This is a genomic window from Lysobacter sp. A421 (assembly GCF_054052145.1).
In genome coordinates this window covers 110,624-332,252 of record NZ_JBSVRL010000003.1, presented here as the reverse complement: position 1 = coordinate 332,252, position 221,629 = coordinate 110,624, and the positions used below count along the sequence as shown (strand labels likewise).

General features: G+C 65.0%; 213 protein-coding genes, 7 tRNA genes, 1 pseudogene and 2 riboswitches (2 of these 223 cut by a window edge). Of the genes and pseudogenes, 132 read left to right on the top strand and 89 right to left on the bottom strand.

Annotated elements, in window-relative coordinates; genetic code table 11:
• The 20 genes from rpmC to ACW7G6_RS11270 form a co-directional block, all read left to right on the top strand.
• On the top strand, nucleotides 1–195 hold the 3' portion of the coding sequence (gene rpmC, locus ACW7G6_RS11365; protein WP_456978483.1) for a 50S ribosomal protein L29. It extends 21 nt beyond the left edge of the window; the window shows 195 of its 216 coding nt (coding positions 22–216); its start codon lies beyond the left edge, outside the window; the stop codon is at nucleotides 193–195.
• Between the two features lie 9 nt (nucleotides 196–204).
• On the top strand, nucleotides 205–474 hold the full coding sequence (gene rpsQ, locus ACW7G6_RS11360; RefSeq protein ID WP_456978484.1) for a 30S ribosomal protein S17: 270 nt from the start codon (nucleotides 205–207) through the stop codon (nucleotides 472–474).
• Nucleotides 475–490: 16 nt separating this feature from the next.
• On the top strand, nucleotides 491–859 hold the full coding sequence (gene rplN, locus ACW7G6_RS11355; protein WP_193985941.1) for a 50S ribosomal protein L14: 369 nt from the start codon (nucleotides 491–493) through the stop codon (nucleotides 857–859).
• Between the two features lie 14 nt (nucleotides 860–873).
• A complete protein-coding gene (gene rplX / locus ACW7G6_RS11350) occupies nucleotides 874–1,188 on the top strand; it encodes a 50S ribosomal protein L24 (protein ID WP_456978485.1) in 315 nt (104 codons plus the stop codon).
• 11 nt (nucleotides 1,189–1,199) lie between these two features.
• Nucleotides 1,200–1,739, top strand: a complete 540-nt coding sequence (gene rplE, locus ACW7G6_RS11345; RefSeq protein WP_456962222.1) for a 50S ribosomal protein L5 — start codon at nucleotides 1,200–1,202, stop codon at nucleotides 1,737–1,739.
• 19 nt (nucleotides 1,740–1,758) lie between these two features.
• A complete protein-coding gene (rpsN, locus tag ACW7G6_RS11340) occupies nucleotides 1,759–2,064 on the top strand; it encodes a 30S ribosomal protein S14 (RefSeq protein ID WP_456998276.1) in 306 nt (101 codons plus the stop codon).
• A gap of 138 nt (nucleotides 2,065–2,202) precedes the next feature.
• Nucleotides 2,203–2,601, top strand: a complete 399-nt coding sequence (gene rpsH, locus ACW7G6_RS11335) for a 30S ribosomal protein S8 (protein WP_456962220.1) — start codon at nucleotides 2,203–2,205, stop codon at nucleotides 2,599–2,601.
• 14 nt (nucleotides 2,602–2,615) lie between these two features.
• Nucleotides 2,616–3,143, top strand: coding sequence for a 50S ribosomal protein L6 (rplF, locus tag ACW7G6_RS11330; RefSeq protein ID WP_456998275.1), 528 nt, complete (start codon nucleotides 2,616–2,618; stop codon nucleotides 3,141–3,143).
• A 94-nt stretch (nucleotides 3,144–3,237) separates the two neighbouring features.
• A complete protein-coding gene (gene rplR / locus ACW7G6_RS11325; protein WP_456978488.1) occupies nucleotides 3,238–3,591 on the top strand; it encodes a 50S ribosomal protein L18 in 354 nt (117 codons plus the stop codon).
• A 140-nt stretch (nucleotides 3,592–3,731) separates the two neighbouring features.
• Nucleotides 3,732–4,262 (top strand): 30S ribosomal protein S5, encoded by a 531-nt coding sequence (rpsE, locus tag ACW7G6_RS11320; protein WP_456962217.1) that lies wholly within the window; start codon nucleotides 3,732–3,734, stop codon nucleotides 4,260–4,262.
• Nucleotides 4,255–4,470 carry a 50S ribosomal protein L30 gene (gene rpmD, locus ACW7G6_RS11315; protein ID WP_456978489.1) on the top strand — a complete coding sequence of 72 codons (216 nt, stop codon included), beginning with the start codon at nucleotides 4,255–4,257 and terminating at the stop codon, nucleotides 4,468–4,470. The genes rpsE and rpmD overlap by 8 nt, the downstream gene beginning before the upstream one ends.
• Nucleotides 4,470–4,913, top strand: a complete 444-nt coding sequence (gene rplO / locus ACW7G6_RS11310) for a 50S ribosomal protein L15 (RefSeq protein WP_456978844.1) — start codon at nucleotides 4,470–4,472, stop codon at nucleotides 4,911–4,913. Before rpmD ends, rplO begins: the two co-directional genes overlap by 1 nt.
• A 28-nt stretch (nucleotides 4,914–4,941) precedes the next feature.
• On the top strand, nucleotides 4,942–6,276 hold the full coding sequence (secY, locus tag ACW7G6_RS11305; RefSeq protein WP_456978845.1) for a preprotein translocase subunit SecY: 1,335 nt from the start codon (nucleotides 4,942–4,944) through the stop codon (nucleotides 6,274–6,276).
• 403 nt (nucleotides 6,277–6,679) lie between these two features.
• On the top strand, nucleotides 6,680–7,036 hold the full coding sequence (gene rpsM, locus ACW7G6_RS11300; protein WP_456962215.1) for a 30S ribosomal protein S13: 357 nt from the start codon (nucleotides 6,680–6,682) through the stop codon (nucleotides 7,034–7,036).
• A 10-nt stretch (nucleotides 7,037–7,046) separates the two neighbouring features.
• Nucleotides 7,047–7,439 (top strand): 30S ribosomal protein S11, encoded by a 393-nt coding sequence (rpsK, locus tag ACW7G6_RS11295; RefSeq protein WP_456962214.1) that lies wholly within the window; start codon nucleotides 7,047–7,049, stop codon nucleotides 7,437–7,439.
• A gap of 14 nt (nucleotides 7,440–7,453) precedes the next feature.
• Entirely contained in the window at nucleotides 7,454–8,083 is a 630-nt protein-coding gene (rpsD, locus tag ACW7G6_RS11290) for a 30S ribosomal protein S4 (RefSeq protein ID WP_456978490.1), read from the top strand.
• Nucleotides 8,084–8,140: 57 nt separating this feature from the next.
• A complete protein-coding gene (locus ACW7G6_RS11285; protein ID WP_456978491.1) occupies nucleotides 8,141–9,139 on the top strand; it encodes a DNA-directed RNA polymerase subunit alpha in 999 nt (332 codons plus the stop codon).
• Nucleotides 9,140–9,154: 15 nt separating this feature from the next.
• Nucleotides 9,155–9,529 (top strand): 50S ribosomal protein L17, encoded by a 375-nt coding sequence (rplQ, locus tag ACW7G6_RS11280; protein WP_036196002.1) that lies wholly within the window; start codon nucleotides 9,155–9,157, stop codon nucleotides 9,527–9,529.
• 192 nt (nucleotides 9,530–9,721) lie between these two features.
• Nucleotides 9,722–10,231, top strand: coding sequence for a disulfide bond formation protein B (locus ACW7G6_RS11275; RefSeq protein ID WP_456978492.1), 510 nt, complete (start codon nucleotides 9,722–9,724; stop codon nucleotides 10,229–10,231).
• 94 nt (nucleotides 10,232–10,325) lie between these two features.
• Complete coding sequence (locus ACW7G6_RS11270; RefSeq protein ID WP_456978493.1) at nucleotides 10,326–11,714, top strand: class II 3-deoxy-7-phosphoheptulonate synthase; 1,389 nt, start codon at nucleotides 10,326–10,328, stop codon at nucleotides 11,712–11,714.
• 112 nt (nucleotides 11,715–11,826) lie between these two features.
• On the opposite strand, the gene typA is transcribed toward ACW7G6_RS11270, so the two are convergent.
• Nucleotides 11,827–13,653: a translational GTPase TypA gene (gene typA / locus ACW7G6_RS11265; RefSeq protein ID WP_456978494.1), complete on the bottom strand. Its 1,827-nt coding sequence runs from the start codon at nucleotides 13,651–13,653 to the stop codon at nucleotides 11,827–11,829.
• Between the two features lie 148 nt (nucleotides 13,654–13,801).
• On the opposite strand from typA, the gene ACW7G6_RS11260 reads away from it, so the two are divergent.
• From ACW7G6_RS11260 to prpC, 4 genes are all read left to right on the top strand, one after another.
• Nucleotides 13,802–14,302 (top strand): peptidylprolyl isomerase, encoded by a 501-nt coding sequence (locus ACW7G6_RS11260; RefSeq protein WP_456987349.1) that lies wholly within the window; start codon nucleotides 13,802–13,804, stop codon nucleotides 14,300–14,302.
• 89 nt (nucleotides 14,303–14,391) lie between these two features.
• The gene (locus ACW7G6_RS11255) at nucleotides 14,392–15,597 is read left to right on the top strand and encodes an aminotransferase class I/II-fold pyridoxal phosphate-dependent enzyme (protein WP_456978496.1); all 1,206 of its coding nucleotides are present in this window, start codon (nucleotides 14,392–14,394) and stop codon (nucleotides 15,595–15,597) included.
• 78 nt (nucleotides 15,598–15,675) lie between these two features.
• Nucleotides 15,676–16,662, top strand: a complete 987-nt coding sequence (locus ACW7G6_RS11250) for a malate dehydrogenase (RefSeq protein ID WP_456998274.1) — start codon at nucleotides 15,676–15,678, stop codon at nucleotides 16,660–16,662.
• A gap of 99 nt (nucleotides 16,663–16,761) precedes the next feature.
• Nucleotides 16,762–17,919, top strand: a complete 1,158-nt coding sequence (gene prpC / locus ACW7G6_RS11245) for a bifunctional 2-methylcitrate synthase/citrate synthase (RefSeq protein ID WP_456998273.1) — start codon at nucleotides 16,762–16,764, stop codon at nucleotides 17,917–17,919.
• A 151-nt stretch (nucleotides 17,920–18,070) separates the two neighbouring features.
• Here prpC and ACW7G6_RS11240 read toward each other — a convergent pair whose 3' ends face one another.
• From ACW7G6_RS11240 to ACW7G6_RS11230, 3 genes are all read right to left on the bottom strand, one after another.
• Nucleotides 18,071–18,682, bottom strand: coding sequence for a glutathione S-transferase N-terminal domain-containing protein (locus tag ACW7G6_RS11240; protein WP_456998272.1), 612 nt, complete (start codon nucleotides 18,680–18,682; stop codon nucleotides 18,071–18,073).
• A 119-nt stretch (nucleotides 18,683–18,801) separates the two neighbouring features.
• Nucleotides 18,802–19,260, bottom strand: a complete 459-nt coding sequence (locus tag ACW7G6_RS11235) for a cell wall hydrolase (protein WP_456978500.1) — start codon at nucleotides 19,258–19,260, stop codon at nucleotides 18,802–18,804.
• Between the two features lie 378 nt (nucleotides 19,261–19,638).
• Entirely contained in the window at nucleotides 19,639–21,675 is a 2,037-nt protein-coding gene (locus tag ACW7G6_RS11230; protein WP_456998271.1) for an oxidoreductase, read from the bottom strand.
• A gap of 184 nt (nucleotides 21,676–21,859) precedes the next feature.
• Between ACW7G6_RS11230 and ACW7G6_RS11225 the strand changes: the two genes are divergently transcribed.
• The 4 genes from ACW7G6_RS11225 to ACW7G6_RS11210 all read left to right on the top strand — a co-directional run bounded on the left by ACW7G6_RS11225 (nucleotide 21,860) and on the right by ACW7G6_RS11210 (nucleotide 26,903).
• Entirely contained in the window at nucleotides 21,860–23,308 is a 1,449-nt protein-coding gene (locus ACW7G6_RS11225; RefSeq protein WP_456998270.1) for a bifunctional 2-methylcitrate dehydratase/aconitate hydratase, read from the top strand.
• Between the two features lie 181 nt (nucleotides 23,309–23,489).
• A complete protein-coding gene (locus tag ACW7G6_RS11220; RefSeq protein WP_456978503.1) occupies nucleotides 23,490–24,617 on the top strand; it encodes an OmpA family protein in 1,128 nt (375 codons plus the stop codon).
• Nucleotides 24,618–24,838: 221 nt separating this feature from the next.
• Nucleotides 24,839–25,927: an OmpA family protein gene (locus ACW7G6_RS11215; RefSeq protein WP_456978504.1), complete on the top strand. Its 1,089-nt coding sequence runs from the start codon at nucleotides 24,839–24,841 to the stop codon at nucleotides 25,925–25,927.
• A gap of 196 nt (nucleotides 25,928–26,123) precedes the next feature.
• Entirely contained in the window at nucleotides 26,124–26,903 is a 780-nt protein-coding gene (locus ACW7G6_RS11210) for a hypothetical protein (RefSeq protein WP_456998269.1), read from the top strand.
• Between the two features lie 76 nt (nucleotides 26,904–26,979).
• Here ACW7G6_RS11210 and kbl read toward each other — a convergent pair whose 3' ends face one another.
• Nucleotides 26,980–28,173 carry a glycine C-acetyltransferase gene (gene kbl / locus ACW7G6_RS11205; RefSeq protein ID WP_456998268.1) on the bottom strand — a complete coding sequence of 398 codons (1,194 nt, stop codon included), beginning with the start codon at nucleotides 28,171–28,173 and terminating at the stop codon, nucleotides 26,980–26,982.
• A gap of 192 nt (nucleotides 28,174–28,365) precedes the next feature.
• Nucleotides 28,366–29,403 (bottom strand): L-threonine 3-dehydrogenase, encoded by a 1,038-nt coding sequence (tdh, locus tag ACW7G6_RS11200; RefSeq protein WP_456978846.1) that lies wholly within the window; start codon nucleotides 29,401–29,403, stop codon nucleotides 28,366–28,368.
• A 178-nt stretch (nucleotides 29,404–29,581) separates the two neighbouring features.
• On the opposite strand from tdh, the gene ACW7G6_RS11195 reads away from it, so the two are divergent.
• The 10 genes from ACW7G6_RS11195 (at nucleotide 29,582) to ACW7G6_RS11150 (ending at nucleotide 42,846) form a co-directional block, all read left to right on the top strand.
• Complete coding sequence (locus ACW7G6_RS11195; protein WP_456998267.1) at nucleotides 29,582–31,759, top strand: S46 family peptidase; 2,178 nt, start codon at nucleotides 29,582–29,584, stop codon at nucleotides 31,757–31,759.
• Between the two features lie 55 nt (nucleotides 31,760–31,814).
• The gene (locus ACW7G6_RS11190; protein ID WP_456998286.1) at nucleotides 31,815–33,965 is read left to right on the top strand and encodes a S46 family peptidase; all 2,151 of its coding nucleotides are present in this window, start codon (nucleotides 31,815–31,817) and stop codon (nucleotides 33,963–33,965) included.
• Between the two features lie 47 nt (nucleotides 33,966–34,012).
• Nucleotides 34,013–36,214: a S46 family peptidase gene (locus ACW7G6_RS11185; protein WP_456998266.1), complete on the top strand. Its 2,202-nt coding sequence runs from the start codon at nucleotides 34,013–34,015 to the stop codon at nucleotides 36,212–36,214.
• On the top strand, nucleotides 36,211–36,852 hold the full coding sequence (locus ACW7G6_RS11180; protein WP_456978509.1) for a histidine phosphatase family protein: 642 nt from the start codon (nucleotides 36,211–36,213) through the stop codon (nucleotides 36,850–36,852). Before ACW7G6_RS11185 ends, ACW7G6_RS11180 begins: the two co-directional genes overlap by 4 nt.
• Nucleotides 36,853–36,906: 54 nt before the next feature.
• Nucleotides 36,907–38,244, top strand: coding sequence for a bifunctional tetrahydrofolate synthase/dihydrofolate synthase (folC, locus tag ACW7G6_RS11175; RefSeq protein WP_456978510.1), 1,338 nt, complete (start codon nucleotides 36,907–36,909; stop codon nucleotides 38,242–38,244).
• Nucleotides 38,245–38,328: 84 nt separating this feature from the next.
• Entirely contained in the window at nucleotides 38,329–39,336 is a 1,008-nt protein-coding gene (locus ACW7G6_RS11170; RefSeq protein WP_456998265.1) for an SPOR domain-containing protein, read from the top strand.
• 19 nt (nucleotides 39,337–39,355) lie between these two features.
• Complete coding sequence (locus ACW7G6_RS11165) at nucleotides 39,356–39,946, top strand: CvpA family protein (protein ID WP_456978512.1); 591 nt, start codon at nucleotides 39,356–39,358, stop codon at nucleotides 39,944–39,946.
• 74 nt (nucleotides 39,947–40,020) lie between these two features.
• Nucleotides 40,021–41,490: an amidophosphoribosyltransferase gene (purF, locus tag ACW7G6_RS11160; protein WP_456978513.1), complete on the top strand. Its 1,470-nt coding sequence runs from the start codon at nucleotides 40,021–40,023 to the stop codon at nucleotides 41,488–41,490.
• Nucleotides 41,487–42,332: a ferritin-like domain-containing protein gene (locus ACW7G6_RS11155; RefSeq protein WP_456998264.1), complete on the top strand. Its 846-nt coding sequence runs from the start codon at nucleotides 41,487–41,489 to the stop codon at nucleotides 42,330–42,332. Before purF ends, ACW7G6_RS11155 begins: the two co-directional genes overlap by 4 nt.
• A 52-nt stretch (nucleotides 42,333–42,384) precedes the next feature.
• Complete coding sequence (locus tag ACW7G6_RS11150) at nucleotides 42,385–42,846, top strand: COG3650 family protein (RefSeq protein ID WP_456998263.1); 462 nt, start codon at nucleotides 42,385–42,387, stop codon at nucleotides 42,844–42,846.
• Between the two features lie 93 nt (nucleotides 42,847–42,939).
• Here the strand turns inward: ACW7G6_RS11150 and lpxH are convergent, their stop codons facing one another.
• Nucleotides 42,940–43,674 carry a UDP-2,3-diacylglucosamine diphosphatase gene (gene lpxH / locus ACW7G6_RS11145; protein ID WP_456998262.1) on the bottom strand — a complete coding sequence of 245 codons (735 nt, stop codon included), beginning with the start codon at nucleotides 43,672–43,674 and terminating at the stop codon, nucleotides 42,940–42,942.
• A gap of 91 nt (nucleotides 43,675–43,765) precedes the next feature.
• Between lpxH and gltX the strand changes: the two genes are divergently transcribed.
• Together gltX and ACW7G6_RS11135 are read left to right on the top strand one after the other, a co-directional pair.
• Nucleotides 43,766–45,172, top strand: coding sequence for a glutamate--tRNA ligase (gene gltX / locus ACW7G6_RS11140; protein WP_456998261.1), 1,407 nt, complete (start codon nucleotides 43,766–43,768; stop codon nucleotides 45,170–45,172).
• A gap of 37 nt (nucleotides 45,173–45,209) precedes the next feature.
• Nucleotides 45,210–45,698 (top strand): transcriptional repressor, encoded by a 489-nt coding sequence (locus ACW7G6_RS11135; protein WP_456998260.1) that lies wholly within the window; start codon nucleotides 45,210–45,212, stop codon nucleotides 45,696–45,698.
• Between the two features lie 6 nt (nucleotides 45,699–45,704).
• On the opposite strand, the gene ACW7G6_RS11130 is transcribed toward ACW7G6_RS11135, so the two are convergent.
• Nucleotides 45,705–47,906, bottom strand: coding sequence for a TonB-dependent receptor domain-containing protein (locus ACW7G6_RS11130; protein WP_456998259.1), 2,202 nt, complete (start codon nucleotides 47,904–47,906; stop codon nucleotides 45,705–45,707).
• A gap of 85 nt (nucleotides 47,907–47,991) precedes the next feature.
• Here ACW7G6_RS11130 and ACW7G6_RS11125 point away from each other — a divergent pair, with 85 nt between their 5' ends.
• From ACW7G6_RS11125 to ACW7G6_RS11115, 3 genes are all read left to right on the top strand, one after another.
• Nucleotides 47,992–48,399 (top strand): MerC domain-containing protein, encoded by a 408-nt coding sequence (locus ACW7G6_RS11125; protein ID WP_456978520.1) that lies wholly within the window; start codon nucleotides 47,992–47,994, stop codon nucleotides 48,397–48,399.
• Nucleotides 48,400–48,537: 138 nt separating this feature from the next.
• Nucleotides 48,538–48,729: a 30S ribosomal protein THX gene (locus ACW7G6_RS11120; RefSeq protein WP_456962183.1), complete on the top strand. Its 192-nt coding sequence runs from the start codon at nucleotides 48,538–48,540 to the stop codon at nucleotides 48,727–48,729.
• 145 nt (nucleotides 48,730–48,874) lie between these two features.
• Entirely contained in the window at nucleotides 48,875–49,597 is a 723-nt protein-coding gene (locus ACW7G6_RS11115) for a hypothetical protein (protein WP_456978521.1), read from the top strand.
• A gap of 111 nt (nucleotides 49,598–49,708) precedes the next feature.
• Here the strand turns inward: ACW7G6_RS11115 and ACW7G6_RS11110 are convergent, their stop codons facing one another.
• Genes ACW7G6_RS11110 through hutI form a run of 3 tightly spaced genes read right to left on the bottom strand, consistent with a single transcriptional unit; the run spans nucleotide 49,709 to nucleotide 52,753 of the window.
• On the bottom strand, nucleotides 49,709–50,458 hold the full coding sequence (locus ACW7G6_RS11110) for an ABC transporter ATP-binding protein (RefSeq protein ID WP_456978522.1): 750 nt from the start codon (nucleotides 50,456–50,458) through the stop codon (nucleotides 49,709–49,711).
• An 11-nt stretch (nucleotides 50,459–50,469) separates the two neighbouring features.
• Entirely contained in the window at nucleotides 50,470–51,504 is a 1,035-nt protein-coding gene (locus tag ACW7G6_RS11105) for a hypothetical protein (RefSeq protein WP_456978524.1), read from the bottom strand.
• A 55-nt stretch (nucleotides 51,505–51,559) separates the two neighbouring features.
• Nucleotides 51,560–52,753, bottom strand: a complete 1,194-nt coding sequence (gene hutI, locus ACW7G6_RS11100) for an imidazolonepropionase (protein ID WP_456998285.1) — start codon at nucleotides 52,751–52,753, stop codon at nucleotides 51,560–51,562.
• 144 nt (nucleotides 52,754–52,897) lie between these two features.
• Here hutI and ACW7G6_RS11095 point away from each other — a divergent pair, with 144 nt between their 5' ends.
• Nucleotides 52,898–54,244, top strand: coding sequence for a formimidoylglutamate deiminase (locus ACW7G6_RS11095; protein WP_456978525.1), 1,347 nt, complete (start codon nucleotides 52,898–52,900; stop codon nucleotides 54,242–54,244).
• A gap of 35 nt (nucleotides 54,245–54,279) precedes the next feature.
• Here the strand turns inward: ACW7G6_RS11095 and ACW7G6_RS11090 are convergent, their stop codons facing one another.
• The 3 genes from ACW7G6_RS11090 to ACW7G6_RS11080 all read right to left on the bottom strand — a co-directional run bounded on the left by ACW7G6_RS11090 (nucleotide 54,280) and on the right by ACW7G6_RS11080 (nucleotide 57,696).
• Nucleotides 54,280–54,783, bottom strand: a complete 504-nt coding sequence (locus ACW7G6_RS11090) for a methylated-DNA--[protein]-cysteine S-methyltransferase (protein WP_456978526.1) — start codon at nucleotides 54,781–54,783, stop codon at nucleotides 54,280–54,282.
• A complete protein-coding gene (locus ACW7G6_RS11085; protein ID WP_456998258.1) occupies nucleotides 54,780–56,324 on the bottom strand; it encodes an AlkA N-terminal domain-containing protein in 1,545 nt (514 codons plus the stop codon). The genes ACW7G6_RS11090 and ACW7G6_RS11085 overlap by 4 nt, the downstream gene beginning before the upstream one ends.
• 85 nt (nucleotides 56,325–56,409) lie before the next feature.
• Complete coding sequence (locus tag ACW7G6_RS11080) at nucleotides 56,410–57,696, bottom strand: alkaline phosphatase family protein (RefSeq protein ID WP_456998257.1); 1,287 nt, start codon at nucleotides 57,694–57,696, stop codon at nucleotides 56,410–56,412.
• Between the two features lie 149 nt (nucleotides 57,697–57,845).
• Here ACW7G6_RS11080 and ACW7G6_RS11075 point away from each other — a divergent pair, with 149 nt between their 5' ends.
• From ACW7G6_RS11075 to ACW7G6_RS11065, 3 genes are all read left to right on the top strand, one after another.
• The gene (locus ACW7G6_RS11075; RefSeq protein ID WP_456978530.1) at nucleotides 57,846–58,217 is read left to right on the top strand and encodes a hypothetical protein; all 372 of its coding nucleotides are present in this window, start codon (nucleotides 57,846–57,848) and stop codon (nucleotides 58,215–58,217) included.
• A gap of 106 nt (nucleotides 58,218–58,323) precedes the next feature.
• A complete protein-coding gene (gene hutU, locus ACW7G6_RS11070; protein WP_456998256.1) occupies nucleotides 58,324–60,015 on the top strand; it encodes a urocanate hydratase in 1,692 nt (563 codons plus the stop codon).
• 81 nt (nucleotides 60,016–60,096) lie between these two features.
• Entirely contained in the window at nucleotides 60,097–60,627 is a 531-nt protein-coding gene (locus ACW7G6_RS11065) for a tetratricopeptide repeat protein (RefSeq protein WP_456978532.1), read from the top strand.
• Nucleotides 60,628–60,693: 66 nt separating this feature from the next.
• Here ACW7G6_RS11065 and ACW7G6_RS11060 read toward each other — a convergent pair whose 3' ends face one another.
• The 3 genes from ACW7G6_RS11060 to ACW7G6_RS11050 all read right to left on the bottom strand — a co-directional run bounded on the left by ACW7G6_RS11060 (nucleotide 60,694) and on the right by ACW7G6_RS11050 (nucleotide 62,093).
• On the bottom strand, nucleotides 60,694–61,119 hold the full coding sequence (locus tag ACW7G6_RS11060) for a PepSY domain-containing protein (protein WP_456978533.1): 426 nt from the start codon (nucleotides 61,117–61,119) through the stop codon (nucleotides 60,694–60,696).
• A gap of 391 nt (nucleotides 61,120–61,510) precedes the next feature.
• The gene (locus ACW7G6_RS11055) at nucleotides 61,511–61,729 is read right to left on the bottom strand and encodes a DUF4287 domain-containing protein (RefSeq protein WP_456978534.1); all 219 of its coding nucleotides are present in this window, start codon (nucleotides 61,727–61,729) and stop codon (nucleotides 61,511–61,513) included.
• On the bottom strand, nucleotides 61,719–62,093 hold the full coding sequence (locus tag ACW7G6_RS11050) for a DUF1428 domain-containing protein (protein WP_456978535.1): 375 nt from the start codon (nucleotides 62,091–62,093) through the stop codon (nucleotides 61,719–61,721). The genes ACW7G6_RS11055 and ACW7G6_RS11050 overlap by 11 nt, the downstream gene beginning before the upstream one ends.
• A 201-nt stretch (nucleotides 62,094–62,294) precedes the next feature.
• On the opposite strand from ACW7G6_RS11050, the gene ACW7G6_RS11045 reads away from it, so the two are divergent.
• Nucleotides 62,295–63,002, top strand: a complete 708-nt coding sequence (locus ACW7G6_RS11045; protein WP_456978536.1) for a glutathione binding-like protein — start codon at nucleotides 62,295–62,297, stop codon at nucleotides 63,000–63,002.
• Between the two features lie 31 nt (nucleotides 63,003–63,033).
• On the opposite strand, the gene ACW7G6_RS11040 is transcribed toward ACW7G6_RS11045, so the two are convergent.
• The 4 genes from ACW7G6_RS11040 to ACW7G6_RS11025 are packed head-to-tail and all read right to left on the bottom strand — an operon-like array spanning nucleotide 63,034 to nucleotide 66,548.
• Nucleotides 63,034–63,543, bottom strand: a complete 510-nt coding sequence (locus ACW7G6_RS11040) for a DUF2894 domain-containing protein (RefSeq protein WP_456978537.1) — start codon at nucleotides 63,541–63,543, stop codon at nucleotides 63,034–63,036.
• Nucleotides 63,533–64,180 carry an OmpA family protein gene (locus tag ACW7G6_RS11035; RefSeq protein WP_456978538.1) on the bottom strand — a complete coding sequence of 216 codons (648 nt, stop codon included), beginning with the start codon at nucleotides 64,178–64,180 and terminating at the stop codon, nucleotides 63,533–63,535. The genes ACW7G6_RS11040 and ACW7G6_RS11035 overlap by 11 nt, the downstream gene beginning before the upstream one ends.
• Nucleotides 64,181–64,185: 5 nt before the next feature.
• Nucleotides 64,186–65,814, bottom strand: a complete 1,629-nt coding sequence (locus ACW7G6_RS11030; RefSeq protein WP_456978539.1) for a DUF802 domain-containing protein — start codon at nucleotides 65,812–65,814, stop codon at nucleotides 64,186–64,188.
• An 11-nt stretch (nucleotides 65,815–65,825) separates the two neighbouring features.
• Nucleotides 65,826–66,548 carry a DUF3348 domain-containing protein gene (locus tag ACW7G6_RS11025; protein ID WP_456978540.1) on the bottom strand — a complete coding sequence of 241 codons (723 nt, stop codon included), beginning with the start codon at nucleotides 66,546–66,548 and terminating at the stop codon, nucleotides 65,826–65,828.
• A gap of 80 nt (nucleotides 66,549–66,628) precedes the next feature.
• On the opposite strand from ACW7G6_RS11025, the gene ACW7G6_RS11020 reads away from it, so the two are divergent.
• Nucleotides 66,629–67,708: a DUF2268 domain-containing putative Zn-dependent protease gene (locus ACW7G6_RS11020; protein ID WP_456978541.1), complete on the top strand. Its 1,080-nt coding sequence runs from the start codon at nucleotides 66,629–66,631 to the stop codon at nucleotides 67,706–67,708.
• A gap of 12 nt (nucleotides 67,709–67,720) precedes the next feature.
• On the opposite strand, the gene ACW7G6_RS11015 is transcribed toward ACW7G6_RS11020, so the two are convergent.
• Entirely contained in the window at nucleotides 67,721–68,287 is a 567-nt protein-coding gene (locus ACW7G6_RS11015; RefSeq protein WP_456978542.1) for a DUF1697 domain-containing protein, read from the bottom strand.
• Between the two features lie 84 nt (nucleotides 68,288–68,371).
• Here ACW7G6_RS11015 and ACW7G6_RS11010 point away from each other — a divergent pair, with 84 nt between their 5' ends.
• Together ACW7G6_RS11010 and ACW7G6_RS11005 are read left to right on the top strand one after the other, a co-directional pair.
• Nucleotides 68,372–69,820, top strand: coding sequence for a phytoene desaturase family protein (locus tag ACW7G6_RS11010; protein ID WP_456978543.1), 1,449 nt, complete (start codon nucleotides 68,372–68,374; stop codon nucleotides 69,818–69,820).
• Nucleotides 69,821–69,893: 73 nt separating this feature from the next.
• On the top strand, nucleotides 69,894–71,546 hold the full coding sequence (locus tag ACW7G6_RS11005; RefSeq protein ID WP_456978544.1) for a M28 family metallopeptidase: 1,653 nt from the start codon (nucleotides 69,894–69,896) through the stop codon (nucleotides 71,544–71,546).
• Between the two features lie 63 nt (nucleotides 71,547–71,609).
• On the opposite strand, the gene ACW7G6_RS11000 is transcribed toward ACW7G6_RS11005, so the two are convergent.
• Nucleotides 71,610–72,968: a Gfo/Idh/MocA family protein gene (locus ACW7G6_RS11000; protein WP_456998255.1), complete on the bottom strand. Its 1,359-nt coding sequence runs from the start codon at nucleotides 72,966–72,968 to the stop codon at nucleotides 71,610–71,612.
• A gap of 163 nt (nucleotides 72,969–73,131) precedes the next feature.
• Here ACW7G6_RS11000 and ACW7G6_RS10995 point away from each other — a divergent pair, with 163 nt between their 5' ends.
• Nucleotides 73,132–73,794 (top strand): HAD family hydrolase, encoded by a 663-nt coding sequence (locus ACW7G6_RS10995; protein ID WP_456998254.1) that lies wholly within the window; start codon nucleotides 73,132–73,134, stop codon nucleotides 73,792–73,794.
• A gap of 321 nt (nucleotides 73,795–74,115) precedes the next feature.
• Here ACW7G6_RS10995 and htpG read toward each other — a convergent pair whose 3' ends face one another.
• Nucleotides 74,116–76,038, bottom strand: a complete 1,923-nt coding sequence (gene htpG, locus ACW7G6_RS10990) for a molecular chaperone HtpG (RefSeq protein ID WP_456978547.1) — start codon at nucleotides 76,036–76,038, stop codon at nucleotides 74,116–74,118.
• Nucleotides 76,039–76,160: 122 nt separating this feature from the next.
• Nucleotides 76,161–76,796 (bottom strand): uracil phosphoribosyltransferase, encoded by a 636-nt coding sequence (upp, locus tag ACW7G6_RS10985; RefSeq protein WP_456978548.1) that lies wholly within the window; start codon nucleotides 76,794–76,796, stop codon nucleotides 76,161–76,163.
• 116 nt (nucleotides 76,797–76,912) lie between these two features.
• Between upp and ACW7G6_RS10980 the strand changes: the two genes are divergently transcribed.
• Nucleotides 76,913–78,406 (top strand): amino acid permease, encoded by a 1,494-nt coding sequence (locus ACW7G6_RS10980; RefSeq protein ID WP_456978549.1) that lies wholly within the window; start codon nucleotides 76,913–76,915, stop codon nucleotides 78,404–78,406.
• Here ACW7G6_RS10980 and ACW7G6_RS10975 read toward each other — a convergent pair.
• Nucleotides 78,359–78,655 carry a GIY-YIG nuclease family protein gene (locus ACW7G6_RS10975; RefSeq protein WP_456978550.1) on the bottom strand — a complete coding sequence of 99 codons (297 nt, stop codon included), beginning with the start codon at nucleotides 78,653–78,655 and terminating at the stop codon, nucleotides 78,359–78,361. The two genes, ACW7G6_RS10980 and ACW7G6_RS10975, sit on opposite strands and share 48 nt — an antisense overlap.
• Before the next feature lie 114 nt (nucleotides 78,656–78,769).
• Between ACW7G6_RS10975 and ACW7G6_RS10970 the strand changes: the two genes are divergently transcribed.
• Complete coding sequence (locus ACW7G6_RS10970; RefSeq protein WP_456978551.1) at nucleotides 78,770–79,858, top strand: hypothetical protein; 1,089 nt, start codon at nucleotides 78,770–78,772, stop codon at nucleotides 79,856–79,858.
• A 125-nt stretch (nucleotides 79,859–79,983) separates the two neighbouring features.
• The gene (locus ACW7G6_RS10965) at nucleotides 79,984–80,775 is read left to right on the top strand and encodes a BON domain-containing protein (protein ID WP_456978552.1); all 792 of its coding nucleotides are present in this window, start codon (nucleotides 79,984–79,986) and stop codon (nucleotides 80,773–80,775) included.
• Nucleotides 80,776–80,798: 23 nt separating this feature from the next.
• Here the strand turns inward: ACW7G6_RS10965 and ACW7G6_RS10960 are convergent, their stop codons facing one another.
• The gene (locus tag ACW7G6_RS10960) at nucleotides 80,799–81,026 is read right to left on the bottom strand and encodes an RNA-binding S4 domain-containing protein (protein ID WP_456978553.1); all 228 of its coding nucleotides are present in this window, start codon (nucleotides 81,024–81,026) and stop codon (nucleotides 80,799–80,801) included.
• Between the two features lie 90 nt (nucleotides 81,027–81,116).
• On the opposite strand from ACW7G6_RS10960, the gene dbpA reads away from it, so the two are divergent.
• Nucleotides 81,117–82,511, top strand: a complete 1,395-nt coding sequence (gene dbpA / locus ACW7G6_RS10955; RefSeq protein WP_456978554.1) for an ATP-dependent RNA helicase DbpA — start codon at nucleotides 81,117–81,119, stop codon at nucleotides 82,509–82,511.
• 12 nt (nucleotides 82,512–82,523) lie between these two features.
• On the opposite strand, the gene ACW7G6_RS10950 is transcribed toward dbpA, so the two are convergent.
• Both ACW7G6_RS10950 and ACW7G6_RS10945 read right to left on the bottom strand, forming a co-directional pair.
• A complete protein-coding gene (locus ACW7G6_RS10950) occupies nucleotides 82,524–82,916 on the bottom strand; it encodes a DoxX family protein (RefSeq protein ID WP_456978555.1) in 393 nt (130 codons plus the stop codon).
• Between the two features lie 53 nt (nucleotides 82,917–82,969).
• On the bottom strand, nucleotides 82,970–83,917 hold the full coding sequence (locus tag ACW7G6_RS10945) for a DMT family transporter (protein WP_456978556.1): 948 nt from the start codon (nucleotides 83,915–83,917) through the stop codon (nucleotides 82,970–82,972).
• Between the two features lie 110 nt (nucleotides 83,918–84,027).
• Here ACW7G6_RS10945 and ACW7G6_RS10940 point away from each other — a divergent pair, with 110 nt between their 5' ends.
• Nucleotides 84,028–84,933: a DMT family transporter gene (locus ACW7G6_RS10940; protein WP_456998253.1), complete on the top strand. Its 906-nt coding sequence runs from the start codon at nucleotides 84,028–84,030 to the stop codon at nucleotides 84,931–84,933.
• Between the two features lie 21 nt (nucleotides 84,934–84,954).
• Here ACW7G6_RS10940 and ACW7G6_RS10935 read toward each other — a convergent pair whose 3' ends face one another.
• Together ACW7G6_RS10935 and ACW7G6_RS10930 are read right to left on the bottom strand one after the other, a co-directional pair.
• Nucleotides 84,955–85,806, bottom strand: a complete 852-nt coding sequence (locus ACW7G6_RS10935) for a DUF72 domain-containing protein (RefSeq protein WP_456978558.1) — start codon at nucleotides 85,804–85,806, stop codon at nucleotides 84,955–84,957.
• An 80-nt stretch (nucleotides 85,807–85,886) separates the two neighbouring features.
• Nucleotides 85,887–86,186: a hypothetical protein gene (locus tag ACW7G6_RS10930; RefSeq protein ID WP_456978559.1), complete on the bottom strand. Its 300-nt coding sequence runs from the start codon at nucleotides 86,184–86,186 to the stop codon at nucleotides 85,887–85,889.
• Nucleotides 86,187–86,309: 123 nt separating this feature from the next.
• On the opposite strand from ACW7G6_RS10930, the gene speG reads away from it, so the two are divergent.
• On the top strand, nucleotides 86,310–86,924 hold the full coding sequence (gene speG / locus ACW7G6_RS10925) for a spermidine N1-acetyltransferase (RefSeq protein WP_456978560.1): 615 nt from the start codon (nucleotides 86,310–86,312) through the stop codon (nucleotides 86,922–86,924).
• 8 nt (nucleotides 86,925–86,932) lie between these two features.
• On the opposite strand, the gene ACW7G6_RS10920 is transcribed toward speG, so the two are convergent.
• The 3 genes from ACW7G6_RS10920 to ACW7G6_RS10910 form a co-directional block, all read right to left on the bottom strand.
• A complete protein-coding gene (locus tag ACW7G6_RS10920) occupies nucleotides 86,933–87,874 on the bottom strand; it encodes a peptidylprolyl isomerase (protein WP_456978561.1) in 942 nt (313 codons plus the stop codon).
• A 99-nt stretch (nucleotides 87,875–87,973) separates the two neighbouring features.
• Entirely contained in the window at nucleotides 87,974–89,221 is a 1,248-nt protein-coding gene (locus ACW7G6_RS10915) for a polyhydroxyalkanoate depolymerase (RefSeq protein WP_456998252.1), read from the bottom strand.
• An 86-nt stretch (nucleotides 89,222–89,307) separates the two neighbouring features.
• Nucleotides 89,308–89,916, bottom strand: a complete 609-nt coding sequence (locus ACW7G6_RS10910; RefSeq protein ID WP_456978563.1) for a class I SAM-dependent DNA methyltransferase — start codon at nucleotides 89,914–89,916, stop codon at nucleotides 89,308–89,310.
• Nucleotides 89,917–90,046: 130 nt separating this feature from the next.
• On the opposite strand from ACW7G6_RS10910, the gene ACW7G6_RS10905 reads away from it, so the two are divergent.
• A complete protein-coding gene (locus tag ACW7G6_RS10905; protein ID WP_456978564.1) occupies nucleotides 90,047–90,469 on the top strand; it encodes a CopD family protein in 423 nt (140 codons plus the stop codon).
• Nucleotides 90,470–90,492: 23 nt separating this feature from the next.
• On the opposite strand, the gene ACW7G6_RS10900 is transcribed toward ACW7G6_RS10905, so the two are convergent.
• Genes ACW7G6_RS10900 through bla form a run of 3 tightly spaced genes read right to left on the bottom strand, consistent with a single transcriptional unit; the run spans nucleotide 90,493 to nucleotide 93,605 of the window.
• Complete coding sequence (locus tag ACW7G6_RS10900) at nucleotides 90,493–92,184, bottom strand: alkaline phosphatase (RefSeq protein ID WP_456998251.1); 1,692 nt, start codon at nucleotides 92,182–92,184, stop codon at nucleotides 90,493–90,495.
• A gap of 60 nt (nucleotides 92,185–92,244) precedes the next feature.
• The gene (locus ACW7G6_RS10895; RefSeq protein WP_456998250.1) at nucleotides 92,245–92,733 is read right to left on the bottom strand and encodes an NUDIX hydrolase; all 489 of its coding nucleotides are present in this window, start codon (nucleotides 92,731–92,733) and stop codon (nucleotides 92,245–92,247) included.
• Nucleotides 92,733–93,605 (bottom strand): subclass B3 metallo-beta-lactamase, encoded by an 873-nt coding sequence (gene bla, locus ACW7G6_RS10890; RefSeq protein ID WP_456998249.1) that lies wholly within the window; start codon nucleotides 93,603–93,605, stop codon nucleotides 92,733–92,735. The genes ACW7G6_RS10895 and bla overlap by 1 nt, the downstream gene beginning before the upstream one ends.
• Nucleotides 93,606–93,742: 137 nt before the next feature.
• On the opposite strand from bla, the gene ACW7G6_RS10885 reads away from it, so the two are divergent.
• The gene (locus ACW7G6_RS10885) at nucleotides 93,743–94,234 is read left to right on the top strand and encodes an acyl-CoA thioesterase (RefSeq protein WP_456978568.1); all 492 of its coding nucleotides are present in this window, start codon (nucleotides 93,743–93,745) and stop codon (nucleotides 94,232–94,234) included.
• Nucleotides 94,235–94,274: 40 nt separating this feature from the next.
• Here the strand turns inward: ACW7G6_RS10885 and ACW7G6_RS10880 are convergent, their stop codons facing one another.
• Nucleotides 94,275–94,934: a C40 family peptidase gene (locus tag ACW7G6_RS10880; RefSeq protein WP_456978569.1), complete on the bottom strand. Its 660-nt coding sequence runs from the start codon at nucleotides 94,932–94,934 to the stop codon at nucleotides 94,275–94,277.
• A gap of 117 nt (nucleotides 94,935–95,051) precedes the next feature.
• Complete coding sequence (locus tag ACW7G6_RS10875; RefSeq protein ID WP_456998248.1) at nucleotides 95,052–95,552, bottom strand: C40 family peptidase; 501 nt, start codon at nucleotides 95,550–95,552, stop codon at nucleotides 95,052–95,054.
• A gap of 186 nt (nucleotides 95,553–95,738) precedes the next feature.
• Here ACW7G6_RS10875 and ACW7G6_RS10870 point away from each other — a divergent pair, with 186 nt between their 5' ends.
• The 5 genes from ACW7G6_RS10870 (at nucleotide 95,739) to hutG (ending at nucleotide 101,024) form a co-directional block, all read left to right on the top strand.
• The gene (locus ACW7G6_RS10870) at nucleotides 95,739–96,218 is read left to right on the top strand and encodes an FKBP-type peptidyl-prolyl cis-trans isomerase (RefSeq protein WP_456978571.1); all 480 of its coding nucleotides are present in this window, start codon (nucleotides 95,739–95,741) and stop codon (nucleotides 96,216–96,218) included.
• Between the two features lie 39 nt (nucleotides 96,219–96,257).
• Nucleotides 96,258–97,478 (top strand): DUF418 domain-containing protein, encoded by a 1,221-nt coding sequence (locus ACW7G6_RS10865; RefSeq protein ID WP_456998247.1) that lies wholly within the window; start codon nucleotides 96,258–96,260, stop codon nucleotides 97,476–97,478.
• Nucleotides 97,479–97,547: 69 nt separating this feature from the next.
• Nucleotides 97,548–98,804, top strand: a complete 1,257-nt coding sequence (locus ACW7G6_RS10860) for an NAD(P)/FAD-dependent oxidoreductase (protein WP_456998246.1) — start codon at nucleotides 97,548–97,550, stop codon at nucleotides 98,802–98,804.
• 73 nt (nucleotides 98,805–98,877) lie between these two features.
• Nucleotides 98,878–100,221: a glutathione-disulfide reductase gene (gorA, locus tag ACW7G6_RS10855; RefSeq protein ID WP_456998245.1), complete on the top strand. Its 1,344-nt coding sequence runs from the start codon at nucleotides 98,878–98,880 to the stop codon at nucleotides 100,219–100,221.
• Between the two features lie 23 nt (nucleotides 100,222–100,244).
• Complete coding sequence (gene hutG / locus ACW7G6_RS10850) at nucleotides 100,245–101,024, top strand: N-formylglutamate deformylase (protein ID WP_456998244.1); 780 nt, start codon at nucleotides 100,245–100,247, stop codon at nucleotides 101,022–101,024.
• 36 nt (nucleotides 101,025–101,060) lie between these two features.
• On the opposite strand, the gene parE is transcribed toward hutG, so the two are convergent.
• Nucleotides 101,061–102,980, bottom strand: coding sequence for a DNA topoisomerase IV subunit B (parE, locus tag ACW7G6_RS10845; RefSeq protein ID WP_456998243.1), 1,920 nt, complete (start codon nucleotides 102,978–102,980; stop codon nucleotides 101,061–101,063).
• A 223-nt stretch (nucleotides 102,981–103,203) separates the two neighbouring features.
• Between parE and ACW7G6_RS10840 the strand changes: the two genes are divergently transcribed.
• From ACW7G6_RS10840 to ACW7G6_RS10800, 9 genes are all read left to right on the top strand, one after another.
• A complete protein-coding gene (locus ACW7G6_RS10840) occupies nucleotides 103,204–103,485 on the top strand; it encodes a hypothetical protein (protein ID WP_456998242.1) in 282 nt (93 codons plus the stop codon).
• Between the two features lie 160 nt (nucleotides 103,486–103,645).
• Nucleotides 103,646–105,331 (top strand): CTP synthase, encoded by a 1,686-nt coding sequence (locus ACW7G6_RS10835; protein ID WP_456998241.1) that lies wholly within the window; start codon nucleotides 103,646–103,648, stop codon nucleotides 105,329–105,331.
• Nucleotides 105,328–106,161, top strand: a complete 834-nt coding sequence (kdsA, locus tag ACW7G6_RS10830) for a 3-deoxy-8-phosphooctulonate synthase (protein ID WP_456978579.1) — start codon at nucleotides 105,328–105,330, stop codon at nucleotides 106,159–106,161. Before ACW7G6_RS10835 ends, kdsA begins: the two co-directional genes overlap by 4 nt.
• Before the next feature lie 18 nt (nucleotides 106,162–106,179).
• Nucleotides 106,180–107,466, top strand: coding sequence for a phosphopyruvate hydratase (gene eno / locus ACW7G6_RS10825; RefSeq protein WP_456978580.1), 1,287 nt, complete (start codon nucleotides 106,180–106,182; stop codon nucleotides 107,464–107,466).
• Between the two features lie 8 nt (nucleotides 107,467–107,474).
• Nucleotides 107,475–107,792, top strand: a complete 318-nt coding sequence (gene ftsB, locus ACW7G6_RS10820) for a cell division protein FtsB (protein WP_456978581.1) — start codon at nucleotides 107,475–107,477, stop codon at nucleotides 107,790–107,792.
• 53 nt (nucleotides 107,793–107,845) lie between these two features.
• Nucleotides 107,846–108,547, top strand: a complete 702-nt coding sequence (gene ispD / locus ACW7G6_RS10815; RefSeq protein ID WP_456978582.1) for a 2-C-methyl-D-erythritol 4-phosphate cytidylyltransferase — start codon at nucleotides 107,846–107,848, stop codon at nucleotides 108,545–108,547.
• Between the two features lie 23 nt (nucleotides 108,548–108,570).
• Nucleotides 108,571–109,074: a 2-C-methyl-D-erythritol 2,4-cyclodiphosphate synthase gene (gene ispF / locus ACW7G6_RS10810; protein WP_456998240.1), complete on the top strand. Its 504-nt coding sequence runs from the start codon at nucleotides 108,571–108,573 to the stop codon at nucleotides 109,072–109,074.
• Nucleotides 109,071–110,159, top strand: coding sequence for a tRNA pseudouridine(13) synthase TruD (gene truD / locus ACW7G6_RS10805; RefSeq protein WP_456998239.1), 1,089 nt, complete (start codon nucleotides 109,071–109,073; stop codon nucleotides 110,157–110,159). The genes ispF and truD overlap by 4 nt, the downstream gene beginning before the upstream one ends.
• A gap of 181 nt (nucleotides 110,160–110,340) precedes the next feature.
• Complete coding sequence (locus ACW7G6_RS10800) at nucleotides 110,341–110,568, top strand: hypothetical protein (protein ID WP_456978585.1); 228 nt, start codon at nucleotides 110,341–110,343, stop codon at nucleotides 110,566–110,568.
• 55 nt (nucleotides 110,569–110,623) lie between these two features.
• On the opposite strand, the gene ACW7G6_RS10795 is transcribed toward ACW7G6_RS10800, so the two are convergent.
• Complete coding sequence (locus tag ACW7G6_RS10795) at nucleotides 110,624–111,181, bottom strand: Smr/MutS family protein (protein WP_456978586.1); 558 nt, start codon at nucleotides 111,179–111,181, stop codon at nucleotides 110,624–110,626.
• Between the two features lie 207 nt (nucleotides 111,182–111,388).
• On the opposite strand from ACW7G6_RS10795, the gene surE reads away from it, so the two are divergent.
• From surE to ACW7G6_RS10775, 4 genes are all read left to right on the top strand, one after another.
• Nucleotides 111,389–112,189: a 5'/3'-nucleotidase SurE gene (gene surE / locus ACW7G6_RS10790; protein WP_456998238.1), complete on the top strand. Its 801-nt coding sequence runs from the start codon at nucleotides 111,389–111,391 to the stop codon at nucleotides 112,187–112,189.
• Complete coding sequence (locus tag ACW7G6_RS10785) at nucleotides 112,186–112,863, top strand: protein-L-isoaspartate(D-aspartate) O-methyltransferase (RefSeq protein WP_456978588.1); 678 nt, start codon at nucleotides 112,186–112,188, stop codon at nucleotides 112,861–112,863. The genes surE and ACW7G6_RS10785 overlap by 4 nt, the downstream gene beginning before the upstream one ends.
• A 5-nt stretch (nucleotides 112,864–112,868) precedes the next feature.
• Nucleotides 112,869–113,528 (top strand): exopolysaccharide biosynthesis protein, encoded by a 660-nt coding sequence (locus ACW7G6_RS10780; RefSeq protein ID WP_456978589.1) that lies wholly within the window; start codon nucleotides 112,869–112,871, stop codon nucleotides 113,526–113,528.
• A gap of 84 nt (nucleotides 113,529–113,612) precedes the next feature.
• Nucleotides 113,613–114,344, top strand: a complete 732-nt coding sequence (locus ACW7G6_RS10775; protein ID WP_456978590.1) for a peptidoglycan DD-metalloendopeptidase family protein — start codon at nucleotides 113,613–113,615, stop codon at nucleotides 114,342–114,344.
• Nucleotides 114,345–114,379: 35 nt separating this feature from the next.
• Here the strand turns inward: ACW7G6_RS10775 and ACW7G6_RS10770 are convergent, their stop codons facing one another.
• Together ACW7G6_RS10770 and yhbY are read right to left on the bottom strand one after the other, a co-directional pair.
• Complete coding sequence (locus ACW7G6_RS10770) at nucleotides 114,380–114,754, bottom strand: Mth938-like domain-containing protein (RefSeq protein ID WP_456978591.1); 375 nt, start codon at nucleotides 114,752–114,754, stop codon at nucleotides 114,380–114,382.
• Nucleotides 114,755–114,792: 38 nt separating this feature from the next.
• Nucleotides 114,793–115,098, bottom strand: a complete 306-nt coding sequence (gene yhbY, locus ACW7G6_RS10765) for a ribosome assembly RNA-binding protein YhbY (protein ID WP_456978592.1) — start codon at nucleotides 115,096–115,098, stop codon at nucleotides 114,793–114,795.
• Between the two features lie 79 nt (nucleotides 115,099–115,177).
• Here yhbY and rlmE point away from each other — a divergent pair, with 79 nt between their 5' ends.
• The 11 genes from rlmE (at nucleotide 115,178) to ACW7G6_RS10710 (ending at nucleotide 128,246) form a co-directional block, all read left to right on the top strand.
• Nucleotides 115,178–115,810: a 23S rRNA (uridine(2552)-2'-O)-methyltransferase RlmE gene (gene rlmE, locus ACW7G6_RS10760; RefSeq protein ID WP_456978593.1), complete on the top strand. Its 633-nt coding sequence runs from the start codon at nucleotides 115,178–115,180 to the stop codon at nucleotides 115,808–115,810.
• Between the two features lie 66 nt (nucleotides 115,811–115,876).
• Nucleotides 115,877–117,811, top strand: coding sequence for an ATP-dependent zinc metalloprotease FtsH (ftsH, locus tag ACW7G6_RS10755; protein WP_456998237.1), 1,935 nt, complete (start codon nucleotides 115,877–115,879; stop codon nucleotides 117,809–117,811).
• Nucleotides 117,812–117,872: 61 nt separating this feature from the next.
• Nucleotides 117,873–118,727 (top strand): dihydropteroate synthase, encoded by an 855-nt coding sequence (folP, locus tag ACW7G6_RS10750; protein ID WP_456978595.1) that lies wholly within the window; start codon nucleotides 117,873–117,875, stop codon nucleotides 118,725–118,727.
• Nucleotides 118,728–118,908: 181 nt separating this feature from the next.
• Complete coding sequence (gene putP, locus ACW7G6_RS10745; protein ID WP_456978596.1) at nucleotides 118,909–120,417, top strand: sodium/proline symporter PutP; 1,509 nt, start codon at nucleotides 118,909–118,911, stop codon at nucleotides 120,415–120,417.
• 45 nt (nucleotides 120,418–120,462) lie between these two features.
• Nucleotides 120,463–121,419 carry a tRNA (adenosine(37)-N6)-dimethylallyltransferase MiaA gene (miaA, locus tag ACW7G6_RS10740; protein WP_456998236.1) on the top strand — a complete coding sequence of 319 codons (957 nt, stop codon included), beginning with the start codon at nucleotides 120,463–120,465 and terminating at the stop codon, nucleotides 121,417–121,419.
• Nucleotides 121,420–121,546: 127 nt separating this feature from the next.
• Complete coding sequence (hfq, locus tag ACW7G6_RS10735) at nucleotides 121,547–121,828, top strand: RNA chaperone Hfq (protein WP_456978598.1); 282 nt, start codon at nucleotides 121,547–121,549, stop codon at nucleotides 121,826–121,828.
• 67 nt (nucleotides 121,829–121,895) lie between these two features.
• Complete coding sequence (hflX, locus tag ACW7G6_RS10730; RefSeq protein ID WP_456998235.1) at nucleotides 121,896–123,203, top strand: ribosome rescue GTPase HflX; 1,308 nt, start codon at nucleotides 121,896–121,898, stop codon at nucleotides 123,201–123,203.
• Nucleotides 123,204–123,299: 96 nt separating this feature from the next.
• Nucleotides 123,300–124,442 (top strand): FtsH protease activity modulator HflK, encoded by a 1,143-nt coding sequence (gene hflK / locus ACW7G6_RS10725; RefSeq protein WP_456978600.1) that lies wholly within the window; start codon nucleotides 123,300–123,302, stop codon nucleotides 124,440–124,442.
• The gene (gene hflC, locus ACW7G6_RS10720) at nucleotides 124,439–125,302 is read left to right on the top strand and encodes a protease modulator HflC (RefSeq protein WP_456978601.1); all 864 of its coding nucleotides are present in this window, start codon (nucleotides 124,439–124,441) and stop codon (nucleotides 125,300–125,302) included. Before hflK ends, hflC begins: the two co-directional genes overlap by 4 nt.
• Before the next feature lie 171 nt (nucleotides 125,303–125,473).
• The gene (locus ACW7G6_RS10715; protein WP_456978602.1) at nucleotides 125,474–126,766 is read left to right on the top strand and encodes an adenylosuccinate synthase; all 1,293 of its coding nucleotides are present in this window, start codon (nucleotides 125,474–125,476) and stop codon (nucleotides 126,764–126,766) included.
• A gap of 118 nt (nucleotides 126,767–126,884) precedes the next feature.
• Nucleotides 126,885–128,246 (top strand): sulfatase-like hydrolase/transferase, encoded by a 1,362-nt coding sequence (locus ACW7G6_RS10710; protein WP_456978603.1) that lies wholly within the window; start codon nucleotides 126,885–126,887, stop codon nucleotides 128,244–128,246.
• On the opposite strand, the gene ACW7G6_RS10705 is transcribed toward ACW7G6_RS10710, so the two are convergent.
• The 8 genes from ACW7G6_RS10705 to ACW7G6_RS10670 all read right to left on the bottom strand — a co-directional run bounded on the left by ACW7G6_RS10705 (nucleotide 128,243) and on the right by ACW7G6_RS10670 (nucleotide 136,645).
• Nucleotides 128,243–128,605: a response regulator gene (locus tag ACW7G6_RS10705; protein WP_456998234.1), complete on the bottom strand. Its 363-nt coding sequence runs from the start codon at nucleotides 128,603–128,605 to the stop codon at nucleotides 128,243–128,245. The two genes, ACW7G6_RS10710 and ACW7G6_RS10705, sit on opposite strands and share 4 nt — an antisense overlap.
• On the bottom strand, nucleotides 128,602–132,591 hold the full coding sequence (locus ACW7G6_RS10700; RefSeq protein ID WP_456998233.1) for a chemotaxis protein CheB: 3,990 nt from the start codon (nucleotides 132,589–132,591) through the stop codon (nucleotides 128,602–128,604). The genes ACW7G6_RS10705 and ACW7G6_RS10700 overlap by 4 nt, the downstream gene beginning before the upstream one ends.
• Nucleotides 132,592–132,753: 162 nt before the next feature.
• Nucleotides 132,754–133,212 carry a hemerythrin domain-containing protein gene (locus tag ACW7G6_RS10695; RefSeq protein ID WP_456978606.1) on the bottom strand — a complete coding sequence of 153 codons (459 nt, stop codon included), beginning with the start codon at nucleotides 133,210–133,212 and terminating at the stop codon, nucleotides 132,754–132,756.
• 69 nt (nucleotides 133,213–133,281) lie between these two features.
• Nucleotides 133,282–133,488: a hypothetical protein gene (locus ACW7G6_RS10690; protein WP_456998232.1), complete on the bottom strand. Its 207-nt coding sequence runs from the start codon at nucleotides 133,486–133,488 to the stop codon at nucleotides 133,282–133,284.
• 59 nt (nucleotides 133,489–133,547) lie between these two features.
• Nucleotides 133,548–133,724 carry a hypothetical protein gene (locus ACW7G6_RS10685; RefSeq protein WP_456998231.1) on the bottom strand — a complete coding sequence of 59 codons (177 nt, stop codon included), beginning with the start codon at nucleotides 133,722–133,724 and terminating at the stop codon, nucleotides 133,548–133,550.
• Nucleotides 133,711–134,292 (bottom strand): nucleotidyltransferase domain-containing protein, encoded by a 582-nt coding sequence (locus ACW7G6_RS10680; RefSeq protein ID WP_456998230.1) that lies wholly within the window; start codon nucleotides 134,290–134,292, stop codon nucleotides 133,711–133,713. The genes ACW7G6_RS10685 and ACW7G6_RS10680 overlap by 14 nt, the downstream gene beginning before the upstream one ends.
• A gap of 67 nt (nucleotides 134,293–134,359) precedes the next feature.
• The gene (locus ACW7G6_RS10675) at nucleotides 134,360–136,267 is read right to left on the bottom strand and encodes a DNA/RNA helicase domain-containing protein (protein ID WP_456998229.1); all 1,908 of its coding nucleotides are present in this window, start codon (nucleotides 136,265–136,267) and stop codon (nucleotides 134,360–134,362) included.
• A gap of 27 nt (nucleotides 136,268–136,294) precedes the next feature.
• Nucleotides 136,295–136,645, bottom strand: coding sequence for a nucleotide pyrophosphohydrolase (locus ACW7G6_RS10670; RefSeq protein ID WP_456998228.1), 351 nt, complete (start codon nucleotides 136,643–136,645; stop codon nucleotides 136,295–136,297).
• Nucleotides 136,646–136,683: 38 nt separating this feature from the next.
• Between ACW7G6_RS10670 and ACW7G6_RS10665 the strand changes: the two genes are divergently transcribed.
• On the top strand, nucleotides 136,684–137,097 hold the full coding sequence (locus tag ACW7G6_RS10665; protein WP_456998227.1) for a VOC family protein: 414 nt from the start codon (nucleotides 136,684–136,686) through the stop codon (nucleotides 137,095–137,097).
• Nucleotides 137,098–137,129: 32 nt separating this feature from the next.
• On the opposite strand, the gene ACW7G6_RS10660 is transcribed toward ACW7G6_RS10665, so the two are convergent.
• From ACW7G6_RS10660 to ACW7G6_RS10630, 7 genes are all read right to left on the bottom strand, one after another.
• Nucleotides 137,130–138,140, bottom strand: coding sequence for a DJ-1/PfpI family protein (locus ACW7G6_RS10660; protein WP_456998226.1), 1,011 nt, complete (start codon nucleotides 138,138–138,140; stop codon nucleotides 137,130–137,132).
• Between the two features lie 38 nt (nucleotides 138,141–138,178).
• On the bottom strand, nucleotides 138,179–139,609 hold the full coding sequence (locus ACW7G6_RS10655) for a M64 family metallopeptidase (RefSeq protein WP_456998225.1): 1,431 nt from the start codon (nucleotides 139,607–139,609) through the stop codon (nucleotides 138,179–138,181).
• A gap of 105 nt (nucleotides 139,610–139,714) precedes the next feature.
• Nucleotides 139,715–141,118, bottom strand: coding sequence for a M56 family metallopeptidase (locus ACW7G6_RS10650; protein WP_456998224.1), 1,404 nt, complete (start codon nucleotides 141,116–141,118; stop codon nucleotides 139,715–139,717).
• On the bottom strand, nucleotides 141,115–141,519 hold the full coding sequence (locus ACW7G6_RS10645) for a BlaI/MecI/CopY family transcriptional regulator (protein WP_456998223.1): 405 nt from the start codon (nucleotides 141,517–141,519) through the stop codon (nucleotides 141,115–141,117). The genes ACW7G6_RS10650 and ACW7G6_RS10645 overlap by 4 nt, the downstream gene beginning before the upstream one ends.
• A 112-nt stretch (nucleotides 141,520–141,631) precedes the next feature.
• Complete coding sequence (locus tag ACW7G6_RS10640; RefSeq protein ID WP_456998222.1) at nucleotides 141,632–143,527, bottom strand: FUSC family protein; 1,896 nt, start codon at nucleotides 143,525–143,527, stop codon at nucleotides 141,632–141,634.
• 20 nt (nucleotides 143,528–143,547) lie between these two features.
• Entirely contained in the window at nucleotides 143,548–143,988 is a 441-nt protein-coding gene (locus ACW7G6_RS10635; protein WP_456998221.1) for a type II toxin-antitoxin system death-on-curing family toxin, read from the bottom strand.
• 5 nt (nucleotides 143,989–143,993) lie between these two features.
• A complete protein-coding gene (locus ACW7G6_RS10630; RefSeq protein ID WP_456998220.1) occupies nucleotides 143,994–144,215 on the bottom strand; it encodes an AbrB/MazE/SpoVT family DNA-binding domain-containing protein in 222 nt (73 codons plus the stop codon).
• A 227-nt stretch (nucleotides 144,216–144,442) separates the two neighbouring features.
• Here ACW7G6_RS10630 and ACW7G6_RS10625 point away from each other — a divergent pair, with 227 nt between their 5' ends.
• The gene (locus ACW7G6_RS10625) at nucleotides 144,443–146,413 is read left to right on the top strand and encodes a hypothetical protein (protein ID WP_456998219.1); all 1,971 of its coding nucleotides are present in this window, start codon (nucleotides 144,443–144,445) and stop codon (nucleotides 146,411–146,413) included.
• A gap of 96 nt (nucleotides 146,414–146,509) precedes the next feature.
• On the opposite strand, the gene gcvP is transcribed toward ACW7G6_RS10625, so the two are convergent.
• Complete coding sequence (gene gcvP, locus ACW7G6_RS10620) at nucleotides 146,510–149,440, bottom strand: aminomethyl-transferring glycine dehydrogenase (protein WP_456998218.1); 2,931 nt, start codon at nucleotides 149,438–149,440, stop codon at nucleotides 146,510–146,512.
• Between the two features lie 43 nt (nucleotides 149,441–149,483).
• Nucleotides 149,484–149,590: riboswitch (glycine riboswitch) on the bottom strand.
• Nucleotides 149,591–149,690, bottom strand: a riboswitch (glycine riboswitch). It lies immediately after the preceding riboswitch.
• A 167-nt stretch (nucleotides 149,691–149,857) separates the two neighbouring features.
• On the opposite strand from gcvP, the gene ACW7G6_RS10615 reads away from it, so the two are divergent.
• Nucleotides 149,858–151,060: a multidrug effflux MFS transporter gene (locus ACW7G6_RS10615; RefSeq protein ID WP_456998284.1), complete on the top strand. Its 1,203-nt coding sequence runs from the start codon at nucleotides 149,858–149,860 to the stop codon at nucleotides 151,058–151,060.
• A gap of 99 nt (nucleotides 151,061–151,159) precedes the next feature.
• On the opposite strand, the gene ACW7G6_RS10610 is transcribed toward ACW7G6_RS10615, so the two are convergent.
• Nucleotides 151,160–153,223 (bottom strand): M2 family metallopeptidase, encoded by a 2,064-nt coding sequence (locus tag ACW7G6_RS10610; RefSeq protein ID WP_456998217.1) that lies wholly within the window; start codon nucleotides 153,221–153,223, stop codon nucleotides 151,160–151,162.
• A gap of 565 nt (nucleotides 153,224–153,788) precedes the next feature.
• Here ACW7G6_RS10610 and ACW7G6_RS10605 point away from each other — a divergent pair.
• The 6 genes from ACW7G6_RS10605 to ACW7G6_RS10580 all read left to right on the top strand — a co-directional run bounded on the left by ACW7G6_RS10605 (nucleotide 153,789) and on the right by ACW7G6_RS10580 (nucleotide 158,785).
• Nucleotides 153,789–154,097 (top strand): hypothetical protein, encoded by a 309-nt coding sequence (locus ACW7G6_RS10605; RefSeq protein WP_456978623.1) that lies wholly within the window; start codon nucleotides 153,789–153,791, stop codon nucleotides 154,095–154,097.
• 99 nt (nucleotides 154,098–154,196) lie between these two features.
• Nucleotides 154,197–154,493: a hypothetical protein gene (locus ACW7G6_RS10600; RefSeq protein ID WP_456978624.1), complete on the top strand. Its 297-nt coding sequence runs from the start codon at nucleotides 154,197–154,199 to the stop codon at nucleotides 154,491–154,493.
• 106 nt (nucleotides 154,494–154,599) lie between these two features.
• On the top strand, nucleotides 154,600–154,971 hold the full coding sequence (locus ACW7G6_RS10595; RefSeq protein ID WP_456978625.1) for a hypothetical protein: 372 nt from the start codon (nucleotides 154,600–154,602) through the stop codon (nucleotides 154,969–154,971).
• An 88-nt stretch (nucleotides 154,972–155,059) separates the two neighbouring features.
• A complete protein-coding gene (locus ACW7G6_RS10590) occupies nucleotides 155,060–156,712 on the top strand; it encodes a DUF4384 domain-containing protein (RefSeq protein ID WP_456978626.1) in 1,653 nt (550 codons plus the stop codon).
• A 28-nt stretch (nucleotides 156,713–156,740) separates the two neighbouring features.
• Complete coding sequence (locus ACW7G6_RS10585; RefSeq protein WP_456978627.1) at nucleotides 156,741–157,991, top strand: hypothetical protein; 1,251 nt, start codon at nucleotides 156,741–156,743, stop codon at nucleotides 157,989–157,991.
• A 50-nt stretch (nucleotides 157,992–158,041) separates the two neighbouring features.
• Entirely contained in the window at nucleotides 158,042–158,785 is a 744-nt protein-coding gene (locus ACW7G6_RS10580; RefSeq protein ID WP_456978628.1) for a pentapeptide repeat-containing protein, read from the top strand.
• 66 nt (nucleotides 158,786–158,851) lie between these two features.
• On the opposite strand, the gene ACW7G6_RS10575 is transcribed toward ACW7G6_RS10580, so the two are convergent.
• The 5 genes from ACW7G6_RS10575 to ACW7G6_RS10555 form a co-directional block, all read right to left on the bottom strand.
• Complete coding sequence (locus ACW7G6_RS10575; protein WP_456978629.1) at nucleotides 158,852–159,325, bottom strand: hypothetical protein; 474 nt, start codon at nucleotides 159,323–159,325, stop codon at nucleotides 158,852–158,854.
• A 42-nt stretch (nucleotides 159,326–159,367) separates the two neighbouring features.
• Nucleotides 159,368–159,643 (bottom strand): cell division topological specificity factor MinE, encoded by a 276-nt coding sequence (minE, locus tag ACW7G6_RS10570; RefSeq protein WP_456978630.1) that lies wholly within the window; start codon nucleotides 159,641–159,643, stop codon nucleotides 159,368–159,370.
• Between the two features lie 2 nt (nucleotides 159,644–159,645).
• On the bottom strand, nucleotides 159,646–160,455 hold the full coding sequence (gene minD, locus ACW7G6_RS10565) for a septum site-determining protein MinD (RefSeq protein WP_456978849.1): 810 nt from the start codon (nucleotides 160,453–160,455) through the stop codon (nucleotides 159,646–159,648).
• 136 nt (nucleotides 160,456–160,591) lie between these two features.
• A complete protein-coding gene (gene minC / locus ACW7G6_RS10560) occupies nucleotides 160,592–161,374 on the bottom strand; it encodes a septum site-determining protein MinC (protein ID WP_456978631.1) in 783 nt (260 codons plus the stop codon).
• Nucleotides 161,371–161,976 (bottom strand): GNAT family N-acetyltransferase, encoded by a 606-nt coding sequence (locus tag ACW7G6_RS10555; protein WP_456978632.1) that lies wholly within the window; start codon nucleotides 161,974–161,976, stop codon nucleotides 161,371–161,373. Before ACW7G6_RS10555 ends, minC begins: the two co-directional genes overlap by 4 nt.
• A gap of 169 nt (nucleotides 161,977–162,145) precedes the next feature.
• Here ACW7G6_RS10555 and ACW7G6_RS10550 point away from each other — a divergent pair, with 169 nt between their 5' ends.
• From ACW7G6_RS10550 to ACW7G6_RS10530, 5 genes are all read left to right on the top strand, one after another.
• Complete coding sequence (locus tag ACW7G6_RS10550) at nucleotides 162,146–163,351, top strand: sensor histidine kinase (RefSeq protein WP_456978633.1); 1,206 nt, start codon at nucleotides 162,146–162,148, stop codon at nucleotides 163,349–163,351.
• Entirely contained in the window at nucleotides 163,348–164,028 is a 681-nt protein-coding gene (locus ACW7G6_RS10545; RefSeq protein WP_456978634.1) for a response regulator, read from the top strand. Before ACW7G6_RS10550 ends, ACW7G6_RS10545 begins: the two co-directional genes overlap by 4 nt.
• A 119-nt stretch (nucleotides 164,029–164,147) precedes the next feature.
• Nucleotides 164,148–165,320: a polyketide cyclase gene (locus tag ACW7G6_RS10540; RefSeq protein ID WP_456998216.1), complete on the top strand. Its 1,173-nt coding sequence runs from the start codon at nucleotides 164,148–164,150 to the stop codon at nucleotides 165,318–165,320.
• Nucleotides 165,321–165,431: 111 nt separating this feature from the next.
• Nucleotides 165,432–165,809 (top strand): DUF423 domain-containing protein, encoded by a 378-nt coding sequence (locus ACW7G6_RS10535; RefSeq protein ID WP_456998215.1) that lies wholly within the window; start codon nucleotides 165,432–165,434, stop codon nucleotides 165,807–165,809.
• 1 nt (nucleotide 165,810) lies between these two features.
• On the top strand, nucleotides 165,811–166,485 hold the full coding sequence (locus ACW7G6_RS10530) for a DNA-3-methyladenine glycosylase family protein (protein WP_456998214.1): 675 nt from the start codon (nucleotides 165,811–165,813) through the stop codon (nucleotides 166,483–166,485).
• A gap of 16 nt (nucleotides 166,486–166,501) precedes the next feature.
• Here the strand turns inward: ACW7G6_RS10530 and ACW7G6_RS10525 are convergent, their stop codons facing one another.
• The 3 genes from ACW7G6_RS10525 to ACW7G6_RS10515 all read right to left on the bottom strand — a co-directional run bounded on the left by ACW7G6_RS10525 (nucleotide 166,502) and on the right by ACW7G6_RS10515 (nucleotide 168,577).
• Nucleotides 166,502–167,326, bottom strand: a complete 825-nt coding sequence (locus ACW7G6_RS10525; RefSeq protein WP_456998213.1) for a M15 family metallopeptidase — start codon at nucleotides 167,324–167,326, stop codon at nucleotides 166,502–166,504.
• Nucleotides 167,327–167,336: 10 nt separating this feature from the next.
• Nucleotides 167,337–167,528 (bottom strand): DUF4177 domain-containing protein, encoded by a 192-nt coding sequence (locus ACW7G6_RS10520; RefSeq protein WP_456978639.1) that lies wholly within the window; start codon nucleotides 167,526–167,528, stop codon nucleotides 167,337–167,339.
• 113 nt (nucleotides 167,529–167,641) lie between these two features.
• Complete coding sequence (locus ACW7G6_RS10515; RefSeq protein ID WP_456998212.1) at nucleotides 167,642–168,577, bottom strand: hypothetical protein; 936 nt, start codon at nucleotides 168,575–168,577, stop codon at nucleotides 167,642–167,644.
• Between the two features lie 120 nt (nucleotides 168,578–168,697).
• On the opposite strand from ACW7G6_RS10515, the gene purT reads away from it, so the two are divergent.
• Complete coding sequence (purT, locus tag ACW7G6_RS10510) at nucleotides 168,698–169,972, top strand: formate-dependent phosphoribosylglycinamide formyltransferase (protein WP_456998211.1); 1,275 nt, start codon at nucleotides 168,698–168,700, stop codon at nucleotides 169,970–169,972.
• A 38-nt stretch (nucleotides 169,973–170,010) separates the two neighbouring features.
• Nucleotides 170,011–170,340, top strand: coding sequence for a hypothetical protein (locus ACW7G6_RS10505; protein WP_456978642.1), 330 nt, complete (start codon nucleotides 170,011–170,013; stop codon nucleotides 170,338–170,340).
• Nucleotides 170,341–170,369: 29 nt separating this feature from the next.
• Here ACW7G6_RS10505 and ACW7G6_RS10500 read toward each other — a convergent pair whose 3' ends face one another.
• From ACW7G6_RS10500 to ACW7G6_RS10480, 5 genes are all read right to left on the bottom strand, one after another.
• On the bottom strand, nucleotides 170,370–171,590 hold the full coding sequence (locus tag ACW7G6_RS10500) for an endonuclease/exonuclease/phosphatase family protein (RefSeq protein ID WP_456978643.1): 1,221 nt from the start codon (nucleotides 171,588–171,590) through the stop codon (nucleotides 170,370–170,372).
• A gap of 95 nt (nucleotides 171,591–171,685) precedes the next feature.
• Entirely contained in the window at nucleotides 171,686–172,441 is a 756-nt protein-coding gene (locus ACW7G6_RS10495; RefSeq protein WP_456998210.1) for an arginyltransferase, read from the bottom strand.
• Nucleotides 172,442–172,480: 39 nt separating this feature from the next.
• A complete protein-coding gene (locus tag ACW7G6_RS10490; protein WP_456998209.1) occupies nucleotides 172,481–173,356 on the bottom strand; it encodes a hypothetical protein in 876 nt (291 codons plus the stop codon).
• A 10-nt stretch (nucleotides 173,357–173,366) separates the two neighbouring features.
• Nucleotides 173,367–174,263 carry an acyl-CoA thioesterase II gene (gene tesB / locus ACW7G6_RS10485; protein WP_456998208.1) on the bottom strand — a complete coding sequence of 299 codons (897 nt, stop codon included), beginning with the start codon at nucleotides 174,261–174,263 and terminating at the stop codon, nucleotides 173,367–173,369.
• A 29-nt stretch (nucleotides 174,264–174,292) separates the two neighbouring features.
• Nucleotides 174,293–174,913, bottom strand: a complete 621-nt coding sequence (locus tag ACW7G6_RS10480; RefSeq protein ID WP_456998207.1) for an N-acetylmuramoyl-L-alanine amidase — start codon at nucleotides 174,911–174,913, stop codon at nucleotides 174,293–174,295.
• A gap of 91 nt (nucleotides 174,914–175,004) precedes the next feature.
• Between ACW7G6_RS10480 and ACW7G6_RS10475 the strand changes: the two genes are divergently transcribed.
• The 3 genes from ACW7G6_RS10475 (at nucleotide 175,005) to ACW7G6_RS10465 (ending at nucleotide 179,408) form a co-directional block, all read left to right on the top strand.
• Nucleotides 175,005–175,568, top strand: a complete 564-nt coding sequence (locus tag ACW7G6_RS10475) for a hypothetical protein (RefSeq protein WP_456978648.1) — start codon at nucleotides 175,005–175,007, stop codon at nucleotides 175,566–175,568.
• The gene (gene rlmKL, locus ACW7G6_RS10470; RefSeq protein ID WP_456998206.1) at nucleotides 175,565–177,832 is read left to right on the top strand and encodes a bifunctional 23S rRNA (guanine(2069)-N(7))-methyltransferase RlmK/23S rRNA (guanine(2445)-N(2))-methyltransferase RlmL; all 2,268 of its coding nucleotides are present in this window, start codon (nucleotides 175,565–175,567) and stop codon (nucleotides 177,830–177,832) included. The genes ACW7G6_RS10475 and rlmKL overlap by 4 nt, the downstream gene beginning before the upstream one ends.
• Nucleotides 177,833–177,941: 109 nt before the next feature.
• A complete protein-coding gene (locus ACW7G6_RS10465) occupies nucleotides 177,942–179,408 on the top strand; it encodes an amidohydrolase family protein (RefSeq protein ID WP_456998205.1) in 1,467 nt (488 codons plus the stop codon).
• 67 nt (nucleotides 179,409–179,475) lie between these two features.
• Here ACW7G6_RS10465 and aqpZ read toward each other — a convergent pair whose 3' ends face one another.
• The 4 genes from aqpZ to ACW7G6_RS10445 all read right to left on the bottom strand — a co-directional run bounded on the left by aqpZ (nucleotide 179,476) and on the right by ACW7G6_RS10445 (nucleotide 185,046).
• Nucleotides 179,476–180,213: an aquaporin Z gene (gene aqpZ / locus ACW7G6_RS10460; RefSeq protein ID WP_456978651.1), complete on the bottom strand. Its 738-nt coding sequence runs from the start codon at nucleotides 180,211–180,213 to the stop codon at nucleotides 179,476–179,478.
• Between the two features lie 64 nt (nucleotides 180,214–180,277).
• Nucleotides 180,278–180,553 carry a hypothetical protein gene (locus ACW7G6_RS10455; protein WP_456978652.1) on the bottom strand — a complete coding sequence of 92 codons (276 nt, stop codon included), beginning with the start codon at nucleotides 180,551–180,553 and terminating at the stop codon, nucleotides 180,278–180,280.
• Between the two features lie 335 nt (nucleotides 180,554–180,888).
• Nucleotides 180,889–184,413 (bottom strand): transcription-repair coupling factor, encoded by a 3,525-nt coding sequence (gene mfd, locus ACW7G6_RS10450; protein ID WP_456978653.1) that lies wholly within the window; start codon nucleotides 184,411–184,413, stop codon nucleotides 180,889–180,891.
• A gap of 84 nt (nucleotides 184,414–184,497) precedes the next feature.
• Nucleotides 184,498–185,046: a GNAT family N-acetyltransferase gene (locus tag ACW7G6_RS10445; protein ID WP_456978654.1), complete on the bottom strand. Its 549-nt coding sequence runs from the start codon at nucleotides 185,044–185,046 to the stop codon at nucleotides 184,498–184,500.
• 149 nt (nucleotides 185,047–185,195) lie between these two features.
• On the opposite strand from ACW7G6_RS10445, the gene ACW7G6_RS10440 reads away from it, so the two are divergent.
• Entirely contained in the window at nucleotides 185,196–186,116 is a 921-nt protein-coding gene (locus ACW7G6_RS10440) for a cation diffusion facilitator family transporter (RefSeq protein WP_456998204.1), read from the top strand.
• A 32-nt stretch (nucleotides 186,117–186,148) separates the two neighbouring features.
• Here ACW7G6_RS10440 and ACW7G6_RS10435 read toward each other — a convergent pair whose 3' ends face one another.
• A complete protein-coding gene (locus ACW7G6_RS10435; protein WP_456998203.1) occupies nucleotides 186,149–187,006 on the bottom strand; it encodes a 23S rRNA (adenine(2030)-N(6))-methyltransferase RlmJ in 858 nt (285 codons plus the stop codon).
• An 83-nt stretch (nucleotides 187,007–187,089) separates the two neighbouring features.
• Between ACW7G6_RS10435 and creB the strand changes: the two genes are divergently transcribed.
• The 4 genes from creB (at nucleotide 187,090) to ACW7G6_RS10415 (ending at nucleotide 191,492) form a co-directional block, all read left to right on the top strand.
• Nucleotides 187,090–187,764 carry a two-component system response regulator CreB gene (creB, locus tag ACW7G6_RS10430; protein ID WP_456998202.1) on the top strand — a complete coding sequence of 225 codons (675 nt, stop codon included), beginning with the start codon at nucleotides 187,090–187,092 and terminating at the stop codon, nucleotides 187,762–187,764.
• Nucleotides 187,765–187,810: 46 nt separating this feature from the next.
• A complete protein-coding gene (gene creC, locus ACW7G6_RS10425) occupies nucleotides 187,811–189,238 on the top strand; it encodes a two-component system sensor histidine kinase CreC (RefSeq protein ID WP_456998201.1) in 1,428 nt (475 codons plus the stop codon).
• Between the two features lie 86 nt (nucleotides 189,239–189,324).
• A complete protein-coding gene (gene creD, locus ACW7G6_RS10420; protein WP_456998200.1) occupies nucleotides 189,325–190,710 on the top strand; it encodes a cell envelope integrity protein CreD in 1,386 nt (461 codons plus the stop codon).
• 173 nt (nucleotides 190,711–190,883) lie between these two features.
• Nucleotides 190,884–191,492 (top strand): GNAT family N-acetyltransferase, encoded by a 609-nt coding sequence (locus tag ACW7G6_RS10415; protein ID WP_456998199.1) that lies wholly within the window; start codon nucleotides 190,884–190,886, stop codon nucleotides 191,490–191,492.
• Nucleotides 191,493–191,546: 54 nt separating this feature from the next.
• Here ACW7G6_RS10415 and ACW7G6_RS10410 read toward each other — a convergent pair whose 3' ends face one another.
• Both ACW7G6_RS10410 and ACW7G6_RS10405 read right to left on the bottom strand, forming a co-directional pair.
• The gene (locus tag ACW7G6_RS10410) at nucleotides 191,547–192,095 is read right to left on the bottom strand and encodes a phosphatase PAP2 family protein (protein WP_456998198.1); all 549 of its coding nucleotides are present in this window, start codon (nucleotides 192,093–192,095) and stop codon (nucleotides 191,547–191,549) included.
• Nucleotides 192,055–193,218, bottom strand: a complete 1,164-nt coding sequence (locus ACW7G6_RS10405) for a glycosyltransferase family 4 protein (protein WP_456978662.1) — start codon at nucleotides 193,216–193,218, stop codon at nucleotides 192,055–192,057. Before ACW7G6_RS10405 ends, ACW7G6_RS10410 begins: the two co-directional genes overlap by 41 nt.
• A 271-nt stretch (nucleotides 193,219–193,489) precedes the next feature.
• Here ACW7G6_RS10405 and ACW7G6_RS10400 point away from each other — a divergent pair, with 271 nt between their 5' ends.
• Together ACW7G6_RS10400 and mdoH are read left to right on the top strand one after the other, a co-directional pair.
• A complete protein-coding gene (locus ACW7G6_RS10400) occupies nucleotides 193,490–194,935 on the top strand; it encodes a glucan biosynthesis protein (RefSeq protein ID WP_456998197.1) in 1,446 nt (481 codons plus the stop codon).
• Nucleotides 194,908–196,920 carry a glucans biosynthesis glucosyltransferase MdoH gene (gene mdoH, locus ACW7G6_RS10395; RefSeq protein WP_456998196.1) on the top strand — a complete coding sequence of 671 codons (2,013 nt, stop codon included), beginning with the start codon at nucleotides 194,908–194,910 and terminating at the stop codon, nucleotides 196,918–196,920. Before ACW7G6_RS10400 ends, mdoH begins: the two co-directional genes overlap by 28 nt.
• Before the next feature lie 40 nt (nucleotides 196,921–196,960).
• On the opposite strand, the gene ACW7G6_RS10390 is transcribed toward mdoH, so the two are convergent.
• From ACW7G6_RS10390 to ACW7G6_RS10370, 5 genes are all read right to left on the bottom strand, one after another.
• On the bottom strand, nucleotides 196,961–198,490 hold the full coding sequence (locus ACW7G6_RS10390; RefSeq protein ID WP_456998195.1) for a Ppx/GppA phosphatase family protein: 1,530 nt from the start codon (nucleotides 198,488–198,490) through the stop codon (nucleotides 196,961–196,963).
• Between the two features lie 17 nt (nucleotides 198,491–198,507).
• A complete protein-coding gene (ppk1, locus tag ACW7G6_RS10385) occupies nucleotides 198,508–200,628 on the bottom strand; it encodes a polyphosphate kinase 1 (protein ID WP_456998283.1) in 2,121 nt (706 codons plus the stop codon).
• A gap of 77 nt (nucleotides 200,629–200,705) precedes the next feature.
• The gene (phoR, locus tag ACW7G6_RS10380) at nucleotides 200,706–202,094 is read right to left on the bottom strand and encodes a phosphate regulon sensor histidine kinase PhoR (RefSeq protein WP_456998194.1); all 1,389 of its coding nucleotides are present in this window, start codon (nucleotides 202,092–202,094) and stop codon (nucleotides 200,706–200,708) included.
• 66 nt (nucleotides 202,095–202,160) lie between these two features.
• Nucleotides 202,161–202,868, bottom strand: a complete 708-nt coding sequence (gene phoB / locus ACW7G6_RS10375; protein ID WP_456978667.1) for a phosphate regulon transcriptional regulator PhoB — start codon at nucleotides 202,866–202,868, stop codon at nucleotides 202,161–202,163.
• A gap of 139 nt (nucleotides 202,869–203,007) precedes the next feature.
• Nucleotides 203,008–204,585 (bottom strand): M48 family metalloprotease, encoded by a 1,578-nt coding sequence (locus ACW7G6_RS10370; RefSeq protein WP_456978668.1) that lies wholly within the window; start codon nucleotides 204,583–204,585, stop codon nucleotides 203,008–203,010.
• Between the two features lie 300 nt (nucleotides 204,586–204,885).
• Between ACW7G6_RS10370 and grxC the strand changes: the two genes are divergently transcribed.
• From grxC to ACW7G6_RS10355, 3 genes are all read left to right on the top strand, one after another.
• Complete coding sequence (gene grxC, locus ACW7G6_RS10365) at nucleotides 204,886–205,179, top strand: glutaredoxin 3 (protein WP_456978851.1); 294 nt, start codon at nucleotides 204,886–204,888, stop codon at nucleotides 205,177–205,179.
• Between the two features lie 135 nt (nucleotides 205,180–205,314).
• A complete protein-coding gene (locus ACW7G6_RS10360; protein WP_456978669.1) occupies nucleotides 205,315–206,322 on the top strand; it encodes an isocitrate dehydrogenase in 1,008 nt (335 codons plus the stop codon).
• 185 nt (nucleotides 206,323–206,507) lie between these two features.
• Nucleotides 206,508–207,839 carry a Na+/H+ antiporter NhaC family protein gene (locus ACW7G6_RS10355; RefSeq protein WP_456978670.1) on the top strand — a complete coding sequence of 444 codons (1,332 nt, stop codon included), beginning with the start codon at nucleotides 206,508–206,510 and terminating at the stop codon, nucleotides 207,837–207,839.
• A gap of 93 nt (nucleotides 207,840–207,932) precedes the next feature.
• Here the strand turns inward: ACW7G6_RS10355 and ACW7G6_RS10350 are convergent, their stop codons facing one another.
• Nucleotides 207,933–208,688 carry a Bax inhibitor-1/YccA family protein gene (locus tag ACW7G6_RS10350; RefSeq protein ID WP_456978671.1) on the bottom strand — a complete coding sequence of 252 codons (756 nt, stop codon included), beginning with the start codon at nucleotides 208,686–208,688 and terminating at the stop codon, nucleotides 207,933–207,935.
• A gap of 134 nt (nucleotides 208,689–208,822) precedes the next feature.
• On the opposite strand from ACW7G6_RS10350, the gene ACW7G6_RS10345 reads away from it, so the two are divergent.
• The 13 genes and pseudogenes from ACW7G6_RS10345 to ACW7G6_RS10285 all read left to right on the top strand — a co-directional run bounded on the left by ACW7G6_RS10345 (nucleotide 208,823) and on the right by ACW7G6_RS10285 (nucleotide 218,692).
• Nucleotides 208,823–208,899, top strand: a tRNA-Pro gene (locus ACW7G6_RS10345).
• Between the two features lie 32 nt (nucleotides 208,900–208,931).
• Nucleotides 208,932–209,008 (top strand) — tRNA-Arg (locus ACW7G6_RS10340).
• Nucleotides 209,009–209,041: 33 nt separating this feature from the next.
• Nucleotides 209,042–209,118, top strand: a tRNA-His gene (locus ACW7G6_RS10335).
• 79 nt (nucleotides 209,119–209,197) lie between these two features.
• A tRNA-Lys gene (locus ACW7G6_RS10330) sits at nucleotides 209,198–209,273 on the top strand.
• A gap of 52 nt (nucleotides 209,274–209,325) precedes the next feature.
• Nucleotides 209,326–209,412, top strand: a tRNA-Leu gene (locus ACW7G6_RS10325).
• 263 nt (nucleotides 209,413–209,675) lie between these two features.
• Complete coding sequence (gene tig, locus ACW7G6_RS10320) at nucleotides 209,676–210,986, top strand: trigger factor (RefSeq protein ID WP_456998193.1); 1,311 nt, start codon at nucleotides 209,676–209,678, stop codon at nucleotides 210,984–210,986.
• Nucleotides 210,987–211,073: 87 nt separating this feature from the next.
• Nucleotides 211,074–211,700, top strand: a complete 627-nt coding sequence (clpP, locus tag ACW7G6_RS10315; RefSeq protein WP_456962048.1) for an ATP-dependent Clp endopeptidase proteolytic subunit ClpP — start codon at nucleotides 211,074–211,076, stop codon at nucleotides 211,698–211,700.
• A gap of 205 nt (nucleotides 211,701–211,905) precedes the next feature.
• On the top strand, nucleotides 211,906–213,198 hold the full coding sequence (clpX, locus tag ACW7G6_RS10310; RefSeq protein ID WP_456978673.1) for an ATP-dependent Clp protease ATP-binding subunit ClpX: 1,293 nt from the start codon (nucleotides 211,906–211,908) through the stop codon (nucleotides 213,196–213,198).
• Between the two features lie 233 nt (nucleotides 213,199–213,431).
• Entirely contained in the window at nucleotides 213,432–215,876 is a 2,445-nt protein-coding gene (gene lon, locus ACW7G6_RS10305; RefSeq protein WP_456998192.1) for an endopeptidase La, read from the top strand.
• A gap of 215 nt (nucleotides 215,877–216,091) precedes the next feature.
• Nucleotides 216,092–216,370 (top strand): annotated as a pseudogene (locus tag ACW7G6_RS10300) (HU family DNA-binding protein); the annotation flags it as partial.
• 47 nt (nucleotides 216,371–216,417) lie between these two features.
• A tRNA-Val gene (locus tag ACW7G6_RS10295) sits at nucleotides 216,418–216,492 on the top strand.
• Between the two features lie 28 nt (nucleotides 216,493–216,520).
• Nucleotides 216,521–216,597, top strand: a tRNA-Asp gene (locus tag ACW7G6_RS10290).
• 118 nt (nucleotides 216,598–216,715) lie between these two features.
• On the top strand, nucleotides 216,716–218,692 hold the full coding sequence (locus ACW7G6_RS10285) for a peptidyl-prolyl cis-trans isomerase (protein ID WP_456978675.1): 1,977 nt from the start codon (nucleotides 216,716–216,718) through the stop codon (nucleotides 218,690–218,692).
• A gap of 74 nt (nucleotides 218,693–218,766) precedes the next feature.
• Here ACW7G6_RS10285 and ACW7G6_RS10280 read toward each other — a convergent pair whose 3' ends face one another.
• From ACW7G6_RS10280 to gloB, 3 genes are all read right to left on the bottom strand, one after another.
• Nucleotides 218,767–219,561 (bottom strand): enoyl-ACP reductase FabI, encoded by a 795-nt coding sequence (locus ACW7G6_RS10280; protein ID WP_456978676.1) that lies wholly within the window; start codon nucleotides 219,559–219,561, stop codon nucleotides 218,767–218,769.
• Between the two features lie 73 nt (nucleotides 219,562–219,634).
• Nucleotides 219,635–220,579, bottom strand: a complete 945-nt coding sequence (locus ACW7G6_RS10275; protein ID WP_456998282.1) for a lytic transglycosylase domain-containing protein — start codon at nucleotides 220,577–220,579, stop codon at nucleotides 219,635–219,637.
• A gap of 65 nt (nucleotides 220,580–220,644) precedes the next feature.
• Nucleotides 220,645–221,427 carry a hydroxyacylglutathione hydrolase gene (gene gloB, locus ACW7G6_RS10270; RefSeq protein ID WP_456998191.1) on the bottom strand — a complete coding sequence of 261 codons (783 nt, stop codon included), beginning with the start codon at nucleotides 221,425–221,427 and terminating at the stop codon, nucleotides 220,645–220,647.
• 92 nt (nucleotides 221,428–221,519) lie between these two features.
• On the opposite strand from gloB, the gene ACW7G6_RS10265 reads away from it, so the two are divergent.
• Nucleotides 221,520–221,629 carry the 5' end (the start) of a hypothetical protein gene (locus ACW7G6_RS10265; RefSeq protein ID WP_456978678.1) on the top strand. It continues 616 nt past the right edge of the window, so only the first 110 of its 726 coding nucleotides appear in the window; its start codon is at nucleotides 221,520–221,522; its stop codon lies off the right edge, out of view.

Here is a 221,629-nt window from a genome sequence, read left to right as displayed (position 1 = left end):
GAGAAGTCGGCTGACGAGCTCAAGGCCCATTTGACCGACCTGCACAAGGAGGGCTTCGCCCTTCGCATGCAGCAGGTTACCGGCCAGCTGACCAAGACCCACGAGACCCGTCGGGTGCGTCGTGAGATTGCCCGCGTCAACACCCTGATTGGGCAGGCTCAAGCGAGCCAGTCCGATTCGGGCGAGAAGAAGTAAGGACCCGCCATGACCGACAACAATACAGAGAAGGCGCTGCGCACGGTCGAAGGACGCGTGGTCAGCAACAAGATGGACAAGACCATCACCGTGCTCGTCGAGCGCCAGGTCAAGCACGCGTTGTACGGCAAGTACATCCGTCGCTCGTCCAAGCTGCACGCACACGACGCGGATAATTCCTGCAACGAGGGCGACGTGGTCCGGATTTCCGAGATTGCGCCGATGTCGAAAACCAAGAACTGGCGACTGGTGGAAATTGTCACCCGTGCGGCCGAATAACGAGGAGGGCTGAACCATGATCCAGATGCAAAGCTATCTCACCGTGGCCGACAACTCCGGTGCCAAAGAAGTGATGTGCATCAAGGTGCTCGGTGGCTCCAAGCGCCGTTACGCCGCGATTGGCGACGTCATCAAGGTGACCGTCAAGGACGCGATCCCGCGGGGCAAGGTCAAGAAGGGCGATGTCTATGATGCCGTCGTGGTGCGTACCCGCAAGGGTGTGCGCCGTCCGGATGGCTCATTGATCCGCTTCGACGGCAATGCCGCGGTCCTGCTGAACAACAAGCAGGAGCCGATTGGCACCCGTATCTTCGGGCCCGTGACCCGTGAACTGCGTTCCGAGAAGTTCATGAAGATCGTCTCGCTCGCCCCAGAAGTGCTCTGAGCGGAGGAATTGACATGAACCGTATCAAGAAGGGCGATCAAGTAATCGTCACTGCCGGCAAGGACAAGGGCAAGAAAGGTGATGTGGTGCGAGTGGCAGGGGACAAGGTCCTGGTGTCCAACGTCAACATCATCAAGCGCCACACCAAGCCGAATCCGCAAGCCGGCCAGGCTGGCGGCGTGATCGAGCGTGAGGCGCCGATCCATATTTCCAACGTCATGCTGTTCAACCCGGCTTCCGGCAAGGGTGAGCGCATCGGTATCAAGGTGCTGGAGGATGGACGCAAATTGCGTGTGTTCCGCTCCAGCGGTGAGGCGGTCGACGCCTGAGGAATGCTGAAATGACACGGCTTGAAAAATTTTACAAAGAAGAAGTGGTACCGTCGCTGACCGAGAAGTTCGGTTACACGAACCCGATGCAGGTGCCGCGCGTCTCCAAGATCACCCTGAACATGGGTGTCGGCGAGGCGGCCACCAACAAGAAAGTGCTCGAAAATGCCGTCGCCGACATGGCGAAGATCTGCGGGCAGAAGCCGATCGTGACCAACAGCCGCGTGTCCGTGGCTTCGTTCAAGATCCGCGACGGCTGGCCGATCGGCTGCAAGGTCACCCTGCGCCGGGCCAAGATGTTCGAGTTCCTGGATCGCCTGATCAACGTCTCGCTGCCGCGCGTGCGCGATTTCCGTGGTGTGTCGGCCAAGTCTTTCGATGGCCGCGGCAACTACAACATGGGCGTCAAGGAGCAGATCATCTTCCCGGAAATCGATTACGACCAGGTTGATGCGCTGCGCGGCATGGACATCGCGATCACCACGACCGCGAACACCGATGCCGAAGCCCGCGCACTGCTGGAAGCGTTCCGCTTCCCGTTTCGTACCTAACTGATTCGAGGATCCACACATGGCAAAGACCTCCATGGTCAACCGCGACATCAAGCGGGCCAAGCTGGCCGCGAAGTATGCGGTCAAGCGCGAAGAGCTGAAGAAGATCATCTCCAGCGTCAGCGCCTCGTACGAGGAGAAGGAAGAGGCGGTGGTCAAGCTGCAGAAGCTGCCCCGCGACTCGTCCCCCAGCCGGCAGCGCAACCGCTGTGCCCTGACCGGGCGCTCGCGCGGCGTCTACGCAAAGTTCGGCCTGGGTCGCAACAAACTGCGTGAAGCCACCATGCGCGGAGACGTGCCGGGGCTTCGCAAGGCCAGCTGGTAATTGATTGTCAAACGGGGCCGATAAGTCTGCTAGACTTACCGGCTCCAAAAAGTTCCACGCGTCACGGCGGTCCAGCCGCGGCGTCACAACTGAATTCGCAATTGAGCGGATATCGGTGCACTCATCAGGTAATTACACATGAGCATGACTGATCCCATCGCCGATATGTTCGTCCGCATCAGGAATGCGGCGGCGGTCGGCAAGCCCACGGTGAAGATGCCGTCGTCCAACATCAAGGTGGCCATCGCCAAGGTCTTGAAGGACGAGGGTTACATCCTGGCTGCCAACGTCAGCGACATCGGCGGCGGCAAGAACGAGTTGCAGATCGAGCTGAAGTACTACGAAGGCAAGCCGGTGATCGAGCAGCTCAAGCGCTTCTCCCGCTCCGGGCTACGCCAGTACCGCGGCAAGGACGACTTGCCCCGGGTCCTGAATGGCCTTGGCGTGTCCATCATCTCCACCTCGAAAGGCATCATGACCGACACCCAGGCGCGCCAGCAGGGCGTCGGCGGTGAAGTCCTGTGCTTCGTGGCTTAAGGGAGTAACGAACCATGTCCCGAATTGCCAAGAAGCCAATTGCCCTTCCCAAAGGTGTCGAGCTCAACGTCCAGTCTGACAGTGTCACCGTCAAGGGGCCCAAGGGCTCGTTGACGATGGCCAAGCCGACCGATATCGAGATCAAGATCGAAGACGGCCACGCGCTGCTCTCAACCCAGGATGTCGAGCGTATCGCGCTGACCGGCACCCTGCGGTCGATCATTGCCAACATGGTGCAAGGTGTCTCCGAAGGCTTTGAGCGCAAGCTTGAGCTGGTCGGCGTTGGCTACCGCGCCGCGATGCAGGGAAAAAACCTGAGCCTGTCGCTTGGTTTCTCACATCCGGTAACGTTTGTCTCCCCCGACGGCATTACCATCACCACCCCGACCCAGACCGAAGTTCTGGTGCAGGGCGCTGACAAGCAACGCGTCGGTGAAGTGGCGGCCAAGATTCGCGGTTTCCGTCCGCCGGAGCCCTACAAGGGCAAGGGCGTGAAGTACGCCGGGGAAACCATCATTCGCAAGGAAGCCAAGAAGGCGTAAGTTCGCCGCGGACCCGTCCGCAAGTACCCGGTCATTCGTGGCAGGGCTTCTGAACAAAATCGCTCCCTTGGTAGTTTTTCGAGAACCCAGACTAATGAACAAGAATACTGCCCGCCTGCGTCGTGCCAAGTCGACCCGAAGCCACATCCGCAAGCTCGGCGTGCCTCGCCTGTCGGTGCTGCGCACCGGCCAGCACATGTACGCCCAGGTCTTTACCGCCGACGGTTCCGCGGTCCTGGCTGCGGCCTCGACCACCCAGGTCGCGGTTCGTGAGGGCTTGAAAGGCCTGAAGAATGCCGAAGCCGCCGCCAAGGTGGGTCAGGCGATTGCCGCCGCCGCCAAGGCTGCGGGTATCGAGAAGGTCGCCTTTGACCGCTCGGGCTATCGCTATCACGGCCGCATCAAGGCGTTGGCTGACGCCGCGCGCGAAGGTGGACTGCAGTTCTGATACGGCCCGCCCGTAACACTCCTGCCGACGCGGGTTGCGTCGGGCGTGCCGGCGGGTTTCCGTTGTCACGCACAGCCGGATCGACTCAACAACGATAAGCGGCCACGCCGCAAATTATTTTCCATTTTCAGGAATCAAACATGGCTAACGAACGTGATTCGCGCGGACGCGGCAGGCGCGAAGAAATAGACGACGGAATGATCGAGAAGTTGATCACGGTCAACCGCGTCAGCAAGACTGTAAAGGGTGGCCGCCAGTTCACCTTCACCGCATTGACGGTCGTCGGTGACGGCGCTGGCAAGGTCGGCTTCGGTTACGGCAAGGCCCGTGAAGTGCCCATGGCGATCCAGAAATCGATGGAATATGCCCGCAAGGACATGAAGCACGTCGACCTCAACAATGGCACCTTGTGGCATTCGGTGAAGTCCGGCCACGGAGCGGCTCGGGTCTACATGCAGCCCGCTTCGGAAGGTACCGGGGTAATCGCCGGTGGCGCGATGCGCGCCGTGCTCGAGGCGGTCGGGGTGAAAGACGTGTTGGCCAAGGCCATTGGTTCCCGCAACCCGATCAACCTGGTTCGCGCGACGCTGATCGGTCTCGGCCAGATGCATTCGCCCGCCAAGATCGCGGCAAAGCGCGGCAAGAAGGTCGAGGATCTGCAACATGGTTAAGTCGACTGATAACAAAACCGATGCGCCCAAGGGCGGTACCGTCAAGGTGCGCCTGGTCAAGGGACTGCGCGGGACCCAGGGACGCCATCGCCTTTCGGTGAAGGCGCTCGGGCTGCGCAAGATCAATGACATGCGCGAACTGAAGGACAGTCCCCAGGTCCGTGGCCTGATCAACACGGTCCATTACCTGGTCCGGGTCGAGGAGTAATCATCATGCGTCTCAATACACTATCGCCCGCAGAGGGTGCCCGCGAAGACCGCAAGCGCGTCGGGCGCGGTATCGGTTCGGGCCTGGGCAAGACCGCAGGCCGCGGCCACAAGGGTTCCTTCGCGCGTTCGGGTAAAGGCAAGATCCGGGCCGGTTTCGAAGGCGGCCAGATGCCAATGCATATCCGGTTGCCGAAGGTCGGTTTCCGTAGCAAGACCAAGAACGACACCGCCGAAGTGATGCTGTACCAGCTCGATCAGCTGGAGGCCGGCGATATCGATTTCGCGACCTTGCGTGCGGCCAAGCTGGTGCCGAGCACTGCCAAGCGGGCCAAGTTGGTCCTGAAGGGCGAAGTGGCCAAGAAGTTCGTATTCAAGGGTGTGCTCGCCACTGCCGGTGCCAAGGCTGCGGTCGAAGCGGCCGGCGGCAAGGTCGAGGAGTAAGTCGGGCATGGCGCGCAGCAGTAACGCGATGAGCGGCGTAGGCGGAGGGCTCGGGAAGTTCACCGAGCTTCGCCAGCGTCTGATGTTCGTGGTTGGTGCACTGCTGGTGTATCGCGTCGGCTGCTACATTCCCGTGCCCGGGGTCAACCCGGAAGCCATGCTGCGCCTGATGGAAACCCAGGAAGGCACCATCGTCGACATGTTCAACATGTTCTCCGGTGGCGCGTTGGAACGCTTCAGCCTGTTTGCGCTGAACGTGATGCCGTACATCTCGGCGTCCATCATCATGCAGTTGATGGTGCAGATACTGCCCAGCCTGAAAGCGATCCAGAAAGAGGGCGAATCAGGTCGGCGCAAGATCACCCAATGGTCGCGGCTGGGTGCAATCCCGCTGGCGGTTTTCCAGGCTTGGGGCATCGCCACTGCATTGCAGGCCGGAGGTGCGAGCCAGGGTATCCCGGTGGTCTACAGCCCCGGCGCTGGATTTGTGCTGACGGCGGTGATTTCCCTGACGGCCGGCACCATGTTCCTGATGTGGGTGGGCGAACAGGTGACCGAGCGTGGCATCGGCAACGGTGTTTCGCTGATCATCTTCGCCGGTATCGTCGCCGGGTTGCCTTCGGCCGTACTGAACATGTTCGAGCAGGTCCGCAACGGCGAGATGGGTACGCTGACCGCAATGTCGGTGGCCGCCATCGTGCTGGGCGTGACCTACTTCGTGGTGTTCGTGGAGAGCGGGCAACGTCGGATCACGGTTAATTATGCGAGGCGCCAGGGTGGCCGCAACGCATACATGAACCAGTCCTCATTCCTGCCGCTCAAGCTCAACATGTCCGGCGTCATCCCGCCGATTTTTGCCTCCAGCATCGTGATGTTCCCGGCGACCGCGGCCACCTGGTTCAGCCAGGGTGATTCCTCGTCGTTCATGCTCAAGGTCAGTCAGTGGCTGAACCCGGGTGAACCGTTGCATCTGTTGATCTATGGTGGCCTGATCGCGGGCTTTACGTTCTTCTATACTGCGCTCGTCTTCAACTCGCAGGAAACCGCTGACAACCTCAAGAAGTCGGGCGCCCTGATTCCTGGCATTCGGCCCGGCAAGGCGACTGCCGACTATGTTGACGGGGTCTTGACGCGGCTGACCGCGGCCGGCGCGGCGTATCTGGTGCTGGTCTGTTTGTTGCCGGAGTTGATGCGCGCGAAAATGGGGATATCCTTCTATTTTGGCGGTACCTCGTTGCTCATCGTTGTGGTGGTGGTAATGGACTTCATCTCGCAGATCCAGGCGCACTTGATGTCACACCAGTACGAGAGCTTGCTCAAGAAGGCAAATCTAAAGGGATCCAAGAGCGGCCTCGCCCGCTGATGGCTCCCTGGTCGTCCGGCACGGTGCCGGATGCCCGAGGCGACAAGGCGACCGGATTCAATGTCCGGATCGCTGATACAGGTAACACGGAGCACGGGGCTATCACACCCCGGTTCCAGCAGGGCGACTCGTGCGGTGTCTCGCGCGCGAGTGGGTTCGGACCGATCTGCGCGCCAGAGTAGCGCGCGGTGTCGGGGAGGGCGGCTTGACACCGCGCGCCTCGGCAGTTCGAACTCGTCGCCGGAGCATGGGCACACTCCCCATGCCGTCGCAACGCAACGCTTCGGCGTGGCGGGGCTTCCTATTAACCCGAGACCTTGATAAAATTTCCGATTCACTTTTTCAGTGAACCTCTCTACCGGGTTGTCAGGATCCGGTTGCCAAACCAGTTGGAGATCGCGTTATGGCGCGTATTGCGGGCGTCAACCTGCCTGCCCAGAAGCACGTCTGGGTCGGGTTGCAAAGCATTTACGGCATTGGCCGTACTCGTTCCAAGCAAGTGTGTGATTCAGCCGGCGTTACCGCGTCGACCAAGATCCGCGACTTGTCCGAGCCCGAGGTCGAGCGTTTGCGCGGCGAAATCGGCAAGTTCGTCGTCGAGGGTGATCTGCGTCGCGAGATCGGCATGTCGATCAAGCGCCTGATGGACCTGAGCTGCTACCGCGGCCTGCGGCATCGCCGTGGCCTGCCGCTGCGTGGCCAGCGCACCAAAACCAACGCACGTACCCGGAAGGGTCCGCGTCGGGCCATCAGGAAGTAAGGGGTAGATCATGGCCAAGCCAACCGCTACGAAAACGAAGAAGAAGATCAAGCGCGTCGTCACCGACGGCATCGCCCACGTCCACGCTTCGTTCAACAACACCATCATCACGATCACCGACCGCCAGGGCAATGCATTGTCGTGGGCGACTTCGGGCGGCGCGGGCTTCCGCGGTTCGCGCAAGTCGACCCCGTTTGCCGCCCAGGTGGCCGCCGAGAAGGCCGGCCGCGCTGCGCTGGACTACGGCGTCAAGTCGCTGGAAGTGCGCATCAAGGGCCCGGGTCCGGGTCGGGAGTCCGCCGTTCGTTCGCTGAACAACGTCGGCTACAAGATCATCAACATCATCGACGTGACGCCAATTCCGCACAACGGTTGCCGCCCGCCGAAAAAGCGTCGCGTCTGAGGAGCTGAAGAAGAATGGCTCGTTATATTGGTCCTACCTGCAAGCTCGCCCGTCGCGAAGGCGTCGACCTCGGTCTGAAGTCGCCGTCACGTGCACTCGATTCCAAGTGCAAGCTTGAGCAGAAGCCCGGTCAACATGGCGCGACGCTTCGTCGCGGCAAGATGTCCGATTACGCAAACCAGCTCCGTGAAAAGCAGAAGGTCAAGCGCGTTTATGGCTTGCTGGAACGCCAGTTCCGGAACTACTACAAGAAGGCTGCGGCCAAGCGGGGCAACACGGGTGAAATCCTGTTGCAGCTCCTCGAGACCCGCCTGGACAACGTCGTGTACCGCATGGGGTTTGCAGTGACCCGCCCGGCGGCTCGCCAGCTGGTCTCGCACCGCGGCGTTACCGTCAACGGCAAGTCGGTCAACCTGCCGTCCTACCAGATCAAGGCAGGCGATGCGGTGGCGCTGTCAGAGCGCGCGCAGAAGCAGTTGCGCGTGCAGGAGTCGCTGACCGTGTCGCAGCAGATGGACCTGTCGCCAGCCTGGATCGAGGTGGACGGCAAGAAGTTCACCGGCGTGTTCAAGGCGGTACCGGATCGTGCCGATCTGCCTGCCGACATCAACGAAGCGCTGATCATCGAGCTGTACTCGAAGTAATTCATCTGTTCTTGAGCTGCGGGCCCCAGGCCCCAGGCTCACAGGAGACTCCACAACATGACGGTTACCGCCAATCAGGTACTGCGCCCACGCGGTCCCCAGATCGAAAGCCTTTCTGGCAACCGCGCCAAGGTCGTCATTGAACCGCTCGAGCGGGGCTATGGCCACACCCTGGGCAACGCGTTGCGCCGCGTGCTGCTGTCGTCGATTCCGGGTTTTGCCATCACCGAAGTCGCGATCGAAGGCGTGCTGCACGAGTACACCACGGTCGAGGGGTTGCAGGAGGATGTACTTGAAGTCCTGCTCAACCTCAAGGACGTCGCCGTCCGCATGCACACTGGCGAATCGGCGACCCTGTCGCTGAACAGCCAGGGTCCAGGTGTCGTGACCGCGGCCGACATCAAGACCGACCACAACGTCGAGGTCATCAACGGCGACCACGTGATCGCCCACTTGACCAAGGACGCGTCGCTCAAGATGGAAATCAAGGTCGAACGCGGCTATGGCTACCAGCCGGCGACTGCGCGTCGCCGTCCGGACGAGGAGACCCGCACGATCGGTCTTCTGATGCTGGATGCGAGTTTCAGCCCGATTCGTCGCGTCGCCTATTCGGTCGAAGCTGCCCGGGTCGAGCAGCGTACCGATCTGGACAAGCTGATCCTGGACATCGAGACCAACGGCACGATCGACGCCGAGGAAGCCGTTCGCACGGCCGCCGAGATCCTGAGCGACCAGTTGTCGGTGTTTGGTGATTTCACCCAGCGCGAACGCGGTGCTCCGAAGACGGCTCCCACTGGCATCGATCCGGTCCTGTTGCGTCCTATCGACGACCTGGAACTCACCGTGCGTTCGGCCAACTGCCTCAAGGCCGAGAGTATTTACTACGTCGGCGACTTGATCCAGAAGACCGAAGTCGAATTGCTGAAGACGCCGAACCTTGGCAAGAAGTCGCTCACCGAGATCAAGGAAGTGCTTGCCCAGCGCGGCCTGTCGCTCGGTATGAAGCTCGAAAACTGGCCGCCAGCGGGTATCGCCTCGCACGGCATGATGGGCTAAACAGGAAACAAGACCATGCGCCACCAGAAATCAGGACGCAAGTTCAACCGTACCAGTGCCCATCGCGATGCGATGTTCACCAATATGGCCGCGTCGCTCATCAAGCACGGAGCGATCCGTACCACCTTGCCAAAGGCCAAGGAGCTGCGCCGCGTAGCGGAGCCGCTGATCACCCTGGCCAAGACCGATGGGGTGGCCAACCGCCGCCTTGCGTTCTCGCGCTTGCGTGACAAGGAAGCGGTCGGCACGTTGTTTGTCGAGCTGGGCCCGCGTTACAACGCGCGTCCAGGCGGCTACCTGCGCATCCTCAAGTGCGGGTTCCGCGCTGGCGACAACGCGCCGATGGCTTACGTTGAACTGGTCGATCGCCCGCAAGCAGTCGCGGAGTAATCGACCGGAGAATCGATGGGTGGCCTTCGCCGCCCTATCGATGACGTGAATACCCCGGCCTGCTGCCGGGGTTTTTGCGTTCAGCAGATATCACCGACGGTCGGCGTGCCACAGGGCTTTTTCGACCGTGCAGGTCGCGCTGGCGTGGATTGCACGTTGCATGGCGGCTGCAAATCCGTATTGTGTCGATCCATGACTATACCAACCACGTCCGTTTCGAAGTTCCGCCTCCGCTTCCTGCTCGGCTTTGTTGCTTGCGCCGGGCTGATCGGTTACGCGCTGTATACGCAGTTCCATGGTGGCTTGCTGCCGTGTCCCCTGTGCATCTTCCAGCGCGTCGCATTTGCTGCCCTGGGCCTGGTATTTATGGTTGGCGGCCTGCATGCGCCGGGTGGCGCCTTCGGGCGGCGCGCGTATGGCGTAATCGCGCTGGTGGTGGCAGGGGTGGGGATCGCGATCGCGGGTAATCACGTACGCCTGCAGCACCTGCCTGCCGATCAGGTGCCGGCGTGCGGCCCTGGCCTGGACTACATGCTCGAGGCAATGCCGATCAGCGGTGTCGTGCGTCGGGTAATGACCGGATCGGGAGAGTGCGCAGAGGTCGACTGGACGCTGCTCGGTTTGTCGATGCCAACCTGGAGTTTGATCGCATTCGTGGCGCTTGCACTGTGGGCGGTGTTTGTCGGCTTTCGGCGTTGGTGATGGATCGCCGGACGGCTGTTGGCTATGCGCATTGCAACCCGCGTCGTCGACGTGGATGATGCAATGCTGCCCTGCAATATAGCTGTCTGAGCCAATGCCGAGTCCCGACCGTAATATCCACCCCGTCAACTTGCCAGCCGACTGGACCCCTGCATCCTGGCGTGGGATGAAAGCGTTGCAGCAGCCGCGTTATGACGATGCCGACGAGCTGGCCGGTGTGCTGCAGGAATTGCGTGCGCTGCCGCCACTGGTAACGTCCTGGGAGATCCTCGCGCTCAAACAGCAAGTTGCCGATGCACAGGAGGGTAAATGCTTTCTGCTGCAGGGAGGTGATTGCGCCGAGACCTTCGATGCCTGCTCCTCCGAGGTGATTTCCAATCGGCTCAAGGTGCTGTTGCAGATGAGCCTGGTGCTGGTGCACGGGCTGCGAAAACCCGTGGTGCGCGTCGGGCGGTTTGCGGGGCAATACGCCAAGCCACGGTCGGCCGATACCGAAACCATCGACGGGGTGACCGTGCCCAGCTACCGCGGTGACATGGTCAACGCACCGGAATTCAATGCCGCCGCCCGGCGCCCCGATCCCCGCCGCATGGTCAAGGCGCATGCGCGCTCGGCGATGACGATGAATTTCGTGCGTGCGTTGATAGATGGCGGTTTTGCCGACCTGCGGCACCCTGAGTACTGGAATCTCGACTGGGTGGGGCATTCGCCTTTGGCGAACGAGTATCGACAAATGGTCGATTCGATCGGCGGTGCGGTGCGTTTCATGGAAACGCTGTCCGGCGGTTCGGTAAGGAACCTGGAGCGGGTCGATTTTTACACCTCGCACGAAGCGTTGTTGTTGCCGTATGAGGAGTCAGTGACCCGGCAGGTGCCGCGGCATTGGGGCTGGTTCAACCTCGGTACCCATTTCCCGTGGATCGGCATGCGTACCGCAGCGGTCGATGGCGCCCACGTCGAGTACTTCCGCGGCATCCGCAACCCGATCGCGCTGAAGGTCGGGCCGTCGACTACCCCGGACCAGTTGTTGCGGGTCATCGATGTGCTGAACCCCGAGAACGAGGCCGGCAAACTCACCCTGATCCACCGGATGGGCGCGGCGAATATTGCCGATAGCCTGCCGCCGCTGCTGGACACGATTCGACGGGATGGACGACGGGTGTTATGGGTTTGCGATCCGATGCACGGCAATACCGAAGCGACCACGAACGGCTACAAGACCCGCCGTTTTGCGAACATCGGCAGCGAGCTGGAGCGGGCGTTCGACTTGCATGCTGCCGCGGGCACGCGTTTGGGCGGCGTGCACCTGGAGCTTACCGGCGAGGATGTCACCGAGTGCATGGGCGGCGCACGTGATCTGACCGAGGTAGACCTGGAGCGTGCCTATCGCTCTACCGTCGATCCGCGCCTGAATTACGAGCAGGCGCTGGAAGTGGCGATGCTGATCGTGCGCAAGCAGGCGCGGTTGACCGCGGCAGGCTAGGCGCCTCGCCCCGACCCGTTCGGAACCATCATCACCAAAAAAGCCGCCCGGATTGGGCGGCTTTTTCATCGGCCCGGCACGAGAATGCCGGGCCGTACCGTGCACGGATGGGTCAGCCGCGGCTCGCGCGCTTGCGGTCGTTCTCGGTCAGATGCTTTTTGCGCAGGCGGATCTCCATCGGCGTGACTTCCACCAACTCATCGTCCTCGATGAAATCCAATGCCTGTTCCAGCGTGTACTTGATCGCGGGTGTCAGCTTGATTGCATCATCCTTGCCCGAGGCGCGCATGTTGGTCAGCGGCTTGGTCTTGATGGCATTGACCGTGAGGTCGTTGTCCTTGGAGTGGATGCCGATCAGCTGGCCTTCGTATACGTTGTCGCCTTCTGCAGCGAACAGTTTGCCGCGCTCTTCCAGCGGCCCCAGCGAGTAGGCAGGAGTGGCACCGGCGGAATTGGAGATCATCACGCCGTTGGAGCGCTTGGCGATCGCACCGACCGCGCGCGGACCGTAATGATCGAACACATGGAACAGCAGGCCGGTGCCCTGGGTCAGCGTCTTGAACTCATTCTGGAAGCCGATCAGGCCACGGGCGGGGATCATGTAATCGAGCCGCACGCGCCCCTTGCCGTCGGATTCCATGTTTTTCAGCTGGCCCTTGCGGATGCCCAGTTTCTCCATGACGCCGCCCTGGTGCTGCTCCTCGATGTCGACCACGAGTTGCTCGACCGGCTCCATCGTCTGGCCATCGATTTCCTTGATGATGACTTCCGGGCGCGACACCGCCAGCTCGAAGCCCTCGCGGCGCATGGTCTCGATCAGGACCGACAGGTGCAGCTCGCCGCGACCGGAGACGAGGAACTTGTCCGGGTCCGAGCCTTCCTCGACCTTCAGCGCGACGTTGTGCAGGGTCTCGCGCTCCAGCCGTTCACGGATCTGGCGGCTGGTGATGAACTTGCCGCCACTGAAGTCCTTGCGACCGGCAAACGGCGAGTTGTTGACCTGGAAGGTCATGCTGATGGTTGGCTCGTCCACGGTCAGCGCGGGCAGGGCTTCCGGCGCGTCCACCGCGCACAGGGTGTCGGAAATGCTCAGGCCCTGGACGCCTGAAATGGCGATGATGTCACCGGCCTCGGCTTCCTCGACCTCGACCCGCTCCAGACCCATGAACCCGAGCACCTGCAGTACCTTGCCCTGGCGCTTCTTGCCTTCCCGGTCAATGACGGTGATCGGCATGTTGGTGTGGACCTTGCCGCGCTGGATGCGCCCGACGCCGATCAGACCGACGAAGTTGTTGTAGTCCAGCTGGCTGATGAGCATCTGGAACGGGCCGTCCGGATCGACCTGAGGCGGCGAGACGTGCTGCATGATCGCCTCGTACAGCGGGGTCATGTCGCCGCTGCGAACGCTGTCGTCGAGCCCGGCATAACCATGCAGCGCCGAGGCATACACGATCGGGAAGTCGAGCTGCTCGTTGGTGGCGCCGAGTTTGTCGAACAGGTCGAACACCTGGTCGATGACCCAGTCCGGACGCGCGCCGGGGCGGTCGATCTTGTTAACCACCACGATCGGTTTGAAACCCATCGCGAAGGCTTTCTGGGTCACGAAGCGGGTCTGCGGCATCGGTCCGTCCATCGCATCGACCAGGATCAGCACCGAGTCGACCATCGACAGCACGCGCTCGACCTCGCCGCCGAAGTCGGCGTGTCCCGGGGTGTCGACGATGTTGATGCGGTTGCCATTCCAGGTGATGGCGGTGTTCTTGGACAGGATCGTGATGCCACGTTCCTTTTCCTGATCGTTGCTGTCCATCACGCGCTCGGCGAGCATGGTGCGTTCGGAGAACGTGCCGGACTGCTTGAGCAGGCAATCGACGAGGGTGGTCTTGCCGTGGTCGACGTGGGCGACGATGGCGATATTGCGCAGGCGTTCGATGGACATGGGGACGGGCGCCAAGGGCGCTTCTTTCGATAGGGAAGTCGACCAGTATATCCCTATGCAATGGATGCGCGAGGATTGATTGAGCGTGGGTTAAACTTGGCGGTCTGGCGTTCACCTAGACACGCCCCCACAGATTCCGGAGTGATCCATGACCCTGACCGCCACCTTTGATACCGAACGCGGCCCGATCCGCGTCGAGCTTGCCGCCGACAAGGCGCCGCTGACGGTTGCGAATTTCGTCAACCTGGCCAAGCGCGGTTATTACGACGGCCTGAATTTCCACCGCGTCCTGAACGACTTCATGGTCCAGGGCGGCTGCCCGCAAGGCACCGGAACCGGTGGCCCGGGTTACCGCTTCGAGGACGAGGCCAGCAACGGCCTGGGTCACGAGCGCGGCGTGTTGTCGATGGCCAACGCGGGTCCGGGCACCAATGGCAGCCAGTTCTTCATCACCCACGTGCCGTGCCCATGGCTGGACGGCAAGCACACCGTGTTCGGCAAGGTACTCGAGGGCCAGGACATCGTGGACAGCGTCAAGCAGGGCGACAAGATCAACGCGGTCACGCTTGAAGGCGATGTTGATGCCGCGCTGGCCGCCAAGGCCGACCGTGTCGCGGACTGGAACAAGACCCTGGACGCCAACGCGTAAGCAGGCGGCAAACCGATGGCGTGACGTCCGCGACGGACCACCGTCGCTGGCGTCCACCGCATGATCCGATTTTTTACGAGGTTGTTGCGATGCCCCAGTTTGCCCGCCGTATTGGTCGCGCCCGGCCCAGTGCGATCATGCAGGTCTCGGAGAAAGCCAAGCGCTTGAAAGCCGAAGGCCGCGATATCATCAGCTTCTCGATTGGCGTGCCGAACTTCCTGCCAGGTGAGCATGTCTACCAGGCCGCCCGCGATTCGCTGGCAAGCGACAGCGGCCAGTACGGCAGCAATCGGGGCTCGGATGCCTTGCTGGATGCGTTTCTCGCGCACATCGGCAAGATCGGATTGACCGGCTATACCCGTTCCAATCTCGGCGTCGGCATCGGTGCCAAACAGGTGCTGTACAACCTGGCCGAGGCGCTGCTCGACGAGGGCGACACGATCGCCTTCGCTGTGCCGTACTGGACCAGCTACCTGGACATTGCGCAGATCGTCAATGCCAAGGTCGAACTGCTGCCGTGCCCGCCGGAGCAGGACTACAAGCTCACCCCCGGGCAACTGGAAGCCGCGCTGGAAAAGAAGCCGCGGGTCTTCCTGTTCAATAATCCGTCCAACCCCACCGGCATGGTGTACGGCCAGGACGAGATCTCGGCGCTGGCCGATGTGCTGGTGCGTTATCCCGACACCTGGGTCATCACCGATGACATCTACAACCGGATGGTGTTTGACGGGCTGGGCTACCACAACTTCGTCCACGCCCGTCCCGAATTGCGCGACCGGGTGATCTTCGTCGACTCGCTGTCCAAGACCTACGGCATGCCGGGCTGGCGGGTCGGCCTGTTGGCCGGACCCGAGTCGGTCGCCAAGGCGGTGGCGACGCTCAATTCCAACCACATCACCAGCATCCCCGAGGCGGCCCAGGTCGCGGCGATCGCGGCATTCACCGGTCCGCAGGACGTGCCGGAAGCCAAGTGCAAGGAGTTCCAGGCCAAGCGCGACCAGGTGATGCAGGCGCTGGATGCGATTCCGGGGTTGGTGTGTCCGCGCCCGCAAGGGGCGTTCTATGCGTTCCCGGACGTCAGCGTGGCGTTTGGCAAGACCCATGCGCCCAGCGGCCTGAAAGTCGATGATGACCTGTCGTTGTGCAGCGCGCTGCTGGAGGCCAAGGGCGTGGCCTGCGTGCCCGGGTCGGCGTTCGGTGAGCCGCGTGCCATGCGTATCAGTTACACCTGTCCGACGCCGCAGTTGGCGCCGGGTTTGCAGCGTATCCAGGAGTTTTTTGCCGAATTGCGCTGAGCCGCAGGGTGGGCCGTGGCCCGCCATCTCCCACGCGGTGGGCCAAGGCCCGCCCACGATGCATTGAGGATACAAACCATGAAACAACCCGTCCGCGTTGCCGTTACCGGTGCTGCCGGCCAGATCGGCTATTCCCTGCTGTTCCGCATTGCCTCCGGTGAGATGCTCGGCAAGGACCAGCCGGTCATCCTGCAGATGCTCGAATTGCCGATGGAGAAGGCCCAGGCCGCGCTGAAGGGCGTGATGATGGAGCTGGAAGATTGCGCGTTCCCGCTGCTGGCCGGCATGGTTGGCACCGATGACGCCGAGGTCGCGTTCAAGGATGCCGACATCGCGCTGCTGGTAGGCGCGCGTCCGCGCGGGCCCGGCATGGAGCGCAAGGACCTGCTGTTGGAGAACGCGAAGATATTCACCGCCCAGGGCGCGGCGTTGAACAAGGTCGCCAGTCGCGACGTCAAGGTGTTGGTGGTCGGCAACCCGGCCAACACCAACGCCTATATCGCGATGAAGTCGGCGCCCGACCTGAAGCCGAAGAACTTCACTGCGATGCTGCGGCTGGACCACAACCGCGCGCTGTCGCAACTGGCCAGCAAGGCCGGTGTGTCGGTTGGCGATATCGAGAAGTTCACCGTCTGGGGCAACCACAGTTCGACCATGTACCCCGATTACCGCTTCGCCACCGTCAATGGCGCGTCGCTGCAGGACAAGATCAATGATGCCGACTGGAATGCCGACACCTTCATCCCGGTGGTGGCCAAGCGCGGCGCGGCGATCATCGAGGCGCGTGGCCTGTCATCGGCAGCCTCGGCGGCCAATGCAGCCATCTGCCACATCCGCGATTGGGTGCTCGGCAGCGATGGCGCCTGGGTGACGATGGGCGTGCCGTCCAATGGCAGCTACGGCATCCCCGAAGGCGTGATCTACGGCGTCCCGGTGACTACCAAGGCTGGCGAGTACACGCGGGTCGAAGGCCTGGAAATCGATGCCTTCAGTCGCGAGCGGATGGACAAGACCCTGGCCGAGCTCGAGGAAGAGCGGGCCGGCGTCGCCCACTTGCTGGGCTGAGCGCACCACACCTTGATGCGCAACGCGACCCGCAGAAGCCGCAGGTCGCAACCATGCCGCCACTTCCAGCCGGGAGGGGCGGCTACAAGAGGAACCGAGATGAGCGAGAACACCAACACCAACACCTTGCCAAAGCCGAAGAAGTCCGTGGCGCTGAGCGGCACTGCCGCCGGCAACACCGCGCTGTGCACCGTTGGCCGCAGCGGCAACGACCTGCATTACCGTGGCTACGACATCAAGGACCTGGCGACCAAATCGACCTTCGAGGAAGTCGCCCACCTGCTGGTACATGGGGCGTTGCCGACCACCGCCCAGCTGGCCGCCTACAAGACCAAGCTGCAGCGCCTGCGTGGCTTGCCGGCGCTGGTTACCGAAGCGCTGGAGCTGGTCCCCGCCAACGCCCACCCGATGGACGTGCTACGCACGGGCTGCTCGATGCTCGGCACGGTATTGCCCGAACGTGATACTCACGCAGCGCCCGAGGCGCGCGATATCGCCGATCGGCTGATCGCCAGTTTCGGTTCGATGCTGTTGTATTGGTGGCAGTTCACCCACAACGGCCGCCGGATCGACGTGGAGACCGGGGACGACTCGGTTGCCGGGCACTTCCTGCACCTGCTGCACGGCGCGCCGCCAAGCGCGCTGCACGCTGACGCGCTGGACAAGTCTCTGGTGCTGTATGCCGAGCACGAGTTCAATGCCTCCACGTTCGCCGGCCGCGTGATTGCCGGTACCGGCTCGGATATGTACTCCTGCCTGACCGGTGCGATCGGCGCGCTGCGCGGACCCAAGCACGGCGGCGCGAACGAGGTGGCGATGGACATCATCTCGCGCTACGCCACCGCCGACGAGGCGGAGGCGGACATCCGCGCGCGAGTGGAACGCAAGGAGATCGTGATCGGCTTCGGTCATCCGGTCTACACCGTCGGCGACCCGCGCAATCCGATCATCAAGGAGATCTCGCGCCAGCTGTGCGCCGAAGGTGGCAATCAGGTCCTGTTCGACGTGTCCGAGCGCATCGAGAACCTGATGATGGACACCAAGAAGATGTTCCCCAACCTGGATTGGTACAGCGCGTCGGCGTACCACATGCTGGGCATCCCGACCGCGATGTTCACGCCGTTGTTCGTGATCGCCCGCACCACCGGCTGGAGCGCGCACGTGATCGAGCAGCGTGAGGACGGCAAGATTATTCGTCCCAGCGCGAACTATGTCGGGCCGGAAGATCGCGACTACGTGGAGATCAGCCAGCGCTGAGGGTGGTTGTGCGGTGCCCCCGCCAGTGCCTCGGCATGGGGCGTTACACATGAAATGGAAACGCCGCGCAATCGCGCGGCGTTTCTGCTTCTGGCCAGTCCAGGTTGGCAGCCAGTCCGGTCGGCCGGTCGGCCGGTCGGCCCGGCTCAGCTCAGCTCAGTCCTTCGGCCTTGAGCGCCGCTTGCACGCCGGCATCGGCTTCCATCCGCGTCTTGAATGCGGCCAGGTTGTCCAGACCTGACAGGTCGATGCCAAGTCCGTCGGCCCAGCGCAGGGTGATGTACAGATACGGGTCGGCGAAGCTGCGGAAACCCGTCAACCACTGTTTGCCGTCGAGCTGCGTATCGGCGCGCTCGAACAAGCCGCGCAGCCGCTTCTTCGCAGCGTCCTTGACGGCATCGTGCTGGCTGGCGTCCGCATGGAACGCGCCCGGGCTGAACAGCGGTACGAAGGCGGGGTGCAGGTCCGCATTGACAAACGCCAGCCAGCGCGTCGCCTGGGCACGCTGCCGGGCACTGCCATCGCCGGCCAAGCCGGCATCGGGGTAGCGATCGGCGATGTAGCCCATGATGGCGGCATTCTGGGTCAGCTGGAAATCACCCTCGACCAGAGCGGGTACGGCGCCGACCGGGTTGATCGCCCGGTATTCCGGCGACTTCATCGCCTCGGCGGTCATTACCTGGAATTCGAATGGCTGGCCGGTCCATTGCAGCGCAATGTGGTCGGCGGTAGAGCAGGCACCGGGCTTGGTATAGAGCTTCATGCGATCTCCGGAGTGGGAATAAGCGAAAGATGGGCCGATGCCGTGGCACCGACCCGTCTGTTGATTATCCGCCGTGGATCGTAATCCTGCGTTACGGGCCGCCCGCGAACCGGGCGCCGTCAGGAGCCCTGTGGGGCCAGGTTCTGTACCTTCAGGAAGGTGTGGTCACCGATGGTGGCGACCTGGTAGGCATTGCGCCAGTTTGGGCTGGCGATCGCGAGCGCGGCAAAATGGCTTGCCCCGGGTACGATCTCGCGGCGCTCGCCGGCCGGCAACGCCCAGTTGCGCTGTGCTTCCAGTGCAATGGTGACCGACTCGGCCCAGGCCTCGGTATTGCTCAGGCGCATGTTGGGTGACACCAGGGAGGGCGCGAACTGCTTACGCGCAGTCACCACCTCGCACACACTGTCGCCCCAGATGCCGCTGTCGCGACGGCGCAATGCCACTTCGGCGACCGCCTGCTGTCCCTGGATCGACTGATCACGGGCTTCCAGGTACAAGGTGGTGCTCAAGCACAGCGAGTCTGCGCTTTGTGGTGACAGTACCGAGGCCAACCACAAAATCCAGGCCAGTTTCATGACGAACTCCTTGCTCCGTTGCGCCGACGTGTCCTGTCCACCGCGGTAAAGCGGAGAGGGACATCGCTGGCATCGCGTACTGGGGAGGCTGCGGCTCTCTGGCGCGCTTTGCCCCTTCACCTGACCTCGCTGAGTGCGGGCCGGCGTGGGTGTCACCTGCGGGGTGACTCGAAAGTTGCGGCACGGTAGCGGTCATAATTTAAATCCAGCCTGAACAGCTATCCCCGTTCAGCTTGGAAAAATCATGATTCAGTCACGCAGGAATTGTCCAGAACCAGCACCAGCGACGTTCTGCGAGCGAATGCGGTCGTTGTCGCCAGGGGTCCTGTTCAGCTTTGTCACTTATGACAGCCGGCAGCAAAGCGACGTAAATGCGCGCTAAAAGGATGCGGCCAGCCGGCTTCCCTGTTCAATCGCCCGCTTGGCGTCCAGTTCGACGGCGCGGTCCGCGCCACCGATTACGTGCACCCGGCCTGGATGGCCGATCAACTGCGCTTGCAACGGCTTGAAGGGCTCTTGTCCCGCGCACACCACGACCTGATCGACCACCAAGGTCTGCTCGACATTGCCGACGCGGATCCGCAGGCCCTGGTCATCGACCCCGAGGTATTCCACCGCGCCCAGCATGTGGACGTGCTTGGCTTTCAACGTTGCCCGATGGATCCAGCCGGTGGTCTTGCCGAGGCGGGCACCCGACTTGCCGGCACTGCGCTGCAATAGCCAGACCTCGCGCGCGGCGGGTTCCGGCTTCGCGCGGACAAGACCGCCCCGATTGTCGGTGTAGGCCAGGTCGACACCCCATTCGTCTCGCCAACGATCCGCATTCAAGCTCGGCGATTCACCCTGATGGACCAGGAATTCTGCAACATCAAAGCCAATACCGCCGGCACCGATGATCGCGACCTTGCGTCCCACCGCCACGTGGCCACCCAGCACCTCCAGGTAGCTGACAACCTTGGGATGCCCGGCACCGGGGAAGTCCACTTTCCGCGGAACCACGCCGGTGGCCAGCACGATGTGTTCGAAATCGGACAGCGCTTGTGCGTCAGCGTGCGTCTGCAAATGCAACTCCACGCCGGTCAGCTCGATCTGGCGCCCGTAGTAGCGCAATGTCTCGTGGAATTCCTCCTTGCCCGGGATCTGCTTGGCGAGGTTGAACTGGCCGCCGATCTCGCTGGCGGCATCAAACAAGGTCACCTGGTGCCCGCGCTGGGCGGCGATCGTCGCGCACGCCAGGCCAGCAGGGCCGGCGCCGACCACGGCAATCCGCTTGGGCGCGGTGGTCAATGGATAGTTCAGTTCGGTCTCCGCGCAGGCCCGCGGGTTGACCAGGCAGCTTGCGCGCTGGTTGGCGAATACATGATCCAGACACGCCTGGTTGCAGGCGATACAGGTATTGATCTCGTTACCGCGTCGGGCCTGCGCCTTCGCCACCCATTGCGGGTCGGCCAGCAGCGGACGCGCCATCGACACCATGTCAGCCTCGCCGGCGGCAAGAATATGTTCGGCGGTTTCGGGCATGTTGATCCGGTTGGTGGTCACCAGTGGCACTGCGACCTCGGGCTTCAGGCGAGCGGTGATGCCGGCGAACGCGCCGCGTGGCACCGAGGTGGCGATCGTCGGCACCCGTGCCTCGTGCCAGCCGATGCCGGTGTTGATGAGTGTCGCGCCCGCAGCCTCGACCGCGCGTGCCTGGGCGACAACCTCGTCCCAGGCCAGTCCGCCGTCAACCAGGTCGATCATCGACAGCCGGTAGATCAGGATGAAGTCCGGTCCGCAGGCCTCACGGATACGGCGCACGATCTCCACCGCGAAACGCATCCGCCGCGTTGCATCACCGCCGAACGCATCGTCGCGCCGGTTGGTGCGCGGCGCGGTGAACTGGTTGAGCAGGTAGCCTTCCGAGCCCATCACCTCGACGCCGTCATAACCCGCATCGCGGGCGAGCCGGGCGGTGTCGACGAACGCGTCGATCTGGCGCTCGACCGCGCGGGCCGACAACGCGCGCGGAGTGAACGGGTTGATCGGCGACTTGATCCGCGACGGCGCCACCTGCAGCGGGTGGTAGCCGTAGCGGCCGGCGTGCAGGATCTGCAGGCAGATGCGGCTGCCATGGGCGTGCACGGCATCGGTGACCTGGCGGTGCTTGCGTGCCTGCCACGACCAGCCCAGCGTCCCGCCGAACGGCTTGAGCCAGCCGACGATGTTGGGCGAGAAGCCGCCGGTGACGATCAGTCCGACCCCGCCGGCGGCGCGCTCGGCAAAGTAGGCGGCGAGCTTCGGGAAGTCGCGCGCCCGGTCCTCCAACCCGGTGTGCATCGATCCCATCAGCACCCGGTTCGGCAGGGTGCAGAACCCCAGGTCGAGCGGCGTGAACAGGTGGGGGTAGAGCGGGTGCGGATCGGTGGGCAACATGGGAATACGTCGGCGTATGGATGCATCACGATGCCGGGAAAGCCGGTGCCCGGCAAGCCGCCGGAAGAGGCCGCGATTGCTCTGAGCCGGGAAAGACTGCATGGACGCACGGCAAAGGTCCATGCAAGCCGCGGCCATGCCGATCTGGCAAAATGGGCGGGTTCCCCAGATCGGATCCGTTTGCATGACTCAGCACGACATCCGTTCCACCGTCCGTCCGACCCCTGACCAGCCGATGCTCGACATCGCCGAGTACGTCGCCGGTTACCGGGTCGATTCCACCGAGGCCTACGACACCGCGCGCTACATGCTGCTGGACTCGTTGGCCTGCGCCGCACTGGCGATGGAGCACGAGGAGTGCGTGAAGCACCTCGGGCCGCTGGTGCCTGGCGCGCAGATGAAGGGCGGCGCCCGGGTGCCCTATACCTCCCATGAGCTCGACCCGGTCCAGGCCGCCTACAACATCGGCGTGCAGATCCGCTGGCTCGACTTCAACGACACCTGGTTGGCCGCCGAGTGGGGCCACCCGTCCGACAACCTGGGCGCGATCCTCGGCGTCGCCGATTACCTGGGCCGCAAGGCCGAGGCCGAAGGTGGCAAGGCACTGACGGTCAAGGACGTGCTGGGCTACGCGATCAAGGCCCACGAGATCCAGGGTGGCTACGCGATCAAGAACTCGTTCAACCGGGTCGGCCTGGACCACGTGATCCTGGTTCGCCTGGCCTCGACCGCGGTGGCCACCAGGATGCTTGGCGGCGACAATGAAGCGATCTGGACCGCGGTTTCGCACAGTTGGATCGACAACGGCATGTTGCGCACCTACCGCCACGCGCCCAATACCGGACCGCGCAAGAGCTGGGCTGCCGGGGATGCCTGCCGTCGCGCCGTCACCCACGCGCTGAACGCAGTGAAGGGCGTGGTCGGCTATCCAAGCGCGCTGAGCGTGCCGACGTGGGGCTTCTATGACATTGCCTTCGAGGGCAAGCAGTTCGAGTTCGAGCGCCCGTTCGGCAGCTACGTGATGGAGAACGTGCTGTTCAAGATCAGCTTCCCGGCCGAATTCCACGCCCAGACCGCGGTCGAGTGCGCGATGAAGCTGCACGACCAGGTCAAGGACCGTATCGACGACATCGAGCGCATCGAGTTGCAGACCCAGGAAGCCGGGGTGCGGATCATCGACAAGACCGGCCCGCTGCACAACTATGCCGATCGCGACCATTGCCTGCAGTACATGGTGGCCGTGCCATTGATCTTCGGCCGCCTGGTCGCCGACGACTACAGCGATGCGGTGGCCGCCGATCCGCGCATCGATGCACTGCGCGCCAAGATGACGGTCAGCGAGAACGAACAGTTCACCAGGGACTACTTCGACCCGGCCAAACGCTATATCGGCAACGCGGTGCAGGTGTTCTTCAAGGATGGCAGCAGTACCGAGAAGGTCTCGATCGACTTCCCGATCGGCCATCGCAAGCGTCGCGATGAAGGCATTCCGGTGTTGATGAAGAAGTTCGAGGCGGCCGTGCGCGGCAAGTTGCCAGCGGCGAACGCCGACCGCCTGGTGGCATTGGCGGCAGCGCCCGATGAGTTGGAAGCAATGCCAATCACCGAGCTGATGGCGTTGTTCGCTAGCTGAATAGCGGCTGAGGAAGATAGGCCGTCTGCGGAACTTGGGCGGATGTTAGGCGTTTGTTAACACCCCCTTCACGTGGCCGAACTTAACCTCCCCTCGATGGCGTCATACCGGCTGCCGTCTTGAACGGTACGGAATCACGCAGAAGCGGTTTCCTGATTAGAACCAATACGGAGATACCCCAATGAATAAGAAACTTCTCTGCGCCGCCTTGCTCGGTGGCTTGACTATTGCTGGCGCGGCCAACGCGCAAGACTTTGATGATCGCTGGTACCTCACCGGCTCGGCGGGCATGAATATCCAGGACAGCAATCGGGATACCGCCAACGCCCCATTTGCAGCGATCGGTGTCGGCAAGTACCTGAATCCCAACTGGTCGATAGACGGCGAGCTGAACTACCAGAACCCGAATGTCGAGCGCAACCAGGACTTGAACTGGAGCCAGTACGGCATCTCGTTCGACGTGCGCCGCCACTTCCTGGCAGAAGGCCGCAACTGGAACCCGTACGTCGTGATGGGCCTGGGCTACCAGCGCTCCGAGGAGGAGTACGCGCCGCAGGACGTGGGTAGCAACAGCCCCAACGGTCCTTTCGAGCGCGAAGATGGCCACGTAGCCGGTAAGCTCGGTTTTGGTGCGCAGGGTGACGTCGGCCGGGTGAAGATCCGCACCGAGTTGGCTTACCGCATTGATGCCGACGACGACAGCATTGGCGCATTCATGACCGACGACGCGCCGCGTGACGACGGTGCTGACTGGTTCGGCGACGTGTTGGCCTCTGTTGGCGTAGTCGTGCCGCTGGGTCCGGAACCGGTTGCAGCGGTTGCCCCGGCGCCGGTTGCCCCGAGCTGCGCGGACCTGGATGACGACGGTGACGGCGTCAACAACTGCGACGACAAGTGCCCGGATTCGCAGGCTGGCCAGACCATTGGTCCGGACGGTTGCCCGGTGCCGGTCTCGATCGACCTGAAGGGCGTGAACTTCGACTTCGACAAGTCGACCCTGCGTCCGGACGCGGTTGCGATCCTGAGCGAGGCGGTGCAGATCCTGCAGCGTTACCCCGACCTGAAGGTCGAGGTTGCCGGTCATACCGACTCCAAGGGTACCGACGCGTACAACCAGTCGCTGTCGGAGCGTCGCGCCACCGCGGTGTATGACTACCTGAGCAGCAATGGTGTCGACGCCTCGCGCATGGTGGGCCCGAACGGTTACGGCGAGAGCCGCCCGATCGCGCCGAACACCAACCCGGACGGTTCGGATAATCCGGAAGGTCGTGCGCAGAACCGCCGCACCGAGTTGAACGTGCAGAACTAAGCACGTAACAGCTGCAGGTGGCGCTTTGCACCACCGATGTGACACGCGAAGCCCGGCCAAGTGCCGGGCTTCGCTTTTCCCGGTTGTGTTAATAAAGCGTCATGGGTGTGTATCATCAGGCGCCAGCGGTGCGACCAGCCTGCCGGTGTGCACTGCCGTTCCACCGGTTCGGGCGAAAGCTCGACAAATTCCCCTGTAGTCTTTAGTAAGGAGTGTGAGTTATGAAGATTCGCCTGTTGAGCACGGCGTTGCTTGCCGGCCTGGCGTTTGCCTCGGCAGCAAATGCGCAGGATTTCGATGATCGCTGGTACTTGACTGGATCGACCGGGTTCAATCTCCAGGACACCAACCGTGGCACGAACGATGCCCCGTTCGTGACGCTGGGCGTGGGCAAGTTTGTCAGCCCCACTTGGTCGGTTGATGGTGAGTTGAACTACCAGAATCCCAATTTCGACGCCAACCAGGACATGAACTGGAGCCAGTACGGCATTTCGCTTGACCTGCGTCGTCACTTCCTGGCGGAAGGTCGCAACTGGAACCCGTATGCCTTGTTTGGCCTGGGTTACCAGCGCGCGGAAGAAGAGTACGACAACTTCCCCAGTGCGAACTCGCCCGGTGAGCGCAAAGACGGCAACCTCGCGGCAAAGGTCGGCTTCGGTCTCCAGGGCGACGTGGGTCGCGTCGGCGTGCGTACCGAACTGGCCTACCGTGCCGATTTCGACGATCAGAGCGTGGCAGCACCCAATGAAGACTGGTTTGGCGACCTGCTGGCCTCTGTTGGCGTAGTCGTGCCGCTGGGTCCGGAGCCGGTTGCAGCGGTTGCCCCGGCGCCGGTTGCCCCGAGCTGCGCGGACCTGGATGACGACGGTGACGGCGTCAACAACTGCGACGACAAGTGCCCGGATTCGCAGGCTGGCCAGACCATTGGTCCGGACGGTTGCCCGGTGCCGGTCTCGATCGACCTGAAGGGCGTGAACTTCGACTTCGACAAGTCGACCCTGCGTCCGGACGCGGTTGCGATCCTGAGCGAGGCGGTGCAGATCCTGCAGCGTTACCCCGACCTGAAGGTCGAGGTTGCCGGTCATACCGACTCCAAGGGTACCGACGCGTACAACCAGTCGCTGTCGGAGCGTCGCGCCACCGCGGTGTATGACTACCTGAGCAGCAATGGTGTCGACGCCTCGCGCATGGTGGGCCCGAACGGTTACGGCGAGAGCCGCCCGATCGCGCCGAACACCAACCCGGACGGTTCGGATAATCCGGAAGGTCGTGCGCAGAACCGCCGCACCGAGTTGAACGTGCAGAACTAAGCACGTAACAGCTGCAGGTGGCGCTTTGCACCACCGATGTGACACGCGAAGCCCGGCCAAGTGCCGGGCTTCGCTTTTCCCGATGACGTGTTTCCGATGTGCCGTGGTTGGTTGTCCGCGTTGAAGTGCACGCTTACACTGAGGCGCGTCCTGCGGGGTGCGTCCGGAGCCCCCGGTTATCCCAAGGAGATGAGTCATGTTGCGTGTTGCCGTCGTAATAGCGTTGTTGTCGTCCGCCGGCTTGGCGCACGGGCAGGATTCCATTGCCTGTGGGGCTCTGGTCGCGCCACAGGCGATGTCGGCGCAGCCGACCGTGATTGCACCGGTAATCGCCGAGTTCGGTGCGCCACGTCACCAGTTGGGCGCGCCGACGGGGGTGTTGTCCGAAGCTTTGGGTGAATCGCTGGCGGTCGACCAGGTGCTGTTCCGCCTCCAGGTCGAGCGTTGCGGCGTTGTCGCCAGCGTGGCTCCGGCCCCGCCGCCGTTGAGTCCGCCTCTCGCCGAAACCGGATCCGCAATTGGTGTTGACGCGCCGGTCGCCACCGTCGTCCCGGCCGCCACCGACACCGCAATGCCGACGGCAACCGATCCGGCTGCCTATAAACCCCGCACCGAGTTCGACAATACGCCGTGGCGGTTCAACATGAACCAGAACGGGGAGCAGATGACAGCGGACGCCTTTGCGGCGTGGATGGAGTCCAAGGGCGTGCGCGTGGCCAAGGGCGCGGCACCCAAACCGGTGGCGGCAGTGCCGGTCAGCGGTGTTGCGGTGGATGGCTCGATCGTGGTGCCCACCGGAGAAGCTTCTGCAGTGACGGCGCCCGAAACGGCAGCTTCCGAAGTAACCGATGCCAGCGCGACGCCAGCCGAAGCGCCCACCACTGAAACGGCGGTACCCGAAACGACATCGCCCGACGCCTCAACGTCGCCAGTTGAAGCGCCGGCAGAGGCGATTGAACCGGACGAGGGCGGTTAACCGTCGGAGTAATTCAAGCAACAGGCTTCACACTCGACAACGGCCGCTCATGCGGCCGTTGTTGCATTCGTCGGGATCAACCCTTGATGACGCCCAGCTCGCGACCGATGCCTGTGAAGGCGGCAATGGCCCGATCCAGGTGTTCGCGTGTATGCGCCGCGCTGATCTGGGTGCGGATGCGTGCCTTTCCCTGCGGTACCACCGGGAAGAAGAACCCGATCGCATAAATACCTTCTTCCAACAAGCGCTCGGCGAATTTCTGCGCCAGCGGGGCATCGTGCAACATGACCGGGACGATCGGGTGGGTGCCGGGTTGGATTTCGAAACCGGCGCTGTTCATCTGCTCGCGGAAGTACACGGTATTCGCGGCCAGTTGCTCGCGCAGGTCGCCGGCGGCATCCAGCATCTCGAACGCCTTGATGCCGGCGGCAACCACGTGCGGCGGCAACGAGTTGGAGAACAGGTACGGCCGCGAACGCTGGCGCAGCAGTTCGATGACCTCCTTTTTCGCCGTAGTGAACCCGCCCACCGCGCCGCCCATGGCCTTGCCCAGGGTGCCGGTGAAGATGTCGATCTTGTCCAGCACGCCCTTGACCTCGGCCGAGCCGCGGCCGGTGGCACCAAGGAAGCCGGTCGCGTGGCATTCGTCGATGTGCACCAGCGCCCCGTATTTTTCCGCTAGCGCGCAGATCTCGTCCAGCGGCGCGATGAAGCCATCCATCGAGAACACGCCATCAGTGGTAATCAGCTTGGTCTTGCAGCCGGCGGCATCGGCCGCCTGCAGCTGCTTTTCCAGATCGGCCATGTCGCAGTTGGCGTAACGGAAGCGCTGCGCCTTGCACAAGCGCACGCCATCGATGATAGAGGCATGGTTGAGGCTGTCGGAGATGACCGCGTCATCGGGCCCCAGCAACGGTTCAAACAGACCGCCGTTGGCATCGAAGCACGCCGCGTAGAGGATGGTGTCCTCGGCCCTGAAGAACGTGGCGATGGTCTGCTCGAGCTGCTTGTGCAGGTCCTGGGTTCCGCAGATGAAGCGCACCGAGGCCATGCCGAAGCCGTGGCTGTCCAACGCGTCCTTCGCGGCCTGGATCAGGTCCGGATGGTCGGCCAGACCAAGGTAGTTGTTCGCGCAGAAGTTCAATACCGTCCGGCCATCGGCCAGCGTGATCTCGGCCGATTGCGGGCCGGTAATGATGCGTTCGGCCTTGAACAGGCCCTGCTCGCGGATTTCGTCGAGGGTGTCTGTGTAACGATCGGTCAAAGACATGGATGTCTCCGTTTTTGTAGGAGCGGCTTCAGCCGCGATGAGGTGTCGGGACAGGTCGCGGAAGCCGCAGAGACGAGCTGTGTCGCGGCCATCCATGGCGCAGCGGAGCAGGCTTCGGATCGTCCGGCCCGGCCATCCTTGGCCGGGCTTTCGCGGACGCGGCAGATGCCGATAGGGCATCTGCCAAACGCGTCAGCTCACCCAGCTGAGCACGATCTTGCCGGACTTGCCGGCTTCCATCAGGTCGAAGCCCTGCTGGAACTCGTCCACCGGCAACTGGTGGGTCAAGGCCTTGCCAAGCGGGAAGCCGCCCAGCACCAGCTGGGTCATCTTGTACCAGGTCTCGTACATCTTCCGGCCGTACATGCCGTGCAGGGTGAGGCCCTTGAAGATGATCTTGTCCCAGTCCGCGCCGGCGCCCTGGGGCATGATGCCAAGCATCGCGATCTTGCCGCCGTGGTACATGCAATCGAGCATGTCGTTGAACGCGCGCGGGTTGCCGCTCATCTCCAGGCCGACATCGAAACCCTCCATGTGAAGGTCTTTCATCACGTCCTTGAGTGAAGTGTTGGCGACGTTGACCACGCGCGTCGCACCCATGTCGGCTGCAAGCTTCAGCCGGTAGTCGTTGACGTCGGTGACCACCACGTTGCGCGCGCCGATATGCTTGCAGATGCCGGCGGCAATGATGCCGATCGGGCCGGCGCCGGTGATCAGCACGTCCTCGCCGACGACGTCAAACTCCAGCGCGCAGTGCGCGGCGTTGCCGTAGGGGTCGAAGAACGCAGCCAGCTCGCTCGGTATCTGGTCCGGGATCGGCCACAGGTTGGTGGCCGGCATCACGATGTATTCGGCGAATGCGCCGTTGCGGTTCACGCCGATGCCGACGGTGTTGGGGCACAGGTGCTGGCGGCCGCCTCGGCAATTGCGGCAATGGCCGCAGACGATGTGGCCCTCGGCCGAGACGCGCTGGCCGACCTTGTACCCGGTCACGCCGGGGCCGACCTCGACGATCCGCCCGACGAATTCGTGGCCGATCACCAAGCCGGGCTTGATCGTGCGCTGGCTCCACTCGTCCCACAGGTAGATGTGCAGGTCGGTGCCGCAGATCGCGGTTTTCTCGACCTTGATCAGCACCTCGTTGGCGCCGGCTTCCGGCACCGGTACCTCCTCCATCCAGATGCCTTTGGTGGCTTCGCGCTTGACCAGCGCCCTCATGGTTTGCGGGATCGGGCGCTGGGTGGGTTGGGCTGCGATAGATGGCATTTCGGACCTGGCGGAGTCTGACGAGTGAGGCGCCAATTGTACCGCTGCGGTGTTATTCATCCGTGGCGTGACCGTTGGCGGTTGCCGACAGCGGCCTGCTTTGCCTATGGTCAACGGTTCGACCATGAATACCGGGGCCAACATGAACCTTCGAATATTGCCCGTGGCGCTGATTGTCGCGTTCGCGTCCACTGCCGCAGTTGCCGACGAGGGCATGTGGCAACCCAGGCAAATGCCCGAGCTGGCCGCGCAGCTGAAAGCGCGCGGATTGCAGATGGACCCCGCTGCGCTGTCCAACCTGGCCGGCAAGCCGCTCAACGCGGTCATCAGCCTGGGCGGTTGCACCGCGAGTTTCGTCTCGCCCCAGGGTTTGGTGGTGACCAACCATCATTGCGGCTACGGCGCGATCCAGTACAACTCCACCCCCGAGCGCGACCTGCTGGCCAACGGCTTTGTTGCCGGGACCCTGGCCGAGGAGCTGCCCGCCGAGCCCAATGCGCGCATCTACGTCACCCAGGACATCCGCGACGTGACCGACCAGGTCACCGCCGATCTGGAGGGTCTGGACGGCAAGGCACGTTTCGACACCATCGAGGCGCGCAACAAGGCATTGGTGGCCGAGTGCGAGCAACCCGGTGGCCTGCGCTGCAACGTCTACAACTTCAATGGCGGCCTGCAGTTCTCGCTGATCCGGCAGCTGGAGATCCGCGACGTGCGGCTGGTGTATGCCCCACCGGATTCGATCGGCAAGTTCGGTGGTGACGAGGACAACTTCGAATGGCCGCGCCACACCGGTGACTGGAGCTTCCTGCGTGCCTATGTGGGTGCCGATGGCAAGCCGGCGGCGTACTCGAAGGACAACGTGCCGTACCAGCCCGAGAGCTGGCTGACGGTGTCGCAACAGCCGTTGCTCGAAGGTGATTACGTGATGGTGACCGGCTATCCGGGGTCCACCGATCGCTACCGGCTTCCGGGTGAGGTGCGCGAGGCGATCGAATGGCGCTACCCGACGATGATCGCCTACTTCGGCGACTACCTCGCGGCGATTGAGCGCAACACCAAGGGCGACAAGGCGGCGGCATTGAAGTACGCCTCCACGGTGGCGGGCGTCAACAACGTGCTCAAGCTGTATCAGGGAAACCTGGACGGGTTTGCCCAGATGGACGATCCGGTCGGGTTGAAGCAGGCCCGCGAGCAGGCACTGGAGGCCTGGCTGGCCGAACGCGGCGCGCAAGGCAAGGCCCCCTTGGCGGCCATCGACGCGTTGGAGAAAGAGCTGGCCGGCGCGCGGGCGACCCGGGACCGTGATTTGTGGTTCGACAGTGCGGTTGGCGGTGGGCTGGGCGGGGTGGCCGTGAGCCTCTATCGCAACGCGATCGAGCAAGTCAAGCCTGACGCCGAGCGCCGTGTCGGCTACCAGGACCGTGATGCGCCACGTATCGCCGGCCGCCTGACCGCGTTCGACAAGCGCTATGACCCCAAGGTCGACAAGGCCTTGATGGCGCTGCGCCTGACACGGTATGCCGAGCGCGTGCCGGCGGTGCAGCGGGTACCGGAGCTGGACCAGTGGCTGGGCATCGGCGCCGATGACAAGACCATTGCCGGCCTCGATGCCAAGCTGGACACCTTGTACGCAAGCTCCACGCTCGACGATGTTGACGCACGCCTGAAGTGGCTGGAGGCCGACAAGGCCGCCATCGAAGCTTCCGATGATGCGGCGCTGGATTTTGCGGTGGCGATGATGCCGGCGTTGCTGCGGATGGAGGCCGCCGACGAAGCACTCAGCGGCCGGGTCTCGGCGCTGCGACCGCAATACATGCAGGCGATGATCGATTTCAACCAGTCCCAGGGCACGCCGGTCTACCCGGACGCGAACAGCTCGTTGCGGATCACCTTTGGCACGGTGCGCGGCTATTCCCCGCGTGATGGCGTCGAGATGATCCCGTTCACCACCCTGGATGGCATCGTCGCCAAGACCACCGGCGAGGAGCCGTTCATCACCCCGCAGGCCGAGCTGGATGCGATTGCCGCAGGCAAGGGTGCGCAGTACCGGATGGAATCGCTGGGTGACGTGCCGGTCAACTTCCTCAGCGACGTGGACACCACCGGCGGCAACTCCGGTTCGCCCACGCTCAACGCCAATGGCGAATTGGTGGGCCTGCTGTTTGATGGCAACTACGAAAGCCTCAGCGCCGGCTGGATCTTCAACCCGGAGCTGACCCGTTCGATCCACGTCGACACGCGCTACATGCGCTGGGTGATGGACGAGGTCGACCACGCCGACCGCCTGCTGGAAGAAATGGGGTTGCCACATGACTGATCATTGCCGGGTGGGATGCGGGCCATCCCCGCGCGTCGGCTCGGCCGGCAAGTCGATGCGGCTGGCGTTGCTGGTCGCGGTCGCGGCATCGTGCGTGACTTTCGCCCATGCCGACGAGGGCATGTGGTTGCCGTCGCAACTGCCGCAGATCGCCACCCAACTGCGCGATGCCGGCTTTGAAGGCGACCCGGCGGCGCTGGCCGACCTGACCCGGCCGCCGATGAGCGCGGTGGTCAAGGTCGGTGGCGGCACCGGTGCCTTCGTGTCCGCGGATGGCTTGCTGCTGACCAACCACCATGTTGCGTTCGGCGTGATCCAGTACAACGCCAGCGCCGAGCGTGACCTGATCGAGGAGGGCTTCATCGCCGCCGACCGTGCCGGCGAGCTGCCGGCCAGTCCGGACTTCCGGGTCCGGGTGACGACCGGCTTCGACAGGATCACCGACCGTATCGTGGCCAATGCGAAGGGCAAGCAGGGACGTGCCTACTTTGATGCGATCGACGCGGCCGAGAAGGCGGTTGTGGCCGAGTGCGAGCAGGTAGCGGGTAACCGGTGCAGCGTCGCCAACATGCATTACGGCGCCGATTTCTACCTGATCACCCAGTTGGAACTGCGCGACGTGCGGCTGGTCTATGCGCCGCCCGATGCGATTGGCGGGTTTGGCGGGGAGGTCGACAATTTCATGTGGCCACGCCACAGCGGTGACTTCACCTTGCTGCGGGCCTATGTGGGTCCCGACGGTCACCCGGCCGCCTACTCGACCGACAACGTGCCTTTCACGCCGCCGGCCCACCTGCAGGTCGCGACCGAGCCCGTCGTCGCCGGCGACTTTGCGATGCTGGCCGGTTACCCGGGCCGGACCTACCGGCACCGGATGGCGTCGGAGTTCGAAAGTCAGGTCGAATGGCAGCTGCCGTCGCGGGTCGCTCTGTACGATGGACTGATCACGACCATCGAGGCGGCCATCGGCGGCGACGCCGACGCCAGGGTGCGTTACGCATCGACGCTGGCTGGCCTGGAGAACGGTCTCAAGCGTGCCCAGGGTGAACTGGACGGTCTGGCCGTGAGCAACGCGGTCGCCGTGCGCCGTGCCGACCAGCAGGCCATGCTGGATTGGCTTGAAACCCAGCCGGATGCGGCGACGACCCGGGCCGACATCGTGGCAGCGCAAGCGGTCCTGGATGATGCCCGGGACGTGCGTGAGCGCGACCAGCTGTTGAGCACGATCATCCGGCGGACCCAGTTGCTCGATTCCGCCGTGACCTTGCAGCGACTCGCCCTGGAACGTGGCAAGCCTGACCCGCAGCGCGAGTCGGGCTACCAGCAACGCGACGAAGCCTTGATCGAAGGCGGACTGAAGCAAGTCCAGCGCCGTTATGTGGAGTCGGTGGAGAAAGCGGTCCTGGCGGACCTGCTGGCCCAGTACAGCGCGTTGCCTGCCGCGCAACACGTGGCCGAGTTCGACGCGGTGTTTGGCACCACGCCGGACGCGGTCAACGCCAGCCTCGACGCCATGTATGCCGGCTCCGGACTGGATCAGGAAGCTGCGCGGCTGGAGTGGTTCAATGCCGATCCGGACGCGGTACTCGACGCGGACGATCCGCTGCTGCAGGTCGCCGCGGCACTGATGCCGGCGATCATGCGCATGGAAGCCGAAGACAAGGCCCGCGCCGGCGAGTTGCTGCGCCTGCGTCCGGCCTACATGCGCGCGCTGATTGCCTATCGCCAGTCACGCGGCGAGGCGGTGTATCCCGATGCCAACGCCACCTTGCGGGTGAGCTACGGCCAGGTCAGCACGATGGAGCCACGTGATGGCGTGCGCTACCTGCCGTTGACGACGGTCGACGGCATCGTGGAGAAACACACCGGGCAGGCCCCGTTCGATGCGCCGGCGCCACTGCTGGAGGCGATCGCCGAGGGCGACTTCGGCAGCGCCATGGATCCGCAGCTGGGCACTCAGACGGTCAACTTCATGACCAACCTGGACACGACCGGAGGCAATTCCGGCTCACCGATACTGGATGCGCGCGGGCAGTTGATCGGCTTGCACTTCGACAGCAACTGGGAAGCGGTCAGTGCCAGCTGGATGTTCGATCCCCGCTACAAACGGGCGATCCACGTCGACCTGCGTTACATGCGGTGGTTGCTGGCCAAGGTCTACCCCGCGCCGTATTTGCTGGAAGAGATGAATTTGCCACGGGGCTAGACTTGGTATCGATTGCTGGATTTTCTATTTTTCTTCGGAGTGGGCGCATGCGTTATTCGGTGTTGGCCGCAGCGATTGCGCTGGCGGCGGTGGTAGGGTCGGCGACGGCCGGTGAGGGGATGTGGGTGCCGCAGCAATTGCCGCAGATCTCCGATGCGTTGCAGAAAGCTGGCCTGGAGTTGCCACCGGAGCAGTTGGCGAACCTGACCGGCGACCCGATGGGCGCGGTGGTATCGCTGGGCGGCTGCACCGCCAGCTTCGTGTCGCCGCAAGGGCTGGTGGTGACCAATCACCATTGCGCCTATGGCGCGATCCAGCTCAACTCGACGCCGGAAAACAACCTGATCCAGGACGGGTTCAATGCTGCAACCCCGGCCCAGGAGTTGTCCGCAGGACCCAACGCGCGCATCTATGCGCTTGATTCGATTCAGGAGGTCACCGCCCAGGTCCAGGCCGCGATTGACGCCGCTCCTGACGCGCTTGGTCGCGCCCAGGCGCTGGAGAAGACCCAGAAGGAACTGGTTGCCGAGTGCGAGTCCGCCCCGGGTTTTCGCTGCCAGTTCTACAGTTTTTCCGGCGGCAACAGCTACCGGTTGTTCAAGAATCTGGAGATCAAGGACGTGCGGCTGGTGTACGCGCCGCCCAACAGCATCGGCAGTTTCGGTGGCGACGTGGACAACTGGATGTGGCCGCGCCACACCGGTGATTTCTCGTTCTACCGCGCCTATGTCGGCAAGGACGGCAAGCCGGCGGCGTATTCGCAGGACAACGTGCCCTACCAGCCGCCGCACTGGCTGAAGTTCGCCAGCCAGCCATTGCAGATCGGTGACTTCGTGATGGTGGCCGGCTATCCGGGACGTACCGCTCGCTATGCCTTGGCCGAGGAGTTTGACCAGACCGCGCAGTGGACGTATCCGACCGTCAAGGCGCACTACCAGGCGCTGGTGGATCTGGTCGATGCGGCCGGTGCACGCGACGAAGCCATCAAGGTCAAGTACGCCAGCACCATCCGTGGCTGGCAGAACACCATGAAGAATTACGGCGGCCAGTTGGAAGGTTTCGAACGGATCGATGCCAGCAAGACCAAGCACGCCGAGGAGGCGGCGGTACTGGATTGGCTGCGCGGACAAGGTGCCGAAGGCGAGGGCGCGCTGGCGGCACACGCGACCTTGCTGGAGCTGAACGAGGCCGACAATGCCACCCGCGGCCGCGACCTGGTGTTTGGTCAGTTGCGCCGCACCGGAGTGATTGGCGCCGCGGTGGGCCTGTACCGGTTTGCGATCGAGGCCGACAAGCCCGACGCCGAGCGCGAGGCCGGCTATCAGCAGCGCGACCTGGTGAGGTTTGAGGGCTCGCTGGAGCAGATGGAGCGCCGCTACGACGCCGGCATGGATCGCCAGTTGCAGCAGTACTGGCTGCGCGAATATGTCGACTTGCCGCCGGCGCAACATATCGCCGCGCTGGACGCGTGGCTGGGCGGCAATGACGAGGCGGCGGTACAAGCGGCACTGGACCGGCTGGCAAAGACCAAACTGGGCGACCTGGACACGCGCCTGGCGTTGGTGAAGGCCGACCGCGCCACTATCGAGGCAAGTGACGACCCGGCCTTGCAGCTGGCGGTGGCGGTCATGCCGGCAATACTGGCCAGCGAGAAGCAGGCCGAGACCCGTGATGGCGATTCGCTGTTGGCGCGACCGGCGTACCTGCAGGCGGTGGCCGACTACAAGGCGGCCCAGGGCGAATCGGTATATCCGGATGCGAACTCATCGCTGCGCATCACCTTCGGCAACGTGCAGGGCTACACCAAGCCCGATGGCACCCGCCTGCCGCCGTTCACGACCCTGGAACAGGTGGCCGCCAAGGCTACCGGTGTGGAGCCGTTCAATGCCCCGCAGGCGCAGCTCGATGCGATCGCGGCGAAGAACCATGGCGGTCTGGCCAGTGACGAGCTTGGTACGGTGCCGGTCAACTTCATGGCTGACCTCGACATCACTGGTGGCAATTCCGGCTCGCCGGTAATAGACGCGCGCGGTGAGTTGGTCGGTTTGGTGTTCGACATGAACTGGGAGAGCGTCAGCTCCAACTGGGTGTTCGATCCGGCCATGACCCGGGTGATCGCCGTCGACGGCCGCTATCTGCGCTGGATCATGCAGGAAGTATTCCCGGCGCCACAGGTATTGCAGGAACTGGGCGTGCCCGAGCAGGTAGTGGACAAAGTAGTGGACAAAGTGGTCAACCAGACGCCATGAAGATCCTGCTTGCCCGCCACGGGGAAACGCGCTGGAACGCGGAAGGCCGCTACCAAGGTCAGGCCGATATTCCCCTGTCGGAGATCGGGGAGAGCCAGGCCCGCGCGTTGGGCGAGCGGCTGCGCGAGGTGTCCATCACCCGCGCGGTGGCCTCGCCGTTGTCACGCGCCCGGCGCACCGCCGAGTTGGCGCTCGGTGATCGCACCGGGATGTTGGCGATCGACCCGGACTTCAGCGAGATCGCTCACGGGACCTGGGAAGGATTGCTGGCCAGCGAGATCGGCGAGCGTGATCCCGACCGGTTACGGGCATGGCGGGACGCCCCGCACGAGGTGCTGATGCCGCAGGGCGAGTCACTGCAGCACGTATTCGACCGCGCCTGGCGTGCGCTGCTCCGCGCGGGCGATGGCCTGGGCGACGACGACACCCTGTTGGTGGTCGCCCACGATGCGGTCAATCGGGTCCTGCTATGCCACGTGCTGGCCATTCCGCTGCGCCGGCTATGGGGTTTTCGCCAGGCACCGACCACGTTGAACCTGCTGGAAGGTCCGGATATCGAACATCTCGACGTGGTCCGCCTGAACGATTGCAGCCACCACACCGCGCTGTTCGGTGAGGCCGTGCATCGCGCGCTGTAAGCGCGGATCATGTCCATCCCGGGCCATGCCCACCCCGTCTTGCGACCCGCGGCAATGAACCTGACCCAATGGCTCGAGCGGATCGAGCGTCTGCATCCCAAGTCGATCGACATGGGCCTGGAGCGTGTGCAGCAGGTTGCCGGCCAGTTGGGTCTGGGGCGGCCAGCGCGCGAGGTCATCACCGTGGGCGGCACCAACGGCAAGGGCTCGACCGTTGCATTCATCGAGGCGATTGCACGCGCCGCGGACTGGAAGGTAGGTAGCTACACGTCACCGCACCTGTGGCGCTACAACGAGCGGGTACGCATCGACGGAGCCTTGGCCAGCGATGCCGACATCGTCGCGGCGTTCGAGGCGATCGAGGCCGCCCGTGGCGAGGTATTGCTGACGTATTTCGAGTACGGCACGTTGGCAGCGCTGTGGCTGTTCGAGCGAGCCGGGCTGGACCTGGCGATCCTCGAGGTGGGCCTGGGCGGACGGCTGGATGCGACCAACATCGTCGACCCCGACGTGGCGGTCATCACCACCGTGGACCTGGACCACCAGGACTACCTGGGCAATGACCGCGAGACGATCGGCCGCGAGAAGGCCGGGATTGCCCGCGGATGGAAACCGCTGGTGCTGGGCGATGACGATCCACCGTCCAGCGTGCTGCGCCACGCGTATGCGATCGGCGCCTCGACGATCCGGATCGGTTGCGACTTTTTCGTTGACGTCGCCAGCACTGATCCGGCTGATGATGATGCTGCAGTCGATGCGGCTGATGCCGACACCGTGCCGCCCGGGCATTGGCGCTGGCGCGAAGTGGGCTGTCGAATCGACTTGCCATTGCCGCGGATGGCGGCCGCGGTGCAACTGCGCAATGCGGCCGTCGCGATCGCAGCGTTGCGCGCGCTGGAGTCGCCGCCATCGGCGGCCGCGATGATCCGTGGTGTGGAAACCGCAGACCTTCCCGGCCGCCTGCAACGTTTTGAACGCGACGGCGTGGAGCTGGTGGTCGATGTCGGCCACAACCCGCAGGCAGCGCGCGAGCTGGCCGGGTGGTTGCGCGCCGCGCCGCTGGCGGCCGCCGCCGCCACCCACGCGGTGTATGCCGCGTTGGCCGACAAGGACGTGATTGCGGTGGTCGGGGCATTGGCCGAAGTGATTGATCACTGGCACTTGGCCGGGCTGGTCGAGCAGGCTCCACGCGGGATCGCGGTGGAGGATTTCGCCGCGCGCCTGGTGGGCACCGAGGCCGCCTCGGGCAGCCGCCACGCCAGTGTTCCGGACGCTATTTCCGCCGCTCGCAACCAGGCACGAGCGGGTGACCGGATACTGATATTCGGTTCGTTCCATACCGCAGCGGCGGCGTTGGCCGCCTTGGACCCGACCGCCACCGCACCAGTCTGAACACCACCGGCCAACGCGCACGGCTGCCTGGCGGCACACGCGTATAATCGGCCGGGCTCTTCACTTCGTTGCTTGCGAGATCCGATGGAACCTGCCTTGAAACAGCGCCTGATCGGCGCCGCCGTGCTGGTCGCGATCGCCGTAATCTTTCTGCCGATGCTGATCAAGGGCCCGGCGCCAGAGAGCGGCGTGTCCGATGTTCCGCTGGAGATGCCGAATGCGCCCGAGGGCGAGTTCGAAACCCGCGAGCTGCCGTTGGTCACGCCCGCGGCTGCCGATGGTTCCAGCGTGACCGGGCTGGGTGCCCGTCCGGTGGACCCTGCCGATGGCGGCAACTTGCCGACGGTGGATACCCGGGCGCCAGATACCGGGCCCGCTGACAGCGGCACCGTCGATGCCGCACCGGCCGCGAACGGTAATTACGCCGTCAGCTTTGGCAGCTATGCCAGCGCTGGCGACGCCAAGCGGGTTGTAGAGGCGCTGCGCAACGCACAGCTGCCGGGCTACCAGGAGACCACGACCACCGGTGATCGCACGCTGTACCGGGTGCGAGTCGGACCGTACCAGTCACGCGCCGCCGCCGAGGCTGGCCGCCTGGGTGCCTCGCGTGTGCGTGACGACGTCGGCTCCAAAGTGGTCGTATTGAACGCCGATGCCGCCGAAGCGGAAAAAAAGCCGATCGCCGCGACCGGGCCAGTTGCTTCGAAGCCGGCGCCACCGCCGGCTGAAGAACCTATCCCGGTAGCCAGCAAACCCGCCGCCAAGCCTGCTTCACCTGAACCGGCTGCGACAAAACCGGTTGCCGCCGCCAAGCCCGCAGATCCTACCCCCGCAGATCCCACCCCAGCCGCCAGCGCGGTGGGCTTTGCCGTCCAGTTGGGGGCATTTGCCAGCCACGCGGATGCCACCAAGTTGCGTGATCGCGCGCGCGCGCTGGGTTTGAGTGCCTTTGTCGAAACCGTCACGACCGACAAGGGCCCGTTGAACCGGGTACAGGTCGGACCGGTGGCCGATCGCGCCGCGGCCGAGAAGCTCAGGGCGCAGGCGGCAGCCAAGCTGGGCATCACCGGTTTCGTCCATTCACACCCGTGAGGGCTGAGTGGTTGCTGCGATGAGTCCAATCGACTGGGTGTTGCTGGCAATTGTTGGCGTGTCCGCGCTATTGGGCCTGATGCGGGGCCTGATTGGCGTATTGGCGTCGCTGGCGGCGTGGGTGCTGGCGGGTTGGGCGGCATTCCAGTTCGGCGCGCAAGTCGCGTTGATGTTGGCTCGCGATGGTGAACCAGGCGCTGGCCACTTGTTTGCCGGCTATGCGCTGGCGTTCATCGTGGTGTTGCTGGTGGTTGGACTGGTGGGCTGGGCGGTGCGCAAAATGATCCATTCCGTCGGCCTGTCGGGACCGGACCGGATGCTGGGCCTGCTGCTGGGCATCGCGCGCGGGGCGTTTATCGCTTGCGCGCTGCTGCTGCTGCTCGGGCTGACCGAGTTGCCCCGCGAGAAGTCGTGGCAGGATTCCCAGCTGGTGCCGGTGTTCGTGCCGGGCGCGCAAATGATGCAGGCCTGGTTGCCGCAATGGGTCGCCAGCCAGGTGGACCTGCGCGGCGACTCGGACGCGCCGGCATTGATTTCCCCGGACCGGATGCAGGCACTGCCGGCGCTGCCAACGCCGGTCTTGCCTGGACCGGCGGACGACCCGGGATAATTCAGGGCAACCTTTCGCTCTCGCCAGAACTTCTGTCTTTCGCAACAAAACCCCAGCAACCAGGACTCACAGCCATGTGCGGCATTATCGGAATCGTCGGCCACAACGACGTCGCGGCTCAGCTTTACGACGGACTGATGGTGCTCCAGCATCGTGGCCAGGACGCGGCCGGCATCGCCGTCGCCGATGGCCGGCACCTTCGGTTGCGCAAGGGCAGCGGGCTGGTCAGCGACGTGCTCGACGACGTCTCGATGCGACGCCTGGTCGGTCACGTCGGCATCGGCCATTGCCGCTACCCGACCGCGGGAAGCGAGGGGGATGACGAAGCCCAGCCTTTCTACGTCAATTCCCCTTATGGCATCGCGCTGGCGCATAACGGCAACCTGATCAATGCCGATGACCTGCGCCGGGAGGTCTTCCAGCAGGACCGCCGCAACGTCAACACCGAGTCCGACTCGGAAGTGTTGTTGAACGTGTTTGCGCATGAGCTGGGTAACGGCGAGGCGCCCTCACCGGAAACCGCGTTCAAGGCGGTCACCGGGGTGTACCGGCGTTGCGTCGGTGGATACGCGGTGGTCGCGGTCGTGCTGGGCTTGGGGCTGGTGGCCTTCCGCGACCCCAACGGCATCCGGCCACTGGTGCTGGGCAAACGCACCGGCGTCAATGGCGATGAGTACGCGGTGGCGTCCGAGTCGGTGGCGTTCGACCTGACCGGTTTCCAGCGGGTGCGCGACGTGTTGCCCGGCGAAGCGGTGGTGATCACCGCTGACGGCGCACTGCATGCCCGTCAATGCGTGGCCCCCGGCGTGCATACGCCGTGCATCTTCGAGTACGTGTATTTCGCCCGGCCCGACTCGATGATCGACGACATTTCGGTGCACAAGGCACGGATGCGGATGGGCCAGAAGCTGGGCGAGAAGATCCTGCGCCTGCGACCGGACCATGACATCGACACGGTAATACCGATCCCCGATTCCTCCCGTGACGCGGCGTTGGAAGTGGCCAACGTGATGGGGGTGAAGTACCGCGAAGGCTTCATCAAGAACCGTTACGTCGGCCGTACCTTCATCATGCCGGGTCAGGAGCAGCGTGCCAGGTCGGTGCGCCGCAAGCTCAACCCGATCCCGCTGGAGTTCCGCAACCGGGTTGTGTTGCTGGTCGACGATTCGATCGTGCGTGGTACCACCTCGCGCCAGATCGTCCAGATGGCGCGGGACGCGGGTGCGCGCAAGGTCTACCTGGCTTCGGCAGCGCCGCCGGTGCGCCACCCCAATATCTACGGCATCGACATGCCGACTCGCGAGGAGCTGATCGCCCATCAGCGCTCCGAGGACGAGATCCAAAAACTGCTGGGCTGTGACTGGTTGATTTACCAGGACCTGGCCGATCTTGAGGACGCGGTTTCGGGGCCGAAGCACCGGCTGGAAAATTTCGACTCCTCGTGCTTCGACGGCGACTACGTGACCGGCACCGAGGCCGACTATTTCGAGCGGGTCAAACGCCTGCGCTCGGATGAGGCGAAGACCACGCGCCGGGCTTCGTGACCGCTAGCGTGGCCTCGCACGACCTGTTCCAGGCGGCGCGTGGCTGCCTGGATGCGGCCACGGCGCACGACAAGGTCGCCGCGACCGTGGCGGCAGGCGAAGCCTTTCGGTGTGGGACGTTGCTGATTCCGTCATCGCCGCCGCCGCCAATGCCGATCGGCATGCCCGGACGCCCGGTGCGGCCGGCGCTGGTGTCGCCGCGCCAGTTGCCCAAACGCGGCTTCGGCACGGACGCGGGGCGCGCGGCATTCATCCATGCCATCGCGCACATCGAGTTCAATGCCATCGATCTGGCATGGGACGCGGTGTATCGGTTCCGCGGACTGCCGCCGGCGTTCTACGCGGACTGGGTCGGCGTGGCGGTGGACGAGGCGCGGCATTTCACGCTGCTGCGCAATCGCCTGCAGGAGCTGGGTTACGACTACGGCGACTTCGACGCCCACAACGGCTTGTGGGAAATGGCAGTGAAGACCGCGCATGACGGCCTGACCCGGATGGCGTTGGTGCCGCGGGTGCTGGAGGCGCGGGGGCTGGACGTGACCCCGGGCATGATCGACAAGCTGCGCGGGCTGGGTGACCACGCCACCGTTGCCATCCTGGAGGTGATCCTGCGCGAAGAGGTCGCCCACGTGGCCGCCGGCTCGCGCTGGTTCCGCTGGTATTGCGCGCGCGCCGGAGTCGCACCGGCACCGAAGTTCCGCCAGCTGCTGAGTGAATATGCCCGCGATGTCCTGTACGGGCCGTTCAACCTGCAGGCGCGCAGCGAGGCGGGATTTGACGAGGAAGAGTTGGCGATGTTGCTGGACGCGGTGGAAAACCGGGCCGCAGTCACTGGGCGTTGATCGGGACCTGCTAGTTTCCGGGGTCGCTCTGGCTGACCAACGGAAACCCTCCATGATTAAGATTCGCCCGCTGTTGTTGCTGTCGATCTCCGCCTGCACGGCGGCCGCCCTGCTGGCCTGCCAACCTCAATCGCCGACCCCGACGGACACCACGCCGGTCGCCGTCAGCTCCGCGGATGCCGCCATCGACGCGCCGGCGGTGAATGAACCAGACCAGCCGATCACCCGGTTGCACGCACATGGCAACGAGCCATTCTGGTCGGTAAAGGTCGATGGCGACACCCTGACTTACACCACGCCCGAGATGCAGCCGGGCAAGCGACTGACGGCCGAGCGCAGTGACCACGCCGCAGGAGTCACCTTCAACGGCATCGACGGTGGTAAGGCCTTCGTCCTGGACGTCACGGGCGGGCAGTGCCAGGACTCGATGTCGGGTGAGATGTTCGAATACACGTCCACGTTCCGCTACGACGGCATGGAAATGACCGGCTGCGCAGGCGCGACTTCCGAATGACCCGTGACGCCGATGTCGTCCCATTGCGCTGAGGCATCGGTCCTGGTTCGTATCCCTGGTTTCGTAGCACTGTGTCCAGTGTCCCGATTCGGGTTATCCCAGCGATTCCAGCGCGTGGCCTTCGCGGGTCACGCGCAGCACCGAGCCTTGTTCATACCAGTCGCCCAGCACGATCCGCTCGCAGGCGCGGCCGGCAACCCCACTTGAGTGCACCGCCGGCCGATGAGTGTGGCCGTGGATCATCGTGTCGATGCCGAAGCGGGCGAAGGTTTCCGCGACCGTCGCCGGCGCGACGTCGGTGATGGTCTCCATCGTCCCTTCCGACTTAAGCCCTGACTGGTGCGCCTTGCTGGCCGCTCGCGCCTGCTGCGCGAATGCCAGGCGGGCGGGCAAAGGCTGGGACAGGAATTGCGCCTGCCACGCCGGGTTGCGGGTCTGGGCGCGGAACTGCTGGTAGGCGAGATCATCGGTGCACAGGGTGTCGCCATGCAGCAGCAGGGTGGGGCGGCCGTACAGCACCACCACGCTGGGGTCGGGCAGGATCCTCATCCCGGCGCGACGGGCATAGTCGTTGCCAAGCAGGAAATCGCGATTGCCATGCATGAACGCCACCGGCGTTCCCGCCGCGCTCACCGCGTGCAGCTCGCGGGCGACGAAGGCACCGGTTTCGGACGGATCGTCGTCACCGACCCACGCTTCAAACAGGTCGCCAAGGATATACAGCGCGTCCGCGCCGGCGGCTTCCTCGCGCAGGAACCGGCCGAACAGATCGGTGATCTGCGGTCGCTCGGCGTCGAGGTGGAGATCGGAGATGAAGAGCGTGGTCATTGCGGCATTGTAGGGGGCGAAACCGTCCGTCCCGCACGGTCGGCAGCAGCAGCGGCTAAAATCGACGGACTTCCCCCTGGAGTTGCCCCGCATGAGCTGCCGCACCCGCTTCGCCCCCAGCCCGACTGGTTACCTGCACATCGGCGGGGCACGTACTGCGTTGTACTGCTGGCTGGAGGCGCGTCGTCGCGGTGGCGAGTTCATTTTGCGGATCGAGGACACCGATCGCGAGCGCAGCACCCAGGAGGCAATCGACGCGATCCTGCAAGCGATGCAGTGGCTGGGACTGGATTTTGATGAAGGCCCGATCTACCAGACCCATCGGCTGGAGCGTTACCGCGAGGTGGCCGAACAACTGGTCGCCTCCGGTCATGCGTATTACGCCTACGAGACCAAGGCCGAGCTGGAGGCCATGCGCGAGGCCCTGGTCGCTGCCAACGAGAAGCCGCGCTACAACGGCGCCTACCGCGACCAGGACGCGGGGTACCGCGAGGATCCCAACCGGGTAATCCGCTTCAGGAATCCGCGCGATGGCGTGGTCGCCTGGGATGACAAGGTCAAGGGCCGGATCGAGATCAGCAACACCGAGTTGGATGACCTGGTGATCTTCCGTCCGGACGGTTACGCGACCTACAACTTCGCCGTGGTGGTCGACGATCTCGACATGGGCATCACCGATGTCGTGCGCGGCGACGACCACGTCAACAACACCCCGCGCCAGATCAACATCTACCAGGCCCTGGGTGCGACCGTGCCGCACTTCGCGCACCTGCCGATGATCCTGGATCCGGAAGGCGCCAAGCTGTCCAAGCGCACCGGCGCGGCGGATGTCATCGAGTATCGCGACGCCGGCTACCTGCCGCACGCGTTGCTCAACTATCTGGCGCGGCTGGGTTGGTCGCACGGCGACCAGGAGATCTTCTCGATCGATGAGATGAAATCGCTGTTCGATCTCAAGGATGTCCACTCCAAGCCCGCACGGCTGGATCCGGCCAAGCTGGGCTGGCTCAACCAGCAATACCTCAAGAGCGACGATCCGGTGGCCGTCGGCAAGCACCTGCAATGGCACCTGCAACGACAGGGGTTCGACCTGGACAAAGGGCCAGCGGCGGCCGATATCGTGGTGGCCCTGCGTGACCGCGTGCAAACCCTGAAGGAGATGGCCGAGCGCGCCGCGGTCTGGTTTGGTCCGCTGCTCGAATACGACGAAGCCGCAGTCGCCAAACACCTCAAGCCGGCGGCACGTGCACCGCTTGCCGGTGCGCGTGAGCGGCTCGCCGCGTTGCCGGAATGGACCGCCGACAATGTTGGCGTCGCCCTGCACGAGACCGCTGCCGCATTGGAGCTGGGCATGGGCAAGGTTGCCCAGCCGCTACGGGTGGCGATCACCGGCACCCAGGTCAGCCCGGATATCTCGCACACCGTGTACCTGGCGGGACAGGTCGAGGCGCTGAAGCGGATCGATGCGGCCCTTGATAAAGTGGCGGTCGAGACCTAGATCATGCAACAACGAAAGGTCATATGAGGTCCTGGCCATGACCCGCGCCCACGCCTGCACCGATCCGAAACACCACGTCCACGATGGCGATGCCTTCGTGCGCGAAGTCGAGCGTGTCTGCGAGCAACGCAACCTGCGTTTGACGCCGCTGCGGGCCAGCGCGTTGCGCCTGATCGCCGACGCCGGCCGGCCCATGAAGGCCTACGAGCTGCTCGACCAGATGAAGGTGACCCATGACGCCGCCGCACCGCCGACGGTCTATCGTGCGTTGGATTTCTTGCTCGAGCACGGCTTCATCCACAAGCTGTCCTCGATCAACGCGTTCGTCGGCTGCCACCACCCCGGCGGTGAGCAGCACGCGGTGCCATTCCTGATCTGCGACACGTGCCAGTCCGCCACCGAGTTGGAAGACGATTCCATCGTGGAGGCATTGGAGAAGCGCGCCCGTGCCCTGGGCTTCCTGCCCCGCGCACAGACCCTGGAAGTCCACGGTCTGTGCGCCCAATGCGCCAGGGAAGCGGCGTAGCTGCGTTCAGAAGAACGCGCGCACGCCAAACGCGATGCCTCGGCCGGGCAGCGGTGACAGGTCCTTCAGGAACGAGGTGTGCGGGCGTGCTTCCTCGTCGAGCAGGTTGCTGCCGTCCAGGAAGATCTCCCATGCGTTGCCATGCGCGGTGTCCACGTGCCAGGCCAGGTGCGCGTCGACCAGGGTGTAGCCCGGCGTGACGGTTTCATCCGCCGCCACGTGGTCCTGCTTCATGTAACGCACGGCACCCACGGAGGCGCGCCACGGTCCTTGGTCCCAGCGAAGCTCGCTGCCGACGCGGGCCGGGGCGATGCGCGGCAGGTTGCCGTCCAGTGCGATCCGGGCGGAGTGCCCATGGGCGTGCTCGCCGTGGAATACGCGCAGATCGACGTCGCGGCTGCCGCCCTCGTCCAACTCGCCACGCACGATGTCACCAAACACGCGAAGGTCCCACGCACCGCTGACGTTGTCGGCCAGCATGATCGTCGCTTCGGCCTCCATGCCGTGGAAGCGCGCATTGGCCTGGTTCCACAGGTGGACGGTGGTGCCGCCATCGGTCAGCGTCGTGCCCGGATCGCGTAGCGACTCCAGCGTGGTCAGGTAGATGAAGTCGTCGTACTTGATTGTGTAGGCGGCCATGCCCAACTGCACGCGTTCGCCGTGCCAGCGGAAGCCGAGCTCGAGCCGGTTCGCGGTTTCCACCTCCAGGTTGTGATCGCCGATCTCGATCGTGCCGGTCGCCACGTGCAAGCCGTTGGAGTAGAGCTCCTCGGCGGTTGGTACGCGTTGCGCGCGATCCAGGCCCAGCGACAGGTGGAACGCGTCGTTGACCTCCCACTTCACCGCCGCCGACGCGCTTTGGGCCTCGAACTTACGAGAGGTGTGCCGTTGCGGCGCCAGGGCCTGCGCGGCGGAATCAATCCGGTTGCGGTCGTGGCGGGCACCAAGCTCCAGCTTGACCGGGCCGAAGTTGCGCTCGCCGATCCAGAACAGCCCGGTGTCGCGACCCTCGGTGGCCGGCACGAATGCCTCCGCGCCTACCGCGTTGAAGTCGCGCTCCGACAGCTGCACTCCGAACGCGCCACGCCATGCGCCCCATGGCTTGTGTACCACCTCCAGGCGTGCTTCCTTGCTGGTGTTGTCGAATACCGTGCCGACATCGTGGCCTTCGAATTCGGTATGGGTGTACTCGGTATCGGCGAACTTCAGCCGCAACGACTCGAACACGCCGACGTCGTCCAGGCCGGCACGCAGCTCCGAGCGGCGCTGGTCCATGACGATGCGGACGGCATCTTCGCCGTGCTCATCCCCGTCATGCGCGTGGTCATGACCGTCATCGCCACCATGGGAATGGCCCGGCACGCCGTAGCGCGTGTTGAACAACGAGTGGCCGATACCGATGAAGCCGCGCTCACCGATCCATGACACGCCCAATGCGCCGCTGTCAGTACGTACGGCGCTGTTGGGCAGGGTGCCGGCAGTGGACGGGTCCGGGATTTCGCCTTCCTCGGCGAGATGGCGCGCACTTTCGGGGAAACCGGGAATGTCGTAGTCGCCGGTCTCGCGATGCAGCGCGTCGACATGAAACACCAGATTTCCCGATGCCGACGTGCCATCCAGCCGCAGCATCCCGGTCTTCTCGTCGTTGACGCTGCCGGCGCGCAGTTCGGCGCGGCCCTGCAGCGGTGCGGTGGTGACCGTTTCGGGGATGCGGCCGTCGATCACATTGACCGCCCCGCCGATGGCGCCGCTACCGTAAAGCAGGGTGGAAGGGCCTTTCAGGACTTCGATCTGCTCGGCGAGGAATGGCTCGATACTGACGGCATGATCGGCACTGAGGGTCGACACATCGCCAGCGCCAAGCCCATCACTGAGGACCTGGACCCGGGCGCCATCGAAGCCGCGGATGATCGGCCGGCCGACGCCGGGCCCAAAGTAGGACGACTGCACGCCTGGGAGCTTATTCACCGTTTCCCCCAAAGAGTTGGCCTTGGCGGCATCGAGTCGCTCACCGGCCAATATCTCCACGGGGTGAACCAGATCCTCGGCAGTGGCGGGCAGCAGGTTGGCGCGCACTTTCACGGCGGTCAGGTCGGTCGGCTGGTGGTCGTGGGCGGGCACGCTTGGCGGCTCGGCGGCGAACGCTGGCAGGGCGATGGCCAGTGCGGCAACCAGTGGCAAATGACGAGGAAATGAGCGTTTGGGCATAAGAATCGGCTACAGTGGCGTGGACGGGGATCCGTAATGTTATATTATAACAATACGAACTCATCCCCCATAGGTCACGGTCCCCATGTCTCCACAAACCCGCCGCATTCTCGATCGCCTCGGCGCTTACGGCTCAATCCTGTGTGCCATCCATTGCGCACTGTTGCCTGTGGTGATCGCCTTGTTGCCCGCGTTGGGGCTGATCAGCATGGGCAACGACCGCTTTGAACAGGCATTCGTGGTCTTTGCAACATTGTTGGGGCTGTTCAGCCTGATCCAGGGTTATCGACGCCATGGCGTCGTCCGTGCGTTGGGGTTGTTGATCCCCGGCTTGCTGGTGCTGTGGCTGGCGGTGTTGTACGCGCCGCTGCACCACAGCCTGGTCCCGCACGCGATCGCAATGACCTTTGGCGGTACCCTGGTCGGGTTGGCACATGTGGCCAATCTGCGGCTGAACCACGGTCACGTCCACGACGCCAGCTGCGCGCATTGACGGTTCGCTGGCGATAATCGGCGTGTTACCCTACGCAGCTTCCCGCGCCACGTGCGGCCCTGGTGCTCCACGCCGGCGCCCGCGCCTCATGGGCGGGTTTATCGCTAGTTTTCCATCTATACATCCGGGAGCAACATCATGGGCAAGGGCGACCGTAAAACCGCCAAGGGCAAGCGCTTCAACTCCAGCTACGGCAACTCCCGCTCGGCCGTAACCAAGGCCACCGGCACCGCCGCCGCGCCAGTGGTGAAGAAGTCCGCTGCCAGCAAGGCTGTCAGCAAGGCCGCAACGAAGAAAGTCGTGGCCAAGAAGACCGTCTCCAAGGAGTAAGCATCGGCGTATTGCCGTTGTGACTGAAAAGCCCCGCATTGCGGGGCTTTTTCATGGCACGGCACCGGACCCATGACGATATACACGGGAAGCCACGGACACCGAGGGGTTAGGTTCGGTGGACGTCAAACGGAACGCAGACCCCATGTCGAATGCCAGCCAGAAGTACCTCGCCATCTATTCCGGTGTACTCACCGTAGCCTTCGGTGCCATCGTGCTCAGCGGTGCCACTTCGATCCGCAGCGAGAAGTTCGACGTGATCGACGTGCAGCGCATCAACGTGCGCGAACCCGATGGAACGCTGCGAATGACGATCTCGAATATGGACCGGTTCCCGGGGCTGTTCATTGATGGAAAACAGTATCCGCATGAGCGCGAGGTCGCCGGAATGCTGTTCTTCAACGATGAAGGCACCGAGAACGGTGGACTGGTCTTTGCGGGAAGCAAGGACGCCGATGGCGAGGTCAGTCACGGTGTCCACCTGAGCATGGACCAGTACGAACAGGACCAGGTAGTCACGCTCAACAACATCGAATCGGGTGGACGCCGGCGCAGCGGATTGACCGTGAGCGATCGTCCCGACCGCCCGCTCCTGCAAGACATCAAGGCGCGCGCGATGCTGGACGCAATGCCCGAGGCCGAGCGCGAGGCGCTGATGAACGAGCGTCGAGCCGACAATTACTACGGTGCCAACCGCCTGTTCGCGGGCCGCAATGGTGACCAGGAGTCGGTGCTTAACCTCATGGACGCGTCTGGCAATACTCGACTGCGCCTGAAGGTGGCGCCGAACGGCGGCGCCTCGATCGAATTCCTGGATGCCGAAGGCAAGGTCACCGGGTCGGTCACGCCGGAGACGCTGCGGGACTGAATGACGGCGGTGACCGTGTATCAAGCCAATAAGCATCGGCGTATTGCCGTTGTGACTGAAAAGCCCCGCATTGCGGGGCTTTTTCATGGCTGGGTAGTGGCTGGCGGGGGCTCATGCAAGTGCCGCCACCATCGCCTGCTCCAGGGACTGGGCCGGATCGTTGCGGATTGCCGCCAAGGCGTGACCGTCCCAATCGCAATGCAGACGGCCGTCCACCAGCAGCACGGCGCGGTCGATGAAACGCTCGGCGACATCCAGTGAGTGAGTTGCCAGCAGTACGGTCGTACCGTGTTCGCGGGTCAGCTTTTGCAGGTGCAGCTTGAGTGTCCAAGCACTTGGCGGGTCCAGTCCGTTCAGCGGTTCATCCAGCACCAGCAAGGGCGGTTCGCCGAGCAGGCCCAGGGTGATGCCGAGCTTCTGCCGGGTTCCCAGCGAGTACTGACCAATGGGACGGTCGAGCACCGGCGATAGCTTGAGTGCGTCGGCGAGCAGCATGCTTGCGACCGGAATGCCGTCCAGTCCACGCGCACCGGAGAACAGCCGCAGGGCTTCGCGGCCGGTCAATAACGTCGGCAGAAGGGTCGGGTCGACCGCGAAGCCGAGCCGCGACTTCGCACGTCGAGGGTCAAGGGCCATGTCGATGCCGTCGACCAGCACCTGGCCGGTAGTCGGTGCCTGCGCGCCGACCAGACATTGCAGCAAGGTGCTCTTGCCCGAGCCATTGGGGCCAATCAAGGCCACGAACTCGCCGCATGGAAGCTGCAGGTTGATGTCGTGCAGGACTGGCTGGCGCGGATGGTAACCAAAGTACAGCCGATTGAGCTGCAGGGCCTGCGACCGGTCGGAGGGCGTGCTTGTCATCGTGTATGGAGTCATCGTGTATGGATTCTCGAATCCAGGAACAATCGCCACGCCGCCGGTAGCGCGGGAATGGCCACCAATACGACCAACACCGACCAGCCGACCAGCAAGGCCCACGAGTGCGCTGCCCCGGAAACCAGCACGCCGCATGTCGACGCACACGCACAGGCGAACAGTGGATAACGCCGCGTCGCGCGACGTTGGCGCGATGGACCTGCGGGGGTTGCGCGCAACAAGGTGCCGGCCGACGCCGCAATCCGAACCGATGCACGCAGCACCAGTCCAAGCCAGGTGGCGGATAACGCGAATACCAGCAGTCCCAACAGGACCAGCGGTGATCCTCCCACGGGGAGCAACAGCAATGCCGCGCATACCGGCATCGCGCTTGCGCCGGTCCGCCAGCGGAGCCGCACCTCGCGCCGCTGCCAGTCGGACAGGTGTGGCAACTGACGGTCCTGCAACCACTCGGTGTTGAAAAATGCCCGGCGGGTACGGACATGGACGTGAACGAACCCGGCAATGGCCGCGCGTGGTCGACGTAGCACTACGACCAGCGCCGCCGCGGCGCCAACGATGGCCGCCAGTGCGGCGCTGCAGCTGACGAAGCCGATATCGCCATGCGCACCCAGCGCGCTGAGCGCGCCCACGGCCAACGCAAGAGCCAGCAAGTAGAAGGCCGTAACGGTGCCGGCGACGATGCACAGCGTAATCACCCGGCTGCGGGGGTCGATGGGCATGGCCGCCCACCATCCGTCGCGTAGTTGCGCGGCAACCGCCTGCAGTCGCATGTTGACCAGCACGTAGCTGCCGATGCCGACGATCGATGCGCACAGCAGCGGCCAGTTCAGCAGTGGCGTCAACAGAGACTGGCTTGCGGCGGCAAAAGAGGTGTCGTTGGCGCGGGACCAGCCGGCGCCCAGCGCGGTGGCAAACCCCAGTCCCAACCCGATCAGCGCTACTGGTACCCACACCGACGCCAGCCGGCGGCGCAGGACGATCGCGGATTCGGCAAACCAGGGGTGCCACGGAGGGATCAGGGACGACATGCGGGCTTGGATCACAGGGAACCGGGCGGCTTGGAAAGCGACTCGAGTCCGCCGGTCACGTCAGTCGTATCCCGCCGACATGGACCGCTTGCGCCAGATCACCACCCAGCCAGTAGCCCAGCTCGGAAGGATGGTTGATCCGCCATTGCACGAAGTCCCCCCGGGCGCCGACTTCCAGCACGCCGCGATCGTGCAGGCCCAAGGCGCGCGCCGCGTGCACGGTGGCGCCGCGTAGTGCCTGCTCCGGTGTCAACCGGAAGTGGGTACAGGCCAGCTGCATCGCCTGGCGCAGCGACATCAGCGGCGAGGTGCCGGGGTTGCAGTCGGTGGCGACGGCCATGGCCACGCCGTGTTCGCGAAGGGCATCCAGCGGGGGCAGGGTGGTTTCGCGTAGTACATGGAACGCGCCCGGCAGCAGCACTGCGACTGCCCCGGCATCCGCCATCGCACGGATGCCGGCGTCACTGCTGTGTTCGATATGGTCGGCCGACAGGCCACCGAACTCGGCCACCAGTCCGGCACCGCCCAGGTCGCTCAGCTGGTCGGCGTGCAGCTTGACCGGCAGGCCGAGCGCGCGCGCAGCCTTGAACACGCGGCGAGTCTGTTCCGGGTTGAAACCGATGCCTTCGCAGAATGCATCGACCGCGTCGACCAGTCCCTCGGCGTGCAGCTGCGGCATCCACTCGATCACCGCGTCGATGTAGTCATCGCCGCGGCCCTCGAACTCCGGGGGCAATGCATGCGCGGCGAGATAGGTGGTGCGCACGGTGATGCCCAGGGTGTCGCCGATCTGCCGGGCGACCCGCAGCATCTTGCGTTCGTTGTCGAAGTCCAGCCCGTAGCCGGACTTGATCTCCACGGTGGTCGCGCCATCGGCCAGCAACGCACGCGCGCGCGGCAATGATTGTCGTAGCAGCTCGGCTTCGTCAGCCGCTCGCACCGCGCGCACGGTGGACAGGATGCCGCCGCCTGCCTGGGCGATCTCCTGATAGCTGGCACCCTGCAGGCGCAACTCGAACTCGCGCGCGCGGTCACCGGCAAACACCAGGTGGGTGTGGCAATCGACCAGGCCGGGGGTGATCCAGCCATCGGCCTGGACGACCTCCCGGGCCAGCATCGATGGCTCGCCTGGCAGCTCGCTGCGCGCACCGGCATAGGTGATGAGACCGTCCTTCCAACCCAGTGCGCCGTCGGTGATCTCGCCGTAACCGGTGTCGCCCATCAAGGTCGCCAACGAGGCGCCAATCATCAGCCCATCCCATCGGGAGTCGGAGTCGGCGTGGTGATCGGGGCGGGGGCGTGCGTGCGGCGTCGCGTGATGTGTGCTCATGGCCCCATTGTAAAGAGACCGCCAGCGGTCGCCAGATCCGTGTCGACGCGCCACAATCGGGGCATGAGAACGATTCCAAACGCCAGGATCTGGCACCCCGATGGTTGGCGGGATGGCGTCAAGCTCGACGTCGACATACACGGCCACATCACCCGCAGGCAACACGGCGGTACCACCGACCAGCGCGTGTTGCCGGGAGTTGCCAACCTGCATTCGCATGCGTTCCAGCGCGCGATGGCGGGCATGGCCGAGCGTCAGACCAACCCTGACGACTCGTTCTGGACCTGGCGCGAGGCGATGTATCGCTTCGCCGGCCGCTTCACGCCCGAAGCGCTGCACGCGGTGGCGGCGCAGTTGTACAGCGAGATGCTGGAAGCGGGCTACACCACCGTTTGCGAGTTCCACTACCTGCACCACGCGCCCGATGGCAAGCCCTATGCGGACCCTGCGGCGATGTCACATGCGTTGATCGCTGCCGCGCACGACGTGGGCATCCGCATGACCCTGCTGCCAGTGCTGTACATGACCGGTGGCTTTGACGGACGCGCACTCGACGCACGGCAGAAGCGGTTTGGCCACGACGTGGAAAGCTACCTGCGACTGCTGGACACCCTGCGTACCGAGCAGAACTCCATGCTGAAGGTCGGCTGCGCGTTGCACAGCCTGCGCGCGGTGCCGGAGCAGGCGATGAAAGAGGTCATCGCGGCATTGCCGGGTGACAGCCGCATCCACATCCATATTGCCGAGCAGACCGCGGAGGTCGATGAGTGCCTGCAGGTGCGCGGCGCGCGGCCGGTGCAATGGCTGCTCGACCATGCAGGCGTCGACCGGCGCTGGACCCTGGTGCATGCGACCCACCTGGACGACGCCGAGTTGGCCGGCATCGCCGAATCGGGCGCCACCGTTGCACTGTGTCCGACCACCGAGGCGAACCTCGGCGACGGGCTGTTCCGGCTGGCCGACTACATCGATGCCGGAGGCCGTTGGGGCATCGGGTCGGACTCCAACATCTCGGTATCGCCGGTCGAGGAACTGCGCTGGCTGGAGTACGGCCAGAGGTTGTCCACCCGGCGGCGCAATATCGCCGTGACCAGCGCGTCCCCGAGCGTGGGTGAAACCCTGGTGCATGGCGCGGTCGCCAGCGCCGCCGACTCGACCGGCCATGCGATCGGTCGCCTGGCCGAGGGTGAGTTTGCCGACGCGGTGGTGCTGGATGTCGGCGCGCCGCAATTTATCGGTGCCCGGGACGAGGACGCGATTGATCGATGGGTGTTTGCCGGCAACCGCCCGCTGGTGCGCGAGACCTGGGTGGACGGCCGATGCGTGGTCGAGAACGGTCGCCACTTCCATGCCGACGCCATCCTTTCGCATTGCCGGAGCGAAATCGAGCGGATGCTCGCCGACAATTAGCCGACTGGTCGAGCAAGTCGATCGAACAAGTCGGGTCAGGCGGAGGCAAACAGGTCGACGCGTGGCAGCACCCCCTCCAACTCAAGCAGGAATTGCTTGGTCGGCAGGCCGCCGCCGAAGCCGGTCAGGCTGCCGTCAGCGCCGATCACACGGTGGCAGGGCAGCACGATCGGCAGCGGGTTGCGGCCGTTGGCGCCGCCGACGGCACGCATGGCCGTTGGCCGGCCGACGCGGCCGGCGAGTTGCGCATAGCTGACGGTCTCGCCATAGGGAATCGTCGCCAGGGTGAACCAGACTTCACGTTGGAATTCCGTGCCACGCGGTGCCAGCGGCAGGTCGAAGCGCTCGCGTTCGCCGCGGAAGTACTCGTCCAGTTGCGCATGCGTTGCGTCGAGTACCGCATGCTCGCCTTCCGTCCAATCGTCGGTGCGCTTGATGTGATGGCGCGATTGCTGGAACTCGACCAGTCGCAGGCCGTCGTCGTCGGCGGCCAGCAGCAGCGGGCCGACCGGACTGTCGATAGTGGTGTAGGTGGTCATGGGAGGGCTCCGGGTTCGGGCACGGTGTCGCGCCACAGGTGGATCACCGAGTACGCGCGCCAGGGACGCCACGCCTCGGCGCGCGCGAGCAGGTTGCGGGCGGTCAGCGGCGTCGCGTCATCGCTGGCCACGCGGCGCAGGATCAGGTCCTCGGCGGGGAACGAATCGGGGTGGCCGAGCGCACGCATCGCGATGTAGTGCGCGGTCCACGGCCCGATGCCCGGCAACGCGACCCAGCGTGCGACGAAATCCTCCAGCGTGCGTTCGGGGCGGAAGTCAACCCGGCCATCGAGCAGCGCGCGGGCCAGGTTGCGGATCGTTTCAGCCCGTGCACGGGTAACGCCGATCGTAGACAGGTCGGCATCGGCCAATGCTTCGGCGGTCGGGAAAACGTGCTCCAGACCCGGCGCGAACGGCGCGTCCAGCGGCTGCCCGTACCGGTGCGCCAATCGCGTGGCCAGCGTGCGTGCCGCGGCCACGCTGACCTGCTGGCCGAGCACCGCGCGCACCGCGATCTCGAAGCCGTCCCAGCCGCTGGGCAGACGCAGGCCGGGACGTTTTTGCAGCAATGGCCGCAGCTTCGGATCGGCCGACAAGGTGGCGGCAATGGTCTGCGGGTCGGCGTCCAGATCGAACATCCGCCGCAGTCGCGCGACGATCGACAGCAGCCGCGTCGAACCGACGCCGTGGACCTGCAGTCGCAGCGCGTGGGCGCCACCCGGCCAGGCGCTGATCCGCAGCCAGCCCGGCGGCGCCAGAGGGGTGTCGTCGGGCGGCGCGATCACCCGTGCATAACTGTTGCCATCGACCACTTCCACGCCGGGCAGCGCGCGGGTGCCAAGGAACGCCAGCATCGACGCGAAATCGTAGGGCGGGCGGTAGCCCAGCCGCAAGGTCAGTACCTGGTTGTCATTGTGGTTGTCGTTGTCACGCGGAAGCTTGCGCAGCTCGCGTGGCGCCATCCGGTAAGCCTCGCGGAACGTGGTGTTGAAGCGGCGCAGACTGCCGAACCCAGCCGCCATCGCGACTTCGGTGACCGGCAGCGTGGTTTCGGTCAACAGCTGTTTGGCGAACAACAGCCGCCGGGTGGCGTGTACCCCAAGCGGCGCGGCGCCCAGATGCTCGACGAACAAACGCCGCAGTTGCCGCTCGCCCAGACCGACGCGACCGGCCAGCGTCGCCAGCGGCGCATCGGCCAGCGCACCCTGCTCGATCAGTCTGAGCGCGCGTGCCACCGTCGCATCGCCACGGTTCCAGCCGTCGTCACCGGGGGATAATTCCGGCCGGCAGCGCAGGCAGGGCCGGAACCCGGCGGATTCCGCCGCCGCGGCACTGCGGTAATAGTTCACGTTTTCGCGCTTGGGGACAGGTGCCGGGCATACCGGGCGGCAATAGATCCCGGTGCTGGTGACGGCGGTGAAGAACAGTCCGTCGAAACGCGCGTCGCGGCTCAGCCGCGCCTGCTCGCAGACCCGCACGTCAGGCGTGCCTGGGGCTTCGGCGATGGCGGTGGGAATTGCGTCAGCATTGGGCGAGGACATGGGTGCAGGCTAGCACCGGAACCGGCCGCAGACTCGCCGGATTCGGACATCAATGATGCCGCGACATCCGCCTCCCCGCATCGGTTTACTTCGGCGCCGGCGCGGCCACCTTCAACGTGCTCATCGCGTCGTCATCGCCGTCATTTGCCGCCGGCTCCAGCCCGACCAGCTTCATCAGCAGCGGGTACACGTCGACGTTGTCGAACGCGGGCACCTTGGCGTGTTCGCGGAATGCTGGGCCGTGGGCGATGAAGATCGCCCGCATCGATGGCAGTGCCGGGTCGAATCCGTGAGAGCCGCGGGTGTCCGTCTGCGGGCGGTTGGCGATCCATTCGCGTCGACGCGCATCCCACCCTTCGTCCATCTGGCACACGATCGCCGGTATCCGTGGGTGGGTGCCGTAGTGCCAGCGCGCCGGCAGCTCGGCCTTGCGCCAGCACTGGTAATGATCGTGCTCCTTCAACAACCGGGCCTCGGCCATCGCGGTGCGACCGGGCAATGGTGCGAAACCAACCGACTGGCCCGCAGACACCATCTTCGCGTCGTCCGGGTCCACCATGTCCTCGATCACCACGTGATGGTCCGGTGCCACCGCAGCCATGCCATGGTCGGATACCACCACAAGATTCACCTGCGACGCCAGCCCGCGCGCGGCCAGGCCGTCCAGTAATCGACCGATCGCCGCGTCGACATCGCTGATCGCTGCACGCACTTCCGGCGAGTCCGGCCCGTGCCCGTGGCCGGCGCTGTCCACGGCTTCGAAATACAGCGTGACAAAACGGGGCCGGCTGGATGCCGGCTTCGCCAGCCAGCCCAGCACCGTGTCAACGCGCACGTCCATCGCCAGGTCCCCGTCGAACGGCAACCATTGCGTCGCCTGGACGCCGGTGATGGCCGCCTCGCTACCGGGCCAGAACAACGTTGCCGCCGGCAGCCCGGCGTTCTCGGCCGCGACCCACACCGGCTCGCCGTCTTCCCACCAGCGTCCATCGCTGACCGCTTCCCGATTGCCGAGGCTGAAATCCCCCAGCGCGGCGTCGTGCATGGTGTTGTGGACAATGCCGTGATGATCCGGACGCAGGCCGGTGACGATGGAGTAATGGTTCGGGAAGGTCAGGCTGGGGTAGGACGGGGTCATCCATTCCGCCTGCACGCCTTCGCCTGCCAGCCGGGTCAGGTTCGGGGTGATGCCCAGCTCCAGGTAATCGGCGCGGAAGCCGTCGATCGAGACCAGTACGACCGTGGCTGGCGGAGCGATGGCCGGGTCATCGGGACGCGTGGCCTGCGAGCCGGGGAACGTGCCGCAAGCCACCAGTGACAGGGCAGAAAGAGTGAGCAGGACGGTCCGTGCCGTCGATTTGATCGAATGCATGAGTCAATCCTAGCGACGCGATGTTGCAACTCGAAGTGCCGAAAGGCTGAAAACCCCATGAATACGGGTCGTGCCATAACCGCATACACAACACGGCGGGCGTAGGGTAAAGGCTGATTCAGCCCCTCCAGCAACCTCGTGGTGACGTTATGAAAATCCTGGCCCTGAGTGTATTGATCGCCCTGCCGGTCTGCGTCGCACAGGCCGGCGAGCCAGTCCCTGCCAGCGCTCAAGCCGTGGCGGCGCAGGCCGAAGTGAGCGAGCGTGATGCCCGCCACAATTGCATGCGTTATACCGGCAGCCATATTGTCCAGAGCAGAACCGAGCGTGCGAAGCGCGTAGCGCGTGCCGATGACACAGATGCAGATCACGAGCAGATGGATCATAAGCGCGTCGCCTCGCTGGAGCCGGAGGATTGCGTGAATGCCAATGGCCGCGTCTATAGCCGCTCCGACCTGAGCCGCACCGGTGAGGTGGATCTTGCCGATGCACTGCGCAAGCTCGACCCCGCCATCCGCTGACCCCGGCACGCAGAAAAACGGACTTCGTTACTCGGCGCCAGCGCCCGGCCGCCTGTCGGGTGCGGTGCGATAATGGGACTTTCCGTCTTCGTACAGGAAGTTGCCGATGTCCACCCCCGCTGCTCACACGCGTGTCGACCCCAGCCGTGTCATCCGTGCCCCGCGTGGCAATCAGCTCAACTGCAAGTCGTGGCTGACCGAAGCGCCGTACCGGATGCTGCAGAACAACCTGGACGCGGAGGTCGCCGAGAACCCGACCGAACTGGTGGTATACGGCGGCATCGGCCGCGCCGCGCGCGACTGGGAGTCGTACGACGCGATTCTGGAATCGCTGCGGAACCTCGAAGACGACGAGACCCTGCTGGTGCAATCCGGCAAGCCGGTCGGCATCTTCCGCACCCACGCCGACGCCCCGCGCGTGCTGATCGCCAACTCCAACCTGGTGCCGCATTGGGCCACCTGGGAGCACTTCAACGAGCTCGATAAGAAGGGCCTGATGATGTACGGCCAGATGACCGCTGGCAGCTGGATCTACATCGGCAGCCAGGGCATCGTCCAAGGCACCTACGAGACCTTCGTCGAGATGGGTCGCCAACATTACGGCGGCGATCTCACCGGTCGCTGGATCCTGACCGCCGGCCTGGGCGGCATGGGCGGCGCGCAGCCGCTGGCGGCCAGCCTGGCCGGCGCCTGCAGCCTCAACATCGAGTGCCAGCAGAGCCGCATCGACATGCGATTGAAGACCCGTTACGTCGACGAGCAGGCGAGCGACCTGGATGACGCGCTGGCCCGCATCGCCAAGTACACCGCCGCCGGCGAAGCCAAGTCGATTGCGTTGCTGGGCAACGCCGCGGAGATCCTGCCGCAGCTGATTGAGCGCGGCGTGCGTCCCGACGCCGTCACCGACCAGACCAGCGCCCACGACCCCGTGCACGGCTATCTGCCGATTGGCTGGAGCCTGGAGCAGTGGCTCACCGGGCAGAAGCAGCACCCCGAGAAAGTCCGCGATGCCGCCAAGCAATCGATGCGCGTGCACGTCGAGGCGATGCTCGCGTTCGAGAAGATGGGTATCCCCACCTTCGACTACGGCAACAACATCCGCCAGATGGCGTTCGACGAAGGCTGCAGCAACGCCTTCGACTTCCCCGGTTTCGTCCCCGCCTACGTGCGCCCGCTGTTCTGCAAGGGCATCGGCCCGTTCCGCTGGGTGGCCCTGTCCGGCGACCCCGAAGACATCTACAAGACCGACGCCAAGGTCAAGGAATTGATCCCCGACGACGCCCACCTGCACAACTGGCTGGACATGGCCCGCGACCGGATCGAGTTCCAGGGCTTGCCCGCGCGCATTTGCTGGGTGGGTCTTGGCCAGCGCGACAAGCTCGGCCTGGCGTTCAACGAAATGGTGCGCAACGGTGAGCTGAAAGCGCCGGTCGTGATTGGCCGAGACCACCTCGACAGCGGCTCCGTCGCCAGCCCCAACCGCGAGACCGAGTCGATGATGGACGGCAGCGACGCCGTGTCTGACTGGCCACTGCTCAACGCCATGCTCAACGTCGCCGGCGGCGCGACCTGGGTCAGCCTGCACCACGGCGGTGGCGTCGGCATGGGCTACAGCCAGCACAGCGGCATCGTCATCGTCTGCGACGGCACCGAGGCCGCCGACAAGCGCATCGCGCGCGTGTTGTGGAACGACCCGGCCACCGGCGTGATGCGGCATGCGGATGCGGGGTATGAGATCGCGAAGGTGTGTGCGAAAGAGCAGGGGTTGAAGCTGCCGATGCTCGGCCGGGACGATTAAGCCGCAACCCGCTCCGGTACGATCATGCCGTTGCACTCATTGCGCCCACGGGGCGCTGTCATCACATCAGGGGGAAGGGGAATGAAGAAGTGGATCGTAGCGGCCTCGGTGGCCGTGGTTTTTGTCATGGGCATGGGCGTGGGTTACGGCGCGAAACGCGAGCCAGCGCCGGCGGACTACCACGACAAGGATGCACGTGAAGCGGCGCATACGCTGCTCGACATCGCCCTCGCGCAGGCAGGCGAGAACGGCAGCTGGGAGCGCATCGGGGTGGGCCGGGTTTATTACCTCGGCGGGTTCAAGGCAGAAGGGCAGGCGATCTTCGACGCGCTGCTGACTGGCAAGCACGAGGACAGCGACGTGTTCCGTATCGCCCGCGTCTACCAGGAAGCAGGCGAGTGGGAGAAAGCACGGCCGCTGTTCGACCGCTACCTGCTCGACAACCCGAAGGACGAGAAGGACCTGGCCGAAGTCGGCACCTACTACCTGCTCGAGGGTGACCGCGCGACGGCGGAGCAGTTGTTCGACCGCTCGTACGCGATCGAGCGCAAAGAGCTGTGGGCCACGCTCGATATCGCCGGCGCCTACCTGGGGGTTGCACCTCAACACTGATCGGGCGACCCGGGGCTGTCGACTTCCGACAGCCCCGCCGTCACCTCCTGGGGTTTCCCACGTGCGTCAATCCTTCGCGGTGCCGATGACCTCGCCGGTGGCCGGATCGATCTTGAGTTCGACATCCATACCCTGCGGATCGTCGGCCTCGGCATTCCAGATGCCGTCTTCGTAGTCGACGTCATGCACGTTGACGTAGCCGGCCGCCGCGAGCTGCGCGCGCACGTCGGCTTCGCTCATTTGCGCGACCTGGGTGTCAGGGTAGATTTTGCCGGTCGCGGGGTCGATCCGCACCTCCGTCCGGTTGCCGTCGGCGCTGCGCGCATCGGCCTTCCATACGCCATCTTCGAACTCCACGTCATTGACCTTGGTGTAACCCTCGGCCGTGAGCTGCGCGCGTACGTCCTGCTCGGTCAGCGCGTCCTGTGCGATCGCAGCGGTGGATGCGCAGGCGGCGGCCAGCGCCAAGGTCAGAACAGTGAGCTTTTTCATACATCCTCCGGGCTAGTGGAATCACCGGTTGAGCATTCACGCGCGCGGATCAATCCGAGGTGAAGGTCCTGGGCAGTCGATGCGCCCGATTCATCTTCAAGCCGGGGTCTACGTACCGGTCATGCTTGACTGCGTAACGTAGTACGGAGGCCAACCGGACGCACTTCGAGGTCGGGCACAAAGTACGCCAGACCATCGATGAGCTGGGCGGCACCATGCCGGAACAGCTGCCGGCGCCCGACAGCAGCATCGGGCAACTGGCATCAGCGAAGAAGAAGCAGCTGAAGAAGCCATAGATCATCCGCCCACCGTCGGATGGCATCGGATTGGTCCTCGGGGCCGGGGTGGCGCTAAAAATGGCTGGCGATGCCGGTGTTCCGGGTATCGCTGCTCAGGCTTGTTGGCCGTGGGCACGATGATAGGCAACAAGCGCATTGGCGTGCCCATGGCCCATCTCGTGCTCCGACTTGAGAAGGGCGACCATTTCGCCGTGCTTCTTGCCTTTCATCGCATCCACCACCGCCAGCCAGTGACTGATGGGTTTGCCATAGTTCTTCTCTATGGACGGAAAGTAGGACGCGGGGCCTTTTACCTTTTGATCATCTGGCATTTTCGGATCCACCCAGCTCTACAACGGGTTGGAACCCGCCATAGATCATCCGCGCGCCGTCGAACGGCATCGGGTTGGTCTCTGGATCCATCCGCGGGTCTTTCATCATCTTCTCCATGCCAGCGTCGCGGGTCGGTTTGTCGGGCCATTCGATCCAGGAGAAGACGATCGTCTCGTCTTCCTTGCCCTGCACCGCGCGCTGGAAGTCGGTCTGCTTGCCGGCCGGGACGTCGTCGCCCCAGCACTCGACCACGCGGGTGGCGCCGTATTCCATGAACACCGAATCGCCGGTTTTGGCGTGGTCGATGAATTTCTGCTTGTTCGCGGTCGGAACCGCGATGACGAAGCCGTCGATGTAGGACATGTCGTGTCTCCTTCTTTGCGGGGGGTGTCGTGAAACGACGAACGACGGGGCGGGAAATCGACACCCGTCAGTACCGGCAGGCCACTTTGCCGGATCGTCATGCCGACGCAGACATGGCGACCGTCCGTTCCATCCGGGGCTGTGCCAATCCCGACCGATCGTCCTAAGCTGGGCCATTCCATACATTGACCAGGAGCCGCCGTGCCCGACCTGTCCGCCTTCCCGATCACCCGCCGTTGGCCGGCGCAACATCCCGAGCGCATCCAGCTTTACTCGCTCAATACGCCCAACGGGGTGAAGGCCTCGATCATGCTCGAGGAGACCGGGCTGCCGTACGAGCCGCATCTGGTCGACATCATGCAGGACGAGAGCCACACGCCCGGGTTCCTGTCGCTCAATCCCAACGGCAAGATCCCCGCGATCATCGATCCGGACGGGCCGGGCGGGCAGCCGCTGGGATTGTTCGAGTCCGGTGCGATCCTGCTGTACCTGGCCGACAAGACCGGCCGCTTCATCCCGGCCGATCCGGCGCAGCGTTGGGAAACCATCCAGTGGGTGTTCTTCCAGATGGCGTCGATCGGGCCGATGTTCGGCCAGCTCGGGTTCTTCAACAAGTTCGGCGGCAAGGACATCGAGGATCCGCGTCCGAAGCAGCGCTACGTCGACGAGTCCAAACGCCTGCTGGGCGTGCTCGATGCGCGGCTCGACGGCCGTACGTGGCTGATGGGTGACGACTACACCATCGCCGACATCGCCACCCTGGGCTGGGTGAACAACCTGATCACGTTCTACGAGGCGCGCGAGCTGGTCGGCTATGACGGCTTTGCCCATGTCGATGCCTGGTTGCAGCGTGGACTGGCGCGCCCGGCCGTCCAGCGTGGGCTTGCGATCCCGTCGCGCGGGGAATAAAGCCGGTCTGAGCGGCGATGCCGGACCGTCCCTAGGTGCGCCGGGGTTTCGTGCGTTTGCGCGGGCGCGTCTTGCCGCTGCGGGCGGGGGTGGGTGGTTCCAGCACGCCATCCTCCTGCAGCTGCTCCATCCATGACAGCGCATCGACGTAGCCGATGAAGTGCTGCAGATAGCCCGGTGAGGCGTCGTGCATCAGGCGCATCGCGCGGTGTAGCAGGGCGCTGGAATGCAGTGGGCCGGCATCCTCGGGGACCGCAGCCAGGGATCGGCGCAGTTGGCTGTCGGTGCGGACGCGATTCCACAGTTGCTGGAACTCGGCCAATGCCGGTAGCGCTGCGTGGGTCGGCGGTGCCGGGGCTGCCGCGTGGTCCGGGTGGGGAAGCGGTTCGGCGGGTCCGCGAGTCGCGTCGATATGGTCGAGCAATGCGCGCAGCGGGCTGGGTGCCGGGACGTCGGCGCTTTCTCCCGGGCCCGCGTGGTCGGCACCCTGCTCGCGCCGGGCGTTGAGCTGCGGGCGGACGTCGGTCGCCTTATCCGGCATCGGGCGCGGAGCTCGTGTTGGACCGGGGAATCGGGGCGATTTCCACGCGGCGGTTCCTCGCCCGCCCGGCTTCGTCGGCGTTGGAGCTGACCGGTTGCTCGGCCCCGAATGCGGCGGCGAACACCGAGGAGGCCGGTACGCCATCGGCGATCAGGCTGCGGGTGACGGTCATGGCACGCGCGGCGGACAGTTCCAGGTTGTCGGCGAAGCGGCGGTTGCTGCCCAGCACCGGCCGGTCATCGGTGAAGCCGCTCACCATCAGGATCTCATCGCGCGATTGCAGGTAGTCCGACAGCGGCGCGGCAATACTCCGCAGGATGTCGCGGCCTTTGGGCTGGAGCTGGTCGGAGTTGAGCGCGAACAGCACGCTGCCGCTGATCCCGATGCGGCCGTTGATGACGGTGACACGACCGGTAGCCAACGGTGCGGCAAGGGCCTGCTCCAGGGTCTTTAGCCGTTGCGCTTCGGCCTGGCGTTGCCTGACCGCTTCGTCCAGCTGGTTGGACAGCTGCAGCTGCACGCCGATGACGCCGGCCAGGATCAGCACGAAGGCACCCAGCAGCACCGCCATCAGGTCGCCAAACGCGGCCCAGGTGGTCGAGGTGGATTCGTCATCCAGTTCGATCTCGTCGCTCATCCGGTTTACGCCTCGGCTGCTGTGCGCGAGGTGGCGAGGTGTTGCAGCTCGCCGATGATCTGCTTCTGCGACAGCAGGCTCAGGTCGACCACCTCCCGCGCCTGGGCGACGTAGTAGGCCAGTTGCTCGTCGCTGCGGCTCATCGACTTGTCGAGTGCGGTCTCGATGTGCTGCAGGCGCTCGGCCAGGGCGTCGGTCGACGTGCCGAACACCTGCACTGCTGCGCCGAAGGCATCGCCGAGGCTGGCCACTTCGACCGCCCCGGCGCTGACATGCGCCGCCGCGGTGGACTGCTCGGTGGAGGCGTGGTTGACGGCATTCAGCAGCGTTTCAAGCGAGCCCAGCAGACGGGTGCGCTCTTCGACCATGACGCCGAACGCGTCGGTCCATTGCGCCAGCCGGTGCTGGTCGCGCGACTCCATCTGCGTTTGCAGCTGTGCATGTGCCTGCTGCAGGACGTGGACGAGCGCGCCGGCACGATCATCGAAGTTTGTCGCGGCAGTGGCGAGCGCCTGCTCGTTGCGAGCCGCAAGCTGTTCATTGAGGGTTTGCTGGCGTGCCAGCGTGCCGCCCAGATCTGCGACGAGGGTGTTGTTGGCTTGCCGCTGCTCGGCCACGGCGGCGGTCCAGTGCTCGGCGACGGCGCTGGTCACTGTCTCGATGCCGGTCGACAGCCCGTCCAGTTGCTGCTGTACCGCTTGGCTGACCTGGGTGTGCAGCGATGCGGTTTCGCGCGCGAGGCCGGCCATCGTGGTCGTCACCACCGGTTGCAGCGCGGCAACGACGGCTTGGGCGTTGTCGCTGACGCCGGTCTTCAGGGTCTGCTCCAGCGAGGCGGCCAGGCGCTCATGGGACGCCTCGGCGCGGGCGTGGAATTCCTGTTGCTGGGTGGCCAGCCGTTCGCTGGCGGTGAGGTTGTGCTGCTCAAGGCTGGTCATCATCGACTGCAGCCGGTCGACCAGCGTCGGCATCAAGGCGGTCTGTTGTTGCAGCAGTTGGAAAGCTTCGTCACGCCGCCAGGCTTGTGAGTGCGGGCGCAGGGTGGTCGCGACTTCCACGTCGAGCTGCTGCACCGCTTGCAGCCGTTCGCGCCGGCACAACGCGGACAGCAGGCCGAGCATGGCCGAGCTGGCCACGCCGGCGATCGAGGTGCCGAACGCAAAGGCCAGGCCCTTTACCGGTGCGCCGAGGGAGCCACGGATCGCCGCCAGATCGCTCGCGCTTTCCAGCGCCAGGCCAGTGCCGCGCAGGGTCGCCATCATGCCCATCAGCGTGCCAAGCATGCCCAGCAGCACCAGCAGGCCGACCAGATACGGTGTCAACGCCGGGCCCGGCAGCGGCACGCGCTCACCTTCAATCCGCAACCGCACCGCATTGCGCAGGCTCGGGTGGAGACGGCCGAGCCAGTCGCCAAGGTCGGAGACGGCGCTGCCGGCGTCTGCCACCGCGCGTGTCAGCGTGGCGCTGGCGTGGCGGTAGCGATGCAACTCCAGCGCGCCGGCGAGGTAGCAGGCGCCGATCATCATCGTGACGCCGACCCCGAGCAGGTTGGAGCCGACATAACCCGCGCCGATCCAGCCCACAGCGAGCAGACCAAGCAGGAACACGACAAACAGAAGGGCATTTTTGGGCATTGGGGTTCCAGCTATCGGGTGCGAAGCGCTGCAAGCAGGCCTTCAACAGGGTGAAAACGCAGTTCCAGTTCGGCCAGCAGCAGGCCCTGCATGTCCTTGTGGAACCTCTCCAGCCAGGCGCCGGGCTGGACGGCACTGCTGACCGCGGAGGCTTCCGGGTCGGCCAACGGGCTCTGGCCGGCCGCGTGCAGGCGGAAAAAGTGTTGTCCCAGCAGGGCCGGCACGGTGGCCAGCAAGGTGTTCTCGCGTGGGCTCAAGGTCTGCTCCATGACCGCATCGACTTCCGCGAGCCGGGCCAGATCGACCGTCTCGTGCGTGAGCCGGTCGCGCAGCTGGCCGCGCAGGCGACCGGTCGCCGCCTGCATCGTCCGCTGCATGTCGAGATAACGGCCGCCAACGGCGGTGTAATCCACCAACGCATCGTCCACGCCGGAACCGGATGCGCCCGTGTCGACCGCAGCCGATGCCTGGTCAATGGCCTTCACCAGCGCGGTGCGAACGCGCGTGCATTCGCTTGCCTCGCTGCCGTCAAAATCCGGCACCTCGGTAGCGGCGGCGGGAACCCGGCCATCCAGTGCCCGGGACAGGCCAACCGCGCGGTTCCAGTCGATCCATTGACTCAATCGATCCGACAACGTGTGCCTGGACGGCTGGATGTCGGCATCGGTGAGACGGACCAACAGGCGGATGAATGCCGGGCCGGGAACGGGCGTCCGTGGCGGTGCCTTGGCCATGTTTTGCTGCGGCATATTCGCTGCGGCATGACCGCTTCGGAAAACGGGTAATTTTACATGCTTCCAGCACGGAGCCAGGAATGAACAGGTTCTCCGGTACCGGCGGGTTTCACGTGGCAGGCAACGGTGCCGGTATCCTGCTCGGCTCGATCATGACTCAGGAGGATTTGATGGGCCAGCCAGCAATCGTGTCTCCGGTGAGCACACCGCGGCACAGGGTGAAGTCAGGTGTGTTGGCGGTGCTGCTGGCGGCGGGATTGCCGCTGCCTGCGCTTTCGGGGGAGGCTGGATCGGGCGATAGCCCGGCCGAGGTGCACAGCGACGACGTCACCCGCTTTTTCCAGACATTCGATGCAGCCCACGGCAAGCCCGATGCCGAGGCGTTGCGACGCGGGTACCTGGACGTGGGCAGCGACGCGTTGCGCGACTTCAATGACATCCGGATCGGGTCGATGGAGCGATTGGCCCAGGCCATTGTCGACAAGCCGGCGCTGTTCGACAAAGCCCGCACCTGCGCGACGCGCTTGCCGGAGATAAGCAGTCGGGTGGTCGGCGCTTTGGCAGAGCTGGGGACGGTATTGCCGTCGGCAAGTTTCCCACCGGTTACCGTCTTGGTTGGTCGTGGCACCACCGGCGGCGTCACCACGCCGGCGGGAGTGGTCATCGGGCTGGAGACGTTGTGCAATGCCGATTGGATGCAGACCGATATCGGCGACCGGTTCGTGCATCTGATCGCGCATGAGTATGTGCACGTGCAGCAACACGGCGCCGCGGTTGAGGTTGCCGAGCCCACGCTGCTGTATCAGGTGCTGCTGGAGGGTGGGGCGGAATATGTTGGCGAGTTGATCTCCGGGCAGGTGGCCAATGCCCACCTGCAGAGCTGGGCGCGTGATCGCGAATGCACGCTTGGGCGCGAGTTCCTCGCCGACAAGGACGGTGTCGAGATGTCGCGCTGGCTCTATAACGGTCCTGGCGACGACAACCGGCGGGGCGACCTGGGGTACTGGATCGGCCATCGGATCGCCCGCGCGTACGTCACTGCTGCAGATGACCGGAAGCAGGCCATCGTCGAGCTGCTCGATGTACGTCCGGAGACCGCCGCTGCGTTGTTCGAAGCGAGCGGTTGGCAGCCTGAGTGCGACTCTGCGGTAGCCGGGTGACCGGCGCCGGGTTCACTTCTTGAACCGTTCACTGGAACCGTTCACTGGCCCCGCCCATGGCGCGCCCAGGGACGATCCCGCTATCCCAACTAGCTTGCCTATGGTGTTCATGTTTCGCGCCGTACCGGTTTTCGCGGCAGGAATCTTCAGCTTCGAATCTGCCATGCCGTCACCGTAGTGCACGTAGATCTCGCGCTTGCCGAGCGCGAGATCGTCGCTGTTGCGTCCGCTGACCTGGTCCAGCGAATCGGCGGGCGGTGCCTTGTCGAGGAAGATCGCCACCGTGCGGTTGGGTGCGGCGTTGGGGAATGGGTTGGCGGCCAACACCGCCGCCATCTCGGCGCCGGTGCGCAATGCCACGCCGATTGGTTTTCCGGCATGGCGCTGCAGGCTCGCCTCCAGCGTTTTCTTCGCCTGCGAGGCCGTTGATGCGGTGTCAAACACCACATTGCCGCTGGCGATGTAGGTGCGTACGTTCTCGAACCCGGCGTCCTCGCACAGGGTGCGCAGTTCGGTCATCGGCAGCTTGCCGGTGCCGCCGACGTTGACGGCGCGCAGGAGGGCGACGTAGGTATTCACGCACGCAGCATAACTGCCCTTCACGCTATCGTGGCTTGGGCCGCTATTCTCGTTCCACGGCGGGATAACCATCAGGAATGGCCCATGAGCGCAACAAGACCCATTGGCATCGTCGGCGGCGGCGTGGCCGGGCTTGCGACAGGCATTGCATTGCTGCGCCGGGGCCTGCCGGTGACGATCTACGAAGCTGCCGATCGCCCGGGCGGGTGCTGCACGACCACCGAACTCAGCGGCTACACGTTCAACGACGGCGCGATATACGTGGCGGTGCCCGAGATACTCGATCATGGCTTCCAGCGGCTCGGCCTGGATCGTAAGGCGCTGCTGCCACTGCGCCAGATCACCGCGATGCAGACCACGACGGTGCCGGACGGTACGACGGTGTCCTTCGCGCATGGGTTGGAGTTGCGAATCGATGGGACCGGTGGGCCCGAACGCACGGCCGCCGGGGCGCGCGAACTGGAAGCGCTGGTCGCGCGCTGGGAGCCGATGCTGCGGCTGATCGCCGACGAGTTGGTGGTGCAACCGTTCTCCCTGGTGCGATTGCTGCGCAAGGGTTGGCGCGAGCTGCCGAAGCTGCGCGGCACCGTGGGTTCGCAACTGGAGAAGATGGTCGATGATCCCGCTCTGCGAGCCGCACTCGGCGGCATCTCGCTGTACACCGGGCTGCCGCCCGCGCAGACGCCGGCGATGCAGATGATCGGACTGGTCGGGATGCTGACCGATCGGTTCTGGTTGCCCGAGGGCGGCATGGGCAGGATTCCCGACGTGCTCGCCGATACCTTCGTGGGCCTCGGTGGCCAGTTGCGCGTCGGGGCGCGTGTCGAGCGCATCGTGGTGAAAGACGGGCGCGTGCGCGGCATCGACGTGGTGGGACAGGGTCGCTTCGAGCACGATGCCGTGGTGTCGACCACCAGTGGCATGACGACGGCGACCACGCTGCTCGATCCCGATTGCGTACCCAACGGCATGCGGCGCAAGACCGAAAACGCGCCGTTGTCGCAGCGGGCCTTGTCGTTGCAACTTGGCCTGACGAACGTCATCAACGTGCCCAGCCACTTCATGTATCGGCTGCCTTGGCTGCAGGATCAGCAGCAGGCGTTGGTACCAGTAACGGGTGTGCCGCAATGGCTGAGTTACACCGTGCCCACGGTCACCATGCCCGAGCTCGCGCCGCCCGGCGGCAGCATCATCGAGCTGTATCCGACCATCGACCAGACGCTGCCGGTCGCGGAGTGGAACGACGAACGCGCCGCTTCGATCGCCGATGCCGCGATCGAGGCGCTGTCGCGCTTGCATCCCATCGACATTGCGGTGAAGCGCGTGCGCAGTCCGGCTGATTTCCGCCATCGCATGCATCTGTACGAAGGTGCGATCTACGGACTGTCGCCCGGGGCTGATGCGGGTGCGCAGTTTCCGCATCGCACCGCAATTGCGGGGCTGTTCCAGGCAGGTCAAACCACCTGGCCCGGCTTCGGCGTGGCGACGTCATTGATGAGCGGCGTGCTTGCAGCCGAAGCGCTTGCCGGATGATGGGCTCAGGGATAAACCCAAAGCAACCAGTGCTAGCATCAGCCGGTCAACCGCCTCCGCACAGGTAGCTACCTTGAAACGATTGCTCCTTTCCGCGCTTGTCCTGCCCGCGTGCTCGTTCGCATTTGCCGCGGACCTGCCGACATTCAATCCGCAACAACTGTCGGATGAAGTGAAAGCTTTCTCTTCCGACGCGTTCGAGGGTCGGGGACCCGCGACTCCGGCGGAAGCCAGGACCGTCGACTACATCGTCAACGGGATGAAAGCGGCCGGCCTTGAGCCCGGCGGCGACCTGAAGGACGGCGCACGCGCGTGGACCCAGGCGGTGCCGCTGGCACGCAGCAATATCGTTGGCGTACCAACGCTGACGCTGACCGTGGACGGCAAAGCGCGTGCACTGACCCAGGGCGAGGAAATCGCGATCCGCGCACCGATGGATGGCTCCATCTCCGTTGACGTCAAGGACGCGCCGCTGGTGTTTGTCGGCTATGGCGTCAGCGCGCCGGAGCGCGACTGGGACGATTACAAGGGCCTGGATCTGCACGGCAAGATTGCGGTGGTGCTGGTCAACGACCCGGACTTCGAGACCGGCGAGGGCGACTTTGGTGGCCCGGCGATGACCTACTACGGCCGCTGGACCTACAAGTATGAAGAGGCCGCGCGGCGCGGTGCCGTCGGCATGCTGGTGGTGCATGAGACGGCGCCGGCGTCCTACGGCTGGGACACGGTCAAGAACTCCAATACCAACACCATGTTCGATATCGTGCGCGACCAGCCGGCGGAAGCGCATGTCCAACTGGAAGGCTGGATTCAGCACGACCTCGCGGTCGAGATGTTCGATCAGGCGGGGCTGGACTTCGCCGAGCTGAAAAAACAGGCGCAGACGCGCGCGTTCCAGCCGGTGGCGCTGGAGGGCGAAAGCCTGTCGGCCAACTTCAAGGTCGACTCCGAAGTCATCACCTCGCAGAACGTGGTCGGCCGCCTCGAGGGCAGCAAATACCCCGGCCAAACCGTGATGTACAGCGCGCACTGGGACCACCTGGGCGTCGGTGAGCCCGATGCCACCGGTGACCGCATCTACAACGGCGCGGTGGACAACGCTACCGGCGTGGTCGCCTTGATTGCATTGGCGCGCGCTTTTACCGAAGCACCGCAGCCTGAGCGTTCGGTCGTGTTCCTGGCCGTGACCGCCGAGGAAAAAGGCCTGCTGGGGTCAGAGTATTACGCCGCCAACCCGCTCTATCCATTGGCCACTACCGCAGGTGTGTTGAATACCGATGCGCTGAGCCCGCACGGCCCGTCACGCAACTTCACCATCTCGGGCAACGCCAAGCTGGGTTTGCTGGATGCCATGGTCAAAGACGCCAAGGCGTTTGACATGGTCTATACGCCCGATCCCAAGCCCGAGGCCGGTTACTTCTTCCGCTCCGATCACTTCTCGTTTGCCAAGCGTGGTGTGCCGGCGGTGTCGTTCGGCGCGGGCAACGACCTGATCGACGGCGGCGTAGAGGCAGGCAAGGCATTCGAAGACCAATACACGAGCCAGCACTATCACCAGCCATCCGACGAATGGCAGGCCGACTGGCCCTTCACCGGCATGGCGCGCGACCTGCAGTTGTTGTACGTGGTGGGCAGCGACCTGGCCAACTCGCAACAATGGCCGGACTGGAGCAAGGATTCCGAGTTTCGCGGCGTCCGTGACGAGACGGCCACGCAGCGGAAATAAAATCCGTGTCAGCCCTTTCCCGATTGCCGCGCGCGGGTTGGCGTGGCAATCGGGGGAGTGAAGTCAGTAACCGGTATCCAGCGCGAAGATCGGTTTGCGGTTCTTCCACCGGCCCTCGGTGAAGTCCGGGAAGTCGAGGGTCTCGAAGTTCCCGGCAATCGATTGCTCCGACAATGGGGTGATCGCGCTCCAGGTGACGGCGTCGTAGATGTCGATCGGCATCGCGTCGCCGGCTTTCAAAGCCTCCACGAAGCCGTTGAGTACGAACCAGTCCATCCCGCCGTGTCCCGCGCCAGCCGCGGTCTCGGCATATTTCTTCCACAGTGGATGGTCGTACTTGCGGAACCATTCCTGGGCGTCGTCCCATTTGTGTGGTGGGCTTTTGCCCTCGATGTGGACGCCGTTGTTGACGTCCATCCACAATCCTTCGGTGCCCTGCACCCGGAAGCCGAGCGAGTAGGGACGCGGTAGCGAGACGTCCAGTTGCAACACGATGGTCTCGCCGTTCTCGCAGGCGATCTGGGTGGTGACCACGTCGCCACGGGCGAACTCGAGTGTTACGTTGGGATGGTTTGGGCCGGCCTTGTCGACGATGTAGTCGTGCAGGCCACGGGCCTTGCTGGCGAACGAGTTGATCCGGGTAAACCGGTTGCCACGATTGATATTGGCAAAGTGCGCGCACGGCCCGATGCCATGGCTGGGATACAGGTCGCCGTTGCGGTCGATCGAATGCTGCGTCCGCCAACGCGCCTCCGACCAGCCCTTGTCGCCGTACTCCACGCCACTGTCGTACGGCTCGTCGGGGTTGCCGGAGTTGAAACCCACCCCGCGCAGGTCGTGCTGGTAGCCGCCCTGCAGATGGACGATCTCGCCGAACACGCCCTGGCGAGCCATGTTGAGCGCCGCCATCACATCGCGGCGGTAGCAGACGTTCTCCAGCAGCATGTAGGGCGTGCCGGTTTTCTGCTGGGTGCGCAGCACGTCCCAGTGCTCCTGCAGGGTGATGCCGGCGACCACCTCGCAGCCGACTGGTATTTTTGCCTGCATCGCGTCGATCGCCATGGGCGCGTGCCACTCCCAGGGTGTGGCGATGATCACACCGTCCAGGTCATCCATCTCCAGCAGCCCGCGGTAGGCATGCACATCGCCGTCGGCGCCAAAGGTCTTCGGCTTCGGCTTGCCCGCCTTCTCGATTGCCGCAACGGCGCGGCCCAGCATGATCGGCTCGATATCACACAACGCCACCAGATCGACATCATTGCGTCCCAGCAACGAACCCATCAGGCTCTGGCCGCGCAAGCCGGTACCGATCATGCCCAGCCGCAGTTTTCTGCGCGGCCGGGCAAAGGCGGGCGTCCAGACCCCGGCAGCAGCCAGGGTGCCGCCGGCGATGCCGGTAATCAGGAATTCGCGACGTTTCATGCTTTGGGTACCGTTTTTTGGTGCGGTCGACAATATAGCTTGTCGACACCCTCGTGAAATTGGCCTCCATCCGTAAAGCCGGAGCTGCTGCCACGCCTGGATGGCGAGCAGACACCATGTTTACGGGTACCCGGGCAGGGTGGTGGAAACACAGGTGAGCCCCATGCTGAAGTCCGAACCTCCCAGCGATGTCGTATTTCTGCTGGACGTCGACAATACCCTGCTCGATAACGACGGCTTCAAGGCCGATCTTGACGCACGCTTGGTGCGTGACTTCGGGGCCGACGACGCCGCTCGCTACTGGTCGCTTTACGACAGCGTCCGCGAGGATCTTGGCTATGCCGATTACCTCGCGACCTTGCAGGCCTTCCGTGAGGGTCTGGACGCGGATCCGGACCTGCTGCAGATGTCGGACTTCCTGCTTGAGTACCCGTTTGCGCAGCGCCTTTACCCCGAAGCGCTGGAGGTGGTCAGGCATCTGCACACGCTCGGCACGCCGGTGGTGCTGTCCGATGGCGACGTGGTGTTCCAGCCGCGCAAGGTCCAGCGTTCGGGCCTGTGGGACGCCTTGGACGGTCGGGTGCTGATCTACCTGCACAAACAGCACATGCTCGATGCGGTGCAACGCCGGTTTCCGGCGCGCCATTACGTGATGGTCGATGACAAGCCGCGACTGCTGGCCGAGATGAAGCAGGTCATGGGTGCGCGCCTGACCACGGTGTTTGTCCGCCAGGGCCATTACGCCGATGAAGCGATCGGAAAGACCTTCGTGCCGCCACCCGATATCGTGATTGATCGGATCGGCGAGCTTGTCGGCGCCCCATGAAAAACCCGCCGGAGGCCGGCGGGTTTGGAGGTCGCTGGATCCCCGCTTTCGCGGGGATGACGGGGGTCATCTCGGGGATGGACGTGGGTCATCTCGGGGATGACGGGGTCATTTCGGGGGTGACGGGTCATTTCGGGGGTGACGGGTCATTTCGGGGGTGACGGGTCATTTCGGGGGTGACGGGTCATTTCGGGGGTGACGGGTCATTTCGGGGATGACGGGTCATTTCGGGGATGACGGGTCATCTCGGGGATGACGGGGCCATTTCGGGGGTGACGGGTCATCTCGGGGATGACGGTGGGTCGTTTCTCGGGATGTTGGTCAGCCCAGCAACACCCGGTTCATCCGTTGCACGAATGCGGCAGGATCAGGCAGCGGGGCGCCGGCGGCGATCTCGGCCTGCTCCAGCAGCAGCGTAGCCAGGTCCTGCGCCTTGGCATCGTCGGTTTCCGCCTCGACCCGCTTGAGCAGCTCGTGCTGCGGATTGATCTCCAGCGTCGGCTTGCTTTCGGGCAGTTCCTGGCCGGCTTCGCGCATCAGCCGGGCGAAATGCGGGGCCATGTCGTAGTCGGCCAACGCCAGGCAGGAAGGCGAGTCGGTGAGACGGGCGGACACGCGCACGTCGCTGACGCGGTCGCCCAGCAGGGTCTTGAGCCTGGCCACCAGCGGTTCGGCGGATTTGACGGCCGCGTCCTGCCTGGCCTTGTCATCCTCGTCCAGCGGCAACTCGCCCTTGGCGACGTTCTGCAACTTCTTGCCGTCGTACTCGTGCAGCGAGCCGAGCATCCACTCGTCGATGCGGTCGGACATCAACAGCACTTCGACGCCCTTGGCCTTGAATGCTTCCAGCTGCGGGCTGCCGAATGCGGCAGCATGGCTCTCCGCGGTGATGTACCAGATGGTGTCCTGGTTGGCGGTCGGGTTGTCGGCCATGCGGGCGATGTAATCATCCAGCGAGACCGTCTGTTGGTTGCCCTCGGCCTTGGTGGAAGCGAAACGCAGCAGCTTGGCGATGCGCTCGCGGTTGCCGACGTCCTCGCCGATGCCTTCCTTGAGCGTGTTGCCAAAGGCCTTGTAGAAAGTGGTGAACTTATCGGGCTCGTTGCGCGCCAGCGATTCGATCAGGTCCAGCACACGCTTCACGCAGTTGGCCTTGATGCGCTCCAGCTGGCGGTTGTGCTGCAGCAACTCGCGGCTGACGTTGAGCGGCAGGTCGTCGGCATCGATCACCCCGCGCACGAAACGCAGGTAATTGGGCAGCAGCTCCTCGGCGGCGTCCATCACGAACACGCGCTTGATGTAGAGCTTCAGCCCCTTGCGCTCGTCGCGCCCGCCCATCATCAGGTCGAACGGAGGCTGCGACGGCAGGTACAGCAAGGTGGTGAAGCTTTGGTTGCCTTCGACGCGGTTGTGCGACCACGCCAACGCATCATTGAAGTCGTGGCCGAGCGACTTGTAGAAGCCCTGGTATTCCTCGTCGGAGATTTCCGACTTGGGCTTGGTCCACAGCGCGGAGGCGGCGTTTACGGTTTCCCATTCGTCGGCTGCCGTGGCGTCCTCGTTCTTGTCGTCGTCGCTTTCGTCCTGGTCGGCAACTTCCCTGGGCATCCGGATCGGGAAGGCGACGTGGTCGGAATAGCGGTTGATCAGCGAGCGCAGCTTCCAGTCGGCGAGGAACTCGTCCTCATCGGCCTTCAGGTGCAGGATTACCGTGGTGCCACGCTCGGCCAGTTCGACCGGTTCCAGGGTGTATTCACCTTTGCCGTCGCTCTCCCACTTCACTCCTTCGCTTGCCGGCGCGTCGGCGCGACGGGTCAGCACGCTGACCTTGTCGGCGACCACGAAGGCCGAATAGAAGCCCACGCCAAACTGACCGATCAAACGGGCGTCGGCCTTCTGCTCGTTCCCCATCGCGGCCAGGAAGCGGCGCGTGCCGGAGCTGGCAATAGTGCCGATGTTGGCCACGACTTCATCGCGGCTCATGCCGATGCCGTTGTCGCGGATGGTGATGGTGCGGGCGTCCTTGTCACAGCTGACGTCGATATGCAGTTCGCCATCGCCGGCGGTCATCTCCGGGTGGGCGATCGCCTCGAACCGCAGCTTGTCGCAGGCATCGGAGGCGTTGGAGATCAACTCGCGCAGGAAAATTTCCTTGTGCGAATACAGCGAGTGCGTGACCAGGTGCAGGACCTGGGCGACTTCGGCTTCAAATTGGCGGGTTTCTGTTTCAGTGCTTGCGTTCATGCGTATGAGTCCGATCCTGCGAATAGGTGTGGAGTCCAGGCATCGGAAATGGGTGTTGCCGGTGGGATTTCAACCTGGGCAAACCGACCACGTTTGTCGGGAGTACCGTTTGGCGACGGTTCTCAGTCCGCGCGGGTGCCGAAGATCTTGTCGCCTGCATCGCCCAGCCCCGGCAGGATATAGCCGCGCTCGTTGAGGCGATCGTCGATCGAGGCGGTGTAGATTTCCAGGTCCGGATGTGCCGTCTCGACCGCGCGCAGGCCTTCGGGCGCGGCGACCAGGAACAGGCCCTTGATCCGCGTTGCGCCGGCGGCCTTGAGCATGTCGACGGTGGCGATCAGCGTGCCGCCGGTTGCCAGCATCGGGTCGAGGATCAGCGCAGTGCGATCGGACATGTTGCCGACCAGCTTCTCGTAATAGGTGACCGCGCCGAGCGTCTGCTCGTCGCGCTGCAGGCCGACCACGCTGACCTTGGCGGCGGGGATCATCTCCAGCACGCCGGGCAGCATGCCGATGCCGGCGCGCAGGATCGGCACCAGGGTGATCTTGCGGCCCTTGATCCGGCGTACCCGGATCGGGACTCCGGCCCATCCTTCCACTTCGACCGATTCGGTTTCCAGGTCGGCCGTCGCTTCGTAGGTCAGCAGGGTAGCGACCTCGGACGACAGCTCGCGGAACGACTTGGTGCTGTTGTCGGCGCGACGCAGCAGTCCGAGTTTATGTTGCACCAGCGGATGATGGACTTCGACAATTTTCATTGGCCCAAGTGTGCCATGGCCTTGGTCACTTTCGTCCCGGGTGAAAATCGCTATAGGCTGGTTCGTTGCCAATCGGCGGCCGTCGCGGCCGGTCGGCCCCAACCAGGATCCCGTGCATGAGTCTGTTCCGTACCAAATCCATCGAGCAATCCATGGCCGATGCGGCCGAGCCAGGCCACCAGCTGAAGCGCTCGCTGAGCACCTGGGACCTGATGATCCTGGGTGTGGCAGTGGCGGTTGGTGCGGGCATCTTCTCGGTCGGCGCGCGCGCGGCAGGCAGCTTCGCGGGGCCGGCGGTGACGCTGTCGTTCGTACTTGCGGCCGTGACCTGTGCGCTGGCGATCATGTGTTACGCGGAGTTCGCCTCCACCATCCCGGTCGCGGGCAGTGCCTACACCTATACCTACGCCACCATGGGCGAGTTGTTGGCGTGGATTATCGGCTGGGATCTGATCCTGGAGTTGCTGACCGCCGGCGCGGTGATCGCCAAGTACTGGGGCATTTACCTGAGCACGGTGTTCGACCTGTTCGATGTGCACATACCCACGACCATCGACGTGTTTGGGCTGGGAATGGATTGGGGGCCCTTGTTCATCGTCGGGGTATTCACCGCATTGCTGATCCAGGGCACCCAGTTGTCGGCACGGGTCAACAACGTGTTCACCCTGATCAAGGTCGGCATCGTGCTGTTCGTCATCGTGGTCGGTTTCACCTACCTGAAAATGGAGAACTTCACCCCGTTCGTGCCGCCGGCAGTCCCAACCGGTGGAGGTGATTCGGATGTGTGGTCGCAATCGCTGGTGTCATGGGTCACGGGCGCGGCGCCGGCCCAGTACGGTGTTGCCGGCGTGCTGTCGGGGGCGGCGCTGGTGTTCTTCGCCTTCATCGGCTTTGACGTCGTCGCCACCTCGGCCGAGGAGGTCAAGGACCCGCAGAAGACCTTGCCGCGTGGCATCTTCGGCGGACTGGCGCTGGTGAGTGTGCTGTACATCCTGGTATCGCTGGCGCTGACAGGAATGGTGCCGTACACGGTACTGGCGGCGGCGGAGAACCCATCGCTGGCCACCGCGTTCGTTGCCGTCGGCGCCGAGTGGGCGGCGCAGGTGATCTCGGTGGGGATCCTGGTCGGGTTGACCACGGTGATCATGGTGTTGTTGCTGGGCCTGTCGCGCGTGCTGCTGGCGATGAGTCGCGACGGGTTGTTGCCGCGCTGGCTCGCCGTGACCTCCGACAAGCGCCATACACCGGTGCGCCTGCAGCTGATCAGCGGCGCGGCGGTCGCGTTGCTTGCGGGCTTCACCAACGTGGAAATACTGGAAGAGATGATCAACATCGGCACCCTGTCCGCGTTCGTGCTGGTCAGCGTCGGAGTGGTGGTGTTGCGCCATAAACGCCCCGATCTGACCCGCGGCTACAAGGTGCCGTTCTCACCCGTGCTGCCCATCGTCGCGGCGCTGCTGTGCGCTTACCTGATGCTCAACCTGACCACGTTGACCTGGGTGCGGTTCGTGGTCTGGCTGGCGGTTGGCTTTGCCATCTACTTCCTCTACGGGCGGCGCCATTCACGGGTCGGCATGCGTGCGAGAGGGGAGATCGGGCGCGCCGGATAGGCTTGCCTCGCCGCATAACGCGCGTTTGCGGGCGGCGCTGAGTTGCTTGATGGCGTATTCGGCGCGGCTCGCGCTGCTGCGGTCGGGGTGCTCGAACCGGGCCATCAGCCGCACCGGAGGGTGCGCGCGGGTATAGCGCGCGCCTTTGCCCGCCAGATGCTGGGCATAACGACGCTCCACATCAATGGCGATGCCGGTATACAGGCTGCCGTCGCGGCACTCGATCAGGTAGACATACCAGCAGGTCATCGGCGCAGTGTAACGAGGACGGCCGATGAGCGAAAAATGTTCATCCGGCGTTGAGCCGCGTGCATCCCATGCACCCTAAACTGGGCCTCCATCCTGACTGTCGGTTTTTCGTGCATGTCCAAGCCCCGGTGCCTCGCCGCGATCTGCGTGACGTTGTTATTGGCGGCCTGCAACCTGCAGGCGCCGGTCGACGCCACCGCGCCGGTCACCGAGACCCGCGCAGATGCCGCCGTGGAACCGCCGGGCGGAGCGGTATCGGATGCGACGATCGCCGTACCGGTGGCGCCGGAGCGGACCAGTGAGCGGGTGGAAACCGACTGGCAGCCAATGGCATTGACCGCCGGTGAAGCGTGGATCAGTTGCGACTCGGATTATGCCGATGGCGAAGGCCAGCCTTTGCTCTCGCTGGGCTATTCGGTAATGCGCAGGTCGCTGGCCCGGTGCAGCGATCCCGGGCTGTTGCGGTTGCGCTACCAAGGCAAGATATCCGGTGAATTCACCGCCCTGATCGAACGTGTGGTGGAGCTTGCCGACACCCTGGGTATCGACAAGCGCATCCTCGACATCGATTCCACCGGTGGCCAGATCGAGCAGGCAATCCGCGTCGGCGACCTGATTGGTGGCTCGGGCTGGACGGTCTGGGTGCGCGAGGACGCTGTCTGTCACAGCTCTTGCGTGCTGGTGCTGGCGGCCGGGGACATGCGGATGATTGCCGGCAAGGTCGGGATACACCGGATGATCCGGATCGGGTCAAAAGCCACCTCACGCGCCGAGCTGCAGCAGGAGCTGGAAGAAGTCCACGCCCAGGTGCGCGAATACCTGCAGCGGAACGGGGTGGCGTTTGCCGTCGCGGACCTGATGATGACCGTCCCCAACCGTCGCTTGCGCCTGCTGACCGATGACGAGTTGGACCTGTACGGATTGAACGGCCTGAACGCGGTGGAGGATGACCTGCAGCGCATCCAGTTGACCCGCCAGTGCGGCGAAGCGTTCGTCCAGCGCAAGGATGCGTTTTACCGGGCTTTCGAACGTGAATGCCAGGCTCCCGGTGGGGAGGTGGGGGTGATGGGCGAGTGTGCCCAGCAATTGCGCCACCGCTTCGGCTTCCCGGACAGCGAATGCCCGACGCAGAGCCCGTTGTCCGAATACGACTCGGCGCTGGAAATGCCCGACGGCGTGCTCAACGGCAATCCGACGTCATAACCAATACAGCCGACTAACACAACCGCCACATTGCGTTAATACCCGTTGCCCCATCTTCCAAGTTGCGGCTTGCGGTGACGTGCCAGCAGGCTCGGTGCATCCAACGCAACGGAAGGAGGTGACCGGTGCAAGACAGGAACAGGAACAACGTCGGCAATGATCTCAAGGCGATGGCCCAGGACGTCGTCGACATGGGCGCGCAATGGGTTCAGTCGGGGCGTGAATGGATGGATGAACGCAGAGACGGGATGACCCACCGTAACCAGGCCCCCGATGGATCGCGACGAGACCAGAACCAGTACCGGCATGACGCCAACCCCCGTTCTCGCGCGGATCAGACGGAACCTGAGGTTGGCCCCGGCTATGCCGGCGCCGGGCCGGATACGTATCTGGGCGAAAACGTGACCCGCCACGCCCAGCGCTATGCTGTGCCTGGCGACACCCAGCCCGACTATTACGACCGCCCGGGTTACAGCCAGACGGCTTACGCCGGAGCAGACTATCGCGGACCGCAGCGGCGCAGTTACAGCGGCATGGGGCCCAAAAACTACGTTCGCTCCGACGGTCGCATCAACGAGGACCTGTGCGAGCGGCTGAGCCGGGACCACGATGTGGACGCCAGCGACATCGAGGTCAAGGTTGTCGATGGCACCGCGACGCTGGACGGTACGGTCGCGCAACGCTGGATGAAACATCGCGCCGAGGATCTGGCGGATGGCTGCAGCGGTGTACGCCACGTGGAGAACCGGATCCGCGTGCGGGCGGCGGCCGACGGTGATGACCGGCAGCCCTGGTCGTCCGGGACGGCCAGTGCGCAGGCGGCACCGGATGTCGCTGGTAGCGCCGGTGTCGCCAGCGATCGCGGTGGCGCGGCATCAGGCAGCAGCACGCCAGGAGGCAGCACGACGAGCGGATAAGCCGCGTCGCCGGGCACGAGCGGTCAGGACGCCGGGATCACCCTGATTTCGGCGTCTCCCAAGGTGACAACCTGGCCTGCCCGGATCTTGCAGGTCTTGCGCAACTCGGTCACGCCATCCACGGCGACGGCACCGCTGGCGACCATGGCCTTGCCGGCGCCGCCGCTGTCGCACAGCCCGGCCAGTTTGAGCAACTGGTTGAGTTCGACATGGTCGTGGGCGGGATCGAGTTCGAAAACGGATGCTTGCATCGGCGGCTCAGTCAGCGGGGAGGGTGCAGGGTCGCAGCCTGCATGAACGTGCGCAATACCTGACCGGCCGGCAACCTGCGATCATGGCGCATGACCCAGACTGCCACCGACCCGTCCTTCGCTTCGCTATCGCTGCCCACGAACCTGATGCAGGGCGTCGAGGCGCTGGGATACCGGCAGCTGACCCCGATCCAGGCGCAATCGTTGCCGGCGATCCTGGACGGCCGTGACGTAATTGCACAGGCGCCCACCGGCAGCGGCAAGACCGCGGCGTTCGGTCTGGGCCTGTTGCACCGCCTGGATCCGGCGCGGATCCAGACCCAGGCGTTGGTGCTGTGCCCCACCCGGGAACTGGCCGATCAGGTTGGAAAGCAACTGCGCAAGCTGGCGCTGGGTATCCCCAACCTGAAGGTATCGGTGCTGTGTGGAGGCATGGCGCTGGGGCCGCAGCTGGCGTCACTGGCGACCCACGACCCGCAGGTGGTGGTCGGCACGCCCGGACGCATCCAGGAATTGCTGCGCAAGAAGGCTCTGCATCTTCGCGGGGTGCGCACGCTGGTGCTGGATGAGGCCGACCGGATGCTCGACATGGGCTTCGAGGAGCCGATCCGGGAGATCGTCGGCAAGACCCCGAAGGATCGTCAAAGCCTGCTGTTCTCGGCGACCTTTCCCGATGCCATCCGCGGGCTGGCGAACGCGATGCTGCAGCAGCCACTGGAAATCACCGTGGAAGCGGCCGAAAGCCAGGCCCCGATCCAGCAGCTTTTCTACGAGGTCGAGTCCGCGCGCAAAACGCCGTTGCTGGCTGCGTTGCTGCTTGAGTTCCGTCCCGTGTCCTGCGTGGTGTTCTGCAACATGCGCCGCGATACCGCCGAGGTGGTCACGTCGCTTGAGCACTACGGTTTCACCGCGCTGGCCCTGCATGGCGATATGGAGCAGCGCGATCGTGACGAGATCCTGGTGCGTTTCGCCAACCGCAGCTGCAGCGTACTGGTCGCCAGCGATGTCGCCGCGCGAGGGCTTGACGTCGAGGACCTGGCAGCGGTGGTCAATTACGAGCTGCCGACCGATCCGGACATCTACGTGCACCGCATCGGCCGCACCGGTCGTGCAGGCAAGGATGGATTGGCCCTGAGTCTGTGCGCGCCGCGCGAAGTACCCCGTGCGCTGGCGATTGCCGAACACACGGGTACTGCACTGGCTTGGCGACGCGGCACACCGCTGGCCGGCAAGGCCTCCGGGGTGAAGCAGGCGGCCATGGTTACCCTGCGGATCGATGCCGGGCGCACCGACAAGTTGCGACCTGGCGATATCGTCGGCGCATTGACCGGCGATGCCGGTCTGGCGGCCTCGGCAGTGGGCAAGATCGACGTCTTCGCAACCCGTTCCTACGTCGCCATTGCCCGCGACCAGGCCGACACCGCGCTGGCGCGGTTGCGTGCAGGAAAAATCAAGGGTCGCCGCTTCCGGGTCAACCGGATCTAGGCGGGTTTGCGGCTATCGGCCGTTGACGCTGAACCGTCCCGGGCCAAGCAACGCGATCGCCAGCCCGGTGACAAAGTACATCCCCTGCAGTTCCAGTGCCCAGCCGCCACCGCTCATGCTGCCCAGTTGACCGGCATGAACGAGAACGACGGCGACGATCATGTTGATGGCAATCAGCAGCCCGCCAATCCGCGCGTGGAAGCCGATCAGCACCATCAACGGCGCTACCACCTCGCCGATCAGTACCGCGTAGCCGAGGAAGCCGGGCAGGCCGCGCGCCTCGACCATGCCGGTGATGGACGCCAGACCGCCGTCAAGTTTGGAGAGTCCGTGGAGCAGGATCAGTAGCCCCAAAGCGACCCGCAGGAACAGTTTGGCGAGGTCTTGCTGCAGCGCTGGATTCATCGGAGCGGTCCTGGTCGGGAGGAGGGGACAAGCATACGTTTGATTCTGCTCGACTATTCCACCACGCTCTTGGATTCCGTCGTCACCAGCATCTCGGGGTGCTCGACCCGGCGTGGCTTGCCGAGCAGCGGATGGACGAACACGGCCGAAAGGATGATCAATACGCCCAGGTAGAAATATATCGTCAGTTCGTGCTGTTCACCCAACAGCAAAATGGCCAGCACGATGGCGTAGACCGGCTCCAGATTGACCGCCAGCTGGGCGGAGAAGGCGCTCATGTGGCGCAATGCCACCAGCGACAGCGCGAACGGAAGCAGTGTGCAGGCCAGCGCCAGCACCAGTAACAGGACCATATCGCGACTGCCGGGCATCACCAGCAAGTCGCCGGAGAAGGCGGGAAACACCAGCGGCATCACCGGCGCCAATGCCGTCAGCGCAAGGGTACCGGCGCCCAGTTCCAACGCGGTGACCGTCAACGGGTCGGCGTGGTGGACCAGTCGTTTGTTGAGCGATCCGAACAGGGCCACGAACAAGGCCGACAGCGCACCCACGGCAATGCCGATCCGCATGTCGGCAGGGACGCCGCCGACGATCAGCGCGACGCCTGGTAGCACGGCAACGCCCAGGGCCAGGTCGCGTCGATTGAATCGGGTACGTGCCAGGCTGGGTTCGATCAGCGCGGTGAACACCGTGGCCAGTGCCATGCAGGTTGCACCCACCGAAGCGTTGGCCAGTTTGATCGCGCCGTAGAAGGTCAGCCAGTGCAAGGCCACCAGCACACCGATGCCGGCGTAGGCCCATAACAGCCTCGCCGGCATCGCGCGCAGTCCGCGCCAGACCCTGGGCAGCAAAGCCAGCGCGACCACCACGATCAGCATCCGTGTCCACACCAGGGGCAGGGCCGGAAGCGTGATCAGCTTGCCCAGGATCGCCGTGAACCCCCACAGCAGCACGCAAAAGTGGATCTGCAGGAAGGCCCTGCTGTGCGGAGTCATCGGCATGGCGTGATGGGTGGCGGGGTTTCGGTCAGAACCGGTAATTATGCGCTTGCGATGGCGTGCCAGTGGAGGACAATGGCGGCTCGATTCAAGCCAGACCGGTCCATCGCGCCATGCCCACCACACAAGCCTGCGTTGCCGACCTTTCCGTTACCGCCACGTCGGAGCGTGCCTGGCTGGCGCCGCTGGAGCTGGTCGTGCTGGCCGCGATCTGGGGTGTGTCGTTCATGTTCCAGCGCGTTGCCGCGCCCGAGTTCGGCACTGCGGTGCTGTCGGAATTGCGGCTTGCGTTTGGCGCCCTGGTACTGCTGCCGTTCCTGTGGCGCGGTCGCGCGGCATTTCCGCTCCGGGCCTGGCCAAAAGTGATCCTGCTGGGCGCGATCAACTGCGCGATCCCGTTTGCCCTGTTCGCCTGGGCCGCCCAGCACGCGCCCGCCGGTATCAGTGCGATTGCCAATGCCACCGCGGTGTTGTTCACCGCCCTGATCGGCTTTTTGTTCTTCGCCGAGAAAATCGGGGTACGTCGGGCGATCGCCTTGCTGGTGGGTTTTGTCGGCGTGGCCGTGCTGGCCAGCGGTGAGACTGCCGGCGCCAGCATCGGCTGGGCGGTTGCAGCGGGCTGTACGGCATCGTTCCTGTATGGCGTTGGTGGGCACATGCTGCGCCGCTACTTCTCGGGCATGCCACAGGCCGCATTGGCCGCGGCGACCCTCGGGGCATCGGCCCTGCTGACGTTGCCGTTCGCGGTCGCACAATGGCCGGCACAATCGGTATCGATGAACGCGTGGCTGTCGGCCATCCTGCTCGGGGTGCTGTGCACCGGCGCGGCCTATGCGGTGTATTACCGGCTGGTGCAGCGCATCGGGGCCAGCCGCGCGGTCACGGTCACCTACCTGGTGCCGCTGTTCGCGGTCGGCTGGGCATGGTGGTTGCTGGACGAGCCGGTGACCTTGTCGATGGGAGTCGCCGGCGCGCTGATCATGGGTAGCGTGGCGATCAGCCAGAAAGCCCGCAAGTGATGGGCACGCCGTGGTGTCGGATCAGTTGCGAAGCTGCTCGATCAGCGCCATCGCGGCGGCGGGGTTGCGGCGCTTGGCCGCGCTGATGAAGAAGACGAATACGTCGCGCGGCTTGTCCGTCGCGATGGCGCTCGGGCCGATCCGCGGCACATCCCCGGGTTCACGCCCATCGGCCCAGATGCGCGCGCGCCTGGCCCAAAGCGCCAACTCTTCGGCGCTGTAGCCGCTGCTGAGCCCGGCTTGCGAGCGCATCAGCCGCAGGTACACGAAATCCGCGGTCACGTCGGCAAACGACGGGTACTCCCTGGAGTCGGTGAACACGGTGGCCATGCCGCGGCTGCGAACCATCGCGAGGTAGTTGGCATCGACGAAATCGGGCGCGCGCACGTCCAGTACGTGTCGCAACGGATGCCCGTCGACCTGGGGCGGCAGCAGGTCGAGGAACCTCTCGAAGTCGTCATGGGCGAGTTGGGTGCCCCGGTCGAACTGCCAGACGATGGGACCCAGACGGTCGCCCAGGGCGGTGATGTCGGCAAGAAAACCTTCCACCTGGCCGCCCGCGCTGGCCAGCACGCGCGACTGCATGATGCGCTTGGGTGCCTTGAGCGAGAACACGAAGCCGGGAGGGGTTTCGCTGGCCCAGCGCGCATAGGTTTCGGGTTTCTGGGTGCCGTAATAGGTGCCGTTGATCTCGATCGCGCTGAGCTGGCGACTGGCGTATTCGAGCTCGCGGCGCTGGACCAGCCCGGCGGGATAGAAGCTGCCGCGCCAGGGCTCGTACGTCCAGCCACCGACGCCGACCCTGATGCCGTCGATCGCATTCACTGCGTCGGCGGTCGCGGCAAACAGGTCGTCGTGGTTTTGGCGGCTCATGGGGGCCAGTCGAGGGCGAGTGTCCAAAGGATAGCGCCGCGATGTTAACTGGCCGTTCCTGTTCGTCGTTGGTAGCGCTGTTATTGCTCCGCTTCGGCGCTCTCGAACTCGACCAGTACCTCCAGATCAAACGCCAATGCCTCCACGGTCTCGCGCACCTTCTGCGCAGTGGCGTTGTCGGGCGCCTCGATCTCCAATACATGGGTGCCCGGACCCATGTTGTCGATCGAGCCGGCCGAGCTGGAGTCGGGGTCATCCATGTGCGGCATCAGGCCGGAGATTTCCTCGACGTGTTCGATGCCTGGAATGCTGGTCAGCAGGTCGGCGATCGCGCGTGCATCGTCTTCGCCGCCGGTGATTCGGATACGTAACTGGGGCATGGCAGCGGTCTCTGGTGTGGGGGTGTCAGGCTAGGCAGGCGGCGGCCAAGATGGCGTGACGGACAGCGTGATGGCTGCAGCGTCCTCACCTGGATTGGCCTTCGACTCGTTTAGGCTTGGCCCATGGAATCCGATAAGAATCCGCGCGAAACCCCGGTTGCACCGGTCGTGACCCTGCGGCCGCTTGAGCGCAGCGACCTGCATTTCGTCCACGTCCTGAACAACAACCGCAGCGTAATGGGCTACTGGTTCGAGGAGCCGTACGAGTCGTTCGTCGAGCTGGAAGAACTCTACCGCAAGCACATCCATGACCAGTCCGAGCGACGCTTCATCGCCGAGCACCAGTTCACCACCGGACACGATTCCAGCGGGCAGGCAATCGAGGCCCCGGCACACGAGCGGGTCGGCCTGGTCGAGCTGGTGGAGATCGACCACCTGCACCGCCGTGCCGAGTTCCTGATCATGATCACCCCTGAGCATCAGGGCCGTGGCTTCGCCAAGGCCGCCACCCGCAGCGCCATCAACTACGCATTCCGGGTACTCAACCTGTACAAGCTGTACTTGCTGGTGGACGTCGACAATGCCGCGGCGATCCGGGTCTACGAAGGCGCGGGCTTCAAGCGCGAGGGCGTGCTGGTGGACGAGTTCTTCAGCGATGGCCGCTACCGCAGCGTGATCCGGATGTGCATGTTCCAGCACGAGGTGCTGGGCAGCGAAGTTACCCGACGCGACGGTTGAGGTCGTGGCTACGGGGTGACGGCAGGCGCTTGCCGGGTTGGCAGCAGCACGTTGCACAGGTCGATATGCCCGGCCGATACCTTGTACCAGTCGCCACCGCGGTTGCGGCGCGCTTCGGTGACGGCATCGAAGGTTGCGCTGTCGGTACGCAGCAACTGCAGCGTGCTGCGTGCATCTGCGGGGACCTCGCTGGCCAACTGGATCGTGTTGATCACGGTACGCCGGTCCGGGTCTTCGTAGACACCCATGGGCTCCGGTCCGCGCGGGATCACCGATAGCAGCTCGATGCCGTCGATCACACGCCCGACCAGGGTGATGTTGCGGTCGAGTTGGCGCGGGGACTGGCCGGTGACCACGTACAGTTCGGCGCCGGTGCTGGAGTCGGCCGCCATCGCCCGCCCGGCGCCGAGCGCGCCGTAGCAATGCGCCATCCACGCGGTCTTGGCCTCGGGGTCACGCGCCGCAGGGAAGCCCGCGACAAACCCCACTTGCGGCGCCCAGCCGTCAACGTCGGGCAGGACACGGAAGTCCAGACCCACCGACGAACGCTCGAACTCGGCCGGCAACTGTGTCTTGGCGGTGCCGAGCGACTTGGCGTTGGCCGCGTCCGCATCGGGATCGCCAAACTGGACCACGAAGTTGTCCTGCGAACGGTAGATGCTGAGCCCGTCCCAGAAGCCTTCCTTCGCCAGCGTGCTGATGTTGCCGACGTGTTGCGGAGCGAACTGCGGCGCCAATTCGATCACCACCCGCCCACCCGCGAGGTCCATGTACAGGGTGTTGGCCGGGTCAGGTGTGCGCCAGTGCTCCGCCGGTGAGGCGTCGAGGATGTCCTGGACCGATGGTGGTGTTGCCTGGCGCGCCGCCTCGGTGGTTTCCGGCTCCTGCGCGGCTGCCGCGAACGTGAAAGTGAGCAACAGGGCGGTCGCTAGCAGGCGTGGTTTGGGCACGGTAGGGCTCTCGGGGTCGGTGATGCTCGGTGATGCCGATTCTGGCTGAATCCCCGAGCGTCCGCCACCGACCGGCACGGACGGGAAGAACGTGCGCCCTCAGCCCGCATACCTGGCGATGAAGTCGCGTACCTGCGGGTAGACCTGCCCGCGCCAGCGGCGACCACTGAAGATGCCGTAGTGACCAGCGCCCTCAATGGTGGCGTGCTCCCGGTCGCGTTCGTTGATCCCGGTGCACAGCGTGTGCGCGGCGCGGGTCTGGCCCTGGCCGGAGATGTCATCCAGCTCGCCCTCGATGGTCAGCAGCGCGGTGTCCTTGATCGCCCCCGGGTCGACCCGCTCGCCCGCCACGTCCCACAAGCCGCGTGGCAGCAAGTGTTGTTGGAACACCACCTGGACCGTGTCCAGGTAGTACTGGGCCGGCATGTCGAGCACCGCGTTGTACTCATCGTAGAAGCGGCGGTGTGACTGGGCCGCGTCCAGGTCGCCGTTGAGCAGGTCCTGGTAGAAATCCCAATAGGATTGCGCATGGCGCTCGGGATTCATCGCCATGAATCCACTGTGCTGCAGGAAGCCCGGGTAGACCTTGCGGCCGTGGCCGGGATAGTTCCGCGGGACTTCGTGGATCAGGTTGTCCTGGAACCACGACAGCGGTTTGTGGACCGCCAGGTCGTTGACCTGGGTCGGGCTCTCGCGCGGGTCGATCGGCCCGCCCATCATCACCATCGAGCGCGGGGTGGCCTCGCCGCGCGCCGCCATCAGTGAGATCGCCGCCAGTACCGGCACGGTCGGCTGGCAGACGCTGATCACATGCAGGTTGTCGGCACCGATGGTGCGGATGAACTCCTCGATGTAGGCAACGTAGTCGTCCAGCCCGAACGTGCCCTCACCGGCATCCACCATGCGTGCGTCGGTCCAGTCGGTGATGTAGACCTTGTGGTCGCGCAGCAGGGTGGTGACGGTATCGCGCAACAGGGTGCTGTGATGGCCCGACAGCGGCGCGACCACCAGCACCGGCGGTTGCCCCTTCAACTCGCGGATGTTGTCCGCATCGTCGGCGTAGCGCTTGAACCGCAACAGCCGGCAGAACGGCTTTTGCAGCATCTCGCGCTCGATCACCGGGTAGGCGGTGCCGTCGATATCGATGGAATGGATGCCGAACTCGGGCTTCTCGTAGTCCTTGCCCATGCGGTACAGCAGCTCGCAGCCCGCCGCGAGCTGGCTGGCGCCGGGCAGGGATCCCGCGAAGTTGCTGGGAGTGCTGAGCATCTTTGCGCTGGCATCGGCCCAATAGGTCATGGGAGCCATCCACGCGCGGCCCAATTCGTGCATCTGGTATAGCGGCATGTGAAGCCTTCGTTGGTAATGTTGCGCTGCAGCGTAGCGGATCGGGCGTGCGAAAACGTGAACTGGCGAGACCCGGTTCACTTTCTTCAGGCCGGCAACTCCAGTGCGGCGGCGTCAGCGCATCGCTCCAGGCTCAGCCAAAGGTGGGAACCCAGGGCCTGCAGACCGATACTCGAGAAGCGCTGCCGATAGAAACTGGCCGGTCGTGCCTTGAAGCCCTCGGTGTCACCGTCAATCCTGTCGCTGCGGGTGAAGGTTTCCAGAAAGGCGATGCCGCCGCAAAGATCGGCCAATGCCGGCAGGCCACGGTCCAGTTCACGACTTGGCAGGTAGTGCAGTACGTCGCTGCACACCAGCAGGTCGACCGGTGCGCAGGGGCGCAGGTGCTCGAAGTCGGCGAAACGTGCGTAGTGCAGATTACGCCGCGGACCAAACCGGGTGATGGCGTACTGGCTGCTGTCAAAGCCCAGGTACTGCAGGTTCGGCCGCAGCTTCAACAACGGTGCGCGCCAGCCGCCTTCACCGCAGCCGATATCCAGCACGCTGCGGATCGGGCGTTCCAAGTGGTATTCAGCGGTAGCGACCGCCATGGCTACCTTGCGTGAGAGCCTTGCGGGCCCGCTGATCGCCTTGTCGCCCGAGGCGCGGTTGCGGTACCACTGGTCGAAATAGGCTTGGTCGTACTGCTTGGTCATGGGCTTTGCTGCGGCAGTGGGGAGTCAGGATGAAAGCGACGCGGTCGCAGGGCCAGGTCGGCACCGCGTCGTGTCATCCTAGCCGACGACATGCCAAACAAACGCCCAACCCACCGAGGACCTCGACTGCATGAATGCCTATCTCTGGACGAAGACGTTCCACCTTGTATTCGTGATCGCCTGGATGGCAGCGGTGTTCTACCTGCCGCGGATCCTGGTCAACATCGCCGAGGCAGGTGATGAGCCGTCGGTGCGTTCCCGGCTGACCCTGATGGGCAAGCGGCTGTATCGCTTTGGCCACGTGATGTTCGGGCTGGCGGTGATCCTGGGTTTGGCGCTGTGGATGCATTTCGGGATCAGCGGCGCCTGGCTGCACGCCAAACTGGTGCTGGTGGCGGTGCTGCTGGGTTACTACATCGTCAGCGGTCGTTGGCTGAAGGGTGTGGATGCCGGTCGTCCACTGCCCTCGTCCAGGGCATTGCGCTGGTTCAATGAAGTCCCGGTAGTGCTGTTGATCATGATCGTGTGGCTGGTGCTGGCCAAGCCGTTCTAGGCCAGCACCCGTCATTACGCGCCTCAGTCTACGGTGAGGGCGTCCGCCACCGGCAACTCCACCGGCACGCCGTCGGCGTTGCAGTAGCCGGCCTCGCACATGGCCTGGCGCAGGTGCGGGGTGGACTGCAGCAGGAAGTGGAAGATGGTGTTCTGCTCCACGCTGCCACGCACCGCCGTGCTGCCGGGCCCGCTTGCCCAGATGCCGACGTCGTCACCGCCATGCGATTCGGAGCTGGTGGGGACCAGTGCTTCCTGCATGTAGTCGGGTGCGGCGGTGTCGACGTCGGTCAGGTCCGGCCGGCTGATCGCGGCAGAATATTCCTTCGGGCTGTGCGGGAAGGTCTTGGGGCCCGCGGCCTGGCGGTCGCTGGCGCCGGTATAGCCGGGTCCGTTGGCATAGCTGAGCGTGGTGTAGGGCATGCCGCGGGCGTCTTGCGCCAGCTCCAGTTCACCGTCCTTGTCGGCTTCGTGGACCTTGCCGAGGATCGGGTTGCCGCGCGCCGGGTAGCCGACAAAGCTGAGGGTGTGTGCGTGATCGGCGGTGACCATGATGAGGGTGTCATCGGTCGACGTCAGCCGGGCCGCCTCCTCGACCGCCTGGCTCAGGGCAATGGTGTCGGTCAGCGCCCGGTAAGCGTTGCCGTCATGGTGGGCGTGGTCGATCCGGCCTGCCTCGACCAGCAGCACGTAGCCGTTGGGATTGTCGGCCAGGCGGGTGATCGCGGCGCGGGTCATTTCGGCCAGGCTCGGCTCACCGGCGGCATCATCGGGTCGGTCGTTTTCGTATTGCATGTGGCTCGGCTCGAACAGCCCCAGCAGCGGCGCACCGGTAGGCGCGGCCGCGAACTGCGCCGCGTTCCACACGTAGGCGCCGTCAGGATGGCGCTGCTGCCAGGTGGCGATCAGGTCATGACCGTCCTCGCGTCGGCCGGACTTGTCGGGGTATTCGGGGTCCACCTGATCGGCGGGCATGAAATTGGTGCGGCCGCCGCCCATCAGCACGTCCAGGCCATTGCCGTAGGGCGACTCGATCATCTGGCGGGCGATATCGATGCAGCCGGCAGCCTTCGCTTCGGCCGACATCGCGGCATCACTCTCCCAGTTGCGGCTGGCCGAATGGCTGGCCGTCGCTGCCGGGGTCGCATGGGTGGCCCGGGCGGTGGTGACCACGCCGGTAGCCATGCCGCTGGCAGCTGCCAATTCCCATAGGGTGGCCATCGGTGCCGCCAGCCCGCCTGCGCAGTCACCGAACTTGGCGGATTGGCCAATGCTGATCACGCCGGCGCGGGTCTTTACCCCGGTCGCCATCGCGCTCATGGTGCCGGCCGAGTCGGGGGTCTGCTGGTCGGTGTTGTAGGTCTTGCTCAGGGCCGTGGCGGGGAAGTGCTCCCAGCTCAGCCGGTTGTGTTCGCCCGGCGTGCCTTTGCGCTGGCCGTCGAGGATGCGCGCAGCGGCCACCGTTGGCAGGCTCATCCCGTCGCCTACAAACAGGATCACGTTCTTTGCCTGGCCCGCCATCGCGCCGCGCTCGGCGGCTTGTGCGGCGCCGTCAACGAACCACCAGGCGGCGGTCTCGTCTTGCGGGTGCTCGATCGTCGGCACGCTGACCTGGACCGCATCGGCGACGGATGCGCGTGGGGGTGCGATAGTCGCGCAGGCGGCGACGAGCAGGACGGGAACCAGGGTGAGACAGGCGCTGCGCGGTGTGGACATCGATAGGACCCTTGAGCGGAATGGTCTGATTATGCCGGCTAAGTGTTGCATCCTGAATCACTATGTCCGCGAGTAGCGCCACGACACCATCGCGCCATTCTGGTACGGCATCACGCCGTGAAATGCGAGCGGGCTGCCGTCGAACACCAATGGCAGGAACTCGCGGTCGCCCTCCCACATCGGAAGTTCGTGCAGGCGTTCAACCGGCACCCATTCCAGGGTTCCTTCGACGTTGCTGGTGAACGGCGTGCCGCTGAACCGGGTGATCAGGAACACGAAGCCGAACCAGTCCTCGCCATTGGGCCCAAACCCGGGCCAGCTGATGGTCCCGCGCAGGCTGAGCTGATCGCACTCGATGCCGGCCTCTTCGAATATCTCGCGGCGCATGCCGGCGACCACGTCCTCGCCGGCCTCAAGCTTGCCGCCCAGTCCGTTGTATTTGCCCAGGTGCTGGTCGTCGGCACGCGCGTTCCGGTGGATCATCAGCACTTCTCGACCGTCCGCCGACAGGACATAGCCAAGCGTGGCGACGATGGGGCAATAGGGCATCAGTCGGTAGCCTCCCGTTGCGCGGCCAATTGCCGGTCGAAGTCGCGCTCGGCATTGTCGGCGTACTCGCGGCAGGTCATCGGGTGCGGGTGGGGAGCTTCGGTTGAGGCGGGCCGCCAGCCGACGCCCTCTGGATGCGGCGCAATCAGCAGGTCGCAGGGCAGGGCCCGTACCGTTGCAAAGCCGTGGCGATACCCATCCACAATGTGTGGGAAACGCGGGTTGTCGATCAGTTGGTAATCCGGAGCGCTCAGGCTGTCGGCGTAGGCGATGCGCAACGGTTGGCCATCGTGCTGGTCGCTCCACGTCCAGCTCATCGAACCCGGGGTATGGGCCGGGGTGAAATGGACCGTGAACGTCATGCCGCCAAACGCGACGATTTCCCCGTCCTGCAGTAACCGGTCGGCATGCACCGGAGGAAACAGGAGGCGGTCGTCATAGTTGATGTCGTTGCTGCCGCCGCGGGAGAGCAGGGTGGCCGACTCGGCATTGCTGACCAGCGCCGCGCCCGTCGCGCGCTTGATCGCGGCCAGTGGACCGGCGTGGTCGGCATGGGCGTGGCTGTGCAAGATCAGCTTGAGCTCGTGAGGCGCAACACCCAGTGCCGCCATGTGCTGCAGCAGCATGTCGGCGGCCTGCGACAGGCCGCCGTCGACCAGCACGGCGCCGTCGGTGGTTTTCACCAGCAACGCGCTGAGGCCTTCGGTACCGATGTACCAGGTGTGTTCTGCGATCTGGAAGGGCGCCACCGGTTGGCGCCAACTGTCGCGCGTCACGTAAGCTTCTGACTGAGGCAGGATCGGGTCGGTGGCCACTGCTATTGTCGGCCAGAGCAGGGCGAAGGTCAGCAGCGATACACGGATATTCAACATGTCGGAACCACGGTGGGCACGATAGTGTCGGCGATCCCGCCCGTGGGGACCAGAGCAAGGGAGAAATCAATGACGGCATTCGCACACGACGTGGTTTCCCCAGTCATCAGGTTCGACGCGACGCGCGGATTGCGGGCATGAAGGGGCAGCAACGCGATTTGACGATGCGCTTCCTCGCCGAGCCGGCCGACGTCAACTACGGCGGCAAGGTCCACGGTGGGGTGGTGATGAAGTGGATCGACCAGGCCGGCTATGCCGCAGCGGTGGGCTGGAGCGGTACCTACGCCGTGACGGTGGCGGTTGGCGGCATCCGTTTCGTGGCCCCGATCCGGATCAGCGACCTGGTTACCGTGCGCACCCGGCTGGTCCACACCGGCACCAGCAGCATGCATTTCGCGGTCGATGTGAGCGCGCGCGACCCGATGGGCGGCGAGCCCAGGCTGTGCACCCACTGCATGATCGTGTTTGTCGCGCTGGATGCGGTAGAGGGCAAGCCGACGACGGTGCCCACCTGGGATCCGGTCAATCAGGAAGACCGTCATCTGGCGGAGTACGCGATGCAGGTGATGGAGTTGAGCAAGGGGATCGAACAGACGGTGGAGCGCTATCGGGTGGCCGGCGACCTGTAGCCGCCCGACCTGCAGGCAACCCGGCCCGTGGCGGGCGGTCTCAGCTGCCGTGCAGGCGACGGGCTTGCACGTATTTTCCGCTCCAGTAGCCGGTTTCAAGGCTGGATACCATCACATCCTTGCCGGTGCTGGGAGCGTGCACGAAGCGGCCTTCGCCCAGGTAGATGCCGACGTGGTTGATCCGGCCCCTGTTGCCGAAGAACACCAGGTCGCCCTCGGCCAGATCGGATTTGTCGGCGACCGGTTCGCCAGCGTTGGCTTGTTCGCGTGAGACTCGCGGCAGGTCGATACCCAAGGCGTTCTGGAACACATAACTGACCAGTCCGCTGCAGTCGAACCCCTTGTCGGGCGAGGTGCCGCCCCAACGGTACGGGGTGCCCAACAGTGTCAGGGCGCGTTGCAGGAGGTTTTTTGCCTCCCGGTCAGGTGGGGTGTAATCGGCGGCGGCGGCGGCGGTCTTGCCCGACGCCAGCATGCCGCTGATATCGCCGGCCAGGCTGAGTGCACGATCAGGCAGCGTCATCGCGTCGGGCATCAACACCGGCATCTCGATGGATCCAGGCCCCGGCGCCGCTTCGGTGGCGAACGCGGGAGTCATCGCAACGGACAAAACGCAGCCCAGCAAGAAGCGGTAGCGGGCGGACGCGCGGCGTGAAGAAGTGCAGGCGGTGCGGATTTGGCCGTGGATCGGAATTGTCACGCGGTCATCACTTTGTGATCAACGGTGGATGATGGACGTGAAAGCGGCGTGATTGGTTTATAATTCGTTAAAAATTTGTGAATAAAAAGCAACGCAGTTCACGTTTTTACCGGCACCTCAGCGAACCACCCGTTTTGCGCCGGTGTAATGGTCGCGCCAGTAGTAACCGTCCAGATGGTCCAGCCGCACCGTGCCGCCGCTGCTGGGGGCGTGTACGAAACGACCGCTTCCCACGTAGATGCCGACGTGACTGACGTGACCGCCGCTGCCGAAAAAAACCAGGTCTCCGGCCGTCAGTTGTTGGGGTTTGATGCGTGGTCCCTGATAGGCGGCCAGCGCGCTGGATGTGCGCGGCAGGTCGATCTGCAACATGTCCTGGTAGACATAATTGACCAGTCCGCTGCAGTCGAAGCCTGACTGCGGGGTGTTGCCGCCCCATTTGTAGGGCGTGCCAACCAGGCTGATCGCGCGCATCAATACCGCGTTGGAGGCCGCAGGATTGGCCGGGGCGACTACCGCCCAGTCGCGCGAACCGGGCGGTGGCGCGGTGCTGCGAACGCTCTGTTCGCCCCCGCCGCAGCTGGCCAGCAACACCCCGGTCAGGGGCAGCAAAAGCATCCGTGTCCATTGCGCTGGCAGGCTTTGCGCTGGCGCAAGGGCGATGATCCCGGGATAATGCGCGGCTTTCGTCATCCTCATAGCTTCACTGCTGGCGCGGATGACGGCAACCACCCGCCGCGGCCAGATCATTGGCGCCACCAGCGCCGCGATGCCTCCATACCGTCCCGCCCATCGAGCCATGCCATGAAAATCGAGAAAGATCGTGTTGTCAGCTTCCACTATTCCGTCGCCGAGCAAGGCAAGGAATCCCTCGAGAGTTCGGAAGGTCGCGAGCCGCTGATGATCCTGGTCGGCCACGGCAACATCATTCCTGGCCTGGAGCAGGCGATGGAAGGCCACGAAGCCGGCGAGAAGTTCACCGCGGAAGTCGCCGCCGCCCAGGCCTACGGCGAGGCCCAGCCCGGGTTGACCCAGCGGGTGCCGAAAAAGTACTTCAAGAACACCCGCCTGGCGCCGGGAATGCAGGTCGCGCTGCAGACCAAGTTCGGCCCGCGCCCGGTGACGGTGCAGAAGGTCGGCATGAGCGTGGTCGACGTCGACCTCAACCATCCCATGGCCGGCAAGGACCTGCGCTTCGATATCGAGATCGTCGATGTTCGCGAGGCCAGCGCCGAGGAAATCGACCACGGTCACGTCCACGGCGACGGCGGCCACCAGCACTGACCGCAGCATCGGTTGGCCGCCTGGCCCCGGAGTAGCGTCATGAGTTCCACCGTGTTGGCGCCACTGGCGCCGTCGGAACGGATCGACAGCCTGGATGTGTTGCGCGGGCTGGCGCTGCTCGGCATTGCATTGATGAATGTCGAGTACTTCACCGCGCCGCTGGCGGGGATGGAGCAAGGCATCGCCCCCGGGCAACGCGGGTTGGACTGGCTGGCCGATGCGTTCGTCTACGTGTTCGTGCGTGGCAAGTTCTGGACCTTGTTCTCACTGCTGTTCGGGATGGGGTTCGCGATCATGCTCGATCGTGCGCAGTCCGCAGGCCGCAGTTTCGCGCCGTTGTATCTGCGACGGACGTTCGGCTTGCTGTTGATCGGCCTGGCCCACGCGTGGTTGATCTGGGCCGGCGACATCCTGGTGTCGTACGCGGTGACCGCGGTGGCACTGCTGTTGTTCCGGCACACCGCGACCGGCGATCTGTGGAAGTGGGGCGCCGGCTTGTGGGCGGTACTGGTGGCAGTGATGTTGCTGGGCGGGGCGACGATGATGCTCGACGGTGACGTCGCGTCGGGCCCGGATGCCGTCCAGGGCGCGGCAGTGGTGGAAGCCCTGCGCGACGCCGAGGTTGCCGCGTACTCCGCCGGCAGTTACGCCGAGGCAACCGCGGTGCGATGGCGCTATTTCGCCCATGTGCTGGGCCTCAACGTATTCCTGGTCCCGTTGGTGTTGGGCACGTTCCTGCTGGGCGCCTGGCTGGTGCGCAGTGGCGCGATCGGGCGGCCACAGGCCCATCGCCGGTTATGGGTGTCGCTGGTCCGGTCCGGTGGTCTGGCCGGCCTGGCGCTCACCGCGGCCAGTCTCGCAATCGATAGTGACCCTGGCGGCACCCGGCCCAGTGGCGAGCAGGTGGTGGCGATGACGTTGCATATGGCCGGTGCGCCGTTGATGTCGCTGGCGTACGTGGCGGTCGTGGTGCTGGCATTGCATCGGGCGACATGGTTGCGCGTGTTCGCGCCGGCCGGGCGGATGGCTTTGACCCAGTACCTGGCGCAATCGGTCATCGGCACCCTGGTGTTCTACGGGTATGGGCTGGGGCTGTGGGGCGAGGTTTCGCGGGCGTGGCAAGTGCTTGGCGTGTTGCTTGTATTCGGCGCGCAGTTGCTGGCCAGCCGCTGGTGGCTGGGGCGGTTCCGCTACGGTCCGCTGGAATGGCTGTGGCGTGCCTTCACCTATTGGCAATGGCACCGATGCGGCGTTCGATAGGCGTTCGATAGGCGTTCAATAGATCCGGTGGCGGTCTCCGGTGACGGATTGACCGCGTAAACTGGCGTCATGGAGCATCACGAAGACGTGGTCGTGGTCGGTGCCGGAGTGATCGGCCTGGCCTCGGCGCTGGCCCTGCTTGAAGCCGGGCGCAAAGTGCGCGTGATCGAGGCCGGGAAAATCGGCAGCGGCAGTTCGCACGGCAACTGCGGCACCATCACTCCCAGCCATGCGCCGCCGCTTGCCGCACCGGGAATGGTGCGCACGGCGCTGGCGATGATGCTGCGTCCCGATGCCCCGCTGTACATCCGTCCGCGCGTGGATACGGCGCTGTGGCGCTGGCTGTGGCGCTTCGCCGGGCGTTGCAACCGGGACGACTGGGAAGCCAGCGCACGGTCCAAGTCCTCGTTGTTGAACGACTCCCGGGCGCGCCTGGTGCAGTGGGTGGAGGGCTACTCGATGGCCTGCGAGTTCGCCCAGTCCGGTGAGGACTATGTCTATCGAAACGCGCAGTCGTTCGAGGACGGTCAGAAGGAGCTGGGCTTTTTGCGGGAGCTGGGCGTGGCGGTGGAGGTATTTGCCGGCCCGGATTACCAGACCATGGAGCCGGCGGTGAAACCCGGTGTCGCCGGTGCGATCCGGTTCTCCGGCGACGCGGTGTTGCGGCCGGACCGTTACGTGGACGAGCTGGCGCGTGTGGTTCGCGAGCATGGCGGGGTAATCGACGAGCACTGTGCGCTGCTGTCGCTGGAAGAAGGTCGCGACGGCCTGGCCGTGCACACCGGCCAGGGAATCGTGCACGCCCGGGAGGTGGTGATCGCCACCGGCGCCTGGTCACCGCGATTGGCGCAGGCGATTGGAACCGCGTGGCTGGGCGCGGCGATGCAACCGGGCAAGGGCTACTCCATCACCTATTCGCCGCCGACACTGGTGCCCAGGCGGCCGCTGGTGTTGCGCGAGCGCTCGGTCTGCGTGACCACGTGGGAGAGTGGCTTCCGGCTCGGCAGCACGATGGAGTTCAGCGGCTTCGACGACAGTCTCAACCCGTCCCGTTTGGCGGCGTTGGAGCGCGGCGCCGGCGAATACCTGCGCGAGCCCGTTGGTGCCCAGGTGCGCGAGCGCTGGTGTGGCTGGCGGCCAATGAGCTGCGACGACATCCCGATCATCGGTCGCGCACCGGGCCATCGACGGCTGTGGCTGGCGACCGGCCACGGCATGATGGGGGTCAGCATGAGTGCCGGGACCGGGCAGCTGGTTGCCGATTTGATGACCGGGCGCGCGCCGGCCGTCGATCCCACGCCATTTGTACCCGACCGGTTCGTGTAGCGGGCCGATCGGACTGACACGGGCCTGACATCCGCTGCGGCAAGATGGCGAGGTCATCCAGAAGGAGTGATCCATGCAACAAGACTTCGACCTGATCGTGATCGGTGGCGGCTCGGGAGGCCTGGCCGGCGCATTTCGCGCCGCCGAGCATGGTGCCAGCGTGGCATTGCTGGAGCCCGGCCCGCTGGGCGGGACCTGTGTCAACGTCGGCTGTGTCCCCAAGAAGGCAATGTGGCTGGCGGCCGACGTCGCCCAGAAGCTGGTGACGGCCAAGGCGCTGGGCTTTGCAGTGAAGGACTGCGTGCTCGACTGGCCGACTTTCATTGCCCATCGCCAACGCTATATCGGCAACATCCACGAGAGCTATCGCACGCGACTGGACAAAGCCGGCATCGCCGCGTTGCCGGTCCGCGCCCGCTTGCGAGACGCGAACACCGTGCAGTGCGACGACGGCGTGGTCCTGCGTGCGCAACGGCTGCTCATCGCCACCGGCGGCCATGCCTGCAAGCCTGATATCCCGGGCGCCGAGCTGGGCGGCACGTCGGATGATTTTTTCCACTGGTGCGCACCGCCGCCGCGGGTCGCGCTGGTCGGCGGCGGTTATATCGCGGTCGAACTGGCGGGCGTGCTGCAAGCGCTGGGCAGCAAGGTCGAGCTGTTTGTCCGCGGCTCGCGATTGATCCAGAGCTTCGACCAGGAGCTGTCCACGCAGTTGGCCGAGGATTACCGCCAGGCCGGCATCCAGCTGCATTTCAACTGCGAGGTGACGGCGCTGGAAAAGACCGGCGAGGGCATCCGCGTCCGTGGTCAAGGCGCAAGCCACGAGGGCTTCGATCAAGTGCTGTTTGCCACCGGGCGCCGGCCCAATACCGGGGCGCTGGGTCTGGATGCAGCCGGGGTCGCCATCGATGAGCGTGGCCACATCGTCGTGGACGAGCGTCATGCGACGTCGGCGGCCAGCGTCTTCGCGGTCGGCGACGTCACCGGCGACCTCCCATTGACGCCGGTCGCAATCGCCGCCGCGCGGCGGCTGATGGATCGGCTGTACGCCGGGCGGGATGCGCCATTGGACCAGGACGATATCCCCACGGTGGTATTCAGCCATCCACCGATTGGCAAGGTCGGGCTGACCGAGGCGAAGGCCCGGGAGAAGTACGGCGACGAGGTGTATGTCGCCCGCGCCAGCTTCCGGCCGATGTTGCAGGCGCTGGTCGACGAGCCGCAGCGCAGCCTGTTCAAGCTGGTCTGCGTGGGCGACGAGCGGCGGGTGGTCGGCATTCACCTGCTGGGCGAGGCGGCCGACGAGATCCTGCAAGGTTTCGCGGTGGCGCTCAAACGCGGCATCACGCTGGCCGATCTGCGCGACACCGTGGCCATCCATCCGACCAGCGCTGAAGAAGTCGTGCTGATGGGTTGAGCGTGAGTCAATACACTATGCCCATGGATATTCTTGAACTTCACCGCGGCACCGCGCCGCTGCTGGTCAGCCTCCCGCACGACGGCAGCGCGATACCCGACGTGCTGGCCCGCAGCATGACGCCGGAAGCCCGGCGCGCTCCCGATACCGATTGGCATGTGTCGCGCCTGTATGCGTTTGCGCGCGAGTTGGGTGCATCGGTACTGGTGCCCAGGTACTCCCGTTACGTGGTTGATCTCAACCGGCCGGCCGATGACACCTCGCTGTATCCAGGGCAAAACACCACTGGTCTGTGCCCGGCGGTTCGCTTCAATGGCGAGCCGGTGTACCTGCCCGGTCAGGAGCCCACGGCTGCAGCGGTTGCGGCGCGGATCGAGCAGTACTGGCAGCCCTACCATGCCGCGTTGGACGATGAACTCAATCGCATCCGCGCCGAGCACGGACGCGCGGTGCTATGGGAAGGTCACTCGATCCGGGGCAGCAAGCTGCCATTCCTGTTTGACGGGCGACTGCCGGATCTGAACCTGGGGACCGTTGCCGGCACCAGTTGCTCGGCCCCGTTGCAACAACGGATCGAATCGGTACTGGCGGCGCAGACCGGGCATGACTGGGTCGCCAACGGCCGCTTCAAGGGCGGCCACATCACCCGTCATTACGGCGCGCCGGCAAGTGGCATCGATGCGGTGCAGCTGGAGATCAGCCAGCGCTGCTACATGGACGAGCAGTCGCGGGAGTACCAGGAAGACAAGGCGACGCGGTTGCAGATCGTTTTGCGCCGGCTCCTCGAGGCCGCCCTTGGTTGATGGACAGGGTTATTGCCCCGTCGGCCCGCGCTGCCGTCACACGTCGAGTGTTGCCAGGTCGCCCTTGTCTTCCAGCCACGCCTTGCGGTCGCCGGCACGTTTTCGGGCCAGCAGCATGTCCATCAGCGCATGGGTCGCCTGCGCATCATCGACGGTCAATTGCACCAGTCGGCGGGTGTCGGGGTGGACGGTCGATTCGCGCAACTGCGATGGGTTCATCTCACCCAGGCCCTTGAAGCGGGTGACGTGGACGGTGCCCGACGAGCCCTTTTTGCGTTGCGCTTTCTCGCGTTCGATCTTCTCCAGCAGGATCCGCTTTTCCTCCTCGTCCAGCGCATAGAACACCTGCTTGCCGAGGTCGATCCGGAACAACGGCGGCATCGCCACGAACACGTGGCCGGCGGCTACCAGGGCGGGAAAGTGCTGCAGGAACAACGCACACAGCAGGGTGGCGATGTGCAGGCCGTCGGAGTCCGCGTCGGCCAGGATGACGACCTTGCCGTAACGCAGGCCGGTGATGTCGTCCTTGCCGGGGTCGCAGCCGATCGCGACCGCCAGGTCGTGGACTTCCTGCGAGGCCAGCACGCTGCCCGAGGCGACCTCCCAGGTGTTCAGGATCTTGCCGCGCAACGGCAGGATCGCCTGGAAATCCTTGTCGCGGGCCTGGCGCGCGCTGCCGCCGGCGGAGTCGCCCTCGACCAGGAACAGCTCGGTGCGCGACAGGTCCTGGCTGATGCAGTCGGCCAGCTTCCCGGGCAGCGCCGGCCCCTGGGTGACCTTCTTGCGGGTGATCTGTTTTTCGGTTTTCAGCCTCGCGCTGGCGCGCTCGATCGCCAACTGGGCTATCTTCTCGCCCAGTTCGACGTTCTGGTTCAGCCACAGGGTGAAGGCGTCCTGCGCGGCGGCTTCCACGAAGCCGGCTGCCTGGCGCGAGCTCAGTCGTTCCTTGGTCTGGCCACTGAACTGCGGGTCCAGCAACTTGATGCTGAGCACGAAGGCGACCCGGTCCCATACGTCCTCTGGCGCCAGCTTGACGCCGCGGGGGAGCAGGCTGCGGATATCGCAGAACGCGCGCAATGCATCGGTGAACCCGCTGCGCAAGCCATTGACATGGGTGCCGTGCTGCGCGGTCGGGATCAGGTTGACGTAGCTTTCCTGTACCAGCTCGCCATCCGGTGCCCAGACCACCGCCCAGTCCACGGTCTCGGTGTCCTTGCTGGAGTTGCCAAGGAACAATTCGGGCGGCAGCAGTTCACGCTTGGGCTGGTCGGCGCTCAACTCGTCGAGCAGGTAGTCGCTCAGGCCGTCCCGGTAATGCCATTCGACGTTCTCGCCGCTCGCAACGTCATTCAGCTTTACCGTCAAGCCGGGGCACAGCACGGCCTTGGCCCGCAGCAGGTGCTTCAACGAGCGCAGGTTGAATTTGGACGTGTCGAAGTACTTCGGATCGGGCCAGAAATGTAGCCTGGTGCCGGTGTTCTTCCTGCCGACACTGCCGACCACTTCCAGCGGTGAGGCGCGGTCGCCATCGGCGAAGCTGATCCGGTATTCGCTGCCATCGCGCTTGATATAGAGGTCCAGCCGGGTCGACAACGCGTTGACCACGCTGACGCCGACGCCGTGCAAGCCGCCGGAGAACGCATAGTTCTTGTGGTTGAATTTTCCGCCCGCGTGCAGCCGGGTCATGATCAACTCGACGCCGGGGATACCTTCCTCCGGGTGGATGTCGACCGGCATGCCGCGCCCGTCATCGCTGATCTCGCAGCTGCCGTCGGCATGCATGACCACCTCGACGGTCTTCGCGTGACCGCCCAGCGCTTCGTCGACCGCATTGTCGATCACCTCCTGCGCCAGGTGGTTCGGGCGGGTGGTGTCGGTGTACATGCCCGGGCGGCGGCGAACGGGGTCCAGGCCGGACAGGACTTCAATATCAGCGGCGTTGTAACTGTTGTTCATCAAGTGGTCGATTGCGCGCAGCGGGCAGGTGAGGGAATGGATGGAAAGCTCGCCAGAATGCGTGGCGCCACCCGTGATGGTCAAGGTGGGGGTGCACCGGAACATCCCAGCCGCGGTCAATTCCTACGTGTTCAGGCAAGGGCATGGCGTCAGGCGGTAGGGTCGCCAGGTCGCGTGGGGGAGCGGCAACGCATCCCACAACCCGCTCACGGAGATCCTACTGATGAATATTCGCAAGCTCCTGTTGCCGATGGCGATTGCCGCGTTGATCGCAGCGCCAGCCGCCTTCGCCCAGAGTGCCGACGCCGATGCACAGGCCGCGGCTGCCGCTGCCGCGCAAGCGCAGGCCACCGACTCGGCGGCCGATGCCTCCAAGCCGGCCAAGGCGGTGGAAAAGGCGCGCACCGATGCCAGTGCAGCGGGAAGCACCGCCGCGGACGCCAAGGCTGAGCAGAAGTACGAAGACCAACCGGTGGAACCGGAAGAGGAAGGCTGGCGCAGCTGACTGACGCCCGACACTGGTCCGAACGCCCCGCTTGCCGGGGCGTTCGGCTTTGCCAGACGCGTGGAGCATTTCCGGAACCCGCCAGCAGCCGTCGAGGCCGAACGGTCGCAGTGCGCGCGTCCAGCCTGTAAACTACGGCTTTCCAGCGGCAGTAAAACGCATGACTCCCCTGATTTTCGTCACCGGTGGCGTGGTGTCTTCGCTCGGCAAGGGCATTGCGGCAGCCTCACTGGCAGCCATCCTCGAAGCCCGCGGCCTGCGTGTGACGATGATGAAGCTCGACCCGTATATCAACGTCGATCCGGGCACGATGAGTCCGTTCCAGCATGGTGAGGTGTATGTCACCGACGATGGCGCGGAGACGGATCTGGACCTGGGCCACTATGAGCGCTACGTCCGTACCCGCCTGAGCCGCAAGAACTCCATCACCACCGGTCGGATCTACGAAAACGTGATCCGCAAGGAGCGCCGCGGCGACTACCTGGGTGGCACCGTGCAGGTGATTCCGCACATCACCGACGAGATCAAGCGCGGTATTTTCGATGCGACCGACGGCTTTGACGTCGGCCTGGTCGAGATTGGCGGGACGGTGGGTGATATCGAGTCGCTGCCGTTCCTTGAGGCAATCCGCCAGATCCGCACCGAGCGCGGCCCCGAGAAGGCACTGTTCATGCACCTGACGCTGGTGCCGTTCATCGCGGCCGCCGGCGAGCTGAAGACCAAGCCGACCCAGCACTCGGTCAAGGAATTGCGCTCCATCGGTATCCAGCCCGACATCCTGGTGTGCCGTTCCGAGCAGCCGTTGCCCGACAACGAGCGTCGCAAGATCGCCCTGTTCACCAATGTGTCCGAGCGCGCGGTGGTCTCCGCGGTCGACCTGGACAACATCTACAAGATGCCCGCCCGCTTCCAGGAGCAGGGGCTGGACAATCTGGTGGTGGAGCGCTTGCGGCTGGATGCCGGCCCTGCCGACATGACCGAGTGGGATGCGGTGGTCGAGGCTGCGGAGAATCCGGTCGACGAAGTCACCATTGCGATCATCGGCAAATATGTCGATCACCAGGACGCCTACAAGTCGGTGGGTGAAGCGCTCAAGCACGGTGGTTTGCGCCAGCGCACCAAGGTCAAGTTGAAATGGCTGGAGTCCAGCGATGTCGAGCGGCGCGGCGCCAGTGCACTGGCAGGTGTCGATGGCATCCTGGTGCCCGGCGGCTTTGGCGACCGTGGTTTCGAGGGCAAGGTCCTGGGCGCCCGGCACGCGCGCGAGACCGGCATCCCGTATTTCGGCATCTGCTATGGCATGCAGGCCGCCGTGGTCGACTACGCGCGGAACCAGGCCGGCCTGGAAGATGCCAACAGCACCGAAAACGACAAGTCGACTCCGCACCCGGTGATTGGTCTGATCACCGAATGGCGTACCGCGACCGGTGAGGTGGAGCGGCGTAGTGAAGACGGCGATCTGGGCGGCACCATGCGGCTGGGCTTGCAGGAGCAGCGCCTGAAGCCTGGCACCCTGGCCCACCAGTTGTATGGCAAGGACGTGGTGGCCGAGCGTCACCGCCACCGCTACGAGTTCAACAACCGCTATCGCACACAGCTGGAAGACGCTGGCCTGGTGATCAGCGCCAAGTCGATGGATGACTTGCTGGTGGAGATGATCGAGCTGCCGCGTGAGGTGCACCCCTGGTTCCTGGCCTGCCAGGCGCATCCTGAGTTCCTGTCCACCCCGCGCGATGGCCACCCGCTGTTTGTCGGCTTCATCCGCGCCGCGCGCGAGCACAAACACAATGAAGGCCGGGGCGACGAGAACCCCGCTGTCGGCCTGCTGAAAGAGGCAAATGCATGAAGCTTTGTGGATTCGAAATAGGCCTTGACCGCCCGTTCTTCCTGATTGCCGGCCCCTGCGTGATCGAGTCGATGCAACTGCAGCTCGACACCGCCGGCACGCTGAAGGAGATCACAGACGAGCTCGGCATCCCCTTCATCTTCAAGTCCAGCTTCGACAAGGCCAACCGCACCTCGGTGTCGGGCTTTCGTGGCCCGGGCATCGAGGAAGGCCTGAAGGTGCTGGCCGAGGTGAAGAAGCAGATCGGCGTGCCGGTGCTGACCGACGTCCACGAGTACACCCCGATGGACGAGGTCGCCTCGGTCGTCGACGTGCTGCAGACGCCTGCGTTCCTGTGCCGGCAGACCGACTTCATCCAGAAGGTCGCCAGCGCCGGCAAGCCGGTCAACGTCAAGAAGGGCCAGTTCCTGTCGCCGTGGGAGATGAAGCACGTCGCCGACAAGGCGCTGGCGACCGGCAACAAGGACATCATGGTCTGTGAGCGCGGCGCCAGCTTCGGTTACAACAACCTGGTCAGCGACATGCGCAGCCTCGCGGTGATGCGCGACACCGGCTGCCCGGTGGTGTTCGACGCGACCCATTCGGTGCAACTGCCCGGTGGCGCCGGCGGCAAGAGCGGCGGCCAGCGCGAGTTCGTGCCAGTGCTGTCGCGCGCAGCGATGGCGGTCGGCATTTCCGGCATCTTCATGGAAACCCATCCCAGGCCCGAAGAAGCCCTGTCCGACGGCCCCAACGCCTGGCCACTGGGAAAGATGCGCGCCCTGCTGGAAACGCTGATGGCCATTGACCAGGTCACCAAGCAACACGCATTCCTCGAATCCCAACCCTGAGACCCGCACAGACCCGACATGACCGAAATCGCCAAAGTCCACGCCCGTGAAATCCTCGACAGCCGCGGCAACCCGACCCTTGAGGCCGAAATCACCCTGAGCGATGGCAGCTTCGGCCGCGCGATGGTGCCCTCGGGCGCGTCCACCGGCTCCAAGGAGGCGGTCGAGCTGCGCGACGGCGACAAGACCCGCTACCTCGGCAAGGGCGTGCGTACTGCGGTGGGCAACGTCAATACCGCGATCGCGAAGGCGATCACCGGCATGGATGCGTCCGACCAGGCGGGAATCGACAAGCGCCTGATCGACCTGGATGGCACCGACAACAAGGGCCGGCTGGGTGCGAATGCGCTGCTTGGGGTGTCGATGGCGAACGCCCATGCGATGGCCGCGTCGTTGAAGCTGCCGTTGTGGAAGCACCTGGCCGGTGACCGTGCCGCAGTGCTGCCGGTGCCGATGATGAACATCATCAACGGCGGTGCGCATGCCGACAATAACGTCGACCTGCAGGAATTCATGATCCTGCCGGTGGGTTTCGACAGCTTCTCGGAAAGCCTGCGTGCCGGCACCGAAGTGTTCCATTCGCTCAAGTCGGTGTTCAAGGGACGTGGCCTGTCGACGGCCGTTGGTGACGAAGGCGGTTTCGCCCCCGACCTGCGCAGCAATGAAGAAGCGCTGGAAACCATCCTGGAGGCGATCGGCAAGGCTGGTTACCACGCCGGAGAGGACATCCTGCTCGGCCTCGACGTAGCGTCCAGCGAGTTCTACGAGAACGGCAAGTACAACCTCACTGGCGAAGGCAAGCGGCTGACCAGCGAGCAGTTCGTCGACTTCCTCGCCGGCTGGTGCGCGCAGTACCCGATCATCAGCATCGAGGACGGCATGGACGAGAACGACTGGGACGGCTGGAAGCAGCTGACCGGGAAGCTGGGCGACAAGGTGCAACTGGTCGGCGATGACCTGTTCGTGACCAATCCGCGCATTTTCCAACAGGGCATCGACCAGCAGGTTGCCAACGCGATCCTGATCAAGGTCAACCAGATCGGCACCCTGACCGAGACCCTGGAGGCGATCGCGATGGCCGATCGCGCCGGTTACGCGGCGGTCATCTCGCACCGCTCCGGCGAGACCGAGGACACCACCATCGCCGACATCGCGGTGGCGACCACGGCAACCCAGATCAAGACCGGCTCGCTGTCCCGCAGCGACCGGGTGGCCAAGTACAACCAGTTGCTGCGGATCGAGGAGCAACTGGGTGCGGCTGCACGTTACGCCGGTCGCGATGCGTTCGTGTCGCTGAAGCGCTGACCCCGGCCATGCGTTGGCTGGCGCTATTGCTGCTGCTGTTGATCGCGATGTTGGCGTTCCTGCAATACCGTCTGTGGACAGGCGAGGGTGGTCGGGCTTCCGTCGCGGCGCTGGAGCAGGCCGTGGCGCAGCAAAATCGCGAGAACGCGGGCCTGCAGCAACGCAACGACGCGCTGCAGGCCGAGGTCGAAGACCTCAAGTCCGGTGAGGCGGCTGTCGAAGAGCGTGCGCGCAGCGAACTGGGCATGATCAAGCCCGGCGAGACGTTCTACCGGGTGGTCGATCCGGCCGCGCCGGATCGACCGGAACCCGTCCCGGCCGATTGACTTTCACGCCGGCGATGCGTCCCGGGCAACGTCCCGTCCCACTGGAGCGAGTGATGATCTGGACAGTGATACCGGCGGCGGGACGTGGCAGCCGGTTTGGCGGTGACATCCCCAAGCAATACCTGCAGGTCGCCGGTCGACCGCTGATCGAACATGCGTTGGATGCCCTGCTCGGCCATCCACAAATCAGTGGCGTGATGGTTGCGCTGGCGGTGGACGATGAACGCTGGCCCGGCTGGGCATCGTTGCACGGCAAGCCGGTGTTGCGCTGTGTCGGCGGCGGTGAGCGAGCCGACTCGGTGCTGGCCGCGCTGCAGGCATTGCCCGACGAGGTTGGAGAGAATGCACTGGTGCTGGTGCACGATGCCGCGCGTCCCAACCTGGCCGCCGCCGACCTGGCACGCCTGATCGAAGTGGCACAGGCCGACGCGGTTGGAGCGATTCTCGCCGCGCCGTTGCGCGATACGCTCAAGCGTGCCGATGCCGACACCAGGAGTATCGCGACCCAGCCACGGGAAGGTTTGTGGCGCGCGCTGACACCGCAGGCATTCCGCCGTGGCGCGCTGACGGCTGCGCTGTTGCGTGCTCGCGCCGATGGCGTGGTGGTGACCGACGAGGCGATGGCGATGGAGCGCGTCGGTGCCTTCCCACGGCTGGTGGAAGGCCGGGAGGACAACCTCAAGGTGACCACGCCGGCCGACCTCGCCCTTGCCCGCTACCTGTTGTCCCGCGGTACTGCCCAGATTTCAGACTGAAACCCCCGACTGATCCGTTTCCGTTGTCGCAACCAGGACATTCCACATTGAATATTCGTATTGGCCAAGGCTATGACGTGCACGCGTTTGGCGATGGCGACCACGTGGTCATCGGCGGTATCCGGGTGCCACACGAGCGCGGCGTGCTGGCCCATTCCGATGGCGACGTGGTGATCCACGCCTTGTGCGACGCGATGCTTGGAGCGCTGGCGCTGGGGGATATAGGCACCCATTTCCCGCCCAGCGACCCGCAGTGGAAGGGCGCCGACAGCCGTGCATTCCTGCGCCATTGCAACACCCTGATCGGCGAGCGGGGCTGGCGGGTGGGCAACGCAGACATCACCGTGATCTGCGAGCGTCCCCGGATCGGTCCCCATGCACAGGCCATGCGCGAGTTGCTGGCGGACGATCTTGGCTGCCAGATCGATGCGGTCAGCATCAAGGCCACCACCAGTGAAACACTGGGTTTCACCGGGCGTGGCGAAGGCCTCGCGGCGATGGCGGTTTGCCTGTTGTCGCGTCCGTGAGCGCTACCGGTTCGAGCGCGGCAGCGGTGGTCCAACCCTTGCGCGCGTCGGGTCCGCCGGCACTGAGTGCACGCATTCGCAGCACACCGGAGGATTTCCGTGTCGATGAGTTGCCAGGCTTCTCACCCAGTGGCAGTGGCGAACACCTGCTGCTGACAGTCGAGAAGCGCGGCATGAACACCGCCTTTGCCGCCAGGTGCATTGCCCAATGGGCCGGTGTCAGCGAGATGGCGATTGGTTATGCCGGCCTGAAGGATCGTCATGCCGTGACCCGCCAGCGTTTCAGTGTCCACCTGCCGAAGAAGGTCGCTCCGGACCTGGCGGCGCTGGACACCCCGGGCCTGAAGGTGCTTGACCACCATTGGCACGCGAAGAAGCTGCCGCGCGGTGCGCTGGCCGGCAATCGTTTCGAACTGGTGTTGCGCGACGTCCAGGGTGAGCGCGAGGTGATCGATGCCCGGCTGGCCACCATCGCCGCTGCCGGCGTCCCCAATTATTTTGGTGGACAGCGCTTTGGGCATGGCGGCGACAACATCGCCCGGGCATTGGCGATGTTCGCCGGCCGCAAGGTACGGCGGGACCAGCGCGGCATGCTGCTGTCGGCGGCACGTTCGGCGGTGTTCAATCAGCTGCTTTGCGCTCGCGTCGCCGCCGGGAACTGGAGCGGCCTGTCAGCCACCGGCGAGTCGCTGGACGGCGAGGTCTGGATGCTGGAAGGCAGTCGCAGCGTGTTCGGCCCGCAGCCCTTCGATGCAACCCTTGCACAACGGCTGGCGGCCTTCGATATCCACCCGACTGGACCGCTCTGGGGACAGGGCCCGTTGCGCAGCACCGGGGAGGTCGCCGTGATGGAGCACCAGGTGTCCGGCGAATCGCCGGCGACGGAGCTATGTCAGGGGCTGGAGCAAGCCGGGCTGAAGCAGGAGCGGCGCTGCCTGCGACTGCGACCCGGTGGCCTGGAATGGGACTGGCGGGATGCCGCCACGCTGGAATTGCGATTCCAGCTGCCGCCCGGAACCTACGCGACCGTGGTGTTGGCGGAGCTGGGCGTGGTCACTGAACCGGGCTTCGCTGGCGGCCACTGACGTCTGCAGGTCGGGTTGGGGCCCAATAGCGCGACCTGCCATCAATCCGGCTGCCGTTGATCGGAAAGTTCCTGCAGGCACTGGCGCTGGCCACCAGGAGGGGTATACCGGAGTTGGGAGCCGAGTGGATCGGACCCCAGACGCGACCCGCGTCCGGCCCCGAACCGTCGGGAGCTGCGTCATGAACCTCTTGTTGCGTATTGCACTGATGGCGTTGTTGGTGGGTGGCCTGTCGGCCTGCGCCAGCATGGATGAGCAATCGGCGCGCGCCACGCCCCAAACCCAGCCGCTGAATGCCGATCAGCTGTACATGTCCATGGTGGAACAGCTGGCCAGCCGTCGTGGCGTCAGGGTGATGTGGGTCAACCCACCACTGAACCCGGACGCGGAATCGCTCGCGGGCCGTTAGTTGGCAGGCGTGTAGTTGGCAAGCGTGTAGTTGGCAAGCGCCGCCCAACGATCAGCTAGCGTCGTCGCTGCCGTGCCAGCACCACCACGACGGCGCCGGCGCCCCCTTGGGCGGGCGGCGGGGAATGGAATGCCAGGACACTGGAGCGATGGCGCAACATGCGATCGACCAGGTTCTTGAGCACCGGTGCGCCGCTGCTGCTGAAATCCGTCCGCTCGCGGCCCCCTTTGCCATGGATGATCCGCACGCAACCAAGGCCGTGGCGGAGCGCATCGTCGAGGAACGCGCGCAGCAGGGCCTCGGCAGTCCGGGCATCGGTGCCGTGCAGGTCGAGTTCTTCCTGGGCGGCCATCTCACCGCGCCGCAGTCGTTGCCAAGCGTCTGCCGGTAAGCTTTCGTGGCGGTAGGAAAGCGGGTCGTTTGCCTCCAATAGTGCTGCGTCCGACGGGTGGCGGAACTCGTCGCGGGCATTGGCCTCGTCTCGTTCGGCCATGCGCGCACGCGGCTTGGGCCGCGGCGGGGCGGGCGGAGGCGCGCGTTCCGGCAGGATTCTCACCGCCCCGATGGCGCGGCGGAACAGTGCCGCATCGTCGTCATCGTGGGGGCCATTCATGGGCGTATCCGGGGAACCGTCAACAAATCCTAACGCGGCAACGCGGTTGTGCAAGCGAGCGGGTCAAAACGAATGGGTTAATACGAGTGGGCAAAAACAGGACTGATGTCGATCGGCGGCTGAGCTGGCCACCACCTTCGGCTATCATGGTGGTTCTGCTTTTCCATTATCTTTTGGCGCCTTGCGTGGCGCCCGCCAAGGGAGTTCATGCGAGTTCTGGTCAGCAACGACGACGGTGTCGACGCCCCGGGCATCCGGGTCCTCGCCGAAGGGCTGCGTGCCGCCGGGCATGACGTGGTGGTGGTGGCGCCCGACCGCGACCGTTCCGGCGCCAGTAATTCGCTCACCCTGGACATGCCGGTGCGCACGATGCAGCAGGACGACGGCAGCTGGCGGGTCTTTGGCACGCCGACCGATTGCGTGCACGTGGCGATCACCGGAATGCTGGAAGACGAGCCCGACATCGTGGTGTCGGGCATCAACAATGCCGCCAATCTTGGCGACGACGTGATTTATTCGGGCACCGTGGCGGCGGCGATGGAAGGCCGCTTCCTCGGACTGCCGGCGGTGGCCGTGTCGCTGGTCACCACCGATCATGTCGGGCGTCATTACGAGACCGCCGCGCGTGCCGCCGTCGAGATCATCGCCCGGCTGCGCACCGATCCGTTGCCGGCCGACACGATCCTGAACGTCAATGTGCCGGATTTGCCCTGGGATGAGATCCGGGGTTTCCAGGTCTGCCGGTTGGGTAACCGCCACCGCGCCGAAGCCTGCGTGCCACAGACCGATCCGCGCGGACGTCAGTGGTGGTGGATCGGCGCCGCCGGACCGGAGCAGGACGCCGGCCCCGGTACCGATTTCCATTCGGTGCACAGCGGACACATCTCGATTACACCGATCAAGGTCGACCTGACCCGTTACCAGGCGCTGGAGCAGGTCGCCAGCTGGGTCGACGGACTGGCAGCCTCGTTGCTGGACCGCGGCAACGGGCACGAGGCATCACCATGAACCTGCGGATGCGATTGCAACCCGAAGCACTCGGGTCGGGCATGACGTCGCAGCGCGTACGTGATCGTCTGGTGGATCGCCTGCGTGGCAATGGCATCACCGACGAGCGCGTGCTCAACGCGATCCGCACCGTGCCCCGGCACCTGTTTGTCGATGAAGCCTTGGCCACGCGCGCCTATGAGGACACCGCCCTGCCGATTGGCCACGGCCAGACCATCTCCCAGCCCTGGGTGGTGGCGAAAATGACCCAGACCCTGCTGGAGACCCACCCGGCGAAGGTGCTGGAGATCGGCACGGGCTCGGGTTACCAGGCCGCGATCCTGGCGGCGCTCGGCTTGGAAGTGCATACCGTGGAGCGCATTGGCGAACTGCTACGCACCGCGCGCAAGCGCTTCCGGCAGTTGGGGATGAATGTGCGCAGCAAGCATGACGACGGCCGCATCGGTTGGGCGGAAAACGGCCCCTTCGACGCCATCCTGGTCACGGCCGCGGCGCCGGCACTGGTGGATGCGTTGACCGCGCAACTCAAGCCGGGCGGTTCGCTGGTTGCTCCGGTGGGCGCGGCCTCGTCGCAATCGCTGCTCAGGTTGTACAAGGATGCCAACGGCCGGATTGCCCAGGAATCACTGGGGCCGGTGGTGTTCGTGCCGCTTTTGTCTGGCCTGGTCGACTGACTGCCGTGACCCATCCAGACGCCCCGCAGGAGGCCCGCGATTCCGACGCCGTCGCGCTGGGAGAACAACTCGCCACGATTATCCGCAACTTGCCCGAGGACCAATTGACCCTGGGTGAGTTGCTGGCGGTGTTCGGGGACGAAGGCCTGCTGCTGCTGACCATATTGCTGACCCTGGTCTTCCTGATCCCGGTGTCGATCCCGGGGGTCAGCACGGTGTTCGGTGCGGTGATCCTGCTGGTCGGCATCAGTCGCCTGATAGGACGGCCTTTCTGGCTCCCGGAGAAGCTCAAGGCCAAGGCGCTGCCGGTCGAGAAACTGCGCCCGGGCCTGACCGCCGGGATGGTCTGGGTGGGGCGACTGGAGAAGATCAGTCGACCGCATCGGCTACGGGTGTTTGTCGATGGACGCGCGCAAGACGTATTCAACAATCTCGCCTTCATCCTGGCCGCCCTGTTGCTGATGGCACCGTTCGGATTCATCCCGTTCAGCAATACGCTACCGGGCCTGGCATTGCTGTTTTACGCTGTAGGCATGATCCAGCGCGACGGCGGAGCGATGTTGCTTGGCCATTTGGCGAACATCGGGACAATCATCTACTTTGGCATCCTGATCGGCGGTGGTGGCTTGGCGGCACACGAGTTGTTCCAGCGGCTTTCCAGTTGAGCCACCACCGTCGCTCCGTTGGCATCGATACTTGCCGCCAGCCGCATTGATCTGAACCACCTGGAAGACACAACAAGGCGAATGATGAAGTTGACTCTCCGTTTGTTCCTGCCCATCGCCGCGGCGCTTGCGCTTGCGGCTTGCTCCAGCACGGTGACCCGCGAGGGTGGGGGGGCTTCCACGCCAAAATACGGGGCCAGCAGCGTCGTCCAGCGCGGCGACACGCTGTACCGGATTGCCACGGAGAACGGAATCGCGATGCGCGACCTCGCGGCATGGAACGGTATTCCAGCGCCGTATACGATCTACCCCGGCCAGCGATTGGTGCTGTACCCCAAGGCTGGCGTCGCCGGCAACACGACGCGACCGACGAGCACAACCAAGCCCAGGTCTGCCGCTGCGGCACCTGCACCCCGCAAGCCGACCACGCCGCCGTTGAACAGTGGCGTGGCATGGCGGTGGCCGGTCGACGGGCCGCTGCTGAACCGTTTCTCGGCGGGTGATCCAACCAAGCAGGGCGTTGATATCGGCGGCACTGCTGGTGCGCCGGTCCGTGCCGCGGGCGATGGCACCGTGGTGTATTCCGGATCCGGTCTGGTCGGTTACGGCGAGCTGATCATCATCAAGCACAACGAGCAGTGGCTGTCCGCCTACGGCCATAACCGCAACCGGATGGTCACCGAAGGCACGAAGATCAGCGCTGGTCAGCAGATCGCCGAGCTGGGCCGCACCGGAGCGGCGCGCGACATGCTGCACTTCGAGATCCGCTACAACGGCAAGCCGGTCGATCCGCTGCTGTACCTGCCGGCCAAGTAAGTTCGGCAGGCAGGTCCGGCTGACAGGACAGTCCCTCAGCCGGCGAGGATGAAGCCGGCGACGACCTTGCGACCTTCGCTTGCCAGTACGTTGAACGTGCGTGCCGCCGCGGCGTTGGTCATGACTTCCATGCCGACCCCGTGTGCCAGGCAGGCCGCTCTTGTGGCCGCCGACGGGAATACCTGCTGTTCCCCGGTGCCCAGCAGGATCACCTCCGGTTGCAGCTCCAGCAGGGGCGCAAGTTCCGCAGGCCCCAGCGAGGCGGCATCCGTCACTGCCCAAGTGTCCATCAGGTGATCGGGTGCAATCACGAAACTGCGGGTCAGCCGGCGGTTGTTGACCAGCGCGGAGACGCCGTCGGCGGCGCGCAACGCAAATTCGTAGTCGGGGCGTTCAAGGTTCAGTTCCATCGGCGCATGCTAACAATTGGCCGCGGACATTGCCGTTATCAGCTTCGCGGCAACACGATCTGACGGTTGTCTTCGCTGGCCCGGTAGAGCACTGCGGTGTGGCCGATGCGTTGTACCAGGGCCGATTCGGTACGCGTGCAAAGCTCGCCAATCATCGCGTCACGCGCCTCCCGGTCGCTTGCCGCAATCTTGAGTTTGACCAGTTCGTGATGTTCCAGGGCCAGGTCAATCTCGGCCACAAGGGCGTCGGTGATCCCCTTGCCGCCCACCTGGAGCATGGCTTTGAGGTCGTGGGCCTGGCCGCGCAGGAACCGGGTCTGGGCGTTGGTCAGGACAGTAGCCATCAATGCACGCAAGTGAGGTTGGAAAGGCGCGCAGGGTAACATGGGGGCCCGTCATCCTCGCGATTTTTCGTCCATCCTCATGGCTACCCGCAGCAAAAGCAGCCAGCGCTGGCTCAAGGAACACCATTCCGACCCCTTTGTGAAGAAGGCGCGTGCGGAAGGGTTGCGTTCACGCGCGGCTTACAAGCTGGAGGAACTGGTCGAGCGTGACCGGCTGCTCAAGCCGGGCATGACCGTGGTCGACCTGGGTGCGGCGCCCGGCAGTTGGTCGCAATGGGTGCGAAAGGCACTGGGCGACAGCGGCCGGGTCATCGCGCTGGACATCCTGGAGATGCCGTCGCTGGCCGGGGTGGAGTTCCTTCATGGGGATTTCAGGGAGGATGAGGTCTTATCCGGGTTGGTTGATTGCCTTGATGGAAAGCCGGTGGACCTTGTGCTGTCGGATATGGCCCCCAATAAGAGTGGTGTGGATGCGGTGGATATGCCGCGGGCGTTGTACCTGGCCGAACTGGCGATGGATTTCGCCGACCAGCACTTGCGCGTCGATGGTGCGTTCCTGATCAAGTTGTTCCAGGGCGTGGGTTTCGATGACTATGTGCGCGAGTTGCGACGGCGTTATGCCAAGGTCGCGATCCGCAAGCCGGAGGCGTCGCGCAAGCGTTCTCCGGAGGTGTACGCGCTGGCCCAGGGCAAGCGCGCGGAAATGAAATAACGTGGTCTGCTGTACTCGACACCCGGGGTTCCGGGCCTCTCGCACAAAAAACGTGAACCTTATTAAATGAACGACTTGGCCAAGAATCTGCTGCTCTGGGTGATCGTCGCCGTGGTGCTCATGGTGGTGTTCCAGACCTTCGGTCCGCGTACCAGCGCTCCCGCCGTGCCACTGGCCTACGATCAATTCGTCGAGCAGGTGCAGGGCGACAAGATCGAGAAGGTCAAGATCGCCGAGGATCGCACCACCATCACCGGCGAGCGCAAGGACGGCACGCCGTTCACGACCTTCAGCCCGGGTGACAAGGACCTGGTCAACGACCTGCTGCAGCACGGCGTGGTCATCGAGCAGGTGCCGCCCGGTGGCCCGTCGTTCTGGTCGATCCTGCTCAACTTCCTGCCCATCATCCTGATCATCGCGTTCTGGATTTTCGTGATGAAGCAGATGCAGCAAGGCGGCGGCAAGGGCGCGATGAGCTTTGGCAAGTCGCGCGCCAAGTTGCAGGGCGAGGACCAGATCAAGGTGACCCTGGCCGATGTCGCCGGTTGCGACGAGGCGAAGGAAGAGGTTGGCGAACTGGTCGAGTTCCTGCGCGATCCGAGCCGGTTCCAGAAGCTGGGCGGCAAGATTCCGCGCGGCGTGCTGATGGTCGGCCCGCCGGGTACCGGCAAGACCTTGCTGGCGCGTGCGATCGCCGGCGAGGCCAAGGTGCCGTTCTTCGCGATCTCCGGCTCGGATTTCGTCGAGATGTTCGTCGGCGTCGGCGCCAGCCGCGTGCGCGACATGTTCGAACAGGCAAAGAAGAGCGCGCCGTGCATCATCTTCATTGATGAGATCGACGCGGTCGGCCGTCATCGCGGCGCCGGCCTGGGCGGCGGTCACGACGAGCGCGAGCAGACCCTCAACCAGCTGCTGGTGGAGATGGACGGCTTCGAGGGTGGCGAGGGCGTGATCGTGATCGCCGCGACCAACCGCCCCGACGTGCTCGATCCGGCGCTGTTGCGTCCCGGCCGTTTCGACCGCCAGGTCGTGGTCGGCCTGCCGGACGTGCGCGGCCGCGAGCAGATCCTGCGCGTGCACATGCGCAAGGTGCCATTGGCCGACGATGTCGAGCCGATGACCATCGCCCGCGGAACCCCGGGCTTCAGCGGTGCGGACCTGGCCAACCTGGTCAACGAGGCCGCGCTGTTTGCGGCGCGCAGCAACGCCAAGGAAGTCCGCATGGACCACTTCGACAAGGCGCGCGACAAGATCATGATGGGCGCGGAGCGGCGCTCGATGGCGATGAGCGAGGACGAGAAGAAGCTCACCGCATATCACGAGGCCGGTCACGCCATCGTCGGCCGCGTGGTGCCGGAGCATGACCCGGTCTACAAGGTCACCATCATTCCCCGTGGCCGCGCGCTGGGCGTGACCATGTACCTGCCCGAAGGCGACAAATACAGCTTCAACCGCACCGCAATCGAGTCACAACTGGCATCGCTGTATGGCGGACGGGTTGCCGAGGAGCTCATCTTTGGTGCCGACAAGGTCACCACTGGCGCGTCCAACGACATCGAGCGCGCAACCAAGATGGCCCGCAACATGGTCACCAAATGGGGCCTGAGCGACGAGATGGGGCCGATCTCCTACGGTGAGGAAGATGACGAGGTGTTCCTGGGCCGTTCGGTCACCCAGCACAAGAGCGTCTCCGATGACACCGCGCGCAAGATCGACGAGGTCGTTCGCGGCATCCTCGACAAGGCGTTCCAGCGCACCACCGAGATCCTGACCAAGCACTTGCCCGAGCTGCATGTGATGGCCGATACCTTGCTGCAGTACGAGACCATCGATGCCCACCAGATCGACGACATCATGGCCGGGCGCACGCCAGGACCGCCGGCCGACTGGGAAAAAGACGCGAACGGCGTGACCAAGTTGCCGCCTCCAAAGGATGACGCCAACACGCCTGGAACGATCGGTGGGACCGCCGAGCAGACCCGAGCGGGTCTTGCCCCATGACACTTGCTGCGTGACACCGGAAAGGCCAGAGTTCGCTCTGGCCTTTTTTATTGAGCAACCGATGTTTGACACCGCTCCGACACTGGATTGCAACGGCCGATTGTTGCGCCTTGACCAGCCGCGCGTGATGGGCATCGTCAACGTCACCCCGGATTCGTTCTCCGATGGTGGCCAGCACGACACCCTGGAGGCGGCGGTTGCACACGGCCTGCGGTTGGCCAGCGAGGGCGCGGACATCCTCGACATCGGCGGCGAGTCGACCCGTCCGGGTGCCGATGATGTTGCCGTCGAGGAAGAGCTGCGCCGGATAGTCCCGGTGGTCGAACGACTGGCTCGCGAGACCACGCTGCCGATCAGCGTCGACACGTCCAAGCCCGAGGTCATGCGCGCGGCGGTGGAGGCCGGCGCCGGCATGATCAATGATGTCTATGCGCTCCGCCAGGACGGCGCGCTCGCCACCGCCGCGGAACTCGGCGTGCCGGTGGTGCTGATGCACATGCGCGGCGAGCCGCGGAGCATGCAGGACGCCCCGCATTACGACGACGTGGTTTCCGAGGTCCACCGTTTCCTGGCGGAACGCATTTTTTCCGCCGAGATGGCCGGGATCGCCAAAGCCAGGATCGTCATCGACCCCGGCTTTGGCTTCGGCAAGACCCTGACCCACAACCTGGTCTTGCTGGCGCGGCTGGAGCAACTGGTGGATCTGGGGGTGCCGGTGCTCGCGGGCCTGTCGCGCAAACGAAGCATTGCCGAGTTGACCGGCCGGGAGCCAATGGAGGAACGGGTGAGCGGCTCGGTCGCTGCGCACCTGATCGCCGCGCAACGCGGAGCCCGGCTGCTGCGCGTGCACGATGTGGCCGCGACGGTGGATGCACTCAAGGTATGGAATGCAGTGGCCGCACTAGCCAAAAAATGACCAGGTTGATCGCAACCCTTGCGGAGTAAGCGGCTCCGATGGTTATCCACAAGTTGATCCGATGGCTTGTCCACAGCCCCTGTGCATAACCCGGGGGCTGAACCATCCGGAAAGGTGCGTTAGGCTGGCCCATTCGCGCCGCCGCCGCGGCCGTTTTTCCGAACACGGGGACCTGTTGCCAATGACAGCCAGTGCACCGCTACTCATAACGTTTTCCATCTACCTTGCGGTCGTGATCCTGATCGGGTTCGTCGCCTGGCGCTCGACCAAGACATTCGACGATTACATCCTGGGCGGCCGCTCGTTGGGCCCGTGGGTGGTCGCGCTTGCTGCTGGCGCCTCGGACATGAGTGGCTGGTTGCTGATGGGCTTGCCCGGCGCGATGTACCTGGGCGGCCTGTCTGAAGCCTGGATCGCAATGGGGCTGATCCTGGGCGCCTTCTTCAACTGGATGTACGTGGCCGGTCCGTTGCGGGTGTACACCGAGCGCGCTGGCAACGCGCTGACCATCCCCGACTATTTCACCCATCGCTTCCAGGACAAGGACCGCATCCTGCGGGTGTTGTCAGCACTGGTCATCCTGGTGTTCTTCGCGATTTATTGCGCTTCCGGCGTGGTCGCTGGCGCGCGCTTGTTCGAAAGCGTGTTCGGCCTGCCCTATGAAGAAGCCCTGTGGTGGGGCGCAGGGGCGACGATTATCTACACCCTGGTGGGCGGCTTCCTGGCGGTGAGCTGGACCGATACCCTGCAAGCGGGGCTGATGTTCTTTGCGCTGTTGCTGACGCCGGTCATCGTGATCATGACCAACGGCGGTTTCGAAGCCAGTGTCGCCCTCATCGGGCAGATCGACCCCGGCAACCTGGACTGGTTCCGCGGTGGAGAGATGGGCTTCATCGGGGTCGTGTCGATGTTGGCCTGGGGGCTGGGCTACTTCGGTCAGCCGCATATCCTGGCGCGATTCATGGCCGCCGACAGCGTTACCTCGATGCCCAAGGCGCGCCGGATCGGCATGGCCTGGATGATCCTGTGCCTGCTGGGCTCGGTCTCGGTGGGCTTCTTCGGCATTGCCTATTTCAATGCCCACCCCGAAGTGGCCGGCCCGGTGAATGAGAACGCTGAGCGCGTATTCATCGACCTGGCAACCCTGTTGTTCAACCCATGGATCGCAGGGGTCCTGCTGTCGGCGATCCTGGCCGCGGTGATGAGCACGCTGTCGTGCCAGTTGCTGGTCTGCTCCAGCGTGATGACCGAGGACTTCTACCGCGGCTTCCTGCGCCACCACGCCAGCCAGCGCGAGCTGGTCTGGGCCGGTCGTGCCTCGGTGGCGTTGATTGCGTTGCTGGCGCTATGGCTGGCGCGCGATCCGGACAGCCGCGTGCTTGGGCTGGTCAGCTACGCATGGGCGGGCTTCGGCGCGGCCTTTGGTCCGGTGGTGCTGTTGTCGCTGTTCTGGCAGCGCATGACCCGCAATGGCGCGCTGGCCGGCATCGTGCTCGGCGCGGCTACCGTGATCGCCTGGAAGTTGGTCGCGGTCGATCGGCTCGGTTTCGAGCTCTACGAGATCGTCCCCGGCTTCATCGTGGCGACCCTGGGCATCATCGTGGTCAGCAAACTTGACCGCGAGCCGCCGCAGGAGATCCAGGTGTTGCACCAGCAGGTGCGAGCCTCGCTGCGTGAAACCGGATATTGATGCGGGGCCAGTCCCGCACCCCATGACGAGCGCCGGCGGAGTGGCATGAACGATCCACGTCCGCTGGCGATCGCGCTGATGGGGCCGACCGCGTCGGGCAAGACGGCGCTCGCGCTGGACTGGGCCCAGCGCTTGGGTGGCGAGATTGTCAGCGTTGATTCGGCGCTGATCTACCGCGGCCTGGATATCGGCGCCGCCAAACCCGGCGTCGATGAGATGGCCGCCGTGCCGCACCACCTGATCGACCTGCGCGAACCCTGGCAGCCGTACTCGGCGGCCGAGTTCGCCGTTGCCGGCCGCGCCGCGCTGGACGACATCGTCGCCCGTGGCAAGTTGCCGATCCTCGCCGGCGGTACCGGCTTGTATTTCCACGCCTTGTTGAAAGGGCTGTCGGCCATGCCGAGCGCCGATGCACCGACGCGCGCCCTGCTGGCCGCCGAGGCGGCCGAGGTGGGCTGGGCCGCGATGCACGCCCAGTTGGCGCGCATTGATCCGCAGGCGGCGCAGCGCATCCACGCGACCGATGCGCAACGGATCCAGCGGGCGCTGGAGGTATACCGGCTGTCAGGACGGACCATCAGCGACTGGCAACGCGAGCCATCCCCACCGCGCCTGCCTTTCCGGGCGCTCAAGCTGGTGCTGGCCCCGCAGGACCGGGCCGTCCTGCATCAACGCATCGAGCGTCGTTTCGACCTGATGCTGGATGCCGGCTTCCTGGAGGAAGTCCAGCGCCTGCGCACCATGCCCGAGTTGCAGGCGCATCGCGCTCCACTGGAGTTGCCAGCATTGCGAGCGGTAGGTTACCGCCAGGCCTGGGAACATCTGGATGGCGCTTTCGATGCCGCCGGCTTCCGCGACCGTGCGATATACGCCACCCGCCAGCTGGCCAAGCGTCAGCTGACCTGGCTGCGTGGCCAACTGGACGCGCGCTGGTTCGACCCGGCCACCCAGGCGGACGCGCTGGATACGGCGCTGCGGATGTTCATCCGCCAACGCCACTGAGCCAGCCTGCGGCTACATGCGCTACCATCGCCCCATCGCTGCTGTGGGGTCGGTATTTGGCGATGGGACGGCTCCGCCAAACGGAGCGGCCAACCATAACTAGAAAGACAATGTTGGGGAAAATTTGATGTCCAAGGGACAATCTTTGCAGGATCCTTTCCTGAATGCGCTGCGTCGCGAACGCGTGCCGGTTTCGGTCTACCTGGTCAACGGCATCAAGCTGCAGGGCACGATCGAGTCGTTCGACCAGTTCGTGGTGCTGTTGCGCAATACCGTCAGCCAGATGGTCTACAAACACGCCATTTCCACCGTGGTGCCGGCGCGCAACGTCCGGGTCGGCCCCAGTGGCGGTTATGTCCAGTCAGGCGAAGGCGACGGTGAGCGCGCGCAGGACGCTGCCGCCGACTGACCTTGTGTTTGCCCGCCACGCACCCATCTGGTGGGCATGACCTGTCGATTCGCGGAGTCCGCAACCTTTGTTTGAACGCTCCCGCAAGGGTGGGAACGCCCTGTTGATCCAGCCCCACGCCGGTGGACCACCCGACGAGGGGCAGGTGGAAGAGTTTGCCGAGCTGGCTCGTTCGGCCGGGGCCAACGTGGTGGCCACCCTGACCGCGCGCATTGATCGGCCCAATGCCTCGATCCTGATCGGAAGCGGCAAGCTGGAAGAAGTGCAGGCCGCCGCAGCGGCCAGCGGCGCTGACCTGGTGTTGGTCAACCATCCGCTCAGCCCGGTCCAGGAGCGCAACCTGGAGCGCGCGTTGCAGTGCCGGGTGGTGGACCGCACCGGCCTGATCCTGGACATCTTCGCCCAGCGCGCCAGCAGTCATGATGGCAAGTTGCAGGTCGAGCTGGCCCAGCTCAAGCACATGTCGACCCGCCTGATCCGCGGATGGACCCACCTGGAGCGCCAGCGCGGCGGCTCCATCGGGCTCCGTGGGCCGGGTGAGACCCAGTTGGAGACCGATCGCCGGTTGCTGCAAAAACGCCTGGAACAACTGCAAAAGCGCCTGCAGAAAGTCGAGGTGCAGCGCAACCAGATGCGCCGTGGCCGCGTCCGTAGCGAGTTGCCGCGGGTCGCCCTGGTTGGCTACACGAACGCCGGCAAGTCGACGCTGTTCAATGCGTTGACCGGTGCCGGCGCCTACGCCGCCGACCAGCTGTTCGCCACCCTGGATCCGACCGTGCGCCGGATGGAACTGTCCGGCAGCGCCGTGGTACTGGCCGATACCGTCGGTTTCGTCCGTGACTTGCCCCATGAGCTGGTCGCCGCGTTCCGCTCCACCTTGTCGGAGGCGCGCGAAGCGGACCTGCTGTTGCATGTCATCGATGCCGATGATCCGCTGCGGGACGAGCGGATCGCCCAGGTCAACGAGGTGTTGGCCGAGATTGGTGCCGGCGATCTCCCGCAGATCCTGGTATTCAACAAGATCGACCGGCTTGAGCAGGTACGACCGCGGATCGATCGGCCGGGTGAAGGCCACTCGCGGGTCTGGGTCTCGGCGCGCGACGGCCTCGGCCTGGATCTGCTGCCCGAAGTGATTGGCGAGGCGCTGCAGCTTCGCCACGTGACCGGCACGGTGGAGCTGTCCTCAAGCGCAGGACGGCTGCGCGCCCGTCTGCACGAGCTGGGGGCCGTACGCGAGGAGCATGCCGCCGAGCACGGTTGGTCACTGCGGCTGGAGATCACCGAAGAAGACGTGCAACGGCTGTATACGCAGCCGCACGGCGATGCCCTGCAGCCACTGCTGGAGTCGCTGGAGCTCCCATCCGATACCGTTTGATCGCACGCTTGCTTGAGGCAAGCGCCGCCCCCACCTAGAATCATCGGTCGCCTGCCGGACAATGCAGGACGGCGTCTATCGACATTAGGAGCAGGCATGGCCTGGAACACCCCTGGCAGTGACAATTCCGGCAGCGGCCGGCCACCCCGGCAGCGCCGACCCGGCGGCAATGGTCTGGACGAGATCGTCGATCGCTTGCGCGGCCTGTTCGAAGGCGGCGGCAATGGCGGTAACAGCGGCATCGGGCGCTGGGTCCTGGTGGTTTTCGTGCTGTGGCTGGTATTCAACAGCTTCGTGCTGGTGAACGAGCAGCAGCGTGGCACCGTGCTGCGGTTTGGCCATTACTCGCGCGTCCTGCAACCGGGGCCGCATTTCAAGTTGCCATGGCCGGTGGAGACGGTGATCAAGATCAACGCCACCGAGATCAAGACCTTCGGCACCAACGTGCCGGTGCTGACGCGGGACGAGAACATCGTCCAGGTCGAGATCAACGTCCAGTACCGGGTCAGCGATCCGTACAAGTACCTGTTCGGGACCCGTAACGCCGACGCCATGTTGAAGCAGGCATCGCTCAGCACCGTGCGTGAGCAGGTGGGACGTTCCACGCTGGACACCGTGCTGGGCGCCCGCAACGCGCTGGCGGTGTCGGCAAGGGAGCAATTGCAGGCCTCACTGGATGCCTACCGCACCGGGCTGGTCGTGACCGAACTGAGTCTTCCCAACGCGCGTCCGCCCGATGAGGTCAAACCTGCGTTCGACGACGTCAACAGCGCCCAACAGGACAAGGACCGACTGATCAGCGAGGCTGAAGCCTACGCTGCCCAGGTGGTTCCGGAAGCGCGCGGCCAGGCGGCACGCGTGCGAACCGTTGCCGAGGGTTACAAGGCCGCATCGGTCGCACGGGCAGAGGGTGACGCCGATCGCTTCTCGATGCTGGTCGATGCCTACCACGATGCGCCGGAAGTCACCCGCAAGCGCTTGTGGCTGGAGACCGTGCAGGACGTGCTGTCGGGCAACCGCAAGGTCGTTGGCGGCGACTCGCGCCAGCTGATCTATGTCCCCATGTCCGAGGGCGCGGGTGGCGGAAAATCAAGCTCCACCGGCACCTCGTCGGCGCCGCTGCTGACACCGCAGTTGCTGGAGTCCGGAGCGCTATCCGATTCGGCATCCAAGTCCGGCGGAGCCAATCGTAGCGATCGCAGCTCCAGACCCACTGGCCGCCCGGAGGTGAGCCGATGAAACATTCCATATGGATTGCGATGGGCGTCGCCGTGTTGCTGCTGTTCATGGGCTCGACCTATGTCGTCCGCGAGGGCCAGGTCGCGATGGTGCTCAACCTCGGGCGTGTCGATCGCACCGGCCTGGAGCCGGGGCTGCACTTCAAATGGCCGCTGGTGGAACGTGCGATGGTGTTCGACCGCCGCCTGATGGTGCTTGACGCCGAGCCCGAGCGTTACCTGACCTCCGAGCGCAAGGACGTCAGCGTCGACTTCTTCACCGTCGGCATGATTGAGGATGTGCGCGCGTTCTATCGCGCCACCGGCGGCGACGAAAGTCTTGCCATCGACCGTCTTGCGCCGATCATCAAGGACTCGTTGCGTAACGAAATCAACGCCAGGACCTTGAAGGAAATCGTCTCTGGTGATCGTTCCGAGATCATCGAGCGGCAACTGGACGGGATCAATGAAGGTGCCGCCACGGTCGGGGTACGGATCATCGACCTGCGCATCAAGCAGATCGACCTGCCGACCGACAGCCAGGTGATCCAGGACGTCTATCGCCGCATGAGCGCGCAACGCCACCAGGTGGCCAGCCGCCTGCGTGCGGAAGGTGCCGAGCAGGCCCAGACCGTGCGGGCGCAAGCGGACCGGGAGCGGACCGTGATCATTGCCGAGGCGGAACGCGATGCACAGCGCCTGCGCGGTCAGGGTGACGCGGAAGCGACGGCGGCCTACGCCAAGGCGGCCAACAAGGACCCGGCGTTCTATGCCTTCCAGCGCAGTCTGGAAGCGTATCGCGACGCGTTCAGCGATGGCCAGGGCGTGATCATGCTCGACAGCGAGGATGATTTCCTGCAGTACTTTGGTAACGACCGGTAAGTCTGGCGGTCCGTTCACCCGGGACGGGTCACGGGGCTAGCCCTGTGACCCCGAAACCCGGATAATGCACAAAAGCCGGCTGGGGGCATTCCCCGCCCGGCTTTTTCTGTGAGTGGAAACCTTCCGCACAGTCGGCCGCGTCGGCCTCTCAATGCTTCAGGAGCATGCGTAATGGGTCAGTCAGTCGTCGTTCTCGGTGCCCAGTGGGGCGATGAAGGCAAGGGCAAGATCGTTGACCTGCTGACTACGCAGATCGGTGCGGTGGTGCGCTTCCAGGGCGGCCACAACGCCGGCCACACCCTGGTCATCAATGGCAAGAAGACCGTACTGCACCTGATCCCGTCGGGCATCCTGCGCGAAGGCGCACTGTGCCTGATCGGCAACGGCGTGGTGCTGCACCCCGGCGCCCTGCAGAAGGAGATCGCCGAGCTGGAGGCCGAGGGCATCGAGGTGCGTTCGCGCCTCAAGATCAGCCCGGCGACGCCGCTGATCATGCCGTACCACATCGCCCTGGATCAGGCGCGTGAGAAGGCCGCCGGCGGCAAGGCCATCGGCACCACCGGTCGTGGCATCGGCCCGGCGTACGAGGACAAGGTCGCCCGTCGCGGCATCCGTGTCTCCGACCTGCATTACCCGGAGCAACTGGCCGAACTGCTGCGCAGCGCGCTCGATTACCACAACTTCGTGCTGACCAAGTACCTGGGTGTGGACGCGGTCGACTTCCAGCAAACCCTCGACGAGGCGCTGGAATTCGGCGAGTACGTCGAGCCGATGAAGTCCGACGTTGCCGGCATCCTGCACGACCTGCGCAAGCAGGGCGCGCGCGTGCTGTACGAAGGCGCGCAGGGCTCGTTGCTCGACATCGACCACGGCACCTATCCCTACGTCACATCAAGCAACACCACCATCGGCGGCGCGATGGCCGGCACCGGTGTCGGCGCCGATGCGATCGATTACGTGCTCGGCATCGCCAAGGCCTACGCGACCCGCGTCGGTAGCGGCCCGTTCCCGACAGAATTGCACGACGACGTTGGCCAGGGCCTGCGCGACCGCGGTCAGGAGTACGGTGCCACCACCGGTCGCCCGCGTCGCTGCGGCTGGATCGACATCGTCGCCCTCAAGCGTGCGGTCGCGATCAGCGGCATCAGCGGTCTGTGCATCACCAAGCTGGACATCCTGGACGGCATGCCGACCCTGAAGATGTGCATCGGCTACCAGTACCGCGGCAAGCAGACCGAGTACGCGCCGCTCGATGCCCAGGGTTGGGACGAATGCGTGCCGGTCTACCTGGAGTTCCCGGGCTGGGAGGAGAGCACCCACGGCATCACCGAATGGGACAAGCTGCCGCCCGCCGCCCGCGCTTACCTGCGCGCGCTGGAAGAGCTGTCCGGCTGCCCGCTGGCGATGGTTTCCACCGGTCCCGACCGCGATGCCAACATCGTGCTGCAGGACCCCTGGGCATAGGCCGCGATAGTCGTCTTCCCGGTCTGTGGCACGGGTAATGGAAGCCACCCGGCGGGTTTCGCCGGTTCGACGGACCTCGACCTGGGCCCGTATTACGTGGGTCCTGGTTGCTTTCCTGTTGCTTCCCAACCTGCTTTTCGCGCTGCTGGGCCGTGTCTGGTTTATCGATCGGGCCTGGGTCAATCTCGACTATCTGATCGTTGGCGCGGTGTGCATCTGGCTGGGGAACCGGGTGGTCGCGTTCGCGGTATTCGTACTTATCTGCGCCGACCTGTTGTTCGCGATTGCCCCCGGTTACCACCTCAGCATTGCCAGCGTACTGGGGTCGGCGACCGAGCTGCTGTCACTCGGCCCGGTCTACGTCGTGACCCAAACGGGGCTTGTCCTGGCCGTTGCGGGCTTGTGTACGTGGCTGATGGCCAAGTCCTGGGTGTGCTCCCGCAGCAAGCCGATCGTGACCGTGACTTGCCTGGTCATGGCGCTGGTGGCGGTCGTCGTCGATGTTCGCGTTTCCGGCCACAGGGTGGAGGCGCTGGGGGCTTCCGTGGTCGCGCCCAACCTGGCGGCTTCGACCGCCAACAGCCTGCGCATCGCCTTGGCGACGTGGGATTCCGATCCCGGCGACCAGGTGCAGCAGTCGATGGCTGCGGCCAGCAGCGTCCTCGGCGACCGACTCGCCAGTGCCGATCCGATGTCACGTCATATCGTGCTGGTGCTGGTGGAATCACTGGGTTCCTATGTGGATGCCGACCTCAACTCGCTGCAGTTGCGAGCCTTCGACGGACTTGCGGATAACCCGCGCTTTGCCGTGCAGTCATCGGGTTACGTCGGCTTTGAAGGCTCCACGGTGCCTGCCGAGTTGCGCGAGCTTTGCGGCATCAGGATGCTTTCCGTGCATCCTGATCCGGACGCACTGCCGGCCGAAAACTGCCTGCCTGCACGCATGCGCAAGGCTGGCTATACAACACTGGCAGCGCACGGGTTCATGGGGACCTTCTTCAGTCGCAATCTCTGGTATCCGGCCCTCGGCTTTGATGAGATCTGGTTTGGTTCCCGGTTCAGCCAGCTGCTGGATAAGCCGCGGCGATGCGGGGTGGCGTTCAACGGGGTTTGCGACCGGGCGGCATGGAAGGCATTGGTCGAGCACGTGCGGCAGTTGCGGGACCAGCGTACCTTCAGCTACTGGCTGACGATCTCGACCCACCTGCCGGTACCGAGCCCGGACGCGAGCATCGACCAGGCAATATGCGAAGCCCACCCGGTGAGCCGGGCCAACCCCGAGGTCTGCAACCTGCTGGCGTGGCACAACGCCTTGTTCGTGGACATCGTCCACAGCCTGCAGACCCGGATGCCTGGTGACACCACCATTGTCCTGGTTGGCGACCATGCGCCGCCGTTCCTGGATGCAGGGACCCGTGCGCTGTTCGATCCCGCACGCGTGCCGTATGTCGTGATTGCGCCGGTACCCGTGCAGCACTAGTCGCGCAACAGGGTTCTCACCGCCTGTTTCAGCTGTGCCACTACATACGGCTTCTGCAACATTGGGCAGCCGTGGTAGTCGTCCGGCAGGCCGTCCTCGCCGTAGCCGGAGGTGAACAGGAATGGGATGTCGCGTTCGCGCAGTGCCTGCGCCACCGGGAATACCTGCACTCCGGCCAGATTGATGTCGAGGATCGCACCGTCGATGGGCTCCGCCGTCGCCAGCGCGAGCGCGGCGGGCACCCGCGAGGCCTTGAGTACGCGATAACCGGCATCGACCAGGATGTCCTCGAGCATCATCGCCAGATGCATCTCGTCCTCGACGATCAGCAGGCACCCGGGGGCGAGACCGGTGTTCACAATGGGCTCTCGATTTCCGCCATCGGCAATTCGATCCGGCAGGTCACGCCGGCCGGATCGAACTGCAGTGCCGCCGTGCCTTGCAGCTCGTATCCAAGTCCCTCGCTGATCAGGCGTGAACCAAAGCCCCGCCGGGTCGGTGGGGTGACCGGGGGCCCACCACTCTCGGTCCACAGCAGGTGCAGCCACGGCACCTGTTCGGACACGCGTGTCTCCCATTGCACCGCGACCCGCCCGTCGGGCACCGACAGCGCGCCGTACTTGGCCGCGTTGGTTGCCAACTCGTGCAGGGTCATGCTCAGTGCCAGAGCGGCCTTGGGGTTGAGCTTCAGGGCTGCGCCGCTCAACTGGACCCGGCTTTCGTTGTCATGCTGGTAGGGCGCCAGCTCGCTGAGCACGATCTCGCGCAGCCCCGCGCCGCTCCAGGCGTCGACGGCCAGCAGGTTATGGGTGTTGGACAAGGCATGCAGGCGTGACAGGAACGTGGCGCGGAACTGGTCCAGGTCCGTGGAGTGGGCCGCCGTCTGCTGCGCAATGGCCTGCACGCTGGCCAGGGTGTTCTTGACCCGGTGGTTGAGCTCGCCCAGCAACAATTGCTGGTACTCGGCCGCGCGGTGACGTTCGCTGATGTCCTGCAGTATCGCCAGCACCCGATCGGGCCTGCCGCCCGGATCGGTGAGCAGGGAGACACTGTTGTCGACCCAGACCTCCGATCCGTCGGGCCGCAGATAGCGTTTTTCCATCTGGAACGCTGGGCCGCCTGCCATTAGTGTGTGCAGCTGCCCCATGTAACCGGGCACGTCGTCGGGATGGGTGATGTCCTGTTTGCGCATCCCGGCCAGGGTTTCGGCACTGCGTTCCACGATGGTGCAGTAGGCCGGGTTGACTTTCAGGAACCGGCCGGTGGCGTCGATTTCGGCGATCCCGACCGTCGTCTGCTCGATCAGCTGCTCCAGGTGGCGCTGGCTGGCTTTCAACTCGGCATCGATGCGTTGCCGCTCGCTGTTATCGCGGGCGATCAACGACCCGGAGATGGCCGTGCCGTCCATGTCCAGCACCGGCGAACACGTTACGGCGACCGGTACCTGGCTGCCGTCCTGTCGCACCCACTGCATTTCCATTTCGGTCGATCCGCGGTGCTTCGCGCATGCCTCCAGCAGTTGCCGGGTCTGCTCGGTGCTGTCGGGTGCCAGGACCGAGATCGATTGACCAATCGCCTGGCTCGCCGTATGGCCCAGGATCCGATGGGCACTGGCATTCCAGCTGGTGATGGTGCCGTCCAGGCGATGGCCGATGATCATCTCCCGTGAGGAGTCGACAATTGCCGCCAACCGGGCGCGCTCGATCCGGTACTGCTGGCGTTCGCTGATGTCGACGAAGGTCAGCACCACGCCGTCGATGACGTTGTCGACGGTGCGGTACGGGCGAATGCGCAACTGGAACAGCAGTCCGGAGTCGCTGGCCGGCAACTCGCGCTCGACCATGGCCAGGGTACGCAGCACCTGGCCGGCGTCGTGCCGCAGGTCCGGGTAGTCGATCCGCGAGGCGATCTCGGTGATCGGCCGGCCGCGGTCGCTGTCGCGCAGGTGGTACACCGCGGTCATCGCCGGGGTGAAGTTGCTGACCCGCAACTGCGCGTCCAGGAACAGGGTCGCGATCTGGGTGCTGTCGAGCAGATTCTGCAGGTCGTTGTTGAGGTGGGCGAGGCTGTCGTTCTTGTCCTGGATCTCCGCATTGACCGTCTGCAGCTCTTCGTTGATCGACTGCATCTCCTCCTTGGAGGTTTCCAGCTCTTCGTTGGACGATTGCAGCTCTTCGTTGACCGACTGGTACTCCTCGTTGGTCGACTTCATTTCCTCGCCGGTCATCGCCTGCTGCTCGATCGCGGCCTGCAACTCGGCGCGTGCGTTGGCCAGTTCGTCTTCCAGTCCCTGGACCACCGCGGTGCCGCGATCGTCGGAATGGTCGCTGTCGGCTTCGCCGGCCGGCACCGTTTCAATCTCGTCGAACGCCAGCACGCACAGCGGCACGCCGGCATCGCGGATGGGTAGCGGTACCGCGATCAGCCGCAGGCGTTGACACTGGTCACCGATCGACACGCTCAAACCGCTCTGCAGTACCGGCTTGCCAGCGTCTACGGCCTGTTTTACCACGCTGCGCGCGGCCACCCGCAGGCCACGGTGCAATAACCCGAACAGGTTGAGGCTGGCCGCGCCCGCCGCCGGCTCCAGGTAGCGCCCGGTGTTGCCGGCGAAGCGCACGATGTCGTGCTGCTCGTCGATCACCACATAGGCTGGCGAGTACTTCTCCAGTGCTCGGCGTGCGCCGAGGTCGATCCAGTCTTGGGCCCCGCTGCCGGCCCGCGTCTCGGTGCCGCGCTTCGCCGGCGTGTCGCGCGCCGGCTTGCCGCGCTCGGGCAGCGCCGGCAAGCCGACCCCGCTGTCGGCGCGGCGGGCGTAGAGACGGTGGCTCTTGTTGATCACGGTGAACAGCTTGGCGCTACGGCCAAGGCCCTCCGATGAGCCCAGCAGCAGGTAACCATCCGGTCGCAGCGCGTAATGGAAGGTTCGCAACAATCGTTCCTGCAGGTCGGAATTGAGGTAGATCAGCAGGTTGCGGCACGACACCAGGTCCATGCGCGAGAACGGCGGGTCCTTGATCGCGCTGTGCGGCGAGAACACGCACATCTCGCGGATCGACTTGGCCACGCACCAGTCGTCACCGTCCCGGGTGAACCAGCGCTCCTGACGCTGCTCGGAGACGCCGACCAGCGGTGACTTGTAGCGTCCCGCACGGGCGGCGCTGACCGCGCGGTCGTCGATGTCGGTGGCGAAAATCTGCACCTTCGGGTCGGCCTTGTCATGCAGGCCCATGGCCTCCCGCAACGCGATCGCGATGGAATAAGCCTCCTCGCCAGTGGCACAACCCGATACCCAGACCCGCACCACGTCGTCGGCGCCCTTGCTGGCCAGCAACTTCGGGATCGCCGTGGTTTGCAACGCCTCGAACGCCTTGGGGTCACGGAAGAACTCGGTAACCCCGATCAGCACCTCGCGGAACAATTGCTGGTGCTCCTCGGGGTGCCCGCGTAGATAATCGATATAACCGGGTACCGTCTCGACCTGGACCACATGCATGCGGCGCTGGATGCGCCGGGTCAGGGTCTTCTCCTTGTATTGACTGAAGTCGTGTCCGACCTCGGCACGCAACAGGCGACAGATCGTGCGCAGGTGCGCGGCCAGGTCCTGGCGTTCACCGTCCGCGCCTTTGTCGCTGTCGGTGGCCCGCAGATGCTGCAGATGGGCGAGCAGCCGCGCCGGCATCTCCTCTACCGGCAGGATGGCGTCGACCAGGCCGGTGGCGGCGGCGCTGGCCGGCATGCCGGTCATCGCGACGTGGTCGAAGCCGGACTGGGCCAGAGTCAGGCCACCGCATTCCTTGACTGCGCGCAGGCCACGGGCGCCATCGCTACCGGTGCCCGACAGCACGATGCACACCGCACAGTCGCCCTGGTCATGCGCCAGCGAAGTAAAAAACGTATTGATTGGCCAGCGGTATTGCCGCGGCGGCGCGGGCTTGCTGACCGCCAGCGCGCCGTCGACGATCGTCAGGGTGGCGTCCGGTGGGATCACGTAGATGTGGTCGGCCTGCACCGGTTCGCCGTCGACGGCATCCAGTACCGGCATCGCGGTGCCACGACCGATCAGTTCGGTCAGCAGGCTGGTGTGCTGTGGCGCCAGGTGCTGGACCAGCACGAACGCCATGCCGCTGTTGACTGGCATCTGCGCGAAGAAGTTCTTGAAGGCCTCCAGTCCGCCGGCGGACGCGCCTATGCCGACAATCAGCAGCGGCCCGGTGTCCGGTAACGACGCGGTCCCGGCGTCCGTCGCCCCAGCGTCCGGCCTTGCGGCCTGCTCGGGAGCGACAGCTACGCTGGTGGCGCCGGGGCCGGTGTCGCCCGAAGGCTTGGCGTTTTCTTGCGGCATATGGGAGACGTCACACGGCGGGAAGCCAGTATGCACGGGCGCCGCAGGGGGGCGATGTGAATGGATGCGCCGGGAGGCATGGACTTGGCACTGGCGATGGTCTCCACCGGCTCCGACCGCCATGCCAACATCGTGCTGCAGGACCCCTGGGTCTGATTGACGTCAATCCTTCTCCAACTGCTTGCGCATCCGCGCGTAGTCCCGCCGATACTGCCCGGCCAGGCGCGTCTTCTGCGCCTCGCTGAGGATCTTCCCGGACATCTGGAAGAACTTTTTCTCCTCCTCACGCAGGTGGTGGTGCACCTCGTGCGAGAGTTCGCGCGCCTTCTCGATCCAGGCATCGCCGTCGGGCTTCAGCGCCTGCACGTCGGCAACCAGTTCGTCGATCTGGTGATGCTCATGCAGGGCATGGCGGGCCGAGTCCAGACCGGCGTCGTCCATCAGCATCGGGGCGTAGAGGTAGCGCTCCTCGGCCGCCTCGTGCGCCTCCAGCTCTACCCGCACGTCCTTGAACAGGCTGATCCGCGCCTGCGTGCCCGGCTTGCTGCGCAACAGCTTGCGTAACAATGAACGTTGGATCTCATGGCTTTCGCGCAGGGCGTCGTAGAGAGTGTCGGGCATGGCGGAGCTCCGGGAGCGGGGGGGTGGTCGACCACGCCCGAACCGGCGTCAAGGCCGCGCATGCCTGGGTCAACCCAGCAAATCGGACCGGTTGGATTCCAGCCATTGCATTGTTTGGCCAAGCAAAGCATCCGCCTGGGCGATGCACTCCCGGACCGACTCGGGTTCGATCAGATCACCCGAGTAATCATTGATATTGCGTTTCTTGCGCAACGCGTCCATGACCACCCAGGCTTCGCGCGGGATGTCGAGTGTCAATGACAACGTCTGGATCATGGTTTGATGGTGCCCGGGCGTACTTGTCGAAGGCCGGTAGCCGTTCGCCATCAGGCCTGTCAGCGCGCATTGCATGATTGCCTTGTAGGCGGCACGAAACGGGTTTCGTCGCTGATGCCCTCGACCCGCGCATCGGCCAGGTTGCGCCGGGCGGCGGCCAGTAGTCGCTGGACTTCGGCGGGATGGGTGACGTGCGGCTTGAGTTGATTCGTACGGACGAGGTTATCCAAGCTCATCCGCGTTACCTATCAGCCATATCCTGGGCTCCTTCCAGACGCGCGCGACAAAACCTTCCGGTTGGTCGCGCCTTTCCATGAAATCCTCAGGGGAGAGTACCGTGGGATTGATCTCCCTGCGCAACGTGGCCTGCGCGGGTTCCAGCACCAGCACCGTCTCGGCGAAGCTGCAGGTGCCCACGACCATCACGTCGACATCGCTGTGCGCATGGACGTCGCCGGTCGCCATCGAACCATAGACGAACGCGCCAAGGATGCGGTCGGCCAGTGGCAACAACGCGTCACGCAGCACGTCGGCCAAGCCGGCGGTCTTGCGCAGCAGCCCGGCCAACTCCGGCAGGACGGGGCACGCCGGATCGGCCGAGTAAAACACCTGTCGCCCGACCTGGTTACGCTGCAGCACACCCAGTTGCACCAACGCGGCCAACTCGCGATGCAGTGCCCCCGGCGAGATGCCCGTGACGCGGGACAGCGCGCGCACGTGCTGCGTTGTGTCCGGGCGCAGCAACAGTTCCGCCAGAATGGCGGAGCGGGTTTCGCCCAACAGATGGTGGATGAGTGGTTTCATGATCTCTAATTGAGAACATTTGTACTCAATTAGAGAACGATATGCAAGGGAGCCATTTGTTGTGCTCTCAACCGTCCCGGAGCAGCGCCGAAACACCGGAACGCGCCCCTCGTTGCATTCCCTGTTTCAAGAACGCCTGCATTTCCGGATCCACGCAATACACGTAGCAACCCTTCATTCCACGTGTCATGAGCGTCCGGTAGGTGTTTCGGATTATTCGATCCACTCGTTTGCGTGTTGTCTCGGGATCGGACTTCATCAGCTTCTTGTGGCCACGGATCGAGCGGTCCCGGGTCGAACGATTCTCCGGGGCGGTCACCAACTCTCCATCGCGGGCAAGCAGGTCGGGGCCGATGATCACGCCCACATAATCCAGCTCCAGTCCCTGACAGGTGTGGATGCAGCCCACCTCTTCAATTGAATTGGGCGCGATCAGCCAAAGGCTTCCATCCTTATCGAGGTTCCACTGCTTCTCGTAGCCGTGGTCTGGAATGACAATGTCGAAAGCATCCGGATTCTTCTTGCTCGGCCAGTCCCAGCAATAGCCGGCCACCATGCGCGACTTGTTGTTCTTTTTGTTCTTCTCCGCGATCAGTCCGTGCAGCTCGGTGGGTGAGTCGATCACCCGGAAATCGAATGCGTCGGGGTCGAAATCGACGTTGGCGGTTTCGCGAATTCCCAGCAGGTTGTCCAGCCACGCGAGGTAACCATCGGAACCGTTGCAGCGGAACTGCGATGACAGTTCCAATCGGGTGACTTGCGCGCCCAGTTCGCCAGCCCAACGCTCCAGTTCACTGGAATGGCCGATGTCGCTGAGGGTCACCATCTGATCGTCGTCCACGAACAGGATGGTGCATTTGGCGCTGGCGATGACTTCCTTGACCTGGTTCTCGCCGAGATTTCCGTAGAGGCCAGAGAACCTGTTGAGGCGGTGGGCCTCGTCGACGACCAGTGCATCGAACACATTCGGTTCGGTCTCCGTGAACGCGCCCGAGCCACTGAACAGGTTGGATATTTCTACCTGTCTGAAGCTGCCGTTGAGTCTTTGCTTGTAGACGTTGCGGGGTGCCGAGTTCTTGGACACGTACTTGGTGACCAGTCCGAGCTTGGTCAGCGCGACCAGCAAATTGATGGCGACCACGGACTTTCCGGTGCCAGGGCCACCCTTGATGATGGCCACCTGCTTCTTGTCTGAGCGGGCTGTGCGCGCAAGGGCGAGGGCGGTTTCGTAGACAACCTTCTGGTCATCCACCAATACGAACTCGCGGTTGCCCTTGAGCATCTTGGCGAGGCTGTCAGCCAGCATCTTGGACGGTCGGATTCGGCCGTTCTCGATTTTGTAGAGGAGCTCGGCGTTGTCGCCGTGCTTGACGTGCTTCTTGATGAAGGAACGCAAGCGCTCACGCTCGTCGTCCCCGCGCAGGAACAGAGGGGCTTTTTCGATATACGGCGCGTAATGCGGATGACTGATGACTCCGTCATCGATGTAGTTGTGCAGGTATGCGCAAGGCCGGAGGCTGACGCCGCCGTCGTAAACGGCCTCGTTGAATCCTTCCAGCAGGGCAGCGTAGGACCACGCTTGGTAACAGGGGTGTGCTCCCTCGCGTTCATAAGCGCCGCCACGCTGCGCGATCACGATTCCGTCTTTGTCGGTGAGCTTTGACGAGGACCACTGCTTGAGTTCGACTACGATCAAATGTGGACGGTTATCGGGGTCGCGACCGGAAAGGATGAAGTCGATCCGCTTGGATGTTTGAGGTATGCCGTACTCGATGCCCACCCCCATGTTGTCGGGCATGGCATCGTCGCGCAGCACCTTGGCCATTTGTCCGAGGGATTCGCGCCACGAACGGATCTCGGCATCCGGCACGTACTTGCCCGTGGTGGCCAGATAGGCGCGAGACACCACGTCCTCGATGTCACGGTTGTCCGTGTCGTGCAGGAATCCCGACTTTGTACCTTGGTAGATGATCAAGAAACGGCCTCCCCTTTGGCCACGACACTACAACTCGGTGTACTTCGTAATCCGCCCCTTCGCCCGCTCCACCGGATACTTCTTCCCGTTGGCCTCCATCTTCCGCCACGCGGCGTCCACCGGGTCGATGCCCAGTTTGTCGGCCAGCTGCAGCAGGTAGAGCAGGACGTCGGCCAGTTCTTCGGCGACCTGTTCGCGCTTGTCGCCGGGCAAGTCGCGGCTCTGCGCTTCGGTCAGCCACTGGAAGTGTTCCAGCAGTTCGGCCGCTTCCACCGACAGCGCGGCGGACAGGTTCTTCGGGGAGTGGAACTGCCCCCACTCGCGCTCGCGGGCGAACTCGCGCAGGGCGGCTTGCAGTGTTTCGATGTCCTGGCTCATGTGCGGTGTCCGTGCGGTGTCCGGGCTATCCTAAACCCATGACCATTCCCTTTTCCCTCCAGCGCCTCGACCATGTCGTCCTGCGCGTCCGCGACGTGGCGGCGATGCAGGCGTTCTATTGCGATGTCCTCGGCTGCACGGTCGAGAAGCGGCAGGAGGCGATTGGACTGTTGCAGTTGCGCGCGGGGGATTCGCTGATCGACCTGGTCGATGTCGATGGCAAGCTCGGGCGCATGGGCGGCGCGGCGCCGGGGGCGGAGGGTCGCAACATGGACCACCTGTGCCTGCAGGTGTTGCCGTTCGACCGCGAAGCCATCGTCGCCCACTTGCAGGCGCATGGTGTGCAGGTCGGCGAGTTCGGTTCGCGCTACGGCGCGATGGGCGAGGGGCCGTCGCAGTACCTGTCCGACCCGGAGGGCAACGTGGTGGAGCTCAAGGGGCCGCCGGACTGACCAGCGGTGTGTCGTTGCCGACCAGGGCGGTCCTATCTCGCCGGTTCGTCCGCGTCGAGCGTCACCTCGAGCCCGAAGCTATCGGCGGTCTTGGACGGCGTGGGCGTGAAGCTCAGCACGACGTGCCGGTTCTCCATCTCGCCTTCCCAGCGATAGGTGCCGGCGCCCGGCATGCGGGTCCAGTCGCCTTCGGACTGGACGCCGTCGACGATCAACTGCATCAGGATGTCCTGGGTGGCCGGGCTGGTGACTTCGTACTGTATGCGCCACGTCCGCTCGTCCCCAACGGAGACGGTGCGATCGAACTGGGTGCCCTCGGGCCAGACCACGTCCCGCAGCCCCGGCATATAGCGGTCGGCCATGCGACTGCGGACGAAGCCGCCTTCCGGCTGCCAGTCGTACTCCATGTGCAGGGCGGTGCTGCGGGCGACGTCGTTGCCGCGCAGGCGGGCGACCACATGCAGGGCGGCGTCGAGGCCGGATGACAGGCCGGCGGAAGTGATGATCTTGCCGTTATCGGTCCAGCGCACGTCGCGAACGACATCGATCCTGGGGTACTGGCGGGCGAGTTGATCGATGCGGGGAGTAAACGTGGTGGCTTGCAAGCCGTCCAGCAGTCCGGCGGCGCCGAGCACGTGGGCACCGGTGCAGACCGACAGCACGTGGCGGGCGTTGGTCGCACGTGAGCGGATGAAGTCGAGCAGGGCCGTGTCCTGCTGCGCGTCGCCGACATCGCCGCCCGGCACCAGCAGCACATCGAACGCCGGGGCACTGGCGAAGTCATGGTCCGGGGTGACTTTAAGCCCCATCGCGGTGGTGATCGGCTTGCCGTCGCGCGTGAGGGTGACCACGCCGAACCCGGCCGTGCCGAAGACTTCGTAAGGACCGGCGAAGTCGATGATCTGCACGCCGTCGAACAACACGATGCCGACGTTCACTTCGGGCTGGGAACTGGGTGCATTGCCCGCGAAAGCCGGACGGGGCAGCGCAGATGAAAGCAACAGGGCGAGCACGATGCCGATTACGGCCGCTGGACTGCGCATGACTGGATCTCCATATGGGGTCGGGTCCGAGGGAAGGCTTAAGGGGTCGCCCGCGAATACAGGTCGATGATCTCCGCCACCGCGTCGGCGCAGACCTGGCAGTAGGCATCGCTGCGGTCGAACATCAGGCATTGTATCTGCGAGCGGTAGTAGCCGGTCGGGGCGTAGTTGGCGCCGTCGAAGGCGCCGACGGCGTCTCGGTACGGGGCATCGGCGAACAGCTGGTTGGTGTAGGCCAGTTCCTCGCGGAACAGGGCTTCCATCTCGGACTCGGGCCGCCTGTCGGCGCGCAGTTGAGCGCGGGTCTGCTGGAACTCGCGTTGGCGCGCTTCGTATTCGGTTTTCGGCCACGGGGTCGGCACCGGGGTCTCGGCGCGCACGTGGTGGCCCCATTTCAGTCGGGCGGGGTCGCGCAGGGCAGTGACGTTGGGCTCCCACGGTTCGACCCTGGCGTCGGTGGGCGCATAGGCCACCGGCGAGGTGTAGTACTCGTCGGCGAGGCCGGCGAAGTGGTGGCTGAACTCGTGCACGAACAGGTAGTCGGCGAAGGCGTTGTCGGCCGCGGCGGTGCTGAACTGGCCGAAGATGCCGCCGCCGCCGTAGGTCTGGTTGTTGACCAGGATCTCGATGAACTCGTTGGGGGCATGCTGGGCGATCTCGCGCAGGGCGCGGTTGTCGAGCGCCAGCACGTAGCGCTCGCTGCCGAAGATGTCGTAGCGCGCACCGAGCGCGGAGGGGTGGTAGTCGCCGGTCGACGGGCGCGAGATGCCGGATTGCGGGGTCGGCGCCATCAACGCCCAGACGTTGAAGTCGGCGGCGCGCTCCTTGAACGGCGAGACGGTGAACAGGTGGTCGCTCAGACGCCGGGCGTCGGCGATGAACTTGTCGCGCTCGGCTTCGGTGTAGCCGTCGCCGAGGATCAGCAGGTCGACCTTCTGCGCCGAGGGGCCGCTGTCGCGGATTGCGACGGGCTTGAGGGTGGAGGGCATGGTGTTGCGCTGGACGGTCAGGGCGCCGGGGTCGATGTCGATGCTCCAGATCGGCACGAAGGCGTTGGCGGCGTCGCGCTCGTAAATGCGCACGGTGACCGGGCTGGCCGGCGTCGGGAAACGCAACGATTCCTGGAACCCACGCGATACGCTGCCGGCTTCTTCAGTAGTGCGCCATTCGGCGAAAATGGTGCTGAAGCCGCGCGAGTACAGCAGCTCGCCGGTCGCGGCATCGTGCACTTCGAACTTGTTGTGGCCGCGGTTGCTGTCGTCGACCGGCCGCGCGGGGTTGCCCGGCCACGGCAGCGGTTCGATCACGATGCGGTCGAGCGCGTAGTGTTGCTCGTCGGCGTTGCCGGTGTGCAGGTAGTCCAGCCGCATCGTCTGCGGCGTCGCGCCCGGCGAAGCGACGGCCATGCCGATGGACGCGAGCAGCAGGACGAGCGAACCGAGGGCGCTTCGGAACAGGCAACGGGTCATTGGGCTGGCCGGCGAGTGGTGTCCCGGCGAGTCTATGGCCACGACTGCGGACGTGCATCCGGCCAGCCGCATTGCCGGCGCGGGACCGGCAACGCGGGGCAGCGATCAGTCGCCCGAAACTTCCAGCGTCAAGACGGTCCAGGTGCCGCCCTGCAGTTCGCTCTGGACGTGGACCCGTGCGGTGTCCTTCGGCCCCGATACCGCAAACCTGAGGTCGGCGCGGTCGTCGTCTATCCATAGGTCATGTCCGCCGTCCACGCCGCGGACCGGCGAGCCCACCACGCCGATCACGCCGGCGTCGGCCTGCGCGCTGCGGAGGGCGGACTGGTACGCGGCGCTGGCAGCCGGCGCGGGGGGCGTTGGCGGGGCCGGTGGTGCGGGCGGAGCGGATGGCACCGGTGGCAACTCCCCCGACCACGGGGCTGGCGGGGCCGGCGGTGCCGGCGGCGGTGGCGGTGGGGTCAGCACGTGGTTTTCGACCGATGTCGCGGGCATGGGCTGCGCAGGGGCTGAAGATTGTGGCGATTGCACCTGCGCGGCCAGCAGCGCGCCGGAGCACACCGCGGCGATGACGCCCATCGGGATCGCCCAGCGCAGGCGCGGTGAACGGGCGGCAGGATCGGATGACAGCAGGCGGGCTATGCGTTTCATGAGCGGACCTCCAGTGGCGGACAGGGCAAGCGCAGGGGTGGGCAAGCGGTGGTGCTCCAGCGTCGCCAGCGCCTCGGCCAGCACGATGGCGTCGCCACATACCGACACCGCCAGGTCGTCGCAGGCGTTCTCGCGTTCCTGGCGGATGCGGCGGCTGAGCCACCACATGCCGGGGTGGTAGAACAGCAGCGCTTCGACGGCGCACTGCAGGCCATTCCAGATCCAGTCGAGGCGGCGGATGTGGGCCAGCTCGTGCGCGATCAGCGCTTCGATCTGGTCGGGGTCGAGTCGGGTCAGGATCGACAGTGGCAACCACACCACCGGTCGCCATGCGTGGGCGGTGCAGGGCAGGTCCAGCCGCTGCAGCAACCGGACCACGATGGGGCGGCGGATGCCGAGCCGTAGCCGCAACCGATCGGTGCGCTGCAGCCAGTGCGCGGGCAGCGGCGAGAATTCCTGCCGGTCGAGCGTACGCACGACCCACCAGCCGCCCAGCAACCGTGCGGCCATCGCCAGTACGCCGGCGCACCACAGCCACGGCAGCCAGTCCGGCGCGGTGATTGCGTGGCCCGGGACCATGTCGAGTGCGGGTGCGGTCACCAGTGCAGACCACGCCGGACTCGCTTCCGGAATGCCCCCGGCCACCGCGGGTTGACCGATCAGCCACGCGAAGGTCGCCACCGGCGCAGCCGCCATCAACAGCAGGAACCCCATGGCCACCGCGTGCCGGGTCGCGGCACTGTGTCGTTGCAACAGAGCCAGTATCGACGCCGCAAGCAGCGTGAGCAGCGCCACCTGCCAGAGCGAGTGCAGCAGGCTGGTCGCGAGCGCGGACTGCACCGTGTGGAGCATGTTCATGACCGACTCCCGTTGCCGCTTCCGCGTTGTTTCCTGGCCTGCGCGATCATCCGCGCGATTTCATCGAGGTCTTCGGCGCTGGTCCGGTCGACGTCCAGTGCCCGTTGCATCAGTTGCAGCGCGGAGCCCGAAAACGCGCGGTGCATGAGGTCGGTCAGCAGCGCCGACTGCACCTGCGGTTCCGGATGCACTGCGGCGTACCGGTGGCTGCGCTCGGACTCGTCGCGGACCACCAGGCCCTTGTCGGCCATGATCGTCATCATCTTCAGCACGGTGGTGTAGGCGGTGTCGCGGGTCCGGGTCAGCGCGTCGTGGACCTCGCGCACGGTGCACGGCCCGGAGCGATCCCACAGGACGCGCAGGATCGCCAGTTCGCCTTCGGTGGGACGGGGTTGGGACATGTCGGCTCCTATCTACTAATCGGATAGTACTACTTGATTAGTATATGTCAACGGCCAGCCGCAGTGCTGCTCCTGATTACCTCAAGGCGCAAGTGGGACGGAAAGCGCGGCCTCAGGGATCGATGACGGGCGGCGTGTCGGTTTGCGGCTTGCGTACCAGGCATTCGCGCAGGTCGCCGAGCTCGGCCTGGAGCACGTGCGGGAGCGCGGCGAGCGACGTGGGCGTGCTGCCGTCGCGCACGGCGTCGGCGAGGGCATCGAGTGCCTGGTGCACGCGTGCTTCGCCATCGGCAGGGAACATCGACGCGGCGGCCTCGCGCGCGGCGTCTCCGGCGAGGTGTTCCAGCGACCAGCAGGCCGACAGGGTGCGGTAGGCGAGGCGTTCGGTGGCGGCGACCGCGGGCCAGCTGTGCTCGGCGGCGAGGCGCTGCTGGCGCGAGGCGGCGAGGCTTTCTTCGTGCGCCTGTGCGAGGGCGAAGCTGGCGTGCTGGAGCTGGCGCCGTGCATGTCTGGCTTCGGTGGTGGTGACGGCGCCGGCAGCGAGGTGGACGACCACCGCGTCGACCGCCTGCAGTGCACGTACCAGTTGTTCGGGAATCAGCGCGGTCGACGCGCGCGGCGGGATCAGCCGGAACGCCAGCAGCGCCACCACGCAGCCGGCCAGGGTGTCGATGCCACGCGCCAACAGGTAACTCCCGGGCGACGCCACCGGCTGCCCGCCGCTGGCGAGGGTCAGCGCCGCGCCGGTGATGAACACCACCGCCAGCGTGTAGTTGCGCACCACCACCATCTCGATGGTGAACTGCAGCGCCATCACCACCAGCGCGAGCCACAGGCCTTGCGGGTGAGCGACGATGATCGCGCCGGCCAGCAGCAGCCCGACCCAGGTGCCAAGCAGGCGCTCGATGCTGCGTTGGAGCATCCGCAGCCAGTCGAAGCCCTGGTGGAGCATCAGCACCGCCGCGGCGACCGCCCAGTACGCCCGGTCGAGGTGGACGGCCGCGCCGAGCGCACCGGCGACCACGGCCGCCACGCCGACGCGCAGAATCACCCGGCGCGAGTTGGAGCCGGGTTGCAATGCTTCCAGCAGCACGGCGCGGGCGCTGGGATGGCCCAGTGGTACCTCGTTGGTTGTGGAGCCGGGCAGTTCGCGCGGGTCGCGGACCTGTGCCAGCAGCCGGCGCAGGTCGTCAGGCAGGTCAGCCGGCACCGGCGATTGCCGACTGGCTGCGCCCATCGCCTCGGCGAAACGCAGGTGCAACTCATGGTTGAGAGTGCGCAGGCGGCCGAGCGTGCCGTCGGCGCGCACGTGCGCCGGCTGTTGGCTGACCAGCACCGACCACGCCCGGTGCAGGGTGAATGCCGCGCGGTGGCGGGCCCGGCCTTCGCGGGCGCTGCCGATCGCCGCGACGTAGTCGATCACCGCTGTGCCGGCGACCGCGACCGCGCTGCGTTCCGGTCCATGCGGCAGGAAAAGCGCGCCGCCCATGTGCACCAGCCACGCAAAGCCGCCGCCGGCCAACACCAGCGTTGCCGCATGCAGCGGGGTCAGATGCGCGGCCGGCATCGCGGTGCCGGCCGCGCAGGCCAGCGCGAACATGTAGGCGCCCGGCGGCCCGATCTGCAGCGCGTTGCCCAGCCAGGTGGCGAGCATCGCGATGAGCGCGACCATCGATACCGTTGCCCACGCCGACGTGCCCGCCCACAGCCCCAAACCGACCGCCAGCGCGAATGCCGATGCGATCACCGCGAGGTGCCTGGCGCGACTCAGGTAGGGCCGGCCGGCGCCGTACAACGCGGTGAATCCGCCGATGCCCGCCATCAGCCCGGCCGGCACGTCGCCAGCCAGCGCGCCGGCGACGACCGGCGCACCCATGCAGGCACTGGCGCGCAATGCGAACAGCCAACGTCGCGGCGTGGGCGGCTGGATGTGCGCCATGCCGCGCAGCATGCGGCTGACGGGCGAGATCGGCGGCGTGGTCGACATGCGGCGATTGTGGCCGATCATCGCCCGGCCGGCACGGCGACTCAGCCGCCGACCTTGCCCGCGTAACGCTTCGGCGGCTCGTGCACGCCGCTGCCTGGTTCAAGCTGGATGTGGCGACGCAGCCACGCGGCGAACTCGGCTTCCGGCATCGAGCCTTCGGCAAGGGCGAGCATTGAGGTGTACTTGTCTTCGTTGCTTGCGACCAGAGTGAAGCCATTGAGCTGCAGGAACACCCGATAGCAGACATGCGCGGTGCGCTTGTTGCCGTCGACGAACGGATGGTTGCGCGCCAGCCCGAACGCGAGGCTGGCGGCGAGGTCGGCCAGGTCGGGTGGCGGATCGCCATACGCATGGAGTTGTTGCGGCCGCGCCAGGGCCGAGTCCAGCAATCCGGCGTCACGCAATTCGCTGCCACCGCCGTGCTCGGCGAGCTGGCGGTCGTGGATGGCCAGTGCGAGCGCCTTCTCGATCCAGATGATCATGGCCGTCATTGCGCCAGCTTGCGCAGCACGTCGCGGTCCTCGCGCATGATTCGCTCGGCTACTTCCATCTGTGCGGCCAGGGTTGGGTCGTACACGGTGAGCTTGACGCCGTCGGGCGTCTCCAGCACGAACAGCTCGTCGCCCTTTTCCAGCCGCAGCCGGGCCAGCAGTTCCTTGGGCAGGATGATGCCGGCGGAATTGCCGATGGTGGTGATCTTGAGTTTCATGGGGACCTCGGCACGACGGTTATAACGTTAGTTATATATCGCTCTGAGCCAGGAGGCAAGTGTGGCTCCGTCGTCGCAGTTGAACGAGCGTCCGGGATTCACACCGGTTCCCGCGCATGAGACTCGCGTCACGGTAATCGCGCAAAGTGCGGGGGAATTGTCCTCCCGGTATCATTTCCCTGGTGGTAACTACTTCGATTTTTCGACGTAGCACAGGGGAAGGAACCATGAATCGATACGGATGGGTTGCACTGCTTGCCGTGCTGGCCTTGAGCGCCTGCAGTGGTGATGGGGATGCATCGGCCGATGGTGGCGACGCGGCGGCGCGCGAGGGCGACCGTACTTCGCTGCTGTCCCGGGTTTTCAGCGGTGGTGATCGTGGCCACGACTTCGCCGACATCCCCAAGGGCGCGTGGACCGACTTGGTAGGGCAACTGACACAGGCCGATGATCTGGATGCGGCGGTGGCCGCGACCCGCGAGATCCTCGCGCGCAGCGGCATCGCCACCCGCGACGGCGAGCGCGAACTGGTGGCCGCGCATGCCCCCGCCGCTTCGTTCACGGTGACGCCGCGGGAAACCGTGCACATGGCGATGGAAGCGCGCGACCGCGGCGTCCGCGCGCGTCTGGAAGTGGCCGAGTTCGCGCACATGCTCGCGTCTTTTGGCTGGGAGTTCCCGAATGCCCAGCAGTCCGGCAATGCCCGGCATCCCAGCCGCGACATCGAGGACGAGTACACGCAAGAGCGTCGCCGCGAGGCACAACGCGAGGTGGAGCAGGCGCGGCAAGTCGCGCGCGAAGCCGAGGGGACCGAATTCGAGGCCTGGGAGGATTCGGTGCTGGATGCGTCCCAAGCCCGCTCAAGCGAGGCGCGCGCGCGCGCCGAACGAGCCAACCAGGCCGTGCGCGACGCCACCAGGCGCGGCGCGAAGCAGGCGCAATCCGTGGTGCTGGCCGCGCGCGAGGAACTGACCGCTGCGCGAGAAGAACTGACCGCTGCGCGGGAAGCGGCGAACGCGGCGCGCGAAACCCTGCGCGAAGGACAGGACTCGCGCAAGGAGCGACGCGATGCGATGCGGCAGGCAGAGCGCCTCCAAAACGTCTACGCGAGCAAGGTCGGGCCCGAGTACGGGGCTGGCGAGGATTTCCAGCTTGCGCTTGAGCGCTGGGTGCAGGCGGCGGCCAAGGCGCCGGAGGATCCGGCCAGTTTCGTGCCGCTGTTCATCACCGAGATGGCGCGGCTGCAGGATCCGCCGGTCGACCTGGCCGATCCGCAGCGGCGTGTGCTGGGGCGCCCGGGTTCCGAGCTTCCGGTCAAGGGGGCTGGTCCACGTTCCGGGCAGACCCGCCTGTCCCTGCTGGAGATGCAGTTGATCCTGGCCGCATTCGACCGCGATGCCGGCACCGGCAACGACAAGGCGTTGGTGTCCAGCTTCGAGAAGGCCATCAACGGGAAACCGGAACAAGCGGCCAATGCCATCGCCATCGCCCGCGGGGTCGCCAGGGTTGCGTCGTCGCTGGCCGGTGAACCGCTGGACCTGGAGGTCGAGCCGAAGCAACTGCACCGGCCGGAAGACGAGAGCATGCAGGTGAAGTTCACCGCCACCGGCGCCGCTGACGAAGCGGCGAGGCTGCACTGGCGCCTGGTCGCCGGCGCGCCCGTGCATGCGCAATGGTCGCTGCGCAACAACGAATTCCAACTGGAGGGCGCGCACCAGTCGGGCAGTCCCGCGCGGGTATCGTCGTCGGAATCCGAGGGCGACTACATCGTCGACATCCGCACCGAGTCCGGCCACCACGGGACCGAGGCACGCGGCTACGTGACCGCGTACGTCGGTGCCGAGGATCCGTCTTCGCCGTCGCTCGACGACTGGTGGAAGGAAGGCGTCAACCGCGGCTTCCAGCGGACCCCCGAGGAGTTGGCCGAGATGATCAACGAAGGGGCGCCTCGCAACCGCGGTTTCCTGCGAACCCCCGAGGAGCTGCAGCAGATGCTCGCCGCCTGGCTCGAGGAGACCTCCACGCCCAGGGCCTATGCCAGCGTCGAGGTCTCGTATCACTGCGCGAACCCGACCACGATCCATCTCTATGTCACCGATCCGGTCGCGGACGGTGGCGGCGATGGCGGCGAAGCCTGCACGTTCACCTTCGCGACCAGGGACGCATTCCTGGAGTGGCGGGAGGCAAACGGCGGCTGAGTATGGCCATCGGGTGGCGGCGCGGCGTGCGATCCAGCGCCGGACGCCCAGCCCGGCGCCCCCGGTTCTGGGGGCGTCAGCCTTTTTGAAAACGGATCAGGAAACGTTCGGCTCGCTGAACGCCTCGATCTCGCCTTCGAACTCGTTGATCGGCACGCAGCTGCAGAACACGTTCTTGTCGCCATAGACGTTGTCGACGCGGGCGACCGGCGGCCAGTACTTCTGCTGCTTCAGCACCGCCAGCGGAAATGCAGCCAGCTCGCGCGGGTAGGCGTGGGTCCACTCGCTGGCGCTCACCTGGGCGGCGGTATGCGGGGCGTGCTTGAGCGGGTTGTCCTCGCGGTCGAGCTTGCCGTCGGCGATCGCGCGGATCTCTTCGCGGATCTGGATCATCGCGTTGATGAAGCGGTCCAGCTCGTGCAACGACTCGCTCTCGGTCGGTTCCACCATCAGCGTGCCGGCGACCGGGAAGCTCAGGGTCGGGGCGTGGAAGCCGAAGTCGACCAGGCGTTTGGCGACGTCCTCGGCGCTGACGCCGGTGTCCTTTTCCAGCGGGCGCAGGTCGAGGATGCATTCGTGAGCGACCAGGCCGTTGCGGCCGGTGTACAGGGTCGGGTAGTGCGGGGCCAGACGCCTGGAGACATAGTTGGCGTTGAGCATGGCGATCTGGCTGGCTTTGCGCAGACCCTGTGTGCCCATCAAGGTGATGTACATCCAGCTGATTGGCAGGATGCTGGCGCTGCCGTACGTGGCAGCGCTGACCATGCCACCGGTGGCGATGGGAGTGCCTTCCGCCGTGCTTCGGACAGTCTCTCCGGCGGGCGAGTAGGCACGAGGCAGGTAGGGGGCCAGGTGCGACTTGACCGCGCAGGGACCGACGCCGGGACCGCCGCCGCCGTGCGGGATGCAGAAGGTCTTGTGCAGGTTGAGGTGGGACACGTCCGAGCCCCACTTGCCCGGCTTGGCCAGGCCGACCATGGCGTTCATGTTGGCGCCGTCGGTGTACACCTGGCCGCCGTGCTGATGGACGATCTCGCAGATCTCGACCACGTCCTCCTCGAACACGCCGTGGGTCGACGGGTAGGTGATCATCAAGGCAGCGATCCGGTCGCTGTATTTTTCGGCCTTGGCGCGGATGTCCTCGACGTCGACATTGCCGTTCGCATCGCACTTGGTCACCACCACCTTCAGCCCGCACAACTGCGACGAGGCGGGGTTGGTGCCGTGGGCGGACTCGGGGATCAGGCAGATGTCACGCTGCTCCTGTCCGTTGGCGCGATGGTAGGCACGGATCGCCAGCAGCCCGGCGTACTCGCCCTGGGCGCCGGAGTTGGGCTGCAGGCTGACCGCGTCGTAGCCGGTGATTTCCACCAGCATCGCCTCCAGTCCGTCGATCAGTTCTTTGTAGCCCAGCGCCTGCCCAGCCGGCGCCAGTGGATGGATGTTGGCGAACTCCGGCCAGGTGATCGGGATCATCTCGGCGGTGGCGTTGAGCTTCATGGTGCAGCTGCCCAGCGGGATCATGGTGCGATCCATCGCCAAGTCCTTGTCCGACAGTGCGCGCATGTAGCGCAGCATTTCGTGCTCGCTGTGGTGGGTGTTGAACACCGGGTGGGTCATGAACCCGCTTTGGCGCAGCAACGCGGAGGGAAGCGCGTCGGCGGTCTGCGCATCGAGCGCGTCGACGTCGATGATCTGCGTGCCGAACAGGCCGGCGACGGCGATCACGTCTTCGCGGGTGGTGGTCTCATCGAAGCTGATCCCGACGCTGGTCCGGTCAATGATGCGCAGGTTGATGTGCGCGCCCTGGGCCCGGTGGTGCAGCTCGGCGGCATCAATGCCGGTAACGTGGAGCGTGTCGAAGAAGTTGTCGCTGACGGCGACCCCGGCCTTGCGCAGCACGCCGGCCAGGATCGTGGTCAGGCGGTGGGTGCGGCGGGCGATGCGGGTCAGGCCTTCGGGGCCGTGGTAGACGGCGTACATCGAGGCCATTACCGCCAGCAACACCTGCGCGGTGCAGATGTTGGAGGTCGCCTTCTCGCGGCGGATGTGCTGTTCGCGGGTCTGCAGGGTCAGCCGGTAGGCGGTGTTGCCCTCGACATCGACCGATACGCCGATCAGGCGACCGGGCATCGAGCGCTTGTACGCATCCCGGCACGCCATGAACGCGGCATGGGGGCCGCCGAAACCGAACGGCACGCCGAAGCGCTGGGTGTTGCCGACCACGATGTCCGCGCCCCAATCGCCAGGCGAGGCCAGCAGGGTCAGGGCGAGCAGGTCGGTTGCCACACAGACGATGCCGCCGCGCGCGTGCACGGCCTCGGCCAGCGAGGCGTAGTCGTTCGCAGCGCCGAAGGTGTCGGGATACTGAAGCAGTACGCCGAAGGCCTCGACATCGGCGGCGGTGGCGTCATCGCCGACCACCAGCTCGATCTCCAGCGGCTCCGCGCGGGTACGCATCACTTCCAGGGTCTGCGGATGCACGCCATTGGAGACGAAGAAGACATTGGTCTTGGCGCGGCTGGAGCGGCGCGCCAGGGTCATTGCCTCGGCGGCGGCGGTGGCCTCGTCCAGCAGCGAGGCGTTGGCGATCTCCATTCCGGTGAGGTCCGCGCACATGGTCTGGAAGTTGATCAGCGCCTCCATCCGGCCTTGCGAGATCTCGGCCTGGTACGGGGTGTAGGCGGTGTACCAGCCCGGGTTCTCCAGGATGTTGCGCAGGATGACGTTGGGGGTGTGGGTGCCGTAATAGCCTTGGCCGATGAAGCTGCGGAAGACCTGGTTACGGTCCGCGATGGTACGGATCATGGCGATCGCGTCCACCTCGGTTACGGCATCTGGCAGCGCCAGCGATTCCGGCGAGCGGATCGAGGCGGGCACGATGGCATCGGTGAAGGCTTCCAGCGACTCGTGGCCGACGGTGCGCAGCATCTGCGCGACCTCGGTGTCGTTGGGGCCGATGTGGCGTGAGACGAAGGCGTCGTGGTGCTCAAGCGCGCGCAGGGAAGATTGGGTGTCGTGGCTCATGGCAAGGGGCGTCCGAAGGCTACGTGCGTGCCGCACGCGGGCGCCCCTCTGTCCTTTTGCCTGAGAGTTTTGGAAGCGCGGTCCGGTATCGCGGGACTCTTGCGCTTCACGCACCTTCGGCGCCGGATTCAACCGGTCTCTCCAGAGTTGTCACAGCCGGTGGTACGGGAGCCTGAGCGATTACGGGCGTTGCGCCTTCGGCAGCGAGCCAAGCCTGCAGGGCATGGGCCGCTTCTCCCACCGGTTGTTTGCAGTTACCTCGGAATTATAAGCGGTTGCGCGGGCGGCCGGGCGCGCTTCATATGCGCGAGTGCAAGGCCGTACCATGAAGGCCCCTCGAACTCTGGGATTTCCGTGCGTTCATTGCAATCGGCTGGCGGCTTGCGCCGGCTAACCTTCATCCTGGCCGGACTGTCGATGTTCGGCCCGTTCGCGATCGACACCATCTTCCCCGCGTTCCCGGCGATGGGGGCCGAGTTCGGCGCGGACAAGCTGGCGATGCAGCAGACCATCAGTGTCTACCTGATTGCCTATGCGGTGACCAGCTTGCTGCATGGGCCGCTTTCGGATGCGTTGGGGCGGCGCAAGGTGATCCTCGGGGGCTTGACGATATTCACCCTCGCCTCGGTGGGCTGTGCACTGTCGACCGATCTGACGACGCTGCTGGTGTTCCGTGCGGTGCAGGGGTTGTCGGCCGGTGTGGGCCTGATCGTGGGCCGGGCGGTGATCCGCGACGTGCTGCACGGCGACGACGCGCAACGCTTGATGAGCCAGGTGTCGATGATCTTTGGTATTGCGCCGGCGATCGCACCGGTCATTGGCGGCTGGATACTGGGCTGGAGCCACTGGTCGCTGATCTTCTGGTTCCTGGTGGCGTTCTCGGTGGTGTTGCTGGGCGTGACCTGGCGGATGCTGCCGGAAACCCATCCGGTCCAGGCACGTTTGCCGATGGTGCCGTCACGGCTGTGGCGCGACTATCTCGCGATCCTGCTCAACCCCCGCTTCCAGCGACTGGCCGCGTGCGCGGCGCTTAATTTCGCTGCGTTGTTCCTGTTTATCGCCTCGGCGCCGGCGTTCGTTCTCGACTTGTTGCAGCGTCATGGGCAACCCATGGATGAAGGGGATTTCGGCTGGTTCTTCATCCCCATGATTGGCGGCATGGTGGCGGGTGCCTATCTGTCCGGCCGGGCCGCAGGCAGGATCAGTGGGTCAAGGTTGGTGGCGATCGGTTTCGCGGTGTCCGGAGTCGCCGTTGCGCTGGGACTGGGCTACAACCTATGGACCGATACGCCGCAAATGCCCTGGGCGATCATCCCGATCAGCCTCAATGCGTTCGGCATCGCGTTGGTGTTCCCGATCGTGACCCTGGCCATCCTGGACATGTATCCGCGCATGCGCGGCGCGGCCTCGTCACTGCAGGCATTCACATCGCTGGTGCTGAACGCAGTGATTGCCGGCGTGGTTTCGCCGTGGCTCAGCCATAGCGCGTTGTGGCTGGCGCTGGCGGCAGCAGTGTTGGTATTCACGGGCTGGTTGTTCTGGCTGTGGGAGTCGCTCTCGGCGCGGACTGCCGCGGGCAACAGCCATGGCGCGGGCAGGATGCCAAACGAGTCGATCTGATCGGCCGTTGGGCCGGTCAGGTGCCACACGACAAAGGCCGGCTTTCGCCGGCCTTTGTCGTTCCTGCTGCCCGGATCGCCGGGCGATGGGTATCGTGACTCAGTTGTCGGTATCAGCCGCGGGCGGCGCGTCGGCGGCGGGTTCGGCTGGCGCTACCGCATTCGCCGCGGGCTCGGATCCGGGCGTGGACGCCGGGACGGCCGCCGCTGCCGCGCTGGCCTGCCAACCGCAGGTGCCGCCTTCGTTTTGCTGCTTCAGCCAGCCTTGCAGCGGGGCGAAATACTCCAAAATCGCGGACGCGTCCATCTGCTCGCCGCCGGTCAATTCCTTCAGGGTTTGCTGCCATGGCTGGCTGGCACCCTTGCTCAACATCGCCTGCAACTTCTCGCCAGCCGCCTTGTTGCCGTAGAAGCTGCACTCATGCAGCGGGCCGGTGTAGCCGGCCGCATCGCACAGTGACTTGTAGAACTGGAATTGCAGGACGTGGGCAAGGAAGTAGCGCGTGTACGGAGTGTTGCCCGGCACGTGGTACTTGGCGCCAGGATCGAAGAACTCCTCGCCGCGTTCCTGCACCGGTGCCACGCCCTGGTATTTGGCCTTCAGATCCCACCACGCCTGGTTGTATTGGTCCGGCGCGATCGAACCGTCGAACACGCCCCAACGCCAACGGTCGATCATCAGCCCGAACGGCAGGAACGCGACCTTGGACAGCGCCATGCGCATCTGGGCATTGATCAATGCTTCCTCGCCCTGTTGCTGGGCATCGACCAGGCCGATCGACTCCAGGTATTTCGGCGTCATCGCCAGTACCACGGTGTCGCCGATTGCCTCGTGGAAACCGTCGTGGGCGCCGGTCTGGAAGATCGGCGGCAGATCGTTGTAGGCCATGTAGTAATACACGTGGCCCAGCTCGTGATAGATCGTGGTGAAGTCTTCCTCATTCGGGCGGATGCACATCTTGGTGCGCACATCGCCTTCCATGTTCATGTCCCACGCGCTGGCGTGGCAGACCACGTCGCGGTCGCGCGGTTTGATGAACTGGGCCTTCTCCCAGTAGCTGTCGGGCAGTTTTTGCAGGCCCAGCGAGACGTAGAAGTCCTCGGCACGCTTGGTCATCTGTTTCGCCGAGGCGTCCAGTGCATCCTGCTCAAGCTGGGCCAGCGCGGCCGGACTGCGTTCGCCGGTGTATTGGGCGAGCTTCTGGGAGTGGATATGGCGGTAGCGAGACTCCAGCGACGTGGTGATGTCGAGGCTGCCGGCATTCTCGTAGGGCGCGACGATATCCCACAAATTGCTCCAGTCCTGCTGCCACATGTTGCCCATCAAGTGCGCTGGCAGCATGCCGCCGGCGACTTCGGCCTTGTCCGCGCCGTATTCGGCGGCCATCCGGGTGCGGGTATAGCAGTGCAGTTGCTCATACAGCGGCTTGACCTGGCTCCACAACCGGTCGGTTTCCGCCGCCAGTTCGACCGGACTCATGTCATAGCCCGAACGCCACATCTCGCCGGCATCGGCGAAGCCCATCTCATCGGCGCCCTTGTTCACCAACTCCACGAAGCGCACGTAATCCTTGCGCATCGGCTGGGAGATCGTGTGCCAGCCGCGCCACGCGTCCAGTTGAGCGTCGTAATCGCGGCTGTTGCGCAGCACCTCTTCCAGCGCACCGAGTTGGCGACACTGTTTGGCATCGCCTTCGCCGGTGCAGTACTCGCCGGCGCCGTAGACGCCTTCCATCTTGCTGGCAATGCGCGTCAGTTCCGCCAGTTCGGCCGGGTCCGACGGTGCCGGCATCGAGGTGGAGAGCTTCAGCAACTGGATCGAGCGCGCGGTTTCCGGCGACATCTGCTGGCCTTCGAAGCGCTTGGCCTGCTTGATCCAGGTGTTGAGCTGGGACAGGTAGCGCTCGTTGGACTTGGCCGCCAGAAGTTGGGTGTCGTCGCCTATGTAGGTAGAGGACAGCCATTGCGGCGTGGTCAGCTCGGGGTACATCGCCTTGATCTCGGCATTGACCCGGGCGACGAACTGATCCGCCGTCTCGTTGGCTGGCGCGGGGGCCGTGGCAGCCGGGGGAGCTTCGCCAGGAATGGGGGATTTGTCGCAGCCGGCAAGCCCGAACACGGCTGCGGTAATGCTGATCGCCAGTAATGCGCGTGCGAGTTTCATCTGGGGAGGCTCCCTTTGCATGAAGCGCGTGCGTCGCGCCGAACCTAGGAAGGCTAGAGCCACCTCAAGCGCCGCGCAAGCGGGCGTCAAGGTGCGCCGGGAGACCGGCCAATGCGTTGGGTACGTCTTCCATCGCTGCCTGAGTGCGCCGCCGGCAATGCGTACAGCAGTCCGATCGGATTGTGATGGCTGACGCAAAATGTCACTTTCCCTGAGCCAGGGAAAAGGCCGCTTCTGCCTTCAGGGGAGATGGCAGATAGAGGGGATTTGCGTGGAACCGGTCGCCAAGCAAACGTCCCGTTGCGCTTAAAATCCCTTAACTTCCATTAAGTTCTCTTAAAATCAGACAACTTGAAGATAAAGCACCACTGGGTAGCGGGTTTTATAAGCCTGAATCACTCGTTTAGGTAAGGCCGGATGTCACAAAAAATTGATTTGACACCCCGATAGTTAACAGGAAGGGTGACGCTGAGCGGCAGGTTGTGGTCCGGATGCCTGCTTGCGTATTTACCCGGTACGACTCACCCGGGACGACTCACCTGAAGCGACAACGATGAGGAACGGCATGAAAAATACGGCTCGAATCCTGGCTATGACGGCAGCCCTGACGGTGGCGGCATCTGGGTCCGTCTTTGCGCAGAAGCAAGTCGTGATCAGTGGCAGCAACTCGCAGACGGTCAATGTCTCGGGAAGCATCAGCAACGAGGCGCGATCCGGCGCCAAAGCCCAGGTCAACATCGGATCAATCAGCGGTAGCAAGGCCAAAGTCGGTAGCAATAGCCAAACGGTTTCGGTGAGTGGCTCGATCCACAACCAGGCGTCGGGCTCCGGCTCCAAGGCCATCATCAACATCGGTTCGGTCAGCGACGAATAGCCGCACCTCCATCAGCTCCCATGCCGGGCCCGCCTGGGAGTGGTTTGCCAAAGGGCCAATGCGTGCGTACCCCCTTACCCACAAGATGAGGAAACACCCATGAAGAAGTCATACGTGCTGTTGATCGCCGCCGCTGTGTTGATGTCGAGCACCGCTTATGCCGAAGTCAAAATCGGTGGCAACAACGACCAGACCACCACCGTCAACGGAGCCATCGCCAATACTGCGGTAGGCGCCATGACCACGGCGACCCAGAACGTTTCGTCCAACAAGGGCAACGTCAAAATTGGTGGCAACAACACGCAGACCACAACGGTCAATGGTGCGATCGCCAACACCGCGACCGGTGCCATGGCAGAAGCGAAGCAGAACGTTTCGTCGAACGAAGGCGAATAAACCTCGCTGATCAACGCCGCACGCATCGTGCGGCGGTAGATGGTGGGGCGGCCGGCAGCAACGGCTGCCCCACCACCCAGTGAGTTGTAAATGGAGGAGCAATCGCATGAGCATGCTCACAATCAGCATCCGTACCGCAGGGCTGGCGTTGGCGCTCACTGTCCTGGCGCCGCTGGCACAAGCGCAGCAATCCGACGTGACCCCGCGCCGCGGAATCGATCCGTGGGACCGGGCCAAGGTTACCCAGGTCCAGGCGAAGCGCTGGGTCGGTTTTGGCACGCGACAGAATGCCGAGGACACCGAGGTCATCAATAGCGGCCCCGGGGGTGCCAAGACCTGCATCACCAACGTGGGCACCACCGCGCAATCACCTACCACGGTCGGCAATTTCACCCCGCGTTATGGCCCCAGCCCGCGCGGCCAGCAGCAAGAGCGGGTAGTAGTGGTCAACGGCAGCGTGATCAACGTCTGCAAGTAGACGTCCCAACACATCAAGTGCATGTGCGCCGGATCCCGGTCGAGAGCGCTTGGGCGACATTTCTTTTCGACACGGATAGATACGACGGATGACAAAACAACAGGGGCAGGCGCGCAACGCGCGCGCAGGAATGAAGGTGGTGGCGATGGCCGCTGCGGTGACGCTGCTGGCCGGTTGCAGCACGCTGGGCAAGAACGGTCCTCGCAAGCACGCCGACTTCTACAGCCAGGCTCCGGTGGAGGATCGCCCGGTGGTGTGGCCGGTGCGTTCAGTCAGCAGCTTCAATGACTCGCTCTCGTGCATGGATCGGATGTTGCGCGACCACCACATCAACCAGGTCACCGTCACGTCCAAGGAAATTCCCGATGCGTCCGGCAAGGTATACGTCGCGGCGACCGACATGCTGATCACGTCGCTGTCGGAGATGTCCCGGCTCAGCAACACGTTCCGCTTCGTCGATTACGAGGTAAACCCGCTCAACCAGGACACCGTGCAGACCCTTAGTGGACTGATGCTGCAGAGCAACCAGATGATGATCCAGATGCCGCAGCTGTATGTGTCCGGCGCGATCAGTTTCCTGGACCAGAACGTCATGATCGACCGCCGCGGACTCGGTGCCGCGTCGGCGGATGCGGAAATCGGTTGGTCGCGCGACATTGCCGGCAGCGTCATGGGGATGGACTTCCACCTCGGCGACTTCATCAGCCGCACGCTGATTCCCGGGCTCCATTCGGCCAACGAGATCACCATCGCGGCCAAGGGGTCGGGCGTCGATATCGGCGGTCGTATCAAGAAGGCGGGTGTGCAGATCGAGGTCGGCGGAGACTACTCCCAGGGCGTCGGCCCGGCGGCGCGTACCCTGATCGACCTGAGCATGATCGAACTGGTCGGCAAGTGGGCCCGGGTGCCGTACTGGCAATGCCTCGCGCTCGACCAGGCGCATCCCGACTTCCAGCGCCAGTTGCGGCAGTGGTACCTGGAGATGGACGAAGGCGACAGGTTGTCGTTCATCCAGCGCGGCCTGCGGGCCAAGGGTTATTACGACGACGACGTCTCTCCGCTCCAGATCACGCCGGAACTGCGAAGCGCGATCCAGCGCTTTCAGCTCGACCAAGGCCTGGCGGCGACCGGCCAACTGGGTTTTGAGACCTATGAACACCTCGCGCGCGACTACGTTCGCAGCGATGGCGATGGACATTTCGTGCAGGTCGGTTGGGGCGATACCGGTTTGACCGCAAGCCATGTGCCGATGGCCTCCCGGAGCGAGCCCAGGAATGGTGCTCCTGCGCTGGGTTCGACCGAACCGCGTCCGCCACAAGTCGAGATCACGCTGCCGACACCCGGTAACGCGCGTCGACTTGGTGAACTGCTTTCGTTCAACATCAGCGTCGACCGGACGGCGTACCTGCAGTGCTACTACCAGGATGCAAAAGGCACGATTGCGCAGATCTACCCCAATCCGATGCAGCCGGTCGGCGTGGTCGAAGGCAATCGCGCGTTGATGGTGCCCGACATGAGCAACCCGCAGAGTTTCGCGATCGAGCTGACCGCGTCGGGCACCGAGGGATTGCGCTGCCTGACCAGTCCGCTTGATCCCTCGTCGCTGCTGCCGGCCCAACTGCAGGCGCCGGTACTGACGCCTATCGACGCGGTATCGCTGGATGCGGTGGAGCAGGCGTTCCGGTCGGCAGTCGGGGCCGGGGTTGGCGCTGGCAATGCGCAATGGTCGGTTACGCCATGACCTGGGCGGGCCTGCGATGATCGGTTGGATGATCGCAGGCGGTAGGCGTGGCACCCTGCTTTGCGGCGCCGCGTTGCTGATCGGGCTGGTCGCTGTGGTCCATGCGGAGATCGTGCCGGTAACGCCACCGTTGGTGCTCGCAGCTCCACAAATGCCGGAGTCGCCGGAAACTGCAGTTGCCGGAACTTCGGACTCGGTCTCCGCCGCAGGCATGCGGGCGGAGATCGTGCCGCCCCGGCCCGAGCGGGTCGATGCGGCTTCCACTGCGGTCGGGGGAGTGCCCCCTCCGTCGGACCTGGCGCTCCCCGCGCCGACGCTTTCGCCGCCGTCCAGCAGCAATATCGTTTGGCCGTACAGCCCGTCCGGGATGCCCGCGAGCGACGATGGTGCGGTCGTGGTGGATGTGCCGGGGGCGGAGGGTGGTGCCGTGATCCCGACTGACGCCCCGGCGGAAGTCGTGACCGGATTGAATGATCCGTTGCAGCGGGCACTGGCGGCTTATCGGGGCGATGCGGATCCGCGCAGTTATGCCGAGGCGGCCCGCTGGTTCAAGGTTGCCGCTGACGCAGGTGACCGTCGAGCGGCGATGGCATTCGCCTACCTGCAGGGACTCGGTCTGGGCGTGGCGCGAGATCCGGCCACCGCGCGCCGCAACCTGCAACAGATCAGCGCCGCTGGGGTTGCGCGGGCCGATTACCTGCTCTCGTTGCTGGCTGCTGCTGATCGACGTCGCGGAGGCCAGAAACAGCAGGCCGCGCTGCGTGAGCGCGCCGCGCGTGCCGGCGATGGCGTCGCGCAAAATGCCATGGGTGTGCACTACCAGGTGCAGGGTGATCGCACCACGGCGCAAATGTGGTACCAGCGTGCCGTCGACAACGGCAGTGCGGCTGCCAAGCTCAATCTCGCCAGCCTGGCGCGTGGCGATGAGGTCCGTCGACAAGTCGAGGCCGGTGCCGACGCGGCTGTCGACGGTGATGCCGAGTCCCTGTTTTCGCTGGCTCGTCGCTACCATCGTGGCGACGGCGTGACCGTCGATTACGGCAAGGCCTTGGGGCTGTATCGGGACGCAGCGGCGCAGGGCAGCAAGCCTGCCCAGCAGATGCTCGGTCTGATCCAGTCGCGCACGCTCCCCGATGGCGGCTTCGACCCGACCTGGATGCGCCAGCTGGCTTCAGCGGCGGTGGGTCAGTCGGGAGGCAATCTGGTTTCCAGCATCACTTCGGCCGCGCAGCCGCGACTCGACGACCCGTTGGCCGGACTTTCCGATCTTGGCCTCTGACTTCCACTGAGTATTTCCCTCGCTCAGTGGACCCCCGACAGGAGCATTCCGTGACCTTCGATAACCAGACCTTCCGTAACCAGCCCCCGCACAGCCAGTCCCGCCGTTACCACGCCGTACCCACACCGGCCACTCGCCGCCGTTCGGGTCTCCTGCTCGCGTTTGGCGGACTACTGGTGGCCTCACTGGCGATGCCCGCAATCGCCCAAAACGTGGTGGAGATCGGCGCCGATGGAAGCGTCAAGATCAACGCGGGCGACGGTACCGTGGTCCAGGCCGGTGCCGCCGGAACCGAGGTGCGCACGCACGGCGCCACGGTGGAGGCGAGTGGGCAGCAAAATCTGTCTTCGCGCACCGGCAACTATCAAACCGATGGCGACAACACCCAGCACACGCAGGTGGACGTCCAGGGCGATGGCGGCGTGCACGTCATCAGTGCCGGTGGCGGTCGAGCAACCAGCACCGTCAATGGACGGACCATAACGTCCTCGTCCTCACAGCGCGGTGGGACGACCAGTTACGCCAATCAAGATCTGTCCGGGAGAGATTTCGCCGGCCGGCAACTGGGGGGCGTGACGTTCGTCAATTCCCACTTGGCGGGAGCGAGCTTCCGTGATGCGGTCCTGGTCGAAGCCAGTTTCGCCAATGCCAATCTGGATAGCGTCGACTTCCGCGGGGCCAACCTGCGAGACGCCACGCTGGCCAATGCGATGCTGTCGGGCGCACGCTTCGACGGTGCGACCTGGGTTGACGGCCGTATCTGTGGCAGTGGCTCGGTCGGCGTTTGCCGCTGAGCGAGGCGTACGTCCACTCGCCTGCATGGCCATGCCCGGCCATGGTTCAGGTATCCAGCCGGGTATCTAAACGATCAGACGCCGGTGCGGCAGCTCGACCAGCCCACGCTGGGCCAACCAGTGCCATGCACTATCAGAGTCGCGTTCAAAATACGCCCGTGCCGAGCCGAGCCTGAAGGTGTAGCCCCAAGCGTCCATGTCGGTGAGTATGCGATCGCGGCCGACATCGGGCAGCTCGTCGCCCAGCAACGCCTGCAGCACGCAAACCGCATCCTCCTCCTCGATGGAGTCGGTGGCGTCGGTGTGCACGACAGCACGACGCTCGGGCGGCAACACGATTAGATGCGCCGCCTCGTGCAGCAAGGAGTGCACCGGGGTATCGGCGCGGGCATGGACGGTGGTGCCGATCAATCCGGCTTCACACTCGCCCCAATAGCTCCCCGGAATGGGCTCGCCATCGGCAACCTTTGCCAATTGCAGCCCATAACGTGCCAGTAGCGCGGCAGGAGCGGCGAAGCCGGTGTCAGCGAGCGTGAGCATAGGGTCTTGCCCGAAGTCCTTATCCGGACAATACAGTCGTGTTCAGCCGTTGGCGAACGCCCGTGATTCGGCTTTTTCGGGCAGGCAGACCGAGATATCCAACACCTTGTTGTCGCCTTCGCCCAGCAGGTCGACCTTGACCGCATCGACGTCGACGTTGACGTACTTCCTGATCACCTCGAGCAATTCGCGTTGCAACATCGGCAGGTAGTCGGGCCCGCCACGACTGGCGCGCTCGTGGGCAACGATGATCCGCAAGCGGTCCTTGGCGACCGATGCGGTCTGCTTCTTGACCAGCAGGAAATCGAACAAACCCATGTCTATCCTCCGAACATCTTGCTGAAGAAACCCTTTTTCTCGGGGTTCACAAAACGCATTGGGCGGGTGTCGCCAAGCAGCCTGGCGACCGCGTCGTCATAGGCCTGTGCCGCGTCGGTCTCGCTGTCGAGGATGACCGGCTCGCCCTTGTTGGAAGCGTGCAGGACGTCGCTGGACTCGGGGATCACGCCAATTGTCTTCAAGCCCAGGATTTCCTCCACATCACCGATGCTCAGCATCTCACCCGACTCTACCCGCTTGGGGCTGTAGCGGGTCAGCAGCAGGTGTTCCTTGACCCGCTCGCCGTTCTCGGCACGGCGGGTCTTGGACGCCAGCAAGCCTAGGATGCGGTCGGAGTCGCGTACCGAGGAGACTTCCGGGTTGACCACCACGACCGCCTGGTCCGCAAAATACATCGACAGGTAAGCACCTTTCTCGATCCCGGCGGGGGAGTCGCAGACGATGTAGTCGAAGTCGTCTGCAGCCAGATCGTCCAGGACCTTCTGCACGCCTTCAACCGTCAGCGCATCCTTGTCCCGGGTCTGCGAGGCGGCCAGCACGTACAGGTTCTCGAAACGCTTGTCGCGGATCAGTGACTGCTTCAGGGTCGACTCGCCATTGACCACGTTGACGAAGTCGTACACCACGCGTCGCTCGCAACCCATGATCAGGTCCAGGTTGCGCAAGCCGACGTCGAAGTCGATGACGGCCACCTTGTGGCCGCGACGTGCAAGCCCACAGGCGAGGCTGGCGCTGGTGGTGGTTTTGCCCACGCCTCCCTTGCCCGAGGTGACAACGATGATTTCGGCCAAGTTCAAATCCTCCAGTTCATGGGTGCTGCGGGGGAATGCATCGATGTAGCGTCTGCAGCGCCCGGCGAGATGCCAGGCCGGCTGCAACTGCCCGGTTGCCGATTGGGCGCAACGCGACAGCATGCACGGTTTTCATTCACGGTGTGTCCAGTGCGGCCAGTTGCAATTGTCCGTCCTGCAGCCAAGCCTGGACGGCGCGACCACGCAACTCCGCCGGAATGTCTTCCAGCACCTTGTAGTGGCCGGCGATGGCGATCAGTTCAGCATGGAATTCGCGACAGAAAATGCGTGCCTGTTCATTGCCCTGGGCGCCGGCGAGGGCGCGACCGCGTAACGGGCCATAAATGTGGACCGAACCGTCGGCAATCACTTCTGCACCAGCACTGACGCCGGTCAGCACGGTGAGGTCACGGTGGTCTGCGTAGACCTGCTGGCCGGAACGAACCAGCGTCGCATGGATCATTCCGGGGCTTGCCTTGCTTGCGGCCGCCTTCGCAGGAGTTGCTGGTTGCGGGGCCGTCTTTTCACGCGGCGGGGCCGCCGCTGGCACCGCAGCCGGTGAGGTCTCGTCCCCGCGCTCGTACTGGGCGCGGAACTTGGCCAGAAGCGGCAAGCCAAGCGCATCCGCCAGTTGCTCGGTATCACTGGAACCATAAGCCAGGGCGACCGGCAGTACGCCTGCCTGGCGCAACCCGTCCATCAGCGCACCCGCCGTGGCCAGGTCGGGCATCTGGCCCAAGCCGCCAAAATCGATTACCACGGCCGCGTTCTTGAACAGATTGGGCGCGCGTTGCACCCGGCTGCGCATTTCCTCGGTCAACCTGGGGACATCCAGCGAGCGTATGCGCAGGTTGGCAATTCCGACCTGGCCGATCTTGAGCTCACCTGCGGGCTCGTAATCGGTCACCGCCGTGCTCAACGGTTGGTCCCGGTCAGTTGTGTTGCCAGGTCTTTGCCCGGCAGCGTGCGTGACCGGGCCCACGGCAGGCCTGGCAGATTCCCGCCATAGGTCTGGCGGATCCAGGGGTAGCTGCACAATTGCTTCATCAACATCGCCGCACGCAGCCCGGTGCCGTCCATGACGTGTTGCCCGACTTCGCGGAAGCCGAAACTGCCATGGAACAACAACACCGGATCGCTGGAACCATCCAGGAAGATCTCGCAAGCCATCTGCGGGTAGCGCAACTCCGCATAGCTTTGGGCATCGGCATAGAACGCACGGCCGACACCGCCGCCGCGTCGCCGGCTGGCCACCACGATGCGGTCGATGTAGAAGAAGTCCGGATGACGCTGACAGAACCAGCGGAAATTGCTGCTGTCATGGGAGGCATGGCTGCCCATCCCGATCAGGAAGCCGGCCAGGGTGCCGTCACGCTCGGCGACGCGGAAATACTCCGCCGTTTCGAAGAAATGGCGCAATCGCCCGGCGTCCAGTGGCAGGATCGCAGGTCCGGCAGCGTTGTTGAGGGCAAGGACGGAATCCAGCTCGTGCTCAAGCACGTCGCGGACAACGATCGACATTCCGGGCTCCAGGGGTTGTTACTTCGCGTGGGGTCGCGTTTCCAAGGCCAATTATCGCATGGGTCCCGGCGTGCGGCGAACAGATTTCAATCGACCGATGGGGTCCGGCGCGCATTCAGCATGACTTTCGGCGCCCCCTCAGGCCACCCGATGCCGGTAGCATGCGGTGATGCTGAGCCGCCTTAACCACAGCCGACTGTTGCGCTTCGCCGGCCTCCTCACGTGGGGCATGGTTGGGCTGTGGCCGATTCAGCTATGGCTGGCTCCGGGCGGGCTGGAATTCCTGCCGGCTGTCAGCGGCCAACCGTTTTACCTGCTGATCGCGCGTTGGGTTGCGTTGTACCTGACTTTCGGCGGCGCGTACTGGTGGCTGACCCGCGACCTGGGGCCGCGCCGCACCGACTATCTGTCCCTTGTCCTGCTGCTGGTGCTGACGATCTGCGCGGTGGGCATCAGTTACCTGTCACGCACCGGTCTGGGCAGTGTCCTGCTGATGGTGGTGGCTGGACTGCTGCCATGGCTGTTATCGCTGCGGGTGGGAGTGGGTTGGCTGGTCGGGGGCAATCTTGCGATCACGCCGGCGTTTGTTGCGTTGGGCATGCCGGTGCTGGTGGCCTTGATGCAGTCGCTGGCCTATATGGGGTTTTCCAGTCTGGTGTTTGTCACCGCGCTGGTGGCCCGCCAACAGGCCCAGGCCCGTGAGGAGCAGCGTCAGCTGAACGCCGAGTTGCATGCCACGCGCCTGCTGTTGGCAGAGAGCGCGCGAATCAATGAGCGCACCCGCATCTCCCGTGAGCTGCATGATTTGCTGGGCCACCATCTGACGGCGCTGAGCCTGAATCTGGAGGTGGCCGGGCATCTGACCGATGGCCGGGCGAAGGAGCACGTCGTCCAGGCCCACACCCTGGCCCGCTTGCTGCTGACGGACGTGCGCGAGGCGGTCAGCCATTTGCGGGTGGAAAAGGCGATCGACCTTGCGCTGACGCTGCGTCCGTTGGCCGAGAACATCTTCACCCCGAAGATCCACATGGATATCGAGGAGCCGCTGACGGTGGACGATCCGGAGCGTGCGCACGTGCTGTTGCGTTGCACCCAGGAGATCATTACCAACGCGGTGCGCCATTCGGCTGCCGGCCATCTGTGGATCCATTTCAGGCGCGAAGATGGATGCATCGTTATGACGGCCCGCGACGATGGGCGAGGTGCCAGCCAGGTTGCCATCGGCAACGGACTGCGGGGTATGCGCGAACGCCTCGCCCAGTGTGGCGGTGATTTGACCATTGAAACCCGGCCACAAGCAGGCTTCCGCCTGCATCTTGTGTTGCCGCTGTCGGCAGACGCCGTGGCGGCTACCCGCGAAGGAGTGAAAGCATGACCCCCAATCCGATCAAACCCCGTCATCCGGACAAGCCGATAACCGTCCTGATCGTCGATGACCAGACCCTGGTTCGCCAGGGGGTGCGGTCGCTGCTGGAACTGGCCGAGGGCATCGAGGTCGTTGCCGAGGCTGGCGACGGCAAGCACGCGGTCGAGCTCATACCGCAGGTCCAGCCCGACGTGGTGCTGATGGACATGAGGATGCCGGTGATGTCGGGGCTGGAGGCGCTGCAGGAGCTGGCCCGCCGGGACCAGCTGCCGCCGACGATCATCCTGACCACGTTTGATGACGACCAGATGGTGCTGGCTGGGATCAAGGCAGGGGCCAAGGGCTACATGCTCAAGGATGTGTCGCTGGAGCAACTGGTGGGAGCGATCCAGACCGTTGCCGGTGGCGGCTCACTGGTCCAGCCGGCAATGAGCCAGCGCCTGCTTTCGGGGCTGGAACACATGCGCAACGAGTTCGTCAGCCTGGATCGGCCCGATCCGTTGACCGAACGCGAGACCGAAATACTGCGATTGATGGCGGGAGGGTTTTCCAACAAGGAGATCGCCAATTCGCTGGGAGTGGCCGAAGGCACCATCAAAAACCACGTCTCCAATATCCTGTCCAAATTGGGTGTGCGCGATCGCACGAGAGCGGTGCTGAAGGCATTTGAGCTGCAGTTGGTGTAAATACCGGACAATTTCGTGATTCTTGTGACCTGGCTGACATGCGACAGACCCGTTTTCCTTGCTAGGATTACGGGTCTGCCCCCCGTCCCATTCCGGGTCTGGCCCTGGAGAGAACCTGTATGACCCGTTTGATCGAATTCCTGATTTCGCTGGCAATCGTGGCCGTGGCGTTCCTCGTCATCGGTTTCTTCCTGCCATCCACCCGTCACATCCAGCAGTCGGTGGAGACCAATCGCAAGATGACGATTGTCTATGACACCCTCAACAGCTTTGCCCGTTTCGACGATTGGAACGTGCTTCCGCTGCGGGATCCGTCGATGGATATCAAGCTTTCCGGCCCGGAAAGCGGGGTTGGCGCGGAGCTGAACTACAGCTCTGATGCGAAGGGCGTGGGAGACGGCAGCTGGAAGCTGGTGGACAGCCAGCCGCGCAAAAGCGTGAGCTTCGAGGTCGTCAACAACGAACCCGGTACCAACAAGCGCACCAGCTACATACTGGAGCCGACCGGACGCAGCAATCGCAACGTCAAGATCACCCAGACCTACGACGTTGATTACGGAATGAACCTGTTTGGCCGCTACGCCGGCATGTATGTCACCAGCGGCATGGGCGACCGCATGAAGATGAGCCTGAACCGGTTCAGCAACATGCTCGCTGCGGTGCCGAACTACGACTATGCAGAGCTCAGCAAGGACAACCCGGAGATGGCTCCGAAGGTGATCGAGCGCCCGGCGGTCAACATGCTGGTAGTCGGTGCGGCCGTGGAGCGTAACAACGAAGTGGTCCAGCGCACGATGAAGAACAACATGCAGTGGATCGAGAAGGTCATGAAGGCCAATAACCTCGAACCCGCAGGTCCGGTGCGCATCATCACCAATGAATTTGGTGCCGAAACCTACGCGTTCGATGTCGCCCAGCCGGTGCGCAAGGCTGGCAGTGGCGCGGACAAGAAGCCGGCTGCCGACGAGACGGACGCTGACGAGACCGCAGACGATGCCGGGGCGGATGCCGCCGATATCGCCGCCGCCAATGCGGCCCCCGGTCCGGTGGTGAAGCTGGACATCAAGTTGGAAGGTCCGGTGACCCAGGTGTTCGAGGAGCCCGCCAGGGTGGCCATGGTTCCGTTTGTCGGTCATATGGCCAACATGCCCAAGGTGCGTGATGCCCTGCGGGCCTGGGTGATGACCGGCGGCGATGAAACCGCCGGGCGTCCGTACGAGGCCTGGATCAACGGTATCGACAAGGGCTTTACCGAGGACGGGGAGTTCGAGGTGTACTGGACGCTGCGCTAAGCAGACGCTGTTACCGGAATTGAGATGCGCCGCGGATCCCGCGGCGCATTTTTTTTGGGTGCTCCGATGGGTAGCCCTGCTATCTTGGACGACCTGTCGCGAGACCATCGAATGATCACGACCGCTGATCCAACCCGGGTCGTCCGGCCCCTGCGGGCACTTGCCGCGCTGGGCGCTGTGCTCGCCGCGGCCTCGGTCGCACTGTTTGCCTATGCCGCCCATTCCGCCGAGCCTGCGGTCCAGGCGAGCCTGCACTCGGCGGCGCTGTTTGCGTTCGGCCACGGCATCGCGCTGGCCGCGCTGGCCCCGGTTGCAAGGCGGCGATTGACAGCGATCGCGCTGGGGATGCTGTTGCTTGGCACGCTGCTGTTTTCCGGCAGCTTGGTGAGTGCGCATGGGTTCGGCACACCGACCTCGCTCGCACCGCTGGGCGGCGGCCTGATGATCCTCGCCTGGTTGCTGTGGGCGGCCGACAGCGTGAGGCGCTGAGATGCCACGGCATTCGCGTGGATTCGATACCGCGGCGGCGCATGCCCACCTGGCCCGGCGCGATCGCAAGCTGGGCAGCTGGATGCGCCGGCTCGGCGTGATCGACCCCGATCCTCGCTGGCGCAAGTCGTTCGACCCGGTCGATGCGCTGGCCCGCGCGATCCTCTACCAGCAGCTCAGCGGCAAGGCTGCGGCGACGATCGTCGGACGGGTCGAGGCGGCGATCGAAAGCGACCGTTTCCACTGCGACACCTTGGGCCGTTGCGACGATCCGACCCTGCGCGCATGCGGGGTGTCCGGCAACAAGGTGCTGGCGTTGCGTGACCTGGCCCTGCGCGAGGCGGCCGGCGAGATTCCGACCCTGCGGCGGATGGCGACGATGGACAATGACGCGATCATCGACGCGCTGGTGCCGGTGCGCGGTATCGGCCGCTGGACCGTGGAAATGATGTTGATGTCCCGTCTTGGTCGCCCCGATGTACTGCCGATCGACGACCTCGGCATCCGCAAGGGCGCCCAGATCGTCGACAAGCTCGAGGTGCTGCCGAAGCCGAAGCAACTCGCGCAACTCGGTGAACGCTGGGGGCCATACCGCAGCTACGCCAGCTTCTACCTGTGGAAGATCGCCGACTTCGCGGTCGAGGCGAAGACGCCGACCAAGCGCTCGCAGGACTGAGCCGGACGCCGTCTGGTCATTCGGTTTCTTGGGGAGCCCAACGCCAGTGCCACGGCTCGTAGACGATGCCGTGGGGATTGTCGCGGGGGTAGCTCATGGCGAAGCCGTGGCTGCCGGCGGTGGCGGTCAGCCAGTCGAACGCGGGCGTCTGTTCGAAGGTCTCCTCGGCCGGCGGTTCGCCCGGGGTGCCGATGTCGAGGGCAAAACCTGAGTGGTGCTCGCTGTAGCCGGGTGCGGCGTTGACACGGAGGATCTCCGGGACTGCCTGTCCGCGCGCGAGTTTTCTCTCGAAGATGCCCAACTGGTAGTCATGGCTGCGATAGCCGGAGATCGCCTCCAGCGCCACGCCTGCCTGTCTGGCGGCCTCACGCAGGTGGGTCCACGCACGGGCGGCGCCGGCGCGCAGCCACAACGGGCGCCGGTAGCGGTCCAGGCCGGCCAGGGTGAGCCAACCGGGCTCGGCCACCAGCGGCAGGCCGGTGCGCTCGCCATAGCCGTCATCCAGGCCGAGTGCGTCCAGCCGTTCACGCAGGCCGTCCAGGGGCAGCTCGTCCGGCTGGAGCCGGCTCGACCAGGTGTGGCCCGGATGGAGCACGCCGCGCTGTTTCGCCAGCACCTCCAGGGCCGCCGTGACGCCGGGCTCCCGGGTCAACCGGGGAATCAATGGCACAAGGCCTTCGGGCAGTTGCGCTGCGAGATAGCGGCCATCGCGTTTGCGCCGCAGTATGTGGTTCGCGCGCGACAGGATGCGGGCATCGTGATTGCTGCGCGCACGCAACAGCCCGCTGGGCCACAGTTCGACCTTCGGGGTGTTGATCAGCAGCTTTGACTGGCCACGCATGTCGGTCAGGTTAGATCGGTGCCGCGGCCGTCCGCTTGAGGATCAAGCGAACCTGGTCGAATGGGTTGACTTGGTTGGCCGCTACCAGTTCCCAGCCTTCCTGGCCCAGGCGGTTGAGCTCTTCTTGCAGGCGCTCGGTCATTGATGGCCCCAACATGCTGGGGTTCATCTCCACTACTTCGTAGATCCACGGTGTGCTCATGGGTTGATTCCCTTGCTGGAAGGCGTGCGGGTGGTGCCGGGCAGTCGGCCAGCCTTGCGAACGCGTCTGGTAAAACATACCCGATCTGCGCGTTGACGCTGCGGCTGGCCTCGTCAGGGCGTGATCCGGTACAGCGGTGCGGGAATGAACTCGCCGGTCGCATACAGGCTGCGGCCATCGGCGGCCCATCCCAGTGCCTCGGCCTGCGGCAACCATGGCAACAGGCTGGTGCGGGGCTGATGGGCCACCGCATCGGCCCAGTCGCCACCCTCGGCACGCGGGTACAGCAGCAGGTAGCGGTAGGTCATCACCGCCAGGGTGGTGCGGTCGGGTGATACCGAGGCAGCGGTGATCTGGCTGCCCAATGGCGTCCGTCCTGCTGCTTCGGCCGGCGTCTGGCCGGTGCGCGTGGCAGAAGGCACCCCCGCCAGCGTGCCGATCCGGGTTGCGGTGAGCAGCTCCCGGTCCGGTGGTTTCAGCGGTAGCACGAACAACTCTGGCGGCTGGCGCTTCTTGGAAACCAGCAGGATTTCGCCGCGCTCGGGATCCACCGTGACCGCCTCGCAATCGGACGGCCCGTCGGGCCAGCGGAACGCGATCGACCAGGCGGGTTTCAGGCGCGCGTTGGTGAGCGTCGCCGGTTCCTCGATCACGTGCAGTTGCAGGCTGTGGCGCAAACCACCGTTGTCGCCGGTGTCGGCGATCAGCAGGTAACGCTTGCCACCGAACTCGAACGCTTCCATGTCCTCCCAGTCGGTCTTGGTCACGCCTTCGATGGTGTAGGTCGCCAGCCGACGGCCGCTGGTGCTCACGGCGAACAGTCGCGCCGGATTGTCACCATCGTCATGCATCCACAACACGTCCGGGTGCAGCGATGAGGCGGCCAGCCCGCTGATCTCATTGAGCTGCATGTCCAGCAGGGCGCCGCTCATGCGCGCTTCGGTGGCATGGGTGGTGGCATCGTCGGAACGCGTGCAAGCCGGGACCACTACCGCCAACAAGGCGGCCATGGTGATTCGCGACAGCAATAACGGCAGGCGAGGGCGCATGCCGGAAGGATCGCATGCGCCTGCCGTTGCAGGAAACGCGGTACCGCGACCGATTGGCGGAAGTTAGACTGCCTCGACACATTGGACAAAATTGTCCCCATCGACCGGTATCACCCATCCATGCCTGAAACCCCGACTGAAACCCAGAGCAAGACCCCGCAGCCCGGTGTCGAAACCGGCTCCGTCAGCCTCGGTACCCCGTTGTCACCGCATGCGTTCCGCGTGTTGCTGCTTGGCTCTGGCGAGCTGGGCAAGGAGCTGGCGATCGAGTTGCAACGCTTTGGCGTGGAGGTGATTGCGGTCGATCGCTATGCCGACGCCCCGGCGATGCAGGTGGCCCACCGCAGCCACGTGATTGACATGCTGGACGGGGCCGCGATCCGCGCCGTGGTCGCCGCGGAGCAGCCACAGCTGATCGTCCCGGAAATCGAGGCCATCGCTACCCAGACCCTGGTCGAGCTTGAGCTCGAGCTCGGCGAGCCCGGTCGGCATCCCGGCGGCCACTCGATGCGGGTGATCCCGACGGCCCGCGCGGCGCGGTTGACCATGGATCGCGAGGGCATCCGACGGCTGGCGGCGGAAGCCCTCGGGGTCGCCACGTCGCCCTACCGCTTCGTCGATACCTTGGCCGACTACCGCGTCGCGGTCGCGCAGATCGGCCTGCCGTGCGTGGTCAAGCCGGTGATGTCCTCGTCAGGCAAGGGCCAATCGCTGGTGCGCGGCCAGGCCGATATCGACAACGCCTGGGAGTACGCCCAAACCGGAGGACGTACTGGCGCGGGGCGCGTGATCGTGGAGGGGTTTGTCGATTTCGAATACGAGATCACCTTGCTGACCGTGCGCCATGCCGGTGGCACCACGTTCTGCGCGCCCATCGGGCACACCCAGGTGGACGGCGATTACCGCGAGAGCTGGCAGCCACAGCCGATGTCGGCGCTGGCGTTGGAGCGTGCGCAGGCGATGGCAAAGGCGGTCAGCGATGACCTCGGTGGCTGGGGCGTGTTTGGCATGGAGTTTTTCATCAAGGGTGATGAGGTCTGGTTCAGCGAGGTTTCCCCGCGTCCGCATGACACCGGGCTGGTGACCCAGATCGGACAGGACCTGAGCGAGTTCGCCCTGCACGCCCGCGCGATCCTGGGGCTGCCAATACCGGTGATCCGCAGTCATCCCGCTTCCGCCTCCTGTGCGGTCCTGGCGCACGGACACGGTGTGCCGGTGTTTCACGGCGTCGATGCGGCCTTGGCCCAGCCCGACACCCAACTGCGCCTGTTCGGCAAGCCGCGAGTCGAGGGCCAGCGCCGGGTCGCGGTGACGCTGGCGCTGGGGGAAGATGTCGAGCAGGCCCGCGAGAAAGCACGCCATGCCGCCGCGCAGCTGCGGGTAGAGCTGCGCTGAGCGACCCCACCATCAACGCACCAGCTACAGGAGTCCCGATGGACGATCACAATGGATATGCCGTGTTCTTCTTTCCACAAGCGCTGGAGGCGCTGGGTGAAGCGATAAAACCCTACCTGGGCGAGGGCAAGGCCGGCGTCCACGTAGTCTGTCGCGAAGTCGATACCGGCGGTTCGATGATCAAGATGACCCTTGACGGGCGCACCAGCGCCGGGGAGTTGATCGAGTTGGAGTTGATGGTGCCTGGCAGCATGGTGCGAATGATCGCATCGGCCCGCAGCGAAGAGGCTTTCGGATTTGGCCCCAGGGTCGCGGTGCCGGTGGCAGTGCCGGCCACCGGGGAAGAAGAGCCGAAGCCTCCGGCCTGAGCCAGGCGGCTTCGGCCCCTTGCGTCGACTTACCGGGGTACGACCACATCCAGCCATACCAGGTGATGGTCGCTTGCCGCGGCGATAGCGCTTCCCGACTCGCCAGTGACGGGCCAGAAAACACCGCCATCGGATATCCGCAGATCCCTTGATGGCAGCACGTAATCCAGTCGAAGGGTGCCTCCCTTGGGTCCGAAGTCACCGGTATGGGTGGCGACATCGCCATTGCGCGGGAGGGCCCGCTCACCCGCCCGTTCGATTGCGCCGTTGCTGCGGGGCACGAAGCTGGCGTTGACCCGGGGGTTGTCCAGCAATTGCGCGATGGCACCAGGTACACCATCGCCATCGACAGGGTCGGCGTTGTAGTCGCCGACGATCACGAACCGTGCATCGCTGACCAGTCCGCCGCAGCGCCCACGGTCGTCGCACAACCATGGCTTGTCGCCCGCGGAGATGTACTCGGCCCATAACCGGATTTCATCGGCATTGCGCAATCCGTTGCGGTTCTCGGGGCCATCGAATACCGGTGGGGTCGGGTGGGCCGCCAGCAGGTGGACGGTGCCCATCGGGGTGGCGATCGGTACATCCCAATGCGACTTGGATGACAGGCGCAACTGCGACCAGACCTGCGGTGGGTACCACGGCTCGCCGCTACGCGGATCACGCGGTGCCCGGGCGTCTGGCATGGCACTCCACTTCAGGTGCTGGAAGCTGCGCACCGCGGCCGGGTCAATCGGGTACCGCGACAACACCAGCATCCCGTACTGACCGGGGTGCAGACCGTAACCCCAGGCGTCGTTGCCGCGGTCACGGCCATTGCCGCCGACCTCGCCGTTGCCGTCCAGGTCCAGTCCGCTGGGTACGCCGGTATTGACCGGGGCGAGATAGCGATAGGGGTAGTGCAGTGGCTCGCCGCCCCCGGGCTGGCCGAGCTCCAGATAATTTTGCTGGAACAGATCGGCCGCTCGTCCGGCCGGGTCGTAGTCGAACTCGTTGAGCAGCACGACGTCGGGGCGCACGCGTTGCAGCACGGCGGCGATCTTGCTGGCGTGTTCGTCGTTGGCCGACAGCTGTTGCACCAGGCCACCAGCGGACTCGCCGTACAGCGAGGTGTTGTAGGTCGCCACGCGCAGGGTGCTGTCGTTCATTGATTCGGTCATGTTGTCAGCCCAGGCGTTCGGGTCGCCGTGGATGGCGACCCGGACGCAGCCGGCCGTGGCAAGGGCCACCAGCACGATGGCGAGGGTCAATGCCCGATCCGATCGACGACGGCGCGGTGATGGGTGGCTGCCAGTAACGTGGCTGCCAGAGAAGCGAGGTAGATGTAATTGGTATCGCGACAGCGTCATTCAGCAGCTCCATCATCATTCAGATCGTGCCAGTTGCGCCCGTCGAACTGCTCCAACGGACGGAACCGGCGCTTGTAGTCCATTTTCGGGTGGGCCGCGATCCAGTAGCCCAGGTACAGATAACGGTGCTGCTGGCTGTGCGCCCATTGCAGTTGCTTGAGTATTGCCAACGTTCCCAGTCCACGCTGGTGTTCCCGCGGATCGTAGAAGGTATACACCGCCGACAACGCGTCCTCGATGACATCGGTCACCGCGACTGCCAGCAGCCGGCCTGGACCGTGTGCTTCCGGCTCGCGCAACTCGATGAAGCGACCGGTGTTCCACAGCCCGCCGAGGAACTGGTCGAACTCGGTGGCACCGTGCCCATCCATGCCTCCGTCCTTGTGGCGCGCGGCAAGGTAACGCTGGTATAGCGCCAGTTGCTCATCGGTGCGCTCGGCTGGCAGCACCCGCATTTCCACTCGCGCGTTGCGCGCCAGACAACGGCGTTGACTGCGATCGGGGCGGAAGCGCTCCACCGGGATTCGCACCGCGACACAGGCTTGGCAACCCTGGCAATGCGGCCGGTAGACGATGCCGCCGGAACGACGAAATCCCCAGCCCAGCGCCATCGGATAGCGCTGGGACAATTGCGGATCGCACGGGTCCAGCACCAGGTCACGGGCAATCCGCTGCGGCCAGTAGCCACAGGGGTGTTCGGCGGTGTGGAACAGCCGCAGGTCGTCGAGGTTCCGGCGTGGATCGTTGCCCATGGCACCAGCATAGCGCTGCCCCCGACCGTAGGGGCAGCTCTAGAACTGCATCAAACCGCGACTTTCGACGTGCTTGATCACGTCGTCCACTTGCCACTGACCATCGTCATGGCGCGAGACCTCCAGCGTCTTGTAGCTGGCCCAGCCCCGGTGGTGATAGGCGGTGATCTGGACCGTGCCGCGGTCCGGTGCCGCCGGCCGGAATACCGCCACATCAAGGATCGTTGCCAGCTGCCCGGAGGCGCGGTGGCGGCTGCCCTGGTCCTCGTCGGCAATCTCGACACATGCCGTGGCCGGCACCAGGGTTGGCTTGGCAGCAGACAGGGAGGCAATGAGGGCGGGTGACGCATCGCCGCCGTCGACTCCCAGGCACGCGACCGGGGTGTCGACGCTGTCCAGCTCGCTGGCGAACACGACGCGGGCAACGGGAGCCAGGGTCGCGGCGATGGAGCCGTCGAACGGAGGGACGGCAAGCTGCGGCTCAACGGCGACGGACGGCGGCGCGGAAGGCTGGTTGATGGTGTGGATCACGCCGGCGACCATCACGGCCGCGATCAACCCGAGCAGGCCCAGCTTGATGCGCATCAGTCGCTTGCGGGCGGGCGTCTTGTGGGCAAGTTGGACGGCGGTGCGGAAGGTCGGCATTGCATAGCCATGCTCGTCGTCGCTGCCGGGGCGGGTGGAGTCGATCAAGCCACCCTGTCGCAACAAGGTGCGCGCCTGGGCCTGCTGGTCGGAGCGTACGACCCACACCGCCGACTCCGGCGCGGATGGGTCGGAATAGCTGAAATGGCGGCGCCGACTGCCCTTGTAGGACCGCCCATTGGTGATACGGACCTCGATGCCCGCTTCGCGCAACAAGGTTGCGACACCTTCGGCGTTCTCCAACCTGGGGCTGCTGAAAACCTTGCGCATCGGCGAACCTTCAGCCCCTGGCCGGGACGTGGGCCGCGGCGGCCGCGTCGGGCACCACGCGGATCAGGCCTTCCTGCGAGGTACTGGCGACCAGCCGGCCGCCGCGATCGAAGATCTGGCCCCGGGCCAACCCGCGCGACCCCTGCGCGCTGGGACTGTCGATCGAGTACAGCAGCCATTCGTCGGCGCGGAATGGCCGGTGGAACCATAGCGCGTGATCCAGCGACGCCATCTGGACGTTGGGCTGGTAGTAACTGATGCCATGCGGAAAAGTCGCCGTGCCCAGCAGTTGGAAGTCGGAGGCATAGGCAAGCAGTGCGTGGTGCAGCTCCGGCGCGTCGCCGACCCGCTCGGTCAGCCGGAACCAGACTTGCTGATGCGGCGGTCGCTTGGGTGGATTGAGCTCGTCGCGCGGGTAGACGTGGCGGAACTCGAATGGCCCCTCCCTCGACAGCCAGCGCTGGATCTTGATCGGCAGGGTCGCCATGACCTTCTCCGGCACGGCAGGCGATGACTCGATGTCCTCGGGCATCGGCACCGATGGCATCGACAACTGGTGCTCGGCGCCCGGTTCCACGTCCTGGAACGAGGCGGCCATGAAGAAGATCACCTGCCCGTGCTGGATCGCGGTGACCCGGCGGACCGAGAAACTGCCGCCATCGCGGGTGCGGTCGATCTGGTAGACGATCGGTGCGTTGATATCGCCGGCGCGCAGGAAGTAGGCATGCAGCGAATGCGCGGCGCGATCATTGATCAAGGTCTCGCGCGCCGCCGACAGCGCCTGCCCCAGTACCTGTCCACCAAACACAAATTTGGTCCCGATGTCGCGGCTCTGGCCACGGAACAGGTTGTCTTCCAGGCGTTCCAGCGAAAGCAGGTCGATCAGCTCGGAAACGGGAGGAGTCATGCAGCAGCGCCGGTACGGGAAGCCGGCAATTATAGCGGGAGCACGTTACCGGAACGGACGGCCCGGCCCGGCAGGCGCTCCAGCGTGGTGGCCTGCAGCAGCTGGTGCCACGGAAAGCGCGGTCCCGGGTCGCGTTTCCGCGGTACCTGCACGCCGGGGTTGTCACTTGCCGCGACCGAGGCGGTGTCGAGGTCTTCATGGCCGGCGATCCATCGCAGCGCGGGGTGGGTAGCGCAAAGCCCGGTCAACAGTTGGATCAATCCGGACAACTGCGCGTCGGTGTACGCCTCGTCCATCGCCTGGTGGCGCGAGTCCAGCCAATCGGGGTAGCGGCCGGTGTTGACCAGTTCGATCCCGATCGAGCGCGGGTTGTAACCCTGGGTATGGTGGGCGACGCGCGTGGTGGCCACGTACTGCTGCACGCTGCCGTCGCGGTCGATATAGAAGTGGCCGCTGTTGCCAGTGCCGGACTGCGGATACAGCACCCGCTCGCCATAGTCACGGGCCATTGCCAGATCGGGCAGCTCGGTGCAGTGGATCACCACCAGGTCAACCTCGCCGCGCGACCGAGCCTCCAGCAGGTCCTGGTATGGCAACGGCCGCACCACGATTGCCGGTGATATGGACGATGGCGGAAACTCGGTCGACATGGCGCGGATGCTAGCATCGCGGACCCCAGCTCCCGTTGCATGCCACGTGATTTCCGCCGTGGCGGCGGCACTCTCACATCCGGACCCATCCATGCGCGGACATTGCATCCTTTCCCACGGCTTCGAGAGCGGCCCGGAGGCGACCAAGGTTGCCGCATTGGCGACGGTTGCCGGGCAGCGCGGCTGGTCGGTCGAGCGGCCGGACTATACCGACCTGGACGCCAGGCGCTCGGTCAGCGAGCTGGGTGATGTGCCGGGCAGGCTGCGGCGGCTGATCGACCTGGCGCGCAACGCGGCAACGCGTGGCCCTGTGGTGCTGGCCGGGTCCAGCCTGGGCGCCTATGTCTCCGGACTGGCATCGCTGCAGGTACCGGTGGTTGGATTGTTCCTGATGGCGCCGCCGATCCGGATGGGCGAGGCCAGTCCGATGGAGGCGGCCGATGTTCCCATAAGCATCATCCATGGCTGGGACGATGAGCTGATCCCCGCCACCGAAGTGGTCGATTGGGCCGCCGCCCGACGGGCACGGCTGTTGCTGGTCGAGGACAGCCATCGTTTGTCCGGGCATGTCGACGCCAGTGTCGCGGCATTCAGTACGCTGCTGGCCATGCTGGCACCGTCGTCATTGGCGTCAGCGCCGCAGGTGGTCCGATGAAGTTCTTCGCCAGTTGCGGCAAGGGCCTGGAGTACCTGCTGGCTGACGAGATGCTGGCGCTGGGCTGCAGCCACGCCACTGCGACCATGGCGGGCGTGAACGTCCAGGGCACGGCGCTGGACGCCCAACGCGCGGTGCTGTGGTCCCGCCTGGCCAGTCGCGTGCTGTGGCCCATCACCGAGTTTGAATGTGGCGATGAGCAAGCCCTGTATGCCGGCGTGGCGGAAATCGCGTGGACGGAGCACCTGCATGACGGCGATACCATCGCGGTGGATGCGCATGTCTCGGGCACCGGCCTGACCCACGCGCGCTTCGCCGCGCAGCGGGTCAAGGACGCGGTGGTGGACGTGATGCGCGATGCCACCGGAGTGCGTCCGAGCGTCGATGTCGAGACCCCGGACCTGCGCGTGAACCTGGTGGTGCGCAAGGGTCGCGCGATTGTCTCGATCGATCTGGGCGGTGGTCCGTTGCACCGCCGTGGCTGGCGTCAGCACCAGAGCGAGGCGCCGCTGAAGGAGAACCTCGCGGCGGCAGTCTTGCTGCGCGGACACTGGCCACAGGTGTATGCCGATGGCGGCGGCTTGCTCGACCCGATGTGCGGCAGTGGCACGCTGTTGATCGAGGGCGCGCTGATGGCGGCCGACGTGGCGCCGGGGCTGTTGCGCCATGGCGGTTTCGTGCCCACGCGCTGGAAGGAGTTCGATGCGGAGCAGTGGCGCGAGCTGACCGATGACGCGCGTCGACGCGAGGCTGCCGGCCGTGCCGCGTTGCGGCCGGTGTTCTTCGGTCGCGACAACGACCCGCAGGCGATCCACGCCGCGCAGGACAATGAGGTGCTGGCGGGACTGGCCGGAGTGATCCGTTGGGAAGACGCGGGCATCGAAGGGCTGCGCCTGGGTTCGATTCCCCTGGTCCGGCAGTCCCATGGCGATGCCGCTTCGGAGCCGTCCGAACCGCCAGTCGAGGTGCCGGGGCCATCGCCGAGCGAAGTCGGGCCCTGGTCGCGAGCGACGCAGAAGCCGCGCCCGCCGGGCGGCCTGGTCGTGTGCAATCCGCCCTACGACCTGCGTCTGGCGGCCGATCCCGCGCTGTACCGCGCGCTGGGCGACGCGCTCAAGCGCGCGGTGCCGGACTGGCGCGCCAGCCTGTTGTGCGGCGATGCCGAACTCGCCCATGCCACCGGCCTGCGGGCGCTGAAGAAGTACCAGCTGTTCAATGGCGCGATTGAATGCACCTTGATTACCGTGGATCCGGTTGCCCCGCCGCAGCGCGAGCAAAAGCCCGGCGAGCCGGCGCCGGCGTTGAGTGATGGCGCCCAGATGGTAGCCAACCGCCTGCGCAAAAACCTGCGCAAGCTCAAGGCCTGGCGCCAGCGCGAAGGCGTGACCTGCTTCCGTGCCTACGACGCCGACCTGCCCGAGTATTCCGCTGCGATCGACGTGTACCAGACCGATGAAGCCGCGCCGCGGACCTTCCTGCACGTACAGGAATACGCCGCGCCGGACGACATCCCCGAGCCGGTGCAGCGGCGCCGCTTGAACGAGTTGCTGGCTGCGGCGCGCGAGGTGTTCGCGGTGCCGCACGAGCAGGTCGCGCTGAAGACGCGCGCACGCGGCAAGGGCGGCTCCAAATACGGCCGATTCGACCAGCGGGGCGAGTTCATCAGCGTGCGTGAGGGTGACGCCCGCTTGCGGGTGAATCTGTTCGATTATCTCGACACTGGCTTGTTCCTGGACCACCGGCCGCTGCGCCGTCGGATCGGGGACGAGGCAGAAGACACGCGCTTCCTGAATCTGTTTGGCTACACCGGCGCGGCCACCATCCAGGCCGCCGTCGGGCGCGCCCGGCAGACAACCACCGTTGACCTGTCGCCGACCTATCTGCAGTGGTGCGCGGACAACCTTGCCGAGAACGGTTTTGGCGGGACCCGGCACCGGCTGGTGCAGGCCGATGCAGTGTCATGGCTGGAGACGGAGCAGGCCGAGTACGACCTGATCTTCTGCGACCCGCCGACGTTCTCGAACTCCAAGCGTGCGGACGATTTCGATATCCAGGCCAGCCACGTGCGCCTGTTGCGTGCGGCGGTTGCGCGGTTGTCGCGTGACGGTGTCTTGTATTTTTCCAACAATTTCCGCCGTTTCAAACTGGACGAGGCAGCCGTGGCGGAGTTCGCGACGTGTGAGGAGATCAGCGCCGAAACAATTCCGCCCGACTTTGCCCGTCACGCACGCATCCATCGCTGCTGGAAGTTGTCGCGGGGATAAGTCCGAGGCTATTTTCATGTGAACATCGGCAGGAGTTTCTGAGTCCTGGACACCCAATTCCAGCCCCTCGTCCAGCGCCGTGTTGTCCGGCGTGTATCTGGCGGCAGGCGTGACTACGGTCAACGACTTCCATCAGGCACCGGAGTCCTATGCACCCCGCCGGGAGTGGCTGGCAACGATGGTTGCCCCACATGTCAATTTTGCCGCGCGCATGAGCACGCCGCTTGGTCACGGCGCCGACTGGGCCGATCCCGCCACCACGCGCTGGGTCAACTCGCCCGAGGCGGCACGCAACGCGGTGCGTGCGCTGGTGCCGTATCGCCCGGACCTGATCAAGGTCTTCACCGACGGCTGGCGCTACGGCCACATGCCGGACAACACCAGCATGGATCCGTGGACCCTGGCCGCGCTGGTTGAGGAGGCGCATGCCAACGGGCTCAAGGTCGCTACCCATACCGTCACCGCCGAGCGCGCCGGATTTGCCGGCGATGCCAAGGTCGACCTGATCGCGCACAGCATCCAGGACCGCGTGTTGGATGCCGATACCATTGCCAGGCTCAAGGCTGGCGACACCTATTACGCTCCGACCCTGACGGTGTACGAGCCGATCAGGATGGGGCAAACCGCGCCCGTCGATCCCCAGGATCCGAAGCTGCTCGGTCGCCAGCGCAACTTCATCACCGCGATGGAAAACGTACGCCTGCTGCACGAGGCTGGTGTACCCGTCGCACTGGGCACCGATGCCGGCATGCCTGGCACGCCACACGGCGCGGCCACCCTGCGCGAACTCGAGCTGCTGGTGCAGGCGGGCCTGACCCCGACGGAGGCGTTGCTGGCCGGAACCGCCGTCAGCGCTGCAGCCATGGGGCTGCAGAACGACCGTGGCCGGATTGCCAAGGGCCAGCGCGCCGATCTGTTGCTGGTCGATGGCAAGCCGTGGCAGGACATTGCGGACATCAAGCGGCTCAGCCATGTCTGGCTGAATGGCCAGCTGGTGCATGGCCCTGGCGTGCAAGTGCCGGCGAGCAACTCGCGGCTCTACCCGGAGTCGACAGCGATCGGGCCGCTGGTGGACGACTTCGAGCGCGCCGACCAGCGCACGGCGCTGGACACGCTGCGCACCGACGACAACGACGGTGGCAACGACCGCACGTGGCAGCTGACGCGGGTGGTGCCACGCGCGGATGGCGGCCACGCGCTGCGGACGATGGCGCGCATGTCCAGCAAGGATCGCGCGTATGCCTCCGTAGTGGTGCCGCTGAGCCGTGGATCGGTGCGTCCGGTGGATCTGCGTGACTTCCGTGGGGTGCGTTTCGACATTCGCGGCGAAGACGGCAGCCATGCGCTGATGGTGAAAGGCCTGGAAGGCGGACGCTGGAAAGCCGATATCCCCGTGCAGCCCCAATGGCAGAAGGTCACAGTCGATTTCAGCCAGCTCCAGTACGCGCCCTATCGGGTGGTTGAGGGCGAATCCAGGCCATGGGCAGGTGACGACGTCACCGACCTGCAGTTCATCGTCAACGGGGAAGGTGCCCGCATGCCGTGGTTCGAACTGGACAACGTGCAGTTCTATTGAGCCCCCGCCACTGGCGACTGGTACGGGCCTGGCCGGGGGTCGTGTCGACGGTGCTGTCGATTGCCTGTCAGGGGTTGCCGACCACTTCCGTCCGGTCATTGCCGAGCCAGCGGTAGATCACGCCACCGAGCAGGCCGCCGAGCAACGGCGCCAGCCAGAACAGCCAGAGCTGGCCGATCGCGCCAGAACCGGCGAACAGGGCCACGCCGGTCGAGCGTGCCGGGTTCACCGAGGTATTGGTGACTGGAATGCTGATCAGGTGGATCAACGTCAACGCCAGGCCAATCGCGATGCCAGCGAAGCCCACCGGCGCGCGGCCGTGGGTCGCTCCCATGATCACGATCAGGAAAAATGCGGTAAGGACCACCTCGCACAGGAAGGCTGCGGCAATGGAGTAGCCACCGGGGGACAGCGCGCCGTAGCCATTGCTGGCGAATGTACCGGCCGCGCTCGGGTCGATGCTGAAACCGCTGGCACCACTGGCGATCTGCAGCAGTATCCAGCCGGCCGCGATTGCGCCCACCACCTGTGCCGCGATGTAGGGCACCACGTCCTTGATCGGGAATCGGTCGCCGGCCCACAGGCCCAGCGTGACGGCCGGGTTGAAGTGACCACCCGACACGTGGCCGAACGCGTACACACCAGTGAGCACGGTCAAGCCGAATGCCAGCGCCACACCGAGATAGCCGATGCCGAACTGGTAACCATCGGCACCAACCACATGCGCCGCCAGTACCGCGCTTCCACATCCACCAAAAACCAGCCAGAACGTGCCAAGTAATTCGGCGGCGAGTCGTCGAGTCATCATGCTTCCCTCAGGTGTTTAACAGGCCATGGCCGGCCGCGATCTGAAGCCCGTGATCGAACCGCTACTGCTCCGCGGCGATAGTGTCGATTGGCCTGGGCGAGAAGTCCAACGCACGCGTCAGCTGAAACATCTTGTCGAGCTGTTCGCCGGGCCCGGCCTGCAGCCAGATGTGGGCGGAGCGACCGTCATTGAGTTCGACCAGCGTCTCGCGTGCCTCGACATCGGGTTGGCCGACCAGTTCGGCGCGATACCAGTGGATCTCCTGGCCGTTGATGACATCGACCTCCTCGCGGTTGCGACGTTTGGGATCGAACGCCGCATCGTTGGAAATGTACATTCCGAATGCTTCAGAACCGTCACTGCGCAACGCCCGGCAGAAGTCCGACGCATCCATTCCGCGATGCTCCCAGGTCAGGTCCGTATCACCGGGCAACTGTGGGCATGACTCCGGATCCTGCGCTTGCGCCGCGCCGGCCGCAAAAAGTAGCAAAGACAAGCAAAACATGCGCCTGGCCATTTGGTGTCCCCCCTGATCTTGCGGCGATGTGCCGCAATTGATTCCACAGCCCGGTATTCATGGGCTGGCAGCTCGACCCTAAAGCAGAAACGAAGCGTTGACAAACCTTTTGAGTGGGTGCATGAACGCCGGGCCGCCACGTGGATCGGGATTCATCACGGGCGCAGTGCAATCAGCAAACCGCGCGCGCTGGCGAGCCGAGCACCGGCATCGGGCAGGTCCAGGGTCAGCCGCAGCTTGTCCGGGCCGTCCATGCGGTACAGCTTCGATTGGCCCTGGATCAGCTTGATGATCGCCATCGGGTCGACATTGGGCTTGTCGATGAATTGAATGCGGCCGCCGTTTTCGCCAATGTCCAGCTTGCTGATGCCCAGCTCGGTCGCCTGCAGCTTCAGCGCGGCGATCGCAAACAGATGCTTGGTCGGAGTGGGCAACAAGCCGAAGCGGTCAATCATCTCGACCTGCAATTCGCGCAGCTGCTCGTCGTCGCGCGCTCCAGCGATGCGTTTGTAAAGGGTCAGGCGGGTGTGCACGTCGGGCAGGTAGTCGTCCGGGATCAGGGCCGGGACGTGCAGTTCCACGTCGGCGCCACGGTCGTGCGTGCCATCGATGTCGGGCAGCTTGCCCTGGCGGATGCTGCGCACCGCGCGCTCCAGCAACTCGGTGTAGAGACTGAAGCCGATCTCGGCCATCTGCCCGCTCTGGTCCTCGCCCAGCAGCTCGCCGGCGCCGCGGATTTCCAGGTCGTGGGTCGCCAGGGTGAAGCCGGCGCCCAGCTCGTCCATCGCCGCGATCGCGTCCAGCCGCTTCTTCGCGTCGGCGCTGATCGAACGCTGGTCGGGAACCACCAGGTAGGCATAGGCGCGGTGATGGGAACGTCCGACCCGGCCACGCAGCTGGTGCAGCTGCGCCAGGCCGAATTTGTCGGCGCGGTTCATGATGATGGTGTTGGCATTGGGGATGTCGATGCCGGACTCGATGATCGTCGTGCACAGCAACACGTTGAAGCGCTGCTTGTGGAAGTCGAGCATCACCCGCTCCAGCTCACGCTCGGGCATCTGTCCATGGGCGATGCCGATGCGCGCCTCGGGCACCAGCGCCTCGAGCTCGCGCTGCATGCGGCCGATGCTTTCCACGTCGTTGTGCAGGAAGTAGACCTGCCCGCCGCGCGATATCTCGCGCTGGAACGCCTCGCGCAGCTGGCTGTCGTCCCACGGCACCACGAAGGTCTGCACCGCCATCCGGTGCGCCGGCGCCGTTGCAATAATCGACAGGTCGCGCAGCCCGGCCATCGCCATGTTGAGCGTGCGCGGGATCGGAGTGGCGGTCAGGGTCAGCAGGTGGACGTTCGCGCGCATCGCCTTCAACGCTTCCTTCTGGCGCACGCCGAAGCGCTGCTCCTCATCGACGATCACCAGCCCCAGGTCTTTGAAGTGCACGTCCTTCTGCAGCAGCCGGTGGGTGCCGATGACGACGTCGATCGTTCCGTCGGCGGCCTTCTCCAGTTCGGCCTTGATCTGCTTGGTCGACTTGAAGCGCGACAGCACCTCGACCTTCAACGGCCAGTCGGCGAAGCGATCGCGCATGGTGTTGTAGTGCTGCTCGGCCAGCAGGGTGGTCGGCACCAGGACCGCGACCTGCTTGCCCGCAGCCGCGGCGGCGAACGCGGCGCGTACCGCGACTTCGGTCTTGCCGAAGCCGACGTCGCCGCAGACCACCCGGTCCATCGGCTGGCTGGATTGCAGGTCGCGCAGCACCGCCTCGATCGCCGCATGCTGATCGGGGGTTTCCTCGAACGGGAACGCGGCCGCGAATGGCTCGTACATCGCCCGGTCCAGGTCGATCGCCAGCCCCGCGCGCGCTTGGCGCCTGGCCTGGATTTCCAGCAACTCGGCGGCGACATCGCGGACTTTTTCCTGCGCCTTCTTCTTCGCCTTGCTCCACTGCTCGCCACCGAGTGAATGCAGCGGCGCGGTCTCCACCGACGCGCCGGAATACCGGTTGATCAGGTGCAACTGGCCGACCGGCACGTACAGGCGGTCGCCCTTGGCGTACTCGATTTCCAGGTATTCGTTCTTCTCGCCGCCGGCCTCCAGCGTGACCAGGCCGCGATAACGACCGACACCGTGGTCCTCGTGGACGATCGGCGCGCCCTCGGACAACTCGCCCAGGTCGCGGACGATGGCTTCGGGTTCGCGCCCGGCGCGCTTGCGCCGGCGTGGCTGGCTGGCGCGTTCGGGAAACAGCTGGCGCTCGGTGAGGACCGCCAGCGCCGGCTCGGTCAGGGCGAAGCCGTCGTCCAGTGGCGCGACCGCAATGGCGAAACGTGACAGTTCGCTTTGTTCCGCCAGCGGCAGCAGCCCGGCGAAGCTGGACCAGTCCGGCAGCACGTCCGGCTGCAGGCCAGCTGCCTGCAGGATCTCCAACAAGGCCTCGCGCCGCCCGGGTGAATCCGCCGCGACCAGCACCCGTCCGGGATAACTGCCCAGAAACGATTTCAACTCGCCGGCCGGAACCTGGTCGCGCGCGGCAACCGGCAGCGCGGGCGCCGGTTGACTGGCCAGTGCCTGCGCGCGTTCGCGTTGCGGATGGCCTTCGCCGCAGACCTCGATGCGCACGCCCTGGTTGAGGCGTTCGCGCAGCGCGTCCGGCGACAGGTACAAGGCATCCGGCGCCAGTAGCGGGCGTTCCAGGTCGTGGCGGCGCTGCTCGTAGCGTTCCCCGGTGTGGCGCCAGAACACCTCGGCGGCCTCGGCGGCACCTTCACCGAGCAGCGGCAGGGTGTTCTCGGCGAGATAATCGAACAGCGTCGCGGTCTGCTCGAAGAACAGCGGCAGGTAGTACTCGATGCCCGACGGCGCGGTCCCGGCTTTCAGGTCCTGGTAGAGCGCGCTGCGCCGCGTGTCCAGGTCGAAACGCTCGCGCAATGCGTCCAGTGCGTGCTTCAGCGATGCCTCGTCCAGTGGCAACTCGCGGCCCGGCAACAGATGCACTGTGTCGATCTTGTCGAACGAGCGCTGGGTCTCCGGATCGAAGCCGCGGATGGTGTCGATCTCGTCGTCCAGCAGCTCGACCCGGAATGGCTGGTCCGCGCCCATCGGATAAACGTCCAGCAGGCCACCGCGCACGGCGAAATCGCCCGGGTCGAGCACTTGCGGCACGTGCCGGTAGCCGGCCGATTCCAGTCGGCGTTTTTCTGCTTCCAGATCCAGTCGTTGACCGACCTGCACATCGAAGCTGCCACCGACCACGTGGCGTAGTGGCGCCAGGCGTTGCAGCAAGGTCTGGACCGGCACCACCACGATGCCGCGCTGCAGTTTCGGCAGCCGGTTCAACGTCGCCAAACGTTGGCTGACGATTTCCGGGTGCGGGCTGAAGTGGTCGTAGGGCAGGGTTTCCCAGTCGGGAAAATGGAGTACCGGAAGCGGCGGTGCTGCCTTGTCGGTGGCCGCGTCATCGCGCGGACCCGAAGCGGGAACCCCCAACAGCGTGCGCAGGTCCGATTCCAGCTGTAGCGCGGCATGATTATCGCGCGCGACAACCAGCAGCGGACCGTCGTGAGCCGTTGCGGCGCAGGCGATGTGGAAGGCGAGGGCCGAGGGCGAGACCGGCGCGCGCCACCAGGCGCGCTGCTGGCCTGCCTTGGGCAGCGGCGGGGCAGGAAATATGGGGAAGGGCATCAGGTGCAGGATTTTAGCCGATCACGCCGTTGCCGGGCATAACCCGGGGCCGACGACCGACGACACGCGCTCAATCGTTGCCCGTCAACCCTTGGCGACCGGCTTGAGGTCCAGCGTCACCCGTACCAACCCGTCTTGCTGGGATTCGCGGGTAAAACCAAGTGACTGGGCCAACGACAGCATCGGCAGGTTGTGCTCGAACACATCGCCGTAGATGCGCTCCAGCTGCTTGCTTCGGGCCCACTTCACCAGTCGGGTCATCAGGTACCGGCCCAGGCCCATCCCGGCGATGTAGCGGCTGACAAGTATTGCGAATTCCGCGTCACGGCCGTTGGGATCAATGAATATCCGTGCCACGGCGCCGACCAGCGCCTCCCCGGGCGGCAGTGGCTCGGCGGCCACCAGGGCGAATTCTGTCTTGGGGTTCAGCCGGGTGAAGCGCTCGATCGTCTCTGGCGACATCCCCCGTACCGAATGCAGGAACCGCTGCCGCACCTCTTCGGGTTGCAACAACGAGAAGCCCGCGCGCAAAGGCTCCGCGTCCTCTGGACGGATCGGGCGGATCAGCAGTTCACGTCCGTTGGGCAGGCGCTGCCGCTCATGCCACGGAGGAAGTCTTTCTCGGGAGCTCATGCCGGGGATATTGCCATAGTCGGTGTAAACATTTGCTTCACCCGGAAATCACGCCAACCCCACGTTTGCCAGCGCGTTCAGGCCTGTTGATCACGGGCATCATCATTGCCGATGCTAGAATTCCGCCGCTATTCATTGAGGATCGAACCATGGCCGGTGGCGGTGATTCAAACCGCGCGATCTATTTCGCGCTGGGTGCCAACTTCCTGATCGCGGTGGCCAAGGGTCTGGCCGCATTCTTCACCGGCTCCAGCGCGATGCTGGCTGAAACCGTGCACTCGCTGGCTGACTGCGGCAACCAGGGCTTGCTGCTGCTGGGGCTGAAGCAGGCGAAACGGCCGCCGTCGCCGGAGTACCCATTGGGCTATGGCCGGGCGATTTATTTCTGGTCGTTCCTGGTTGCAGTGATGTTGTTCACCGTTGGCGGGATGTTCTCGTTGTACGAGGGCATCCATAAGCTGCAGGCGCCTGCTGACCCGGGTGGCAGCAGCCTGTGGTGGGCGGTCGGCGTATTGACGTTCGGCATCATTGCCGAGGGCGTCTCGATGAAGGCCTGCCTGCAGGAGGTCAACAAGTCGCGTGGCCAGCGCAGCATCTGGCGCTGGTTCCGTGAGAGCCGCCAGGCAGAACTGGTGGTGATCTTCGGGGAGGATCTGGCGGCATTGCTGGGACTGACGTTCGCACTGGTTGCCGTAGTGGCGACCATGGTCACCGGCAATCCGCTGTGGGATGCGGTGGGCACGATCGGCATCGGTGCGCTGCTGATCATCGTGGCGGTCTTCGTCGCCATCGAGATCAAGGCGATGCTGATCGGACAAAGCGTAGACCCGGAACGCGAGCGTCAGATCCGGCAATTTCTGGACGGCCGCCCCGAACTCACCCGGGTGATCAGCTTGATCACGATGCAACTGGGCAACGAGGTGATGGTGTCGGTGCAGGCGCAGATGCGCGAGAGCGGCAGCGTCAACAACCTGGTGGCCGAGATCAACACGGTGGAGGTGGCGATGAAGCAGGCTTTCCCCGAGGTGCGCTGGAGCTTCTTCGAGCCGGACGTGCGTACCGGCGTTTGAGGGTGCATCCCGTCCCGGCCCCGTGGCGATGGCTAGCTGGCCTGCTTCAGCCATTGCACCCGCGATGATGAGCCGGCCTCGCCCAGTACCTGCTGCAGCAAGGGCATCACGGTGGCCAGGGTCTGGTCCAGTTGCCACGGCGGGTTGAGCAGCAACATCCCGCTGCCGTTCATTCGCAGCGGGGAATCGTCCGGGTGCACCATCAGTTCGGCCAGTAGCGATGACTTCACCGGCAGCGCGGTGGCGCGGCGGAAGAACTGGTTCAGCGAGCGACGCAGCTTGACCGGATACCAGACCGCGTAGCTGGCATGCGGCCAGCGCACCAGCGCCTCGCGCACCGCGCCGATGATGTGGTCGAACTCCTGCAGCTGGGCCTCGTAGGGCGGGTCGATCAACACCAGTCCTCGGTTGAAACGCACCTCCCCGAACTTCGGCGGCAACAGCGCTTTCATGGCTTCGTAACCGTCGCGCGCATGCACCGCAACGCGTGGATCGGCGGCGAAGTTGGCCTTCAATTGCGCGGCTTCCTCGGGCAGCAGCTCGCAGGCCGCGATCCGGTCGCCCTCGCGCAGCGCGTGCGCCAGCAGCCACGGCGAGCCGGGATAGCTGGCATTGCCGTGTTCGCTGCGACAGGCCTTCACTGCGGCCAGGTAGCGAGTGATGACCGGGTGCCGCGGCGCTTCGGCGAGCAGCCGGCCGATGCCGCCCTCGGCCTCGCCGGTGCGCTGGGAGGAGTTGCTGTCGAGCGCGTACAGACCGCGCCCGGCATGGGTGTCGAGCGCAAACAGCGGGGCCGGCTTGGAGATCAGCGCGTCGCACAGCGCCAATACGGTGACGTGCTTGAAGACGTCGGCATGGTTGCCGGCGTGGAAGGCGTGGCGATAGTTCATCGCGACAGGATATCCCGGCGGCGGGGTGCGCGGCTGGCTTATCCTGTCGTGGCCGGCTCTTGCCGCCATCCCCGGTCCCGCCCATGCCCCGCATCCTCCTGGTTGAAGACGAGACCGCGATTGCCGAGACGCTGCAATATGCCTTGCGCGCCGAAGGTTTCGAGTCCGTGCACTGCCTGACCGGTGGCGAGGCGCTGCGGCTGGTGGCCGGGCAGACCTTCGATCTGGCCGTACTCGATATCGGCCTGCCCGACATCAGCGGTTTCGCCTTATGCCGCGAGCTGCGTCGCAACAGCTCGATGCCGGTGATCTTCCTGACCGCGCAGGGTGCCGAAGCCGACCGCATCCTCGGGCTGGAGATCGGTGCCGACGATTACGTGACCAAGCCGTTCTCGCCCCGCGAGCTGGTGGCGCGGGTGAGGGCGGTGCTGCGGCGTGGTCAGGCATCGATGCCGGACGAGTCGGTGACGGAGGCGTTCAACCACGACGCGGTGGGGAAGTGCATCCGGTTCCGCGGACACATGCTGGACTTGACCCGTTACGAATACGGCCTGCTGGCTGCGTTGTTGCAGCGGCCCGGGGCGATCTTGTCGCGGGCACAGTTGATGGACCGGGTCTGGGGCGATGCGCTGGAAAGCGGCGACCGCACGGTCGACACCCACATCAAGACGCTGCGGGCGAAACTGCGCGAGGTGGACCCGTCGGCCGATCCGATCCGCACCCATCGCGGGCTGGGTTACTCGCTGGAGGTCGCTTGACTGGGGTTAAGAGCTTGGGCCAGAGCGGCGCAATGAGGCGAAGGTCTTGAACATCGGGTTGCGGATCTTCCTCGGCTATTTCCTGATCGTCGCCCTGACCGGGCTGCTGGTGGTGCAGGTGTTCGTCCAGCAGGTCAAGCCGGGCGTGCGCCAGGCGATGGAGGACACCCTGGTGGATACCGCCAATGTCCTGGCCGAACTGGCGACCGACGACCTGCAGGCCGGGCATATCGCCGATGGGGCGTTCGCCCGGCGTGTGCGGGCGGTGGCCAAACGCGACTTCGGCGCCAGCATCTGGGGTTTCGACAAGCACCACGGCAGCTACCGGGTCTACGTCACCGACGCGCGCGGCGTGGTCGTGTTCGACAGCGACGGAGTGGCGCTGGGAGCGGACTACTCACGCTGGAATGATGTGCGCCGGACGCTGGACGGGCACTACGGTGCGCGCTCCAGCCGGAGTGATCCGGCCGACGAAAATTCCACCGTAATGCATGTCGCCGCCCCGATCCGCGACGCGGACGGCACCCTCATCGGCGTGCTGACCGTGGCCAAACCCAACAGTACCTTGATGCCGTTCATCGAGCGCGGGCAGGCCGTGGTGCTGGGGTGGGGCGCGGTGCTGCTGGGCGCAGCCCTGTTGATCGGCCTGACGGCCGCCGGGTGGTTGTCGCGCCAGCTTGCCGGGTTGCGGCGTTACGCCCATGCGGTCACCGCAGGCGAGCGCGCGATCCCGCCACGCGCAGCGGGCGAGTTCGGCGAACTGGGTGCCGCACTGGAAACCATGCGCGTCCGGCTCGAGGGCAAGCAGTATGTCGAGCACTACGTGCACAGCCTGACCCACGAGATGAAGGGGCCGCTGGCGGCGATCCTGGGCAGCGCGGAACTGTTGGAGGCGCCCATGCCCGACGCCGACCGCGCACGCTTTGCTGCCAGTATCCAGACTCAGGCCGACCGCTTGGCGCAGATGATCGACAAGCTGCTCGCCTTGGCCGAAGTGGAGCATCGGCAGCGGATCGAGCAACCCGAGCCGGTCGACATGGCACGACTGGCTGCTGATGTCGCCGGGCTTTGCGCGGCGCGCCTGCTTCGCGCGGCCGTCGAATTGCGGCTGGAGACGGCCGCGACGACGGTCAACGGCGATGCGTTCCTGCTTCGCCAGGCGCTGGTCAACCTGGTCGACAACGCGGTGGATTTCGCCCCGGCCGGCAGCGTGGTCGAGCTGCGTTTGCGGAGCGAGGGTCCCGAGGCCATCGTCGAGGTTGCCGACCGCGGCCCGGGCGTTCCCGACTATGCGGCGCAACGGGTGTTCGAGCGGTTCTATTCGTTGCCGCGCCCGGCAGGCGGCAGTCGCAGCAGTGGGCTGGGCTTGTGCTTCGTGGCGGAAGTGGCGGCCCTGCACGGCGGACGGGTCACCCTCGGCAACCGTGCCGGCGGTGGTGCGCTGGCAACATTGGTGCTGCCGGCGACCGGGTAACGCTTCACCCTCGCTTCACCGTGGCCCCATCGTCCGCACATGCGCGCCATCGATGCTTCCGTTGGTTGCCACGACGGGAGTGCGAAATGCGACTTTGGATGAAGATGGTGATGGTGCTGGGGATGACCCTGGCAATCCTGGTGCCGTTGACGATGGTGCGCGGGGTGGTCCACGAGCGACAGGAGTACCGGCGCCAGGCGGTGGCTGACATCGCCCGCAGTTACGCCGGCCAGCAGTCGTTCGCGGGGCCGGTGCTGGTGGTGCCGTATCGGCAGTTGGTCGAAGTCGAGGAGCCCGATGCGAACGGCGTGGTGCGAAGGGTGCGCCGGATGCAGGAGAGCCAGTGGACGTTTTTTCCCAGCACGCTGGTTGTCGACGGAGACCTCAAGCCGGGCATCCGCCGACGCGGGCTGCACGAGGTGCGGGTGTACGAGTGGCATGCGAGCGCGCAGGCTTCGTTCGACCTGGAAATCCCGGCTGACCCCGGCCCGGAGCACGCGCGACGGATCGGCCAGCCCTACCTGGGCTACGCGATCGGTGACGTGCGCGGACTGGTGGGTACCCCGGTGCTGAAGGTCGATGGCCGCATCGTGAGCCTGGAGCAGGGCCGGGGCTATCGTCGCGGCGAGGGCCTGCATGTGCGGCTGGGCGTGCCGGCATCGGGTGAGACACGCACCGTGAGCACCCGGCTGGACTTCGTGCTGGCCGGCACCGAACGGCTCGCGCTGGTCCCGTTGGGTCATCAGAACCGGTTCTCGCTGGGTTCGAGCTGGCCGCATCCGAGTTTCGAAGGCAGCTCGCCCCGCACCCGGACCATCGACGCCAGCGGCTTCCGGGCCGAGTGGGATATTCCTGGCCTGGCCAGCAACGCGCAACGAAGTTTCCTGGAAGGTATGGCGACCGACCGGGCGCGGGCCGGCGCCAGCGGCGTGGAGGATGGATCCGCCGGGGTGGAAAGTGTCGGCGTGTCGCTGGTTGACCCGGTCGATGTGTACGCCAAGACCGATCGCGCGACCAAGTACGGCCTGCTGTTCGTACTGCTGACCTTCATCGGGTTCTTCATTTTCGAGCTGACCCGGCAGTTGCCGATCCACCCGATCCAGTACGGCCTGGTCGGGCTCGCGCTGGCGATGTTCTTCCTGCTGCTGCTCAGCCTGAGCGAGCACTTCAGGTTTGGCTGGTCCTACCTGGGCGCCGGGGTCGCCTGTATCGGCCTGATCACGTTCTACCTCAGCGCGGTCCTGCGAAGCGTGCTGCGGGCGCTGGGCTTCGCCGTGATGCTGGCCACCCTGTATGCCGCGCTCTATGGATTGCTGGTGTCGGAAGACAACGCGCTGGTGCTGGGATCGGGTTTGCTGTTCGTGGTCCTGGCCGCGCTGATGACGATCACCCGCAAGGTGGACTGGTACCAGTTGGCCGGCCGTCCGTTGGCGCGTCCGCGGCCGTCCGGTCCGAGCTTGGGCGAGGGCTGACCCTCGTGACCGCCGGCGCCGCCAGGGGAGGCGTCGGCGGTTTCCGGATGTCAGGTCCCGATGGCCTTCTCCGCATTGGATTGCCGTTTACACGACCGTAAGCCGCGCATGTGCTGCTACTGGCGGGCGCGCAACCTCCAGACCAAAAGAGACCGCTGAGCATGATGTCCGGCATGACCCCGCTCACCGAATCCGCATCTCGCCATACAGACCACCCGACGCTGAGGGCACTGGTCGTGCACAGCGTAGTCGGCGCGGCGATCCGGCCGTTCCTTGGCGATATCGCGCAGTTGCGGGCCACGGTGCTCCGCGACTGGCCGAACCTGTATGACGGCGATGTCGCCAGCCAGGCCCGGCACCTGCAGGTCTACCTGGACTCCTGGCGCAGCATTGCGATCCTGGTGTCCGACGGTGCCCGGTTGGTGGGCGTGTCGATCGGATTGCCGTTGGCCGATGCGCGCGAATCGTTGCGCCACGTGTTCGCTCCGGCAGGGCGCGAGGTCGACCGGGTCTTCCATTTTGGCGGATCGGTATTGCTGCCGGCGTATCGCGGACGCGGCCTGGGCCATCGCTTCTTCGATGAGCGCGAGTCGCATGCGCGCGCACTGGGTGGCTTCGAACTGGCGACGTTCCGCACGGTCGAGCGCGCCGTCGACGATCCGCGCCGGCCGCCGTTTGGCCGTAGTTTCGAGCCGTTCTGGCACAAGCGCGGCTACCGCCGGTGCGAGGGTCTGCCGCAAAACCTCGCGGCCTGGTCGCGTCCGCTGGAACGCAACTTCTAGCTACGGGCGGCGAATCTCCATCAACGCGATCGCGTTCGCCACGCCCTGCATGCTTCAGGCCAGCAGGGATATCCGCGGCACCCACAGCGCCACCCCGGCCAGGCCGCTGCCGATCACGATGGCGGCCAGTACGTCGCTGGGGTAGTGGAGGCCCAGTACCACCCGGGAAGCCGCGACGGCAGCGGTGAACGGCGCCAACACCCACGCCAGCACCGGGTAATGCGCGATCGCGACCAGGCTGAAGGCGACCGCATGCAAGGTGTGTCCGGACGGGAAGCTGAACTCGTCCAACGGCGCAACCCACGCCTGGATCCGCTGGTCGCTGGCAAACGGCCGTGGACGGCGGGTCCATCGCTTGAGCAGTTTGTACAGGCCCAGTGCGACCAGCCCGGTCACCGCCAGGTGGATCGACGCGGCCAGTCCGTCGATGCCGTCGACGAGGATCATCATCGCCATCAGCAGGTACCAGAACATGCCGTCGCCAAGCCGGCTGACTGCGGCGAATGCGGCTCGCGAAATACCACCACTACCCAGCTGGTTGAGCCTCAGGCACCAGCCTGATTCATCGGCGACCAGACGTTGATGCCAGCGCAATCGACTCATCCTTCCTCCTCGCGACCAGGTCGCGCAGCAATGCATCGAAATCCCGTGCGACCTGTTGCGGTTGCAAGCTCATGACGGCCTCGCGCCCGCGGCGGGCCATGCCGGCGCGTTGTTGCGCATCGCCGCCGATGTTCACGGCTGCGGCAATGAACCCCGCGTCGTCGCCATCGTCGATCGCCGCGCCGTGCACGCCGTCTCGCAGATGCTCACGGGCGGCGCCGTAATTGAATGCGACCGGTGGCACGCCACTGGCCATGGCTTCCAGGGTGACGTTGCCGAAGGTTTCGCTGTGGCTCGGGAACAGGAACAGGTCGCCACTGGCAAAGTGGCGGGCGAGTTGGTTGCCGCGCTGTACGCCACAGAAGATGAAGTCGGGATGCTCGCGCTCCAGGCGAGTCCGTTCCGGCCCGTCCCCGACCCAGACGAAGCGCGCGCGTGGGTGGGCTTCCTGCAAGCGCCGGTAGGCCCGTATGGCCAGGTCGAGGTTCTTTTCCGGGGCAATCCGGCCGACATGGATGGCGACCGGGTCGTCCGGGCCCACGCCCCATTGCGCGCGCAGCGTCGGGTCGCGGTGGTCGGGGGTGAAGCGGTTGCAATCGACCGCCCTCGGCAGGCGCCGCACATGCCGGAAGCCTTGTGATCGCAGTAGGCGGGCCAGCTCGTGGGTGGGCACCAGGGTGGCGTCGGCGCGGTTGTGGAAGTGGCGCATCCAGCGCAATGCGGCGCTGCCGAGCCAGGCGAACCCGTAGTCGCGCATGTAGTGGTCGAAGCGGGTATGCAGGCCGGTTGCGACGGGGATTCCCAGTTGCCTCGCCGCGCGTAGCGCCGACCAGCCCAGTGGTCCTTCGGTGGCGATATAGATGGCGTCCGGTGGCATTGCGCGCCAGTGCCTGATCAACGCACGGGTCGCCGGCAGGCCGACCTGCAAGCCGGAGTAGCGCGGTAGCGCCACACCACGGATCAACAGTTCGTGGTCTGCCGACTGGCGGTCGCCGGTCTGTCGCGGCCGCACCAGGCCGACCCCGTGACCCAGTTCGCGCAGTCCGTGCTCCAGGTCCCGCACGGTCAAGGCGACGCCGTTGACCTCCGGTGGATAGGTCTCGGTGACGATCGCGTAGCGCATCGGGGGCCTCCGCCTGAGTGCGCCCAGCGTGCCGCGGCGAGGTGAACCGACGATGGCGGGAATATGACGATGATGTGACGTCAGCAGGCGACGCATCGACGTGGTTGCCGGACATTAATGGGGGACTCGATAAGCTGTGCCGTTCCCTATTTTCCGGTAAACCCCCTTGCGCCGACGCGAACTACTGATCGCGGGTCTCACGCTGCCCCTTGTCGCCTTGCCAGGCGTGGGTAGGCCGTCGCCGTTGCGAGCCCTAGCCGGCGAAGCTCCGGTGCAAGACCCATTGGCGCTGCCCTTCACCCGGGACACTGTGCCGGTGCTGGCCCGCGCGCTTGCCGCGCAACCCTTCCGGCCCGTTGCCGGGAAGTTGCCGGACTCGCTGCGCAGTATCGGTTATGACCAGTACCGGGAGATCCGTTTCGATCCCAGGCAGGCGTTATGGCGCGGACAGGGAAGGTCGTTCCAAACGGAATTCTTCCATCGTGCGTTCCTGTTCGGGCAGCGGGTGGACATCCACCAGGTGGCCGATGGCATGGCCACACCGATCGTCTACCAGCCGGGAATGTTCAGCTTCGGCTCGGCGCCGGCACCTGTCGAAACGGATCTCGGTTTTGCCGGCTTCCGCCTGCATGCGCCCATCAACACCCCCGACTATTTCGACGAGGTCTGCGCCTTCCTTGGTGCGAGCTATTTCCGTGCGGTCGCCCAGGGACAGCGGTATGGATTGTCCGCGCGCGGGCTGGCGTTGCGCACCGGCGACCCGGCCGGCGAGGAGTTCCCGGTCTTCAAGGCGTTCTGGATCGAACGCCCCGAGCCGGGCGCGGCGAAGATCGTGGTGCATGCGCTGATGGACAGTCCCAGTGTCGCCGGCGCATTTTCGTTCGTGATCCATCCCGGCCAGGACACCGTATTCGACGTCAGTGCGCGCCTGTACCCGCGCGTGGCGCTTTCCCTTGCAGGCATTGCACCGCTGACCAGCATGTTCCAGTTCGACGCCAGTGATCGGGTCGGTATCGATGACTACCGCAGTGCGGTGCATGACTCCGGCGGACTGGCATTGGATACCGCCAGCGGTGAGCAACTGTGGCGACCGCTGTGCAATCCGGTGGCGCTGCAGGAAAGCATCTTTGAAGATGACAGCCCGCGCGGCTTCGGGCTGATGCAGCGCAAGCGCAGATTTTCAGACTACGGCGACAGCGAAGCCCAATACGAACGTCGCCCGAGCCTGTGGGTGGAGCCGGTGGGTGACTGGGGCAGGGGCAGCGTGCACCTGTTCGAGCTGCCCACCGCGGATGAATACCACGACAATATCGTCGCGTTCTGGCGCCCGTCGCAACCGCTGGCGGCAGGTCGCGAGCATCGCTTCGACTATCGCCTGCACTGGTGTGAGCGACGCGGCGACCAGGCAGCGCTGGCAAGGACCGAGCGCACCCGGATCGGGGCGGCGCCGAAGGGCGCCCGACAGGTCGTGATCGACCTGGCCGGAGGCGGGTTGGCGAGCCTGAACGAATCCGCCTTGCCGCGAGCCGAAGTACACGCCAGTCACGGCCGGGTCATTAACATTGTTGCCCATGCCAGCCCCGAGACGGGCGGCTGGCGCCTGGCGTTCGAGCTGCACCCCGGTGACGAGCCGTTGGTGGAGTTGCGCGCCCGGTTGCTGTCCCAGGACGGCAATCCCCTTTCGGAAACATGGATTTACCGATGGACCCGATCATGATGAATACCTCTCCGCTTGCCGACGCCCACCAGGCGCGGCCCCTGCTGCCGGCCGAAGCACCGTTGCCGATGCCGGTGCAATCGTTCCAGGATGCCGAGCCGGCCGCCGCCACGTTGCCCGGCAGCCCCGCCGGCATCATCTGGCGCCGTGCATGGATCCTTGGTGGCACCGGTGGACTGACCCTGTTGGCGACCTACCAGCTGTGGTGGGCCTTGCGTGGCGGCGGCCTGGGTGCGCTGGAAGGGCTGACCCTGGTCCTGTTCGCCTGCCTGTTCGTCTGGGTTGCGCAGAGTTTCATGAGCGCCCTGTCCGGCTTTGCCTTGATCGTCAATGACTACCGTCGCCGCGGCGGGCTGGGCTTGATTGATGCCGGTCCACTGCCTGCGCTGACCACGCGCACCGCGTTGCTGATGCCGACCTACAACGAGGACCCGGAGCGGTTGATGGCCGGGCTTGAGGCCATCTGCGAATCGGTAGTTGCCACCGGCCGTGCGTCTTCGTTTGATTTCTTCGTGCTCAGCGACACCACCCGCAGTGAGCTCCAAGAGCGCGAGCTGGCATCGTTCCAGGCACTGCGTGGTCGCCTGGGTGGACAGGTGAACCTGTTTTACCGTCATCGTCCCGACAACCTGGAGCGCAAGGCTGGCAACATCGCCGAGTGGGTCAAGCGCTTTGGTGCCGCGTACCCGCACATGCTGATCCTTGATGCCGACAGCCTGATGACCGGCAAGGCGGTGGTCAGGCTGGCGATGGCGATGGAGCGCAACCCCGGGGTCGGGTTGATCCAGACCCTGCCGGTGGTGGTCAATGGCGGCACCGTGTTTGCGCGCATGCAGCAGTTCGCCGGGCGCGTGTACGGCCCGGTGCTGGCGCGTGGCAATGCCTGGTGGCATGGCACCGAGGGCAACTACTGGGGCCACAACGCGATCATCCGTACCGCGGCATTTGCCGTCGATGCCGGCCTGCCGAAGCTGGAGGGCGGGCGCCCGTTTGGCGGCAATATCCTCAGCCATGACTTCGTGGAGGCGGCGTTGTTGCGCCGCGGCGGGTGGTCGGTACACCTGATCCCCGGCTTGGGCGGCAGCTATGAAGAAGGCCCGCCCTCACTGACCGACATGCTGGTGCGCGACCGCCGCTGGTGTCAGGGCAATCTGCAGCACGCCGGTGTGTTGCCTGCACGTGGATTGCACTGGGTCAGTCGTTGGCACCTGCTGACCGGCATCGGGCATTACATCACCGCGCCCTTGTGGGGGATGCTGATGCTGATCGGTCTTGTGATGACCATGGCAAATTCGGGCTTGCGCCTGTATGAGCTGGTGCTCCCCGGCCTGGCATCGTCCGCGAACTGGGCGGGGCCGGGCGATGGTGAACGCTTCTTGTGGGTTTTCGTGCTGACCATGTCGTTGCTGCTGGGTCCCAAGCTATTGGGCTTCCTGCTGACCCTGGTCGACCCGTGGGCCCGCCGCAGCTGTGGCGGAGCCTTGCGGTTGACGCTGGGGGTGCTGGTGGAGACGGTCCTGACCACGTTGATGGCGCCGGTGACGATGTGCCTGCAGTCGCGCGGTGTGGCCGAGGTATTGATGGGGCGTGACTCCGGCTGGGAAAGCCAGCGCCGCGACGATGGCACCTTGTCGCGAACCGAGTTGCTGCAACGCTACGGTGGGGTGACGGCATGCGGGCTGGTGGGCACGGTATGGAGCTATGCGGTCTCGCCGTCGCTGATGTTGTGGATGTCGCCAGTGCTGCTTGGGCTGGTGGTGTCGATGCCGCTGGTCGCGTGGACCGCAGCGCCTGTTCCGGGCCGTCGCTTGCGGCACCTCGGGCTGTTTCTGACGCCCGAGGAGGTCGTGCCGCCGCCGGTGCTTGCCCGTGCGCAGGCGCTGCGCGGGTCGCTGGTCCGGCCTGAATCGTTGGCTCCCACGGACGACTCCGGCATGACGCAGATGGCAACGACATCGCCGGAATTCGAGCCGCACCCGGTCTAGGCCACCCGGTCCAAGCGATCAGGGTGCTGCCCCCGGCAAGTCAGGTCGTTTCGACGCTCAGGGCGATGCCCAGTGCGGCGATGTCGTCAGGCTCGCCATCCAGATCCGCCCGCAGCAACGGACGCGCCTGCAGCCAGCGCTGGGCGAAGGTCAGGGTCAGACAATCCGCGCTGGCATGAGCGTCGAGTTGCGGAATCGGGTCGGCCTCATGCGCGCGGTGGATCAGCACCGCCAACCGAAGCAACGCCGAGGTGTGGCGAACGGCAGGCAGCAGGCGGTCGGGCAGGGCGTCGAACACGTGCTTGGGGATCTTGCGCCGCTGGGTGCGTACCAGCGCCGCCAGGAACTGCTGCTGCTGCCGCGAGAAACCGGCAATGTCGGTGTACTCGACTACATACGCGCTGTGCACGTGGTACTGGCTGTGGGCGATCGTCAGCCCCAGCTCATGCAGGCGCGCCGCCCGGATCAGCATCAGCCGGTCGTCGACGTCCAGTTGCCAGGCCGGCGCGAGTTGATCGAACAACCGCAGCGCGGTGGTCTCCACGCGCGCGGCCTGGGCGGTGTCGATCCCGTAGCGCACCATCAGGGCATCCACCGAGGCGTCGCGCGGATCATCCACGCCGCCGCGACCGAGCATGTCGTGCAACACGCCCTCGCGCAGGGCGGCCTTGCTGGTCGCCAGCCGCTGCAAACCGAGCGCATCGAAAGCCGCTTCCAGCACCAGCACGCCCCCGGCAATCACCTCGCGGCGCTCGCTGGACAGACCGGGTAGCTTGATCGCCTCGATCCTGCCGGCCTGCAGCAAGCGGTCGCGTACCTGGGGCAGGGCATCGGCGAGGATGGCGCCCTTGCTCAATTTCATTGCGGCGCAGATCTCGCCGATGGCCTTGTTGGTCCCGGAAGTGCCGATCGCGTCATCCCAGCCCACGGCGCGGTAGGTGGAGGCAAACTGCTGGAACTCGGCGGTGACCTCGATCAACGCCTCGCGCCAGCGCTTTTCGGTGAGCTTTCCGTCGCCGAAATAGCGCCGCGTGGTGGCAACACAACCCAGTTGCAGGCTCTCGCGCTCGATCGCCTCGAAACCGCTGCCAATGATGCATTCGGTGGAGCCGCCACCGATGTCGAGCACCAGCCGTAGTTGGTCTGGCTTGGAAGGTTGCGCGTGGGCGACGCCCAGGTAGATCAGGCGGGCTTCCTCGCGGCCGGCGACCACCTCGATCCCGTGGCCCAGTGCGCTCTCTGCCGGCATCAGGAACGCCTGCGGGACGGCGAGGCGGCGCACGGTATTGGTCGCGATCGCGCGGACGCGCTGCGGTGGGATGTCGCGGATGCGCTGGCCAAAACGCGACAGGCACGCATAGGCACGTTGGCGGACCTCGGCCGATAGCGCCCCGCGTCCATCCAGCCCCTCGGCCAGCCGTACGGTCTCGCGCAGGCGATCAACCACCCGCAGCTGCCCCAGCAGGTACTGGGCAACCACCATGTGGAAGCTGTTGGAGCCCAGGTCGATTGCGGCCAGCAGGTCGCCATCACGTAACGGCATGGCCGCGGTCGGGACTATATCCGGCATGTCGCGATGGCCCTTCGTCAGCACAACTTGGCCAACAGGCAAGCCTGGGCCGAATGGGGTGGTTGATGGTCGGGCCGCGGCACCCGCGCGTAGTCACCATCGGACTGCAGCGACCAGGCGTTGAGGTTGTCGTCCAGATAGTTGTCCAGGGCCTCATCGAACACCCGCTCGGCCAGGGCCGGGTCGAGGATCGGGAAGCAGCTCTCGACCCGCCGCAGCAGATTGCGCTCCAGCCAGTCTGCGCTGGCGCAGAACAGTTCCGGCTGGCCATCATTGCCGAACCAGTAGACCCGGCCATGCTCCAGGAACCGCCCGACGATGGAGCGTACCCGGATGTTCTCGCTGACGCCGGGCACGCCCGGTCGCAGGGTGCAGGCGCCGCGCACGATGAGGTCGATCTGCACGCCCGCCTGCGATGCGCGATACAACGCGCGTATCACCCGAGGCTCATTGAGTGCATTCATCCGGGCGATGATCCGGCCGGGCTTGCCCGTGTGTGCATTCGCGGTTTCGCGGTCGATCCGTTGCAATACCCCGGCATGCAAGGTGAAAGGCGATTGCAACAGGCGCTTGAGGGTCATCGACGGCGCCAGTCCGGACAGCTGCTGGAAGATCAGGTGGACGTCGTTGCCGATCTCCGGGTGGGCGGTGATCAGGCCGATGTCGGTGTAAAGCCGGGCCGTGCCAGCGTGGTAGTTGCCGGTGCCCAGGTGCACGTAACGACGCAACTTCCGGCCTTCGCGCCGGACCACCAGCAGCATCTTGGCATGGGTCTTGTAACCGACCACGCCGTAGACCACCTGTACCCCGGCTTCCTGCAGGCGGTCGGCGAAACCCAGGTTGGCCTCTTCGTCAAATCGTGCGCGCAACTCGACCACGGCGGTGACGTCCTTGCCGTTGCGGGCAGCCTGGATCAGCGCCTCCACGATCGAGGAATCCTTGCCCGAGCGGTACAGGGTCTGCTTGATCGCCAGTACTGCCGGGTCCTCGGCGGCCTGGCGCAGCATGTCCAGTACCGGCGTGAACGCATCGAAGGGGTGGTGCAGCAGCACGTCACTTTTGGCCACGGTGGCAAAGATGCGATCACTGCCCGACAGCTGGCGCGGCTGGAATGGCGGGAATTTCAGGTCGGGGCGCTCGACCAGGTCGTACACCTGGATCACCCGGTTGAGGTTGACCGGGCCTTTTATCCGGTACACCGCATTCGCGGGCAGGTCGAACTTGTCCAGCAGGCTGCGCACGATCGGGGCGGGACATTGCTCGGCGATCTCCAACCGCACCGCGCGCAGGTAGCCACGGCCAACCAGTTCGTCGCGCAGGGCCAGGGCGATGTTGTCCACCTCCTCCTCGTCGACCAACAGCTCGGAATTGCGGGTGACCCGGAACTGGTATGCGCCCTTGATCTCCATGCCCGGGAACAATTCGCCAACGAAGGTCGACAGCACCGCCGACAGGAACACGAAGTCATTCGGCCCGCCGCTGATCTTTTGCGGGACCTGGATGATTCGTGGCAGCGAGCGCGGTGCACGCACGATCGCCAGGTCGCCCTTGCGGCCGAATGCATCCTGGCCGCTCAACACCACCACGATATTGAGCGACTTGTTGAGGATTTTCGGGAATGGGTGTGCCGGATCCAGCCCCAGCGGCGACAGTACCGGCATGACTTCATTGCGGAAGTACGCGCGCAGCCAGCGGGTTTGACGGGCATCCCAGCTGCCGCGGGCAAGGACCCGTACGCCGGCGGCATCGAGCTGCGGTCGCAACACCGTGTTCCAGCAATCGTACTGGGCGTCGACCAGTTCGGCGGCACGGTCATGGATGCGCGCCAGCACCGCGTTTGGCGACAGGCCATCGGGGCCGGCGACCAGTCCCAGGTCCTGTGCGTGCTGCAAGGTGCCGGCACGGATCTCAAAGAACTCGTCCAGGTTGGTGCAACTGATGCACAGGTACTTGAGGCGCTCCAGCAAGGGCACCTGCGAATCCTGCGCCTGTGCGAGCACCCGGAAATTGAAGTCCAGTTGGGACAATTCGCGATTGAAGTACAACGAGGGGTCCCGAAGCGGGTCGTTGTCGGCCACGTCGGTGTACAGGCCCACATCGAGCGGCGCGTGTTCGGGTGCGACCTGCTCCAGCGGGATATGCGTTGGCGGTGTCGGCTCGCCTTTCCTGTGTTCCGGCGCCGGGTTGGCCGGCAGGCGGTCATTGGCTGGGGTAGTCATGCATGCAACTCGTTGGCGTGCAGGCCGCCGCTTGATGTCTCGCGCAGACGTACCCGCTCTGCACCGAAGTGGCAGGCGAAGGTACTGCCACGACCAACCTCGCTGTTGATCTCCAGGCGCGCCTGGTGGAGCTGCAGTATGTGCTTGACGATGGCCAGTCCCAGACCGGTCCCGCCGCTGTCGCGCGAGCGGCTGGTAGATACCCGGTAGAAGCGCTCGGTGATGCGCGGCAAGTGCGTTGCCGGGATTCCGTAACCGGTGTCGCGGATCTCCAGCACCAGGCCCGTCATCGTGCGCCCCGCCGGCGGGGTATCGGGCCCGTAGCCCGATGCCGGGGTGGTGGCGCGCAGGCGGATCGTCACCTCGCCACCGGATGGCGTGTAGCGCACTGCGTTGCTGACCAGGTTGGAAAATGCACTATGCAGCTCCTTGCTCGACCCCCACAGGTCCACGCCGGCGTCGTCTTCCACGCTGATCTGGTGTCGGCCCTGGCTCAGTGCGACAGCCTCGCGCTTGAGGGTGGCCAGCATCGCGTCCATTGATACCGGCTCTTCCGCCGGCAAGCTGTCCTGCGACTCCAGCCGTGACAAGGTCAACAGGTCTTCGACCAGTTGGGCCATGCGTTGTGACTGGCGTTGCATCTCGGTGAATATGGGCGCCAGCTCCGGGTGCTCATCCTGCTCGATCATGTCCAGGTACCCATGGATGACGGTCAGGGGGGTGCGCAGCTCGTGGGAGACGTTGGCGACGAAGTCCCGGCGCATCTGTTCCAGATGCAGCAGCCGGCTGACATCGCGGGCGACCAGCAGCCAGAGGTCCTCCGAGTATGGGATCAGGCGCAGACTCAGGCGCATCGACGGACTGGTCGGGGCGACCACCTCGAGCGACTCGGCATGGCGACCGGCAGCCAGCCAGTGGGCGAGCGGCAGCGGCTGCAGTCGTTGCGCCAGTGGGAGACCGATATCGTCGGGGTAATGCAGTCCCAGCAGTGGAGTACTGGACTCGTTGAACCACAGTATCCGCTGACTGTTGCGATTGACCACCACGATGGCATCGGGCAATGCCGCGGCCGCAGCGCGATAGGCGCGCAACATCTCCACCAGTCGTCGCTTGCGGCCACGCATCTCGGCTTGGCCGCGGTACAGCATCCGGTCCAGTTCGTTCCACGGACCAGGTCCGCCGGCAGGCGGCTGCCGCCGGCGCGCGCTCAGCCGTGACAGCACGCGGTGCAAACGCCAGTAATGCCAGCCCACCAGGGCCAGCGCGGCCACGGTCACGACGGGCCACGGATAACCGATTGCCAAACCAAACGCGGCCGTAATGGCAAGCAACAGGCACAGCAGGCCAATCGTGCGGAACCAGGCAGTGCGTACGCGCGAAGTCATGGCCGGAGTATCCAACAGATGGTGTTGTGGTGCAGCGCAGGGCGGTCAGACCCGGCCATTACGGTCTCAACCGTCGGCGGATACCGAAAACCGGTATCCGGTGCCGCGAACGGTCTGGATCATGCCGTCCAGCGTGTACGGTTCCAGGGTCTTGCGTAGGCGGCGGATGTGCACGTCCACGGTGCGCTCTTCCACGTATACGCTGCCGCCCCAGACATGATCGAGCAGCTGGCTGCGCGAATAGACCCGCTCGGCGTGGGTCATGAAGAAGTGCAAAAGCCGGTATTCGGTGGGTCCGATCTGTACCGCTTGTTCCTCGCCGCCGACACCGGCGAAGACACGATGGGCGGCACCGTCGATACGTAATAATCCGGCGCTGATACTGCCGTCCTCGTCATCCTCGCGTGAGCGACGCAGTACCGCACGGATACGGGCCAACAGCTCGCGTGCCGAAAACGGCTTGACCACGTAGTCGTCGACGCCGGCCTCCAGGCCACCGACACGGTCGTTCTCCTCGCCACGGGCGGTCAACATGATGATCGGGACTTCCCGGGTCAACGCGTCCTTGCGCCAGCGTCGCGCCAGTTCCAGGCCGCTGGTTCCGGGCAGCATCCAGTCCAGCAGGATCAGGTCGGGCACGCGGTCGGCGATCGCCGCCTGGGCCTGGCGCGCATCACCGGCATGGACCGGGTTGTAGTCTCCCTTGCGCAAGGCAAAAGCGACCATGTCCCGGATGGCGGGTTCGTCTTCGACAATCAGGATGTTCTTCTGCACGGCTCACCAGTGACGAGGAGTGGGCGCCGGGATCGGCTGGTCATCGACCATGGATCCCGGAGTCATCCCAGTACACTACCGTTTCGTTACAGGCACGTGACAACGTGCACATGACAGCGTGTTGCGCCGACCGCCTTGCCTACCGGCGGTCAAATACCTGGTCGTGGATGCCCTGGCGATGGAGCTCCAACACGATGGGTGTGATCTGGGCGATTCGCGCCTCGATCCTGGCGCGGGCGTAGTAATCGACCTCGGGGCGCTTTTTCAGGGTGTTCAACTGGACCAGCGCCTGTTCGGCCCGGCCGCTCAGGAACGTCGCTTCGGCATAGGCCTCGCCGGCGCGGATCGGCTCGCCGGCGATCTCACTGGCGCGGGCGAACGTGTGCTGGAAGGCCGGATCCGCCGCCGAGCGTGACAGCAGTGGCCGCAGTATTGCCTGCGCGCGCTTGCCGGCATCGACCGTGTTGCGCTCCAGCAGGGCATCGGCCCAGGTCAGAGCGACCGCGCGGTTATTGGGCGCGCGTCCGAGCAGTTCACCAAAACGCGCGTCGGCGGCCTCCCGGTGACCGCTGCGCGATTCCGCTTCCGCCAGTCCAAGGCTCAACCACAACTCGCCCGGCCGTTCCGCCAGCAAGCTCGCCAGCAGCTTGGCCGCTGCCGCCGGTTCATTGGCGCGCAATCGTGCGATGGCCAGTCCATACCGTTGCGCCTCGTCCAACGTGCCGCGCTTGGTCATCTGCTCGTATTCGCGGATTGCCGCGCGTGGGCTGTCGGCGCTGAGCACGCGCAGGCGCTCCTGGGCAAGACCAAACAGGCCCGTGCCCTGGTCGCCGTGCGCCGGCGCGCCGATCGTCAGGCCGTCGGGCAACAATGGGTTGTCGGTTGCGATCGGGCTGGCCAGGAAGCCGTCCGGCGATTCTTCGACCCGGCCCGCCCGCGCTTTCGCCTCGCTGATGCGGGTGGTCGTGACCGGGTGGGTCATCAGATAGCCGGGTATGTCATAGGCGCCGGCCGCATTGACCCGAGATTTCGCCTGCATGGTGGTGAAAAAATCGGCCATTGCCTGCGGGTCGTATCCGGCGCGGGCGAGGGTCTGGATGCCGATCCGGTCGGCCTCCTGTTCGTTGGATCGGGTGTAGTTGATCTGGCGCTGCTGTGCCAGGCCCATCGCCGAGACGATCGCCGCCTGGGTCGCTTCGCCGGATGAATCGCCCCCGGCCGCCTGGGCCGCCACGACCGCCCCCAGCATCGCCAGCAGGATCGGCAACTGGTCGCGCTGGGCCCGCTCGACCCCGCGCAATACATGCTGCTGGGTGACGTGGGAAATTTCGTGGGCCATTACCCCGGCGACTTCATCCTCGCGCTGGGCGGCCAGTACCAGGCCCGCGTTGACGCCGATATAGCCGCCGAGCGTGGCAAACGCGTTGATCTGGCGATCACGCATCATGAAAAACGTGAAAGGCTGTCGTGACCGGTCGCTACTGGCGCCCAGCCGGGTACCAAGCGAAGTGAGCCAACTGTCGACCAGCGGATCGGCCAGGATGTAGTCGTAGTGGCGCAGTTGCGCCAACATCATCGCGCCGTACTCCTCCTGCTGGTGGGGCGTCAGCAGTTCACCGGCGGACGAGCCAATGTCGGGCAAGGAATCCTGCGCAGGCGCGCAGACACTGGCCAAGGCCAGTGTGACGGCGGTGGAAAGCACGATGATGCGGCGCAAGCGGAACTCCTGGGACCGGCCACCATTGCATGGCCGAAGGGTCGATAATGGCAGCATGCCGATGATCGGGCCGGGCCGAATGAATCCGCGGTTAATTGGCCTGAACGATGCGCCGGGGGCTGCGGGTGCCGCCGACTTGCGAACACGGGCTGTTGAACCCATCTCTGAATTGCCTGTGTGGCAAGCGATGGCGACAGGTTGGACCATGCCCGTTCGCCGGAGTTCACCACCCGGGCCCGTTGCATCCGGCTTTTTTGCCTACACCGAATTCACCACAGGAGAACCGACTTGCGCACCGACTTGAACACCGATCTGAACCAGGTTGACCCCGCTTCCAACCCGATCGTGATCTACACCAGCGCGACCTGCTCGTACTGCGTCGCCGCCAAGAACTTCCTCAAGAGCAAGGGCCGCGAGTGGACCGAGGTCCGCATTGACCTGGATTCCGCTGCCCGCGAGAAAATGATGGGTTTGACGCAGCGCACCAGCGTGCCGCAGATCTTCGTTGGCGACACCCATGTGGGCGGCTTCGACGAGATGATGGCGCTGCAGCGCGAGGGCAAGCTGGAGCCCTTGCTGGATGGCGCGGCGTAGCGGATCCACTGACGATATCTGATGGCCGGCCTCGTCCGCGCGCCCATCCATTGGGCGCTTGCGGCATAATTGCAGGGCTAACCACCCGGCGCAGCGTCTTGCACGGCGCGCCCATCAGATGGAAGAAGACCCCCAATGACACAGACAATCACGGTGATCCGCGGCGACGGCATCGGTCCTGAAATCATGGACGCCACCCTGTACGTGCTCGACGCGATGAATCTGGGCCTGCAATACGAGTTTGCCGATGCCGGCCTGGTCGCCATGGAAAAGACCGGCGAGCTGCTTCCAGCGGCGACCATGGACTCGATCCGCAAGAACCGCATTGCCCTGAAGAGCCCGCTGACCACTCCCGTCGGCGGCGGTTTTTCCTCGGTCAACGTCGAGCTGCGCAAGCGCTTCGACCTGTATGCCAACGTGCGACCGGCCAAGTCATTCCCCAATACGAGGTCGCGCTTCCCGACCGGGGTGGATGTAATCACCGTGCGCGAGAATACCGAGGGCGCCTACAGCGCCGAAGGGCAGGAAACCGCGGCTGACGGCCAGAGCGCGACCTCGATCACCCGCACCACCCGCAAGGGTTCGGAGCGGATCGTGCGTTATGCGTTCGAGCTGGCGGTCAAGACCGGGCGCAAGAAGGTCACCGTGGTGCACAAGGCCAACATCCTCAAGTCGACTTCCGGCCTGTTCCTGAAGACCGCGCGTGAAGTCGCCGCGCAGTTCCCGCAGATCGAGTGCGAGGAAATGATCGTCGACAACACCTGCATGCAACTGGTGATGCGCCCGGAACAGTTCGACGTGATCGTGACCACCAACTTGTTCGGTGACATCATCTCCGACCTGTGCGCCGGCCTGATTGGCGGCCTGGGGCTGACCCCGGGTGCCAACATCGGTGCGGATGCGGCGATTTTCGAGGCCGTGCATGGTACCGCGCCCGACATTGCCGGGCAGGGCAAAGCGAACCCGTGTGCACTGTTGATGGGTGCCTCCCAGATGCTTGACCACCTGGGCATGACCGACAAGGCGGTAGCGATCCGCGCGGCGATCGTGGCGACCCTGGAGGCCGGTGACAACCTGACTGCCGACCTGGGTGGCAGCGGCACCACCATGGGCTTTGCCAAGGCGATCGCCAGCCGGCTGTGATCCGACCAGTTTTTTTTTAGTCCGTCGTGTTGATTCGGACCCAGCGGGGCGTCTTGGACGCCCCGCTTTTTTATTTGCGGCCGCTTTTTATCCGGGTGGTGAGATCCAGCATTCCATCCCTGTGCTCGACAGCCATCGGAGCAGCCGGCACACTTCGCGATTGATTATCCCATCCGGATAAAGCGATGAATGACACCCCCCCTGCCGTGGCCACTGCGTCCCCCAGCGCACTGGCGCTGACCCCGTTGCTGCTGTTCCTCGTGTTGTTCTTCGGCGCCGGCCTGTATTTCACCGCGCAGGGCGAGGCGATGGGCTTCTACCAGTTGCGCGCCCCGGTCGCGATTTTGCCGGCGTTGGCGCTCGGTGCCTGGTTGGCCTGGCGCCGCGGGATCAGGCCTGTCGAGACCTTGCTGGAGGGCATGGGCCACAGCAACGTCATGCTGATGGTGCTGGTGTTCCTGCTGGCCGGCGCGTTTGCCACCGTGACCAGGGCGATCGGCGCGGTCGATGCGGTGGTTGCGCTTGGCCTGGGCGCGTTGCCGCCGGCGTTGATCCTGCCTGGGCTGTTCCTGGTCGCCAGCTTCGTCTCACTGTCGATCGGCACCTCGATGGGCACGATCGCCGCGGTGGTGCCGATCTCGATTGGCCTGGCCGATGCCGCCGGACTCGACAAGGCGCTGGTGCTGGGTGCGGTGGTCGGCGGCGCCATGTTCGGCGACAACCTGTCGATCATTTCCGACACCACCATCGCCGCGACACGCAGCCAGGGGTGCAGGATGAGCGACAAGTTTCGGGAGAACTTCAAGATTGCGTTGCCGGCGGCGCTGGCGACGGCCGCACTGCTGGCAATGGTTGGCGACGTCGCGCCGATCAGTGCCCCCGAAGCGGCCACGGCCTGGCTGGTGCTGCCGTACCTGGTGGTGCTGGTGCTCGCACTGCTCGGGCTCGACGTGGTGTTGGTGCTTGGCTTGGGGCTGTTGGTTGCCGGAGTGTTCGGCTATGTACTGGCCGAGGGTTATGACGTGATCAGTTTCGCCAACGACATTTATGCCGGCTTCGAGAGCATGGTCGAAATCACCCTGTTGTCGATCCTGATTGGTGGCCTGGCGGCGCTGATCAAGGCCAATGGCGGGCTGGATTGGCTCGCCGCGACCATTGCCCGGTTTGCGGGTGGACACACCGGCCGTCGCGCCGGTGAGATCAGCATTGCAGCGCTGGCCGCCGGCGGCGACGCGCTCACCGCCAACAACACGGTCGCGATCCTGGTCAGCGGCGACCTTGCCCGGGACATTGCCCAGCGGCATGGCGTGTCCCCGCGTCGTGCCGCCAGCGTGCTCGATATCTTTTCCTGCGTGGTCCAGGGCGTGTTGCCTTACGGCGCGCAGATCCTGCTGGCCGGCTCACTGGCGGGATTGTCGCCGCTGTTGATCGCCGGCAAGGTCTGGTACTGCTGGTTGCTCGCGCTGGTCGCGATCGGCTTCATGCTGTGGCCGGGCCGGGGTAGGGCGGTTCACTAGCAAGCACGAAAAAAGGGGCGCCGAAGCACCCCTTTTTCTTTTCAAGCGGGTTTTCTTTTCAAGCGGGCTTTCTTGTCCCGGCGCGCGCTGGAATCAGCGCGATTGCAGCTTCGACAGCAGCCTCAGGAACTCGATGTACAGCCACACCAGGGTGACGATCAGGCCGAACGCGCCATACCACTCCATGTACTTCGGCGCGCCCTTCTCGACGCCGGTCTCGATGAAGTCGAAGTCCAGCACCAGGTTCAATGCCGCGATCACCACCACCACCAGGCTGAAGCCGATCCCGACCAGGCCCGACTCGTGGATCATCGGGATCTGGATGCCGAACATGCCCAGCACCATGCTGGCCAGGTAGACCAGGAAGATGCCGCCGGTTGCGGCGACCAGGCCCATCTTGAAGTTTTCCGTCACCTTGATCAGCCCGGAGCGATAGGCGAACAACATCGCGAACAGGGTGCCGAAGGTCAGCATCACGGCCTGCATCACGATGCCTTCGTACAGATAGCTGTACTGCGCCGAGATCGCACCCAGGAACAATCCCTCGACCAGGGCATACAGAGGTGCGCTGATCGGTGCCCACTCCTTCTTGAAGATGGTGACCATCGCCAGCACCAGGCCGCCGATCAGGCCACCCCATATGTAGGGCCCCGCGCCAACGATCCCTGCCGGGGTCGCCACCTGGTTCCAGGCGAATGCGGCCGTCAACACACACAGCAACAGCAGCAGGCCGGTCTTGTTGACCGTCCCGTTCAGGGTCATTACGTTGCCATCGTCGCGAACGATCGCGCCGCTGCCAAGATCGAGGAAGGTCGACTCCTTGAGAGCCGGATTGCCACTACGGATCATGCAAGCCCCCTGGGGCGTTTTTATCGGTAGCCCAGCATACACGCAGCAAGCGCGTTTGAAGTTGACAGCAGCACAGCCGGGGCACAGAATGGCCGGCCTTCTGCAGCGCCGTGTGCGTTTGCCGAAGCCCGGATCGGGGCATAGCGCAGTCTGGTAGCGCATCTGGTTTGGGACCAGAGGGTCGGGGGTTCGAATCCCTCTGCCCCGACCACTTGGTAAACGGCGCCGGTATCATGTTCGCAGGCGCCCGTAGCTCAACCGGATAGAGCACTAGCCTTCTAAGCCAGTGGTTGCAGGTTCGAGTCCTGCCGGGCGCACCAGTCATGCGACAATAGCTTCACGTTTTTGCTGTGGTGGATGTAGCTCAGTTGGTTAGAGCATCGGATTGTGATTCCGAGGGTCGCGGGTTCGAGTCCCGTCTTCCACCCCACTGTTTTTTGCACGGATTGTTCCTGTACAATTTCGTGCCGCACAAGCTCCATGTACATGTAGTCGTGCCACGTAACAGCGGGCCGTTAGCTCAGTTGGTAGAGCAGTTGACTCTTAATCAATAGGTCGAAGGTTCGAATCCTTCACGGCCCACCAGTAACATCAGGCACCCGGGATCGCTCCGGGTGCCTTTTTTCTTTGCCCCCAGGCGAAAGTGGCGGAATTGGTAGACGCCCTGGCTTTAGGTGCCAGTGAGGGTGACCTCGTGCGGGTTCGAGTCCCGCCTTTCGCACCAGCCCATGCAGAGGCTGAACAGCCCGGTAGGTCCGGCGAGCGCTCGCGAGTAGCGTGCTGTCCGTTGGCGGGGCGGCTTTGTGCTCCCGGCGGCCCCATCCGTACTGCTGCGCTTCACTAAAAAACTGGCGGCCGCGCCCGGAATCAGCCAAACTGTTGCGTTCCGCCGCGGGCGCGGGCTGCCTGCCTGGCCCGCCAGCCCATCGACAATTCGTACATCAAACATTTTTGCCGGGGTCGACGACCGCGGTTGCAGGAGTGGATATGCCCGCCGTAGAAAACAGTGTTTCGGTCGAATCGCTCGGTACCCTTGAACGCCGCATGACCTTCAATCTCCCGGCCGACCGGTTCGAGAGCGAGGTGGGTGGCCGCCTGCGCGAGATCGCGCGTGGCGCAAAGATCAAGGGTTTCCGCCCCGGCAGGATTCCGGCCAAGGTGATCGAGCAGCGCTTCGGCAAGCAGGTTCGCGCCGAGGTGCTCGACGGCCTGGTTCGCTCCAGCTTCGGCGAGGCGGTACGCGAGCAGTCGTTGCAGATTGCCGGCAATCCGGCCATCGAGCCGGTCAACGACGCGGATGACCTGGCGTACGTGGCGACCTTCGAGGTGGTGCCGGACTTCGGTGATGTCGACGTGGCAAAGCTCAACGTGACGCGCCACACCTCGGAGGTGAAGGACGACGATATCGACACCATGATCGCCAACCTGCGCCTGCAACGGCGCACCTGGGACGTGGTCGAGCGCGGCGCAAAGGCCGATGACGCGGTCGAACTGGAAACGTTCTCCACCGTCGATGGCGAGCGGATGCCGGCCGAGGGTGTCGAGCGCGGGACCACCGTTATCGGGTCCGGCACGATGATGCCGGCGATCGAGTCGGCCCTGGTGGGAATGAAGGCGGGCGAACAGAAGCAGGCGCAGATCGATTTCCCGGCCGATTGGCGGGTGCCGCAGTTTGCCGGCAAGACCGTTGCCGTCGACCTGAAGGTGGGCAAGGTGTCGGAGCCGAACCTGCCGGAAGTGGACGAGGCATTCATCAAGAGCTTCGGCATCAACAGTGGCGAGCCGGAGCAGTTCCGCAGCGACATCCGCAGCAACCTGGAGCGTGAGCTCAAGGGTGCGTTGATGAACCGTCTGCGGCGCGAGGTGGGCGAGCAGTTGGTCGCTGCCTACTCGGAAACGGAGATGCCTCCCAAGCTGGTCGAGAACGAGGCACGCGACATGGCCAACCAGGCCCTGGAGCAGGCGCGCCGCCAGGGCGGCAACGTCGAGTTGCCCGCCGATGCCCATCAGAGGTTCCTGGAGCCTGCTCGCAAGCGGGTCCTGGTGGGCCTGCTGGTCGGAGAGGTCGCGCGTCGCAACGAACTCAAGCTGGATCCCAAACGGGTCAACGAGACGCTCAACCTGATTGCCTCCACTTACGAGGAGCCACAGCAGGTGATCGATCTGTACCGCAACGATCGCCAGCTGATGTCCGGTTTGCAGGGCCGGGTGATGGAGGAGCAGGTGATCGACTGGATCGCCGAGCGTGCGCAGCACACCGAGCAGCCACTGGCCTTCACCGACGCGATCCGCCAGTAGTATTCCCCCGGCGCGTCTTGCGCTTTGGCCTGGTCGGCCCCAAGTCGACTGGGCCAACTCCTACAACAGCAGCCAAGGTTCGTCTCGATGGATAACAAGACCCAAGCCCTCAACCTCGTTCCGATGGTGGTCGAACAGACCAGCCGCGGCGAGCGCGCCTATGACATCTATTCGCGGCTGCTGAAGGAGCGGGTGATCTTCCTGGTCGGTCCGATCGACGACCACGTGGCGAACGTCATCGTTGCCCAGATGCTGTTCCTGGAGGCCGAGAACCCCGAAAAGGACATCAGCCTCTACATCAACTCACCCGGTGGCGTGGTCACCGCCGGCATGGCGATCTACGACACCATGCAGTACATCCGCCCGGACGTGAGCACGATCTGCGTCGGCCAGGCGGCCTCGATGGGGGCGCTGTTGCTGGCATCGGGCGCGAAGGGCAAGCGTTACGCGCTGCCCAACTCGCGGGTGATGATCCACCAGCCGCTCGGCGGCTTCCAGGGCCAGGCCAGCGACATCGAGATCCACGCCCGCGAGATCCTGGCGTTGAAGCAGAAGCTCAACGAGGTGCTGTCCAGGCACACCGGTCAGGCGCTGGAGACGATTGCGCGTGATACCGAACGCGACAACTTCAAGGGCGCCGAGGCGGCGCGCGACTACGGGCTGATCGACGAGGTGCTGGAGCGGCGCCCGGAAGAGTCGATCCAGGCCAATTGACCGCACGATCCGCATCCCGCAGATGGCGCTCGGCCGAGCTTGGATGGGCCGCTAAACCGCTGATTCCCGGACGATTTATTAGCACGGAACCACGCCGGAAGCGGCTTGGTACGCTGTGCTATTCTCGGGCCGAAGCACTCTGGCTATGCCGCGACGCGATGGTCGCGCCACGGCGTATCCGGCAAATGATCATTCAGGCAAGCGCATGACCGATGACCGACAGGGCCGGAGCACCGGCGACAGCAACAAAATTCTCTATTGCTCGTTCTGTGGCAAGAGCCAGCATGAGGTGCGCAAGCTGATTGCGGGCCCCAGCGTGTTCGTCTGCGACGAATGCGTTGAGCTGTGCAACGACATCATCCGCGAGGAGCTTGAGGAAAAGGCCCAGTCGGCGCGCAGCCACCTGCCCAAGCCGAAGGAAATTCTGGAAGTCCTGAACGAGTATGTGATCGGCCAGACGCGCGCCAAGCGCACCCTCGCGGTCGCGGTGTACAACCATTACAAGCGCATCGAGAGCCGGCAGAAGAACGACGATGTCGAGCTGGCCAAGTCCAACATCCTGCTGGTCGGGCCCACCGGTTCGGGCAAGACATTGCTGGCCGAGACATTGGCGCGGATGCTCAACGTGCCGTTCACGATGGCTGATGCAACGACCCTGACCGAAGCCGGGTATGTCGGCGAAGATGTCGAGAACATCATCCAGAAACTGCTGCAAAAGTGCGACTACGACGTCGACAAAGCGCAGCAGGGAATCGTCTACATCGACGAGATCGACAAGATCTCGCGCAAGTCCGACAACCCGTCCATCACCCGGGACGTCTCGGGCGAGGGCGTGCAGCAGGCATTGCTGAAGCTGATCGAGGGAACCGTGGCCAGCGTGCCGCCGCAGGGCGGGCGCAAGCATCCTCAGCAGGAATTCCTGCAGGTCGATACCCGCAACATCCTGTTCATCGTCGGCGGCGCGTTCGCCGGGCTGGACAAGATCATCCAGCAGCGCAGCACCGAGGCCGGCGGCATTGGCTTCGGCGCCAAGGTCAAGTCCAGCGAGCGCAAGATCGAGATCGGCAAGGTGCTGGCCGAGGTTGAACCCGAGGATCTGATCAAGTTCGGCCTGATCCCCGAGTTCGTCGGTCGGCTGCCGGTGGTGGCGACCCTGGAGGAGCTGGACGAGGAGGCATTGATCACGATCCTGACCGAGCCCAAAAACGCGATCACCAAGCAGTTCAGGAAGCTGTTCGACATGGAAGGGGTGGAGCTTGAGTTCCGCCCTGATGCGCTGGTGGCGATCGCGCGCAAGGCGCTCAAGCGCAAGACCGGCGCGCGCGGACTGCGCACGATCGTCGAGTCTGCGTTGCTGGACACGATGTACGAGTTGCCGTCGCTGGAGAACGTCAGCAAGGTCGTGGTGGATGAGTCCGTCATCGAGCACAAGACCGAGCCCTACCTGATCTACGAAGCGCCGCCGGTGGCCCCGCAGAAGGCGGCGGCGGGCGACTGAACCGGCGCAGCTAAACCGGCGCAGCCCCCAGTTTGTCCAGATCAGCCGCTTGCCCATGCAAGCGGCTGATTTGTTTGGGGGTTTGCTGACCAGTGCGACCCAGACGGATCGGGTTCTCTTGCAACCTTCCGCGCCGGCCCCCATAACCCAGTCCATGACCGGCAAATCCGGTGCATCCTCTTTTTACCGACCGTGCCTGATTGGCACGGCTGTCTGTACGACCCGGAGTTCCCATGACCCGATCCACCGATATCCAGCCCCCCGCGGGCGAACTGCTCAACTTGCCGGTGTTGCCGCTGCGCGATGTCGTCGTGTTCCCGCACATGGTGATTCCGCTGTTTGTCGGGCGCGACAAATCGATCCAGGCACTCGACCAGGCCATGGCGGCGGACAAGCAGATCCTGTTGGTCGCGCAGAAGAGTGCCGAGACCGACGACCCCGGCGCCGAGGATCTGTTCGAGATCGGCACCCTGGCCCATGTGTTGCAGCTGCTGAAGCTGCCCGACGGCACCATCAAGGTGTTGGTGGAGGGCGTGTCGCGGGTGCGGGTCGAACAGGTCGTGGAGGTGGACGGCACGCTCATCGGGCAGGCTCGCGTCATTGCGCCCGAAACCGATCGCGATGAACGTGAGATCGAGGCGATCATGCGCTCGCTGATGGGCTTGTTCGAGCAGTACGTCAAGACCAACCGCAAGCTGCCGCCAGAGTTGATGCAGACCTTGTCGGGCATCGAGGAGCCCGGTCGCCTGGCCGACACCATCGCCGCCCATCTTGGCGCGCGGGTCAGTGACAAGCAGACGCTGCTGGAAACCCACGGCATCGGAGCCCGGATGGAACAACTGGTGGGCCTGGTTGACGGTGAAATCGATGTCCAGCAGCTGGAGAAGCGCATCCGCGGCCGGGTCAAGGGCCAGATGGAGAAGAGCCAGCGCGAGTACTACCTCAACGAGCAGATGAAGGCGATCCAGAAGGAGCTGGGCGACATCGACGACGCGCCCAACGACATCGAGGAGCTGACCCGGAAGATCGCCGCGGCCGGCATGCCCAAGCCGGTGGAGGCAAAGGCCAAGTCCGAGCTCAACAAGCTCAAGCAGATGTCACCGATGTCGGCCGAGGCCGCCGTGGTGCGCAACTACCTGGACTGGGTGCTGGGGGTGCCGTGGAAGAAGCGCAGCAAGGTACGCAAGGATCTGTCGGCGGCCCAGGATGTGCTGGACGCGGACCATTTCGGGCTGGAGAAGGTCAAGGAACGCATCCTGGAGTACCTGGCGGTGCAGACGCGGGTGAAGCGGATGAAGGGCGCCATCTTGTGCCTGGTCGGGCCACCGGGCGTGGGCAAGACCTCGTTGGGCCAATCGATCGCGCGGGCGACCAACCGCAAGTTCGTGCGCATGTCGCTGGGCGGGGTGCGCGACGAGGCCGAGATCCGCGGCCATCGCCGGACCTATGTCGGTTCCATGCCGGGCCGGGTGGTGCAGAACCTGAGCAAGGCGGGCACCAGGAATCCGTTGTTCATGCTCGACGAGATCGACAAGATGTCGATGGATTTCCGCGGCGATCCGTCCTCGGCGTTGCTGGAGGTGCTTGATCCCGAGCAGAACCACGCCTTCAACGATCACTACCTGGAAGTTGACCTGGACCTGAGCGAGGTGATGTTCGTGGCCACCTCCAACACCCTCAACATCCCGGGTCCGTTGCTCGATCGGATGGAGGTGATCCGGATCCCCGGTTACACCGAGGAGGAGAAGCTCAGTATCGCCATGCGCTATCTGCTGCCCAAGCAACTCACGGCCAATGGGCTGAGGCCTGGCGAGTTGAAGGTGGCCGAATCGGCGGTGCGCGACATCGTGCGCTATTACACGCGCGAAGCCGGCGTCCGCAATCTGGAGCGGGAGATCGGCAAGATCTGCCGCAAGGTGGTCAAGGACATTGCGCTCGCCGGACCGAAGCCCGCCGCCAGGAAGACGGCACTTACCGTCAGCTCGAAGAATCTGGACAAGTATCTGGGCGTTCGCAAGTTCGACTTCGGGCGCGCCGAGGAGCACAACGAAATCGGACTGGTCACCGGCCTTGCATGGACCGAGGTTGGCGGCGAGTTGTTGCAGGTGGAGACCACGCTGGTACCGGGCAAGGGTCAGCTGCTGCTGACTGGCCAACTGGGTGACGTCATGAAGGAGTCGGCTTCGGCGGCGCTGTCGGTGGTGCGTGCGCGCACCGAGCGGTTGGGGATCGACCTGGATTTCCTGCACAAGCAGGATGTCCACATTCACGTGCCCGAAGGCGCGACGCCCAAGGACGGCCCCAGCGCCGGGATCGCGATAACGACGGCGTTGGTGTCGACCCTGACCAGGAACCCGGTCAGGGCCGAGGTAGCGATGACCGGTGAAATCACCCTGCGCGGTCGCGTCCTGCCGATCGGCGGCCTCAAGGAAAAGCTGCTGGCAGCGCTGCGCGGCGGGATCACCACGGTGATCATTCCTGAGGAGAACAAGAAGGATCTGGTCGATTTGCCCAAGAGCGTGACCGATGGCCTCAAAATCCTGACCGCACGCTGGATCGACGAAGTGCTCGACATCGCATTGGAGCGCCCCCTCGTCCCCATGGCGCCGCCCCAGCAAGATGGGCCCCCGCCACCCTCAAAACGCAAGCCTGTCACGCGTGCAGACGTCAAGCATTGATCGTCCAGGTTGCCGAATATTACGCAAAATGGGCTGAAACCCGCGTCGTTGCTGGGTTTCCGCCTTGCGTGAGTAAAACCCCACTGGTATAACGACGGGGAGCCGCATCGCATCGCCCACGCGGGACTGTGATGCGGCAAGGTCGATCGGGGTACTGCTGCGCGCGGTAGCATTCCGATTCTCAATTTCGCGGTTCTCGATCCGCTCAGGAGTCCAAACGCATGAATAAGGGTGATTTTGTTGCTGCCGTCGCCGACGCTGCAGAACTGTCCAAGACCGACGCTGCCAGCGCCGTGGACGCCATGGTCAGCGTCATTACCAAAACGCTGAAGAAGGGCGACACGATCACATTGGTTGGCTTCGGCACGTTCCAGGTTCGCGAGCGCGCTGCTCGTCAGGGCCGCAACCCGAAGACCGGCGAAGCCATCAAGATCAAGGCATCGAAAAATCCGGCTTTCAAGGCTGGCAAAGCACTAAAAGACGCTGTAAACTAAGTGGCTCGCCCGCCGATGTGCATGTTCTGGCATCGGCACTGCACGCAGGGTGCTTAGCTCAGTGGTAGAGCGTCTCCTTTACACGGAGAGGGTCGGGGGTTCGAAACCCTCAGCACCCACCAAGCACCGGGTCGACAGAGTTCCAAGTGCGGAGTGGTAGTTCAGTTGGTTAGAATGCTGGCCTGTCACGCCGGAGGTCGCGGGTTCGAGTCCCGTCCACTCCGCCATTTATACCCAGGCCCCTCGAGCAATCGAGGGGCCTGTTTTTTTTAGCATGGGGCGGCCCGACTTTCGGCGCGCAAGCACGTTAAACTGTACGGCTTCCGCACTCGACGCGACGGGATCATGCTGCAAAAACTCCGAGACAAAACTACTGGCTGGATCGCCATGGCGATCATGGGCGTGTTGATCGTCCCCTTCGCCCTGTTTGGACTGGACCAGTACATGGTCCAGGGCAGCAGTTCCACTGTGGCCGTCATCAAGGCACCGCCTGCCTGGTGGACGTCGGCTCCGTCGTTCTGGCCGGTGTCGGTGTTGTGGCGTCAAGAGGAGATCACGACCAACGAGTTCCAGGACCAGTTCCAACGGGTGCGCCAGCAGCAACGCACGGCACAGGGCGACGCGTTCGACTCGCGCGATTTCGCGGAGACCTCCAACAAGCTCGCGGTTCTGGATTCATTGGTGAGCCAGCGCGTCCAGACCATGGCCGCCGACGCCTCAGGCATCGCCATCAGTGATGCGATGGTGCGCAACGAGATCCAGCAGATCCCGGCGTTCCAGGTCGACGGCAAATTCGACCCGCAGCGTTACCAGCTTGCGCTGGCGTCGCAGGTGCCCGCGCAGTCGCCGGCGCAGTTCGATGCGATGGTGCGCCAAAGCCTGAAGCAGAGCCTGCTGGCCAACGCGATCGCCGGCAGCAACTTCATTACCAACAGCGAGATGGCACGTCTGGTCAAGCTGATGGGCGAGCGGCGTGACGTGAGCCTGGTGGTCGTGCCCGCACCGGAAGCGTCCGCTGCGGATGCCGAGCCGACGCCGGCCGAGATCCAAGCGTGGTACGACGCGCATGCGGTCGATTACATTGCGCCCGAGAGCGTCTCTGTCGAGTACATCTCGTTGGATCGCAAGGCGATGCCGGAACCGCCGCCGGCCGACGAAGCGACCTTGCGCCAGCTCTACGAAGAGCAACAGGACAAGTTCGCCGAACCGGAGCAGCGCCTCGCATCGCACATCCTGTTGCAGGTCGACGAAGGCGCGGACGCCGCGGCGATAGAGGCCAAGGCGCGTGAACTTGCCGCCAAGGCCGGCGCGGAAGGGGCCGACTTCGGCGCGCTCGCGGAGGCCAACAGTGATGACAGTGGCTCCAGGGCCAGCGGCGGGGACCTGGGCTGGATTGGCAAAGGCATGATGCCCGGTGCCGTCGAGGACGCGTTGTTCGCACTGGAGCCTGGCCAGGTCAGCGAGCCCGTCAGGAGCGAGTTTGGCTGGCATGTGATCAAGTTGCGTGAGGTCAAGGCTGGCGCGCGGGAGTCCTTCGAGGACGTCCGCGATGCATTGGCGCTCGAGCAGGTCACTGCGGAACGTGACCGCATGTTCAACGACCTGTCCAGCCGTGTTGTGGATGCGGTGTTGCGAAGCCCCGGCGTGCTTGAGCCGGCGGCGGAGGCGGCGAACCTTTCAGTCCAGCAGTTGGGTCCGTTTAACGAACAAGCCAGCGAAGGCCTGGCGGCGAATCCGGCGCTCAAGCGTGCGGCGTTCTCCGAGACATTGGTCCAGGACGGCACCGTCAGCGATCCGATCGAGATCGAGCCTGGTCACAACGTATGGCTCCGGGTGACAAGTCACCAGCCCGAGCATGCACGACCACTGGATGAGGTGCGCAGCGATGTGGTCGCGGCCCTCAAGGCTGACCAGGCGCAGCAGGCGGCTGCCAAGCGTGCGGAGACCCTCCTTGCCCGGTTGGATGGTGGTGAGTCCCTTGCCGTATTGGTGGCTGCCGAGCAATTGCCCGAGCCACAGGTGATCCCCGGGGTGCCGCGCGGCGCACCGCTGATTGCTGACGGTGTGTCGGAAGCAATTTTCGCCGTGCAGGCAGCTGCCGAAGGAAAGGTTGCCGGTGGCTACGACGTGCTGGACGACAACCGGATTGTCCTGTTTACCGTGGACAAGGTGGCGGCGGGGAGTGACGAGCAATTGCCGCCGCAACAGCGCGAGATCATGCGGCAACAGCTCTCCCAGGTGGCCGGGATCGAGGATGTGCAGGCGTTGATCAAGACGTTGCGTCAGCGGATGCAGGTCAAGGTGATCGAGCAGAACCTGTAAAAAAAGATCCAGTCCGGCCTGGCGCCGGACTGGATCTCGTGGTTTCAGTTTGCGCGGCTTCAGTTCCCGGTGCTTCAGTCGGCGTCGCCGACTCCGGTCATGCCCAGGATGTTGTAGCCCGAATCGACGTACACCACGTCGCCGGTAATGCCTGCTGCCAGGTCCGAACACAGGAACGCCGCGGTGTTGCCGACGTCCTCGATGGTGACCGTGCGGCGCAGCGGCGCGTTCTTCTCGAACTGGCCGAGCATCTTGCGGAAATTGGAGATACCCGCAGCCGACAACGTCTTGATGGGACCGGCGGAGATTGCATTGACGCGCGTGCCTTCCGGTCCCAGGTTTAGTGCGAGGTAGCGAACCGTCGCCTCCAGGCTGGCCTTGGCCACGCCCATTACGTTGTAATTTTGCAGCGCACGCACGGCGCCCAGGTAGCTGAGGGTCAGGACCGCCCCGTTGCGGCCGGCCATCAGCGGGCGGGCGGCCTTGGAGATGGCCGCCAGCGAATAGGCCGAGATGTCGTGGGCCACGGCCCAGTTCTCGCGGGTCAAGCCGTCCAGGAACTCACCCTCGATCGCCTCGCGCGGGGCGAATGCGATGGCATGGATGAGGATGTCGAACCCGTCCCAGCGCTGGCCGAGTTGCTCGAAACAGGCGGCAATCTGCTCGTCACTGGACACGTCCAGCGGAAGCACGATGTCGCTGCCCAGTGCGGCGGCGGCTTTCTCCACCCGCGGGCGCATCTTGTCGTTGAGGTAAGTGAAGGCCAGTTCCGCGCCTTCGCGATGCATCGCCTCGGCGATGCCGCTGGCGATCGAGCGTTCGCTGGCGATGCCGGTAATCAGCGCGCGCTTGCCTTGAAGAAAACCCATGGTGGCTCCTGGTTGAGCTGGGCCGCGACCGGGGCGGTCGGGCAACCTCTTATTGTACCCATGCCGCCAATGCCTAATTCAGGCTGGTGGCCAGTACCAGCAAGCGAACCGGTGTGTCGCCGGCATGGCTGATCCGGCCATCACGGAACACCGGATTGAGGCGAGCCAGGCGTTTGGGGTCCTGGTCGTTGCGCGCAGCCCAATCCGAAATCGCGTGCACGTTCTCGGCCACCGGCATCGCCTTCAAGTGCGGCACCGGCCGATCCATCGCCTTTACCCAGGGGTCCCGGTCGTCGGCATCGCCCAGGACACAGGCCAGGGCGTGCAGCTTGCGCACGTAGGCATGGGTGATGTCCGGCAGTCCCGGCAGCGCTTCGGGGTCGGCGTCACGCGCGACCTGGCCGCCCTTGTCGAGCGCGGAGAATATCCGGTACTCGCCGGCGTTGTAGGCCATCACCGCCAAGCGCCAGTCACCGGCGAACATGCCGTGCAGTGTCTTCAGGTAGCGCACCGCGGCGCGGGTGGAATCCACTGGTGACAGGCGCCCGTCGTAGCCCTTGCGAATCGATACATTGTGGCTGCGCGCAGTGAGCTTGATCATCTGCCACAGCCCGGCAGGCCCCTGGGGGCTGCGCGCCTCGGGGCGATAGCCACTCTCCACGAACGGAATGAGGGCGTACTCGCTGGGCAGGCCCGCGCCGCGAACGGCGTCCAGCACGTAGCCGAACAGCAGCAATGTATCGTCACCGGGCGAGGCCAGGCGCTTGGGTGCGGCAGCGTAGTGCTTGCTCCAGCGCGCGCTGACGTCGGTTCCGCAGGATGGATCAGCCAGGCCCGCCCGGAACTGTTGGTAAATATCCAGCCCGCTGCGAGCGGTGACGGTGGCGGCGCTACTGGCCGACTCGGCCGTATCAGGGCCCGCTGCCGCAGCTGTCGATCCGGGGTTGGTCTCGTCTGCGCTCACCGGCACTGCCAGCGACATCGCCAGCAACATGGCCAACAACATGGCCAACAACATGGCCAACAGGGGGCGCGTGGAGCGGGGTGCGCCGACTTTGAGCCGGCGTCCAGGGCCGGGCCGACTCATCCGCCGAACCCGTCCTTCCATTGTCGCAATCCTGCGAACACCTCTACCGCGTCGCTTGGGGCGCGGCCCAGCCTGTGTTGTACAGCAGCGACCACGGCCGGCTCTGCGCAACGCAGGAAAGGATTGCACGCCAGTTCGCTGGTGATCGTGCTGGGCAGGCTTGGCTTGGCGGCATCGCGCATGGACTGGACTTCCAGGATGCGGCGCTGGAGCGCCGTGTTGTGGGGTTCGACCACGCGCGCAAACGCCGCGTTGGACAGGGTGTATTCGTGGCCGCAACAAACCCGCGTCGGCCCCGGCAGGTGGGCCAGTCGGGACAATGACTGGTGCATCTGCAACGGACTACCTTCGAAAAGACGCCCGCAACCCAGGCTGAACAAGGTGTCGCCGCTGAACAGAACGGGGTCGCTGGCAGCGGTGTCGGCACAGAAATAGGCCAGGTGACTGGTGGTATGGCCCGGTACTGCAATCGTCTCGAACCGGCGTGCGCCAAGGGTGAACCGGTCGCCATCGGCCACCCGGATCGTCGCCAGCTCGATTCGCGGGTCATGTGCCGCGACCACCGGCAGGCCAGGCCAGCGCGCCAACAGGTCGGCCAATCCGCCGATGTGGTCGGGGTGGTGGTGGGTCAACAGGATCCCGGTAGGTGACATGCCGGCATCGGCCGCGGTGAACACCGGCCCAGCCTGGCCGGGATCGACGATCAGGCTGCCGCCATTGCCGTCATCGAGCAGCCAGATGTAGTTGTCGTTGAATGCAGGCAGGGCGTGCAGAAGCATCCAGGGACTCCTTCGGGTTGCCGGCGACGCGCAGCGCAATGCCGCACAATGCAGAGCCTGCCAAGCCACCGGCGATGCGAGAATCCGCGACCATGCCTGCGTTCAAGCACGATCGTCAACTCCAGTCGAGCGCATCTGGCGGGCTCGACTGGTTTGGCAGTGAAGCCGGAGGCGGGTTGCCGGCAGCTGAAGCCGCTGCGGT

What these genes read in the sequence shown, in the direction of transcription:
- rpsQ (WP_456978484.1), top strand. Translation starts at nt 205, where the DNA reads ATGACCGACAACAATACAGAGAAGGCGCTGCGCACGGTCGAAGGACGC.
- rplN (WP_193985941.1), top strand. Translation starts at nt 491, where the DNA reads ATGATCCAGATGCAAAGCTATCTCACCGTGGCCGACAACTCCGGTGCC.
- rplX (WP_456978485.1), top strand. Translation starts at nt 874, where the DNA reads ATGAACCGTATCAAGAAGGGCGATCAAGTAATCGTCACTGCCGGCAAG.
- rplE (WP_456962222.1), top strand. Translation starts at nt 1,200, where the DNA reads ATGACACGGCTTGAAAAATTTTACAAAGAAGAAGTGGTACCGTCGCTG.
- rpsN (WP_456998276.1), top strand. Translation starts at nt 1,759, where the DNA reads ATGGCAAAGACCTCCATGGTCAACCGCGACATCAAGCGGGCCAAGCTG.
- rpsH (WP_456962220.1), top strand. Translation starts at nt 2,203, where the DNA reads ATGAGCATGACTGATCCCATCGCCGATATGTTCGTCCGCATCAGGAAT.
- rplF (WP_456998275.1), top strand. Translation starts at nt 2,616, where the DNA reads ATGTCCCGAATTGCCAAGAAGCCAATTGCCCTTCCCAAAGGTGTCGAG.
- rplR (WP_456978488.1), top strand. Translation starts at nt 3,238, where the DNA reads ATGAACAAGAATACTGCCCGCCTGCGTCGTGCCAAGTCGACCCGAAGC.
- rpsE (WP_456962217.1), top strand. Translation starts at nt 3,732, where the DNA reads ATGGCTAACGAACGTGATTCGCGCGGACGCGGCAGGCGCGAAGAAATA.
- rpmD (WP_456978489.1), top strand. Translation starts at nt 4,255, where the DNA reads ATGGTTAAGTCGACTGATAACAAAACCGATGCGCCCAAGGGCGGTACC.
- secY (WP_456978845.1), top strand. Translation starts at nt 4,942, where the DNA reads ATGAGCGGCGTAGGCGGAGGGCTCGGGAAGTTCACCGAGCTTCGCCAG.
- rpsM (WP_456962215.1), top strand. Translation starts at nt 6,680, where the DNA reads ATGGCGCGTATTGCGGGCGTCAACCTGCCTGCCCAGAAGCACGTCTGG.
- rpsK (WP_456962214.1), top strand. Translation starts at nt 7,047, where the DNA reads ATGGCCAAGCCAACCGCTACGAAAACGAAGAAGAAGATCAAGCGCGTC.
- rpsD (WP_456978490.1), top strand. Translation starts at nt 7,454, where the DNA reads ATGGCTCGTTATATTGGTCCTACCTGCAAGCTCGCCCGTCGCGAAGGC.
- ACW7G6_RS11285 (WP_456978491.1), top strand. Translation starts at nt 8,141, where the DNA reads ATGACGGTTACCGCCAATCAGGTACTGCGCCCACGCGGTCCCCAGATC.
- rplQ (WP_036196002.1), top strand. Translation starts at nt 9,155, where the DNA reads ATGCGCCACCAGAAATCAGGACGCAAGTTCAACCGTACCAGTGCCCAT.
- ACW7G6_RS11275 (WP_456978492.1), top strand. Translation starts at nt 9,722, where the DNA reads ATGACTATACCAACCACGTCCGTTTCGAAGTTCCGCCTCCGCTTCCTG.
- ACW7G6_RS11270 (WP_456978493.1), top strand. Translation starts at nt 10,326, where the DNA reads ATGCCGAGTCCCGACCGTAATATCCACCCCGTCAACTTGCCAGCCGAC.
- typA (WP_456978494.1), bottom strand. Translation starts at nt 13,653, where the DNA reads ATGTCCATCGAACGCCTGCGCAATATCGCCATCGTCGCCCACGTCGAC.
- ACW7G6_RS11260 (WP_456987349.1), top strand. Translation starts at nt 13,802, where the DNA reads ATGACCCTGACCGCCACCTTTGATACCGAACGCGGCCCGATCCGCGTC.
- ACW7G6_RS11255 (WP_456978496.1), top strand. Translation starts at nt 14,392, where the DNA reads ATGCCCCAGTTTGCCCGCCGTATTGGTCGCGCCCGGCCCAGTGCGATC.
- ACW7G6_RS11250 (WP_456998274.1), top strand. Translation starts at nt 15,676, where the DNA reads ATGAAACAACCCGTCCGCGTTGCCGTTACCGGTGCTGCCGGCCAGATC.
- prpC (WP_456998273.1), top strand. Translation starts at nt 16,762, where the DNA reads ATGAGCGAGAACACCAACACCAACACCTTGCCAAAGCCGAAGAAGTCC.
- ACW7G6_RS11240 (WP_456998272.1), bottom strand. Translation starts at nt 18,682, where the DNA reads ATGAAGCTCTATACCAAGCCCGGTGCCTGCTCTACCGCCGACCACATT.
- ACW7G6_RS11235 (WP_456978500.1), bottom strand. Translation starts at nt 19,260, where the DNA reads ATGAAACTGGCCTGGATTTTGTGGTTGGCCTCGGTACTGTCACCACAA.
- ACW7G6_RS11230 (WP_456998271.1), bottom strand. Translation starts at nt 21,675, where the DNA reads ATGTTGCCCACCGATCCGCACCCGCTCTACCCCCACCTGTTCACGCCG.
- ACW7G6_RS11225 (WP_456998270.1), top strand. Translation starts at nt 21,860, where the DNA reads ATGACTCAGCACGACATCCGTTCCACCGTCCGTCCGACCCCTGACCAG.
- ACW7G6_RS11220 (WP_456978503.1), top strand. Translation starts at nt 23,490, where the DNA reads ATGAATAAGAAACTTCTCTGCGCCGCCTTGCTCGGTGGCTTGACTATT.
- ACW7G6_RS11215 (WP_456978504.1), top strand. Translation starts at nt 24,839, where the DNA reads ATGAAGATTCGCCTGTTGAGCACGGCGTTGCTTGCCGGCCTGGCGTTT.
- ACW7G6_RS11210 (WP_456998269.1), top strand. Translation starts at nt 26,124, where the DNA reads ATGTTGCGTGTTGCCGTCGTAATAGCGTTGTTGTCGTCCGCCGGCTTG.
- kbl (WP_456998268.1), bottom strand. Translation starts at nt 28,173, where the DNA reads ATGTCTTTGACCGATCGTTACACAGACACCCTCGACGAAATCCGCGAG.
- ACW7G6_RS11195 (WP_456998267.1), top strand. Translation starts at nt 29,582, where the DNA reads ATGAACCTTCGAATATTGCCCGTGGCGCTGATTGTCGCGTTCGCGTCC.
- ACW7G6_RS11190 (WP_456998286.1), top strand. Translation starts at nt 31,815, where the DNA reads ATGCGGCTGGCGTTGCTGGTCGCGGTCGCGGCATCGTGCGTGACTTTC.
- ACW7G6_RS11185 (WP_456998266.1), top strand. Translation starts at nt 34,013, where the DNA reads ATGCGTTATTCGGTGTTGGCCGCAGCGATTGCGCTGGCGGCGGTGGTA.
- ACW7G6_RS11180 (WP_456978509.1), top strand. Translation starts at nt 36,211, where the DNA reads ATGAAGATCCTGCTTGCCCGCCACGGGGAAACGCGCTGGAACGCGGAA.
- folC (WP_456978510.1), top strand. Translation starts at nt 36,907, where the DNA reads ATGAACCTGACCCAATGGCTCGAGCGGATCGAGCGTCTGCATCCCAAG.
- ACW7G6_RS11170 (WP_456998265.1), top strand. Translation starts at nt 38,329, where the DNA reads ATGGAACCTGCCTTGAAACAGCGCCTGATCGGCGCCGCCGTGCTGGTC.
- ACW7G6_RS11165 (WP_456978512.1), top strand. Translation starts at nt 39,356, where the DNA reads ATGAGTCCAATCGACTGGGTGTTGCTGGCAATTGTTGGCGTGTCCGCG.
- purF (WP_456978513.1), top strand. Translation starts at nt 40,021, where the DNA reads ATGTGCGGCATTATCGGAATCGTCGGCCACAACGACGTCGCGGCTCAG.
- ACW7G6_RS11150 (WP_456998263.1), top strand. Translation starts at nt 42,385, where the DNA reads ATGATTAAGATTCGCCCGCTGTTGTTGCTGTCGATCTCCGCCTGCACG.
- lpxH (WP_456998262.1), bottom strand. Translation starts at nt 43,674, where the DNA reads ATGACCACGCTCTTCATCTCCGATCTCCACCTCGACGCCGAGCGACCG.
- gltX (WP_456998261.1), top strand. Translation starts at nt 43,766, where the DNA reads ATGAGCTGCCGCACCCGCTTCGCCCCCAGCCCGACTGGTTACCTGCAC.
- ACW7G6_RS11135 (WP_456998260.1), top strand. Translation starts at nt 45,210, where the DNA reads ATGACCCGCGCCCACGCCTGCACCGATCCGAAACACCACGTCCACGAT.
- ACW7G6_RS11130 (WP_456998259.1), bottom strand. Translation starts at nt 47,906, where the DNA reads ATGCCCAAACGCTCATTTCCTCGTCATTTGCCACTGGTTGCCGCACTG.
- ACW7G6_RS11125 (WP_456978520.1), top strand. Translation starts at nt 47,992, where the DNA reads ATGTCTCCACAAACCCGCCGCATTCTCGATCGCCTCGGCGCTTACGGC.
- ACW7G6_RS11120 (WP_456962183.1), top strand. Translation starts at nt 48,538, where the DNA reads ATGGGCAAGGGCGACCGTAAAACCGCCAAGGGCAAGCGCTTCAACTCC.
- ACW7G6_RS11115 (WP_456978521.1), top strand. Translation starts at nt 48,875, where the DNA reads ATGTCGAATGCCAGCCAGAAGTACCTCGCCATCTATTCCGGTGTACTC.
- ACW7G6_RS11110 (WP_456978522.1), bottom strand. Translation starts at nt 50,458, where the DNA reads ATGACAAGCACGCCCTCCGACCGGTCGCAGGCCCTGCAGCTCAATCGG.
- ACW7G6_RS11105 (WP_456978524.1), bottom strand. Translation starts at nt 51,504, where the DNA reads ATGTCGTCCCTGATCCCTCCGTGGCACCCCTGGTTTGCCGAATCCGCG.
- hutI (WP_456998285.1), bottom strand. Translation starts at nt 52,753, where the DNA reads ATGATTGGCGCCTCGTTGGCGACCTTGATGGGCGACACCGGTTACGGC.
- ACW7G6_RS11095 (WP_456978525.1), top strand. Translation starts at nt 52,898, where the DNA reads ATGAGAACGATTCCAAACGCCAGGATCTGGCACCCCGATGGTTGGCGG.
- ACW7G6_RS11090 (WP_456978526.1), bottom strand. Translation starts at nt 54,783, where the DNA reads ATGACCACCTACACCACTATCGACAGTCCGGTCGGCCCGCTGCTGCTG.
- ACW7G6_RS11085 (WP_456998258.1), bottom strand. Translation starts at nt 56,324, where the DNA reads ATGTCCTCGCCCAATGCTGACGCAATTCCCACCGCCATCGCCGAAGCC.
- ACW7G6_RS11080 (WP_456998257.1), bottom strand. Translation starts at nt 57,696, where the DNA reads ATGCATTCGATCAAATCGACGGCACGGACCGTCCTGCTCACTCTTTCT.
- ACW7G6_RS11075 (WP_456978530.1), top strand. Translation starts at nt 57,846, where the DNA reads ATGAAAATCCTGGCCCTGAGTGTATTGATCGCCCTGCCGGTCTGCGTC.
- hutU (WP_456998256.1), top strand. Translation starts at nt 58,324, where the DNA reads ATGTCCACCCCCGCTGCTCACACGCGTGTCGACCCCAGCCGTGTCATC.
- ACW7G6_RS11065 (WP_456978532.1), top strand. Translation starts at nt 60,097, where the DNA reads ATGAAGAAGTGGATCGTAGCGGCCTCGGTGGCCGTGGTTTTTGTCATG.
- ACW7G6_RS11060 (WP_456978533.1), bottom strand. Translation starts at nt 61,119, where the DNA reads ATGAAAAAGCTCACTGTTCTGACCTTGGCGCTGGCCGCCGCCTGCGCA.
- ACW7G6_RS11055 (WP_456978534.1), bottom strand. Translation starts at nt 61,729, where the DNA reads ATGCCAGATGATCAAAAGGTAAAAGGCCCCGCGTCCTACTTTCCGTCC.
- ACW7G6_RS11050 (WP_456978535.1), bottom strand. Translation starts at nt 62,093, where the DNA reads ATGTCCTACATCGACGGCTTCGTCATCGCGGTTCCGACCGCGAACAAG.
- ACW7G6_RS11040 (WP_456978537.1), bottom strand. Translation starts at nt 63,543, where the DNA reads ATGCCGGATAAGGCGACCGACGTCCGCCCGCAGCTCAACGCCCGGCGC.
- ACW7G6_RS11035 (WP_456978538.1), bottom strand. Translation starts at nt 64,180, where the DNA reads ATGAGCGACGAGATCGAACTGGATGACGAATCCACCTCGACCACCTGG.
- ACW7G6_RS11030 (WP_456978539.1), bottom strand. Translation starts at nt 65,814, where the DNA reads ATGCCCAAAAATGCCCTTCTGTTTGTCGTGTTCCTGCTTGGTCTGCTC.
- ACW7G6_RS11025 (WP_456978540.1), bottom strand. Translation starts at nt 66,548, where the DNA reads ATGGCCAAGGCACCGCCACGGACGCCCGTTCCCGGCCCGGCATTCATC.
- ACW7G6_RS11020 (WP_456978541.1), top strand. Translation starts at nt 66,629, where the DNA reads ATGAACAGGTTCTCCGGTACCGGCGGGTTTCACGTGGCAGGCAACGGT.
- ACW7G6_RS11010 (WP_456978543.1), top strand. Translation starts at nt 68,372, where the DNA reads ATGAGCGCAACAAGACCCATTGGCATCGTCGGCGGCGGCGTGGCCGGG.
- ACW7G6_RS11000 (WP_456998255.1), bottom strand. Translation starts at nt 72,968, where the DNA reads ATGAAACGTCGCGAATTCCTGATTACCGGCATCGCCGGCGGCACCCTG.
- ACW7G6_RS10995 (WP_456998254.1), top strand. Translation starts at nt 73,132, where the DNA reads ATGCTGAAGTCCGAACCTCCCAGCGATGTCGTATTTCTGCTGGACGTC.
- htpG (WP_456978547.1), bottom strand. Translation starts at nt 76,038, where the DNA reads ATGAACGCAAGCACTGAAACAGAAACCCGCCAATTTGAAGCCGAAGTC.
- upp (WP_456978548.1), bottom strand. Translation starts at nt 76,796, where the DNA reads ATGAAAATTGTCGAAGTCCATCATCCGCTGGTGCAACATAAACTCGGA.
- ACW7G6_RS10980 (WP_456978549.1), top strand. Translation starts at nt 76,913, where the DNA reads ATGAGTCTGTTCCGTACCAAATCCATCGAGCAATCCATGGCCGATGCG.
- ACW7G6_RS10975 (WP_456978550.1), bottom strand. Translation starts at nt 78,655, where the DNA reads ATGACCTGCTGGTATGTCTACCTGATCGAGTGCCGCGACGGCAGCCTG.
- ACW7G6_RS10970 (WP_456978551.1), top strand. Translation starts at nt 78,770, where the DNA reads ATGTCCAAGCCCCGGTGCCTCGCCGCGATCTGCGTGACGTTGTTATTG.
- ACW7G6_RS10960 (WP_456978553.1), bottom strand. Translation starts at nt 81,026, where the DNA reads ATGCAAGCATCCGTTTTCGAACTCGATCCCGCCCACGACCATGTCGAA.
- dbpA (WP_456978554.1), top strand. Translation starts at nt 81,117, where the DNA reads ATGACCCAGACTGCCACCGACCCGTCCTTCGCTTCGCTATCGCTGCCC.
- ACW7G6_RS10950 (WP_456978555.1), bottom strand. Translation starts at nt 82,916, where the DNA reads ATGAATCCAGCGCTGCAGCAAGACCTCGCCAAACTGTTCCTGCGGGTC.
- ACW7G6_RS10945 (WP_456978556.1), bottom strand. Translation starts at nt 83,917, where the DNA reads ATGCCGATGACTCCGCACAGCAGGGCCTTCCTGCAGATCCACTTTTGC.
- ACW7G6_RS10940 (WP_456998253.1), top strand. Translation starts at nt 84,028, where the DNA reads ATGCCCACCACACAAGCCTGCGTTGCCGACCTTTCCGTTACCGCCACG.
- ACW7G6_RS10935 (WP_456978558.1), bottom strand. Translation starts at nt 85,806, where the DNA reads ATGAGCCGCCAAAACCACGACGACCTGTTTGCCGCGACCGCCGACGCA.
- ACW7G6_RS10930 (WP_456978559.1), bottom strand. Translation starts at nt 86,186, where the DNA reads ATGCCCCAGTTACGTATCCGAATCACCGGCGGCGAAGACGATGCACGC.
- speG (WP_456978560.1), top strand. Translation starts at nt 86,310, where the DNA reads ATGGAATCCGATAAGAATCCGCGCGAAACCCCGGTTGCACCGGTCGTG.
- ACW7G6_RS10915 (WP_456998252.1), bottom strand. Translation starts at nt 89,221, where the DNA reads ATGCCGCTATACCAGATGCACGAATTGGGCCGCGCGTGGATGGCTCCC.
- ACW7G6_RS10910 (WP_456978563.1), bottom strand. Translation starts at nt 89,916, where the DNA reads ATGACCAAGCAGTACGACCAAGCCTATTTCGACCAGTGGTACCGCAAC.
- ACW7G6_RS10905 (WP_456978564.1), top strand. Translation starts at nt 90,047, where the DNA reads ATGAATGCCTATCTCTGGACGAAGACGTTCCACCTTGTATTCGTGATC.
- ACW7G6_RS10900 (WP_456998251.1), bottom strand. Translation starts at nt 92,184, where the DNA reads ATGTCCACACCGCGCAGCGCCTGTCTCACCCTGGTTCCCGTCCTGCTC.
- ACW7G6_RS10895 (WP_456998250.1), bottom strand. Translation starts at nt 92,733, where the DNA reads ATGCCCTATTGCCCCATCGTCGCCACGCTTGGCTATGTCCTGTCGGCG.
- bla (WP_456998249.1), bottom strand. Translation starts at nt 93,605, where the DNA reads ATGTTGAATATCCGTGTATCGCTGCTGACCTTCGCCCTGCTCTGGCCG.
- ACW7G6_RS10885 (WP_456978568.1), top strand. Translation starts at nt 93,743, where the DNA reads ATGAAGGGGCAGCAACGCGATTTGACGATGCGCTTCCTCGCCGAGCCG.
- ACW7G6_RS10875 (WP_456998248.1), bottom strand. Translation starts at nt 95,552, where the DNA reads ATGCTTTTGCTGCCCCTGACCGGGGTGTTGCTGGCCAGCTGCGGCGGG.
- ACW7G6_RS10870 (WP_456978571.1), top strand. Translation starts at nt 95,739, where the DNA reads ATGAAAATCGAGAAAGATCGTGTTGTCAGCTTCCACTATTCCGTCGCC.
- ACW7G6_RS10865 (WP_456998247.1), top strand. Translation starts at nt 96,258, where the DNA reads ATGAGTTCCACCGTGTTGGCGCCACTGGCGCCGTCGGAACGGATCGAC.
- ACW7G6_RS10860 (WP_456998246.1), top strand. Translation starts at nt 97,548, where the DNA reads ATGGAGCATCACGAAGACGTGGTCGTGGTCGGTGCCGGAGTGATCGGC.
- gorA (WP_456998245.1), top strand. Translation starts at nt 98,878, where the DNA reads ATGCAACAAGACTTCGACCTGATCGTGATCGGTGGCGGCTCGGGAGGC.
- hutG (WP_456998244.1), top strand. Translation starts at nt 100,245, where the DNA reads ATGGATATTCTTGAACTTCACCGCGGCACCGCGCCGCTGCTGGTCAGC.
- parE (WP_456998243.1), bottom strand. Translation starts at nt 102,980, where the DNA reads ATGAACAACAGTTACAACGCCGCTGATATTGAAGTCCTGTCCGGCCTG.
- ACW7G6_RS10840 (WP_456998242.1), top strand. Translation starts at nt 103,204, where the DNA reads ATGAATATTCGCAAGCTCCTGTTGCCGATGGCGATTGCCGCGTTGATC.
- ACW7G6_RS10835 (WP_456998241.1), top strand. Translation starts at nt 103,646, where the DNA reads ATGACTCCCCTGATTTTCGTCACCGGTGGCGTGGTGTCTTCGCTCGGC.
- kdsA (WP_456978579.1), top strand. Translation starts at nt 105,328, where the DNA reads ATGAAGCTTTGTGGATTCGAAATAGGCCTTGACCGCCCGTTCTTCCTG.
- eno (WP_456978580.1), top strand. Translation starts at nt 106,180, where the DNA reads ATGACCGAAATCGCCAAAGTCCACGCCCGTGAAATCCTCGACAGCCGC.
- ftsB (WP_456978581.1), top strand. Translation starts at nt 107,475, where the DNA reads ATGCGTTGGCTGGCGCTATTGCTGCTGCTGTTGATCGCGATGTTGGCG.
- ispD (WP_456978582.1), top strand. Translation starts at nt 107,846, where the DNA reads ATGATCTGGACAGTGATACCGGCGGCGGGACGTGGCAGCCGGTTTGGC.
- ACW7G6_RS10800 (WP_456978585.1), top strand. Translation starts at nt 110,341, where the DNA reads ATGAACCTCTTGTTGCGTATTGCACTGATGGCGTTGTTGGTGGGTGGC.
- ACW7G6_RS10795 (WP_456978586.1), bottom strand. Translation starts at nt 111,181, where the DNA reads ATGAATGGCCCCCACGATGACGACGATGCGGCACTGTTCCGCCGCGCC.
- surE (WP_456998238.1), top strand. Translation starts at nt 111,389, where the DNA reads ATGCGAGTTCTGGTCAGCAACGACGACGGTGTCGACGCCCCGGGCATC.
- ACW7G6_RS10785 (WP_456978588.1), top strand. Translation starts at nt 112,186, where the DNA reads ATGAACCTGCGGATGCGATTGCAACCCGAAGCACTCGGGTCGGGCATG.
- ACW7G6_RS10775 (WP_456978590.1), top strand. Translation starts at nt 113,613, where the DNA reads ATGAAGTTGACTCTCCGTTTGTTCCTGCCCATCGCCGCGGCGCTTGCG.
- ACW7G6_RS10770 (WP_456978591.1), bottom strand. Translation starts at nt 114,754, where the DNA reads ATGGAACTGAACCTTGAACGCCCCGACTACGAATTTGCGTTGCGCGCC.
- yhbY (WP_456978592.1), bottom strand. Translation starts at nt 115,098, where the DNA reads ATGGCTACTGTCCTGACCAACGCCCAGACCCGGTTCCTGCGCGGCCAG.
- rlmE (WP_456978593.1), top strand. Translation starts at nt 115,178, where the DNA reads ATGGCTACCCGCAGCAAAAGCAGCCAGCGCTGGCTCAAGGAACACCAT.
- ftsH (WP_456998237.1), top strand. Translation starts at nt 115,877, where the DNA reads ATGAACGACTTGGCCAAGAATCTGCTGCTCTGGGTGATCGTCGCCGTG.
- folP (WP_456978595.1), top strand. Translation starts at nt 117,873, where the DNA reads ATGTTTGACACCGCTCCGACACTGGATTGCAACGGCCGATTGTTGCGC.
- putP (WP_456978596.1), top strand. Translation starts at nt 118,909, where the DNA reads ATGACAGCCAGTGCACCGCTACTCATAACGTTTTCCATCTACCTTGCG.
- miaA (WP_456998236.1), top strand. Translation starts at nt 120,463, where the DNA reads ATGAACGATCCACGTCCGCTGGCGATCGCGCTGATGGGGCCGACCGCG.
- hfq (WP_456978598.1), top strand. Translation starts at nt 121,547, where the DNA reads ATGTCCAAGGGACAATCTTTGCAGGATCCTTTCCTGAATGCGCTGCGT.
- hflK (WP_456978600.1), top strand. Translation starts at nt 123,300, where the DNA reads ATGGCCTGGAACACCCCTGGCAGTGACAATTCCGGCAGCGGCCGGCCA.
- hflC (WP_456978601.1), top strand. Translation starts at nt 124,439, where the DNA reads ATGAAACATTCCATATGGATTGCGATGGGCGTCGCCGTGTTGCTGCTG.
- ACW7G6_RS10715 (WP_456978602.1), top strand. Translation starts at nt 125,474, where the DNA reads ATGGGTCAGTCAGTCGTCGTTCTCGGTGCCCAGTGGGGCGATGAAGGC.
- ACW7G6_RS10700 (WP_456998233.1), bottom strand. Translation starts at nt 132,591, where the DNA reads ATGCCGCAAGAAAACGCCAAGCCTTCGGGCGACACCGGCCCCGGCGCC.
- ACW7G6_RS10695 (WP_456978606.1), bottom strand. Translation starts at nt 133,212, where the DNA reads ATGCCCGACACTCTCTACGACGCCCTGCGCGAAAGCCATGAGATCCAA.
- ACW7G6_RS10690 (WP_456998232.1), bottom strand. Translation starts at nt 133,488, where the DNA reads ATGATCCAGACGTTGTCATTGACACTCGACATCCCGCGCGAAGCCTGG.
- ACW7G6_RS10685 (WP_456998231.1), bottom strand. Translation starts at nt 133,724, where the DNA reads ATGAGCTTGGATAACCTCGTCCGTACGAATCAACTCAAGCCGCACGTC.
- ACW7G6_RS10680 (WP_456998230.1), bottom strand. Translation starts at nt 134,292, where the DNA reads ATGAAACCACTCATCCACCATCTGTTGGGCGAAACCCGCTCCGCCATT.
- ACW7G6_RS10670 (WP_456998228.1), bottom strand. Translation starts at nt 136,645, where the DNA reads ATGAGCCAGGACATCGAAACACTGCAAGCCGCCCTGCGCGAGTTCGCC.
- ACW7G6_RS10665 (WP_456998227.1), top strand. Translation starts at nt 136,684, where the DNA reads ATGACCATTCCCTTTTCCCTCCAGCGCCTCGACCATGTCGTCCTGCGC.
- ACW7G6_RS10660 (WP_456998226.1), bottom strand. Translation starts at nt 138,140, where the DNA reads ATGCGCAGTCCAGCGGCCGTAATCGGCATCGTGCTCGCCCTGTTGCTT.
- ACW7G6_RS10655 (WP_456998225.1), bottom strand. Translation starts at nt 139,609, where the DNA reads ATGACCCGTTGCCTGTTCCGAAGCGCCCTCGGTTCGCTCGTCCTGCTG.
- ACW7G6_RS10650 (WP_456998224.1), bottom strand. Translation starts at nt 141,118, where the DNA reads ATGAACATGCTCCACACGGTGCAGTCCGCGCTCGCGACCAGCCTGCTG.
- ACW7G6_RS10645 (WP_456998223.1), bottom strand. Translation starts at nt 141,519, where the DNA reads ATGTCCCAACCCCGTCCCACCGAAGGCGAACTGGCGATCCTGCGCGTC.
- ACW7G6_RS10640 (WP_456998222.1), bottom strand. Translation starts at nt 143,527, where the DNA reads ATGATCGGCCACAATCGCCGCATGTCGACCACGCCGCCGATCTCGCCC.
- ACW7G6_RS10635 (WP_456998221.1), bottom strand. Translation starts at nt 143,988, where the DNA reads ATGATCATCTGGATCGAGAAGGCGCTCGCACTGGCCATCCACGACCGC.
- ACW7G6_RS10630 (WP_456998220.1), bottom strand. Translation starts at nt 144,215, where the DNA reads ATGAAACTCAAGATCACCACCATCGGCAATTCCGCCGGCATCATCCTG.
- ACW7G6_RS10625 (WP_456998219.1), top strand. Translation starts at nt 144,443, where the DNA reads ATGAATCGATACGGATGGGTTGCACTGCTTGCCGTGCTGGCCTTGAGC.
- gcvP (WP_456998218.1), bottom strand. Translation starts at nt 149,440, where the DNA reads ATGAGCCACGACACCCAATCTTCCCTGCGCGCGCTTGAGCACCACGAC.
- ACW7G6_RS10615 (WP_456998284.1), top strand. Translation starts at nt 149,858, where the DNA reads ATGTTCGGCCCGTTCGCGATCGACACCATCTTCCCCGCGTTCCCGGCG.
- ACW7G6_RS10610 (WP_456998217.1), bottom strand. Translation starts at nt 153,223, where the DNA reads ATGAAACTCGCACGCGCATTACTGGCGATCAGCATTACCGCAGCCGTG.
- ACW7G6_RS10605 (WP_456978623.1), top strand. Translation starts at nt 153,789, where the DNA reads ATGAAAAATACGGCTCGAATCCTGGCTATGACGGCAGCCCTGACGGTG.
- ACW7G6_RS10600 (WP_456978624.1), top strand. Translation starts at nt 154,197, where the DNA reads ATGAAGAAGTCATACGTGCTGTTGATCGCCGCCGCTGTGTTGATGTCG.
- ACW7G6_RS10595 (WP_456978625.1), top strand. Translation starts at nt 154,600, where the DNA reads ATGAGCATGCTCACAATCAGCATCCGTACCGCAGGGCTGGCGTTGGCG.
- ACW7G6_RS10590 (WP_456978626.1), top strand. Translation starts at nt 155,060, where the DNA reads ATGACAAAACAACAGGGGCAGGCGCGCAACGCGCGCGCAGGAATGAAG.
- ACW7G6_RS10585 (WP_456978627.1), top strand. Translation starts at nt 156,741, where the DNA reads ATGATCGCAGGCGGTAGGCGTGGCACCCTGCTTTGCGGCGCCGCGTTG.
- ACW7G6_RS10575 (WP_456978629.1), bottom strand. Translation starts at nt 159,325, where the DNA reads ATGCTCACGCTCGCTGACACCGGCTTCGCCGCTCCTGCCGCGCTACTG.
- minE (WP_456978630.1), bottom strand. Translation starts at nt 159,643, where the DNA reads ATGGGTTTGTTCGATTTCCTGCTGGTCAAGAAGCAGACCGCATCGGTC.
- ACW7G6_RS10555 (WP_456978632.1), bottom strand. Translation starts at nt 161,976, where the DNA reads ATGTCGATCGTTGTCCGCGACGTGCTTGAGCACGAGCTGGATTCCGTC.
- ACW7G6_RS10550 (WP_456978633.1), top strand. Translation starts at nt 162,146, where the DNA reads ATGCTGAGCCGCCTTAACCACAGCCGACTGTTGCGCTTCGCCGGCCTC.
- ACW7G6_RS10545 (WP_456978634.1), top strand. Translation starts at nt 163,348, where the DNA reads ATGACCCCCAATCCGATCAAACCCCGTCATCCGGACAAGCCGATAACC.
- ACW7G6_RS10540 (WP_456998216.1), top strand. Translation starts at nt 164,148, where the DNA reads ATGACCCGTTTGATCGAATTCCTGATTTCGCTGGCAATCGTGGCCGTG.
- ACW7G6_RS10535 (WP_456998215.1), top strand. Translation starts at nt 165,432, where the DNA reads ATGATCACGACCGCTGATCCAACCCGGGTCGTCCGGCCCCTGCGGGCA.
- ACW7G6_RS10530 (WP_456998214.1), top strand. Translation starts at nt 165,811, where the DNA reads ATGCCACGGCATTCGCGTGGATTCGATACCGCGGCGGCGCATGCCCAC.
- ACW7G6_RS10525 (WP_456998213.1), bottom strand. Translation starts at nt 167,326, where the DNA reads ATGCGTGGCCAGTCAAAGCTGCTGATCAACACCCCGAAGGTCGAACTG.
- ACW7G6_RS10520 (WP_456978639.1), bottom strand. Translation starts at nt 167,528, where the DNA reads ATGAGCACACCGTGGATCTACGAAGTAGTGGAGATGAACCCCAGCATG.
- ACW7G6_RS10515 (WP_456998212.1), bottom strand. Translation starts at nt 168,577, where the DNA reads ATGCGCCCTCGCCTGCCGTTATTGCTGTCGCGAATCACCATGGCCGCC.
- purT (WP_456998211.1), top strand. Translation starts at nt 168,698, where the DNA reads ATGCCTGAAACCCCGACTGAAACCCAGAGCAAGACCCCGCAGCCCGGT.
- ACW7G6_RS10505 (WP_456978642.1), top strand. Translation starts at nt 170,011, where the DNA reads ATGGACGATCACAATGGATATGCCGTGTTCTTCTTTCCACAAGCGCTG.
- ACW7G6_RS10495 (WP_456998210.1), bottom strand. Translation starts at nt 172,441, where the DNA reads ATGGGCAACGATCCACGCCGGAACCTCGACGACCTGCGGCTGTTCCAC.
- ACW7G6_RS10490 (WP_456998209.1), bottom strand. Translation starts at nt 173,356, where the DNA reads ATGCGCAAGGTTTTCAGCAGCCCCAGGTTGGAGAACGCCGAAGGTGTC.
- tesB (WP_456998208.1), bottom strand. Translation starts at nt 174,263, where the DNA reads ATGACTCCTCCCGTTTCCGAGCTGATCGACCTGCTTTCGCTGGAACGC.
- ACW7G6_RS10480 (WP_456998207.1), bottom strand. Translation starts at nt 174,913, where the DNA reads ATGTCGACCGAGTTTCCGCCATCGTCCATATCACCGGCAATCGTGGTG.
- ACW7G6_RS10475 (WP_456978648.1), top strand. Translation starts at nt 175,005, where the DNA reads ATGCGCGGACATTGCATCCTTTCCCACGGCTTCGAGAGCGGCCCGGAG.
- rlmKL (WP_456998206.1), top strand. Translation starts at nt 175,565, where the DNA reads ATGAAGTTCTTCGCCAGTTGCGGCAAGGGCCTGGAGTACCTGCTGGCT.
- aqpZ (WP_456978651.1), bottom strand. Translation starts at nt 180,213, where the DNA reads ATGACTCGACGACTCGCCGCCGAATTACTTGGCACGTTCTGGCTGGTT.
- ACW7G6_RS10455 (WP_456978652.1), bottom strand. Translation starts at nt 180,553, where the DNA reads ATGTACATTTCCAACGATGCGGCGTTCGATCCCAAACGTCGCAACCGC.
- mfd (WP_456978653.1), bottom strand. Translation starts at nt 184,413, where the DNA reads ATGCCCTTCCCCATATTTCCTGCCCCGCCGCTGCCCAAGGCAGGCCAG.
- ACW7G6_RS10445 (WP_456978654.1), bottom strand. Translation starts at nt 185,046, where the DNA reads ATGAGCTCCCGAGAAAGACTTCCTCCGTGGCATGAGCGGCAGCGCCTG.
- ACW7G6_RS10440 (WP_456998204.1), top strand. Translation starts at nt 185,196, where the DNA reads ATGGCCGGTGGCGGTGATTCAAACCGCGCGATCTATTTCGCGCTGGGT.
- ACW7G6_RS10435 (WP_456998203.1), bottom strand. Translation starts at nt 187,006, where the DNA reads ATGAACTATCGCCACGCCTTCCACGCCGGCAACCATGCCGACGTCTTC.
- creB (WP_456998202.1), top strand. Translation starts at nt 187,090, where the DNA reads ATGCCCCGCATCCTCCTGGTTGAAGACGAGACCGCGATTGCCGAGACG.
- creD (WP_456998200.1), top strand. Translation starts at nt 189,325, where the DNA reads ATGCGACTTTGGATGAAGATGGTGATGGTGCTGGGGATGACCCTGGCA.
- ACW7G6_RS10415 (WP_456998199.1), top strand. Translation starts at nt 190,884, where the DNA reads ATGACCCCGCTCACCGAATCCGCATCTCGCCATACAGACCACCCGACG.
- ACW7G6_RS10410 (WP_456998198.1), bottom strand. Translation starts at nt 192,095, where the DNA reads ATGAGTCGATTGCGCTGGCATCAACGTCTGGTCGCCGATGAATCAGGC.
- ACW7G6_RS10405 (WP_456978662.1), bottom strand. Translation starts at nt 193,218, where the DNA reads ATGCGCTACGCGATCGTCACCGAGACCTATCCACCGGAGGTCAACGGC.
- mdoH (WP_456998196.1), top strand. Translation starts at nt 194,908, where the DNA reads ATGGATTTACCGATGGACCCGATCATGATGAATACCTCTCCGCTTGCC.
- ACW7G6_RS10390 (WP_456998195.1), bottom strand. Translation starts at nt 198,490, where the DNA reads ATGCCGGATATAGTCCCGACCGCGGCCATGCCGTTACGTGATGGCGAC.
- phoR (WP_456998194.1), bottom strand. Translation starts at nt 202,094, where the DNA reads ATGACTTCGCGCGTACGCACTGCCTGGTTCCGCACGATTGGCCTGCTG.
- ACW7G6_RS10360 (WP_456978669.1), top strand. Translation starts at nt 205,315, where the DNA reads ATGACACAGACAATCACGGTGATCCGCGGCGACGGCATCGGTCCTGAA.
- ACW7G6_RS10355 (WP_456978670.1), top strand. Translation starts at nt 206,508, where the DNA reads ATGAATGACACCCCCCCTGCCGTGGCCACTGCGTCCCCCAGCGCACTG.
- ACW7G6_RS10350 (WP_456978671.1), bottom strand. Translation starts at nt 208,688, where the DNA reads ATGATCCGTAGTGGCAATCCGGCTCTCAAGGAGTCGACCTTCCTCGAT.
- tig (WP_456998193.1), top strand. Translation starts at nt 209,676, where the DNA reads ATGCCCGCCGTAGAAAACAGTGTTTCGGTCGAATCGCTCGGTACCCTT.
- clpP (WP_456962048.1), top strand. Translation starts at nt 211,074, where the DNA reads ATGGATAACAAGACCCAAGCCCTCAACCTCGTTCCGATGGTGGTCGAA.
- clpX (WP_456978673.1), top strand. Translation starts at nt 211,906, where the DNA reads ATGACCGATGACCGACAGGGCCGGAGCACCGGCGACAGCAACAAAATT.
- lon (WP_456998192.1), top strand. Translation starts at nt 213,432, where the DNA reads ATGACCCGATCCACCGATATCCAGCCCCCCGCGGGCGAACTGCTCAAC.
- ACW7G6_RS10285 (WP_456978675.1), top strand. Translation starts at nt 216,716, where the DNA reads ATGCTGCAAAAACTCCGAGACAAAACTACTGGCTGGATCGCCATGGCG.
- ACW7G6_RS10280 (WP_456978676.1), bottom strand. Translation starts at nt 219,561, where the DNA reads ATGGGTTTTCTTCAAGGCAAGCGCGCGCTGATTACCGGCATCGCCAGC.
- ACW7G6_RS10275 (WP_456998282.1), bottom strand. Translation starts at nt 220,579, where the DNA reads ATGTTGTTGGCCATGTTGTTGGCCATGTTGCTGGCGATGTCGCTGGCA.
- gloB (WP_456998191.1), bottom strand. Translation starts at nt 221,427, where the DNA reads ATGCTTCTGCACGCCCTGCCTGCATTCAACGACAACTACATCTGGCTG.